The 222,183-nt window shown below is 71.4% G+C and carries 216 protein-coding genes (2 of these 216 cut by a window edge); 105 read left to right on the forward strand and 111 right to left on the reverse strand.

The features are described 5' to 3' along the window. The 3 genes from ACS5PV_RS04390 to ACS5PV_RS04400 all read left to right on the forward strand — a co-directional run. On the forward strand, nt 1-115 hold the 3' portion of the coding sequence (locus ACS5PV_RS04390) for a DUF488 domain-containing protein (RefSeq protein ID WP_455394147.1). The gene continues 329 nt to the left of window position 1, outside the view; the window shows 115 of its 444 coding nt (coding positions 330-444); its start codon lies off the left edge, out of view; it ends in the stop codon at nt 113-115. Between the two features lie 408 nt (nt 116-523). Further along, a complete protein-coding gene (locus ACS5PV_RS04395; RefSeq protein WP_455394148.1) occupies nt 524-751 on the forward strand; it encodes a DUF4160 domain-containing protein in 228 nt (75 codons plus the stop codon). 4 nt (nt 752-755) lie between these two features. Next, nucleotides 756-1,187, forward strand: a complete 432-nt coding sequence (locus ACS5PV_RS04400) for a DUF2442 domain-containing protein (protein WP_455394149.1) — start codon at nt 756-758, stop codon at nt 1,185-1,187. Between the two features lie 377 nt (nt 1,188-1,564). Here the strand turns inward: ACS5PV_RS04400 and ACS5PV_RS04405 are convergent, their stop codons facing one another. Together ACS5PV_RS04405 and ACS5PV_RS04410 are read right to left on the reverse strand one after the other, a co-directional pair. Continuing rightward, nucleotides 1,565-2,665 carry a glycosyltransferase family 4 protein gene (locus ACS5PV_RS04405; RefSeq protein WP_455394150.1) on the reverse strand — a complete coding sequence of 367 codons (1,101 nt, stop codon included), beginning with the start codon at nt 2,663-2,665 and terminating at the stop codon, nt 1,565-1,567. Then, entirely contained in the window at nt 2,662-3,549 is an 888-nt protein-coding gene (locus ACS5PV_RS04410; protein WP_455394151.1) for a UDP-2,3-diacylglucosamine diphosphatase, read from the reverse strand. Before ACS5PV_RS04410 ends, ACS5PV_RS04405 begins: the two co-directional genes overlap by 4 nt. 266 nt (nt 3,550-3,815) lie before the next feature. Between ACS5PV_RS04410 and ACS5PV_RS04415 the strand changes: the two genes are divergently transcribed. From ACS5PV_RS04415 to ACS5PV_RS04430, 4 genes are all read left to right on the forward strand, one after another. Continuing rightward, nucleotides 3,816-4,796: a DMT family transporter gene (locus ACS5PV_RS04415; protein WP_455394152.1), complete on the forward strand. Its 981-nt coding sequence runs from the start codon at nt 3,816-3,818 to the stop codon at nt 4,794-4,796. Nucleotides 4,797-4,929: 133 nt separating this feature from the next. Continuing rightward, nucleotides 4,930-5,634 carry a thiamine phosphate synthase gene (gene thiE, locus ACS5PV_RS04420; RefSeq protein WP_455394153.1) on the forward strand — a complete coding sequence of 235 codons (705 nt, stop codon included), beginning with the start codon at nt 4,930-4,932 and terminating at the stop codon, nt 5,632-5,634. 43 nt (nt 5,635-5,677) lie between these two features. Continuing rightward, entirely contained in the window at nt 5,678-6,478 is an 801-nt protein-coding gene (gene thiD, locus ACS5PV_RS04425) for a bifunctional hydroxymethylpyrimidine kinase/phosphomethylpyrimidine kinase (RefSeq protein WP_455394154.1), read from the forward strand. A 135-nt stretch (nt 6,479-6,613) separates the two neighbouring features. Then, entirely contained in the window at nt 6,614-7,234 is a 621-nt protein-coding gene (locus ACS5PV_RS04430; protein ID WP_455394155.1) for a helix-turn-helix domain-containing protein, read from the forward strand. Nucleotides 7,235-7,247: 13 nt separating this feature from the next. On the opposite strand, the gene ACS5PV_RS04435 is transcribed toward ACS5PV_RS04430, so the two are convergent. The 6 genes from ACS5PV_RS04435 to ACS5PV_RS04460 form a co-directional block, all read right to left on the reverse strand. Beyond that, the gene (locus tag ACS5PV_RS04435; RefSeq protein WP_455394156.1) at nt 7,248-7,592 is read right to left on the reverse strand and encodes an HVO_A0114 family putative DNA-binding protein; all 345 of its coding nucleotides are present in this window, start codon (nt 7,590-7,592) and stop codon (nt 7,248-7,250) included. Between the two features lie 193 nt (nt 7,593-7,785). Next, a complete protein-coding gene (locus ACS5PV_RS04440) occupies nt 7,786-8,400 on the reverse strand; it encodes an ABC-type transport auxiliary lipoprotein family protein (RefSeq protein WP_455394157.1) in 615 nt (204 codons plus the stop codon). Nucleotides 8,401-8,519: 119 nt separating this feature from the next. Further along, nucleotides 8,520-9,599 (reverse strand): MlaD family protein, encoded by a 1,080-nt coding sequence (locus ACS5PV_RS04445; RefSeq protein WP_455394158.1) that lies wholly within the window; start codon nt 9,597-9,599, stop codon nt 8,520-8,522. Between the two features lie 131 nt (nt 9,600-9,730). Continuing rightward, a complete protein-coding gene (locus ACS5PV_RS04450) occupies nt 9,731-10,582 on the reverse strand; it encodes an ABC transporter ATP-binding protein (RefSeq protein ID WP_455394159.1) in 852 nt (283 codons plus the stop codon). 18 nt (nt 10,583-10,600) lie between these two features. Further along, nucleotides 10,601-11,671 carry an ABC transporter permease gene (locus ACS5PV_RS04455; RefSeq protein WP_455394454.1) on the reverse strand — a complete coding sequence of 357 codons (1,071 nt, stop codon included), beginning with the start codon at nt 11,669-11,671 and terminating at the stop codon, nt 10,601-10,603. A 165-nt stretch (nt 11,672-11,836) separates the two neighbouring features. Then, nucleotides 11,837-13,000 (reverse strand): MFS transporter, encoded by a 1,164-nt coding sequence (locus ACS5PV_RS04460; protein WP_455394160.1) that lies wholly within the window; start codon nt 12,998-13,000, stop codon nt 11,837-11,839. Between the two features lie 170 nt (nt 13,001-13,170). On the opposite strand from ACS5PV_RS04460, the gene ACS5PV_RS04465 reads away from it, so the two are divergent. The 3 genes from ACS5PV_RS04465 (at nt 13,171) to ACS5PV_RS04475 (ending at nt 15,967) form a co-directional block, all read left to right on the forward strand. Further along, complete coding sequence (locus ACS5PV_RS04465) at nt 13,171-14,067, forward strand: hypothetical protein (protein ID WP_455394161.1); 897 nt, start codon at nt 13,171-13,173, stop codon at nt 14,065-14,067. Nucleotides 14,068-14,303: 236 nt separating this feature from the next. After that, nucleotides 14,304-14,744 (forward strand): DUF1489 family protein, encoded by a 441-nt coding sequence (locus ACS5PV_RS04470; RefSeq protein WP_455394162.1) that lies wholly within the window; start codon nt 14,304-14,306, stop codon nt 14,742-14,744. A 188-nt stretch (nt 14,745-14,932) separates the two neighbouring features. Beyond that, the gene (locus ACS5PV_RS04475; protein WP_455394163.1) at nt 14,933-15,967 is read left to right on the forward strand and encodes a hypothetical protein; all 1,035 of its coding nucleotides are present in this window, start codon (nt 14,933-14,935) and stop codon (nt 15,965-15,967) included. A 240-nt stretch (nt 15,968-16,207) separates the two neighbouring features. On the opposite strand, the gene ACS5PV_RS04480 is transcribed toward ACS5PV_RS04475, so the two are convergent. The 6 genes from ACS5PV_RS04480 to ACS5PV_RS04505 form a co-directional block, all read right to left on the reverse strand. After that, the gene (locus ACS5PV_RS04480) at nt 16,208-16,969 is read right to left on the reverse strand and encodes a LuxR C-terminal-related transcriptional regulator (RefSeq protein WP_455394164.1); all 762 of its coding nucleotides are present in this window, start codon (nt 16,967-16,969) and stop codon (nt 16,208-16,210) included. Nucleotides 16,970-17,816: 847 nt separating this feature from the next. Further along, a complete protein-coding gene (locus ACS5PV_RS04485) occupies nt 17,817-18,977 on the reverse strand; it encodes a DegT/DnrJ/EryC1/StrS family aminotransferase (protein ID WP_455394165.1) in 1,161 nt (386 codons plus the stop codon). After that, on the reverse strand, nt 18,974-19,993 hold the full coding sequence (locus ACS5PV_RS04490) for an NAD-dependent epimerase/dehydratase family protein (protein WP_455394166.1): 1,020 nt from the start codon (nt 19,991-19,993) through the stop codon (nt 18,974-18,976). The genes ACS5PV_RS04485 and ACS5PV_RS04490 overlap by 4 nt, the downstream gene beginning before the upstream one ends. Then, the gene (locus tag ACS5PV_RS04495; protein WP_455394167.1) at nt 19,977-21,092 is read right to left on the reverse strand and encodes a DegT/DnrJ/EryC1/StrS family aminotransferase; all 1,116 of its coding nucleotides are present in this window, start codon (nt 21,090-21,092) and stop codon (nt 19,977-19,979) included. Before ACS5PV_RS04495 ends, ACS5PV_RS04490 begins: the two co-directional genes overlap by 17 nt. Next, the gene (locus ACS5PV_RS04500) at nt 21,092-22,123 is read right to left on the reverse strand and encodes a Gfo/Idh/MocA family protein (protein WP_455394168.1); all 1,032 of its coding nucleotides are present in this window, start codon (nt 22,121-22,123) and stop codon (nt 21,092-21,094) included. The genes ACS5PV_RS04495 and ACS5PV_RS04500 overlap by 1 nt, the downstream gene beginning before the upstream one ends. Next, the gene (locus ACS5PV_RS04505; protein ID WP_455394169.1) at nt 22,120-22,611 is read right to left on the reverse strand and encodes an acyltransferase; all 492 of its coding nucleotides are present in this window, start codon (nt 22,609-22,611) and stop codon (nt 22,120-22,122) included. The genes ACS5PV_RS04500 and ACS5PV_RS04505 overlap by 4 nt, the downstream gene beginning before the upstream one ends. A gap of 248 nt (nt 22,612-22,859) precedes the next feature. Here ACS5PV_RS04505 and ACS5PV_RS04510 point away from each other — a divergent pair, with 248 nt between their 5' ends. The 3 genes from ACS5PV_RS04510 to ACS5PV_RS04520 all read left to right on the forward strand — a co-directional run bounded on the left by ACS5PV_RS04510 (nt 22,860) and on the right by ACS5PV_RS04520 (nt 24,744). Next, on the forward strand, nt 22,860-23,672 hold the full coding sequence (locus tag ACS5PV_RS04510) for a WecB/TagA/CpsF family glycosyltransferase (protein ID WP_455394170.1): 813 nt from the start codon (nt 22,860-22,862) through the stop codon (nt 23,670-23,672). Between the two features lie 224 nt (nt 23,673-23,896). Beyond that, entirely contained in the window at nt 23,897-24,349 is a 453-nt protein-coding gene (locus tag ACS5PV_RS04515; RefSeq protein ID WP_455394171.1) for a type II toxin-antitoxin system VapB family antitoxin, read from the forward strand. Continuing rightward, nucleotides 24,349-24,744 carry a type II toxin-antitoxin system VapC family toxin gene (locus tag ACS5PV_RS04520; protein ID WP_455394172.1) on the forward strand — a complete coding sequence of 132 codons (396 nt, stop codon included), beginning with the start codon at nt 24,349-24,351 and terminating at the stop codon, nt 24,742-24,744. The genes ACS5PV_RS04515 and ACS5PV_RS04520 overlap by 1 nt, the downstream gene beginning before the upstream one ends. Nucleotides 24,745-24,779: 35 nt before the next feature. On the opposite strand, the gene dnaQ is transcribed toward ACS5PV_RS04520, so the two are convergent. Genes dnaQ through ACS5PV_RS04545 form a run of 5 tightly spaced genes read right to left on the reverse strand, consistent with a single transcriptional unit; the run spans nt 24,780 to nt 28,473 of the window. Then, nucleotides 24,780-25,493 carry a DNA polymerase III subunit epsilon gene (gene dnaQ, locus ACS5PV_RS04525; RefSeq protein ID WP_455394173.1) on the reverse strand — a complete coding sequence of 238 codons (714 nt, stop codon included), beginning with the start codon at nt 25,491-25,493 and terminating at the stop codon, nt 24,780-24,782. A 50-nt stretch (nt 25,494-25,543) separates the two neighbouring features. Continuing rightward, nucleotides 25,544-26,146 carry a dephospho-CoA kinase gene (coaE, locus tag ACS5PV_RS04530; RefSeq protein WP_455394174.1) on the reverse strand — a complete coding sequence of 201 codons (603 nt, stop codon included), beginning with the start codon at nt 26,144-26,146 and terminating at the stop codon, nt 25,544-25,546. Continuing rightward, nucleotides 26,143-27,006, reverse strand: coding sequence for a shikimate dehydrogenase (locus ACS5PV_RS04535; protein WP_455394175.1), 864 nt, complete (start codon nt 27,004-27,006; stop codon nt 26,143-26,145). The genes coaE and ACS5PV_RS04535 overlap by 4 nt, the downstream gene beginning before the upstream one ends. 13 nt (nt 27,007-27,019) lie before the next feature. Further along, on the reverse strand, nt 27,020-27,637 hold the full coding sequence (locus ACS5PV_RS04540; protein WP_455394176.1) for a Maf family protein: 618 nt from the start codon (nt 27,635-27,637) through the stop codon (nt 27,020-27,022). Between the two features lie 5 nt (nt 27,638-27,642). After that, nucleotides 27,643-28,473, reverse strand: a complete 831-nt coding sequence (locus ACS5PV_RS04545) for a pyruvate, water dikinase regulatory protein (protein ID WP_455394177.1) — start codon at nt 28,471-28,473, stop codon at nt 27,643-27,645. A gap of 647 nt (nt 28,474-29,120) precedes the next feature. Here ACS5PV_RS04545 and hemE point away from each other — a divergent pair. The 4 genes from hemE to ACS5PV_RS04565 all read left to right on the forward strand — a co-directional run bounded on the left by hemE (nt 29,121) and on the right by ACS5PV_RS04565 (nt 32,523). Continuing rightward, a complete protein-coding gene (hemE, locus tag ACS5PV_RS04550; protein ID WP_455394178.1) occupies nt 29,121-30,209 on the forward strand; it encodes a uroporphyrinogen decarboxylase in 1,089 nt (362 codons plus the stop codon). A gap of 251 nt (nt 30,210-30,460) precedes the next feature. Next, nucleotides 30,461-30,883 carry a protoporphyrinogen oxidase HemJ gene (gene hemJ / locus ACS5PV_RS04555; RefSeq protein ID WP_455394179.1) on the forward strand — a complete coding sequence of 141 codons (423 nt, stop codon included), beginning with the start codon at nt 30,461-30,463 and terminating at the stop codon, nt 30,881-30,883. Between the two features lie 19 nt (nt 30,884-30,902). Continuing rightward, nucleotides 30,903-31,766, forward strand: coding sequence for an alpha/beta fold hydrolase (locus tag ACS5PV_RS04560; RefSeq protein ID WP_455394455.1), 864 nt, complete (start codon nt 30,903-30,905; stop codon nt 31,764-31,766). Nucleotide 31,767: 1 nt separating this feature from the next. Further along, a complete protein-coding gene (locus ACS5PV_RS04565) occupies nt 31,768-32,523 on the forward strand; it encodes an acid phosphatase (protein WP_455394180.1) in 756 nt (251 codons plus the stop codon). Between the two features lie 428 nt (nt 32,524-32,951). Here ACS5PV_RS04565 and ACS5PV_RS04570 read toward each other — a convergent pair whose 3' ends face one another. Together ACS5PV_RS04570 and ACS5PV_RS04575 are read right to left on the reverse strand one after the other, a co-directional pair. Further along, nucleotides 32,952-33,692 carry a TerC family protein gene (locus ACS5PV_RS04570; RefSeq protein ID WP_455394181.1) on the reverse strand — a complete coding sequence of 247 codons (741 nt, stop codon included), beginning with the start codon at nt 33,690-33,692 and terminating at the stop codon, nt 32,952-32,954. A 12-nt stretch (nt 33,693-33,704) separates the two neighbouring features. After that, nucleotides 33,705-34,631 (reverse strand): lipid kinase, encoded by a 927-nt coding sequence (locus ACS5PV_RS04575; RefSeq protein WP_455394182.1) that lies wholly within the window; start codon nt 34,629-34,631, stop codon nt 33,705-33,707. 387 nt (nt 34,632-35,018) lie between these two features. Between ACS5PV_RS04575 and ACS5PV_RS04580 the strand changes: the two genes are divergently transcribed. Both ACS5PV_RS04580 and ACS5PV_RS04585 read left to right on the forward strand, forming a co-directional pair. Then, nucleotides 35,019-35,816, forward strand: coding sequence for a hypothetical protein (locus ACS5PV_RS04580; protein ID WP_455394183.1), 798 nt, complete (start codon nt 35,019-35,021; stop codon nt 35,814-35,816). Nucleotides 35,817-35,937: 121 nt separating this feature from the next. Continuing rightward, a complete protein-coding gene (locus ACS5PV_RS04585) occupies nt 35,938-37,131 on the forward strand; it encodes a thermonuclease family protein (protein WP_455394184.1) in 1,194 nt (397 codons plus the stop codon). A 40-nt stretch (nt 37,132-37,171) separates the two neighbouring features. On the opposite strand, the gene ACS5PV_RS04590 is transcribed toward ACS5PV_RS04585, so the two are convergent. Then, nucleotides 37,172-40,015, reverse strand: a complete 2,844-nt coding sequence (locus ACS5PV_RS04590; protein WP_455394185.1) for a phosphoenolpyruvate carboxylase — start codon at nt 40,013-40,015, stop codon at nt 37,172-37,174. A 270-nt stretch (nt 40,016-40,285) separates the two neighbouring features. Here ACS5PV_RS04590 and ACS5PV_RS04595 point away from each other — a divergent pair, with 270 nt between their 5' ends. From ACS5PV_RS04595 to ACS5PV_RS04610, 4 genes are all read left to right on the forward strand, one after another. Continuing rightward, nucleotides 40,286-40,489 carry a hypothetical protein gene (locus ACS5PV_RS04595; protein ID WP_455394186.1) on the forward strand — a complete coding sequence of 68 codons (204 nt, stop codon included), beginning with the start codon at nt 40,286-40,288 and terminating at the stop codon, nt 40,487-40,489. 114 nt (nt 40,490-40,603) lie between these two features. Continuing rightward, nucleotides 40,604-40,978 (forward strand): hypothetical protein, encoded by a 375-nt coding sequence (locus ACS5PV_RS04600; RefSeq protein ID WP_455394187.1) that lies wholly within the window; start codon nt 40,604-40,606, stop codon nt 40,976-40,978. After that, nucleotides 40,975-41,655 carry a hypothetical protein gene (locus tag ACS5PV_RS04605; RefSeq protein WP_455394188.1) on the forward strand — a complete coding sequence of 227 codons (681 nt, stop codon included), beginning with the start codon at nt 40,975-40,977 and terminating at the stop codon, nt 41,653-41,655. The genes ACS5PV_RS04600 and ACS5PV_RS04605 overlap by 4 nt, the downstream gene beginning before the upstream one ends. A 101-nt stretch (nt 41,656-41,756) precedes the next feature. Next, nucleotides 41,757-42,017 carry a hypothetical protein gene (locus ACS5PV_RS04610; protein ID WP_455394189.1) on the forward strand — a complete coding sequence of 87 codons (261 nt, stop codon included), beginning with the start codon at nt 41,757-41,759 and terminating at the stop codon, nt 42,015-42,017. 260 nt (nt 42,018-42,277) lie between these two features. Here the strand turns inward: ACS5PV_RS04610 and ACS5PV_RS04615 are convergent, their stop codons facing one another. Beyond that, nucleotides 42,278-42,553, reverse strand: coding sequence for a hypothetical protein (locus ACS5PV_RS04615; RefSeq protein ID WP_455394190.1), 276 nt, complete (start codon nt 42,551-42,553; stop codon nt 42,278-42,280). Nucleotides 42,554-43,169: 616 nt separating this feature from the next. On the opposite strand from ACS5PV_RS04615, the gene ACS5PV_RS04620 reads away from it, so the two are divergent. The 4 genes from ACS5PV_RS04620 (at nt 43,170) to ACS5PV_RS04635 (ending at nt 46,108) form a co-directional block, all read left to right on the forward strand. Then, a complete protein-coding gene (locus ACS5PV_RS04620) occupies nt 43,170-43,913 on the forward strand; it encodes a Crp/Fnr family transcriptional regulator (protein WP_455394191.1) in 744 nt (247 codons plus the stop codon). Next, on the forward strand, nt 43,903-44,889 hold the full coding sequence (locus ACS5PV_RS04625; protein ID WP_455394192.1) for a PAS domain-containing protein: 987 nt from the start codon (nt 43,903-43,905) through the stop codon (nt 44,887-44,889). Before ACS5PV_RS04620 ends, ACS5PV_RS04625 begins: the two co-directional genes overlap by 11 nt. A 185-nt stretch (nt 44,890-45,074) precedes the next feature. Further along, entirely contained in the window at nt 45,075-45,791 is a 717-nt protein-coding gene (locus ACS5PV_RS04630; RefSeq protein ID WP_455394193.1) for an AzlC family ABC transporter permease, read from the forward strand. Further along, on the forward strand, nt 45,788-46,108 hold the full coding sequence (locus tag ACS5PV_RS04635) for an AzlD family protein (protein ID WP_455394194.1): 321 nt from the start codon (nt 45,788-45,790) through the stop codon (nt 46,106-46,108). Before ACS5PV_RS04630 ends, ACS5PV_RS04635 begins: the two co-directional genes overlap by 4 nt. Before the next feature lie 55 nt (nt 46,109-46,163). Here the strand turns inward: ACS5PV_RS04635 and ACS5PV_RS04640 are convergent, their stop codons facing one another. The 4 genes from ACS5PV_RS04640 to ACS5PV_RS04655 form a co-directional block, all read right to left on the reverse strand. Further along, nucleotides 46,164-46,586, reverse strand: a complete 423-nt coding sequence (locus ACS5PV_RS04640; protein WP_455394195.1) for an arsenate-mycothiol transferase ArsC — start codon at nt 46,584-46,586, stop codon at nt 46,164-46,166. Between the two features lie 103 nt (nt 46,587-46,689). Next, nucleotides 46,690-47,178 (reverse strand): UPF0262 family protein, encoded by a 489-nt coding sequence (locus ACS5PV_RS04645; RefSeq protein WP_455394196.1) that lies wholly within the window; start codon nt 47,176-47,178, stop codon nt 46,690-46,692. 191 nt (nt 47,179-47,369) lie between these two features. Then, on the reverse strand, nt 47,370-48,659 hold the full coding sequence (gene hisD, locus ACS5PV_RS04650; protein WP_455394197.1) for a histidinol dehydrogenase: 1,290 nt from the start codon (nt 48,657-48,659) through the stop codon (nt 47,370-47,372). 54 nt (nt 48,660-48,713) lie between these two features. Next, entirely contained in the window at nt 48,714-49,157 is a 444-nt protein-coding gene (locus tag ACS5PV_RS04655) for a DUF2948 family protein (RefSeq protein WP_455394198.1), read from the reverse strand. A gap of 271 nt (nt 49,158-49,428) precedes the next feature. Between ACS5PV_RS04655 and ACS5PV_RS04660 the strand changes: the two genes are divergently transcribed. Continuing rightward, entirely contained in the window at nt 49,429-49,746 is a 318-nt protein-coding gene (locus ACS5PV_RS04660) for a hypothetical protein (RefSeq protein ID WP_455394199.1), read from the forward strand. Between the two features lie 73 nt (nt 49,747-49,819). Here the strand turns inward: ACS5PV_RS04660 and ACS5PV_RS04665 are convergent, their stop codons facing one another. Both ACS5PV_RS04665 and ACS5PV_RS04670 read right to left on the reverse strand, forming a co-directional pair. Beyond that, entirely contained in the window at nt 49,820-51,199 is a 1,380-nt protein-coding gene (locus ACS5PV_RS04665) for an ATP-binding protein (RefSeq protein WP_455394200.1), read from the reverse strand. Continuing rightward, the gene (locus ACS5PV_RS04670; protein ID WP_455394201.1) at nt 51,196-51,882 is read right to left on the reverse strand and encodes a response regulator transcription factor; all 687 of its coding nucleotides are present in this window, start codon (nt 51,880-51,882) and stop codon (nt 51,196-51,198) included. Before ACS5PV_RS04670 ends, ACS5PV_RS04665 begins: the two co-directional genes overlap by 4 nt. A 331-nt stretch (nt 51,883-52,213) precedes the next feature. Between ACS5PV_RS04670 and ACS5PV_RS04675 the strand changes: the two genes are divergently transcribed. The 4 genes from ACS5PV_RS04675 to pepT all read left to right on the forward strand — a co-directional run bounded on the left by ACS5PV_RS04675 (nt 52,214) and on the right by pepT (nt 58,905). Further along, nucleotides 52,214-53,557, forward strand: coding sequence for an efflux RND transporter periplasmic adaptor subunit (locus ACS5PV_RS04675; RefSeq protein WP_455394202.1), 1,344 nt, complete (start codon nt 52,214-52,216; stop codon nt 53,555-53,557). An 8-nt stretch (nt 53,558-53,565) separates the two neighbouring features. Then, nucleotides 53,566-56,727, forward strand: coding sequence for an efflux RND transporter permease subunit (locus tag ACS5PV_RS04680; RefSeq protein ID WP_455394203.1), 3,162 nt, complete (start codon nt 53,566-53,568; stop codon nt 56,725-56,727). A gap of 280 nt (nt 56,728-57,007) precedes the next feature. Then, entirely contained in the window at nt 57,008-57,628 is a 621-nt protein-coding gene (locus tag ACS5PV_RS04685) for a glutathione S-transferase family protein (RefSeq protein ID WP_455394204.1), read from the forward strand. Between the two features lie 14 nt (nt 57,629-57,642). Continuing rightward, entirely contained in the window at nt 57,643-58,905 is a 1,263-nt protein-coding gene (gene pepT, locus ACS5PV_RS04690) for a peptidase T (protein ID WP_455394205.1), read from the forward strand. A gap of 85 nt (nt 58,906-58,990) precedes the next feature. Here pepT and ACS5PV_RS04695 read toward each other — a convergent pair whose 3' ends face one another. The 4 genes from ACS5PV_RS04695 to ACS5PV_RS04710 all read right to left on the reverse strand — a co-directional run bounded on the left by ACS5PV_RS04695 (nt 58,991) and on the right by ACS5PV_RS04710 (nt 65,895). Further along, nucleotides 58,991-60,955 (reverse strand): acyltransferase family protein, encoded by a 1,965-nt coding sequence (locus ACS5PV_RS04695; protein ID WP_455394206.1) that lies wholly within the window; start codon nt 60,953-60,955, stop codon nt 58,991-58,993. A gap of 846 nt (nt 60,956-61,801) precedes the next feature. Beyond that, entirely contained in the window at nt 61,802-63,052 is a 1,251-nt protein-coding gene (locus ACS5PV_RS04700; RefSeq protein WP_455394207.1) for a TetR/AcrR family transcriptional regulator, read from the reverse strand. A gap of 73 nt (nt 63,053-63,125) precedes the next feature. Beyond that, the gene (locus tag ACS5PV_RS04705; protein ID WP_455394208.1) at nt 63,126-64,139 is read right to left on the reverse strand and encodes an NAD-dependent epimerase/dehydratase family protein; all 1,014 of its coding nucleotides are present in this window, start codon (nt 64,137-64,139) and stop codon (nt 63,126-63,128) included. Nucleotides 64,140-64,248: 109 nt separating this feature from the next. Next, nucleotides 64,249-65,895: an inorganic phosphate transporter gene (locus tag ACS5PV_RS04710; protein ID WP_455394209.1), complete on the reverse strand. Its 1,647-nt coding sequence runs from the start codon at nt 65,893-65,895 to the stop codon at nt 64,249-64,251. 361 nt (nt 65,896-66,256) lie between these two features. Here ACS5PV_RS04710 and ACS5PV_RS04715 point away from each other — a divergent pair, with 361 nt between their 5' ends. Beyond that, nucleotides 66,257-66,490, forward strand: a complete 234-nt coding sequence (locus ACS5PV_RS04715; RefSeq protein ID WP_093568735.1) for a GcrA family cell cycle regulator — start codon at nt 66,257-66,259, stop codon at nt 66,488-66,490. Between the two features lie 156 nt (nt 66,491-66,646). On the opposite strand, the gene ACS5PV_RS04720 is transcribed toward ACS5PV_RS04715, so the two are convergent. From ACS5PV_RS04720 to ACS5PV_RS04785, 14 genes are all read right to left on the reverse strand, one after another. Then, nucleotides 66,647-67,960 carry a CHASE3 domain-containing protein gene (locus tag ACS5PV_RS04720; protein WP_455394210.1) on the reverse strand — a complete coding sequence of 438 codons (1,314 nt, stop codon included), beginning with the start codon at nt 67,958-67,960 and terminating at the stop codon, nt 66,647-66,649. A 167-nt stretch (nt 67,961-68,127) separates the two neighbouring features. Beyond that, entirely contained in the window at nt 68,128-70,635 is a 2,508-nt protein-coding gene (locus tag ACS5PV_RS04725) for a sensor histidine kinase (RefSeq protein ID WP_455394211.1), read from the reverse strand. Nucleotides 70,636-70,707: 72 nt separating this feature from the next. Further along, a complete protein-coding gene (locus tag ACS5PV_RS04730) occupies nt 70,708-71,013 on the reverse strand; it encodes a SelT/SelW/SelH family protein (RefSeq protein ID WP_455394212.1) in 306 nt (101 codons plus the stop codon). Nucleotides 71,014-71,068: 55 nt separating this feature from the next. Beyond that, a complete protein-coding gene (gene crcB / locus ACS5PV_RS04735) occupies nt 71,069-71,440 on the reverse strand; it encodes a fluoride efflux transporter CrcB (protein ID WP_455394213.1) in 372 nt (123 codons plus the stop codon). Nucleotides 71,441-71,681: 241 nt separating this feature from the next. Beyond that, nucleotides 71,682-72,320, reverse strand: a complete 639-nt coding sequence (locus ACS5PV_RS04740) for a Shedu anti-phage system protein SduA domain-containing protein (RefSeq protein ID WP_455394214.1) — start codon at nt 72,318-72,320, stop codon at nt 71,682-71,684. Then, complete coding sequence (locus tag ACS5PV_RS04745) at nt 72,320-72,583, reverse strand: hypothetical protein (protein WP_455394215.1); 264 nt, start codon at nt 72,581-72,583, stop codon at nt 72,320-72,322. The genes ACS5PV_RS04740 and ACS5PV_RS04745 overlap by 1 nt, the downstream gene beginning before the upstream one ends. Nucleotides 72,584-72,762: 179 nt before the next feature. After that, a complete protein-coding gene (locus tag ACS5PV_RS04750; protein ID WP_455394216.1) occupies nt 72,763-73,758 on the reverse strand; it encodes a P1 family peptidase in 996 nt (331 codons plus the stop codon). Continuing rightward, on the reverse strand, nt 73,755-74,225 hold the full coding sequence (locus tag ACS5PV_RS04755; RefSeq protein ID WP_455394217.1) for a cytochrome c-type biogenesis protein: 471 nt from the start codon (nt 74,223-74,225) through the stop codon (nt 73,755-73,757). The genes ACS5PV_RS04750 and ACS5PV_RS04755 overlap by 4 nt, the downstream gene beginning before the upstream one ends. 17 nt (nt 74,226-74,242) lie before the next feature. After that, on the reverse strand, nt 74,243-76,240 hold the full coding sequence (locus tag ACS5PV_RS04760; RefSeq protein ID WP_455394218.1) for a heme lyase CcmF/NrfE family subunit: 1,998 nt from the start codon (nt 76,238-76,240) through the stop codon (nt 74,243-74,245). Between the two features lie 152 nt (nt 76,241-76,392). Beyond that, nucleotides 76,393-76,896 (reverse strand): cytochrome c maturation protein CcmE, encoded by a 504-nt coding sequence (gene ccmE, locus ACS5PV_RS04765; protein WP_455394219.1) that lies wholly within the window; start codon nt 76,894-76,896, stop codon nt 76,393-76,395. A 627-nt stretch (nt 76,897-77,523) separates the two neighbouring features. Next, nucleotides 77,524-78,693 (reverse strand): c-type cytochrome biogenesis protein CcmI, encoded by a 1,170-nt coding sequence (ccmI, locus tag ACS5PV_RS04770; RefSeq protein ID WP_455394220.1) that lies wholly within the window; start codon nt 78,691-78,693, stop codon nt 77,524-77,526. A gap of 95 nt (nt 78,694-78,788) precedes the next feature. Further along, nucleotides 78,789-80,555, reverse strand: a complete 1,767-nt coding sequence (locus ACS5PV_RS04775; protein ID WP_455394221.1) for an SLC13 family permease — start codon at nt 80,553-80,555, stop codon at nt 78,789-78,791. A gap of 236 nt (nt 80,556-80,791) precedes the next feature. Then, nucleotides 80,792-81,070, reverse strand: coding sequence for a helix-turn-helix domain-containing protein (locus ACS5PV_RS04780; RefSeq protein ID WP_455394222.1), 279 nt, complete (start codon nt 81,068-81,070; stop codon nt 80,792-80,794). Next, entirely contained in the window at nt 81,039-81,164 is a 126-nt protein-coding gene (locus ACS5PV_RS04785; protein WP_455394223.1) for a hypothetical protein, read from the reverse strand. The genes ACS5PV_RS04780 and ACS5PV_RS04785 overlap by 32 nt, the downstream gene beginning before the upstream one ends. Nucleotides 81,165-81,585: 421 nt before the next feature. Between ACS5PV_RS04785 and ACS5PV_RS04790 the strand changes: the two genes are divergently transcribed. The 15 genes from ACS5PV_RS04790 to ACS5PV_RS04860 all read left to right on the forward strand — a co-directional run bounded on the left by ACS5PV_RS04790 (nt 81,586) and on the right by ACS5PV_RS04860 (nt 102,657). After that, complete coding sequence (locus ACS5PV_RS04790) at nt 81,586-82,182, forward strand: Uma2 family endonuclease (protein WP_455394224.1); 597 nt, start codon at nt 81,586-81,588, stop codon at nt 82,180-82,182. A 61-nt stretch (nt 82,183-82,243) separates the two neighbouring features. Further along, nucleotides 82,244-82,801: a DUF533 domain-containing protein gene (locus ACS5PV_RS04795; protein WP_455394225.1), complete on the forward strand. Its 558-nt coding sequence runs from the start codon at nt 82,244-82,246 to the stop codon at nt 82,799-82,801. A gap of 143 nt (nt 82,802-82,944) precedes the next feature. After that, nucleotides 82,945-83,592 (forward strand): TetR/AcrR family transcriptional regulator, encoded by a 648-nt coding sequence (locus ACS5PV_RS04800; protein ID WP_455394456.1) that lies wholly within the window; start codon nt 82,945-82,947, stop codon nt 83,590-83,592. 249 nt (nt 83,593-83,841) lie between these two features. Continuing rightward, nucleotides 83,842-84,804 (forward strand): malate dehydrogenase, encoded by a 963-nt coding sequence (mdh, locus tag ACS5PV_RS04805; protein ID WP_455394226.1) that lies wholly within the window; start codon nt 83,842-83,844, stop codon nt 84,802-84,804. Nucleotides 84,805-84,882: 78 nt separating this feature from the next. Then, nucleotides 84,883-86,079 carry an ADP-forming succinate--CoA ligase subunit beta gene (sucC, locus tag ACS5PV_RS04810; protein ID WP_203156454.1) on the forward strand — a complete coding sequence of 399 codons (1,197 nt, stop codon included), beginning with the start codon at nt 84,883-84,885 and terminating at the stop codon, nt 86,077-86,079. Nucleotides 86,080-86,235: 156 nt separating this feature from the next. Continuing rightward, nucleotides 86,236-87,120 (forward strand): succinate--CoA ligase subunit alpha, encoded by an 885-nt coding sequence (gene sucD, locus ACS5PV_RS04815; protein WP_048434186.1) that lies wholly within the window; start codon nt 86,236-86,238, stop codon nt 87,118-87,120. A 229-nt stretch (nt 87,121-87,349) separates the two neighbouring features. Beyond that, complete coding sequence (locus ACS5PV_RS04820; protein ID WP_455394227.1) at nt 87,350-90,304, forward strand: 2-oxoglutarate dehydrogenase E1 component; 2,955 nt, start codon at nt 87,350-87,352, stop codon at nt 90,302-90,304. An 84-nt stretch (nt 90,305-90,388) separates the two neighbouring features. Beyond that, a complete protein-coding gene (odhB, locus tag ACS5PV_RS04825; protein WP_455394228.1) occupies nt 90,389-91,660 on the forward strand; it encodes a 2-oxoglutarate dehydrogenase complex dihydrolipoyllysine-residue succinyltransferase in 1,272 nt (423 codons plus the stop codon). A gap of 357 nt (nt 91,661-92,017) precedes the next feature. Then, on the forward strand, nt 92,018-92,770 hold the full coding sequence (locus tag ACS5PV_RS04830) for an SDR family oxidoreductase (protein WP_455394229.1): 753 nt from the start codon (nt 92,018-92,020) through the stop codon (nt 92,768-92,770). A gap of 76 nt (nt 92,771-92,846) precedes the next feature. Then, nucleotides 92,847-94,250, forward strand: coding sequence for a dihydrolipoyl dehydrogenase (gene lpdA, locus ACS5PV_RS04835; protein WP_455394230.1), 1,404 nt, complete (start codon nt 92,847-92,849; stop codon nt 94,248-94,250). Nucleotides 94,251-94,333: 83 nt separating this feature from the next. Then, a complete protein-coding gene (locus ACS5PV_RS04840; RefSeq protein WP_455394231.1) occupies nt 94,334-94,879 on the forward strand; it encodes a gluconokinase in 546 nt (181 codons plus the stop codon). A gap of 113 nt (nt 94,880-94,992) precedes the next feature. After that, the gene (locus ACS5PV_RS04845) at nt 94,993-98,766 is read left to right on the forward strand and encodes an ATP-binding protein (RefSeq protein WP_455394232.1); all 3,774 of its coding nucleotides are present in this window, start codon (nt 94,993-94,995) and stop codon (nt 98,764-98,766) included. Between the two features lie 233 nt (nt 98,767-98,999). After that, nucleotides 99,000-100,667 (forward strand): DEAD/DEAH box helicase, encoded by a 1,668-nt coding sequence (locus tag ACS5PV_RS04850; RefSeq protein ID WP_455394233.1) that lies wholly within the window; start codon nt 99,000-99,002, stop codon nt 100,665-100,667. 69 nt (nt 100,668-100,736) lie between these two features. Continuing rightward, the gene (locus ACS5PV_RS04855) at nt 100,737-101,615 is read left to right on the forward strand and encodes an aldose 1-epimerase family protein (protein WP_455394234.1); all 879 of its coding nucleotides are present in this window, start codon (nt 100,737-100,739) and stop codon (nt 101,613-101,615) included. Between the two features lie 76 nt (nt 101,616-101,691). After that, a complete protein-coding gene (locus tag ACS5PV_RS04860; RefSeq protein WP_455394235.1) occupies nt 101,692-102,657 on the forward strand; it encodes a tyrosine recombinase XerC in 966 nt (321 codons plus the stop codon). Nucleotides 102,658-102,664: 7 nt separating this feature from the next. On the opposite strand, the gene ACS5PV_RS04865 is transcribed toward ACS5PV_RS04860, so the two are convergent. Both ACS5PV_RS04865 and ACS5PV_RS04870 read right to left on the reverse strand, forming a co-directional pair. Continuing rightward, nucleotides 102,665-104,128, reverse strand: a complete 1,464-nt coding sequence (locus ACS5PV_RS04865; protein WP_455394236.1) for an MDR family MFS transporter — start codon at nt 104,126-104,128, stop codon at nt 102,665-102,667. A 114-nt stretch (nt 104,129-104,242) separates the two neighbouring features. Further along, nucleotides 104,243-104,704 carry an Lrp/AsnC family transcriptional regulator gene (locus ACS5PV_RS04870; RefSeq protein WP_048434174.1) on the reverse strand — a complete coding sequence of 154 codons (462 nt, stop codon included), beginning with the start codon at nt 104,702-104,704 and terminating at the stop codon, nt 104,243-104,245. Between the two features lie 144 nt (nt 104,705-104,848). On the opposite strand from ACS5PV_RS04870, the gene ACS5PV_RS04875 reads away from it, so the two are divergent. Both ACS5PV_RS04875 and ACS5PV_RS04880 read left to right on the forward strand, forming a co-directional pair. Further along, nucleotides 104,849-105,094 (forward strand): DUF6356 family protein, encoded by a 246-nt coding sequence (locus ACS5PV_RS04875; RefSeq protein ID WP_455394237.1) that lies wholly within the window; start codon nt 104,849-104,851, stop codon nt 105,092-105,094. 127 nt (nt 105,095-105,221) lie between these two features. Beyond that, a complete protein-coding gene (locus tag ACS5PV_RS04880) occupies nt 105,222-106,220 on the forward strand; it encodes an ABC transporter substrate-binding protein (RefSeq protein ID WP_455394238.1) in 999 nt (332 codons plus the stop codon). A 7-nt stretch (nt 106,221-106,227) separates the two neighbouring features. Here the strand turns inward: ACS5PV_RS04880 and ACS5PV_RS04885 are convergent, their stop codons facing one another. Both ACS5PV_RS04885 and ACS5PV_RS04890 read right to left on the reverse strand, forming a co-directional pair. Beyond that, the gene (locus ACS5PV_RS04885) at nt 106,228-106,572 is read right to left on the reverse strand and encodes a hypothetical protein (protein WP_455394239.1); all 345 of its coding nucleotides are present in this window, start codon (nt 106,570-106,572) and stop codon (nt 106,228-106,230) included. Between the two features lie 385 nt (nt 106,573-106,957). Continuing rightward, complete coding sequence (locus ACS5PV_RS04890) at nt 106,958-107,275, reverse strand: hypothetical protein (protein WP_455394240.1); 318 nt, start codon at nt 107,273-107,275, stop codon at nt 106,958-106,960. A gap of 348 nt (nt 107,276-107,623) precedes the next feature. Here ACS5PV_RS04890 and cysS point away from each other — a divergent pair, with 348 nt between their 5' ends. Together cysS and ACS5PV_RS04900 are read left to right on the forward strand one after the other, a co-directional pair. Continuing rightward, nucleotides 107,624-109,003: a cysteine--tRNA ligase gene (gene cysS, locus ACS5PV_RS04895; protein WP_455394241.1), complete on the forward strand. Its 1,380-nt coding sequence runs from the start codon at nt 107,624-107,626 to the stop codon at nt 109,001-109,003. 12 nt (nt 109,004-109,015) lie between these two features. Then, nucleotides 109,016-109,153 carry a hypothetical protein gene (locus tag ACS5PV_RS04900; protein WP_455394242.1) on the forward strand — a complete coding sequence of 46 codons (138 nt, stop codon included), beginning with the start codon at nt 109,016-109,018 and terminating at the stop codon, nt 109,151-109,153. Here the strand turns inward: ACS5PV_RS04900 and ACS5PV_RS04905 are convergent. Both ACS5PV_RS04905 and ACS5PV_RS04910 read right to left on the reverse strand, forming a co-directional pair. Further along, a complete protein-coding gene (locus tag ACS5PV_RS04905) occupies nt 109,143-109,349 on the reverse strand; it encodes a DUF1737 domain-containing protein (RefSeq protein WP_455394243.1) in 207 nt (68 codons plus the stop codon). The genes ACS5PV_RS04900 and ACS5PV_RS04905 overlap by 11 nt on opposite strands. 236 nt (nt 109,350-109,585) lie before the next feature. Beyond that, nucleotides 109,586-110,179 carry an LOG family protein gene (locus tag ACS5PV_RS04910; RefSeq protein ID WP_455394244.1) on the reverse strand — a complete coding sequence of 198 codons (594 nt, stop codon included), beginning with the start codon at nt 110,177-110,179 and terminating at the stop codon, nt 109,586-109,588. 210 nt (nt 110,180-110,389) lie between these two features. On the opposite strand from ACS5PV_RS04910, the gene ACS5PV_RS04915 reads away from it, so the two are divergent. After that, a complete protein-coding gene (locus ACS5PV_RS04915) occupies nt 110,390-111,667 on the forward strand; it encodes a LysM peptidoglycan-binding domain-containing protein (protein ID WP_455394245.1) in 1,278 nt (425 codons plus the stop codon). 7 nt (nt 111,668-111,674) lie between these two features. Here the strand turns inward: ACS5PV_RS04915 and ACS5PV_RS04920 are convergent, their stop codons facing one another. Then, nucleotides 111,675-112,595 carry a class I SAM-dependent methyltransferase gene (locus ACS5PV_RS04920; protein ID WP_455394246.1) on the reverse strand — a complete coding sequence of 307 codons (921 nt, stop codon included), beginning with the start codon at nt 112,593-112,595 and terminating at the stop codon, nt 111,675-111,677. A gap of 242 nt (nt 112,596-112,837) precedes the next feature. On the opposite strand from ACS5PV_RS04920, the gene ACS5PV_RS04925 reads away from it, so the two are divergent. The 3 genes from ACS5PV_RS04925 to pssA all read left to right on the forward strand — a co-directional run bounded on the left by ACS5PV_RS04925 (nt 112,838) and on the right by pssA (nt 116,478). Then, a complete protein-coding gene (locus ACS5PV_RS04925; protein ID WP_455394247.1) occupies nt 112,838-114,778 on the forward strand; it encodes an ABCB family ABC transporter ATP-binding protein/permease in 1,941 nt (646 codons plus the stop codon). A gap of 119 nt (nt 114,779-114,897) precedes the next feature. After that, nucleotides 114,898-115,611 (forward strand): phosphatidylserine decarboxylase, encoded by a 714-nt coding sequence (locus ACS5PV_RS04930; RefSeq protein ID WP_455394248.1) that lies wholly within the window; start codon nt 114,898-114,900, stop codon nt 115,609-115,611. 15 nt (nt 115,612-115,626) lie between these two features. Beyond that, on the forward strand, nt 115,627-116,478 hold the full coding sequence (gene pssA, locus ACS5PV_RS04935) for a CDP-diacylglycerol--serine O-phosphatidyltransferase (protein ID WP_455394249.1): 852 nt from the start codon (nt 115,627-115,629) through the stop codon (nt 116,476-116,478). Nucleotides 116,479-116,634: 156 nt separating this feature from the next. On the opposite strand, the gene tam is transcribed toward pssA, so the two are convergent. Continuing rightward, nucleotides 116,635-117,408: a trans-aconitate 2-methyltransferase gene (tam, locus tag ACS5PV_RS04940; protein WP_455394250.1), complete on the reverse strand. Its 774-nt coding sequence runs from the start codon at nt 117,406-117,408 to the stop codon at nt 116,635-116,637. An 82-nt stretch (nt 117,409-117,490) separates the two neighbouring features. Here tam and mscL point away from each other — a divergent pair, with 82 nt between their 5' ends. Then, nucleotides 117,491-117,901 (forward strand): large conductance mechanosensitive channel protein MscL, encoded by a 411-nt coding sequence (gene mscL, locus ACS5PV_RS04945; RefSeq protein WP_455394251.1) that lies wholly within the window; start codon nt 117,491-117,493, stop codon nt 117,899-117,901. A gap of 256 nt (nt 117,902-118,157) precedes the next feature. Here the strand turns inward: mscL and ACS5PV_RS04950 are convergent, their stop codons facing one another. The 21 genes from ACS5PV_RS04950 to metX form a co-directional block, all read right to left on the reverse strand. After that, nucleotides 118,158-118,412, reverse strand: a complete 255-nt coding sequence (locus tag ACS5PV_RS04950) for a hypothetical protein (protein WP_455394252.1) — start codon at nt 118,410-118,412, stop codon at nt 118,158-118,160. A gap of 221 nt (nt 118,413-118,633) precedes the next feature. Then, the gene (locus ACS5PV_RS04955; RefSeq protein WP_048453743.1) at nt 118,634-119,044 is read right to left on the reverse strand and encodes a DUF1236 domain-containing protein; all 411 of its coding nucleotides are present in this window, start codon (nt 119,042-119,044) and stop codon (nt 118,634-118,636) included. A gap of 140 nt (nt 119,045-119,184) precedes the next feature. Further along, entirely contained in the window at nt 119,185-119,907 is a 723-nt protein-coding gene (locus tag ACS5PV_RS04960) for a sigma-70 family RNA polymerase sigma factor (protein WP_455394253.1), read from the reverse strand. Between the two features lie 114 nt (nt 119,908-120,021). Continuing rightward, nucleotides 120,022-120,813 carry a class II glutamine amidotransferase gene (locus ACS5PV_RS04965; protein WP_455394254.1) on the reverse strand — a complete coding sequence of 264 codons (792 nt, stop codon included), beginning with the start codon at nt 120,811-120,813 and terminating at the stop codon, nt 120,022-120,024. 93 nt (nt 120,814-120,906) lie between these two features. Next, nucleotides 120,907-121,272 carry an HVO_A0114 family putative DNA-binding protein gene (locus tag ACS5PV_RS04970; RefSeq protein ID WP_455394255.1) on the reverse strand — a complete coding sequence of 122 codons (366 nt, stop codon included), beginning with the start codon at nt 121,270-121,272 and terminating at the stop codon, nt 120,907-120,909. Beyond that, entirely contained in the window at nt 121,269-121,568 is a 300-nt protein-coding gene (locus ACS5PV_RS04975; protein WP_455394256.1) for a toxin-antitoxin system TumE family protein, read from the reverse strand. Before ACS5PV_RS04975 ends, ACS5PV_RS04970 begins: the two co-directional genes overlap by 4 nt. A gap of 122 nt (nt 121,569-121,690) precedes the next feature. Further along, the gene (locus ACS5PV_RS04980; RefSeq protein ID WP_455394257.1) at nt 121,691-121,990 is read right to left on the reverse strand and encodes an oxidase; all 300 of its coding nucleotides are present in this window, start codon (nt 121,988-121,990) and stop codon (nt 121,691-121,693) included. An 11-nt stretch (nt 121,991-122,001) separates the two neighbouring features. Beyond that, nucleotides 122,002-122,664, reverse strand: coding sequence for a cytochrome c oxidase subunit 3 (locus tag ACS5PV_RS04985; protein WP_455394258.1), 663 nt, complete (start codon nt 122,662-122,664; stop codon nt 122,002-122,004). After that, nucleotides 122,661-124,337, reverse strand: a complete 1,677-nt coding sequence (locus ACS5PV_RS04990) for a cytochrome c oxidase subunit I (RefSeq protein WP_455394259.1) — start codon at nt 124,335-124,337, stop codon at nt 122,661-122,663. The genes ACS5PV_RS04985 and ACS5PV_RS04990 overlap by 4 nt, the downstream gene beginning before the upstream one ends. Continuing rightward, nucleotides 124,334-125,317, reverse strand: coding sequence for a cytochrome c oxidase subunit II (coxB, locus tag ACS5PV_RS04995; protein WP_455394260.1), 984 nt, complete (start codon nt 125,315-125,317; stop codon nt 124,334-124,336). The genes ACS5PV_RS04990 and coxB overlap by 4 nt, the downstream gene beginning before the upstream one ends. Beyond that, nucleotides 125,314-125,850, reverse strand: coding sequence for a hypothetical protein (locus ACS5PV_RS05000; RefSeq protein WP_455394261.1), 537 nt, complete (start codon nt 125,848-125,850; stop codon nt 125,314-125,316). Before ACS5PV_RS05000 ends, coxB begins: the two co-directional genes overlap by 4 nt. Then, nucleotides 125,847-126,905, reverse strand: coding sequence for a hypothetical protein (locus ACS5PV_RS05005; protein WP_455394262.1), 1,059 nt, complete (start codon nt 126,903-126,905; stop codon nt 125,847-125,849). The genes ACS5PV_RS05000 and ACS5PV_RS05005 overlap by 4 nt, the downstream gene beginning before the upstream one ends. Continuing rightward, nucleotides 126,902-127,396 carry a c-type cytochrome gene (locus ACS5PV_RS05010; RefSeq protein WP_455394457.1) on the reverse strand — a complete coding sequence of 165 codons (495 nt, stop codon included), beginning with the start codon at nt 127,394-127,396 and terminating at the stop codon, nt 126,902-126,904. The genes ACS5PV_RS05005 and ACS5PV_RS05010 overlap by 4 nt, the downstream gene beginning before the upstream one ends. Before the next feature lie 53 nt (nt 127,397-127,449). Beyond that, nucleotides 127,450-129,432 (reverse strand): quinol:electron acceptor oxidoreductase subunit ActD, encoded by a 1,983-nt coding sequence (locus ACS5PV_RS05015; RefSeq protein ID WP_455394263.1) that lies wholly within the window; start codon nt 129,430-129,432, stop codon nt 127,450-127,452. After that, nucleotides 129,429-132,404, reverse strand: coding sequence for a TAT-variant-translocated molybdopterin oxidoreductase (locus ACS5PV_RS05020; protein ID WP_455394264.1), 2,976 nt, complete (start codon nt 132,402-132,404; stop codon nt 129,429-129,431). The genes ACS5PV_RS05015 and ACS5PV_RS05020 overlap by 4 nt, the downstream gene beginning before the upstream one ends. Beyond that, nucleotides 132,401-133,060 (reverse strand): cytochrome c3 family protein, encoded by a 660-nt coding sequence (locus tag ACS5PV_RS05025; RefSeq protein WP_455394265.1) that lies wholly within the window; start codon nt 133,058-133,060, stop codon nt 132,401-132,403. Before ACS5PV_RS05025 ends, ACS5PV_RS05020 begins: the two co-directional genes overlap by 4 nt. Before the next feature lie 209 nt (nt 133,061-133,269). Then, on the reverse strand, nt 133,270-133,761 hold the full coding sequence (locus ACS5PV_RS05030; protein WP_455394458.1) for a GNAT family N-acetyltransferase: 492 nt from the start codon (nt 133,759-133,761) through the stop codon (nt 133,270-133,272). Beyond that, nucleotides 133,758-134,381, reverse strand: a complete 624-nt coding sequence (locus tag ACS5PV_RS05035) for a PRC-barrel domain-containing protein (RefSeq protein ID WP_455394266.1) — start codon at nt 134,379-134,381, stop codon at nt 133,758-133,760. Before ACS5PV_RS05035 ends, ACS5PV_RS05030 begins: the two co-directional genes overlap by 4 nt. A gap of 295 nt (nt 134,382-134,676) precedes the next feature. Beyond that, nucleotides 134,677-135,051, reverse strand: a complete 375-nt coding sequence (locus ACS5PV_RS05040) for a hypothetical protein (RefSeq protein WP_455394267.1) — start codon at nt 135,049-135,051, stop codon at nt 134,677-134,679. Next, the gene (gene metW / locus ACS5PV_RS05045) at nt 135,048-135,710 is read right to left on the reverse strand and encodes a methionine biosynthesis protein MetW (protein WP_455394268.1); all 663 of its coding nucleotides are present in this window, start codon (nt 135,708-135,710) and stop codon (nt 135,048-135,050) included. The genes ACS5PV_RS05040 and metW overlap by 4 nt, the downstream gene beginning before the upstream one ends. Beyond that, nucleotides 135,707-136,879 (reverse strand): homoserine O-acetyltransferase MetX, encoded by a 1,173-nt coding sequence (gene metX / locus ACS5PV_RS05050; protein WP_455394269.1) that lies wholly within the window; start codon nt 136,877-136,879, stop codon nt 135,707-135,709. The genes metW and metX overlap by 4 nt, the downstream gene beginning before the upstream one ends. 260 nt (nt 136,880-137,139) lie before the next feature. On the opposite strand from metX, the gene ACS5PV_RS05055 reads away from it, so the two are divergent. After that, nucleotides 137,140-137,979 carry a chorismate mutase gene (locus ACS5PV_RS05055; protein WP_455394270.1) on the forward strand — a complete coding sequence of 280 codons (840 nt, stop codon included), beginning with the start codon at nt 137,140-137,142 and terminating at the stop codon, nt 137,977-137,979. A gap of 90 nt (nt 137,980-138,069) precedes the next feature. Here ACS5PV_RS05055 and ACS5PV_RS05060 read toward each other — a convergent pair whose 3' ends face one another. After that, entirely contained in the window at nt 138,070-139,416 is a 1,347-nt protein-coding gene (locus tag ACS5PV_RS05060) for an MFS transporter (protein ID WP_455394271.1), read from the reverse strand. 145 nt (nt 139,417-139,561) lie between these two features. Between ACS5PV_RS05060 and cyoA the strand changes: the two genes are divergently transcribed. The 8 genes from cyoA (at nt 139,562) to ACS5PV_RS05100 (ending at nt 148,005) form a co-directional block, all read left to right on the forward strand. Next, nucleotides 139,562-140,662 carry a ubiquinol oxidase subunit II gene (gene cyoA, locus ACS5PV_RS05065; RefSeq protein ID WP_455394272.1) on the forward strand — a complete coding sequence of 367 codons (1,101 nt, stop codon included), beginning with the start codon at nt 139,562-139,564 and terminating at the stop codon, nt 140,660-140,662. 134 nt (nt 140,663-140,796) lie between these two features. Next, the gene (cyoB, locus tag ACS5PV_RS05070) at nt 140,797-142,842 is read left to right on the forward strand and encodes a cytochrome o ubiquinol oxidase subunit I (RefSeq protein WP_455394273.1); all 2,046 of its coding nucleotides are present in this window, start codon (nt 140,797-140,799) and stop codon (nt 142,840-142,842) included. A 7-nt stretch (nt 142,843-142,849) separates the two neighbouring features. Further along, nucleotides 142,850-143,482: a cytochrome o ubiquinol oxidase subunit III gene (cyoC, locus tag ACS5PV_RS05075; protein ID WP_455394274.1), complete on the forward strand. Its 633-nt coding sequence runs from the start codon at nt 142,850-142,852 to the stop codon at nt 143,480-143,482. After that, nucleotides 143,479-143,874, forward strand: a complete 396-nt coding sequence (gene cyoD, locus ACS5PV_RS05080; RefSeq protein WP_455394275.1) for a cytochrome o ubiquinol oxidase subunit IV — start codon at nt 143,479-143,481, stop codon at nt 143,872-143,874. Before cyoC ends, cyoD begins: the two co-directional genes overlap by 4 nt. Continuing rightward, complete coding sequence (locus tag ACS5PV_RS05085) at nt 143,871-144,605, forward strand: SURF1 family protein (protein ID WP_455394276.1); 735 nt, start codon at nt 143,871-143,873, stop codon at nt 144,603-144,605. Before cyoD ends, ACS5PV_RS05085 begins: the two co-directional genes overlap by 4 nt. Nucleotides 144,606-144,730: 125 nt before the next feature. Further along, entirely contained in the window at nt 144,731-146,095 is a 1,365-nt protein-coding gene (locus ACS5PV_RS05090) for an ATP-binding protein (protein ID WP_455394277.1), read from the forward strand. A 1-nt stretch (nt 146,096) separates the two neighbouring features. Then, the gene (locus tag ACS5PV_RS05095) at nt 146,097-146,633 is read left to right on the forward strand and encodes a response regulator transcription factor (protein ID WP_455394278.1); all 537 of its coding nucleotides are present in this window, start codon (nt 146,097-146,099) and stop codon (nt 146,631-146,633) included. Nucleotides 146,634-146,757: 124 nt separating this feature from the next. After that, nucleotides 146,758-148,005: an acyl-CoA dehydrogenase gene (locus ACS5PV_RS05100; RefSeq protein WP_455394279.1), complete on the forward strand. Its 1,248-nt coding sequence runs from the start codon at nt 146,758-146,760 to the stop codon at nt 148,003-148,005. On the opposite strand, the gene ACS5PV_RS05105 is transcribed toward ACS5PV_RS05100, so the two are convergent. The 5 genes from ACS5PV_RS05105 to ACS5PV_RS05125 form a co-directional block, all read right to left on the reverse strand. Continuing rightward, on the reverse strand, nt 148,002-148,472 hold the full coding sequence (locus tag ACS5PV_RS05105) for an opioid growth factor receptor-related protein (RefSeq protein ID WP_455394280.1): 471 nt from the start codon (nt 148,470-148,472) through the stop codon (nt 148,002-148,004). The genes ACS5PV_RS05100 and ACS5PV_RS05105 overlap by 4 nt on opposite strands. A gap of 28 nt (nt 148,473-148,500) precedes the next feature. Next, the gene (locus ACS5PV_RS05110; RefSeq protein WP_455394281.1) at nt 148,501-148,752 is read right to left on the reverse strand and encodes a hypothetical protein; all 252 of its coding nucleotides are present in this window, start codon (nt 148,750-148,752) and stop codon (nt 148,501-148,503) included. Nucleotides 148,753-148,845: 93 nt separating this feature from the next. Next, complete coding sequence (sfnG, locus tag ACS5PV_RS05115; RefSeq protein ID WP_455394282.1) at nt 148,846-149,958, reverse strand: dimethylsulfone monooxygenase SfnG; 1,113 nt, start codon at nt 149,956-149,958, stop codon at nt 148,846-148,848. Nucleotides 149,959-150,146: 188 nt separating this feature from the next. Next, nucleotides 150,147-151,397, reverse strand: a complete 1,251-nt coding sequence (locus ACS5PV_RS05120) for an acyl-CoA dehydrogenase family protein (RefSeq protein ID WP_455394283.1) — start codon at nt 151,395-151,397, stop codon at nt 150,147-150,149. Nucleotides 151,398-151,603: 206 nt separating this feature from the next. Further along, nucleotides 151,604-152,059, reverse strand: a complete 456-nt coding sequence (locus ACS5PV_RS05125) for a hypothetical protein (protein WP_455394284.1) — start codon at nt 152,057-152,059, stop codon at nt 151,604-151,606. Nucleotides 152,060-152,314: 255 nt separating this feature from the next. Here ACS5PV_RS05125 and ACS5PV_RS05130 point away from each other — a divergent pair, with 255 nt between their 5' ends. From ACS5PV_RS05130 to ACS5PV_RS05150, 5 genes are all read left to right on the forward strand, one after another. After that, nucleotides 152,315-153,946 carry an ABC transporter substrate-binding protein gene (locus ACS5PV_RS05130; protein ID WP_455394285.1) on the forward strand — a complete coding sequence of 544 codons (1,632 nt, stop codon included), beginning with the start codon at nt 152,315-152,317 and terminating at the stop codon, nt 153,944-153,946. Between the two features lie 229 nt (nt 153,947-154,175). After that, nucleotides 154,176-155,153, forward strand: coding sequence for an ABC transporter permease (locus ACS5PV_RS05135; protein WP_455394286.1), 978 nt, complete (start codon nt 154,176-154,178; stop codon nt 155,151-155,153). A gap of 4 nt (nt 155,154-155,157) precedes the next feature. Continuing rightward, entirely contained in the window at nt 155,158-156,009 is an 852-nt protein-coding gene (locus ACS5PV_RS05140) for an ABC transporter permease (protein ID WP_455394287.1), read from the forward strand. Further along, nucleotides 156,006-157,634: an ABC transporter ATP-binding protein gene (locus ACS5PV_RS05145; RefSeq protein ID WP_455394288.1), complete on the forward strand. Its 1,629-nt coding sequence runs from the start codon at nt 156,006-156,008 to the stop codon at nt 157,632-157,634. Before ACS5PV_RS05140 ends, ACS5PV_RS05145 begins: the two co-directional genes overlap by 4 nt. 12 nt (nt 157,635-157,646) lie before the next feature. Further along, complete coding sequence (locus ACS5PV_RS05150; protein ID WP_455394289.1) at nt 157,647-158,438, forward strand: VOC family protein; 792 nt, start codon at nt 157,647-157,649, stop codon at nt 158,436-158,438. Nucleotides 158,439-158,538: 100 nt separating this feature from the next. Here the strand turns inward: ACS5PV_RS05150 and ACS5PV_RS05155 are convergent, their stop codons facing one another. Beyond that, nucleotides 158,539-159,099, reverse strand: a complete 561-nt coding sequence (locus ACS5PV_RS05155; protein WP_455394290.1) for a PAS domain-containing protein — start codon at nt 159,097-159,099, stop codon at nt 158,539-158,541. 402 nt (nt 159,100-159,501) lie between these two features. Between ACS5PV_RS05155 and ACS5PV_RS05160 the strand changes: the two genes are divergently transcribed. From ACS5PV_RS05160 to ACS5PV_RS05170, 3 genes are all read left to right on the forward strand, one after another. After that, entirely contained in the window at nt 159,502-159,987 is a 486-nt protein-coding gene (locus tag ACS5PV_RS05160) for a DUF2721 domain-containing protein (protein ID WP_455394291.1), read from the forward strand. 93 nt (nt 159,988-160,080) lie between these two features. Next, on the forward strand, nt 160,081-160,533 hold the full coding sequence (locus tag ACS5PV_RS05165) for a PRC-barrel domain-containing protein (RefSeq protein ID WP_455394292.1): 453 nt from the start codon (nt 160,081-160,083) through the stop codon (nt 160,531-160,533). A gap of 7 nt (nt 160,534-160,540) precedes the next feature. Continuing rightward, a complete protein-coding gene (locus ACS5PV_RS05170) occupies nt 160,541-161,494 on the forward strand; it encodes a hypothetical protein (protein ID WP_455394293.1) in 954 nt (317 codons plus the stop codon). Between the two features lie 94 nt (nt 161,495-161,588). Here ACS5PV_RS05170 and ACS5PV_RS05175 read toward each other — a convergent pair whose 3' ends face one another. Continuing rightward, complete coding sequence (locus ACS5PV_RS05175; protein ID WP_455394294.1) at nt 161,589-161,960, reverse strand: hypothetical protein; 372 nt, start codon at nt 161,958-161,960, stop codon at nt 161,589-161,591. A gap of 165 nt (nt 161,961-162,125) precedes the next feature. Here ACS5PV_RS05175 and ACS5PV_RS05180 point away from each other — a divergent pair, with 165 nt between their 5' ends. The 5 genes from ACS5PV_RS05180 to ACS5PV_RS05200 all read left to right on the forward strand — a co-directional run bounded on the left by ACS5PV_RS05180 (nt 162,126) and on the right by ACS5PV_RS05200 (nt 166,687). Beyond that, nucleotides 162,126-162,800, forward strand: a complete 675-nt coding sequence (locus ACS5PV_RS05180) for an HAD family hydrolase (protein ID WP_455394295.1) — start codon at nt 162,126-162,128, stop codon at nt 162,798-162,800. A gap of 76 nt (nt 162,801-162,876) precedes the next feature. Then, nucleotides 162,877-164,031 (forward strand): alpha/beta hydrolase, encoded by a 1,155-nt coding sequence (locus ACS5PV_RS05185; RefSeq protein WP_455394296.1) that lies wholly within the window; start codon nt 162,877-162,879, stop codon nt 164,029-164,031. Nucleotides 164,032-164,562: 531 nt separating this feature from the next. Further along, nucleotides 164,563-165,654 (forward strand): TadE/TadG family type IV pilus assembly protein, encoded by a 1,092-nt coding sequence (locus ACS5PV_RS05190; RefSeq protein WP_455394297.1) that lies wholly within the window; start codon nt 164,563-164,565, stop codon nt 165,652-165,654. Nucleotides 165,655-165,665: 11 nt separating this feature from the next. Then, complete coding sequence (locus tag ACS5PV_RS05195) at nt 165,666-166,130, forward strand: TadE/TadG family type IV pilus assembly protein (protein WP_455394298.1); 465 nt, start codon at nt 165,666-165,668, stop codon at nt 166,128-166,130. Next, on the forward strand, nt 166,127-166,687 hold the full coding sequence (locus ACS5PV_RS05200) for a TadE/TadG family type IV pilus assembly protein (RefSeq protein WP_455394299.1): 561 nt from the start codon (nt 166,127-166,129) through the stop codon (nt 166,685-166,687). The genes ACS5PV_RS05195 and ACS5PV_RS05200 overlap by 4 nt, the downstream gene beginning before the upstream one ends. Nucleotides 166,688-166,752: 65 nt before the next feature. Here ACS5PV_RS05200 and ACS5PV_RS05205 read toward each other — a convergent pair whose 3' ends face one another. Next, nucleotides 166,753-167,733 (reverse strand): DUF2336 domain-containing protein, encoded by a 981-nt coding sequence (locus tag ACS5PV_RS05205; protein WP_455394300.1) that lies wholly within the window; start codon nt 167,731-167,733, stop codon nt 166,753-166,755. A 343-nt stretch (nt 167,734-168,076) separates the two neighbouring features. On the opposite strand from ACS5PV_RS05205, the gene rpsF reads away from it, so the two are divergent. From rpsF to alr, 6 genes are all read left to right on the forward strand, one after another. Further along, nucleotides 168,077-168,556, forward strand: a complete 480-nt coding sequence (gene rpsF, locus ACS5PV_RS05210; protein WP_455394301.1) for a 30S ribosomal protein S6 — start codon at nt 168,077-168,079, stop codon at nt 168,554-168,556. 3 nt (nt 168,557-168,559) lie between these two features. Further along, entirely contained in the window at nt 168,560-168,811 is a 252-nt protein-coding gene (gene rpsR, locus ACS5PV_RS05215) for a 30S ribosomal protein S18 (RefSeq protein WP_012332436.1), read from the forward strand. Between the two features lie 108 nt (nt 168,812-168,919). Beyond that, a complete protein-coding gene (locus tag ACS5PV_RS05220; RefSeq protein ID WP_455394302.1) occupies nt 168,920-169,885 on the forward strand; it encodes a DUF2232 domain-containing protein in 966 nt (321 codons plus the stop codon). 109 nt (nt 169,886-169,994) lie between these two features. Next, complete coding sequence (gene rplI / locus ACS5PV_RS05225; RefSeq protein WP_455394303.1) at nt 169,995-170,567, forward strand: 50S ribosomal protein L9; 573 nt, start codon at nt 169,995-169,997, stop codon at nt 170,565-170,567. 270 nt (nt 170,568-170,837) lie between these two features. Further along, nucleotides 170,838-172,325, forward strand: coding sequence for a replicative DNA helicase (locus ACS5PV_RS05230; protein ID WP_455394304.1), 1,488 nt, complete (start codon nt 170,838-170,840; stop codon nt 172,323-172,325). A gap of 284 nt (nt 172,326-172,609) precedes the next feature. Beyond that, on the forward strand, nt 172,610-173,707 hold the full coding sequence (alr, locus tag ACS5PV_RS05235; protein WP_455394305.1) for an alanine racemase: 1,098 nt from the start codon (nt 172,610-172,612) through the stop codon (nt 173,705-173,707). A gap of 48 nt (nt 173,708-173,755) precedes the next feature. Here alr and ACS5PV_RS05240 read toward each other — a convergent pair whose 3' ends face one another. From ACS5PV_RS05240 to pdxR, 5 genes are all read right to left on the reverse strand, one after another. Continuing rightward, the gene (locus ACS5PV_RS05240; protein ID WP_455394306.1) at nt 173,756-174,946 is read right to left on the reverse strand and encodes an ABC transporter permease; all 1,191 of its coding nucleotides are present in this window, start codon (nt 174,944-174,946) and stop codon (nt 173,756-173,758) included. A 43-nt stretch (nt 174,947-174,989) separates the two neighbouring features. Beyond that, entirely contained in the window at nt 174,990-175,544 is a 555-nt protein-coding gene (locus tag ACS5PV_RS05245) for a DUF4112 domain-containing protein (protein ID WP_455394307.1), read from the reverse strand. A gap of 81 nt (nt 175,545-175,625) precedes the next feature. Further along, a complete protein-coding gene (locus ACS5PV_RS05250; protein WP_455394308.1) occupies nt 175,626-176,783 on the reverse strand; it encodes an aminotransferase in 1,158 nt (385 codons plus the stop codon). A 72-nt stretch (nt 176,784-176,855) separates the two neighbouring features. Next, complete coding sequence (locus ACS5PV_RS05255; RefSeq protein WP_455394309.1) at nt 176,856-179,432, reverse strand: EAL domain-containing protein; 2,577 nt, start codon at nt 179,430-179,432, stop codon at nt 176,856-176,858. Nucleotides 179,433-179,640: 208 nt separating this feature from the next. Continuing rightward, entirely contained in the window at nt 179,641-181,083 is a 1,443-nt protein-coding gene (pdxR, locus tag ACS5PV_RS05260; RefSeq protein ID WP_455394310.1) for a MocR-like pyridoxine biosynthesis transcription factor PdxR, read from the reverse strand. A 460-nt stretch (nt 181,084-181,543) separates the two neighbouring features. Here pdxR and ACS5PV_RS05265 point away from each other — a divergent pair, with 460 nt between their 5' ends. From ACS5PV_RS05265 to ACS5PV_RS05300, 8 genes are all read left to right on the forward strand, one after another. After that, entirely contained in the window at nt 181,544-182,440 is an 897-nt protein-coding gene (locus ACS5PV_RS05265; RefSeq protein WP_455394311.1) for a LysR family transcriptional regulator, read from the forward strand. A gap of 138 nt (nt 182,441-182,578) precedes the next feature. Further along, nucleotides 182,579-183,379, forward strand: coding sequence for a putative hydro-lyase (locus tag ACS5PV_RS05270; protein ID WP_455394312.1), 801 nt, complete (start codon nt 182,579-182,581; stop codon nt 183,377-183,379). A 243-nt stretch (nt 183,380-183,622) separates the two neighbouring features. Next, on the forward strand, nt 183,623-184,873 hold the full coding sequence (locus tag ACS5PV_RS05275; protein WP_455394313.1) for an ABC transporter substrate-binding protein: 1,251 nt from the start codon (nt 183,623-183,625) through the stop codon (nt 184,871-184,873). A gap of 191 nt (nt 184,874-185,064) precedes the next feature. Then, nucleotides 185,065-185,943: a branched-chain amino acid ABC transporter permease gene (locus tag ACS5PV_RS05280; RefSeq protein ID WP_455394314.1), complete on the forward strand. Its 879-nt coding sequence runs from the start codon at nt 185,065-185,067 to the stop codon at nt 185,941-185,943. Further along, nucleotides 185,944-186,984 carry a branched-chain amino acid ABC transporter permease gene (locus ACS5PV_RS05285; RefSeq protein WP_455394315.1) on the forward strand — a complete coding sequence of 347 codons (1,041 nt, stop codon included), beginning with the start codon at nt 185,944-185,946 and terminating at the stop codon, nt 186,982-186,984. Continuing rightward, nucleotides 186,981-187,712: an ABC transporter ATP-binding protein gene (locus ACS5PV_RS05290; RefSeq protein WP_455394316.1), complete on the forward strand. Its 732-nt coding sequence runs from the start codon at nt 186,981-186,983 to the stop codon at nt 187,710-187,712. Before ACS5PV_RS05285 ends, ACS5PV_RS05290 begins: the two co-directional genes overlap by 4 nt. Next, nucleotides 187,705-188,409 carry an ABC transporter ATP-binding protein gene (locus ACS5PV_RS05295; RefSeq protein ID WP_455394459.1) on the forward strand — a complete coding sequence of 235 codons (705 nt, stop codon included), beginning with the start codon at nt 187,705-187,707 and terminating at the stop codon, nt 188,407-188,409. The genes ACS5PV_RS05290 and ACS5PV_RS05295 overlap by 8 nt, the downstream gene beginning before the upstream one ends. 241 nt (nt 188,410-188,650) lie before the next feature. Then, nucleotides 188,651-189,238 (forward strand): hypothetical protein, encoded by a 588-nt coding sequence (locus ACS5PV_RS05300; protein WP_455394317.1) that lies wholly within the window; start codon nt 188,651-188,653, stop codon nt 189,236-189,238. A 74-nt stretch (nt 189,239-189,312) separates the two neighbouring features. Here ACS5PV_RS05300 and ACS5PV_RS05305 read toward each other — a convergent pair whose 3' ends face one another. Together ACS5PV_RS05305 and ACS5PV_RS05310 are read right to left on the reverse strand one after the other, a co-directional pair. Beyond that, nucleotides 189,313-190,062: a YdcF family protein gene (locus tag ACS5PV_RS05305; protein WP_455394318.1), complete on the reverse strand. Its 750-nt coding sequence runs from the start codon at nt 190,060-190,062 to the stop codon at nt 189,313-189,315. A 173-nt stretch (nt 190,063-190,235) separates the two neighbouring features. After that, a complete protein-coding gene (locus ACS5PV_RS05310) occupies nt 190,236-193,637 on the reverse strand; it encodes a DEAD/DEAH box helicase (protein WP_455394319.1) in 3,402 nt (1,133 codons plus the stop codon). 175 nt (nt 193,638-193,812) lie between these two features. Here ACS5PV_RS05310 and ACS5PV_RS05315 point away from each other — a divergent pair, with 175 nt between their 5' ends. Beyond that, complete coding sequence (locus ACS5PV_RS05315) at nt 193,813-195,234, forward strand: phospholipase D-like domain-containing protein (RefSeq protein ID WP_455394320.1); 1,422 nt, start codon at nt 193,813-193,815, stop codon at nt 195,232-195,234. Here the strand turns inward: ACS5PV_RS05315 and ACS5PV_RS05320 are convergent. Together ACS5PV_RS05320 and ACS5PV_RS05325 are read right to left on the reverse strand one after the other, a co-directional pair. Next, the gene (locus tag ACS5PV_RS05320) at nt 195,188-196,204 is read right to left on the reverse strand and encodes a lysylphosphatidylglycerol synthase transmembrane domain-containing protein (protein WP_455394321.1); all 1,017 of its coding nucleotides are present in this window, start codon (nt 196,202-196,204) and stop codon (nt 195,188-195,190) included. The two genes, ACS5PV_RS05315 and ACS5PV_RS05320, sit on opposite strands and share 47 nt — an antisense overlap. Beyond that, nucleotides 196,201-196,962 (reverse strand): endonuclease/exonuclease/phosphatase family protein, encoded by a 762-nt coding sequence (locus ACS5PV_RS05325; RefSeq protein WP_455394322.1) that lies wholly within the window; start codon nt 196,960-196,962, stop codon nt 196,201-196,203. The genes ACS5PV_RS05320 and ACS5PV_RS05325 overlap by 4 nt, the downstream gene beginning before the upstream one ends. A gap of 179 nt (nt 196,963-197,141) precedes the next feature. On the opposite strand from ACS5PV_RS05325, the gene ACS5PV_RS05330 reads away from it, so the two are divergent. Both ACS5PV_RS05330 and ACS5PV_RS05335 read left to right on the forward strand, forming a co-directional pair. Continuing rightward, nucleotides 197,142-198,224, forward strand: a complete 1,083-nt coding sequence (locus ACS5PV_RS05330) for a CgeB family protein (RefSeq protein WP_455394323.1) — start codon at nt 197,142-197,144, stop codon at nt 198,222-198,224. Between the two features lie 7 nt (nt 198,225-198,231). Next, nucleotides 198,232-199,014, forward strand: coding sequence for a nucleotidyltransferase family protein (locus ACS5PV_RS05335; protein ID WP_455394324.1), 783 nt, complete (start codon nt 198,232-198,234; stop codon nt 199,012-199,014). A 103-nt stretch (nt 199,015-199,117) separates the two neighbouring features. Here the strand turns inward: ACS5PV_RS05335 and ACS5PV_RS05340 are convergent, their stop codons facing one another. Next, nucleotides 199,118-199,912, reverse strand: coding sequence for an SDR family NAD(P)-dependent oxidoreductase (locus tag ACS5PV_RS05340; RefSeq protein WP_455394325.1), 795 nt, complete (start codon nt 199,910-199,912; stop codon nt 199,118-199,120). 107 nt (nt 199,913-200,019) lie between these two features. On the opposite strand from ACS5PV_RS05340, the gene ACS5PV_RS05345 reads away from it, so the two are divergent. Together ACS5PV_RS05345 and ACS5PV_RS05350 are read left to right on the forward strand one after the other, a co-directional pair. Beyond that, entirely contained in the window at nt 200,020-200,916 is an 897-nt protein-coding gene (locus tag ACS5PV_RS05345) for a LysR substrate-binding domain-containing protein (protein ID WP_455394326.1), read from the forward strand. 168 nt (nt 200,917-201,084) lie between these two features. Beyond that, a complete protein-coding gene (locus ACS5PV_RS05350) occupies nt 201,085-201,261 on the forward strand; it encodes a hypothetical protein (RefSeq protein ID WP_455394327.1) in 177 nt (58 codons plus the stop codon). Here ACS5PV_RS05350 and gcvA read toward each other — a convergent pair. Beyond that, the gene (gene gcvA / locus ACS5PV_RS05355; RefSeq protein ID WP_455394328.1) at nt 201,230-202,186 is read right to left on the reverse strand and encodes a transcriptional regulator GcvA; all 957 of its coding nucleotides are present in this window, start codon (nt 202,184-202,186) and stop codon (nt 201,230-201,232) included. The two genes, ACS5PV_RS05350 and gcvA, sit on opposite strands and share 32 nt — an antisense overlap. A 143-nt stretch (nt 202,187-202,329) precedes the next feature. Here gcvA and ACS5PV_RS05360 point away from each other — a divergent pair, with 143 nt between their 5' ends. Both ACS5PV_RS05360 and ACS5PV_RS05365 read left to right on the forward strand, forming a co-directional pair. After that, complete coding sequence (locus tag ACS5PV_RS05360) at nt 202,330-202,560, forward strand: DUF1127 domain-containing protein (protein ID WP_455394329.1); 231 nt, start codon at nt 202,330-202,332, stop codon at nt 202,558-202,560. Between the two features lie 88 nt (nt 202,561-202,648). Then, nucleotides 202,649-203,611 carry a DMT family transporter gene (locus ACS5PV_RS05365; protein ID WP_455394330.1) on the forward strand — a complete coding sequence of 321 codons (963 nt, stop codon included), beginning with the start codon at nt 202,649-202,651 and terminating at the stop codon, nt 203,609-203,611. Nucleotides 203,612-203,966: 355 nt separating this feature from the next. Here the strand turns inward: ACS5PV_RS05365 and ACS5PV_RS05370 are convergent, their stop codons facing one another. The 11 genes from ACS5PV_RS05370 to ACS5PV_RS05420 all read right to left on the reverse strand — a co-directional run bounded on the left by ACS5PV_RS05370 (nt 203,967) and on the right by ACS5PV_RS05420 (nt 213,213). Continuing rightward, nucleotides 203,967-204,221 carry a DUF6894 family protein gene (locus tag ACS5PV_RS05370; protein WP_455394331.1) on the reverse strand — a complete coding sequence of 85 codons (255 nt, stop codon included), beginning with the start codon at nt 204,219-204,221 and terminating at the stop codon, nt 203,967-203,969. 253 nt (nt 204,222-204,474) lie between these two features. After that, nucleotides 204,475-204,960 (reverse strand): F0F1 ATP synthase subunit B family protein, encoded by a 486-nt coding sequence (locus ACS5PV_RS05375; protein ID WP_455394460.1) that lies wholly within the window; start codon nt 204,958-204,960, stop codon nt 204,475-204,477. Between the two features lie 23 nt (nt 204,961-204,983). Then, complete coding sequence (locus tag ACS5PV_RS05380; protein ID WP_455394332.1) at nt 204,984-205,553, reverse strand: F0F1 ATP synthase subunit B family protein; 570 nt, start codon at nt 205,551-205,553, stop codon at nt 204,984-204,986. A gap of 281 nt (nt 205,554-205,834) precedes the next feature. Next, nucleotides 205,835-206,062 carry a F0F1 ATP synthase subunit C gene (locus ACS5PV_RS05385; protein WP_048436618.1) on the reverse strand — a complete coding sequence of 76 codons (228 nt, stop codon included), beginning with the start codon at nt 206,060-206,062 and terminating at the stop codon, nt 205,835-205,837. Between the two features lie 122 nt (nt 206,063-206,184). After that, on the reverse strand, nt 206,185-206,940 hold the full coding sequence (locus tag ACS5PV_RS05390) for a F0F1 ATP synthase subunit A (RefSeq protein ID WP_099905649.1): 756 nt from the start codon (nt 206,938-206,940) through the stop codon (nt 206,185-206,187). A gap of 90 nt (nt 206,941-207,030) precedes the next feature. Then, nucleotides 207,031-207,408 (reverse strand): AtpZ/AtpI family protein, encoded by a 378-nt coding sequence (locus tag ACS5PV_RS05395; RefSeq protein ID WP_455394333.1) that lies wholly within the window; start codon nt 207,406-207,408, stop codon nt 207,031-207,033. 158 nt (nt 207,409-207,566) lie between these two features. Then, complete coding sequence (locus tag ACS5PV_RS05400) at nt 207,567-211,016, reverse strand: chromosome segregation SMC family protein (protein WP_455394334.1); 3,450 nt, start codon at nt 211,014-211,016, stop codon at nt 207,567-207,569. A 229-nt stretch (nt 211,017-211,245) separates the two neighbouring features. Continuing rightward, nucleotides 211,246-211,890 carry a DsbA family protein gene (locus ACS5PV_RS05405; protein WP_455394335.1) on the reverse strand — a complete coding sequence of 215 codons (645 nt, stop codon included), beginning with the start codon at nt 211,888-211,890 and terminating at the stop codon, nt 211,246-211,248. Between the two features lie 207 nt (nt 211,891-212,097). Then, entirely contained in the window at nt 212,098-212,586 is a 489-nt protein-coding gene (locus ACS5PV_RS05410) for a DUF721 domain-containing protein (protein ID WP_455394336.1), read from the reverse strand. 77 nt (nt 212,587-212,663) lie between these two features. Then, complete coding sequence (locus ACS5PV_RS05415) at nt 212,664-213,011, reverse strand: DUF2442 domain-containing protein (protein WP_455394337.1); 348 nt, start codon at nt 213,009-213,011, stop codon at nt 212,664-212,666. Further along, nucleotides 213,004-213,213, reverse strand: coding sequence for a DUF4160 domain-containing protein (locus ACS5PV_RS05420; RefSeq protein ID WP_455394338.1), 210 nt, complete (start codon nt 213,211-213,213; stop codon nt 213,004-213,006). Before ACS5PV_RS05420 ends, ACS5PV_RS05415 begins: the two co-directional genes overlap by 8 nt. A 133-nt stretch (nt 213,214-213,346) precedes the next feature. Here ACS5PV_RS05420 and mutY point away from each other — a divergent pair, with 133 nt between their 5' ends. Next, complete coding sequence (gene mutY, locus ACS5PV_RS05425) at nt 213,347-214,579, forward strand: A/G-specific adenine glycosylase (RefSeq protein ID WP_455394339.1); 1,233 nt, start codon at nt 213,347-213,349, stop codon at nt 214,577-214,579. 245 nt (nt 214,580-214,824) lie between these two features. Here the strand turns inward: mutY and ACS5PV_RS05430 are convergent, their stop codons facing one another. Beyond that, complete coding sequence (locus ACS5PV_RS05430; RefSeq protein WP_455394340.1) at nt 214,825-216,015, reverse strand: DNA methyltransferase; 1,191 nt, start codon at nt 216,013-216,015, stop codon at nt 214,825-214,827. A gap of 521 nt (nt 216,016-216,536) precedes the next feature. On the opposite strand from ACS5PV_RS05430, the gene ACS5PV_RS05435 reads away from it, so the two are divergent. The 3 genes from ACS5PV_RS05435 (at nt 216,537) to ACS5PV_RS05445 (ending at nt 217,594) form a co-directional block, all read left to right on the forward strand. Next, entirely contained in the window at nt 216,537-216,920 is a 384-nt protein-coding gene (locus tag ACS5PV_RS05435) for a septal ring lytic transglycosylase RlpA family protein (protein ID WP_455394341.1), read from the forward strand. Nucleotides 216,921-216,994: 74 nt separating this feature from the next. After that, entirely contained in the window at nt 216,995-217,309 is a 315-nt protein-coding gene (locus ACS5PV_RS05440; RefSeq protein ID WP_048433130.1) for a polyhydroxyalkanoic acid system family protein, read from the forward strand. A gap of 78 nt (nt 217,310-217,387) precedes the next feature. Next, nucleotides 217,388-217,594, forward strand: coding sequence for a hypothetical protein (locus ACS5PV_RS05445; protein WP_455394342.1), 207 nt, complete (start codon nt 217,388-217,390; stop codon nt 217,592-217,594). Nucleotides 217,595-217,685: 91 nt separating this feature from the next. On the opposite strand, the gene ACS5PV_RS05450 is transcribed toward ACS5PV_RS05445, so the two are convergent. The 3 genes from ACS5PV_RS05450 to ACS5PV_RS05460 all read right to left on the reverse strand — a co-directional run bounded on the left by ACS5PV_RS05450 (nt 217,686) and on the right by ACS5PV_RS05460 (nt 220,203). Further along, entirely contained in the window at nt 217,686-219,518 is a 1,833-nt protein-coding gene (locus tag ACS5PV_RS05450; RefSeq protein ID WP_455394343.1) for a gamma-glutamyltransferase family protein, read from the reverse strand. 135 nt (nt 219,519-219,653) lie between these two features. Beyond that, a complete protein-coding gene (locus tag ACS5PV_RS05455; protein ID WP_455394344.1) occupies nt 219,654-219,971 on the reverse strand; it encodes a BrnA antitoxin family protein in 318 nt (105 codons plus the stop codon). Continuing rightward, nucleotides 219,931-220,203 (reverse strand): BrnT family toxin, encoded by a 273-nt coding sequence (locus ACS5PV_RS05460; RefSeq protein ID WP_455394345.1) that lies wholly within the window; start codon nt 220,201-220,203, stop codon nt 219,931-219,933. Before ACS5PV_RS05460 ends, ACS5PV_RS05455 begins: the two co-directional genes overlap by 41 nt. 183 nt (nt 220,204-220,386) lie before the next feature. Between ACS5PV_RS05460 and ACS5PV_RS05465 the strand changes: the two genes are divergently transcribed. Continuing rightward, nucleotides 220,387-222,183: the 5' portion of an ABC-F family ATP-binding cassette domain-containing protein gene (locus ACS5PV_RS05465; RefSeq protein WP_455394346.1), read on the forward strand. Its footprint extends 27 nt past the window's final position; only the first 1,797 of its 1,824 coding nucleotides appear in the window; its start codon is at nt 220,387-220,389; its stop codon lies beyond the right edge, outside the window.

Genomic DNA, 222,183 nt, shown 5'->3' on the forward strand with positions numbered 1-222,183 from the left:
GGACGGCCCGACCTGCCTGCTGTGCTTCGAGCGCGACCCGGAGCGCTGCCACCGGCGGGTCCTGAGCGAGCGGCTGGCGGGGAGGGGGTTCGAGGTGGTGGATCTGTTCGCGTGAAGGCGGAGACGTTCAGGTGTTTCAGAAGATGGCGGAATGGCCTGCGCTTGATCCTGCACCATCCACGGTTCGGGGGCGTGCCTGCGGCAATCCGGGCTCCGCTCCGAGAGCCCGGAATGGACCGAGGGCGTCAGCCAGGTCGAGAATGGAAGGCAGGTTCTTACAGACAGCTGCCTCGTCGTGTTCCCATGGCACGTTACTCGCCCTGTCCACCTATCTTGGAAATTTGCCTGTCATCCCGGGGCCGCGCAGCGGAACCCGGACTCCATAACCGCCGCCGACAGAGATTGAGGTGGATCGCGGACGGCGGCTGGTGACACCCCGGGAGAAGAACGGCAATCGTTGCCGTTTTGCGCTAGTTTTATAGGCAACCATTGCCTTATATCTACCTTATCGGCGGGACAGGCGATGCCGACCATCCAGCGTTTCACGAACTGCAAGGTCGCCATCTATGCCGACGATCACCTGCCGCCGCACTTCCACATCGAGGGGCGCGGCTGGCGGGCCCTGGTCGAGATCGAGACGCTAACGATCCGCGCGGGCGATGCTCGCAAGGGTGCCGAAGCGATGGCGTGGGCCGAAGCGAACCGCGACATGCTGTGGGCCGCATGGCGCCGGCTCAACAAGCTGGGGTAAGACGATGGAAACTCAGAGCATCAAAGCTGTTCGGGCCAGTCGCGGCCGGACGCTGGTCGTCACCTGGAAAAACGGCGCCGAGAGCCCGATCGACGTGAGCGAGCATATCGGCCGATTCGAGGTGTTGGCCCCCCTTCGAGACGATCCCGAGGCATTCCAGGCCGTCGAGGTTGGTGAGTGGGGGTGGAACGCTCATTGGTCCGACGACATGGAAATCAGCGCCGACACGCTCTGGCGGCTGGCATTGGAGCAGGGCGCGGCGTGGCTGCTGGCGTGGCGGAAAGGGCGCGTCCCGAAGCTGTCCCAGGCCGAGGCTGCGGCGGCGCTCGGCGTCAGCCCGCGCATGTGGCGCTACTACGAGGCTGGGACGCACCTGCTGCCGAAGACGGTGCGGCTGGCGGCGCTCGGCTTGGATCAGGAGGTAGAAGCCGCATGACGCCGGCGAGCGGTTTGGCTGCGCCCCCGGGCGCGCTTACCGACAGGACTCCCGCACTGTAAGAGGCGGCTCTACCTATACCAACGGCCTAAGATGCTGACGCATCAACTTCGATCTCGGACAGGCCCGAGATCGACGAGGCTGCCGACCCATCTCGAATATTCGAGAACGGAATCAAAGGTCGTTTTCAACGACCGTCGGCATTAGATTTCAGACGCGATCTTCCACAAGCAGGGCTGCTCCGCCAGGCACGCCCGCTTTCTTGGCAGACGGGTACCACCCGATCCGCTCGAGCGTGTCTATCAGCATAGAGCAGGCGATCTTGAACGACGAGCCTGAGAATGCCGGAGAGCGACGTCGGCCCGCGTGCCCGTCGCCTATCCCTCGCCCACCCGCGGCACATGCGCCTCGCCCGGCAGCGCCCGCACCAAACCCGGCCGCCGCTGCGGCGCCGGCAGCCCCTCGGCATGGGCGGCCTCGATGTTGCCGTAGAACTGGTCGGCGCTCGCCTCCCAGGTGTAGCGCAGGGCCTCCGCCCGGCAGGCCTCGTGCGGGATCGCGAGCGCCGCGCGGCACGCCGCGCCGAGATCGTGGTCGAGGATCCCCGCACCGGTGCCGCCGATCACGTCGAGCGGGCCGGTGACGGGATAGGCCGCCACCGGAAGGCCGCTCGCCAGCGCCTCCAGGAGCACGATGCCGAAGGTGTCGGTGAGGCTCGGGAAGACGAAGACGTCGGAAGCCGAATAGACCCGGGCCAGGGCCTCGCCGGTGAGGGTACCGAGGAAGCGCGCGCCGGGATCGAGGCCGGCGAGCCGCGCCCGGTCCGGCCCGTCGCCGACGACGAGCTTGGTGCCGGGCAGGCCGAGGCGCAGGAACGCCTCGACGTTCTTCTCCACCGCGAGCCGCCCGACGAACAGGAAGAACGGGCGCGGCAGCCCGGCGAGGGCGGCGGGCGGCGCCTCGCCGTCGCGGGGGCGGAAGAGATCGGTGTCAACGCCGCGGCTCCAGCGCATCAGCCGGGTGAAGCCCCGCCCGGCGAGGTCGCGCTCCAGCGAGGGCGTGCTCACCATCGTGCCGCTCGCGGCGGAGTGGAAGCGTCGGAGCCAAGCGTAGCTCCAGCGCTCCGGCACCGGTAGGCGGGCGGCGAGGTATTCGGGGAAGCGGGTGTGGTAGCTCGTGGTGAACGGGCGCCCCTGCGCCAGGCAGACCCGGCGGGTGGCGAGCCCGATCGGCCCCTCGGTGGCGATGTGGACGTGCGTCGGCGCCAGGGCGGGGAAGCGGGCGGCGACGCCGCGGGCGGTGACGAGCGACAGCCGGATCTCGGGGTAGCCCGGCAGCGGCACGCTGGAAAAGTCGAGGGGCGTCAGCATCACCGGGTCGTGGCCGCGCCGGCGCCCCGCCGCGACCATGTGCTCGAGGGAGCGGACGACGCCGTTGACCTGGGGGTGCCAGGCATCGGTCGCGACGAGGAGCCTCACGCGACCGCCCGGGTGTTCGCGACCGGGGGCAGGGGTGCGCGGGCGGCGGGCGCGAGATCGGCGACGACCTCGACCGGGGCGGCCGGGCGGCTGCGCGCGGCCAGGGGCGTCGGGGTCCCGGCCTCAGTTCGCTTCCACTCGGCGAAGCGGATCACCTCCATCGTGCCGTCGTAATGCTCGACCACCGCGGTGCAGGATTCGACCCAGTCGCCGGTATTGAGGTAGTGCATGTCGCCGACCATGCGGCTCGCCGCGTGGTGGATGTGGCCGCAGATCACCCCGTCGGCCTCGGCCCGGCGGGCCTCGGCGATCAAGAATTCCTCGAAGCGGCCGATGAAGTTGACGGCGTTCTTCACCTTCAGCTTGGCCCATGCCGACAAAGACCAGTAGGTCAGGCCGAGGCGCCGGCGCACCCAGTTGAGATGGGTGTTGACGAAGAGCGCCGCCGAGTAGGCGCCGTCGCCGAGGAAGGCCAGCCAGCGGGCGTGGCGCACCACGAGGTCGAACTGGTCGCCGTGGATGACGAGGTAGCGCTTGCCGTCCGCCGCCTCGTGCAGCACCTGGTCCTGGACCTCGATGCCGCCGAAATGCATGTCGAGGAAGTCGCGCAGGAACTCGTCGTGGTTGCCCGGCACGTAGACGAGGCGCGAGCCCTTGCGCACCTTCCGCAGCAGCTTCTGCACCACGTCGTTGTGCGATTGCGGCCAGTACCAGCCCGAGCGCAGCTTCCAGCCGTCGACGATGTCGCCGACGAGGTAGATCTCGTCGGCATCCACTTCCCGCAGGAAGTCGAGCAGCAGCTCGGCCTGGCAGCCCTTGGTTCCCAGGTGGATATCCGAGAGGAACAGGGTTCGCACGCGCAGCGCGTCGGCGTCCTCGGACACGTGCAATCTCCATGGCGGCGTCTCGCGCCAGCCAAACCCTATTCGCGTATCACTTTGATGACGCGGGCACCGGGCACGGAAGCTGGGCCGGGGACCGGGACTCGAATTCCTTTGCGGAGGCTTAAACTGGATCATGCCGATTGCGCAGGTCAGCCGCCCGCGACCGCCTCTACCTCGGCCGTGTCGATTCGTGGTTCTGACGGACGCCCGGTCGCGTCCCGCGCGACCGCGACCACTCCCCCGAACCCAAGAAAAGCGCCCCGCCCATGGCAGCCCCCCTCGTCGTCCCCGGCCGGTCGGTCACCGGATCTGGCGCGTCGGGGCGCGCGGCCGCCCGGCCGTATCTCGGCATCGGGCTCAAGGTGCTCTCGGCGCTCGCCTTCACGCTGATGTCCGCCGGCGTCAAGACGCTGGCCGACCGGTTCCCCACCGGCGAGATCGTGTTCTTCCGCTCCTTCATCGCCATCGCGCCGCTGCTGATGTGGCTGCGCTGGCAGGGCAGCGTGCGCGAGGCGGTGGCGACGAAGAACCTCAAGGGCCACGTGCTGCGCAGCATCATCGGCGCCTGCGGCATGTTCGCGGGCTTTGCCGGCCTGTCCTTCCTGCCGCTCTCCGACGCGGTGGCGATCGGCTACGCCTCGCCGCTCCTCGTGGTGGTACTGGCGGCGGTCGTGCTGCGCGAGCGGGTCCAGGCCTATCGCTGGGCCGGCGTCTCGGTCGGCTTCCTCGGCGTGCTGATCACGCTCGCCCCGCACCTCGAATTCGGCGGCGCTGCGGGCGGCGGCGCGACGGGCGCGCTGTTCGCGATCCTGGCCGCGTGCTGCTCGGCGGCGGCGACGATCCAGGTGCGCAAGCTCACCGGCACCGAGCGCACCGGCGCGATCGTGCTGTACTTCTTCCTGTTCACCTCGCTGCTCGGCCTCTCGACCGTGGCGCTCGGCTGGCGGATGCCCGGCTGGTCGGACCTCGCGCTGTTCGTCGTCGTCGGCGTGCTCGGCGGCATCGGCCAGATCCTGCTCACCGAGAGCTACCGCCACGGCGACGCCTCGCTGGTCGCGCCCTTCGAGTACACCACGATGCTGTGGTCGGTGCTGATCGGCTGGTTCGTGTTCGGGCAGCTCCCCACGGCCTCGATCGCGGTCGGCGGCGGCATCGTGGCGGCGGCCGGCGTGTTCGTGGTCTGGCGCGAGCGGCGCCTGGTGGTGGAGCGGGCGCGCGAGGCGGCCGGCGGGGCGCGGGCGGGCTGACGACGGGCCGTTGACGCCCGCGCGTGCCCGCCCTTACTCCGGGAGACCGAACGATCGGCCCGGGATCCCGGGCCCAGCAGGGAAGCGCCCCGATGCCCGCACGCCCCCGCCCGCATGACGCGGGAGCCCGCCCGTGACGACCGATGGCGGGCACGCGACCGTGCCGGTGGACCTGCGGCTCTACGGCCTCCTCGATGTCGGGGTCTGCGGCGGCGATGCCGATCACCTCGCCCGCATGGCGGCGCAGGCCGCAGCCGGGGGCTGCACCCTGCTCCAGTACCGCGAGAAGACGATCGCCAACGCCCGCGAGACCGTGGCGCGCCTGCGCCGGATCCACGCGGCGCTCCAGGGCACCGGCGTCCCGCTCCTGATGAACGACCGGGTCGACCTCGCGCTCGCCGCCGGGGTCGAGGGCGTGCATCTCGGCCAGGAAGACCTGCACCCGGCCGACGCCCGGCGCCTCCTGCCCCGCGGGGCGATCGTCGGGCTCACCGTCAAGAACGCGGCACAAGCCGACGAGCTCTACCGGCTGCCGGTCGATTACGCATGCATCGGCGGCGTCTTCTCCACCACCAGCAAGGACAATCCCGATCCCCCGGTCGGGCTCGACGGGCTCAACCGCATCGTGTTCCGCGCGCGCCTCGCCCGCGGCGGCGGCCTGCCGGTCGGGGCGATCGCCGGCATCGACCGCAGCAACGCCGCCGCGACGATCGGCGCGGGGGCGGACGGGATCGCGCTGATCTCGGCCCTGTTCGGTACCGGCCGCGACGTCGAGGCCCGGGCGCGCGACCTGCGCGCGGTGATCGACGGGGCGCTCGCGGCGCGAGGGGCGGCATGAGCGGACCCGGCATGGTCGGGCTTCGCACGATCGGAGACCACGCATGATCGCCGTCACGATCGCGGGCTCGGATTCCGGCGGCGGCGCCGGCATCCAGGCCGACCTCAAGACCTTCTCGGCGCTCGGCGTCTACGGCGCCAGCGTCATCACCGCGCTCACGGCCCAGAACACCCGCGGCGTGCAGGCGATCCACGACGTCGAGCCCGAATTCGTCGCGCGCCAGATCGAGAGCGTCTTCACCGACCTCGACGTGCGGGCGGTGAAGATCGGGATGCTGTCGCGCGCGCCCGTGATCGCCGCGGTGGCCGAGGGGCTCGCCCGCCACGCCGCCGGCCTGCCGCTCGTGCTCGACCCCGTGATGGTCGCGACGAGCGGCGACCGGCTTCTCGCCGACGACGCGGTCGAGGCGCTGCGCCGCAAGCTCCTGCCGCACGCCGCGGTGCTGACGCCGAACCTGCCCGAGGCGGCGGTGCTGCTGGGCGAGGGCATCGCCGGGGACGAGGCGGCGATGCTCGACCAGGGCCGGCGCCTGCTGGCGCTCGGGCCCCGGGCGGTGCTGATGAAGGGCGGCCACGCGGCCGGCCCATCGAGCGTCGACCTCTTGGTCGGGCCCGACGACCGCACCTTGCGCCTGGAGGGACCGCGGATCGCGACCCGCAACACCCACGGCACCGGCTGCACCCTGTCGGCGGCGCTCGCCGCCGGGCTCGCCCGCGGCCTCGCCCTGCCGGACGCCGCGCAGGCGGCCAAGGCGTATCTCGGCGCCGCGCTCGCCGCCTCCGACCGGATCCGGATCGGGCACGGCCACGGGCCGGTGCACCACTTCCACGCCTGGTGGAACTGACGCGTCATTCGCCGGAATCGACCCGCGCGGCCGCATGAACCCTTGCGCCGCCCCGGCGATTGCGTTTGATGGAGCGTACGGGCGTTCGGTATGCGGAACGCTCGGCGGTGATCCGGCGGGGTTCGAGGGCGGGCGATGGGCGTCGAGCGGGGGCGGGAACGCCCCAAGGACCTGATGAGTGGGGCGCAGGTGCTGTCGGGGCAGCTCGGCAAGACCATCCAGCGCCTGCGCAAGGCCTACAACCTGTCGCTCTCCGAACTGGCCGAGCAGTCGGGCGTGGCGAAGTCGATCATCAGCCAGATCGAGCGCAACGAGACCAACCCGACGCTCGCGACGATCTGGCGCCTGAGTCAGGCCCTCGACGTCTCGATCGAGCGGGTGCTCGCCACCGGCGACGAAGAGCCCTTCATCGAGAAGTCGTCCCGGGCCGACACGCCGATCCTGGTCTCCGACGACGGCCGGATGCGGCTCGCGATCATCGGCTGGATCAAGACCGTCGAGTGGCTGCAATGGTACGACCTCTCGGCCGATCCCGGCGGGGTGCTCGATTCCGACGCCCACCAGCGCGGCTCGGTCGAGTGCCTGTCGGTCACCGAGGGCGAGTTCGAGGTCGACGTGGCCGGCGCCGTCCAGCGGGCGCGGGCCGGCGAGACCCTGCGCTACCGCTGCGACCGGCCCCACACCGTGCGCTGCATCAGCGAGGGCACGGGGCGCGCCTTCATGGTGGTGATCATGAAGGCGGCGGTGATGGAGTAGGGGACCCGAGGGCTCAGGCCGCCCGTCCCATCGTGAAGTCGACATGGACCGAATCGAACGGGAAGCTGATCCGGTCCTCCGGTCCCGCCTCGACGACGCCGGCCTTCCTCAGCGCCTCGACATCGGCCCGCACCGCGTCGGCGTCACGGCCGACCAGGTTCGCGAGGACGGAGAGCGAGAGCGGCTCGCGGCCGACGAGCGCGCGCAGCACTTCCCAGCGCCGCGGCGTCATCACGGTCCAGAGCAGATCGACCGAGGCGAAGGAGATGAAGGCGCCCTGCGGCTCGCCGCGGAACGCCGAGCTCAACCGGCCCTGGACCTCCGCGATCCCGGATACGCCGATGGTCACGGTTCTCATGCGCCTGCCTCTCCAACCCGCGCCCTCATCCTGAGGTGCTGCTGCTTGCAGCAGCCTCGAAGGAGGCCTCCAGGGACCACCGAGACCTCGGGAGGACTCCTTCAAGGCCCACTGCGTGGGCATCACAGGATGAGGTCGAGCGTTAGGATAGAGGAAGACAATTCGTTGGTGAAAAGGGAGAGGCTGCCCGCCCTCACCCCCCGGCGTTGATCCACCGCACCAGGTCGGCCAGCACCAGCGACAGCGCCCGGTCGAGGCCGTTCGCCGCCACCGGGGCGTTCACCCCCGCCACCGGGACCCGGGCCTGAAACACCTTGGCGGCGACCACCGTGCCGCTGCTCTCCTGGATCAGCTTGGCCGAGAGATCGACCACCGCCTCGCGGGTGCCGGCATCGATGTCGAAGGCGCGCAGCTCCGTGATCAGGATCGTGTCGGCCGCGACCTTGTCGCCGGGGCGGCTGACCGACTTGAGCCGGTTGGCGTTCTCGAGGCTCTGGATCACCCGGGTCTGGACGAGGCGCGGCAGGCGGTCGGCCCACTGGCCGCCGCCGAGATAGGACACGGCGCCGCCGGGCTCGCGCACGATGATCCGGTCGGCCTCGAAGGGTTGCAGGCCGACCGGCTCGGCCACCACGATCGAGCGCCGCGCCGCGCCGCTGCGGGCCGCGCCGGGCAGGGCGGTGAGGTCGAAGGTGGTCGGCACGGCGCCGCTGCCGCAGGCGCCGAGGAGCAGGGCCAGGGCAGCCGCGAGACAGCCGGCGGCGAGGGCACCGGGAGCGCGACGCGGGGAGGGGGCCGTGAGGAGCATGGGAGCGGGCGGACCGGAAGGCGGGACCCGGGCGGGCCCGGAAGCTTGACCAGGGACGAGGGGACAACGCCCGGCCGGGCGCGCGGGTGCAACCGCCGCGAGGCCGCGCTGCAACATGATCAGCGACCGTTGTATTCGGGCAACGACGGCTTGCCGCCGAAGATCACCTGCGAGGGGTCGCGCTCGATGTTGCGCACGGCGCTGTTGAGGCTGTTGAGGGTGCGCTGGCCGTCCGTCGAGAGGGTCTGCACCTCGCGCCGTCCGGCGCCGCTGAGGCGGCTGACGCTCGAGGTCAGGGTGGCGGTACGCTTGTCGAGGTTCTCCGACATCACCCGGAAGGCGCGGCCCGCCTCGCGGATCGAGATCGCGGCGTCGCGCACCTCCGCGAAGGTGCTCTTGCCGGCATCCCCCGAGGCCGAGCCGAGGAAGCCCTCGGCGCCTTTGAGCACCGCGTCGAGCCGGTCGGCGGAGGCGTTGAGCTTGCCCGCGAGCGCGCGTGCGTCGTGCACGCCGGCCTGGACGTCCGGCGAGGCGGCGGCGAGTGCGGCCGAGAACTTGTCGGCGTTGTCGATCAGGCTCGCGAGCTTGCGGCCGTCCACGGCCTTCGTCAGCGCGTCGAGGGCGGGCGCGCTGTCGCCGAGAGTCTTGGAGAACCGCTCGACGTTGGCGAGCGTGCGGTTGATCGCGCCCTCGTTGCCGGCGACCACCCGGTCGAGGCGCTGGAGCATGTCGTCGGCGCGCTGCGCGATGGTGCGGGCGGCGGCCATCAGGTCCTGGATGTCGGCGGCGTCGGCGTAGATGGTCGGCACCGGATCGTTGCTGGTCGGCGCCAGCGGCGCGGCGTCGGCGCTGCCGCCGACGAGCGCGATCGAGGCGACGCCGGTCAGCATCGTCATGTCGAGGCGCGCGCGGGTGTCGACGCGCAACGGCGTGCCGCGGTTGACCTCGATGATCGCCGTCACCCGGCGCGGGTCCTGCGGCAGCAGCCGCACGTCGGTCGCCTCGCCGACGCGGATGCCGTTGAAGGTGACGACCGCCCCCTTGGCCAGGCCCCCGACGCCGCCGGAGAACACGATGCGCACCGGCATCCGGGCCTGGTTGGCGGAGTTCCCGCGCAGCCAGAACGCGAAGACGAAGCCGAGCGCGATCACCGCCAGCGTGAAGGCGCCGATCAGGACGTTGTTGGCGCGGGTTTCCATGCCTCAGCGGTTTCCGTGCGCGTGCGGGACGGGGAGCGGAACGAACGCCCGGGGGGCATGGCCAGTCCTGCCGAGCCTAGACTTGCCAAGCTTAAGGAAGGCCCGGTCGATGCAGGGTGCGGGAACGCACATCAGGCAATGCCCTCCACAAGTCCGCGGGATGAGACGGCGCCCGGGGCATGAGCCTCCGGCACCACGATCGAGCGGGCGCGCTTGCCGTGGAAGTAGGAGCGCAGCCACGGGTGGTCGGAGGCGAGCATCGCGTCGATCGGCCCCTCGGCGATGATCTGGCCGTCGCCGAGCGCCGCGATGCGGTCGCAGGCGGTGTAGAGGCTGTCGAGGTCGTGGGTGACCATGAACACGGTGAGCCCCAGCGTGCGCTGGAGCGTCGCCACCAATTCGTCGAACTCGCCGGCGCCGATCGGGTCGAGGCCCGAGGTCGGCTCGTCGAGAAACAGCACCTCCGGGTCGAGGGCGAGCGCGCGAGCGAGCGCCGCGCGCTTGATCATGCCGCCCGACAATTCGGAGGGCAGCTTGTCGGCGGCGTCGGGCCTCAATCCCACCATCTCGATCTTGAGCCGGGCGAACTCGTCGAGCAGGCGCTCGGAGAGCTTAAGGTGCTCGCGCATCGGCACCTGGATGTTCTGCTTGACGGTGAGCGCCGAGAACAGGGCGCCCTGCTGGAACAGCACGCCCCAGCGCCGCTCGATCACCCGGCGCTGGGCGAGGGTCAGGCGGTCGACGTCCTCGCCGAAGACCTCGATCGTGCCGGAGCGCTTCGGCACGAGGCCGAGCAGCGTGCGGGTGAGCACCGACTTGCCCTGGCCGGACGGGCCGACGAAGCCCAGGATCTCCCCCCGGCGGATGTCGAGGTTGAGGCCCTTGAGCACCGTGCGGTCGCCGAAGCCGACCACGAGGTCGCGCACGCGGATGATCGCGTCGCGGCTCGGATGCGCCGGGTGGGTGGGGCTTGCGATCGACAAGGGTGGGGGCCGCCTCGCTCAGAAGTCGATGGCCGCGAAGAACACCGCGAAGAGCCCATCGAGGACGATGACCATGAAGATAGACTTGACGACTGAGGCGGTGACGTGGCGGCCGAGCGACTCGGCCGAGCCCTCGACCATGAACCCCTCGACCGACGCGATGATGCCGATGATGAGCGCCATGAACGGCGCCTTGATCAGCCCGATGGCGAGATGGCGAAAGCCGATCGCATTCTGGAGCCGGAAGGTGAAGGCCTCGAGCGACAGGCCGCCATAGAGGAACGAGGTCAGCGCGCCGCCGGCGAGCGCCGCGAGATCGGCGAGGAAGGCCAGCATGGGCAGGGCGAGCATCAACGCGATGATGCGCGGGACGATCAGGATCTCGATCGGGTCGAGGCCCATGACGCGCAGCGCATCGACCTCCTCGCGCATGCGCATCGAGCCGATCTCGGCCGTGAAGGCCGAGCCGGAGCGCCCCGCCACCATGATCGAGGTGAGCAGGACCCCGAGCTCGCGCAGGGTCAGGATGCCGATCATGTTGACGACGTAGGTCTGGGCCCCGAAGCGCTGGAGCTGGATGATGCCCTGCTGGGTGACGATGCAGCCGACCAGGAACGAGATCAGCATGATGATCGGCGCGCCGCGCAGCGCGATCTGCTCGATCTGGTTGACGAGCGCCGGCCCGCGGAAGCTGCGCGGGCGGGCGAGCACCCGCAGGCAGCCCGCCACCACCTCGCCGAGGAAGGCGAGACCGGACAGGCCCTCTCGGCCGAGGCTGCGCACGCCCGACCCCAGGCTCGCGACCGGATCGAGGGGGTGGAAGCGCCGGCGGCGCGCGGACGGCGCGGCCTCGCGATAGGCGACCTCGCGCAGGAGGATCAGGTGCTCGGGGGAGGCGCCGGCATAGGCCGTGCCGGCCGGCAGCGCGGCCCGGGTCCGCTCCAGCACCCAGGCGCCGAGGGTATCGAGGCGCGACAGCCCCGAGAGATCGATGACGAGGGGGGCGCCGGCGGCCAGCATCTCGGCGGACGCGGCCTCGACGGCGGGGGCCTGGTCGGCGGTCCAGCGCCCGGCGAGGCGCGCGGCGATCCCGTCGCGCGCGCGCTCGACCGCGACGCGGGCCGGATCGGCCCCCCGCGTGATGGGTGCGGTCGGCACGGGCCGGCCTCCCTCGTTCGCCACAACAATCCCCTCGCGGCGGTCATATACCGCGTGAAGCTAACAATTCGCAAACCATGGGGTCCATGCTGCAACTCAGCGTCGAGCGGCGCGGGACGCCGCCACCGCCAGGGCGAGGCCGAGGCCGGCCACCGGCAGCATCAGCCCGAAGGCGAGGGGCCCGCCGCCGGCCCGGTAGGCCGCCCCGCTCGCCAGGGTGGCGGTGGCCGAGGCGAGGGCGGAGCAGGCCGCGTAAGCCCCTTGCGCCGCGCCGCGCCCGCCCTCGGGGGCGAGGCGCGACAGGGCCGCCATGGCGCCGAGCTGCGTCGCTCCGAAGGTCAGGCCGTGCAGGGCCTGGAGCGGCAGCACCAGGGCCGGCAGGCCGGCGGCGACGAGCAGCCCGGCCCAGCGCAGGAGGGCCGCGAGCGCGCCGAGCGCCAGCAGCCGGAACGGCGCGTCGCGCAAGGCCGGGATGCGGCCGGCAACGGCGAAGAACACGATCTCGGCAACGACGCCGATGCCCCAGGCGAAACCGGTCGCCGCCGGCGTCAGGCCGAGGGTTCCCCAGTGGATCGACCCGAAGGCGTAGACCGCGGCGTGGCTCGCCTGGATCGCCGCGCCGGCCGCGATGGCGAGCCACAGGGCGGCGGGCAGGCGCACCCGCCCGGCTGCGCGGGATTCCGGGCGCGTCCCCTCCGACCGGCGCAGCAGGAGCGCGGCGCCGCAGGCCGAGGCGAGCTCCAGCCCGGCGAGGAAGTGGGTGATGCTGCCGGTGCCGACGAGGCCCAGCAGCCAGCCGCCGAGCAGGCTGGCGGCGAGGAAGCCGAGCGAGCCGCCGAGGCGGATCCGGGCGTAGTCGAGGCCGGACCCGCGCCGCACCGCGGCGAGGCTCTGGTAGTCGAGGCAGGGCACCAGCGGCGCCCCGGCGACGGCGTTGAGGACGATCAACCCGGCGAGCACCGGCCAGCCGAGGCCGGCGGCGGACGGCATCAGCGCGTAGGTGGCGGCGAGGCCAAGGCTGCCGGCAACCATCAGGGTGCGCGGCGCGAGGCCGCGGTCGATCAGCCCGACGAGAGGCGCCGTCGCGACGATCCGCACCAGGATCGGCAGCGCCACCAGGGCGCCGATCAGCTCCGGCCCGAGGCCGAGCCCGGCGAGCCAGAGCGGCAGGAACGGCATCGCCACGCCGATGCCGGCGAACACCGCCGCGTAGAGCAGGGCGAGGCGCGGGCCGTCGCCGAGGGGGAACGGGGGAGGCACGGGAACCCTGGGGCGGGGAGGGCCGGGGCGCGGACCGAATCAGTCCGTCCTGGGCGGGCCTGGCGTAAGCCGCCGTTAACGCCGGGATGTCAAGCGTGAACACTGAAGACGCCTTTCTAGGCGCCGCCGCCGAAGCGTTCCGTCGGGCCGGCGATGACAGGGCAGGTGAGATGGCCGGGACCCCTTCGCTTCCCGCTCCGCGGGAGGAGTACGACGTCATCGAGGGCGCGATGCTGGAGACGGCGCGGGGGCGCTGGTTCCTGGGCGAGTATGCCAGGCGCAATCGTTCCGCCGATACCGACGTGCTGCTCCAGGCGATCGGCCGGCTGGAGAACGCGGTGGTCGGCGATCGCGGCCCCTCCGGGATGGAGCGCCTGCGCTTCGACCTGATCGAGATGGCCAAGGCGATCAGCCGCACCAAGTCCGAGATCGCGGCGATCCACACCCCCGACCAGGACCAGAGCCAGCTCGGCGCCGCCTCCGAGGCCCTCGACGGCATCGTGCGCACCACCGAGCGCGCCACCTCCGACATCCTCCAGGCCGCCGAGGAGGTGCAGGAGGTCGCCTGGACCCTGCGCGAGACCGGGGCCGACAGCCGCGTCTGCGACCGCCTCGACCAGAACGCGACCCAGATCTACACCGCCTGCTCGTTCCAGGACCTGACGGCGCAGCGCACCAGCCGGATCGTCAACACCCTGCGCTACCTCGAGCAGCGCCTGACTGCGATGATCGAGATCTGGGCGAGCGAGGACGACCCGCCGGCCCCGGCCGCGCACCGGCCCGATGTGCCCGACACCACCCTCGACCAGGACGACGTCGACCAGATCGTGGCGACCGGCAAGGGCAAGGCGACCGAGGCGGATCACGGCGAGGACCGGGGGCTGGACGAGGAGGCGGGCAGCGCGCCGCGCCTGCGTCTGGTCGAGCCGGCGATCCTCGACGACGACATCGCCTTCGTGCCGGTCCGCGACGAGGCGCCGGCCGCCGACGACGCGATGGCGCTGGAGGACGCCTTCGCGGAGATCGACGACCTCGCCCTCGACGAGAAGCTCGCCCGCTTCACCTGATACGAGATCCGGAAGATCACTTCCGGATCTCGTATCACCAGCCCGCGCGGTGAAGCCGTAGGCTTCACACGTCTGAGCGAAGCCGACTTCCGCATTGCGAAGCAATCGGTCGGAAGTCGTATGACGGGGCTCGGCGCAGGGGCGACGTCCTGGCGCGGGCCGCCCGCCCTCGCGGCGCCCGAATCCCCCCGCAGGGAGCGCGCCGCCCCTTTCGCCAGCCCCCAGCCCGAGCCGCGATGTCCCTCCACCTCCTCAAGCTCTGCGTCGGCTGCGACTCCATCGCCGACCTCGAGGAGTGGATCGCCGCCCGCCGGGCCGACTCCGTCCGCCTCGGCCGCCCGCACGAGCAGGCCCACGTCACCCGCATGGTGCCCAAGCGCGGCGACGAGATTGCCGGATCGGGCTCGCTCTACTGGGTGATCCGCGGCCAGATCGCCTGCCGCCAGCCGGTGCTGGCGATCCGCCCCTTCACCGACGGCGAGGGCGTCGGCCGCTGCCGCCTCATCCTCGACCCGGAGGTCACCCCGGTCGAGCCGCGCCCGTGCCGGCCGTTCCAGGGCTGGCGCTACCTCGCGCCCAAGGACGCCCCGCGCGACATCTCCCGGGCCGCCGCCGGCGACCTCGCGGCGATGCCCGAGACGATGCGGCGGGAACTGGCGGCCCTCGGGCTGCTCTGACGGGACGCTCCCCCCGGTCAAGCACGCCTCCGCGGCGACCCGGGCACCTCCTGCGCGAGAACGGCGGTCCCCCGAAGGTGGAGGGCACGGTCCACCTCCGGTCGAGGGCCCGCGCCCCGAAGGCGACGCTTCGCGCGCGGCCCCGGGCCGCTACCCTGGCGCCGGTCCTTGCCGGGAGATCCACGCCGATGCATCGCTCCGCCGCCTTCGCGCTCGGCCTCGCCCTGCTCGGCTCCCCCGCGCGGGCCGAGGGCCCGTACCGCGATCCCGTCGACCAGCCCTTCGCGGCGACGAGCATCTGGAACACGCCGCTCGGCCGCGGGGCAACGTTCCAGCCCGGCGACGCCGCCGAGACGGCGCTGCTGCGCAACCAGAATGCCGGCGGGCCGGCCGGCGCCTATGCGTGGATCGGCGGCCACGCCTTCGGGGTCTACCGCCAGAGGCCGGACGATCCGGAGCGGAGCTGGACCTATGGCGGCCGGCCCGCGGCCGTACCCTGGCCCCATGGCGGGGCCCCGGGCGGCGGCCGGTTCACCCTGCGCACCCCGCCCGGCCTCGCCTTCCTCGGCGGCACCGACCGGCACGCGGTGCTGGTCGATGCGGAGGGCCGCTACGCCTACGAGACGTGGCTCGGCGCGTTCGACCCGGCCCGCAGCCTGTACTCGGCGCAGTTCCTGGTCCGCACCGACCTGCGCGGCAGCGGCATGGCGGCGAGGTCCGGCACCACGGAGGGCGTGCGCGCCTTCGGCGGCTCGCTCCTCGGCGGCCTGGTGCGGAGGAGCGAGCTGGAGCGGGGCGAGATCCGCCACGCCATCGCGATGGCGGCGAGCACCAGCCAGGCGAGCCCGACCCGCATCGTCTGGCCGGCCTCCTCCACCGACGGGGGCGGCCACAACGCGCATACCGGCATCATTCCGATGGGGGCCCTGTTCGCGATCCCACCGCAGGTCGATCTCGGCCGCCTCGGCCTCGCGACGCCGGAGGGCCGCGCGCTCGCCCGGGCGTTCCAGGAGTTCGGCGGCTACATCACCGACACCGCCACCCGCACGGTGGTGATCGCCTATCTGGAGGAGGGCTGCACCGAGGCGCAGATCAACCACCTGCAATCGGACAAGGACAGGATCCTGTCGGTGCTGGCGATGGTGACCAACAACGATTCCGCCCATCCGGGCGGCCCCGGCCCCCGGGTGGCGCCCCCGCCCCCGCCGCTGAAGGGGGAGTGAGGCCGCCGCGCCGCCGCAGGGGAACCCGAGCGGCCCCGGAACGACCCGGAGGGTGGCAAGACTGTCGAACGGATCAGGAGAGATGCCGGCCTGCGCGTCGGATCGATGCGGCCGACCGAACGCGAAAATCCGACGCCGGCCGGCTCGGCCGCGTCGGGCAGACGGACACGGTGGGGGCGCGGCGGACGCCTCGCCCCGGGCGGGACCGCGCGGGAGACCTGCCCCCCGCGCCCCCTGTCCTTAGAGCTTGAGGTCGGAGCGCGATTCGAAGGCGCGGATCGCCACCTCGGTCCGGTTGGTCGCGCCGACCTTGCGCATGATGTTGCGCACGTGCACCTTGACGGTGCTCTCCTTCATGTTGAGCTCGAAGGCGATGATCTTGTTCGCCTTGCCCTTCTGCAGCTGCTCCAGCACCGCGGTCTGGCGCGGGGTGAACTGGCTGCGCGGGTCGGCCGCGGCGGCATCCTCGGCACCGCCCCGGCGCTGCAGCAGGCAGCTCGCCGGCACGAAGACGCCGCCGGCCCGCACCAGCCGCATCGCCTCGATCGCCACCTTCAGGCTGACGTTGGTAGGAATGTAGCCGCGGGCGCCCTCGTTGAGGCGCTCGACGATCTCGCCCGGATCCTCGCTGTCGCAGAGCAGGACCAGGCTGGTGTTCGGCCCGATCCGCGAGCGCAGGGCGGCCTCGCGCTGGGCGGCGCCGCGGCCGGCCTCGCGGGGATCGTAGTAGAGCACCACCAGGTCGCCGTCCTGGTGGCCGACCCGGCCCCGCTCCCACTCGTCGATCGACGCGAAGGTCACGACCTCGTGGTCCGGGATCGCCTCGGCGAGGCAGTTGCGCAGGCATTCCCGCACCAGCTGGCGCGGCTCGATGATCGCGATGGCGGGCCGCGATCCGGCATCCTCGCCGGGGTCGAACGCCTCCACCACGGCCTCACTCACTTCGACCAGTCTGCGGCCCCGCGAAGCGAGGCCGTAATCAACGAGAGCAGGCGTCGACATGCTTCACCTCCACCACTGTACGATCGAACATTGTTGTTGGACGCGGCTCTCGGCGCGATGGTCACGGCCCGGCGCGACCGCCCCGTGCCACCCCTTGTCCGGAACCGGATCTGTGGAAGCGGTCGACGCCGCCGAGCCCTCGACTGCATGATCCAGTCGATCCGGCCCCCGTGCACTCGCCCGCTCTTCCTGATTTCATTCCTAACACGGCCACAAATCAGTTACAATCCTTAATATGACGATCTGTGACCGCTTCCATTGATGAAAACAGTGAAATCGATTGATCGGATGCAATCATCGGTCATTTGATGCACACGCAAAACGTGTATATCGCGATCTGTATAGGAACAATATTGACGCTGGGGGATGTCATGCAGAAAAGAGACGACGCTCGGCGGGACAGAAACATGCCCCTGCGCGGCCTATACTTCGGCAATCAGGATCGGCGACGCACCACCGGCGGGCGCGATGCTGCCCGGGTGGCGCGACCGTTAGCGCCTCGTCGGAGCGAGGCGGACCGGCGTCAGCGACGGACCGGTTCTCGGGCGCCGGCTCCCGGGACGGCGCGACCCGCCCCCGTCCCGCCAGGAAGCAGGGCGGGACACGGCATCCGCCCCTCGTCCTCGATCCATCTCATCGCCGCTCCCATACATCACTTGATGTATATCATCCGACAGTGCCGCTCCTGAGCGGCACATTCCGGCCCTGATCGACAATCATCCGAGGCAAGTCCACACAACCATATCGTTTGATAGTTTTTAACGGTAAATGTTGCGCGGGGTTGGTCCAGTTCAGGATAGAACAGCGGCGGGCCTGTGAGGCCTGCCGCCGACCAGGCCAGGTAGCGTCAGGCGCTCAGCGGCAGGGCGGGGCGGCCCGCCAGGGCGTCGGCCAGGGCGCCCGCGACGGCGTGGACGGTGTCATCGCCCATGCCGGAATAGAGCGGCAGCAGGATGCAGCGGTCGCGCGCAGCCTCCGAGTGGGGCAGCGGCGCACGCAAGCGCAGGTCGGCATAGGCCGGCTCGAGGTGGATGCACATCACGCCGCGGCGGCTGGCGATGCCGCGGTCGAGCAGGCCCTGCATCACCGACACCTGGTCGGCTCCTGCGTCGAGGCGCACCGCGTAGCTCTGCCAGTTCGACCGAGCCCAGTCCGGCTCGGCCGGAACCGCGACGGGCAGCCCCGCCAGCGCCTCGGCGTAGAGCCCGGCCAGGCGCCGGCGCTCGGCCACGATGGCGTCGAGCCGCGCGAGCTGCACCCGGCCGATCGCGGCTTGCAGGTCGGTCAATCGGTAGTTGTATCCGGTCGTGGGGTAGTCCTCGAACACCACCGCCCGGCTGGCGTGGCGGGCGACGTCCGAGACGCCCATCCCGTGCTGGCGCCAGAGCCGGAACTGGCGGTCGAACGCCGCGTGGCGGGTGACCAGCATCCCGCCCTCGCCGGTGGTGAGGATCTTGCGCGGGTGCATCGAGAAGCACGCGACGTCCCCGAGCGGCCGGCCGATCCGCTGCCACGCGCCGTCGATCCGGATCTCCGAGCCGATGGCGCAGGCGGCGTCCTCGACGAGGCGGACGCCGTGCCGGCGCGCGATCCCGATCAGCCGGGCCATGTCGCAGGGCATGCCGATCTGGTGCACCGCGAGGATCGCCTTCGTGCGCGGCGTGATCGCGGCCTCGGCGAGGTCCGGGTCGATGGTGAGGGTGACCGGGTCGATGTCGACCAGCACCGGCTCGGCCCCGCATTGCCGGATGGCGTTGGCGCAGGCGATGAAGGTGTGGCTGACCGTGATCACCTCGTCGCCGGGCCCGACGCCGGCGGCGAGCAGCGCGAGATGCAGGCCGGTGGTGCAGTTCGAGACCGCGCAGGCATGCGGCGCCCCGACGGCCGCGGCGAACTCGGCCTCGAAGGCGGCGACCTGGGGTCCCTGCGTGAGCCAGCCGGAGCGGATGACGGCGCTCGCCGCATCGACCTCGGCCTCGCCGAGGCTCGGCTTGATGATCGGGATCACGAGGCGAGCTCCATCACGGGGGCGACGGTGGGGGCGGGCTTGCGGCTGGCCCGCCACCAGGCGACGAGCGCATCGAGTCCTTCGTCGAGGCCGATCTCCGCCTGGAAGCCGGTCAGATCGCGGGCAAGCCGCGTGTCGGCGAGGCGCCGCGGCACCGGGTTGACGCTGCGCTCGGCCTCGTGGACCGGCACCAGGTCCGGCCGGCCCATCACCGCGGCGAGCCTCTGCGCCAGCGCGAGGAGCGAGGTTTCCTCGCCTCGCCCGACATTGAGCGCCACGTCGCTCGCCGGCGAGAGCGCCGCCAGGATGTTGGCTCGGGCGACGTCGCGCACGTCGATGAAGTCCATGGTCTGGAGGCCGTCGCCGAAGATCAGCGGCGGTTCTCCCCTGGCGATCCGCTCCATCCAGCGGATCAGGACCTCGGTGTAGCGCCCGTGCAGGTCCATGCGCGAGCCGTAGACGTTGAAGTAGCGCAAGCCGACGTAGTCGAGCCCGGCCATGTCGTTCCAGGAGCGCAGCAGGCCCTCGCCGAAGCTCTTGGCTGCGCCGTAGAGCGTGCGGTTGCCGGAATGCGGCTCGGTCTCGGGGGTCGGGAAGGTCGTCGCCATGCCGTAGACCGAGGCCGAGGAGGCGTAGACCACCTTGCCCACCCCTTCGGCGACGCAGAGCTCGGCGAGCGAGGCGGTGGCATCCACCATCACCTCGATCGCCTCGCGCGGCTCGGCGGCGCAGTGGGTGATGCGCAAGGCCGCCTGGTGGAAGACGGTGTCGCAGCCCGCCACCAGCCCGGCCATCAGGTCGCGGTCGCGGATGTCGCCGATGACGAGTTCCACGGCGCCGGATGCCATGGCGCCCGACAAATTCTCGGTCCGGCCCCGGACCAGGTTGTCGACCACCACGATCTCGCGGCAGCCGCGGGCCGCCAGGAGATCGACGATGTGGGAGCCGACGAAGCCGGCCCCGCCGGTGACGAGGACGCGGTCGAGCGCGCGGGAGGGCTCACACGGCTTCAGCATAATTGCCTCCGAGGCTGTCGGTGAGGGCGGCGACGACGGTCGCGATCTGGCGCTCGGTGATCTCGGGGAAGAGCGGCAGGGACAGCCACTCGCCGGCCAAAGCCTCCGAGACCGGGCAGGGCGTGCCGAGGCGCACGCGATCGGCGTAGGCCGGCTGGTGGTGCACGGCTCTCGGGTAGTGGATGCCGGTGGCCACGCCCGCCTCCTGCATCCGGGCCCGCACCGCGTCGCGGTCCGGCACCCGCACGGCGTAGACGTGGTAGACGTGGTCGCGCCCGCCGGCCTTCGGCGCCTTGAGGCCGGCCTGGGAGAGCAGCGCGTCGTAGCGCGAAGCCGCCCGCCGCCGTCCCTCGGTCCAGCCGTCGAGGTAGCGCAGCTTCACGGCGAGTGCTGCCGCCTGCACGGTGTCGAGGCGGTAGTTGAAGCCGGGGCGGACGTGGTTGTAGCGCCCCTCCTGGCCCCAGTCGCGCAAGCTCCGCAGGGTCTTGGCGATGTCGGGATCGGACGTCGTGATCGCCCCGCCTTCGCCGCAGGCGCCGAGGTTCTTGCCCGGGTAGAAGCTGAAGCAGCCGACCGTCCCGAAGGCGCCGGCCTTGGCGCCGGCCCGCTCGGCGCCGTGGGCCTGGGCGGCATCCTCCACCACCGTGATGCCGTGACGCTCGGCGATCGAGCAGATCGCCGCCATGTCGGCGAGGCGCCCGTGCAGGTGCACCGGCACCACCGCGCGGGTGCGGGGCGTGATCGCCGCCGCGAAGGCCGCGGGATCCATGGTGTAGGTCTGGGGATCGACGTCGACCAGCACCGGCTTTGCGCCGGCGTAGAGGATCGCCGCGACGGTGGCGACGAAGGTCATGCCGACGGTGATCACCTCGTCGCCGGGGCGCACCCCGGCGGCGATCAGCCCGAGATGCAGGGCCGCGGTGCCGGTCGAGACCGACACGGCCTCACGCGTCCCGCAATGGGCGGCGAAGTCGCGCTCGAAGGCGGCGACCGGGGGCCCGAGCACGTAGGCGCCGCTGCGGAGCACCGCCAGCACCGCCTCCTCCAGGGGTTCCTGCACGGCCCGGTACTGGGCCTCGAGATCGAGAAGCGGGATCATCAGGCGGCCCTCAGGGGAGACAGGTCGATCGGGTGGCCGCGCTGGGCCAGGGACTGGGACGCGGCCTCGAGCAGGCGCACCACCCGCAGGCCGCTCTCGCCGGAGGTGAGCGGAACCTCGCCGTCGGTGATGCAGCGGGCGAAGTGCTCGATCTCGGTGACGAGCGCTTCCTTGACCGGGATGTGCGGGGTCCAGACGTCGCCCATGCGGTAGGCCGGCAGGATGCGGCGGATCTCCTCCGGCGAGGGCCGCTCGGCGAACTCGACGCCGCGGTCGTAGACCTTGACCTTCTCGCTCGGCTCCATGTCGTCGAAGACGATCATCCGGCGGCTGCCGCCGATCAGCGTGCGGCGGATCTTCACCGGCGCGAGCCAGTTCACGTTGAGATGCGCGGTGACCCCGCCCTCGAGGTAGAGGGTGATGTGGGCCATGTTCTCCGGGCTGCCCTTGATGTGTCCGGCGCCGGTGGCCGAGATCGCCAGCGTCTCGGCCGGCAGGAGGTAGTCGAGGATCGCGAGGTCGTGGACCGCGAGATCCCAGATCACGTTGACGTCGTCCTGGAACAACCCGAAATTGATCCGCGTCGAGTCGTAGTAGAACAGGTCGCCGGTGACGCCGGTATCGATCAGCTCGCGGATCTTCTGGACCGCGCCGGTATACACGAAGGTGTGGTCGACCATCAGGGTCAGGCGGCGCTTGGCGGCCTCGGCCACGAGGCGGGCCGCCTCGCGGGAGGTCGGGGTGATCGGTTTCTCGACCAGCACGTGCTTGCCGGCCATCAGCGCCGCGAGCGCGATCTCGTAGTGCAGGCGGGTCGGCGTCGCGATGGCGACCGCGTCGATCTCCGGGTCGGCCAGCATGTGCTGCCAGCTCTCGTCGATCGTCACGCCGGGATGGCGGATGGCGGCGCGTGCCCGCGCGGCCGGCGACGGGTCGGCGATCGCCTTCAGGGCCGTGCCGTTCGCCTCCGCGACGCAGCGGGCGATGTTCGGCCCGAAATAGCCGTAACCGATGACTCCGATCCCGATCATGACGCCTCCGCGAGGTTGAGCAGGGAAGAGGGGTGGGAGAGGGTGGCGGGCACGCCGGCGACGCATGCGCCGGGCGGCACGTCGCGGGTGACGACCGAGCCGGGGGCGATCCTGGCGCCCGCGCCGATGGTGAGCCCGCACAGGATCGTGGCGTTGGCGCCGATGACCGCGCCGGCCCCGACCCGGGTCGTCTCCAGGGTCCAGTCCTCCGGTCCCATCAGGGTGCCGGCCGCCGTCACGGCGCGGGGATGGCGATCGTTGGTGAACATCACGCCGGGACCGACCGTGACGTCGTCCTCGAGGCTCACGCCCTCGCACAGGAAGGCATTGGCACCGATCCGGCAGCGCGCCCCGAGGACGCCGCCGCGCTGGATCTCCACGAAGGGCTCGATCCGCGTGCCCGGCCCGACCGTGCAGCCGTAGACGTTGACGAGGGCGGGATCGGCGACATCCGCGCTGGCCTCGATCCTCACATTCACCACCGGCATCCCGTCCCCCGTCGCATCCCAATTCTGGAACGCTAGGCGGCGGCCGCGGCCAAGTAATCGTGCCAATGCGAGGGTACGCGCTACACCCTAATCACCTCGATCGACGCCAGAACGGTCCGGTCTTGCTACCGCTTCGGATGTAGAGACGCGCATGACGGCAAATCCGGCCGGGCGAAATGCCTCGCCGTTTTCCGATCTGGGCAGGGGAGGGCGGAGCTTCCGACACTCGTCCGCGAAGGAGCACCCTCATGCCGACCTTAGCGGACACCTCCCCGACCTGCGTGGTCCGGGGCCTGAGCTTCGACGCCCTGGCGACCGCCCTGGCCCGGGGCCGGACCACGGTCTTCACCCTCAACATGATGCACATGCGGCTTCTCGCCCGGGAGCCGGAATTCCGCGAGAGCTACCGCCAGGCCTCGATCGTCACCCTCGACAGCAACCTCATCAACACCTGCTTCCTGCGCCGCCGCATGACCGTGGCGACCGGCAGCGACCTGGTGCAGCACCTCTCGGCCCGGCGTTCCTTACGCGACCGCTCGGTCCTGGTGATCGGCAACGTCACGGTCGAGGAGGCGTCCGCCGTGATCGCGAGCCGGCGCCTCTGCGTCGTGCGCCCGCCCTTCGGCTTCATCCACGATCCGGCGGCGGTGGAGGACGTGATCGCGCAGGTGCGGGAGGCGGCGCCCGAGATGGTGTTCATCGCCGTCGGCGCGCCACAGAGCGAGATGCTCACCTTACGCCTGCGCCGCGCCGGCCTCGCCGAACCCTCGATCCTGTGCTGCGGCGCCGCCTTCGAGTTCGTCCTCGGCAAGCAGACCCGCTCGCCGGTGTTCCTGCGCCGCACCGGCCTCGAATGGGCCTGGCGCCTCGCGAGCAATCCCCGGCGGCTCGCCGGCCGCTACGCCTCGGATGCCGGCTTCCTGCTGTCGATGCTGGGACCGCTGACCCGGCTCGCCCGCTCCGGCGCGCTCAGGGTCGGCGGGCTGCACCTGCAGTTCCGGCAGGAGGCGGACCTCCCGCGCAAGGCCGGGTTCGGGCCGGGCGCGCTGGGGGCAGGATAGATCTCGGGGCGGGGTAGATCTCGGGGCGGCTTCGATCGATCCGGCAAGTCGGACCTGCACGTCGTCCACCCCGCGAGACGTCGTCCCGGGGCCGCGAAAGCGGAACCCGGGATTCCGGAACCGCCGCCGGTGGCGGACGGAGCCGGCCGGCGGTTCCGCCTCCTCCTGCACCGTGGCCGTCAGCCCCTCCTCCGAGACGATGCTCCCAGCGTCGCCGTTTCGCGGTGATCGCTCCGGAACGGGAGCGCCGCTTTTACCGGATTGTCATTCGAAATTCGATCGATCACTTCCGGCGATCCTGCGGGATCGTCTGTGCGACGCGGATTTCGGCTTCGCTCAAGCGCCGCGCCGGCTCACCCTCACCGGCCGGCTTGGCCCGGCGCCCCGCCCTGGATATCCTCACCGGACATCGTCCATATCCATGCGGGATCGATATGGCTCTCTTCGTCAAGGATCCGGAGGTCGATGCGCTCGCCCGGGAATTGGCATCTCTCAAGCGCGTCACCAAGACCGAGGCGGTACGGCAGGCCCTTCGCGGCGAGATCGACCGCGAGAAGGACAAGCTCGACCTCGTGGCACAGTCGATCGCCTTCGCGCGTCAACTTCGGGAACGGGCCGGTCCCAATCCTCGTCCCGCCGACAAGGCCTTCGTCGACGGGTTGTACGGGGACCCGTGATGGTCGTCGATGCCTCCGCGCTGACTGCGATCCTCGCCGGCGAGCCGGATGCCGCCACCCTCGTCGCACGCCTCCAGCAGGGTCAGCAGCGACTCACCTCGCCGATGGCGGTCTGGGAGACCACGGTCGCGCTCGCCCGTATCCTCGACCTGCCGCTTCGTGACGCGCAGCAGGCCGTTCAGGACTACCTCGCGCTCGCATCGATCCAGGTCGTCGCCGTGCCGCCCGAGGCGGCCGAGGGCGCGATCGAGGCGTTCGATCGCTTCGGCAAGGGCCGTCATCCCGCCGGGCTCAACTTTGGAGATTGCTTCGCCTACGCGTGCGCCCGGGCGTACCGGATGCCGCTCCTGTTCAAAGGCAATGACTTTCCCATGACCGACATCACCGCCGCCTGATCCGCGATCCCGAAGAACGATCTCCGGGTTTCGGCTCACCCCGCCTCCCCGACGTAATCCCGCCAGATCGCCTTCTCCCCGAGCCCCGCCGCGAAAGCCGCATGCGCCGCCAGCTCGGCCTCGGTGAGGCGGCTGCGGGTCGGGCGAGGGCCGTGGGCGACCGGCGCGGCGCGCAAGCTCGGACCGGCGGGGCCGGCATTGCCCTCGACCGTCAGCCCGAGCGTCGTCTGCTTGCCGCCCAAGAGCTCGATGTAGACCTCGGCCAGGATCTGCGCGTCGAGGAGCGCGCCGTGCTTGGTGCGGCGGGAATTGTCGATGCCGTAGCGCGAGCACAAGGCGTCGAGGTTGTTGGCCGCGCCCGGATGCTTGCGGCGGGCGAGCGCGAGCGTGTCGACGACGGAGGCCAGTTCGATCGGGGGCGGCGCCTTGTCGCCCAGCCGCGCATATTCGGCGTTGAGGAAGCCGACATCGAAGGCGGCGTTGTGGATCACCAGCGTCGCGTCGCCGCAGAATTCCAGGAGGTCGGGCAGGATCTGGGCGAAAAGCGGCTTGTCGGCGAGAAAGGCGTCCGAGAGGCCGTGGACCCGGAACGCGCCCTCCGAGACCGCCCGCTGCGGGTTGATGTAGCGGTGGAACTCGCGCCCCGACGGGATGTGGTTGAGGAGCTCGATCCCGCCGATCTCGATCAGCCGGTCGGTCTTGGCCTCGGTGCCGGTGGTCTCGGTGTCGAGGACGATCTCGCGCAGCATCGTGCGACTCCCTTTGAGAGAACGGTTGGGCCCGGTGTAGCGACGAAGCGTTAACCGGCCGGCTTCGTCACCGCGGCGATCACCGCATCGACCTGGGCCTCGGCGTGGGGAAAGCCGCGGTCGGTCTCGATCAGGTAGTCGGCGCGGTGGCGCTTCTCGGCGTCGGGCATCTGCTTGGCGAGGATCTGCGCGAACGCCTCCTCGGTCATGCCGGGGCGGGCGAGCACCCGGGCGCGCTGCACGTCTGGCGGCGCGGTGACCACCGCGACGGCGTCGCACCGCGCCTCGCCGCCGGTCTCCAGGAGCAGCGGTACGTCGAGCACCACGAGGGGCGCCGCGGCGTGGGCGGCGAGGAAATCGTCCCGCGCCCGGGCCACCAGGGGGTGGACCAGGGATTCGAGGCGGCGCAGGCGATCGGGATCGCCGAGCACGGCGTTGCGCAGGGCGGCGCGGTCGACCGACCCGTCGGCGGCGAGGGTGCCGGGGAAAGCCTCGCCGATGGCCGCCGCCGCGGCCCCGCCCGGGCCGTAGAGCGCGTGCACGCAGGCATCGGCGTCGTGGACCGGAACCCCGCGGGCGCGGAACATCGCCGCGGTCGCGCTCTTGCCCATGCCGATCGAGCCGGTGAGGCCGAGGACGAACGGCCGGCTCACCGGTGACTCCCGAGATCGGCGACGATGCGGGCGCGCAGGGCCGGCGTCACCGTGGGGGTCAGGCCGAACCAGCGGGCAAAGCCCGGCACCGCCTGGTGCAGCAGCATGCCGAGCCCGTCGACGCCCGCGAGCCCCCGGGCCCGGGCAGCGGCGAGAAGCGGAGTCTCCAGCGGCACGTAGACGATGTCGGCCACAGCCGCCTCGGCCGGCAGGGGCGCGAGGTCGAGGGTGAGCGGGTCCTGGCCCGCCATGCCGAGCGCCGTGGTGTTGACGAGGAGCCCCGTGGCCGGGAGGTGGTCCGGCACCGCATCCCAGGGCAAAGCGGTGATCCGGGCGGGATCGAGGGCGGTCAGGCTCTCGGCCCGCTCGGCGCTGCGGTTCGCCACGATCAGTCGGGAGAGCCCGCGTTCGAGCAGCCCGACCAGGATCGCGCGGGCGGCCCCGCCGGCGCCGAGCACCAGGGTGGCGCGACCACTGGCGACGCCCGTCGCCCCCGGCCAGCCGGCGCCGAGGCTGGCGTCGAGATGGGCGAGGAACCCCGGCGCGTCGGTGTTGTCGCCGTGGAGGCGCCCGTCCTCGAACCACAGGGTGTTGACGGCGCCGATCCGCTCGGCCCGCGGGGTCAGCACCTGACTGAGGCGGAACGCCGCCTCCTTGTGCGGGATCGTGACGTTGCCGCCGACCCAGCCCTCGGCCCGCAGGCTGCGGACGAAGTCCGGGAAGGCGTCGGGATGGACGTCGACGCGCTCGTAGGTCCCGGGCAGGCCGTGCTCGGCGAGCCAGTGGCCGTGGATCAGCGGCGAGCGGGAATGGCCGATCGGGTGGCCCACCACGAAGGCTCTGGGGTGCGGGGTCGTCATCGGAAAGTCGGTCTCAGAACGCCAGCAGGCCGCGTGCCCGCAACCGTGCGAGAAGCGGCAGCAGCGGCAGGCCCAGGATGGTCGAGTGGTCGCCCTCGATGCGGTCGAACAGGTGGATGCCGACGCCTTCCAGCTGATAGGCGCCGACGCTGCCGGTGACGGCAGGCCCGGCGGCGTCGAGGTAGAGGGCGATGCCCGCCTCGTCGAGCGGCCGCATGGTGAGCCGTGCGGTGACGACGAAGACCTCGGCCACCGCGCCGTCGACGGCTAGGGCCACGGCGGAATGGAGCGCGTGGGTGCGCCCCTGCAACCGGGCGAGATGGGCCGCGGCCCCGGCCCGGTCGGCGGGCTTGTGGAAGACCGTGCCGTCGAGGTCGAGCACCTGGTCGGCGCCGATCACCACCCGGTCGGGCGCCTGTGCGGCGACGGCGCTCGCCTTGGCGGCGGCCAGGCGCTCGGCGAGTTGTTCGGGCGACAGGCCGGCGGCTTGCGCCTCGACGGCGCGCTCGTCGACGCCCGGCGCCCGGGTCTCGACGGCGAGGGCGGCCGATGCGAGCAGCCCGCGCCGCGTCGGGCTGGTCGAGGCGAGAAGGAGCGGCTTGGGGTCGCGCCAGAGCGAGGGATGTTCCATCGTCGTCAATCGGCGATGAACTTCAGCCGGTGCTCGCGGTGGAGGTCGACGATCGCCGCCGCCGTCTCCTCGATCGAGCGCCGGGTCACGTCGATCACCGGCCAGCGGTTGCGGGCGAAGAGCCGGCGCGAGGTGGCGATCTCGTTCGCCACCGAGTCGCGGTCGACGTAGGACGAGGAATCGTCGGCCTTGAGGCTGAGCAGGCGGTTCTGGCGGATCTGCACGATCCGCTCCGGCGAGGCGATCAGCCCGACGATGAGCGGCTGGCGCAGGGTCTCGAGGATCGACGGCGGCGGCACGCCCGGGATCAGCGGGATGTTGGTGGTCTTCAGGCCGCGATTGGCCAGATAGATCGCCGTCGGGGTCTTCGAGGTGCGGCTCACCCCGAGCAGGATCACGTCCGCCTCGTTGAGGTCGTGCGGCAGGTTACCGTCGTCGTGCGCGAGGGTGAAGTTCATCGCGTCGATGCGCTTGAAGTACTCCGCGTTCAGCATGTGCTGCGCGCCCGGCCGGGCCGTGGAGTGGGTGCCGAGATAGGATTGCAGCAGCTGGTGCACCGGCTCCAGCACCGAGAGCAGCGGCGAGCCGGTGGCCCGGCAGGCCTCCTCCAGCCGCTCGGTCAGCTCGCGCCCGACCAGGGTGTAGAGCACGATGCCGGGCGCCTGCTCGATCTCGTTGATCACCCGCTCGAGCTGGGTGCCGGAGCGCACGAGGGGGTAGACGTGCTCGATCGCCGAGACCCCCTCGTACTGCGCCGCCGCCGCGCGGCCGACATTGATCAGGGTCTCGCCGGTGGAATCCGACACGAGGTGGAGGTGGAAGTAGCTGCGGACCACGCGGGCTCCCCGGGCTCGCCGCGGGCGCGGCGGACGCTAGAGCATTTTCCGACGAAGTGGATACCGGTTCGTCGAGAGAAAATGCGGCAAAATCAAACACCTGGAGCAACGTCCGATCGCCTGCCGATCGGGTGTTGCTCCAACGACTCCGCGCCCGGCGCGTCGTCCACCGATCGGCCGCGCGGAGTCGATGAGTGTGGATAATGCCCCGACGAAGCGAGGTCCAGGCGCGAGGGCTGTGGGTTAACGGCTCGACGCCTCAACAGGCCGGCCGTTAACACTCGTGGCGGAGCGTCCGTGGGAGAATCCGGGACGCGGGGCGCCCGAGTCGAGTCCGGCGGGGCTCAAGCCCCTCGTGACTCTCGTGATCCTCCGACAATGGAGCAAATCTGTTAAAGGCCTCTTAACGCACCGGCGGTGGGGACGGGCTGTGGACGGGGCTGGAGCCCCGCGACGCCTGCCCCCAATAGAAAAAACAGATTCCTAGAATCTCTCTTTTCTTTTCAGAGGCCTGGGTGGGGATGGGCTTCGCCGGCGGGTCGCGGCGACGCGCCGGGCTGGCGCGAGCGCGCGGTTCTCGGCATAGGGAAGCGGGCCGCCGACGTGGCGCACGATTCGACATTTCGGGTTTTCGGGGGGCTTGGGGCATGGGCGGGACCGCGGGAGCCGGACGGACGGGGGCAGAGCGCCCGATCCTGCGGGTGCTGGACGGCGAGGCCTTGTCGCCGCCGCCGGCCTGGATGATGCGCCAGGCCGGGCGCTACCTGCCGGAATACCGGGCGGTGCGGGCCGAGGCCGGCTCCTTCCTCGACCTCTGCTACAACCCCGACTTCGCCACCGAGGTCACGCTCCAGCCGATCCGCCGCTTCGGCTTCGAGGCGGCGATCCTTTTTTCCGACATCCTGGTGGTGCCCCACGCGCTCGGCCAGGACGTGCGCTTCGTCGAAGGGGAGGGGCCCCGCCTCGACCCGCTCGCCGGCCGGCCGGACTTCGACGCGCTGATCGAGGCGGGCGATCCCCGGGTGATGCGGCATTTGGGCCCCGTCTTCGAGACCGTCGGGCGGTTGCGTGCCGAGCTGCCGTCCGAGACGACGCTCCTCGGCTTCTGCGGCGCGCCCTGGACCGTGGCGAGCTACATGATCGGCGGGCGCGGCACGCCGGATCTGGCGCCGGCCCGGGCGCTCGCCGCCCGCGACCCCGCGCTCCTCGACGCCCTGATCGACCGCCTGGTCGCGGTCTCGACCGAGTACCTGGTGCGCCAGTTCGAGGCCGGCGCCGACGCGGTGCAGATCTTCGAGAGCCATGCCGGCAGCCTGCCGGACGTGCCGGCGGGCGAGGCCGGCGACGCGCTGGCGCGCTGGAGCTTTGGGCCGATCGCCCGGATGGTGGCGGGCATCCGCGCCCGGGTGCCGGGCGCCAGGATCATCGTCTTCGCCCGAGGCTCGGGGCTCGACGGCCACGCCCGGGTGGCGCAGGAGACCAGCGCCGACGCGGTCGGGGTCGACTGGGCGGTGGACCTCAAGGCCCTGCGCGCCCGCCTGCCGGCCTCGGTGGTCACGCAGGGCAACCTCCACCCCGAGACCCTGATCGAGGGTGGCGCGGCCCTCGACGCCGCGGTGGACGCGATCCGGGAGGCGACCGCCGGTACGCCCCACATCTTCAACCTCGGCCACGGCATAACCCCGCAGACGCCGATCGCGCATGTCGAGCGGATGCTGGCGCGGCTGCGGGGGTGAGGGGGGCTCGTCCCGTTCGGGCTCGAGAGCCCGCGTCGCAGGACGGACCGCATGATGGGCATCCATCCTACCCTCGACCTCATCCTGAGGTGCGAGCGCCAGCGAGCCTCGAAGGAGGCCTCCAGAAGCCTCCGCGCTCCCTGGAGCCCTCCTTCGAGGCCTCCGCTGCGCTTCGGCACCTCAGGATGAGGTCGAGGGTGGGATGATCTGAACACCGTGATCGAATACTTCTCCGCAGGAACCACCCCACCGTGTATCTCTGGATCAAGGCTGCCCACATCATCTCGCTCATCGCCTGGATGGCGGCGATGCTCTACCTGCCGCGGCTGTTCGTCTACCACGCCGCCTTGCCGGCGGGATCGCCGACGGCTGAGACCTTCAAGGTGATGGAGCGGCGGCTCGCCAAGGCGATCATGCTGCCGGGGATGATCGCCACCTGGATCTTCGGCATCGCGCTCGCCGTGATGAGCGGCGCCTACACCGAGGGCTGGCTGCACGCGAAATTCGCCCTGGTGCTGGCGATGAGCGGCATTCACGGCTGGCTGTCGCGGATGGTCAAGGACTTCGCCGCCGACCGCAACACCCGCAGCCCGAAATTCTACCGGGTGCTCAACGAGGTGCCGACGCTCCTGATGATCGCCATCGTGATCCTGGTGGTGGTCAAGCCGTTCTGAGGGACACGTGATGGCGGGCATCGAGACGCAGACCCTCTCCCTCACCCTGGCCGGGCGCTCGGTGAGCCTGCCGGCCGACCGGATCGGCGAGGGGCCGCCGGCCCTGCTGCTGCCGGCCCTGTCCTCGATCGCCACCCGCGAGGAGATGCGGCCCCTGGCGACGCGGTTGTCCGCCCGCCACCGCTGCCTGGTGCCGGACTGGCCGGGCTTCGGGGCGCAACCGCGGGCGAGGGTGGCGCTTGCCCCCGACACGCTGCACGCCTTCCTCGACGCCCTCCTGGCGCAGGCGCCCGGGCCCTACGCCCTCGGGGTCGCGGCCGGCCACGCCGCCGGCTACCTCGTCGCCGCGGCGGCGCGGCATCCGGGCGCCTTCGCGCGCCTCGTCCTGGTGGCGCCGACCTGGCGCGGGCCGCTGCCGACCGCGATGGGCGAGGAGCGCCGGCCGCTCTTCGCCAGGCTGCGGCGCGCGATCGAGGCGCCGCTCCTCGGCAACCTCATCTACCGGCTCAACGTCAGCACCCCGGTCGTGTCGCGGATGATGCAGGCCCACGTCTACGCCGATCCGGCCCGGGTCACCCCGGCGCTGCTCGCCGAGAAGCGGCGGGTGACCCACCAGCCCCGGGCCCGCTTCGGCACCGCCGCCTTCGTCACCGGCGGCCTCGACCCGGTCTGGACCCGCGAGGATTTCTTCGCCCTGTTCGGCCCCGGCCTGCCGCCGGTGACGATGCTGCAGCCGAAGGGCGCGCCGCGCCGCTCCGGCGCCGAGATGACGGCGCTCGCCGAGAGCGGCCTCGTGCACCGGGTCGCGATCCCGGGGGCGCTCGCCGCCCACGAGGAATGCCCCGAGGCGGTCGCCGCCGCGATCCTGGCGGCGGAGGCGTGAGGTGCGGACGCGTCTCGCCCTCTGCCTGGCGCTCGCCGCGGGCACGGCCATCGCCGAGCCGGCGCAGCCCTACCTGAAGGACGGCGCCCTCGACACCGGCGCGATCCTGCCCCCGCCGCCGAAGCCCGGCAGCGCCGGGCAGGCCGCGGATGCCGCGACCTACGCGGCGACCCGGGCGCTCGCCGGCTCGCCGCGCTGGTACCTCGCCACGTCCGACGTGCCCTCCGGCGTCGGCGCGCTCCTCGACGATTTTTCCTGCGCCGCCGGCCGCCGGCTCGACCCCGGCCGCCTGCCGGTCCTCGCCGGGCTCCTCGCCCGCGCCCGCCGCGACGTGGTGGTGCAGGTCCGCGACGCCAAGGCGCGCTTCGCCCGGCCCCGGCCGCATCTCGGCAACGACGCCGCACTCTGCGTCGACCGCAGCGAGGCCCTGGACCGGAGCTTCGCCTACCCCTCCGGCCACGCCACCGAGGGCTGGACCTTCGGCCTCGTCCTCGCCGCCCTGATGCCGGAGCGCGCGGCGGGGCTCCTCGCCCGCGCCCGGATCTACGGCGAGAGCCGGATCGTCTGCGGGGTGCACTGGGCGAGCGACGTCGAGGCCGGGCGCCTGACCGGCAGCGCCCTGTTCGCCGCCCTCGTCGGCGATCCCGCTTTCCGGGCCGATCTCGACCGCGCCCGGGGGGAACTCGTCGACGCGCCGGCCGGGCCGGCGCCCGAGCCGGCCGCCTGCGCGCGGGAGGCAGCGGTATCTACGCCTTAGCCCGAGGCGGAGCGCCGAGTTGCACGGCTGGCGCATCGGCGTCGTCGCGGATGACGCGCCGGGATGTGTTTCCAGATTAACCCGGAGTGGGGCGACGTTCGGTCGAAAGCTGCTTCGGTCCGAAGAGATGGTTCGCCTCTCGCAAGCCACTGCCCTTTCCCGGACGACTGAAGCGCCAGCGGAAGGAGATCCGGGATCCGCAATTAGACTTCGCGAAGCGTCCGCCTGTCTGCGACGGTGCAAGAGACAGAGCCGCTTCGCGGCACTTCTCTCCTGGATCCCGGATCTCCTTCCACTTTGTTCCAGTCGTCCGGGAAAGGGGCGGGCTTGAGCATCGGGCGCGTCTGACGACGCGGGCCCGCATACGAAAACAGCGCCCGATCGCATCGCGACCGGGCGCTGCCGTCAGAGCCTCGATACGACCGCGGTCACGCCGCCTTGCGCTTCGCCTTCTTCGCCCGCCGGCCGAGGATGTTGAGCACCTCGACGCCGGCCGAGAAGGCCATGGCGGTGTAGACGTAGCCCTTCGGCACGTGGGCCCCGAAGCCTTCCGCGATCAGCGTCATGCCGATCATGATGAGGAAGCCCAGCGCCAGCATCACCACCGTCGGGTTGGCGGCGATGAAGCGCGACAGGGGATCGGCGGCGAGCAGCATCACCGTCACGGCCGTCACCACCGCGATCACCATGATCGGCACGTGCTCGGTCATGCCGACCGCCGTGATGATGCTGTCGATCGAGAACACCAGGTCGAGGAGCAGGATCTGGCCGATCGCCGCGGCGTAGCCGAGCGTGGGGCCCCCGCCGGCCTTCTCCGCCGGGTCGGGATCGAGGCTGTGGTGGATCTCCTTGGTGGCCTTCCACAGCAGGAACAGGCCGCCGGCGATCAGGATCATGTCGCGCCAGGACAGGCCCTTGCCGAAGATCTCGAACACCGGCTGGGTCAGGTGGACGATGTAGGCGACCGTGCCGAGGAGCGCGAGGCGCAGGATCAGGGCGAGCCCGATGCCGATGCGCCGGGCGCGCGACTGCTGCTCGACCGGCAGCTTGTTGGTGATGATCGAGATGAAGATCAGGTTGTCGATGCCGAGCACGACCTCCATCACGACCAGGGTCGCGAGTGCGGCCCAGGCCGTCGGGTCGGCGGCGAGCTGAAGCAGGGATTCCACGCGGGATATCCTTTACGGGAAGATCGAGGGGCGGCCCGTCGGGTCCGGGGCGTGGACCGGGGGCGCGTGGACCTGGACGGCCTGCGGCAGCACCCGCACGTGGGCGGGGGTGTAGGTCGTCAGCTCGCCGTCGGTGTTGACCGGGCGCGGCTTCTTGGTGCGCAGGATCACCTCGGTGGTCTGGAAGGCGCGCACGTCGGCGGCCTTGCCCTGCGTGCCCCGGCGCAGGGCCGGCAGCAGGGCGAGCAGCCGCCACCAATGGGCGACCTCCAGGCTGTAGAAGTTGAGCAGGCCGTCATCGACGGTGGCGTTCTCCTCCACCGTCATGCCGCCGCCGTAGTGGCGGCCGTTGCCGACCGAGACCTGAATCGTGCGCACGGTCTCCACCGTGCCGTCGTGCTCGATATAGACCGTGAACGGCCGCGCCCGGCGCAGGAGCCGGAACGCCGCGACGCCGTAGCCGACCGTGCCGAGGCGGCGCTTGAGGTCCGCCGTCAGCTCGCCGGCGAGATCGGCCGAGAAGCCGATGCTGGCGACGTTGAAGAAGTAGTGGCCGTTGACGCAGCCGAGGTCGATCGGCCGGGCCGGCACGGTCGCGATCACCTCCGCCGCCTCGATCGGGTCGGCCGGCAGGCCGAGGCTGCGGGCGAGGTCGTTGGCGGTGCCGAGCGGCAGGATGCCGAGGGGCAGGTGCGCGTCCGCCAGCGCCTGGGCGGCGGCGTTGAGGGTGCCGTCGCCGCCGCCCAGGATCACCATGTCGCAGGTGCTCGCATGGGCGTGGATCAGGGCCTTGCAGTCGGTCTCGTCCGGCGGCGGCTCCACCGGCTCGATGCCGCCGCGGCGCAGCACGCCCTTCACGGCGTCGAGGTCGAGGCTGCCGTTGCGGGCCTTCTTGTTGACGACGAGCAGGGCCCGCCGCGCGGGCTCAGCGCCGGACATCGGCGCCTCCGGCACGGACGATGAGGAACGGAATGGGAATGACGCGCAAGGCTGCGGTCCCTCCAGTGCGATCGTGCCGCGTCAGCACAAAGGCAGAGAAGGGGTCCGACATCGCGGTCGACGCCTCGAACCGCCAGAGGGGCCCGGACCCGGGGAGACTCTGAGGTGGGGTCGCGGCCGCGCTTGGCAAGGGTCCGGCAAGGGTCCGGCAAGGGTTCCGCGGCGCGAGAACGGCCCTGGCGGCAGTCCCCGATACCGTGTGAGGGTGTGTGGAGCGTGGGTATTGGGGAGTGCGCGGGAGACGCAATGGAACCGTAACCGCAGCGACGGACGTTCCCCTCTCTGCAATCCCTGCCCGCTCGTGCTCCTCCCCCGGGTGCCGCCCCCATGCTCCGTTCCCTCCGGCTCACGCCCTCCCGTCCGTCGGCCGCCCTCGTCGGCCTCGGCCTGACCGTCCTCCTGTCCCCGGCGGCCCTGGCGCAGGGCTGGGTCGATCCGCCCGGCCGGGCCAATCAGGCCCCCGCCGCCGCGAGCCCCGCCCCGGCGCCGGCTCCCGCGTCGCCCGCGCCCAAGATCGCTCCCGCTCCCCGGGCCGAGGCGCCGAAGGCTCACGCCCCGCGCCGGGTCGCCGAGGAGGCCCAGAGGCCGGCCCGCAGCGGGATCCATGCCGCGACGGAGGCCCGCCGCGCGGCGCGGATCGCCCGGACCGAGCGCCCGCTGCCGGTCCAGATTCCCGCTCCCGCCCCGGTCACCGTCTCGGACGGGCAGATGCGCGACTGGGCGGTGGCCTCGCAGCGCCTCGCCCGCGACTACCTGGCGTCGATCTCGGGGTCGAACGGCGCGACGCTCGCGGCGGCACCGGGCTTCTACGGCAGCCAGGTCGTCTTCCACGGCCGGACGATGAGCGTCGCCAGCCTGATGTCCGAGAAGCGCCGCTTCGTGCAGCGCTGGCCCGAGCGGCGCTACCGCCCGCGGCCGGATTCCCTGCGCACCGCCTGCAATGCCGGGCTCGCCGTGTGCCAGGTCCGCGCCACGGTCGATTTCTCGGCCGCCAGCCCCGATCGCGGCGTGCGCTCCCAGGGCACCGTCGACCTGGAACTGGCGGTGAGCCTGGCCGGTGCGCGCCCCGTCATCATCGCGGAGAACAGCCGGGTGGTGCGCCGCGACGCGGTGGCGAGCCGCTGAACGCAGGACCGCCCTGTGACAGGGCGCCCGTGAGGACCTAGATGAAGACGGAGGCCGCCCGCCACGGGGCGGGCGGCCCGGGCAGACCCCGCGGCCGGGGGCGATGGGACACGATGCGGACATGACCTCGCGTGAGCAGTTGCAGGCGCTGATCCGGGCCGAGATCGACCGGCAGCGCCCCGTCGCGGTGGCCCGTCGCACCCTCGAGCTGCTGGCGGAATCCGCGATCCGCCCCTCCGACGCGCCGCCGGGCTACCAGGTCGTCGACCGGGACGGGCACCCGCGCAGCCGCAGCGTCGCCGGCGAGACCCTGCCCCTGACGCTCGGCGACCTCGTCGACGAATTGCGCCGCCAGCATCCGACGATGTTCTTGGCCGCCGCCGCCCCGGCCCCGCCGGCGGGCGACGCACCGCGGGACTGGATCGTGGTGAAGCCCGCCGCGGCGCCCGTACCGCCCGCCCGCCCCTCGCGCCTGCGCGACACCCTCGACGGGCTCGCCGCGCGCCTGCGCCGGCCGGAGCGGGAGCCGGAAGCCCGAGCCGCCGCACACATCGTGATTCCGCCGGTCCCGCCCGGCGAGGGGCTGAAGCCCGGCCTCGCCCGGCCGCAGCCCTTGCCCGGCCACGGGCCGTCCCGCCGCCCGATCTACGCGGTCGTCGGCGGGCTCGCGGTGCTGGGCGTCGCCTACGTCCTGCTCCGCGGCGGCGACGAGCCGGCGCGCGAGGCCGCGGTCGCCCAAGCCCCCGCGCCAGGGGCCGGACAAGCGGTTGGGCAAGGGGCCGGCCGGAGCCGGGCGGCCGATGCGCCCGCATTCGAAGCCAGACCCGCCGAGACGAAGCCGGCCGAGAGGAGAACCGCCGAGGCGAAGCTCGCGCCGGCCGCGGCGGCGTCGAAGGGCCAGGAAGCGAAAGCCCAAGATTCGAAAGTCCAGGAGTCGAAGGGACAGGAAGCGAAGCGCGAGCCGGTCGAGACCGGGGCCCTGGTGCCGGACGCGCCCGGCCCGGTCGCCGGCGTCGCCGAGGTGCTCGACACCGCGACTCTGCGGCTCGGCGGCCGGACCCTGCGCCTCTACGGCGTCGAGGCGGCCCGGGGGGCGCAGGCGAGCGACCTCACGGGCTATCTCGGCGGCCGCCCGGTGAACTGCCAGCCGAGCCCGGCGAAGACCGCCTGGATCTGCACCGTCGACGGGCACGACCTCTCCGAGGTGGTGCTCTACAACGGCGGCGGCCGCGCCACGCCCGAGGCGACGCCGGACCTCGTCGAGGCCGAGCGCCACGCGCGGACCGGCAAGCTCGGGATCTGGGCGAGGCCCTGAAGATCTCGGGCTCGGCGGACCGATCCCGCCGCCCGCGCCGTCACCCGAACGCCCCCACCTCGTGCTGGATCATGCCGCTGATCTCGCGCACGAGGACGAACAGGCGGCGGATCGGGGCGAACAGGGTGCGGTGCTCGGCCTCGTAGGTCCCGACCCCGCGCGGCCCCGCCGGCTCGCCGAAATTGAGGCCGAGCGTCGGGTCGGGCGTGACCGGGAAGATGTCGTCGAGGAGTTTCAGGCAGCTCTCGACGTCGAGGCGCAGGATGCGCTCGATCAGCGCCTCGCGGGTGATGCCGTTCTGCGGCCGGAAGCCCGGGATGTGCACCGCCAGGAACCAGATCCGGTGGATCAGCGCCAGGCGCAGCGCGTGCAGGAGCGCCAGCCGCGGCGTCATTCCGGGCAGGTCGGGGGCGACCATGTGCAGCATCAGGTGGTCCTGCGTCAGCCGGCCGAACAGGCGGCGCAGGTGGGGCGCGAGGTTGAGCCGGTCGAGGGCGGCGGCGACCGCGACGATCTCTTCCCGCCGCCCGTCCCGCGTCGCGCGCCGCGCCCGCTCCAGCCACATCGAGGGGTCGAGCGTATCGATGTAGGCGCGCAGGACGTCGAGGTCGCCGACGGCGGTCGCCTCCTGCACCAGCCGGAAGGCGCGGGCGAAGCGCTCGGAGCGCTCGCGCATCTCGACGAACAGGTCCGGGGCGCGACCCGCCGCCCGACCGACGCCGTGCAGGGAATTGGCCAGGAAGCCGAGCTGCTGGAGGATCGCGTTGTTGGGGATCGCCCGCATCTGGCGCGGATGGGTGATGGCGACGGGCCCGCCGCCGTCGGATTGCCGCGCCACCGGGCGCGAGCCGGTGCGGTCGATCAGGTTCGGCCCGAAGGTGCCGAGCAACGCCGCGTAGCCGGGATCGTTGACCAAGGTCTCCATGTCCTGGCGCACGCCGGTGAAGAACTCGGTGGCGAAATCGGCCTCCGCATATATCGGGTCGGGGGCGGGCTGGAGCCGGCTGTAGATGTGCTCGCCGATGCGCGCGACCGTCGCCTCGGCCAGGGCCTTCGTACCGAACATCAGGTAGCCGTCGCTGCCCTGGAAGCTCGATTCGAGGCTGGTGCGGATCCCGGCCTCGCGGTTGCGCCGCCGCGCGTGGTCGGGGGCGAGGTAGGCCAGACGGTCGGCGAGGCTCGTCGGGTGCGCGCCCCGGCCGATCGACTCGCCATGGGTATCGAAGATCACGAGCTCGATGTCGGTGAGGTCGTGCGCCGCCATCAGCTCGGTGATGCGGAAGCGCAGGCGCTCGATCCAGAAGGTGGCGGCGAGCTGGCCGACGTAGCGGCCCGAATCCGAGTAGCCGAACTGCACGACGAGGCGCCCGGTGCGCTTGAGGTAGGCGCGCCAGTGGGGGGAGCGCAGCGCATCCTCGATCACGTGCACGCCCTGCTCGAGCGCGGACGCCGTCTCGAACAGGGGCGTGATCTCGACCTTGTCGCCGATGCCGAAATGCTGGGCGAGCCAGAGCGCGGCCAGTAGCGTGTAGCCGGTCTCGGTCTCGGCGATCAGGAAGCGGACCGGGTGGGTGCCGTCGACGTGCTTGAGGATCTGGGCGATCGTCATCATCAGGCGCGCCGCCGAGGCCCGCTCGGCGGCGAGCGCCCCGAAATCCACCGGCACCGCCGCGACCGCGTCGAGGAGCGCGTTGATCGAGGCGAGGTGGGAGCGGCGCTGGGCCGGATCGGTCGGGTCGCCGTCCTGGTCGAGCGCCCGGCGCACGGCGTTGTGGACCTGGCTGGCGTTGAGCCGGAAATGCGGCAGGCCGTTCTGGAGCCCGTGCGCGGCGACGCCGGCCCGCAAGCCGCAGAGCTTGAGGCGCGCCTCGTCGTCGGCGGCCTCCCGCACCGCCCGGTCGAGGAGGGCCAGCAGCGGCCCGGCCTCGGTCTGGGCCCGGTCGCGCTCGATGATGAGGGCGAGCGCGAAGCGGTGCACCGCCTCCAGCGCCGGCTGCTCGCCGAGCTTCGGCGCCACTGCGAGCTGGCGCAGGACGGCCGCCCGCGCGTCCTCGGCGAGGCGCCGCGCCGGCTCCGCCGCGGGATCGTCGGGCAGCTGCGCCAGCACCCGGTCGAACTGGGTGCGCTTCGATTCGAGCCGGTAGCGCAGGGTGTCCCACCAGCCGATATCGGTGCGCCCGTCGGTGTCGCAGCCGACCCAAGAGGCGATGACGACGGGCTTCGGGACGAGTTCGCTCCAGCTCTCCGGCCAGCGCTCGCGGGCGGCGCGCAGCAGGGCCTCGTTGAGGCGATCGAGGGCGGCGCGGCCGTGCTGAACCGCGTGCCGGGCCTGATCGAACTCGTCGTTGAGGGTGATCACCGGGTCGGCCCGGGCCGAGAGCGCGGCGGCCTGCTCGATCGGGGCGCGGCGCGCCGCCGGATCGGGCTCGGAGGCGGCCTCGGCCAGGAGGGCCGCCACCGCCTTCGGCATCCCGAAGGTCGGGTGGGCGGTGAACACGGCGGCGAATCGCGTGCGTTCGACCCGGGTGCGGGCGGTCTCGAAGCTCATCTCCGGATCGCCGAGGGCGGCGGCCGCCACCGCCTCGGTCGCGGCGGCCGAGTCCGGCTCGGAGCCGAGGCCGAGATAGGCCCGCAGCCGCGCCGCCCGGGCCTCCAGCGCCTGGGCGCGCAGGCGCACGAATAGGCCGGCGAGATCGTCCTCGCCGATCTCGTCCCGGTCGAACAGGCGGCTGATCGCCAGCGCCACGGTGAGGACGGGGTTGCGGAACGGGTCCTGGCTCGCCTGGTGGCGCGCCTCCTCGACCAGCCCGATGAGGTCCGCCTCGAGGGTCGCGGCGGAGCGGATGTCGGAGCCGTGGCGGTCGGAGCCTTGAAGCCTGTCCATCGGGTCGCTTCGTCCTGTGGCCGGATCACCGTCCGGATCGCGCGGCGCGCGGGCTCGCGCCTGGATGCCCCGACGCAAGGAGCGTTCCGCAGCGGATATAGGCGGCGCACCGGCGCGGGCGCCACCGGCCGGCGCGCCGCGCGGACCCTGCGGCCGCCAGGACACAGCCCGGGGCCGAATCGCTCACGGCGGCGCCCTTGCGATGGTTAAGATCTCCTTAACGCCCCATGCTGACCGCCCCGAAGATGCCGACTCGCGGAGCAACGCGCCATGATGTCGATCGGAGCTGCCTTGAATGCGGCCACCACCCTCGTCGGAACCGCCCTGCCCGCCGGGCTGATCGGGGAGCGCGCCCCGGTGCGGACGATCCGCGAGGCCGAGGACGAGGACGAGTCCGGGACGCCGCCGGCGGACGGCGCCCTGCTCGTCGCCATCGAGGCGGGCCTGCGCGAGGCAGGCTACCTCCCGGCCTGACGCGGCCGGACCGGAGGCCGCGGGCGAACGCCGTTCCTGCATGCGCGATTGCATGCGCGACCGTCTTCATGCGACCGGACAGGTCGCCGGAAATGCTCTAAGGCTGGCATCACGATGGAGATGATCGTGATTCTGGCTGCCGTGGCAGCCCTGGTGTTCGTCGGCCTGGTGCTTCTGTTCGCACATGGCCGCGGCCGGCGTCCGTCCCTGCGGCTCCCGCGCGAGCAGGAGCTTGAGGACCGGGGTGACGAGCTGTTCCGTGATTTCGACGAGGACCTCGCCGGCCTGCTCGAAGAGGCGGCGCACCGGCCGGCGCCGCCGCGCGCCCGCCCCGAGCGGCTCGAGGCCCCCGACGCGCCGAGGCTCCGCCCGAGGGGCGGCATGACCATCGACCACGACCCGGCGGAGCCCGGCCTGCCCGAGCCCGGCGACCGAGCGTTCGACCTCCCGAGGTTCCATCCTCCCAAGCGCGACGGAGAATCCCGGTGAAGCGTGCCGCGGTGCAGGCCGTCCTTCTGGCCGCCCTCTCGGCCGTCCCCGCTCATGCCGCCCCCGGCGACGCGGCCCCGGCCTGCCCGGCACCGCAGGCGGCCGAGTTCGCGGGCGCCAAGGGGTTTCGCCTGTTCGTCACCCGCCAGGGCACCATGACCTGGAGCAACCCGCTCCGCCCGCTCTCGCCCGAGACCGTGCAGGTGCTGCAGGTGGTGATCCGCAACAAGCTCGCCACGGCCTACGGCCCCGATTTGTCGGGCCTGCGCCGCGGGCCGTCGCCGGCCGCCCTGGAGGCGCAGAACGGCGCCACGATCCAGTGGGCCGGCAGCCCCGATTCCCTGCCGCCGACCCTGCGCATCGTCGCCGACGACGGCGGCCAGGTCCTGGCCGAGCTCGCGTTCCAGGCCTGCGGCGACGCCCCGAAGGTGGCGGAACCGAAGGCGCAAAAGCCCGTCCCCACTGCCCGCAAAGGGACCCCGAAGAAGGCCGAGCCGAAGCCGGACGCCCCGACGACGGAGGGCGCCCAGGCCGAGGGGGCCGAGCCGGCGGCCGATGCGCCGAAGCCGGCCCCGAAACGGGCGGCAAAGCCGAAGCGCGAGAAGGCGGCGGCACCGGAGGGCGCGCCCTCGCGCACGCCCGGCGGCCTGATGCTGCCGCAGGGCGCGATTCCCTGAGCTTTCCCGATTTCCCCGCGGAAACACCCCGGCCGTCGCGGCGTTCGTCCGCGGGCGGCCGATTCCTCCTCTCAACGACCCGATCTCGGAGACGTCACGCGATGTACGATTCCTGGCTGCGCCTCGGCTTCGACACCGTTCGCCTCGGCCTCGAGGCCCAGACGGTCGTCGCCCTGCGGCTGGCCAAGCTCTCGCTCGGCGGCGCGGCGGCGCAGGTCGAGGCGCAGCGCATGGTGACGGAGAAGCTGGAAGCCGCGGCGGAGGCCGCGATGACGATCGCTACCGGCGGCACGGCCGAGCGGGTGGTGCGGGATTATCGCCGCAAGGTCCGGGCCAACGCCCGGAGGCTCAGCCGCGGCTGACGCGGGGCCGGATCGTCGCGGCTTTCGTCTTTGCGGCTCGCTCGCCGGAGTTGCACGCACGGTCCCCGACAGGACAGGAACACATGGCCGTGCCCGCGGAGCAAACAGCTCCACGTCTCTCACGCGCCCTTTCCGGGCTCGGAACGGGCGCGGGATGGAAAAACGATCGTCCGACCCGCTACCTCTCGTCGCCACCGGACCGGTGACGACCACGGCGACCGCCCGCGGCGACGCGGCAGCCGCTCACCGTCCAAGGCCGCTCACTTGCGGGCGGCCATCATGTCGTGGGTCAGCACCGTCAGCTTGCCGATCAGGCTGCTGATGTCGCCGTGGGTGCAGGACCATTGCGTGCCGATCGCCCCGCCGTCGGAGGAGACCGACACCACGGCGACGGAGCGCAGCTTGCCCTCGCGGGCCAGGCGCAGCTGCTCCTGGAGCACCTCGATCATCGAGGCGGTGTTCTCGTCGACGGGGGCCGCGGCCACGGCCTGCGGAAAGGCGACGATGCGGGTGGTTTCGGCGGCGATTTCGCTCATGGTGACTCTACGAACGCTGGAAGGAATCGGGTGTGCGGCAGCCGCGCGCGGCGTCCGGCTTGCGTGCGCCTCCGGGACGGTCGAGCCGCCTCAGGAGGTCGGCGAGATCCGCCGGCAGCGCCTCGGCCAGGCAGCCGTCGAACGCGGCGTGCAGGCCGGGGGACAGGAACGCGGCTAGGGACGCGGCCGTGCGGCCTGCATTACCGTCCCCTCGGGCCGGGGCCGGGATGGCGGGAACTGGCCCGCCGGGTCGATCGTGCATCGCCCGTGACATCATCGCAGCCTCGCGTTCCAGGAGCCGCCCTCGCCGCCAAAACTGCCCATCCGGCCGCGGATCACAATCCCCGTACTGTGGCCGAGCTTCCACTTCCGACCGCGATGTTGTGGCACCGCAACACCCCGCGCACTCGCCCAGGGCCCGGTCTCGTCGCGGTCCGGGCGGGTGCCGGACGCGGCCTCAATCCAACTCCATTCGGTGTAGCCGCGAACGACAATTGGTGACGACCGATATCAATTGGTTGAAAACAGTTAAATCAAAGGGCCAGGATTAACTTTTGTTATCAGATTGTGAACATATATGTGTTAGTGCAATCCTCATGTGGTGTGGTGGGGCGCTTTGGCCGAATTTCTCATTCGCAAGCTTGAGCACTTCACGAGCTTGTCCTCCGACGACAAGCTCGCGCTCGACCAGGCGTCGCGCCAGCGCACGCGCCGCATCCGCTCGCGGGACGACATCGTCCACGAGGGCGACCTGCCGCAGGGCGTGAACCTGATCCTCGACGGCTGGGCCTGCCGCTACAAGACCCTCGAGGATGGTCGCCGCCAGATCATCGCCTACCTGCTGCCGGGCGACCTGTGCGACCACAACGTCTCGGTGCTGGGCGAGATGGACCACTCGATCGGCACCGTCACCGCCGTCACCCTGGCCGAGATCCCCACGGAGGCCATGCGCCAGCTCACCGCGGGACACGCCCGGCTGTCGCAGGCCCTGGCCTGGGAATCCCTGGTGGCGGCGGCGATCCAGCGCGAATGGACGGTGAATATCGGCCAGCGCACCGCCTTCGAGCGCCTCGGTCACCTGCTCTGCGAGCTCTATGTCAGGTTGCGCGCCGTCGGCCTCACCCAGGGCACGACCTGCGAGCTGCCCCTGACCCAGGCCGAGATCGCCGACACGATCGGGCTGTCGGTGGTGCACGTCAATCGCACGTTGCAGGAACTGCGCAGCGTCGGGCTGATATCCCTGCGCGGCCGCGAACTCACCATCCACCGGCTCGAGGCGCTGCAACGGGCAGTCCAGTTCAACCCGAACTACCTCCATCTGGGCCGCGAGGGACGGCACCTCGATTCCAATGAGGCGTGAGGCGACCGCCGGGCGGGACGACGCACAGGAGAGCGCGGAGGAGCCCGACTTCCGCCGGATGGTCGAGAGCATCCCCCACCTCGTCTGGCAGTCGAACCCGCACGGCGACTGGGTCTGGGCGAGCCCGCAATGGGCCGCCTTCACCGGGCAGGGCCCCGGCCGCAGCAACGGCTACGGCTGGCTCGACGCCGTCCATCCGGAGGACCGCGAGCGCACGCTCCAGGCCTGGCAGGCGGCGTCCCGGTCCGGCCACCTGGCGATCGAGCACCGCCTGCGCCGCCACGCTGCGGACGGGACCGGGGATGACCACCTGTGGTTCTCGACCCGGGCCACGCCCCGGCACGACGGCGACGGCCGGCCGCTCGCGTGGTTCGGCACGTCGACCGAGATCCACGCCCTGTACCTGATGCGCGAGACGCAGGCGCGCCTGATCCACGAATTGCAGCGCCAGGGCCGCAACAATCTCGCGGTGACGCGCGGGATCGTGCGCCGCATCGCCGATACGGCGGTCACGGCCGACGACGTCGTGTCCTACGTCGACGATCGCCTCGCCGCCATGGCCCGCATCCAGGCCGAGGTCTCGCGCGAGCCGTTGAGCGGCGTCGCCCTGGAGGTGCTGATCCGGGACGAATTGTCGGCCCACGCCCTGCCGGAGCCGAGCGAACTCTCCGGCCCGCCGGTGCGGCTGCCGGTCGAGGTGGCCGAGAAGCTCGGGCTCGCCCTGCATGAGCTGGTGCTGGGCGCGGTGCTCGACGGCCACGACCGGATCGCCGCGACCTGGACCACGACGCCGACCCACCTCGCCCTGATCTGGCGCGAGCGCGCGCGGCCCGGCGCGGTGGCGGGCAGCGGCGGCGGGACCCTGCGCGGCGAGATGCTGGAGCGGATGCTCGCCTACGACCTGCGCGCCGTCACCACCATCACCGAGACCGGCCGCGAGCGTCAGGTCGTCATCGTGCTGCCGCTGCCGTCGTGAGGCACGGCTGTTTCACGTGGAAACGCAGAGGTGATGCGCCGCGGTGAGGTTTCGTCAACCTTGACCGGCCCAGTTGCGGGCGCGGCCCCCGCAACCCAGGCAGGCGCAACCGCGGATTGACGCCCGCCGGGCCGGTGCGCGACAGAACAGGGCTCCCGCTGCCGCCACGCTCTCTCGCGCCCCTCATGTCCCACGCGTCCGCCGCGCCGTTCACCCGGGCCGGCATCCTCACGGGCATCCGCCTCAGCCTGCCGCTCTGGCCCAGCATCGCGGTGTTCGGCGCCGCCTTCGGGGCCGCGGCGGCCCAGCGCGGCTTGAGCCTGGCGGAGGCGGTCGGCGCCAGCGCCCTGGTCTATGCCGGCTCGGCCCAGATGGTGACGCTGGAGGTCTGGGGCCAGCCCTGGACGGTGAGCGCGCTCTTGGCCGCCATGACGGTGACGGGTCTCATCAACGCCCGCATGATCCTGATGGGCGCGACGATCCAGCCCTGGATGCGCGGCACGCCGCTCTGGCGCACGGCCGTCACGCTGTTCGTGCTCGTCGATGCGAGCTGGCTCATCGGCGTGCGCCACCGATCGGAGGGCGGGCGCGACCTCGGGGTGCTGTTCGGCGCCGGCATCGGCCTGTGGCCGCTGTGGATCGCCTCGACGGCGGCCGGTCACCTCGCCGGCGCCCTGGTGACCCAGCCCCGGGCCTACGCCCTCGACATGATCCTGCCGGTGTTCTTCGCCGCGATGCTGGCGCCGCTCTGGCGCGGGGTGCGGCCGGCCCTGCCCTGGCTCGCCTCCGGCCTCGTCGCGCTCGTGGTGCAGCGGCTGGTGCCGGGCTACGCCTTCATCGCGGCCGGCGCTGCCGCGGGTCTCGTCGCCGGCCTCCTCGTCGATGACGGGGCGGCGCGATGATCGATGCGCTCCTCGCCGGCCCCGCCGGCCCCTGGATCGCCATCCTGGCGCTCGCCCTCGTCACCTATCTCTGCCGCGCCTCGGGCGTGGTGCTGATGAGCCGGGTGCGCCTCACCCCGCGGGTCGAGCGGGGCTTGCGCGCCCTGCCGGGATCGATCGTGGTGGCGACCGCGCTCCCCACCGGCCTCTCCGCCGGCCTGCCGGGGCTCCTCGGCCTCGTCACCGCCGCGGGCGTGATGGCGCTGACCCGGTTCGAGCTGGCGGCGGTGCTGGCGGGGTTGGGCGTGGTGGCGGCCGGGCGGGCGGTGGGGTTGTAGGCGCGGCCGGCGCAAGCCGTTCGCGACCGAAACGGCTCGAAGAGCGCCTTTGCCCTCACCGCAACCTTTGCCGGATCCGAAACCCCAGCCCGTCGCGCACGTCGCGGTAGGCATCGAGCCGCTGCTCGCGCGAGCCCTGCGACACCGTCGGGTCCGGGGTCGGCCAGTACTCGACGTCGGCCGCCACCGTGCGGGTGAGCTCCAGCGCCGCGTGGTGGGCCTCCGGCGAGAGCGAGACGATCAGGTCGAAGTTCAGGCCCTCCCACTCCTCCAGCTCCTCCAGGGTGCGGGGGCGGTGGCGCGAGGCATCGATGCCGATCTCGTCGAGGGCCGAGATCATGAACGGGTCGGCGGGCTCGCCGCCGCGCACCCCGGCGGACTGGACGTAGACCGACTTGCCGAAATAGTGCCGGGCCAGCGCCTCGGCGCAGGCCGAGCGCACCGCGTTGAAGTTGCAGACGAACAGCACCGACTGCACCCGCTTGCCCGGTCTCGGCGGCTCGGGTCTCCCGGGGTCCGGCTTCGACGGGTCGGCCCCGGCGGGAGCGGCACTGTCCGGAAGGGGGCTTCCGGACAAAGGCTCAGCCCTTCCAGTGCAGGGCGAAGATCAGGGTGAACAGCCGGCGGGCGGTGTCGTGGTCGATCTCCACCTTGCCCTCCAGGCGCTGGCGTAGCAGCTCCGACGCCTCATTGTGGACCCCGCGCCGGCCCATGTCGATCGCCTCGATCTGGCTCGGCGAGGCGGTGCGGATCGCCTTGAAGTAGCTGTCGCAGATCATCTCGTAGTCGCGGATCACGCCGCGGAACGGCGTCAGCGACAGGAGATGGGTCATCACCGGCTGGCCGTCGGCGGTGGAGATCGCGAAGGACAGCTTGTTCTCGACGAGGCCGAGCGCCAGGGCGTAGGGCCCGCCATCCTGGTTGGCGACGCGAAAGCTGTTCGATTCCAGGATGTCGTAGATCGCGATGGCGCGCTCGTGCTCCTGGTCGGGATTGCCGCGCCCGATCGAATCCTCGTCGAGCGTCACCTTCGCCAGGCGCTGTCGCGGATCGGGAGCCTCGCTCGCCATCGGATCTCCTCCCCGGATGTCGTCCAGGACGTGCAGCAGAGGCGAGCGCGACCCTGCGCGCAAGCCGGACCTAGAGCATATTCCGACGAAGTGGATACCGGTTCGTCGGAGGTATGCGGCGAAATCAAAGACCTAGAGCGCCGCCCGATCGCAACGTGATCGGGCGGCGCTCTAGAATGACCCGGAACTGATTAAAGGTTCAGGCGGATCGCCACCGAGCGGGCATGCCCCTCCAGCCCCTCCGAGCGGCCGAGCGCGACGGCCGCCGGCCCGAGCGCCCGCAGGGCCTCGGGCGTGCAGGAGAGGAGCGAGGTCCGCTTCATGAAGTCGAGCACGCCGAGGCCGGAGGAGAACCGGGCCGAGCGGGCGGTCGGCAGGACGTGGTTGGGGCCGCCGACATAGTCGCCGATCGCCTCCGGCGTGTGGGCGCCGAGGAAGATCGCCCCGGCATTGCGCACCCGCGCCGCCAGGTCCTCGGCATCCGCCGATTCGATCTCGAGATGCTCGGGCGCCAGGCGATCGACCAGCGGGATCGCGTCCGCCAGTTTCTCGACGCGCACGATCGCGCCGTAGTCGCGCCAGCTCGCCGTCGCGATCTCCGAGCGCGGCAGGGTCTTCAGCTGCCCCTCGACCGCCGCCGCCACGGCCTCGGCGAGCGCGTCGCTGTCGGTGACGAGGATCGCCTGGGCGGCCGCGTCGTGCTCGGCCTGGGCGAGGAGGTCGGCCGCGACCCAGTCCGGGTTGGCGGAGGCATCGGCGAGGATCAGCACCTCGGAGGGGCCGGCGATCATGTCGATGCCGACCTGGCCGAAGACCCGCCGCTTGGCCGCCGCCACGTAGGCGTTGCCCGGGCCGACGATCTTGGCGACCGGGCGGATGGTGGCCGTGCCGTAGGCGAGTGCCGCCACGGCCTGGGCACCGCCGACGCGAAACACCTCGTCGACCCCGGCGAGCTTCGCGGCGGCGAGCACCAGCGGGTTGGTGACCCCGTCGGGCGTCGGCACCACCATGGCGAGGCGCGGCACGCCCGCGACCTTGGCCGGCACCGCGTTCATCAGCACCGAGGAGGGATAGCTCGCGGTGCCGCCCGGCACGTAGAGGCCGACCGATTCGAGCGCGGTCCAGCGCCAGCCGAGGGTGACGCCGAGCGCGTCGGTCTCGCGGTGGTCCGCCGGGACCTGGGCGCGGTGATAGGTCTCGATCCGGTCCTTCGCCAGCGCCAGGGCGTCGAGGGCTTCCGCGGAGCACGCGGCGGTCGCGGCCTCGATCTCCTCGGCCGAGACCCGGATCGTGCCGGGCGTCAGGTCGAGCCGGTCGAAGCGGGTCGTGTAGTCGACGAGCGCCGCGTCGCCACGCTCGACCACGTCGCGGATGATGTCGCGCACCGCCGCGTCGACGTCCTCCGCCACCTCGCGCTTGACCGAGAGCAGGCGGATGAACTGCGCCTCGAAGTCGGGGTCGCGGGAATCGAGGCGCTGCATGCGGGATCCGGTCTCGTGGTCGGCGGGAAAACCGCCTGCCGACTGCCAAAAAATTCAGGCCGCGTCGAGGGGCATGTCGAGATGGGCCGGCTTGCTCTCGGCCTGCCAGACCGGCCCCAGGTCCTTCATCGCCGCCTCGATGCATTCGAGCTCGAGCCGGATCGCGCCGCCGCCGGAGAAGACCAGGGTCGCGATGCCGGACGGCGCCTCGCCGGGCTCGAAGGTGATGGCGAGCAGTTCGAGCGGGCTGTCGGGCTCGTCGCGGGAGAGGTTGCGGCAGCGGACGTTGAGCACCCGGTCGAAGTGCAGGCCGGTCAGCCGCCGGCGCGGCGGGGCGCCGTCGGGGCATTCCCAGTCGAAGCGCCGCGCCACCAGGGCGAAGCGGCGCTCGCGGGGCAGGTAGGCGAGGTCTCCGGTCCGCAGGACCGCATCCTGCAGGTGGGTCGAGATGACCGCGAGATCGTCGGCGTCGAGGGCAGCGAGCTTCAGGAGCTCCATCTCCGCGTCCTTCACTGTCGGCGTCCCTGTGCTTGGGGCCGGTCCGTCGAGCGGCCGGCCCGCGCTGGAGGAGTGATACTGAACACAGGTAGCGACGGCCCCCGCCGACGACAACCATCGCCCCGCCGATGGCGGGGGACCGGGTATTTCGCGCGAGGCCGCCTGTCGCAGCGGCACCGAATCGCCTCAGCCGGCGTTCATGTCGCGCCGCCTAGCGTGACCGGCGAGAAAAAGGTCCGACACAAACCGTCCAAACGTGAGGAGAGACCCCGTGAGAACCGTGATGACCGCCGCCCTGGCCGCCCTGACCCTCGGCCTCGGGGTCGCGCCCGCCTTCGCGCAGTACGGCTACGGCTACGACGACGATCGCCCGCGCCGCCGCTACGAGGAGCGCTACGACTACGACCGCCCGCGCTACCGCGACGAGTACGACCGTCCGCGCTACCGCGGCGAGTATGGCGGCGGCCGCATCGGCCGGATCTGCGTCACCGCCCGCGGCAACTGCCCGACCCGGCCGGCCCCGCTCAACTCGTCCTGCGGCTGCGAGGTCCCGGGCTTCGGCTTCAAGCGCGGCGCCATCGGGTACTGACGCCATCCGGCGGGGCGCGCGGCCTCGCCGCGCGTCCCGCCGAGGCTCGTCCCTCTGCGGACGGGTCGGGGGTCTACGCGGAGACCCGCCCCACCCCCTCCCGCGGGCACAGGAGCGCGAAGCGGGCCCCGCCGCCCTCGGCCTCCCCGACCTCGACCGAGAAGCCGTGCAGCCCGGCGATCGCCGCGACCAGACCCAGTCCGAGGCCGTTGCCCGGCGCCTGGCGGGCGCGCTCGGCGCGGTAGAAGCGGCGAAAGACCCGCTCGCGCTCAAGGGGCGGGATGCCCGGGCCGGTATCCTCGACCGTGACGAGCGCGCCGCGCTCGGTCTCGACGAGGCCGACCCGCACCGCGCCGCCCGGGGGCGTGAACTTCACCGCGTTGTCGATCAGGTTCGCCAGCGCCTCGAACACGAGGTCGCGGTCGCCGCGGACCGGTGCGGGCTCGCCCGCCACGGCGACCGCGAGCGCGACGCCGCCATCCTCGGCCAGCGGCTCGAACAGCTCGGCGGCCTCGCGGACGATCGTGGCGAGGTCGAACGGCGCGAAGCCGGCCGAGCGGCGGCCGTGCTCGATCTCGCCGATGCGCAGGACCGCGGTGACCATCGCGAGGGTCTGGTCGATCCAGGCGAGGCCCTGGTCGATCGCCGCGCGGAACTCCTCGACGCTCGCCGCCTGGTCGCGGCTGCGCTCCAGCCGCGCCCGCAGCCGGGTCAGCGGCGTGCGCAGGTCGTGCGCTACCGCATCGCCGACGCTGCGGACCTCCTCCAGCAGGCGCTCGATCTCGTCGAGCATCCGGTTGACGTCGCGGGCGAGCCGGTCGAACTCGTCGCCCCTCGTCCCGACCGGCAGGCGCCGCCGCAGGTCGCCGCGGCGCACCTCGGCGAGCGCCACCTCCGTTGCGGCGAGGCGTCGTCTCGCGCGGCTCGCGAGCATCAGGCCGCCGAGGCCCGACAGCGCGAGGGCCGGCACCAGCCCCAGGCCCATCGCCCTCAAGGTCGTCGCCCGCACCCGGTCGATCTCGTCGGTGTCGTGGCCGACCACCACAGTGCCGCCGCCGGGCAGCGCCAGCGCGGTGGCCCAGATCTCGTCGGCCAGCGGGCCGTCCGTCGTCTCGATCGTTGCGCCGACCCGGGCGGCGTCGCCGTCGCGGGCGAGGCCCGAGGGCAGGGCGGCGAGGTTGCCGGCCCGCCGCACTCCGTCTGAGCCATAGACCCCGCCGTAATGGGTGGCGTGGCGGTCCATGGCGATCCAGGTCTCGATCCGGCCGACCGCGACGGCCGGGTCCTCGGCGGCGGCCCGCACCTCGAGCCGCAGCGTCTCGGCCAGCTCCTCGCGCAGGAACGCCGCCGTCTGCCAGTAGACGAAGCCGAACATCGCGAGCGCCAGCAGCGCCGACCACAGGGCGATACCGAGCGCCCAGCGGAAGGTGGTGGAACGGAGAAGGTCGGTCATCGCGGTTCGTCGTCGGGGATCAGCGTGAAGCCGATGCCGCGCACGCTGTGGATCACCGGCGCCTCGCCGGCGGCCTCCAGCTTGCGGCGCAGGCGGCCGAGATGGACGTCAATGAGGTTCGATTTCGGGGTGAAGCGGTAGTTCCACACCTCCTCGAACAGCAGCGCCCGGGTCACCACCTGGCCGGGGCGGCGCATCAGGTATTCGAGCAGGGTCAGCTCGCGCGGCAGCAGGTCGAGGTCGCGGCTGCCGCGCCGGCCGGTCCCGGCGATCAGGTCGATCTCCAGGCTGCCGACCCGCAGGATCGTCTCGCGGGTGTCGGCCGGGCGGCGCAGCAGCGCCTCGATCCGCGCGGCGAGCTCCGCCAGCACGAAGGGCTTGGCGAGGTAGTCGTCGCCCCCCGCCCGCAGGCCGCGGATGCGCTCGTCGACGTCGGACAAGGCCGAGAGCACCAGGGCCGGCGTGCGGTCGCCGGCGCCGCGCAGGGATTGCAGCAGGGTCAGGCCGTCGAGCCCCGGCAGCATCCGGTCGAGGAGGATCGCGTCCCACGCTTCCCCCCGGGCGCGCTCCGCCCCCTCCGGCCCGGTCGCAGCCCAGGCGACCGCGTGCCCGCGGCCCCGCAGGTCGCCCAGGATCTCCTCCGCCGTCGCGGCGTCGTCCTCGATCAGCAGCAGCTTTGCCACGTGTGTCTCGCAGGATCTTGCTTCGTCAATGAAAGACAATTCGTCGTGAAAGGTCGCGCTTTCCCCTCCCCCTTGTGGGGAGGGGCTAGGGGTGGGGGTGGTGCCGGAGGAGGCTCAGTGGTGCCGTCTGCACCACCCCCACGCGGGATCTTCGATCCCCATGACCCCTCCCCACAAGGGGGAGGGGAGGTGCGAACCGGAAAACGTGATTTGTCCTGAAATGCGCCCGCCGTCCCTGCGGAAACGGAAAGGTGAACGCGAATTTAGTGGCCAGGGCCGGCCCCGCGCATAGGTGTTGGAATGATTCCAATCCAGCAGGGTGAGTGAGGCCGTGCTCCTGGCCGTCGAGACCGTCGCGCGCGTCGCGAAGAGCGAGGCGCGCCCGCGCGAGCGTCAGACCGAGACCCCGGCCGTGCGGCGTCCGGGCGGGCGGCCGCCGTGGCGTGGCCTGGCGCTCCTCGTCGTCCTCGTCGCGCTTGCGGGCGCCGGCTGGTACGAGCGCGACGCGGCCGAGGCGGCCCTCGCCCCGATCCTCACCAAGATCGGCCTCGCGACCCCGGCGCCCGCCCCCGCGGCAGAGGAGGCGACCGCCCCGTCCGACCCGAACCTCGTCACCCTCGACGAGGCCGGCCAGACGCGCATCGGCCTCGCCTTCGGCACGGCCGAGACCCGCCGCATCGTCTTGGCCGTGCGTGCGCCCGGCACGGTCGCCTTCGACGAGCGCCGCGTCACGCATCTCAAGCCCCGCACCGCCGGGCGCGTGCTCACCCTCGCGGTGCAGCCGGGCGATCCCGTGCGGGCCGGCCAGACCCTCGCCACCCTCGACGCCGCCGGCCTGCTCGATGCCCGCAACGGGCTCGCCGAGGCGCAGGCCAATCTCGCCGAGGCGCAGGCGACCGAGAAGGTCGCCGAAATCAACCTGAAGCGCGGCCAGGACCTCCTGAAGGTGATGGGCGTGGCCCAGGCCGACGTCGACCGCCGCCAGGTCGATCTCGCCAAGGCGCATGCGGCGACGCTCGCGGCGAAGGCCAAGGTCGATCTCTACTCGGCGCAATACGCCCGCCTCGCCCCCGAGCCCGGGGCGCCGGCCGGCACCAGCGCCATCGTGTCGCCGATCGACGGCGTGGTGACGACGAGCGGCATCACCCTCGGCGAGGTGGTCGACACCAACCGCGACGCCTTCACGGTGGCCGATCCGTCGCGGATCCAGGTGCTGGCGAACCTCTACGGCCGCGACATCGCGGCGGTGAAGGCGGGCGACGCCGCCACCATCCGGGCCCCGGTGCCCGACCACCCGGTCTTCGAGGGCCGGGTCCGCTCGGTCAACGCCGCGATCGATCCGGCCACCAACACCGCCCCGGCCCGCATCGAGGTCGCCAACCCGAAGGGGGCATTGCGCGCCAACATGTTCGTCTCGGTCGAGATCTCCGCCGATCTCGGGCGCGACGGCACGACGATTCCGGCGAGCGCCGTGCAGCAGACAGAGGACGGCCCGGTGGCCTTCGTGCGCAAAGCCGACGACCGGTTCGAGAAGCGCATGCTGGCGCTCGGGGTGCAGCGGGCCGACTGGGTCGAGGTGAAGACGGGCGTGGCCCCCGGCGAGACGGTCGCGACGCAAGGCAGCTTCGGCCTCAAGGCGATCCTGCTGCGCAGCCTCCTCGGCTCGACGGATTGAGGCTGCCCATGAAGGCCTGGTTCGCCCTCCTGATCCGCCGCCGCTGGCTCGTCCTGGTGATGGCGCTCGCCGGCGCCGCCGGCGGCATCGTCAATTTGCGCGGCCTGTCGATCGACGCGGTGCCGGACATCTCGCCCAAGCAGGTGATGATCCTGACGCTCTCGCCCGGGCTCGGGCCGCTTGAGGTCGAGCGGCTGGTGAGCTTTCCGGTCGAGAGCGCGATGGCCGGCGCCCCGGGGCTCACCGGCATCCGCTCGACCTCGCGCTTCGGCGTCTCGGCGGTCTACGTCACCTTCGACGAAGCGATGCCGATCGCCGAGGCGCGCTCCCAGGTGTTCCAGCGCCTGCCCCAGGCCAAGGCGATGATGCCGGCCGGCATCGGCGACCCGCAGATGGGGCCGATGGCGACGGGCTTAGGGGAGATCTACCAGTTCGAATTGCGCGGGCCGGCCTACTCGCCGATGGAGCTGAAGCGCCTGCTGCAATGGACGATCGCGCCGCGGCTCAAGCTCACGCCGGGCATCGCCGACGTCAATATCTATGGCGGGCAGTTGCCGACCTACGAGGTGCGGGTTTCGGCCGAGAGCCTGCAGCGCTACGGCGTCTCCTTGAGCCAGGTCTACACGGCGCTGGCCGAGAACAACCTCGCCCGCGGCGGCGCCTATCTCGAGCACAACGACCAGCAGGAGGTGATCCGGGGTCTCGGCCTCGCGACGGGTCCGGAGGACATCGCCCGGATCGTGGTGGCGACGAACCCCGGCGGGGTGCCGGTGACGGTGGCAAGCCTCGGCGAGGTGGTGGAGGCGCCGAAAGTGCGACTCGGCGCGGTGACCCGCGACGCCGCCGGCGAGACCGTGGTCGGCATCGCGATGATGCAGCAGGGCGAGAATGCCAGCGCCGTCGTCGAGCGGGTGAAGGCGACGATCGAGGACCTGCGTCCGCTCCTGCCGCCCGGCATCGCGATCGTGCCGTACTACGACCGCTCGGCGCTCGTGGAGCGCACGATCCACACGGTGGCGCACAACCTCGTCGAGGGGGCGGTGCTGGTGATCGTGGTGCTGCTTCTCCTGCTCGGCAACCTGCGGGCCGGGCTGGTGGTGGCGGCCGCGATCCCGCTCTCGATGCTGCTCGCCTTCGCGGGCATGCGGGTGCTGGGCCTGTCGGGCAACCTGATGAGCCTGGGCGCCATCGATTTCGGCCTCATCGTCGACGGCGCCGTGGTGATGATCGAGAATATCTTGCGCGCCCGCGGCGAGCACCCGGAGCGGCCGGCGCACGGCGTCATCCGCGACGCCGCGGCGGATGTGGCCAAGCCCGTGATGGTGGCAGTCGCGATCATCATCCTGGTCTACCTGCCGGTGCTGGCCCTCGAAGGGGTGGCCGGCAAGATGTTCCGGCCGATGGCGCTCACCGTCATCCTGGCGCTCGCCGGCTCGCTCCTCCTGACGCTGACCCTGATGCCGGCGCTCGCCGCCCTGGTGCTGTCGGGCTGCGGGATCGGCGAGCGCGAGACCCGCCTCGTCCACGGGATGCGGTCGGTCTACACGCCCGTCCTGCTCTTCGCCGAGCGGCGGGCGGGGGCCACGATCCTCGTCACCCTGGCGCTGTTTGCCGGAAGCTGCCTCCTCGCCACCCGGCTCGGCGGCGAGTTCCTGCCGAAGCTCTCCGAGGGCTCGATCGTCGTCACCTCGGAGAAGCTGCCGGGCATCAACCTCGACGCCTCCCTGAAGACGATGCGCCGGATCGAGTCGGTGCTGAAGTCGTTCCCGGAGGTGAAGCGGGTGGTCTCGCTCACCGGCAGCGCCGAGATCCCGACCGACCCGATGGGCGTCGAATCGACCGATAGCTTCATCACGCTGACCGATCCCTCGACCTGGACCACCGCCACGACCCAGGACGGCCTCGTCGCGGCGTTCGGCGAGCGCCTGCGCCAGGAGGTGCCGGGCGTCGCCTACGCGTTCTCGCAGCCGATCCAGATGCGGATGGACGACCTCCTGGAGGGCGTGCGCGGCGACGTGGCGATCAGCCTCTATGGCGACGACCTCGGCGTCCTGAAGGACAAGGCCGACGCCATCGTGCGGGCGGTCTCGGGCGTGTCGGGCGCCAGCGACGTCAAGGCCGAGGCCCAGGCCGGCATGCCGGCATTGTCGATCGCGGTCGACCGGACAGCGGCCGCCCGCTACGGGGTGAGCGCCAGCGACATCCTCGACGTCGTCGAGGCAATCGGCGGCCGGCCCTCGGGCTCGGTCTACCGCGACGACAACGCCATCACCGACATCGTGGTGCGGTTGGCGGGCGCCGACCGCGGCGACATCGAGCGGGTCCGCGCCCTGCCGGTGGGCCGGGGTAAGACGACCGTGCCGCTCTCCCTCGTTGCCTCGGTCGAGGTCGCGACCGGCCCGGCCCAGATCAGCCGCGAGCGGCTCCAGCGCCGCATCTCGGTCCAGGCCAACGTGCGCGGCCGCGACGTGCAGAGCTTCGTCGCCGAGGCGCAAGCCGCCGTGAAGGCGCAGGTGAGCCTGCCGCCGCGCTACTCGCTCGTCTGGAGCGGCCAGTTCCAGAACCTCCAGGAGGCGACCGCGCGCCTCTCCGTGGTGGTGCCAGCCGCACTCGCGGCGATCCTGGTGATGCTGGTGGTGCTGTTCTCCGACATCCGAGTCGCGGGGCTGATCTTCCTCAACGTGCCGGTGGCGGCGACCGGCGGCATCCTGGCGCTCTACGCCCGCGGCCTGCCGTTCTCGGTCTCGGCGGCGATCGGCTTCATCGCCACCTTCGGCATCGCGGTGCTGAACGGCGTCGTGCTGATGAGCACCCTGCGCGATCTCGAGCGCGCCGGCCTCTCCCCGCGCGAGGCCGCGACCGAGGCGGCCGAGCGCCGCCTGCGCCCGGTGATGACGACGGCGCTCGTCGCGACCCTCGGCTTCCTGCCGATGGCGCTCTCGACCAGCGCCGGCGCCGAGGTGCAGCGCCCGCTCGCCACGGTGGTGATCGGCGGCCTCGTCACCGCGACGCTGCTGACGCTGGTGGTGCTGCCGGCCCTGTACCCGTACGTCGCGCGGCTGCGCTGGCCGTTCGGGGGCTCGGGGCCGTCCGGGACAGAAGAGGCGCGGGGTTCCCCTCTCCCCGCGGGCGGGGAGAGGGCTGTGTCACCGTTCAGGGGACACAGCTAGCGGAGGCGCAGCCGGAGCGAGGGTGAGGGGGTGGTGCCGGAAGAGTCTCATCCGGAGATACCCCCTCACCCTCGCCCTCCGGGCTCGCTGCTGACCCGACAAGGGGTCAGCAGCCCTCTCCCCGCCCGCGGGGAGAGGGGAAGGCCCGTGCCTCTCCTGTGCCCGATCAGCCCCGCATGCCCTGGGAGCGCATCAGCCGTGCCGCCTCTCCCCGCACAACCGGCGCGACTCCGCGACCGAACCGCTCTACCTTCCGGCCCGCATCGCGAGGAGCGCAAGCATGATCCAGCTCTATGCCTGGGACACGCCGAACGGCCGCAAGATCAGCGTCGCGCTGGAGGAGATGGGGCTGACCTATCGGGTCGAGCCGGTGGACATCACCAAGGGCCGGCAGTTCGAGCCCGATTTCCTTGCCATCAGCCCGAACAACCGCATCCCGGCGATCGTCGACGTGGAGGGGCCGGACGGCGCGCCGATCTCGGTGTTCGAATCCGGCGCGATCCTGGTCTACCTCGCCGAGAAGACCGGGCGCTTCCTGCCGGCGAGCGGGCGCGGCCGGGTCCAGGTCATGGAGTGGCTGATGTGGCAGATGGGCGGCTTCGGGCCGATGCCGGGCCAGGTCCACCACTTCCTCGGCGTCGACGAGAAGGACCGCGCCTACGGGCTCGAGCGCTACCAGAAGGAGACGCGCCGGCTCTACGGCGTGCTCGACACGCGGCTCGCCGAGAGCGAGTTCGTCGCCGGGGAGCTGTCGATCGCCGATTTCGCCATCCTCGGATGGGCCTGGCGTCACGCCCGGCACCGGGTCGACCTCGCCGATCATCCGAACGTGAAGCGCTGGTACGAGGCGCTGATGGCGCGCTCAGGTGTGCAGCGCGGCTTCTCGGTGGCGCTGACCTGATGGAACGACGCGATATGATAGACGAGACGGCCATCCGGGCCCAGCTCATCGAGCGCTTCTTCCGCTACCTCGCGGTGGCGAGCCAGAGCGATGCCCGCGCCACCACCCTGCCGAGCACGCCGGGCCAGCACGCGCTGGCCGAGCTCCTGGCCGGGGAGCTGCGCGCCCTCGGCCTCTCCGACGTGGTGCTCGACGAGCACGCGATCCTCACGGCGCGAAAAGCCGGCACCCGGCCCGGCGCCCCGCCGATCGGCTTCGTCGCCCATCTCGACACCGTCGATGTCGGGCTCTCGCCCGAGATCCGCCCGCAGGTGCTGCGCTTCGAGGGCGCCGACCTCTGCCTCAACCGCGACCGGGACATCTGGCTGCGGGTCGCCGAGCATCCGGAGATCGCGGCCTATACGGGTGAGGACGTGATCGTCGGCGACGGGACCAGCGTGCTCGGGGCCGACAACAAGGCGGCGATCGCCGTCGTGATGACGCTGCTGGCGACCTTGACGCCGGAGGACCCGCACGGCGACATCCTGGTGGCCTTCGTGCCCGACGAGGAGATCGGCCTGCGCGGCGCCAAGGCCCTCGACCTCGCGCGTCTGCCTTGCGACTTCGCCTACACGATCGATGCCTGCGGCCTCGGCGAGGTGGTGATCGAGACCTTCAACGCGGCCGGCGCCGAGATCGTGTTCACGGGCGTCGCCGCGCATCCGATGTCGGCCAAGGGCGTCCTGGTGAACCCGCTCCTGATGGCGCACGACTTCATCGGCCGGTTCGACCGCGCCGAGACCCCGGAGAACACCGAGGGGCGCGAGGGCTACATCTGGTTCAACGGCCTCCAGGCCCATTCCGGCGAGGCCCGCCTCCAGGCGATGATCCGCGACTTCGACAAAGCCAGTTTCGCCGCCCGCAAGGCGCGCCTGCACGCGGTGACGGAGGAGATCGCCGCGCTCTATCCGACCGGCCGGGTCGCGTGCCGCATCACCGACACCTACGGCAACATCCACGACAGCCTCGGCGACGATCGCCGCTCGGTCGATCTCCTGTTCGCCGCGCTGAAAGCCGAGGGCATCGCGCCGCGGCAGATCCCGATGCGCGGCGGCACCGACGGCGCCGCCCTCTCGGCCCGCGGCCTGCCGACGCCGAACTACTTCACCGGCGCCCACAACTTCCACTCGCGGTTCGAGTTCCTGCCGGTGCCGGCCTTTGCGGCCTCGTGGCGGGTGACGCGGCGAATCTGTTTGTTGGGGGCGACGTCGGTGCAGGTCGAAACTCGATCGGCTTGACCGGGTGATGGGCCGCCGGGGGCGGGAAGCGGCGATTCACCGAATGAATGCCCAGCGGCCGGATCGCGCCACAAACGCCGCCGCATCAAAGGTCGGGGTGTGCATCGACCCGTTTTTTGAAGGTTGAATCTGGATGTTGTGTTAGGACAGTGTCTACGAAATGGTCGAAGACGCCGCTTCGACCGAGTGCTGCCGCACCGGCGGCGGTGAGATGGTGGCGGTCGAAATACATAATCTTATCTCCGGCATAAGCGGGGCAACGTGTGCCGCACAGGGCGTCGAAGACTTCCAAAGAATGAACTCCCCGTTTAGCGCCTTCCTGCTGTACAACGATTGCCCTATCTCGCTGGTCCGGGTGATGCTGCAAGTCAATGAATGGCCTCAGATCATTCGAAACGATCCGATGGGCGTCATGCAGCCGGATAGCTGACGTAACCCAATGGGGCATGTTATCGACAACAGCTGATATGAAATGCCGGTCTTGAAGCCACGCCACGTTCTCTATTAGGTGACTAGCAGAAAATTCCTGAGCATTAAAGTTACCAGCTAAAACCAATCCATGGAGACCGCTTAATTTAAGTATTAGTTCTCCAGTTCGGGCCCACGGCTTGCCCGACATAGTCCGACATGGTTGCAGGTGGTCGAACTCCCATTTCAGCAGATTGTTGTCGGCACCGAAATAAGGTGGGCACCCTTCGAGACTTAACTCTGTAACACGGATGCCCGAATACCCCGTGAGCGCCAGCGCAATCGCCGCAGCTTTGCTATCACCAACGACGAGGATGTTCTTCTCGGAAGGTGAGAAACACGCCTCGACGTCGGAGGGTCGAATCTGCGTCGTGATAGGCACGCGGCAGATGGTCTGTAGAGCCTCGTTCAGTTCCACCGCGACGTGTTTGGCGTCGACCGCCTGTTCGCTGGGCCGCAGCCACCACCGCTGCGGCGCTAGCAGAGCAAGGCCCGTCAGGATGACCGCGGTCGCGGTTGAACCGAGACTGACAGCAAGCTTTCGCGCCTGCGCAGGGTCGCGTCTGCCCACAAGTCTCGATGGACGCTCCACGGCGGCCGAGAGAGCCAGTCCCGCGGCAACCGAGAGCGCGAGCATGCATAGACGCTCAAACTTGGTTGGCTCATTGACGAGTGTCAGGAAGGCGATGATCACCGGCCAATGTGCCAGGTAGATCGCATACGACCGATCCCCGAAAAACACGGCCACCCGCCCCCCGAGGACGCTGCGATATCCGCGCGCACGGAAACTCGCGGCTGCCCAACAGCCCGCCGCGGCAACGAACGACGCACCGGATTGTAGTGTAACTTGCGACAGCGTGCTCTGGGACGGGACCAGCGAGATTGCGCACAGGAACAACCCTGACCCGATCATTAACGGCTTGAGTAGCACGTCTGGGAGGAGGTTCTGTTTGCTCCGGCTCAGCATGGCAAAGACAGCCCCGAAGCCGAATTGGTGCAGACGGAATGGTGTCAGGAAGAACACCGCTTCTGGGTTTGCAACACTTGCAGCGAGAGCTGCGGCCAAGCCTAGCAGCGTGATGACTGCCGTAAGTCTGAGCGCATCTTTCCGGCTTGTAATAAATAAACTTAGACACAAAGGCCATATAAGATAGAATTGCTCTTCTACTCCGAGAGACCATGTATGAAGAAGAGGTTTGTACATAGAACTTTCATCAAAATATCCTGCCTCCAGCCAGAATAAGATGTTTGATGAAGATAATGTAGCAGCAAGAGCTGATTGAGATAGGGGGCGAAAATCGTTGAAGCCGTATAAAAGCGAGAACCCCACCATAGTGAGCGCGATTGTCGCCATGAGGCTCGGAAGCAGGCGAGCGGCTCTAGCAATATAGAACTGCCGCAAGCTGAAGCGACCAGAGCGGCACTGATCCATGATGAGGCCTGTTATGACAAATCCGCTGATGCCAAAAAACGCGTCAACTCCGAGATACCCTGAAGGAAGCCAGCGTTGACTAGTGTGAAATATCAAGACTGTAAAAATGCAGATGGCCCTCAAACCTTGAATTTCCGGGATGCGTTGCATGTCATTCCTCCGATATTAAGATATATACCGCTTATATAGAAATTATATGATCATAAATTGCGGTGTGCTGTAAATATTAGCGGTAGTTTATTACTTAATGTATATTACTAACCCAGTAAATACTGGAAATATATCGCTGTGACACGCTCTACGATGTATTAAATACGAAGATGCGCGCGGAGCTTCGCCCCAGCTATCGGCTCAAATGGCGAAACCGGCACCTCACAATGGCAAGTTCGTACGTCTATTGGCTAGGGACTACTAGCTTGCAGCGTGTGGCCAAGTGCTCCGATGCCTCACGCAGATGCTCGTGTTGTCTCATTTGCAAATTGTATAATGTCCTAGACGGCCATATATTATTGTCATAGATACATCCGGCTCCGCCTCGGATATTAAATTTCTCTTGCTTATGAATTACTTAGCGCACCAAAAGGCAGAATGCCCGGCCCGACACCAGTGCTGATGGCTGCCTTTAACACGAACTCGGCTTGCAACTCAGGCAACTGTGAGAAACAAGACGGTAAACCTAACGGGCCAGCAGCAGGCTCCAGCTGACGCACGTAACGTGAGAGTGCGGCGGCCAGGTGAGTGTCATGCGATCTCCGATTGATTGCTTCAGGCGATCCTGCCGGATCGCGTTCGCAATGCGGAAATCGGCTTCGCTCCGGCGTAGGAAGCCCGTGTCACGAAATCGAATGACCGGAAAACCCTCGCGACCGGAGATTCCCCACAGCGGCCGGCAGGCGCCGCTTTCGATCAGCGGCGTGGATCAGGCGAACACCGCTGGTACGTCCGAGTTGGGGTCGAAAGCAGCCCCAACCACGGTCAGGCCGATCCGATCTGCCCTCACCGCGCCGCCGGCGCGAACAACCCGAGAAACAACGGCCGCGCATAGAGATCCGCCGCGTTGTCCGGCGTCACCCCCGGCACCCAGGACGGCAGTTCGGCGGCGGCGTTGACCATGCTGGAGACGAGCTGGGCGGCGATGCCGGCATCGTGCGGGCGCACCGAGCCGTCGGCCATGCCGTCGACGAGGCAGAAGCCGAAGCGCTCGGTCAGGCGGTTCATCGTGCGCCGGGTCTCGGTGCGCAGGGCCTCCGGCAGGGCGCTGAAGGCGGTGACGCGCAGGAGCGGCCCCCCGGGGCCGAGCTGGCTGCGCACCAGCGTGGCGGATGCGGTGCAGATCCGGTCCCAGCCGCTGCCGCCCTTCGCGTCGGCGGCGTCCTGCACCGCCCGGATCTGCGCGAAGCTGCGGGCGAAGCAGTTGGCGACGAGGTCGTCCTTGTTGTCGTTGTGGTGGTAGAACGAGCCCTTGGTGACCTTGAGGAGGCCGGAGATCTTCTCGACCGAGGCGCCGCGATAGCCCTGCTGGTTGATGAGGATCGTGGCGGCGCGAAGGAACGCCTCGGGCGAGACCTCGCTCTCCTCCGGCGGCGCCTGCTCGGGCAGGAGGGCGGGGCGCCACGTCGAGCGCGGCGCGGCGAGGCCGTTCGTCAGGAGGTCGGTCATCCGGGCGCCGGCCCGGGCGTAGTCCCGCGGCTCGTAGCGGCCGATCCACAGCCGGGTCGAGTGGATCACCGAGAGCAGCAGGTGGGTGCGGGCGTTGCGGTCCGCCCGGTCGAGGCCGTCGTCGAACAGGCCGCGCAGGCGGCGAAACAGCGCGTTGTAGGCAAAGAACACGCTCTCGGCCTGGGGGGCGGGCAGGGCCCGCACGTCGTGGAGCACCGCGAGGTCCGGCTCCTCGCCCGCCGCCATCGCGGCCCGGTGGGCGACCATCAGGTCGAGGAGGCGGGCGAGCCGCGCCGGCCCGTCGGGCGCCGCCTCGGCCCGCGCCACCAGGGCGTCGAGCACCCCGATCGTGTGCAGGAAGCAGGCCGCCGCCAGGTCCTCCTTGCGGCGGTAGTAGTAGGTCACGCTGTTCGTCATCAGCCCGACGCTGCGGGCGACGTCGGTGAGCGTCGTGCCCTTCACGCCGGCCTCGTTGATCAGGGCGGCGGCGGCGTGGAGGATCGCGTCGCGCTTCTGGGCGTAGCGCCGGGTCTGGCGCGGCGCCGCGTCGGGAACGGGCGCGGTCTCGGGATCGAGGCTGCGGGGCATGGGGGGATTGAGCACTGTCGCGGGCCCCGTGACAAGCCGGTGATTCGTCGGGGCCACTCTCCCGCCCGCGTCGTCACGCCGTCGTGCCGTAATGCTCCCGGTACCAGGCGACGAAGGCGGGGATGCCGGCCTCGACGGGGGTTGCCGGCACGTAGCCGACGAGGTCGCGCAGGAGATCGGTGCTCGCCTCCGTCCGCTCGACGTCGCCGGGGGGCAGGTCGCGCAGGTGGCGCACGGCCTTGCGGCCGAGCGCCGCCTCCAGGGCGTCGAGCATCGCCGAGACGCTGACCGGGCGGCCGCCGCCGATATTGACCATCCGGTAGGGCGCGACCGGGCTCAGGGTGTCGGCGGCCGAGACGCCGCCCGTGCCGGGCGGGGGAGGGGGGACGTCGACCAGCCTGACGATGCTCTCGACGAGGTCGTCGATGTAGGTGAAGTCCCGCACGGCGCGACCGTGGTCGTAGACCTCGATCGGTTCGCCGGCCAGGATCTTCCGGGTGAACAGGAACAAGGCCATGTCGGGCCGGCCCCACGGCCCGTAGACGGTGAAGAACCGGAACGCGGTGGTGGGGATCTTCCACAGGTGGGCGTAGGAATGCGCCATCGCCTCGCCGGCGAGCTTCGAGGCGGCGTAGATGGTGAGCGGCCACACCGCCAGGTCGGTCTCGCGGAACGGCACAGCCTGGTTGCCGCCATAGGCCGAGGAGGTCGAGGCGAAGAGCAGGTGGCGCACCGGATGCGCCCGGCAGCCCTCCAGCACCTGGAACGTGCCCACCACGTTGCCCGAGACGTAGGCCTCCGGGTGCTCCAGGCTGTAGCGCACCCCGGCCTGCGCGGCGAGGTGCACCACCACGTCGGGCCGCGCCTCGGCCATCAGCGCCATGAAGGCGCCGGGCTCCTCCAGCATGAAGGCGTGGGACGAGAAGCCGGGCAGGGCCGCGAGGTGGGCCAGCCGCGCCTCCTTCAGGGCGACGTCGTAGTAGTCGGTCAGCCCGTCGACCCCCACGACCTCGTGGCCGGCCTGGAGCAGGCGCCGGGCGCAGTGGAAGCCGATGAAGCCGGCCGTGCCTGTCACGAGGAAGCGCATGGCGGGTCCTTGGGGCGCGTGGCTCGCGGGCCCGAGTGCCCGCCGGGGGCGGTTACACGAGGGCGGGCCGGGTTGCCAGACCCGCGCGCCGCCCGCGGAACACGCACTCTCAGAACACGTGCCGCAGGCCCCAGTACAGCACGCCCGCCAGCGTGATCGCCGCCGGCAGGGTGAGGATCCAGGCGAGCGCCAGGTTGCGCACCGTCGCCGTCTGCAAGCCGGTGCCGTTGGCCCACATCGTGCCGGCGACGCCGCTCGACAGGATGTGAGTGGTCGAGACCGGCATGCCGTAGGCCTCGGCGAGCCCGATCGTGCCGGCGGCGACCGCTTCCGCCGACGCTCCCTGCGCGTAGGTCAGGTGCTGCTTGCCGATGCGCTCGCCGACCGTGACGACGATCCGCTTCCAGCCCACCATCGTGCCGAGGCCTAGCGCCAGGGCGACCACGACCTTGACCCAGGTCGGGATGTAGCGGGTGCCGTCGTCGAGGGTGCGCTGGTAGTCCTTGAGGGTCGTCTTCTCCGTGTCGGAGAAGGGCGAGTGCTCGCCGGTGAGGAGCCGCACCGCGTCGCCGGCGAGGTACATGTCGTTGCGCAGGTTCTGCGTCGCCTCCGCCGGCACGTGCCGGATGGCGCCGTAGTTCTTCACCTCGGTGGCAATGTCGTCCGCAAGGCCCGCGAGCGCCGCGAGGCCGTCGGGCGCCGCGAGGGCCTTGGCCGGCGATTCCGCCTTCAGGGCCTCGCCGATCCTCGCCCGGGCGCCGGCGGGGTCGGGCACGGCGGCGGAGCCGGCATGGTCGCGAAACACCCGGCTCGCCCCTTGCGAGCCCTGCACGAAGGCCGGGGTGCTCGAATCCGGCATGGTGCGGTTGAGCGCGTAGGCGGTGGGCGCGGCGCCGATCAGGATCAGCATGATGAGCCCCATGCCCTTCTGGCCGTCGTTGCCGCCATGCGCGAAGGACACGCCGGTGCAGGTCAGGATCAGGAGGCCGCGGATCCACAGCGGCGGCGACGCCTCTCCCTCGGGCGCGCGGTAGAGGTCGGGCCGCCGCACCAGGCGCTTGAGCGCCAGCAGCAGGAGGGCGGCGCAGACGAAGCCGACGATCGGGCTGAACAGGAGCGATTCGAGCACGTTCAGGGCCTGGCCCCAGGCGACGCCGGAGGCGGCGTGGCCCGGCGCCATCAGCTGGTTGGCGAGACCCACGCCGATCACCGAGCCGATCAGCGCGTGCGAGGAGGAGTTCGGCAGGCCGAGCGCCCAGGTGCCGAGGTTCCACACGATCGCCGCGAGCAGCAGCGCGAAGATCATCGCGTAGCCGGCGCCCGAGCCGACCTGGAGGATCAGCTCCACCGGCAGCAGCGTCACGACGCTGTAGGCCACCGCCCCCGTCGAGGCCATGACGCCGAGGAAGTTGAACGCGCCCGACCAGACCACCGCGACGACCGGCGGCATCGAGTGGGTGTAGATCACGGTCGCCACCGCGTTGGCGGTGTCGTGGAAGCCGTTCACGAACTCGAAGGCGAGGGCGATCACCAGGGCGAGGCCGAGGAGCGCGAAGGCCCCGATGGCGAGCGGCGGCTGGCCGGCCCGCTGCATGTCGGAGACGAGGTTGTAGCCGCCATAGGCCAGGCCCGCGGCGAGCACCGCCAGGAAGCCGACCGTCGCCGCCGGATGCAGGCCGTGGTCGAGGCGGGGGCCGGGGCGGGCGCGAGCGGGCGCCGCGCCGGCGCGGTCGGGGGCGAGGGCGGCGTCTGACATGCGGTGAGGCTCCTCGCGACCCTGCCTTGCGCCGGCTCGGGCGGTCTCGCCGCGGGCGCCTGTGCGACCAAAGGATAGGAGCTGTGGATGGCAAGTCGATGACGGCGCCGGAACCGGCCCGGCCGCGCGCGGACCCGTCCGGGGTGAGGAAAAACAGGGGTAAATGCTTAGGGGGCTTGCGTTCTGCGCAACGCAACCCCAAATTCGGATGATCACCGCTGCCCTGTGACGCGTGTGCGCACGGGTCTCTCAGGGCCGCGGTACCCATGGGGGGCGGAATCCGGTGACGGACCTGCCCGCCACGAACCGGCCCGGTACCCTCCTGGTCGAGGGTGACGCAAGGCCAGCGAGTCAGTACCCGATGAACCAGCTCGTGCGCATGTCGCATATCGTGACCGCAGACACCGTCGAGGAGCCCTCCCCGAGCCTCCGGGTTCCGTTCGCCCAATCGGGCGCCTTCGTGTGCAAGTTCATCATCGGCGAGCCGAACGACCGTGCGGTCTGCTGCGGCGCGCCGGTGCAGGACGGCAAGAGCTGGTGCGCCTTCCATCGCCGGATCGTCTTCGAGCCGACCCGGCCGGGGCGGCTGCGCTAAAGCATTTTCCGACGAAGTGGATACCGGTTCGTCGAAGAAAATGCGGCAAAACCAATAACCTAGAGCATCGTCCGATCGCACCGCGATCGGACGATTCTCTAGCAAAGTCCGGCCGGGACCGCTACCCGTCCCGCGCCGTTTTCGCCTCCACCCGTCTCAGGCCGCCCGGCCGTAGATCGGGAAGGCTTCCTGCCGGCCGCGCAGCGGCTGGCGGCTGACCTCGTGCCACTCCGTCCCGGAGGCCCGCGCCGCGTCGAGCGCGGCCTGCGACACGAGCGTGGTGGTCCCGAAGGTCTTGGTCGCCTGCTCGAGCCGGGCCGCGACGTTGACCGCGTCCCCGAGCACGGTGAATTCGAGCCGGTCGTCGTCGCCGACCACGCCGACGAACACCTCGCCGCAATGCACCCCGATGCCGATCCGCACCGGGGGCTCGCCCGATCCCGCGTTCCACTCGGCCACCAGGACCTCCAGACGTCCGGCGAAGTCGAGGGCTTCGGCCGCGGCGTCCGCCCGTGCGTCGGGCACGCCGAACACCACGAGCGCGCCGTCGCCCATGAACTTGTCGATCACGCCGCCGGTCTCCCGGGCGGCCTGGGCGACGCAGCGGCGGAAGCCCGTGACCAGGATCGCCACCGTCTCGGGGTCGGCCCGCTCGGCGATGGTGGTGGAGCCGCGCATGTCGACGAAGGCGATCGCCGCGTGGCGCCGCTCGCCGAGCCGCAGGCCGCCGCCCTGCTCCATGCTGCCGCCGCGCTCGAGCAGCGGCGCCAGCTCGGCGGGCAGGAAGCGCGACAGGGCGGCCCGCCGCGCCGCCTCGCGCAGGGCTAGGACCGCGAGCAGCGCCATGATGCCGACCGACACCACGCTGCCGATCCCGACCATCGCCTCGATCCGGTGGGCGTGCTGCTGGTAGCCCATCAGCAGCGCGTCCTCCTGGGCGCGCATCGCCTCGATGATCCGGCGGATCTCGTCCATCTCCGCCTTGCCCTCGCCCGCCCGCACCAGGGCGAGGGCCCCGTCGCGGTCGCCGGCGCGGTCGAGGGCGAGCGTCCGGTCGAGCTCGGCGAACTTGCGGTCGATGGCGGGGCGCAGGGTGGCAAGGCGCGCCTCCTGGGTCGAGGAGGCGCGCAGCTCCGCCTCCAGCACCGGCAGCTCGGCGGCGATCCGGGCCTGGCCTGCGGTGTAGGGCACCAGGAAGGCCGGATCGCCGGTCAGCAGGTAGCCGCGCTGCCCGGTCTCGCTGTCGAGGAGGTCGGCCAGCACCTGCATCAGGGTGCGATCGATCGACAGGGTATGGGTGATGCGGTGCTGGACGCTGCTCTGCCAGGCCAGCAGCAACCCGTTGGCGGAGCCGACCAGCAGCAGCAGGGCGGCGCCCGCGGTGGTGAGCCCGGCCCGGCCGCGCACGGCGCCGAGCCGCGCGCGGAGCGGCCGGCGGCCCGGGGGGCTTGGCGTCGGGTCTGGGGTCATGGCGGATCCGTCCGGCGCCGGGCGCGGGACGGGCCCTCGGCTCCCGGCGATATGGGGCGCGCCCCGGCGGCCGCCATCGACCGGGCGGCCTACTTCCGGATGACGTAGGGTATGGGATGATTATTCCATGACCCGACCGACGGGACGACCGGTCCGGACGCCGCGCCTCATCCCTGCCCCGCCACCCGGCGCCGGGCCGGCACGCCGCTCTCCGCCTGCTCCGGTCGCGCGCCGCCCGGCTCGGCGAGCGGCGCCACGATGGTGCAGACCACGCCCTCGCGCGGAAAGCTCAGGCTCACCGTGCCGTCGAGCTCGCGGGCGAGGCTGCGCTCGATCAGGCGGGAGCCGAAGCCGGTGCGGGTCGGGGGGACGACCGGCGGCCCGCCGCGCTCCTGCCAGCGCAGCGACAGGCACCCCTCGGCGGCGCTCCACGACAGCGCGACCTGGCCCGCCGGCACCGAGAGGGCGCCGTACTTGACCGCGTTGGTGGCGAGCTCGTGCAGCGCCATGGCGATCGAGAGGGCGATGCGGGGCGGCAGGCGCAGGGCCGGACCGCCGACGAGGAAGCGCGCGCCCGGCCCGTCGAGGGGGGCGAGCGCGTCCCTCACCACCTCGGCCAGCTCCGCCCCCTCCCAGCTCTCGCGGGTGAGCACGTCGTGGACGCGGGCGAGCGCGATCAGCCGCGCCTCGAAGGCCGTCTTGGCGGCCGCCGCCTGCGGCCCGTCGAGGCCGCGCAGGCTCTGCATCGCGATCGACTGCACGGTGGCGAGCGTGTTCTTCACCCGGTGGTTCAGCTCGTGCACCAGCAGGCGCAGATGCTCCTCGGCCCGCTTGCGCTCGGTCACCTCCTGGTGGATGCCGATCACCCGGCGCGCCCGGCCCCCGGCGTCGCGCTGCACGATCGCCTGGGCGCTGACCCAGCGCAGGGGGGCGTCGTCGGTCCGGATCCGGAACTCGGTGCGGTACTCGGCCGCGCCCGCGAGCAGGTCGGCGAGCGCCGCCTCGATCCGGGCCCGGTCCTCCGGGTGCACGATGCGGGTCCAGGCCTCGCGCGAGAGCGGAGCGGTCCCGAAGATCTCGGCCGAGCGGGCCGAGAGGCGGTGCTGCCCGGTCGCGAGATCGATCTCCCAGGTGCCCAGCCGCCCGGCGGCGAGCGCCAGCCGCAGGCGCTCCTCGCCCTCGCGCAAAGCCGTCTCGGCGTCCTTGGCCTCGGTGACGTCGACGTTGCAGCCGGTATAGCCGAGGAAGCGGCCGTGATCGTCGAGGCGGGCGACGCCCTCGCACAGGATCCAGCGCGTCGCCCCGTGCCGGTCGATCACCCGGGTGGCGTGGCGGAACGGCGTGCGCGCGGAGAACGCGCCCTCGAACGCCGCCTCGAAGGCGGGAAGGTCGTCCGGGTGGATGATCTCGCGCCAGCGGCCTTCCGTCAGGGTGTCGGCCTGGCGGCCGAACAGGTAGCCGAAATGGAGGTTGACGAACACGACCTCGCCCGCCTCGTCGGTCATCCAGATCAGGGCCGGGGCGGAATCGGCCATGTGACGGAAGCGCGCCTCGCTCTCGCGGAGCGCCGCGAGGCTGCGGCTCTGCTGGTCGAGCGCCTGGTCGCGCTCGGCGATGCGGCGGCGCAGGCTCTGCGAGGCGTCGGCCAGGGTGTCGGCGAGCTGGCGGATCTCGCGGATGGGCGTCGAGACCCGCGGCACCGGCTGGCCGGCGGCGAGCGCCCCGCCGGCCGCGGCCAGCTGGCGCAGGGGCTCGGCGACCCGGGCCCACAGCTTGACCGCGAGCACCGACGAGACGGCGAGCGCCAGGAGCCCGAACCCCCCGAAGGCCACGACCCAGTGGCGCAACGGCGCCTCGACCTGCTGGCGCGGGATGCTGGCGCCGACGGTCCAGCCCGCCGCCTTGGCGGTGGTCTCGACGTAGAGCACCGGCCGCCGGCGCCGGTCGATCCCCTCCCAGATGTCGGCGGAGCCGGTCGGGGAGCTGCGCAGGGCGGCCTGCATCGGCTGGCCGGCGAGACCGGCATGGTCCTCCGAGCGGGCGAGCAGGAGGCCGCTGCGGTCGATGATGCCGGTGGTCCAGCCCGGCGCGAGGTCCTGGACCAGGATTTGGTGCAGCCGCTCCACCGGCACCGTGACGCTGAGCACGTAGGCCGGCGCTCCCTCGATCGTCACCGGCACCGCCACGTCGTAGGTCGGCGGCCGCCCGGGCGCGCCGGCGCGGACGCCGCCGACCACCGGCTGGCGCGTCGCCAGCACCTTGGCATCCTCGGGATGCGGGTCCTGCGGCAGCGGCGCGCCGGGGGGCAGGGCGGTGTTGACCAGCTGCGTCCCGTCGCGCCGGCGCAAGGAGAGGTGGAGGCCCGTCGTCTCGGTCACCGCCCGGGCCTGGGTCTCGAAGCCGCCGAGGCCGTCTTGCCGAAGCCGCGGCGAGGCCGCGAGGGTCTGAAGCACCGAGACCAGCCCGGCGATGTCGCGGTCGATGCTGAGGGCGATGCCGCGCACGCTCTCGCGGGCATCCTGCTGGAAGCGGACGCGCTCCAGGGAGGCGTAGCGGCCGAGCAGAACGGCGGTGAAGATCAGGCCCGGCCCGATCAGCGCGATCGCCAGGGCGACGAGGTAGACCTGCGTCGACAGCCCGTCCCGCCGCAGGGCGTGGAGCCGGCGGCGGATCATCGCGTGGTCCTCATGACGGGGTCCGGAGGTGGGGTCCTGGTCGCGCGCGGGCGGCGCGGTCGGGTCAAGGGGTCAGGCCCTGTCGATGTGGCCGAGGTCGCGGCCGGGCTCGATCCGGTCGCGCACCCGCTGCTTGAGGGTCTTGATGTCGGGAAATCCCCCGTCGCGCTTGCGCTCCCAGATCAGGGCGTCGCCGCAGGTGATCGCGAAGGCGCCGCCGGTGCCGGGGATCAGCGCCACCTCGCCGATCGCGTCGCGGAACGTCGAGAGCAGCTCCTGCGCCATCCAGCCGGCCCGCAGCAGCCAGTTGCACTGGGTGCAGTAGGTGATGGCGATGCGGGGCTTCTCGGCCTCTGGACGGGGGACGGTGTCGCTCATCGTGGGGAAGACTCCGCCTCCGATCCCCCCGCTTGTCAACCCGCGCGGCGTCCGCTCACGCGAGCTGGCGCAGCATCCAGAGGCTCACCCCGACGCCCGCGATGCCGGCCGCGACCGAGACCCCGACGTAAGCCAGCGCCGCCGCGTGCGCGCCGCGCTCCCAGAGCAGGAAGGCCTCGAGCGAGAAGGTCGAGAAGGTGGTGAAGCCGCCGAGCACCCCGGTGGTGAGGAACAGCCGCAGGGCCTGCGGGCCTCCGCCGCGGGCCGCGAACCAGCCGGTGAGCACCCCCATCAGGATCGAGCCCGCGATGTTGATTAGCATCGTGCCGAACGGGAAGCCGCTGCCCGCCCGCGCCGCCCAGAGGTTGACGCCGTGGCGCAGGGCCCCGCCGAGGCCGGCGCCGAGAAAGACCACCAGGTAGCTCATGGATTCGACGCCTTTCCCGCATTTCAGACAGCATCTGCTGCACCGTTGCTCTCCATAACAAATAAATTTATCCTAAAATTTGCTATTTGCGAATGAAATCTGGGGCGTATATCTGCGGTTTTAAGTCATTAGCTACGGAATGCATGAAAATGTGCTCGATGCCATTGTGGGTATCAACTCGGCACAATCGCGGACCGCGCGCCGCAACGGATTTCATATGGCGCCGAGTCGCCGGCTGCGCCTACCGAGCCAATCCTGTTTTCTTCAGTGTCAGCATCACCTCGAAATCTTCGCAGAGTTCATCAAACGTGATCAGCGATACTTTCATTCCGTCGACATTCACCTTATTGCGGCGCCACTCCCAACGATCCTTCGCAGTCCGATTCGCGAGGCTGGTCGCGCGACCGATCACGAGAACGCCGACCAAGTTCGGCCGCGGACTTCCGAATGCGTCGATGAAATCAGGATTTGTACGGTAGGTATCGAGCGCCCAAGCCCAATCGACGATCTGGCTGAAGCCTTTCTCGAAGGTGCGGGCCCATGGGTCGATGCCTCTCTTGCTCGGCTCGAAGATATCCTTGCTCGAAGCACCCTCGAACTCGACGACACAAACGCTGTCCGTATCCGAGCGTCTGACGGTCAGATCGGTCCGAAAGAAAGATCCGATGCGAAACTCGCGCTTGATCCGATCGGCGAACTGGATCCTGGCGTGATAGAAGCCGAACATCGCGCACAAGTTCGGCCATCGGTCAAAATTAGCGAGCACCTGCCCGCGCTCGGCCAAGTCCGTATTCGTGTCGAGAAGGTGCTTGAATGCCGCGAGTTCCAGTTCGGCCGCGGCGAGGTCGAAACTATGATCCTCGAAGTAGGGCTTGACCATCAGCCCTCGGCGGCAACGGCTGTAATCACTGTGCCGTCACCATCCTGCTTGAACACGACACGGATTCCATGTCCACGTGCCACGTAAACATCGTCGAACCCGGCGAGCTTCTGGACATTGGCCGGATCGGCCATGTCAGCCTTGATCGTCTCGAAGGCGGCATCGACCTTCGCCTTGCTCGTCGGGAACAGTGATGACAGCATGTTCGACGCGGTGTTGCTGATCGACACGCGCCGCTCCTGCTGACGTTCCGTCGTCGTCATTGTGTCCGCCCTCCCGGTTCTCCGCGTGCGAACGATTACGTCAACAAGGTAAGAAGGCTGGGCACAGCCGTCCAGATACCATTGGGCAGCAGGTCCGTTCCAACCCTATCCCTCGCGGCTGTCGAGCCGCTTCGCTTAAGGAGTGGTGCATGGCGTGGATGTGCACCGCACGCCTTCCCTCACCCACCGAACCGGTCCCGCCACGCCGCCTGCGCCCCCGCCACCGGCAACGCCCGCGCATGGTAGACCCCCAAAGCCACCGCCCGCGCCAGCACCCGCGCCGCCGCGTCGCCGAGGCGCGCCAGATCCCCGACCGGATCGGCGAGCGGCACGGCACCGGTCGCGGCGGAAAAGACGAGGTCGCCGTCGAGGGGGGTGTGGGCCGGCACGATCGCCCGGGCGAGGCCGTCCTGCGCCGTCACCGCGAGGCGGCGGGCCTCGGCCTTGGTGAGGCGGGCGTCGGTCGCGACCACCGCGATCGTCGTGTTGGCGCCGGGCATCGGCTTTGCCGGCCAGGCGAAGGCGTCGGCCGGGATTCTCGGCGCGGGGCCGAGGCCCCCGAACTCGTCGCCGATCTCGAACGGCCCGGCCCAGAAATGCGGGCCGTCTCCGACCGTGACGCGCCCGAGCGCGTTCACCGCCACCAGGGCGGCGACGCGGGCGCCCGTGCCCTCGACCGGGGCCGAGGCGCTGCCGAGGCCGCCCTTGAGGTTGGCGGTGCGCGCCCCGAGCCCGGCCCCGACCGAGCCCATCGCCACCGGACCGCCGCTTGCCGCGACCGCCGCGGCGTAGCCGAGGTCGCGGTAGGGCGCGTAGCGGCCCCAGGCCTTGTCGCCGCCGTTGAGGAGGTCGAACAGGATCGCCGCCGGCACGATCGGCACCCGTGCCGGTCCGACCGCGAAGCCGCGGCCGGTCTCGGCGAGCCGGGCGACGACCCCGCCGCCGGCGTCGAGCCCGAAGACCGAGCCGCCGGACAACACGAGGGCGTCGACCCCCGCCACCGTACGCTCGGGATCGAGGAGGTCGGTCTCCCGGGTGCCGGGGCCGCCGCCGCGGACGTCGACCGCCGCCACGGTGGGCGCATCGAAGACGATCGCGGTGACGCCGGAGAGCGCCCGGGCGTCCTCGGCGTGGCCGACGCGAATGCCGGCGATGTCGGTGAGGCTTCCGCTCACCGCGAGTCGGCCCGCCGCATCAGGTCGGCGACCGCCGCTTCCTCGGCGGCGGAGAGGGCCTTGGGCCCGGCCGTCCCTCTCCGCCGCCGGGACGCCGCGAAGAGGGCGAGACCGCCGAGGCCGACCACCAGCACCGGGGTCAGCCAGAGGAGCGCGGTGTGCCAGGCGACCACCGGGCGCAGCAGCACGAACTCGCCGTAGCGCTGGACCACGTAGTGCAGCACCGTGTCGTCGTCGTCGCCCTGGCGCAGGCGCTCGCGCACGATCAGCCGCAGGTCGCGGGCGAGCGGCGCGTCGGAATCGTCGATCGACTGGTTCTGGCAGACGAGGCAGCGCAGGCCCGACGAGATCGCCCGGGCCCGCTTCTCGAGCGTCGGGTCCTTCATCACCTCCTCGGGCTGCACCGCGCCGGCGGCGACGGGCATCAGCAGCGCGAGGGCAAGGAGGGCGGAGCGGAGCGCGCGCATCGGGCCTACTGATCGTCCTACTCTGCGGGGACCGAGTGCGGCGGCACCGGGCCGGCCGCGTCGCGGATCGCCGGGCGCAGGGCCGGGGCGCCGACGCGGAAGCGCCGGTCGGTGAGGGAGAGAGCGCCGCCGAGCGCCATCACCACGGCGCCGAGCCAGATGAGCAGCACCAGGGGCTTGTAGTACAGGCGGATGCCGACGCTACCGTCGGTCCCGGTCTCGCCGACGCTGGCATAGACCTGGCTCGCCCCGAGGGTGAGCAGGCCCGCCTCGCTCACCGACATGTTGCGCGAGGCGTAGAAGCGCTTGCCCGGCTCGATCACCCCGACCGGAATCCCGCCCTCGCGGATGGTCAGGTGGGCCACGGTCTCGGTGTAGTTCGGCCCGGTCCGCGGCAGGACGCCCTCCAGCGCCGCAACGTAGGGGCCGGCGCGCAACTCGCCGCCGCGCTGGATCGTGGCGAGGGATTCGACGCTCCAGGCCTGCGCGGCGATGCCGATCACCGTGACGCCGACGCCGGCATGCGCCAGCGCCGTGCCCCAGGCCGAGCGCGGCAGGCCGGCGGCGCGGCGCAGCGACAGGCCGAGCGTCTTGCCCCGGGCCCGGGTGACGATCTCGAGGGCGGCGCCGAGGATCAGGTAGGCGCCGAGCCCGATGCCGAGCGGCGCCCCCACCGGCCCGCCCCAGGTGACCGCGATGGCCGCGAGCGCGACGGCGAGCGCGAGCGCGAAGCCTACGAACAGCCGCTGGCTCGCCGCCGCGAGGTCGCCGCGCTTCCACGCCAGCGTCTGGCCGAACGGCACCACGAGGAGCAGCGGCACCGCGAGCGGCAGGAAGGTCAGGTTGAAGAAGGGCGGCCCGACCGAGATCTTTTCGCCGGTCAGCGATTCGAGGACGAGGGGATAGAGCGTGCCGACCAGCACCGTGGCGCAGGCCGCCGACAGGAAGAGGTTGTTCATCACCAGCGCGCCCTCGCGCGAGATCGGCGCGAACAGGCCGCCCTGGCGCAAGGTCGGCGCGCGCCAGGCGTAGAGCGCCAGCGAGCCGCCGATGAACAGCACCAGGATGCCGAGGATGAAGGTGCCGCGCGTCGGGTCGGTGGCGAAGGTGTGGACCGAGGTGAGGACGCCGGAGCGCACCAGGAAGGTGCCGAGGAGCGACAGCGAGAAGGTCAGGATGGCGAGCAGCACCGTCCAGACCTTGAGCGCGTCGCGCTTCTCCATCACCACCGTGGAGTGGACGAGCGCGGTGCCGGCGAGCCACGGCATCAGCGAGGCGTTCTCGACCGGGTCCCAGAACCACCAGCCGCCCCAGCCGAGCTCGTAATACGCCCAGTACGACCCCATGGCGATGCCGACGGTGAGGAAGCACCAGGCCGCCAGCGTCCAGGGCCGCACGGCGCGGGCCCAGGCGGCGTCGATCCGGCCCTCGATCAGGGCCGCGATGGCGAAGGCGAAGGTGATCGAGAAGCCGACATAGCCGAGATAGAGCAGCGGCGGATGGATCGCGAGGCCGGGATCCTGAAGCAGCGGATTGAGGTCGCGCCCCTCCATCGGGGCCGGGTTGAGCCGGGCGAAGGGGTTCGAGGTCACCAGGATGAAGAGCAGGAACACCGCGGTGATCGCGGCCTGCACGCCGAGCGTGTTGGCGCGCAGGGTGGGCGGCACGGAGTTGCGGGCGAGCGCCACCACGGCGCCGAACAGCGCCAGGATCAGCACCCAGAGCAGCATCGAGCCCTCGTGGTTCCCCCAGACGCCGGAGATCTTGTAGATCAGCGGCTTCATCGAGTGCGAGTTCTCGACGACGTTCTGGACCGAGAAGTCCGAGGTCACGTGGGCGTAGGTCAGCGCCGCGAACGCGAAGGCGATGCACGCGAAGGTGGCGAGCGCCGCCGGCCCCGTGACGCTGCGCAAGACGGGGTCGCCGGTGCGGCTCGCCCAGATCGGCATCACCATCTGCGTCAGCGACAGGGCGAGCGCCAGGGCGAGGGCGTAGTGACCAACCTCGATCAGCACCAGGGCGACCTTTCGGTGAGCGTGAAGTCCATCGGGACGGGAGATCGGTCGACGGCTCTCCCGCCCGGCGTCCTGCCGCGGCGGATCGCGGCCGTCACCTTAGTCCGCTTCGGGCCGAGCGCCGCCAAGACCTTCCGCCGCACGGGGCGGGACTATTTGACGGCGGTGCGGGAGACGGGCTCGGCCTGCGCCTGGCCCGAGGCGCCCGGCACGGGCTTGGCGCCGCCCTCCTGCCAGCGCCCCTGCGCCTTGAGGGCGTCGGCGACCTCGCGGGGCATGTAGGTCTCGTCGTGCTTGGCCAGCACCGTGTCGGCGCGGAAGATCCCGTCGGGCTCCAGCACGCCCTCGGTCACCACGCCCTGGCCCTCGCGAAAGAGGTCGGGCAGCAGGCCGCGGTAGCGCACCTGCACGGTCGAGCCGGTATCGGTGACGGCGAACGCCACCTTGCCGTCGGCCTCGCGCTTGAGCGAGCCGGATTCCACCAGCCCGCCGAGGCGGAAGCGGGTGCCCGGCGCGACCTTCTGGCCCGCCACCTCGGTGGGCGAGCGGAAGAACACGATGGTGTCGCGCATCGCCGAGAGGACGAGCCCGAGGGCCACCGCCAGCACGGCGCCGCAGACGAGAATGAGGACGGAACGGCGGCGCCGGCGCGTCATGGGGCGGGGCTCAGGCGGGGTGGTGGGGGAGGGGGGTGGCGAGGGTCATGAGAGGCGTCTCCCGGGGGCGGCCGATACGGGACCGGCTCTGTTGGTTGTGATCATATAGCAGAGCTTGTGTGGCGAAGCCGAGATGCGCCGGCCTGAACCCTCCCCCTTCTGCGCAGGACTGTCCGGGAAAGAACGAGGCGCGGGTCTTCTCCTCTCCCCGCGGGCGGGGAGAGGGTCGCTTGCACCTTGTCGTGCAAGCGACGAGCGCAGGCGCAGCCGGAGCGAGGGTGAGGGGGTATCGACGGGTGAGACTCCTCCGGAACCACCCCCTCACCCTCGCGGCGAACCTACGGTTCGCTGCTCCCTGAGCCCCTTCGGAGCTCAGGCCGCTCCCCGCCCGCGGGGAGAGGGGACTGTCCGCGCCATTCATTTTCCCCAGACAGCCTTGCCCTCTGCGGGGGAGGTTGCCCCACGGAGTGGGGCGGGAAAGGGGATCGCGACGAAGCCGGATGTGGCGCCCTTCGTGCCGGTCGCGGCCTCTCCGGGAGCGGCTTCCCCTCTCCCGACCCGGCCTCACGGCCGGGCCACCCTCTCCCGCAGAGGGGGGAGGGTTCACCCGCGCGGCCGTCGCGTTCCTCACGGCGCCGCCTTCGCCGTGCCCACGCCCATCTCGCGGGCCGCCTCCTCCACAGGCGCGAGCTTGGCAGGATCGTTCCCGAGGGCTGTCCGCGCCTGCGCCAGGATCTCCTCCGCCTTCGGTCGCTCGCCGAGCACGCCGTAGGAGCGCACCAGCCGGGCCCATTCCTCCGGCGTGCCGCCCTGCGCGGCGAGGCGCTGGGCCAGCCCCTCGACCATGCCGCGGACCATGCCGCGCTGCTCCTCGCTCATCGCAGGTCCCTTGGCAGGACCCTCGGCAGGCCCCACGGCGGGCTTGGCCGCGGGCGGCGGCGCGGTGCCGTCGAGACGGGCGAGGCTGTCGCGCACCATCGGCAGCCAGGGCGCCTCGGGCGGCGCTCCCGCGGCGAGCGCGGCATAGCGGGCGCGGGCCTGGGCGCGGTCGCCGTCCTGCTCGGCGGCGCGGGCGAGGTAGAATTGCGGCTTGACCGCGGTGGGATCCTGCTTGAGCGCCCGCTCGAAGGCGTCGCGGGCCCGCGACGAGACGACCCCGTCGCCCACCGCCACCAGGGCCTCGCCGTAATCGGCCAAGCGTCCGGCATCGTCGCCGAGGATCCGGAGCGCGTTCTCGTAGGCCTTGATCGCGTCCTCGCCGCGGCCGACGCGCAGGTAGACGGGAGCCAGCACCGCCCAGCCGCGGCCGTCCTCGGGCGCCTTGGCGAGGTGCGCCTCGATCTGCGCCACCGCCGCCGCGAGGTCGTTGCCGGCCGACTTGGCGTGGGCCAGGCGCTCGGCCTGGGGCTGGGCCGGCAGGTCCGGCGAGCCGTAGATGCCGTAGACGAGGAGCGCCACCAGCGGCACCGTCGAGAGCGCGAAGGCGGAGGCCGCCCGGCGCCGGCGCAGGGCCGGCTCGCCGACCGCCCCGGCGGTGCGGCCGGGCTCGCGGCTCGCCCGCAGCAGGCGGCGCGCGGCCTCGGCCCGGGCGGCCTCGGCCTCCGGCTCGGCCAGCAGCCCGCGGGCGGCGTCGCGGTCGATCTCGCGCAACTGGTCGCGATAGAAACCCGTCTCGGTGGCGATCCGCGCCTCGCCCTCCGGCACGGCCGCGAGCGCGAGGCGGCGCGACATCGGCCAGAGCAGGGCGAGCACCGCCAGGCCGGTCATGAGCGCGAAGATGAACCAGATCGCCGTCATGTCACTTCTGTATCCCCCGTGCCCGGGAGACACGATTATCGCCCGTGGCGACACGGTGTCACGTACGGACAATCCCTCGCTGGACAGCCCGGCCGTCAGCGCGGCGCCACCGGCCAGAACAGGCTGATGAGCAGCGTGCCGACCACGATCACCATGATGGAGAGCGGCAGGCCGAGGCGGGCGTAGTCGCCGAAGCGGTAGCCGCCCGGCCCCATCACCAGGGTGTTGCACTGGTGGCCGATCGGGGTGAGGAAGTCGCAGGCCGCCCCCACCGACACCGCCATCAGGAACGGGTCCGGGTTGAGCCCGAGCTTCTGGGCGAGGCTCGCGCCGATCGGCCCCATCACCAGCACCGTCGCGGCGTTGTTGAGGAACGGCGTCACCGCCATCGCGGCGACGAGCAGGAGGCCGATCGCCACCACCGGCGGTACGCTCTGCATCAGGCCCGACAGGTTGCTGGCGATGAGGTCGGTGCCGCCGGTGGCGCGCACCGCGTCGCTCACCGGGATCAGGGCGCCGAGCAGCACGATCACCGGCCACTCGATCGTCTCGTAGGCCTCGTGCATGGTCATGACCCGCAGGAGCAGCATCAGCACCGCGGCGCCGAAGAACGCCATCGCCACCGGCACGAGGTGGAGCGCGACCAGCGCCATCGCCCCGGCCAGCACCGCGATCGGGATGTAGCTGCGCCGGCTGTGGCCGAGCGCGAGCTTGCGCTCGGCGAGCGGCAGCAGGCCGAACTCGGAAAGCATGTCGGCGAGCCGGTCGGGGGAGGCGCGCAGCACCACCACGTCGCCGGCGCGCAGGCGCACGCTGCCGATGCGCCGGGTGATCGCCGCGCCGGAGCGGCTCACCGCGAGGAGCGCGGTGCCGTGGCGCCCGGCGAGATCGGCGCCAGCCGCCGTGGTGCCGGCGAGCGCCGAGCCGTCCGGGATCACCGCCTCGATCACCGCGACCTCCCCCGCCTCGCCCTGCGTGCCGACGAGGGTGAGCCGGGCCCGCGCCACCAGGCGCTCCAGGTCCTCCGGCTCGCCGTCGAGGAGCAGGACGTCGCCGGCCTGGAGCCGCCAGTCCGGCCCCGGCACGTAGCGGCGGAAGCGTTCGCGGATCACGGTCGCCACCGTCACGTCGCCGTCGCCGAGCGCCTCGAGCTCGCCCACCGTGGCGCCGACGAGGGGCGAGTCGTCCGGAAGGCAGGCCTCGGTGGTGTAGGCCTCGAGCCGGAAGGCGGCGGCGAGCGAGCCCCCGGGCCGCCGGTCCCGCGGCAGCAGCCGGTAGCTCACCGACAGGAAGGCGAGGCCCGCCACCGCGAGGCCGAGACCGACCGGCGTGAAGTCGAACATCCCGAACGGCTCGCCGACGACGTCGGCCCGGACCTTCGCGACGATGATGTTGTTCGACGAGCCGACGAGCGTCACGAGCCCGCCGATCAGCGAGGCGAAGGACATCGGCATCAGGAGCTGCGAGGCCGACGTGCCGGTCTTGCGCCCGAGCTGGAGCGCCACCGGCATCAGGATGGCGAGGGCCCCGATATTCTTGGTGACGATCGACAGACCCATCACCGCGCCGGCCAGCGCCGGCACCTGCTGGCGGGGCTTTCGCAGGTAGGGCAGGAGCGGCCGCATCACGCTCTCGATCACGCCGGAGCGGGATACCGCCGCGGAGATCACCAGCGCGCTCATCACGATGATCACCACGTCGTCGGCGAAGCCGTCGAACGCCTTGGCGGCCGGCACCAGCCCGAGCGCGACGCCGGCGATGAGGGAGAGCAGCGCCACGAGGTCGTAGGGCAGGCGCCCCCAGACGAAGAGCAGGACGGTGACCCCGATGAGGCCGAAGGCGAGGCCCTGGTCGAGGGTCATGCGCGGGGGCTCCGGGCGACGGGTCGGGCGCGGGTCATGCCGGGGCGGTGATCCTGATGCGGGGTATCGGGCCTCCCTAGATTGGGTGGCGGGAGCCGGCGCCCAGGGCGGGGCGGCGAAGAGTTTGCGTCGATCGCCCGCGTCGTGCTCCTCCGACGGCCTCGGCTGCCCGCAGCAGGACCACCGCGACGATCGCCGGCAGGATTCCAGAGAAGCGCGCCCGGACCCGCAGGGACCTACGCGACGGCGTCAGCCACCATGTCCGGATGCCGCCCGATGACCCGCACGTAGGCGATGGCGAAATCCGGCGCTGTCGCCCGCGCCTGCTCCCAGTCGCGCAGCGTTCCGACCGGGACGCAGAAACGGTGGGCGAACTCGGTCTGCGACAGGCCGAGCCCGGTGCGCGTCCTGCGGATCAGGCGTGCGCGCTCGCCACGATCCAGCGCATCGGCGCTCACCTCGAAATCCTCGGCGTCGGCCGGGTCAGCCGGCAGCGCGATAGGCTCGCTCTTCACCCGTGTTGCTCCTTCTCACCGAGATGAAACGGGGCAGGTCACCCCTCCAGACGAACACGCCGGTAAACAGCTTCTCCTCGACGATCCCGACCACTTTGAACCTCTCCTCTGCGTCGACCGCACGAATTTACGGGATACGCAGACGCTCGTCGTCCTCGACGCTCCGGTCGCCCAAGGCCAGGGCCAGCATGTGCTTCCGGCCATCGATCGCGTCCTCGGCGGGGTCGAACCGATCGGCCGTCATGGGTGGGGACTGAACGGAATTCCTGTATGACCTGCGCCGCCGACCGTGCGTGGACGCGCGCGCTCGATTATCCGACTGGATCGTGACGCTGTCAGCGCGGAGGTTTGCCTTTTACTGCGCAAGCGCGCCATCCTCACGGGATCGTGGATCACCTGGCCCCTCTCCCGTACTTTGCAGCGATAACGGGCAAGCCCGGCATCGCCCGGAGCGGAGAGAGCCGCGCCGCCTCCCGATAACGACCAGCCCTGCACCGCCCCGGTGGAGCACCATCATGCACGATACGGTCCACCGGCCCGGCCCGTTCTCGATCGCCGAGTTCGACCGCTTCGTCGAGGCGCAGCGGGACGAGCGCGAGTGGGAACTCGTCGACGGCGAGGTCGTCATGATGACGAACCCGACGGAGAACCACGAGCAGATCGCCGGCAATATCGGCGCGCCGCTGAAGCTCGCGATGGATGCGCAAGGCTGCCGCAGCTACCAGGGCGGGATGCGGGTGCAGCGCGACGAGCACGGGCAGGGCCGCGACAAGCCGAAGCCCGACATCGTCGTGCGCTGCGGGCCGCGGCAGAACCGGACCTTCGTCACCGATCCGATGGTCGTCGTCGAGGTGCTGTCGCCGAGCACCATGGACCGCGACCGCGGGCCCAAGCTCGCCTTCTACAAGTCCCTGCCGACGCTCCGCCACATCGTCCTGGTCTACCAGGATCAGATGCGGGTGGAGCATTATCGGCGCGAGCCGGAGGGCTGGGTGTGCGACGTGCTGACCGCGCCGGACCATACCCTGCGGTTCGAGGCGGTGTGCTTCGAGATCACCCTTGACCGGGTCTATTTCGACGTGCCGGTCCTGCGCCCGATCGCCGGCGGATGACCCGGAGCCTGCCAGACCGGTCGCACGTTGATGCGGATCCCTGCCCGCCCGAGACCCCCGCATGAGCTTCGCCTTCCTCACCCGCGCCTTCGGGCGCGACGCGACCGACGAGGCCGAGGCGCCGGAGGCCGCCCCGGCCCGGGCCTCGCGGCGCGACCGGCGGGCGGGGCGCGCGGACGCGGTGGTGACCGAGGCGCTGGCCCAGAAGGTGCTGCACGCCTTCCTGCAGAACCGCCACCAGACCCTGGTGCCGCTGACCCTGAACCTGCGGGTGCTGGAGCCGGCGCAGCGCGACCTCGTGATCCAGGCGATGGCGGCGGCGTTCCTGGCGCAGGGGCGGCGGCAGGATCCGGCGCCGGTGCGCGACGCGCTCACCCGGATCAGCGCGGCGGAGGCCGAGCGCCAGCGCCTCGACAAGGCACTCGCCGCGCCGCTGGCGCTCGGCGACCTCCTCGACGCGATCCTGGACGCCGATCTCGGCGCCTACGCCTACGTCGCCTCGCTGCTCGCGGTCGATCAGCGCCGCAGGGTCAACCAGCTGTATCTCGCCTATCTCGCCGAGCGGCTGGGGCTGGCCGAGGACGTGGTGTCGAGCCTGCACCGGCGATACCGGGTCTGATACTGCGTCTTTTGCTGCGCCGGATCGGGGCTTCACCTGCCGCCGGCCCGCCGCTACCCTGATGGGATCGTCGCGCCACCGGTCCCGTCTTGTCTCCGAGTCCCATGTCCCGCAGCCGCTCCGGCGCACAGCCCCGCGACGAGATGCCCCCGACGGACGGGCCGTTTCTCGAAGCCTCCGGTTCCCGCACCCGCCCGGCGCCGCTCTCGGCCGATGCGCGGCTGCTCGCGATCGCCGCCGACCACCTGCGCCGGCTCGGCCATCGGCAGGTCACGGTGGTGGGCGTCGCGGCCGAGGCCGGCATGACGCACGCCAACGTTTACCGCTACTTCCCGTCGAAGACCGCGCTCGTCGACGCGGTGGCGGGCCGCTGGCTGCGCGAGGTCGAGGCCGAGCTCGGCGCCATCGCGGACGCGCCCGACCCCGCCGACGACAAGCTCGAGCGCCTGCTTCTGGCGCTGGCCTCGATGCAGCGCGAGGTGCTGGCGCGTGATCCCCACCTGTTCGCAGTCCACCGCGACGCCACGGTCGAGTCGCGGCCGATCGCCCGGCGCCACCGCGGCCGCCTGCGCCAACTGGTCGAGCGGGTGATCGAGGAGGGGATGAATGCCGGCACCTTCTCGCTGCGCGATCGCGAGCGCGGCCTCGCCTTCATCTTCGATACCAGCCACCGCTTCCTGCACCCGGTCTCGATCCAGCTCGACGCCGAGGTGCCTCGCGACCTGATCGAGGCCCGCCTCGGCGCGGTCATCCGGGCGATGCTGCGGATCCTGCGCATCGGAACCCTGTAGAGCCGCTGACAAACTATCCAAAATGTAACGCACGTCTGGCATTTGCGCTAAATATCTGATTTATTGTAGAAATATCGATCGCGTGACGCGCCGTGAGCGCGGCCCTGGCGGCGATGGCACGCCTCGTGCGAGGGGTTCGGGTTGTCGGCCCGGGCTTTTTTCGCCAAAGAGGCACCCGCCGGCGCGGGCTCCTCGCGAGCGGACCCCGGCCCCCGACGGTTCCATCACACCGCGAAGGATCGGTTCTACATGGCACGCAAGAAGATCGCGCTCATCGGCGCTGGACAGATCGGCGGCACGCTCGCGCACCTCGCCGGCCTCAAGGAGCTGGGCGACGTCGTGCTGTTCGACATCGCCGACGGCGTGCCGCAGGGCAAGGGCCTTGACATCGCCGAGTCGGCCCCGGTCGACGGCTTCGATGCCAAGTACTCGGGTGCCAGCGACTACAGCGCGATCGCCGGCGCCGACGTGGTGATCGTCACCGCCGGCGTGCCGCGCAAGCCCGGCATGAGCCGCGACGACCTGATCGGCATCAACCTGAAGGTGATGGAAGCGGTCGGCACCGGCATCAAGACGCATGCCCCGAACGCCTTCGTGATCTGCATCACCAACCCGCTCGACGCGATGGTGTGGGCGCTGCAGAAGTTCTCGGGCCTCGACCCGAAGAAGATCGTCGGCATGGCCGGCGTGCTCGATTCGGCCCGCTTCCGCCACTTCCTGTCGGAGGAGTTCCAGGTCTCGGTCGAGGACGTCACCGCCTTCGTGCTCGGCGGCCACGGCGACGACATGGTGCCGCTGGTGCGCTACTCGACGGTGGCCGGCGTGCCGCTGACCGATCTCGTCAAGCTGGGCTGGACCACCCAGGAGAAGCTCGACGCGATGGTCGAGCGGACCCGTAAAGGCGGCGGCGAGATCGTCAACCTGCTCAAGACCGGCTCGGCCTTCTACGCGCCGGCGGCGTCGGCCATCGCCATGGCCGAGAGCTACCTCAAGGACAAGAAGCGGGTCCTGCCCTGCGCGGCCCACCTCACCGGCCAGTACGGCGTCGACGGCCTGTTCATCGGCGTGCCGATCGTGATCGGCGAGAACGGCGTCGAGCGCATCGTCGAAGTCGAGTTCACGGCCGAGGAGAAGGCGATGTTCGAGAAGTCGGTCAACTCCGTGAAGGGCCTGGTCGAAGCCTGCAAGGGCATCAACGGCGCGCTGGCTTAGCCCGGACCCGGGCGGCGCGGGGACCTCCCCGCGCCGCCTCCCGGACGCCCCGCCTGTCATCAGAAAGCTTGTCGCCCCATGAACATCCACGAGTATCAAGCCAAGGCCGTCCTCAAGGAGTTCGGCCTGCCGGTCTCGAACGGCCGCGCCATCTTCAAGGCCTCCGAGGCCGAGGCCGCCGCCAAGGAGCTGGGTGGCCCGCTCTGGGTCGTGAAGTCCCAGATCCACGCCGGCGGGCGCGGCAAGGGCAAGTTCAAGGAGGCCGAGGCCGGCGAGAAGGGCGGCGTGCGCCTCGCCAAGTCGGTCGAGGAGGTCAAGGCCTTCTCCGAGCAGATGCTCGGCCGCACCCTCGTGACGGTGCAGACCGGCGAGGCCGGCAAGCAGGTCAACCGCCTCTACATCGAGGACGGCTCGGACATCGAGACCGAGTTCTACCTGTCGATGCTCGTCGACCGCGAGACCGGCAAGGTCGCCTTCGTGGTCTCGACCGAGGGCGGCATGGACATCGAGCAGGTCGCCCACGATACCCCCGAGAAGATCATCACCTTCTCGGTCGACCCGGCCACCGGCGTGCTGCCGCATCACGGCCGCGCGGTCGCCAAGGCGCTCGGCCTCACCGGCCCGCTCGCCAAGGAGGCGGAGGATCTCACCACCAAGCTCTACCGGGCGTTCACCGCCAAGGACATGAGCATGCTGGAGATCAACCCGCTCATCGTCACCAAGGACGGGCACCTGAAGTGCCTGGACGCCAAGATCTCGTTCGACTCGAACAGCCTCTACCGTCACCCGGAGATCGTGCAGCTGCGCGACATCACCGAGGAGGACGAGAAGGAGATCGAGGCCTCGAAGTACGACCTGGCCTACATCGCGCTCGACGGCACGATCGGCTGCATGGTGAACGGCGCGGGTCTCGCGATGGCGACCCTCGACATCATCAAGCTCTACGGCGAGGAGCCGGCGAACTTCCTCGACGTCGGCGGCGGCGCCTCGGAGGAGAAGGTCACCGCGGCCTTCAAGATCATCACCGCCGACCCGAACGTGAAGGGCATCCTGGTCAACATCTTCGGCGGCATCATGAAGTGCGACGTGATCGCCAACGGGGTGATCGCGGCCGTCAAGACGGTGGGCCTCCAGGTCCCGCTGGTGGTCCGCCTCGAGGGCACCAACGTCGAGAAGGGCAAGGAGATCATCCGCTCCTCGGGCCTCAACGTGATCCCGGCCGACGACCTCGACGACGCGGCGCAGAAGATCGTCGCGGCGGTGCGCAAGGGCTGAGGGGGGCAGGGCGCCCGGGACGGGCGCCCTTCTCGTGAGTGGGGCCCGTAAAGACCGGGCTCCTCTTCAGCGCAGCTTTCTCAGAGGCGATGCATCGCGCTCGGTCCGCCTGAGCCGCACCGCCCATTCCCGAATGCAGATCTCCGGAGATCGCACGTGTCCATCCTCATCGACAAGAACACCAAGGTCATCTGCCAGGGCTTCACCGGCAAGAACGGGACCTTCCACTCCGAGCAGGCGATCGCCTACGGCACCAAGATGGTCGGCGGTACCTCGCCGGGGAAGGGCGGCGCGACCCATCTCGGCCTGCCGGTGTTCGACACCGTGAAGGAAGCCCGCCACGCCACCGGCGCCGACGCCTCGGTGGTCTACGTGCCGCCGCCGGGCGCCGCCGACGCGATCTGCGAGGCGATCGACGCCGAGATCCCGCTGATCGTCTGCATCACCGAAGGCATCCCGGTCCTCGACATGGTGCGCGTCAAGCGCTCGCTCGAGGGCTCGAAGTCGCGCCTCATCGGCCCGAACTGCCCCGGCATCGTGACGGCCGGCGAGTCGAAGATCGGCATCATGCCGGCCAACATCTTCCGTCCGGGCTCGGTCGGCATCGTGTCGCGCTCCGGCACCCTGACCTACGAGGCGGTGTTCCAGACCACCAACGAGGGCCTCGGCCAGACCACCGCGGTCGGCATCGGCGGCGACCCGGTCAAGGGCACCGAGTTCATCGACATGCTGGAGATGTTCCTGGCCGACGACAAGACCGAGTCGATCGTGATGATCGGCGAGATCGGCGGCTCGGCCGAGGAAGAGGCGGCGCAGTTCATTCGCGACGAGGCCAAGCGCGGCCGCAAGAAGCCGATGGTCGGCTTCATCGCCGGCCGCACCGCCCCTCCCGGCCGCCGCATGGGCCATGCCGGTGCGATCATCTCGGGCGGCAAGGGCGGCGCCGAGGACAAGATCGCCGCGATGGAGGAGGCCGGCATCCGCGTCTCGCCGTCGCCGGCGCGCCTCGGCAAGACCCTGGTCGAGGTCCTGAAGGGCTAAAGCGTTCGTCAGGACGCCAGTGCTCTTCGCCTCGCGCATGGCAGGCGTGGCGTGCGGAATTGCGGTTCCGCACCCACATCGCAAGCAAACGTCAACTCTCTTGAGTTCGTAAGACATCCTGGCGCCCGGACATCCGGGCGCCCCCACCGTCGATGGACCGCCATCCTCCCGCCTCAACCCGCGGCGAGAAGCCGGCCCCCGATCGACCAGCGCGGATAGACAGATCGCCATGGCACGCCAGGACGCGAACGACGCCCTCCTCGGAACCTCGTTCCTCTACGGAGGCAACGCCGACTACATCGAGGAGCTCTACGCGACCTACACCCGGGATCCCAATGCGGTGGACCCCGAGTGGCGCAGCTTCTTCTCCGGCCTGAAGGAGGAGAGCGCGATCGTCGTCAAGAACGCCGAGGGCGCGTCCTGGGCCAAGCCCAACTGGCCGATCGCCGCCAACGGCGAGATCGTCTCGGCGCTCGACGGCAACTGGGCCCAGATCGAGAAGGCGGTCGGCGAGAAGATCAAGGCCAAGCAGGAGGCCAAGGGCCAGCCCGTCGCCCCGGCCGACGTCCAGCAGGCCACCAAGGATTCGGTCCGCGCGATCATGCTGATCCGCGCCTACCGCATGCGCGGCCACCTGCACGCCAAGCTCGATCCGCTGGGCCTCCAGCCGCGCGGCGACCACGAGGAGCTGCACCCGCAGCATTACGGCTTCGCCGAGTCCGACTGGGACCGCCCGATCTTCCTCGACAACGTGCTCGGCCTCGAATTCGGCACCATCCGGGAGATCGTCGCGATCCTGGAGCGGACCTACTGCCAGACGCTGGGCGTCGAGTTCATGCACATCTCCGATCCGGAGGAGAAGGCCTGGATCCAGGAGCGCATCGAGGGCAAGGACAAGGAGATTTCGTTCACCGAGCAGGGCCGGCGCGCGATTCTCAACAAGATGATCGAGGCCGAGGGCTTCGAGAAGTTCCTCGACCTCAAGTACACCGGCACCAAGCGCTTCGGCCTCGACGGCTCCGAGGCGATGATCCCGGCGCTTGAGCAGATCATCAAGCGCGGCGGTGCGCTCGGCGTCACCGACATCGTGCTCGGCATGGCGCATCGCGGCCGCCTCAACGTGCTCGCCAACGTGATGTCGAAGCCCTTCCGGGCGATCTTCCACGAGTTCAAGGGCGGCTCGTCGTCGCCTGCCGAGGTCGAGGGCTCGGGTGACGTGAAGTACCACCTCGGCGCGTCGAGCGACCGGGCCTTCGACGGCAACACCGTCCACCTGTCGCTGACCGCCAACCCCTCGCACCTCGAGATCGTCGATCCGGTGGTGCTCGGCAAGGTGCGCGCCAAGCAGGACCAGCAGGGCGACGAGCAGCGCACCAACGTGCTGCCGCTCCTCATCCACGGCGACGCCGCCTTCGCCGGCCAGGGCGTGGTGGCGGAGTGCTTCGGCCTGTCGGGCCTGAAGGGCCACCGCACCGGCGGCTCGATCCACTTCATCATCAACAACCAGATCGGCTTCACCACCGATCCGCGCTTCTCGCGCTCCTCGCCCTACCCGTCCGACGTGGCGAAGATGGTCGAGGCGCCGATCTTCCACTGCAACGGCGACGACCCCGAGGCCGTCACCTTCGCGGCCAAGATCGCCACCGAGTACCGGCAGAAGTTCCACAAGCCGGTGGTGATCGACATGCTCTGCTACCGCCGCTTCGGCCACAACGAGGGCGACGAGCCCGCGTTCACCCAGCCGAAGATGTACCAGATCATCCGCAAGCACCCCTCGACGCTGGAGACCTACGGCAAGCGGCTGACCGAGAGCGGCGTGCTGAGCCAGAAGGAGCTCGACGACCGCAAGGCCGAGTTCCGCGCCACCCTCGACAGCGAGTTCGACATCGCCACCGGCTACAAGGCCAACAAGGCCGACTGGCTCGATGGCCGCTGGTCGGGCCTGAAGGCGGTGCGCGAGGACGAGGACGACCCGCGCCGCGGCCGCACCGGCGTGCCGGCCGACACCCTGCGGGAGATCGGCAAGGCCATCACCACGGTGCCGCAGGACTTCCACCTGCACCGCACCATCCGGCGCTTCCTCGACAACCGCGCCAAGGCGATCGAGACCGGCGAGGGCCTGGACTGGGCGACCGCCGAGGCCCTGGCCTTCGGCTCGCTGCTGACGGAGGGCCATCGGGTCCGCCTGTCGGGCCAGGACGTCGAGCGCGGCACCTTCTCGCAGCGCCACTCGGTGGTGATCGACCAGGAGAACGAGGAGCGCTATACGCCCCTCAACCACATCAAGGAGGGCCAGAGCCGCTACGAGGTCATCAACTCGATGCTCTCGGAGGAGGCGGTGCTCGGCTTCGAGTACGGCTACACCCTGGCCGAGCCGAACTCCCTGGTGCTGTGGGAGGCGCAGTTCGGCGACTTCGCCAACGGCGCGCAGGTCGTGGTCGACCAGTTCATCTCGTCCGGCGAGCGCAAGTGGCTGCGCATGTCGGGCCTGGTGATGCTGCTGCCGCACGGCTACGAGGGCCAGGGTCCGGAGCATTCCTCCGCCCGCCTGGAGCGCTACCTCCAGATGTGCGCCGAGGACAACATGCAGGTCGCCAACTGCACGACGCCCTCGAACTACTTCCACATCCTGCGCCGCCAGCTGAAGCGGGACTTCCGCAAGCCGCTGGTGCTGATGACCCCGAAGTCGCTGCTGCGCCACAAGCGGGCGGTGTCGCCGCTCTCGGACATCGCCGAGGGCTCGACCTTCCACCGGGTGCTGTGGGACGACGCCGAGAAGGCGCAGGACGGCGTCAAGCTGTCGAAGGACGACAAGGTCCGGCGCGTCGTGCTGTGCTCGGGCAAGGTCTATTACGACCTCTACGAGGAGCGCGAGAAGCGCGGCATCTCCGACGTGTACCTGATGCGCGTCGAGCAGCTCTACCCGTTCCCGCTGAAGTCGCTCGCCACCGAGATCTCGCGCTTCCGCAACGCCGAGGTGGTGTGGTGCCAGGAGGAGCCCAAGAACATGGGCTCGTGGGCCTTCGTCGAGCCCTACCTGGAGTGGGTCCTCAACCAGGCCGGCTCCGCCTCCAAGCGCCCGCGCTACGTCGGCCGCCCGGCCTCGGCCTCGACCGCCGTCGGCCTGATGTCGAAGCACCTCGACCAGCTCCAGGCCTTCCTCAACGAGGCCCTGGCGGTCTGATCCCCCTTCACCGGCGCCCCTCGCGGGGCGCCGCCTGACCTTTCTTTCGGGCGACACTCCCCCGCCCCAACCCTGACGGAAGACATGGCCACCGAAATCCGCGTCCCGACGCTCGGCGAGTCCGTGAGCGAGGCCACGATCGGCCGCTGGTTCAAGAAGCCCGGCGACACCGTGAAGGCCGACGAGCCGCTGGTCGAGCTCGAGACCGACAAGGTCACCCTCGAGGTCAACGCCCCGGCCTCCGGCCAGCTCGGCGACATCGTCGCCAAGGACGGCGAGACGGTCGAGCCCGGCGCGCTCCTCGGCTCGATCGTCGAGGGCGGCGCCTCCGCCGGCAACGGCGCGGCCGCTCCCAAGGCCGAGGCTCCCAAGGAGGCCCCGAAGGCCGCCGCCGAGGCGCCCGCCAAGTCCTCGTCGGCGTCTTACGGCGCCCACGGCGACGCCGCCCCGAAGGGTCATGCCTCCGGCGACAACGGCCCGGCCGTCGCGCGCCTGGCGCACGAATCCGGCGTCGACCCGTCGTCGGTGAAGGGCAGCGGCAAGGACGGCCGCGTCACCAAGGGCGACATGCTCTCGGCGATCTCGTCGAGCGCCTCGGCTCCCGCTCCCGCGCCTGCCCCGCAGGTCGCCCGCGCCCCGTCGGCGCCGGACGATGCCTCCCGCGAGGAGCGGGTGCGCATGACCAAGCTGCGCCAGACCATCGCCCGGCGCCTCAAGGACGCGCAGAACACCGCCGCGATGCTGACGACGTTCAACGACGTCGACATGGGCGCGGTGATGGCCCTGCGCCAGCAGTACAAGGACGTGTTCGAGAAGAAGCACGGCGCTAAGCTCGGCTTCATGGGCTTCTTCACCAAGGCGGTGATCGGCGCCCTGAAGGACGTGCCGGCGGTGAACGCCGAGATCGACGGCCAGGACATCGTCTACAAGAACTACTACCACGTCGGCATCGCGGTCGGCACCGACAAGGGCCTCGTCGTGCCGGTGGTGCGCGACGCCGACCAGCTGTCGATCGCCGGCATCGAGAAGGCCATCACCGGCTTCGGCCGCAAGGCCCGCGACGGCAAGCTGTCGATCGAGGACATGCAGGGCGGCACGTTCACGATCACCAACGGCGGCATCTACGGCTCGCTGATGTCGACCCCGATCCTCAACGCGCCGCAATCGGGCATCCTCGGCATGCACCGCATCGAGGAGCGCCCGGTCGTGCGCAACGGCAAGATCGAGGCGCGGCCGATGATGTACCTCGCCCTGTCCTACGATCACCGCATCGTCGACGGGAAGGAAGCCGTGACCTTCCTGGTGCGGGTCAAGGAGGCCCTGGAGGACCCGGCGCGCCTCGTGCTCGACCTCTGAGGTTCGGCTGAAACCAGCCCCTTCCCCATCCGGGGGAGGGGCCTCCGGGAAGCCTGTGCGACGAGAGTGGCGCGGGTTTCCCCTCTCCCCGCGGGCGGGGAGAGGGCTGCGTCCCCGTCCAGGGGATGCAGCAAGCCCGCAGGGCGGGGGTGAGGGGGTATTTCAGGAAGAGGCTCCTCCGGAAACACCCCCTCACCCTCGCTCCGGCTCCGCCTGCGCTCGTCACGACCCCGACAAGGGGGTCGTGACCCTCTCCCCGCCCGCGGGGAGAGGAGAGAACCCGCGCCTTTTCTTTTCCTCGAACAGACTCACCGCTCGGGGGAGGGTAGGGCCTCTGGCACCAGGGAGCACGACATCATGGACAAGGCTGACAAAGTCCTGGTGGTCACCGGCGGCAGCCGCGGCATCGGTCGGGCGGTCGCCTTGCGGGCGGCGCGGGCCGGCTGGCGGGTCTGCTTCTCCTACGTCGCGGCCAAGGACGCCGCCGAGTCCCTGGTGCGGGAGATCGAGGCGGCCGGCGGCACCGCGCTCGCCGTGCGCAGCGACGTCGCCGTCGAGGCCGACATCCCGGCCCTGTTCAAGGCGGCCGACGGTCTCGGCACGCTCGGCGGCCTCGTCAACAATGCCGGCGTCGTCGACTACGCCGCGCGGGTCGACGAGATGACGTTTGCGCGCCTCAACCGCATGATGACCACCAACGTCATCGGCTCGTTCCTGTGCGCCGGCGAGGCGGTGCGGCGGATGTCGACTCGGCACGGCGGCCAGGGCGGCGTCATCGTCAACCTGTCCTCGGTGGCGGCCCGCCTCGGCGCGCCGGGCCAGTACGTCGACTACGCGGCGTCCAAGGGCGCCATCGACACCTTCACCACCGGGCTCGCCGGCGAGGTCGCCGAGGAGGGGATTCGCGTCACCGGCGTCGCCCCCGGGCTGATCGAGACCGAGATCCATGCCAGCGGCGGCCAGCCCGACCGGCTGGCGCGGTTGAGCCCGCTGGTTCCGATGAAGCGCGCCGGCACCGCCGACGAGGTCGCCGCCGCGGTGATGTGGCTTCTCTCGGACGAGGCCTCCTACGCCACCGGCACGACCCTGACGATCTCGGGCGGCCGCTGACACAAATCTTCACCCATCACGCCATCCGGCGGCGGCGCCGTCCCGGCCCGCCGCTCCCAACCTCGCGAGTCCTTCCATGTCCTCCTACGATCTCGTCGTCATCGGCACCGGCCCCGGCGGCTACGTCTGCGCGCTGCGCGCCGCCCAGCTCGGGCTGAAGACCGCCGTGGTCGAGAAGCGCCCGACCCACGGCGGCACCTGCCTCAACGTCGGCTGCATCCCGTCGAAGGCCCTGCTGCACGCCTCCGAGGCGTTCGAGGAGGTGAGCAAGCACCTGCCGGTGCTCGGCATCACCGTCGGCGAGCCGCAGCTCGACCTCAAGAAGATGATGTCGTTCAAGCAGGAGGGCGTCGACGGCAACACCAAGGGCGTCGCGTTCCTCCTGAAGAAGAACGGCGTCGACGCGTTCCAGGGCACCGGGCGGCTCGCCGGCGCCGGCCGGGTCGAGGTCACCTCGGAGGACGGGTCGAACCAGATCCTGGAGGCCAAGAACGTCGTGATCGCGACGGGCTCGGACGTTGCCAACCTGCCGGGCGTCACCATCGACGAGGAGGTGGTGGTCTCCTCCACCGGCGCCCTCGACCTCGCCAAGGTCCCGGGCAAGCTCGTGGTCATCGGCGCCGGCGTGATCGGCCTCGAACTCGGCTCGGTCTGGCGGCGCCTGGGCGCCGAGGTCACGGTCGTCGAGTACCTGGACCGGATCCTGCCCGGCATGGACGGCGAGGTCGGCAAGCAGTTCCAGCGCATCCTCCAGAAGCAGGGCATCCAGTTCCGTCTGTCGCAGAAGGTGACGGGCGTCGAGCGCACCGACGCGGGCGCCAAGGTCACGGTCGAGCCGGCCTCCGGCGGCGCCGCCGAGGTGCTCGACGCCGACGTGGTGCTCGTCGCCATCGGCCGCGTGCCCTACACCGCGGGCCTCGGCCTCGACACGGTCGGCGTCCAGCTCGACAACAAGGGCCGGATCCAGACCGACGACCGCTACGCCACCAACGTCACCGGCATCTACGCCATCGGCGACGTGATCGCCGGCCCGATGCTCGCCCACAAGGCCGAGGACGAGGGCGTCGCGGTGGCGGAGATCCTGGCCGGCAAGGCGGGCCACGTGAATTATGGCGTGATCCCGAACGTGGTCTACACCACGCCGGAGGTCGCCTCGGTCGGCAAGTCCGAGGAGGAGCTGAAGAAGGACGGGATCACATACAACACCGGCAAGTTCCCGTTCACCGCGAACGGCCGCGCCAAGGTGAACCACACCACCGACGGCTTCGTGAAGGTGCTGGCGGACGCGTCCACCGACCGGGTGCTCGGCGTCCACATCGTCGGGCCCGACGCCGGCAACCTCATCATGGAGGTCGCGGTGGCGATGGAGTTCGGCGCCTCGTCCGAGGACATCGCCCGCACCTGCCACGCCCACCCGACCCTGACCGAGGCGGTGAAGGAAGCCGCGCTCGCAGTGGAGAAGCGCGCGCTGCACATGTGAAGTGAACCGTTTTCCCCTCCCCCCTTGTGGGGAGGGGAAACAGCGAGCAATCAAGAAATAACAACCAGCGAGGACGCGCCACGATGGACGATGCGGCAGGCAACCTGGCTCCCCCCGCGGTCGTCGTGGTGATGGGCGTCTCGGGCTCGGGCAAGACCACGGTGGCGAGCCTGCTCGCCGGCCGGCTCGGCTGGGAGTTCGAGGACGGCGACGATTTCCACCCGGCCGCCAACGTCGAGAAGATGCAGGCCGGCACCCCGCTCACCGACGAGGACCGCTGGCCCTGGCTCTCGGCGATCGCGGCCTGGATCGACCGGGTGCGGGCGGAAGGACGCCACGGGGTCGTGACCTGCTCGGGCCTCAAGCGGGCCTATCGCGACATCCTGGTCGGCGACCGGCCGGACGTGCGCCTCGTCTACCTCAAGGGCGACCGCGAGCTGATCGGCCGGCGCATGGCCGCCCGCCACGGCCACTTCATGCCGACGAGCCTGCTCGACAGCCAGTTCCGCACCCTGGAGGAGCCCGCGCCCGACGAGAGACCGCTCGTGGTCTCGGTCGGCGCGACGCCGCAACAGATCGTCGCCGAGATCGGCGAGGCCCTGACCGGGCAGGCGGTCCAGGGTCCCTGATCCCGAAGGCCCCTGATCTGCGCCGGCGGCTCTGGGATTTCACATTTCTTAAGACTGGTTTTTGACAGTCCGCGGCGCCCGTGCCATCGCCGGGGGCATGCTGGACAATACTCATGGCCGGTAACCCGCCCACCCCGCACGAGACCCTCTTCCCCGGCGGTGGCGAGATGGGCGCGCGCCTGCGCGCCCACGACTGGCCGGCGACGGCGCTCGGGCCGGTCGCGGGCTGGCCGCAATCGCTGACGACGGCGGTGCGGATCATGCTCGGCTCGCGCTTCGCCATGTGGATGGCATGGGGGCCCGAGCTCACCTTCTTCTGCAACGATGCGTACAAGCCGACGCTCGGCGTGAAGGAGGCCTGGGCGCTCGGCGCGCGCTCGGACGTGGTGTGGGCCGAGATCTGGCCCGACATCGGCCCGCGCATCGCCCAGGTGCTGCGCACCGGCCAAGCGACCTGGGACGAGGCGCTGCTGCTGTTCCTGGAGCGGCGCGGCTTCACCGAGGAGAGCTACCACACCTTCTCCTACAGCCCGCTGGCCGACGATTCCGGCACCGTGACCGGCATGCTCTGCGTCGTCTCCGAGGAGACCGAGCGGGTCATCGGCGAGCGGCGCCTGCGCACCTTGCGCGATCTCGGCGCCGGCATGGCGGCGGCCCGCACCGTGGCGGAGGTCGGCGCGGTGGTGGCCGCCTGCCTCGGGGAGGGCACCGGGGATCTGCCGGTGGCGCTCGCCTACCTGACGGGCGACGAGCCGGCCCTGCTGGCCCGGGCGGGAATCGGGCCGGACCATCCGGCCGCCGGGCGGGCGGCGGCGGCCGACGCGCTGGCGCATCACGATCCCGCCGGCCCGGCGCGGGTACCGGTGGAGGCTCTCGGGCCGCTCTTTGCCGACCTGCCGGCCGGCCCCTGGGACCGCGCGCCCACCCACGCCCTCGTCGTGCCGATCGCCCGGCAGGGCCAGGACCGTCCGGCCGGATTGTTCGTCGCGGGGCTCAACCCCTACCGGCCCCTCGACGAAGCGTATCGCGGCTTCGTCGACCTGTTCGTCGGCCAGATCGCCACGGGGCTCGCCAACGCCAACGCCTACGAGGCCGAGCGGCGCCGGGCCGAGGCCTTCGCCGAGCTCGACCGGCAGAAGACCGTGTTCTTCTCCAACGTCAGCCACGAGTTCCGCACGCCGCTGACCCTGATGCTCGGGCCGCTGACCGAGGTGCTGGATTCCGCGCCCGTCGATCCCGACACGCGCCGCCTGGTGGAGCTCGCCCACCGCAACGGCCTGCGGCTCCTGAAGCTCGTCAACGCGCTCCTCGACTTCTCGCGCATCGAGGCCGGCCGGGCCCAGGCCGCCTTCGAGCCCCTCGACCTCGCCCGCTTCACCGCGGAGCTGGCCTCGAGCTTCCGCTCGGCCACCGACAAGGCCGGACTCGCCCTCGACGTCGATTGCGCCCCCCTGCCGGAGCCGGCCTTCGTCGACCCGGAGATGTGGGAGAAGGTCGTCCTCAACCTCGTCTCCAACGCCTTCAAGTTCACGCTCCAGGGCCGCATCGCGGTGCGGCTGCGGGTGGAAGGGCCCCACGCGGTGCTCACGGTCGCGGATACCGGCCTCGGCATCCCGGAGGCCGAGCTGCCGCGGCTGTTCGAGCGCTTCCACCGGGTCGAGGGCGCGCAGGGGCGCAGCTTCGAGGGCTCGGGCATCGGGCTCGCCCTGGTGCAGGAGCTGGTACGGCTGCACGGCGGCACGGTCGGGGTGGCGAGCACCTTGGGCAACGGCAGCACCTTCACGGTGCGCCTGCCGCTCGGCCGCGCCCACCTGCCGCAGGACCGCGTCCGCGCCGCCCGGCCCGGCCGCTCGACCGCCACCCGCTCCCACGTCTACGTCGAGGAGGCGACGCGCTGGCTCGGCGACGAGGACGCGCCGGCCTCCGACCTCGTCGAGGCCCCGGGGCCCGGCGGCCTCACCGGCCGGGTGCTGCTCGCCGACGACAACGGCGACATGCGCGACTACGTCCGGCGCCTGCTCGGCGACGGCGGCCACGTCGTCGAGGCGGTCGGCGACGGGCAGGCGGCGCTGGAGGCGGCCCGCCGCCACGCTCCCGACCTCGTCCTCTCCGACGTGATGATGCCGGGCCTCGACGGGTTCGGGCTGCTCGCGGCACTCAGGGCCGATCCGGCCTTGCGCGGCATCCCGGTGATCCTGCTCTCGGCGAGGGCCGGCGAGGAGGCCCGCATCGAGGGCTTAGGTGCGGGGGCCGACGACTACCTGATCAAGCCGTTCTCCGCCCGCGAGCTGCTCGCCCGGGTCGAGACCAACCTGCGCCTCGCCCGGGTCCGGCACGAGGCGGCGGACGCCCTGCGGCGGGTCAACGAGACCCTCGAGGCCCAGGTCGCCGCGCGCACCCGCGAGCGCGACCGGATGTGGCGCCTGTCGCGCGACGTGATGCTCGTCGCGCGCTTCGACGGCACCATCACGGCCCTCAACCCGGCCTGGCACGCGGTGCTGGGCTGGCAGGCCGAGGACCTGATCGACCGCCCCTTCCTCGACCTCGTCCACCCGGACGACCGGGCGCGCACGCTGGCGGAGACGCAGCGCCTCGCCGACGGCCACGCGACGCTCCTGTTCGAGAACCGCTACCGCCACGCCGACGGCTCCTACCGCACCCTGTCCTGGACCGCGGTGCCGGGGGAGGAGCACCTGCACGCGGTCGGGCGCGACGTCACCGAGCAGCGCGAGCTGGAGGAGGCCTTCCGCCAGTCGCAGAAGATGGAGGCGGTGGGCCAGCTCACGGGGGGGATCGCCCACGACTTCAACAACCTGCTCACCGGCATCGTCGGCTCCCTCGACCTGCTCTCGACCCGGCTCTCGCAGGGCCGCCTCGACGTCGCCCCGCGCTACATCGAGGCGGCGCTGACCTCGGCCCACCGCGCCGCGGCGCTGACCCACCGGCTCCTGGCCTTCGCCCGGCGCCAGCCCCTCGACCCGCAGCCCGTCGACGCCAACGCGCTCGTCGTCTCGCTCGAGGACCTGGTGCGCCGCACGCTCGGCGAGACCGTCGCCCTCGAGACCGGCCTCGTTCCCGGCCTGTGGCCGACGCTCTGCGACGCCAACCAGCTCGAGAGCGCGATCCTCAACCTCGCGATCAACGCCCGCGACGCGATGCCGGACGGTGGGCGCCTGACCATCGAGACCCGCAACGTCGAGCTCGACGCGGTCTTCGCCGCCGCCCACGCCGACGTGGCGCCGGGCGCCTATATCCGGCTCGCCGTCACCGATACCGGCACCGGCATGCCGCCGGAGGTGGTGCGCCGCGCCTTCGACCCGTTCTTCACGACGAAGCCCCTGGGGCAGGGCACGGGCCTCGGGCTGTCGATGATCTACGGCTTTGCCCGCCAGTCCGAGGGCCACGCCGTCATCACCTCGGAGGTCGGCCGCGGCACCACCGTGGCGCTCTACCTGCCGCGCTACACCGGCGCCCTCGCCGCCGAGGCGCCGGCGCCGGCGCCGGCCGCGACGCCGCCCGCCGGCAGCGGCGAGACGGTGCTGGTCGTCGAGGACGAGCCGGCGGTGCGCAGCCTCATCGTCGACGTGCTGCGCGACCTCGGCTACCGGGCGCTGGAGGCCAAGGACGGCCCGGCCGGCCTCGCGGCCCTGCGCGCGACCGGGCGCATCGACCTCCTCGTCACCGATGTCGGCCTGCCCGGCCTCAACGGCCGCCAGCTCGCCGACGCCGCCCGCGAGCACCGCCCCGACCTCAAGGTGCTGTTCATCACCGGCTACGCCGAGAACGCCGCCATGGCGGGGTTTCTGGCGCCCGGGATGCAGATGATCACCAAGCCGTTCCCGATCGAGCTGCTGGCGCGGCGCATCCGGGCGATGATCGAGGGCTAATCCGGGGGGAACCATCCCCCGGGCGGCGATCTCCCATGCAGGGGGCGGGGTGGACCTCGGGCCCGAACACCTGTAACAGCACGGTCCTCCACGAAAAGACCGTAGGGATATCCCGCGCGCCGCGAGCGCCCGCCGCCATGCGGACGGGCCCTCTGTCGAGGCCATGTGCTACCAAGCCCTGCCTCCGGAGCCGATCCGATCCCCGCGCGTCGCATCACCCGGGATCGAATCACGTGCCGTTTCCTGCTCTGCCCGCCCCCCTCGCCAAGGCCCTCGCCGACCGCGGCTACGAAGACCCGACGCCGGTCCAGGCCGCCGTCCTCGAGCCCGAGACGGAAGGGCGCGACCTCGTCGTCTCGGCCCAGACCGGCTCGGGCAAGACCGTCGCCTACGGCCTGGCGCTCGCCCGCACCCTGCTCGGCGACGCCGAGACCTTCGGCGCGGCAGGCGCCCCGCTCGCGCTCGTGATCGCGCCGACCCGCGAGCTGGCGCTCCAGGTCCACCGCGAGTTGTCCTGGCTCTACGGCCCGGCCGGCGCCCGCGTGGTGTCGTGCGTCGGCGGCATGGACCCGCGGCGCGAGAGCCGCTGGCTCGCCGACGGCGCCCACATCGTGGTCGGCACGCCCGGCCGCCTGCGCGACCACCTCGAGCGCCGCAACCTCGATCCGACGGCTTTGCGCGCCGCCGTGCTCGACGAGGCCGACGAGATGCTCGATCTCGGCTTCCGCGAGGACCTGGAATTCATCCTCGCCACCACGCCGGCCGAGCGGCGCACGCTCCTGTTCTCCGCCACCCTGCCGAAGGCGATCGTGGCGCTGGCGGAAGCCTACCAGCGCGACGCGATGCGCATCGCGGTCGTCGGCGAGACCAAGGCCCACGCCGACATCGAGTACCGCGCCTTCCGCATCCTGCCGCGGGAGACCGAGCTCGTGGTGGTCAACACCCTGCGCCAGATCGAGGCGCGCACCGCGATCGTGTTCTGCAACACCCGCAATTCCGTGCGCCACCTCCAGGCGGTGCTGACCGAGCGCGGCTTCCAGGCGGTGGCCCTGTCGGGCGAACTCGGCCAGGGCGAGCGCAACGCCGCCCTCCAGGCCCTGCGCGACGGTCGCGCCCGGGTCTGCGTCGCCACCGACGTGGCCGCCCGCGGCATCGACCTGCCGGGTCTGGGCCTCGTCATCCACGCCGAGCTGCCCAACGACGCCGAGGTGATGCAGCACCGCTCCGGCCGCACCGGCCGGGCCGGGCGCAAGGGGATCAGCGTGCTCCTCGTGCCGCCGTCGCGCCGCCGCCGGGCCGAGGAGCTGATGGTGCGGGCGAACGTCGTGCCGGTCTGGTCCGGCCCGCCGCCGGCCGACGAGATCCGCGCCCTCGACCATGACCGCCTGCTCCAGGACCCGCTCGTCACCGACGAGGTGAGCGACGAGGACCGCGCCATGGCCCAGTCGCTCCTCGCCCAGCGCTCGGCCGAGGATATCGCCGCCGCCCTGGTTCGCGCCTACCGCGCCCGCATGCCCTCGCCCGAGGAAGTCACCGATCCGGGCTTCGCCACCGGCCGGGGCACCGCCGCCGCCAAGCGCGAGACCGCGCCGCGCGCCCCGTTCGGGTCGAGCGTGTGGTTCCGCCTCAATGTCGGCCGGCGCGACAACGCCGATCCGCGTCGCCTGCTGCCGATGCTGTGCCGCCGCGGCGACGTGACCCGCGAGGAGATCGGCGCGATCCGCATCTTCGACCGCGAGACCAAGTTCGAGGTCCGCGGCGGCGCCGCCGAGCGCTTCGCCCACGCCTTCCCGCGCACCGGCCCGGCCGACCTCCAGGTCGAGGCCCTGGCCGGCGGCGAGAGCGAGGTGCCGCCGCGCCAGCAGCGCCAGCCCCGGCGGAATTACGCCCGGCGGGGGTGATAACCCCCTCTTGATCCCTCCCCCACAGAGGGGGGAGGGATCATGACTGGCCAGCCCCACGAGGCCCCGATGAGCGATACCGTCGAGATCCGCCACCGCGACACCACCGCCCGCCTCGCCCTCACCGGGGCCGAGCCGGTCTCCTGGCGGGTCGGCGGCACCGAGTACCTGTGGTCGGGCGATCCGGCGCACTGGAACCGGCACGCGCCCTGGCTCTTTCCCGTCGTCGGGGCGTCGGCCGGCGCCGCCGTCACGGTGGCCGGTCGCAGCTACCCGATGGCGCAGCACGGCTTTGCCCGCGACAGCCGCTTCACCGTGGTGGCGCAGGCCGAGGACAGCGTGACGCTCCGCCTCGCCGACAGCGCCGAGACCCGGACGCGTTATCCCTTCGCCTTCCGCCTCGACATCACCGCCACGGTCCAGGACGGCGCGCTCGCCTTCGCCTGCGAGGTCCACAACCCCGGCCCCGAGCCGCTGCCCTACGGGCTCGGCTTCCACCCGGCCTTCCCCTGGCCCTTCGCCGGGGGCGAGCGGGCGGCCGGGGGCGGCTACGCGGTGCGCTTCGAGCATCCCGAGCGGCCGGCGGTGCCGGAGGTCGGGACCGGCGGGCTCCTGTTGCGATCCGAGCGGCCGCTGCCCCTCGACGGCGACACCCTGCCCCTCGACCCCGAGATGTTCGCCGAGGCGCTGGTGTTCCTGAACGCCCGCAGCCGGGCGATGCACTTCACCGCGCCCTCGGGCGCGGCCATCGCGCTCGAGGCCGAGGATTTTCGCCATCTCGCGGTCTGGACCCGGCCGACGGCGCCGTTCCTGTCGCTCGAATGCTGGACCGGCCACGCCGACTGGGCGGGCTTCTCGGGCGAATTGGCCGAGCGCGATTCGCAGGTCCTGCTGGCGCCGGGGGCGAGCGCCCGCCACGGCGTGACCCTGCGCTTCACCCCGGCCTGAGCCCTCGACGCGTCAACCGGTCGTCAACCGGGTCCGGGGCCTACTCGCCGTTCCCCGACCCGGAGCCCGGCCACTCATGTCCGACGCCGAACCCGCCGACCTGCTGCTGCCCGGTGCGCCCGACGTGCGGGCGGCGGCGATCACCTGGCTCGCGGGGCTGGCCTCGGAGCGGCGCTTGTCGCCCAACACCGTCGAGGCCTACCGGCGCGACCTGCGCCAGTTCCTCGCCCATCTCGCCCGCCAGGGCACGAATCCCGACATCCCGACCCTGATCCGGCTGAAGCCCCGCGACCTGCGCGGCTTCATGGCGGCGCGGCGGCAGGAGGGCGTCGGCGGGCGCAGCCTGATGCGCGGGCTCGCAGGGCTGCGCTCCTTTGCCCGCCACCTCGACCGTGAGGGCCACGGCAGCGTCGCGGCGCTCAGTGCGATCCGCTCGCCCAAGGTCGAGCGGCGCCTGCCGCGCCCGCTCCCCGTCGCCGCCGCGATCGCGATGGCGAGCCCCGACATCCGCGCCGGCGAGGAGCGCCCGGTCTGGGTGCTGGCCCGGGACGCCGCGGTGCTGGCGCTGCTCTACGGCTCGGGCCTGCGCATCTCGGAGGCGCTCGGCCTCACGCGACGCGACGCGCCGGTCGACGGGATCGACGCCGTCACGGTGGTCGGCAAGGGTCAGAAGACCCGCAGCGTGCCGGTGATCCCCCAGGTCCAGGCCGCGGTGGCGGAGTACCTGAAGCTCTGCCCCTACGCGCTGCCGGCGGAAGGCCCGCTCTTCGTCGGCGCCAAGGGCGGTCCGCTCTCGCCGCGCATCGTGCAGCTCGCCGTGGCGTCGATGCGCGGGGCGCTGGGCCTGCCCGACACCGCGACGCCGCACGCGCTGCGCCACTCCTTCGCCAGCCACCTGCTTGGCCGCCAGGGCGACCTGCGGGCGATCCAGGAGCTGCTCGGCCACGCCTCCCTGGCGACGACGCAGGTCTACACCAAGGTCGACGCCGCCCGCCTCCTCGACGCGTTCGACTCGGCGCATCCGCGGGCGCGCGCCTCCTGAACCAGGATCACTCCGCCGGCACCTCGCGGGCGCGCCCGATCGCGACGTGCGGCACGAGCAGCGCGGTGGCGAAGGCCGCCGCGGAGAACAGCAGCACCGCCCAGAAGGTCTGGTGCAGGGCGTGCTGGAGCACCATCCGCACGGTCTCGGCCTCACCCGGCAGACCGCCCGCCGCGAGCGCCTGCTGGAGGCTGTCCGCCGTGATGGTGCTGCCCGAGGCCGAGAGCCCGTGGTTGAGCACGGCGCCGAACACCGTGGCGCCGAGCGTGCTGCCGAGGTTGCGCGAGAAGATGTTCGAGGCGGTGGCGCTGCCGCGCTGGGTCCAGGGCACGATCTCCTGGATCAGCATCAGGGAGGCGTTGCTGACCAGCCCCATGCCGAAGCCCATGACGAGCGAGCCGACCCCCGCCTGGACCGGGTGGCTGCCGGGCTGGAGCGTCACGACGGCGATGGCGCCGAGCGGCAGCATCAGGCTGCCGGTGACGAGGATGCGGCGCAGGCTGAAGCGGTGCAGGGAGCGCGCCGCGAGCGTCGCCCCCATCGGCCAGCCGAGCACCATCACGGTGAGCGCCAAGCCGGCGACGATCGGCGTCTGTCCGAGCACGCCCTGCACGTACATCGGCAGGAAGGTGGTGAGCCCGATGAGCGCCATGCCGGCGAGGAGCGAGGTGGCGTTGGCGGCGGCGATCGGCCGGCGGCGCCACAACGCGGCGTCGATCACCGGCTCCGGCGTCCGGCGCTCCTGGAACGCCAGCAGCACGGCCGCGACGATCCCGAGCGCGGCGGCGACGCCGACCACCGTCCAGCGCACCTCGCCGGCCTCGGTCAGCGCCACCATCAGGGCCGCCACCGTGAGGGTGAACAGGGCGGCGCCCGCCGAATCGACCGGCCGGCGCTCGCGCCGCTCGCCCTCGTGCAGGAAGGCGACGAACAGGCCCGCGGCGACCACGCCGACCGGCAGGTTGATCCAGAAGATCCACGACCACGAGGCGTGCGCGATGATGAAGCCGCCCGCCACCGGACCGACCACCGCCGAGATCGCCCAGACGCTGGCGAGGAAGCCCTGGATCCGCCCGCGCTCCTGCGCGCTGTAGAGGTCGCCCACGATGGTGAGCGACACCGGCTGGATCGCGCCGGCGCCGATGCCCTGGATCAGCCGGAAGGCGATCATCGCCGGCATCGACCAGGCAAAGCCGCACAGCAGCGAGGCGGTGAGGAAGACCGCGATGCCGGCGAGCAGCACGGGCTTCCTCCCGTGGATGTCGGCGAGCTTGCCGAACACGATCGTGGCGGCGGTCTGGGTGAGGAGGAAGCCGGAGAAGACCCAGGCATAGAGCGACAGCCCGCCGAGCTCGCCGACGATGCCTGGCATCGCCGTCGAGATGATGGTCGCCTCGATCGCCACCATCGCCATCGCGGCCATCACGGCGGCGATCACGAGGGGACGGCGCGTCGTCCGGGAGGTCGTCATGGTCGGGGCTTTTCGGCAGGGGAGGGGCCTTCCGGCGCAGCTAAACCGATGGCCCGAGAAAGCAACCGGCGCCCGGCGCATGTCAGGCCCGCGCAGTGAAGGCCCGGCCTTCGCTCACTCCGCGTAAGTCACCGGCAATGCCGTGGTGTACTTGATCCGCTCCATCGCGAAGGCCGAACTGACGTCGTAGAGGTCGACCGACTGGATCAGCCGCTTGTAGACCCGGTCGTAGGCCGCGATGTCGGGCACGACGATGCGCAGGAGGTAATCGGTCTCGCCGCTCATGCGGTAGAACTCGACCACTTCCGGGATCGTGACCACCGCAGCGCAGAAGCGCTCGGCCCAGTCGGCGGTGTGGCGGTTGGTGCGCACCGAGACGAACACCGTGACGCCGACCCGCATCCGGTCGGGATCGAGCAGCGCCACCCGGCGCTGGATCACCCCTTGCGCCTCCAGCTTCTGGATCCGCCGCCAGCACGGCGACGCCGACAGGCCGACCCGGGCGGCGATCGCCTCGAGCGATTCGGCCGCGTTCTCCTGGAGGCACAACAGGATTTTCCGGTCGAACTCGTCCACGCGAAAATTTTCCACTCTCTCGCGTCATCGCGCAATTGGCTTGCGCGATCCTAGGAAGGACGGGGGAAATTCGCAATCCGGCTTCGCCCCACCCGTGCGAGTCTCAGGATGCCTTTCGAGACCCCGATTCGCCCGAGGAATCCCATGTCGAAGCTGTCCTTCTCCGAGCATCCGGCCGCCGTCGGCGAGACCTATTTCGAGCATATGGGCGTCGCCACCGGCTTCGGCCTGAGCATGATCGCCGGCGGCCTCGCCTGCCTGGTGCACGGCCTGCTGCCCTTCGCCTTCACCAGCACCGGCTCGCGCACGATCCTGCGCCTGCATGACCGCATGGTGGCGAACCGCACCCGCGCCGCGCAAGCCCGGGCCGGCTCCGCCGTCTCGGCCTGACACCCCCTTCCTTCGTCGCGGCTTGACGTGTCCGGAGCATTTCCGGACCCTGGCGCCCTGAACGGCACCGGCGCGCGCTCTCCCCGAGCGTGCGGACAGGGGCCGGGACACAGGGAGCATTACGCCCATGCCGTTCCTCAGGCGCGCCGTCGGCGCGCTGGCCGTCGCCCTCGGCCTCGCCACCTCCGTGAACGCCGAGACCGGCGAGGTCCGCTTCACCCGCCAACCCGGCCTGATCTACATGCCGATGGTGCTGGCCGAGCAGCAGCGCCTGGTCGAGAAGCACGTCGCGTCGGCCGGCCTCGGAGACGTGAAGGTGAGCTGGGTCACGCTGACGAGCGGCGGCGCCTCGGTCGACGCGCTGATCTCCGGCAACGTCGATTTCGTCACCAGCGGCGCCACCAACCTGCTCCTCGCCTGGGACCGCACGCGGGGCGAGGTGAAGGGGCTCGCAGCCTCGGCCGGCGCGCCGATGATGCTCGTCACCCGCAACCCGGCGGTGAAGACGCTCGCCGACTTCTCGGCCAAGGACCGGATCGCGGTGCCGACCGTGAAGGTCTCGGCCCAGGCCGTGATGCTCCAGATCGCCGCCGAGCGCCAGTTCGGCGAGGCCGGCCGCAACAAGCTCGACGCGATCACGATCCAGCTCGGCCATCCCGACGCGGTCGGCGCGCTGCTCGGGGGCACCAGCGAGGTCAACAGCCACTTCTCGCTGCCGCCCTACCAGCAGATCGAGCTAAAGGACCCGAAGGTCCATGTCGTGCTCAACTCCTACGACGTGGTCGGGGGGCCGTTGAGCAACGCCATCGTGTTCGGGCGAAGCAAGTTCATGGAGCAGAACCCGAAGACCACCGCCGCGGTGCTCGCGGCCATCGACGAGGCCAACGCGCTGATCCGCGACGACCCGAAGCGGGCGGCCACGCTCTACCTCGGCGCCACCAAGGAGAAGTTCGAGCCCGACGAACTCGTCGCGATGATGAAGCAGCCCGGCGTCGTGTTCTCGACCACGCCCTACGGCACCATGCTGCAGGCCGATCACCTGGCGAAGGCCGGCGTGCTGAAGAACCGGCCGAAGGAGTGGAAGGACTTCTTCTACAAGGCGGTGCACGGCCAGCCGGGCACGTGACCCGGCCTCAGCGCGGCAGGATGTCGAGGCCGGCGCGGCCGAAGGTCAGCTCGCCGATGTCGCACTCGGCCGCGCTGTCGATGGGAAACGCGACCGCACCGGAAGCCGTGGCGCCGCCGGTGCCGTAGCCGTAGGCGGTGCGGCCCCAGCCGTCCGCCGCCCGCACCGGCCGGGCGCCCGGGCGCGGGGCGGAGCCGACGACGTCGTGATCGAACGGCGACCACATCCGGCAATCGTAGCCGGGCAGGCCGGGGATCACCGGGCCGACGGGCGCGGGCTCGCGGGCTCGCGGCGCGGCGAGCGCCAGGGCCGGCACCAGGGCCGCGGCGATGATGACGATGCTTCGGATCATCCTGCTTCTCCCGCTCCTGCCCGGCTATCCGTGCGATCCGAGATAGCGGGATCGGAGCGGCGCGCCAGCGGGTCACGGCGACGAGAGGTGAAGCCGATGTGTCGGGCGTGACAACCCGGCGAAGTCTCCGCTCGACGATTTCACCATCCACCGCGTCATTCCGGGGCCGCGTAGCTGAGCCCGGAATCCAGAACCGCAGGTGGAAAAGAATCGAACGGAAAGCTGGCCGCTTTATCTTAAGCCGTCCGAGTATCTGGATTCCGGGCTCCGCTTCGCGGCCCCGGAATGACCCGGAGGGTGTCAGATCCGTCGAGACGAACAGGAGAAGGGGACTTCGCGAGGCGGGCATCCGCCTCACCCTACGCGAGCCCAACCCGCAAAAAAATCAATCCCGGCAGGTGATCCGGATCGGACGGTCCGAGGTCTTCACGGCCGGAGCGGCCTCGATCGCGCCGGTATACTCGTCCTGGGCGGCGACGCCGAAGGAGGCCGACTTGGCGTAGCCTTGCGACTCGCACCAGGCATCCGCCACCACCTGGCCGCACTCGCCGCCGGTGGTCAGGCACTCGGCGACGCCGTAGCCGTCGCTGGAGGGGATCAGGAAGGTCTTTTCCACGCCGGGCGTCTGCGATGCGGCCAGCGCCGGCACGGCGACGGAGACCAGGACACCGAGGGCGCTGAGGGCGGCGAGGGAGCGACGCATGGGGCAAACCTTCTGATCGAAGCCGCCGGCATCCGGCTCCGGCCCGACACTGGGCGTGGGTGGTAAACAATCTCTCTACGCATCGTGCGAGCGGGCCCGATTACGCAGGGTCCGGCGAGGGGTTGGCCCCCGCGGCGCCTGCCGTCTCGAATTGCTCACGGATTTGGGCTAACCCGGATCGGTCCCCGGCGGCGTCTCACCCGTGCAACAGGCGGCCGCTTCGGTCGCCCGTGCGGGCGGCGCCGGAGGACGGCGCCGGACGGGACCGAGCCCGATCCGGCAACGACTTAGAACCTCGGCCGGAGCGTTCGACAGCGACCCGGCCCGACCCCGTCCCGCAGGTGTTTCATGGCCTCGCTGTTGCGCCTCTACAACACGCTCTCCCGGGCCAAGGAGCCGCTCCGGCCGATCGATTCGGGCCGGGTGCGGATGTATGCCTGCGGCCCGACGGTCTACGACGCGGCCCATATCGGCAACGCCCGGCCGCTGATCGTCTTCGACCTGCTGTTCCGGCTGCTGCGCCACGTCTACGGTGCCGACGCGGTCACCTACGCCCGCAACGTCACGGACGTGGACGACAAGATCAACGCCCGGGCGGCCGAGCGCGGCATCACCATCCGCGAGCTCACCGACGGCACGCTGGCGCAGTTCCACGACGACATCCGCCGCCTCGGCATCCTGATGCCGGACGCCGTGAATCTGGCGGGCAAGCCCCCGGCGATGATCGAGCCGCGGGCGACCGACCACATCATCGAGATGACGGCGCTGATCGACCGGCTGGTGCGGGCCGGCCACGCCTACGTCGCCGAGGACCACGTGCTGTTCGACGTGCCCTCGATGCCCGATTACGGCGCGCTGTCGCGCCGCCCCCTCGACGAGATGGAGGCCGGCGCCCGGGTCGACGTCGCGCCCTACAAGCGCTCGCCCCTCGACTTCGTGCTGTGGAAGCCCTCGAAGCCCGGCGAGCCGTCCTGGGCCTCGCCCGCCGGCATCGCGGCGCCGGGGCGGCCGGGCTGGCATATCGAGTGCTCGGCCATGGCCTGGAAGCACCTCGGCGAGACCTTCGACATCCATGCCGGCGGCATCGACCTGGTGTTTCCCCACCACGAGAACGAGGTGGCTCAGTCGCGCTGCTGCTTCGGCACCCCGGTGATGGCCAACATCTGGCTCCACAACGGCTTCCTGCAGGTCGAGGGAGAGAAGATGTCGAAGTCGCTCGGCAACTTCGTCACCCTGCGCGAGGTGCTGGCGGACTGGCCCGGCGAGGTCGTGCGGCTCGCCATGCTGCGCACCCATTACCGCCAGCCAATCGACTGGACCCTGCGCGGCCTCGAAGAGGCGAGCCGCACCCTCGACCGCTGGTACGACGCCGCCGGCGACGCACAGCCGGGCCCTGCACCAGACAGCGTGCTCGAGCCGCTGCTCGACGACCTCAACACCCCGGCGGCGCTCGGCGAGGTGCACCGCCTCGACGACCCGGCGCTGCTCAAGGCCGGCGCCGGCCTGCTCGGGCTGCTCGGCCAGACGAAGACCGCGCGCGAGCAGGCGGCGGTCGCGGCCTCCGGGGTCGACGCCGCGGCGGTGGAACGCCTCATCGCCGAGCGCAAGGAGGCGCGCGCCCGCAAGGACTGGCCGGAATCCGACCGGATCCGCGGCGCGCTCACCGCGCTGGGTGTCACGGTGAAGGACAACAAGGACGGGACGACGACCTGGACGGTGGGCCAGTAGGGGGAGGGCGGCATGGGGCCGATCGAGGACGGCCTCGACATCCAGGCTCACCCCGTCGCGCAGAGCGCCTGGAGCGATCCGGCGCTCCACCCCGATCCCGCCCTCGTCCGGGCGATGCGGCGCGACGGCCCGGGGATCCTCACTCCTTGACGGCCGCCGGCCAGACGATCGCCTGCGCCACGATCACGTCCGTGCCGTTGAAGGTGCAGGACGGCGAGCCGTAGAGCCGGTAGCCCAGCGCCAGCGCCTCCGAGATCCGGCGGCAGAAACTGGCGTCGTCCTTGCCGGTGATCAGGCGGTAGGGCAGCCCGTCGTTCGGGGGCTTCGCGTCCGGATTCGTGGGCAAGGTGGGCTCCTCGTGACGTCACACGTTTGATCCCACTCACGACCTCATCCTGAGGTGTGAGCGAAGCGAGCCTCGAAGGAGGGCTCCAGCTCGCTCGGAGACTTCTGGAAGCCTCCTTCGAGGCCGCTGCGCGGCACCTCAGGATGAGGTCGTGAGTGGGAGAGATCGTAAAACTTGCTGCCGCGTCCGGATCGATACCGACCGCGGCAGGTTCCTCCGCAAGCCGTCGCCGGCTTTTAGAACTTCTCCTCGATCAGCGCCTCGGCCTCCGGCCGCGGCGCCGCCTTCCGGACCGCCTCGCGCAGCATCGGCACCACCTGGTCGGGTGCCTCGGTCACGAGGTAGCTGAGGTCCAGTCCCTCGCGGATGAAGCCGGTGCGGCGCATGTGGTCGAGGAGGGCGAGGAACGGCGACCAGAAGCCGGCCACCGAGAGCAGCAGGATCGGCTTGGCGTGCTGGCCGAGCTGCGACCAGGTCATCTGCTCGACCAGCTCCTCCAGGGTGCCGATGCCGCCCGGCAGAGCCACGAAGGCGTCGGAGCGGTCGAACATCAGCTTCTTGCGGGTGTGCATGTCGGAGACCACGATGGTCTCCTGCACGTCGTCGAGCATCCGCTCGCGCGACTTCAGGAAGTCCGGGATGATGCCGGTGACGTGGCCGCCATGGTCGAGCACCGCCCGCGCCACCGTGCCCATCAGCCCGACATTGCCGCCACCATAGACCAGGGCGATGCCGGCCTCGGCCAGGTGGCGCCCTAGCGCCCGCGCCGTCGCCTCGAAGACCGGATCGGTGCCGAACCCCGAGCCGCAATACACGCAAACCGTCCGCATCGAGTCTCCGCACCGTTCGCAGCCGAAACCGGCAAGCCCTATCACAACCTTGCGCCACGCAAGTTTCCGGCCGAGCCGCGCGAGTGAGCGCCGCGTGGTCTCGCCCCGCCAGTCCTGCTACTATGATGGCGATGGCGTGGGCGTGTCGACCGGAGGCGAAAGGTCGCGCGGCCATCGCCCGGGAGGACCCGTGAGCGGGAGTGTTGCGCCATGACGACCGAGTTACGGACGAGCGAGCTGCGCAGGGGCATCGTCCTCGCGGCCGTCGGCCTCGTCGCCGGGTTCGTGCTCATCGGCGTCGCGGCGAGCGGCACGCGGCTGTTCTCGCTCGACGCGCCGGAGACGGCGCCGCATCCGGCGCCGACCGCGCCGGCGCCGCCTGTGACGCCCCTCGCCGCCCTGCCGGCGAAGCCCGAGGCGCCCGCCGCGGCGCGCGACGCGCCGTCCTTCGACGTGATCCGGGTCGAGCCCGACGGGGCGAGCGTGCTCGCCGGGCGCGGCCGGCCCGGGGCCGAGGTCGAGGTCCTGCGCGACGGCCAGCCCTTCGCCCGCACCAAGGCCGACGAGGCCGGCAACTTCGCCCTGGTGCCGCCCGCCCTGCCGCCGGGCAGCCACGAGATCACCCTGCGCAGCACCGCGCCGGACGGCGCCACCGCCGCCGGAAAGGCCAGCGCCGTGGTGGTGGTGGCGCCGGACCGCCGCACCAAGCCCCTCGTCGCCGTGACGGCGCCCGGCCAGCCGACCGCCGTGCTCTCGCTGCCGGAGCCCGCCAAGGTGGAGGCCAGGGCGGAGACGAAGGCTGAACCCAAATCCGCTCCGCCGCCGGTCAAGGTCGTCGGCGTCGATGCCGAGCCGGGCGGGCGGCTCTACGTCACCGCGCAGGGAGCCCCCAAGGCGGACCTGCGGCTCTACCTCAACGACACGCTGGTGGCACCCGGCCAGGCCGGGCCCGACGGCCGCGTCGCCTTCACGATCGGGCGCGGGGTCAAGCCCGGCGACTACCGGGTGCGGATCGACCAGGTCGATCCCGCCTCCGGTGCGGTCAAGACCCGGGCCGAGACCGCCTTCGCGGTGCCGCCCAACCTCGGCCCGGCCGTCACCGGGGCGGCCGAGGCGCCGGCGCGCCAGTCCCTGGTGCGCGGCGCGCCCGCGGGCGGTCCCGTGGTCGCGGTGGCGCCCCCGGCGGCACTTCCGCCGGCGAGCGCTCCCGGGCCGGCGCCGGGCGCGGAGGCGGCCGCGCGCCTCGCCGACCCGGCGCCCGCCGATCCCGGCACGGTGTTCGTGCCCGGCATCAGCACCGCGAAGGTCATCCGCGGCGACAACCTATGGAGCATCAGCCGCCGGGCCTACGGCAAGGGCCTGCGCTACACTGTGATCTTCGACGCCAACCAGGGCCAGATCCGCGATCCCAACCGGATCTATCCCGGCCAGGTCTTCGTGCTGCCGGGCGAGGGGCCGCAGGCGCGGGAGCCGGAGGGCCGCGGCTGATTTCTCGTCAGCCCGCGCGCTGGATCAGCGTCGCGTCGAGGAGGTTGTCGAAGCCACGCTCCTTGAGGCCGATCACCAGGGCGTCGTTGCGCTCCTCGACCACCCGCATCAGCCAGGACGGCGCCGCGAAGCTGCCGCCGTAGCTCTGGCCGTAGAGCTTCGTCCAGCTGCGCACCTCGGTGTAGCCGAAGCCGTGCCGGGCGTAGTCGCCCTCCAGCACGCGCAGGCGGTCGGAGACCTTCTTCCCCCCAACGAGCGCCAGCGCCGCCCGCCACCAGCGCAAGGGCACCATCCCCGCATCGCGGTCCTGTACCCCCGCGAGCGCGGCCCAGTTGCGCCCGGCCGAGGTCAGCACCAGCACGCCGCCGGGGGCGAGCGCGTCGATCATCACGTTCACCGCCCGGGCGAAGAGCAGCGCGTCGAAATGCGTGACCAGCGAGCCGACGAAGATCAGGTCGTAGGCGCCGGGCAAAGGCGCGGAAAAGTCCTTGCTGCTCGCGATCTCGGTCACGCCGAACTGCGCCACCACGTCCGCCACCTTGCGGGCGTCGAGGTCGGCGACCGAGATCTCGGCCTCGGGGAAGAATTTCACCAGGTGGCGCGTCACCCGCCCGCCGCCGCAGGGCAGGTCGAGGATGCGGCGCGGATCGGTGCGCCCGGTCAGGAGCATCGCCTCGGTGACGAGGCGCAGGGCCGAGAGGCCGACGGCGCGGTAATGCGCCCGGCCCTCCGGGGTGTCGACCAGCATGTCGTCGTGGGGCGAGACCGCCGGATCGACGGCCTCGGCCTCGTAGCGGCGCCAGCGCGCGAGGCAGCGTTCGAGCAAAGCAGCCGTCGAATCCCCGCCCCAGGACGGGAGCGCGTGCACGGGCAGCAGGGCCGGCCCGGTGCGCGGGCGCCGAACATCGCGGGAGGACGGGAGCAGCATGGACGATCCGGGCGTGACGAAGGGGGAGGGGACGCGCGAGGCCGGCGCGGCCGGAATGCCGCCGTTCTAGGCGGGTTTCGTCGACGTGTCGCGCGGGTTTCCGCCAAGTTGCAGTGCAAGTTGCCGAGCCGGTCGCAGGGGCCGGGACGGCCCCGCCCGCAGGTCCGGGCCGCGTCGGGCGCGCTGTCCCGTCGTTCGGTCATGGCTTATAGGCAGCCGAAAATCCGTCCGGAACCGGTCCCTTGTCCACTGACTCGAACTCCCCGGCCGAGCCCGAGCGGCCCGGCCTCGTCGCCACCTATCGCCGCCTGTGGCCCTACCTCTGGCCCCATGGTCGGCCCGACCTCCAGCGCCGCGTCTTCACCGCCTTCGGGCTGCTGCTCGTCGCCAAGGTCGTCACGCTGGCGATGCCGTTCACCTTCAAGTGGGCGACCGACGCGCTGGTGGCGGTGGTCGGGGGGAAGGAAGGGTCCGTCCCGACCGGGATCTGGGCCGCGCCGGCCCTGATGATCGGGCTCTACGGCGCCACCCGGATCGCGATGGCGCTCTTGACCCAGGTTCGCGACGGGCTGTTTGCCAAGGTGGCGATGCACGCGGTGCGGCGCCTGGCGCTCCAGACCTTCCGGCACATGCACCAACTGTCCCTGCGCTTCCACCTCGAGCGCAAGACCGGCGGCCTGACCCGGGTGCTGGAGCGCGGGCGCAACGGCATCGAGGAACTCTCGCGCCTGATGGTGCTGACGCTGGTGCCGACCATCGTCGAGTTCCTCTTGGTGCTCGGCACGCTCGCCTACGAGTTCAGCCTGTCCTACTCCCTCGTCGTGCTGGTGATGGTGGCGGCCTATCTCGGCTACACCTACAAGGCCACGGAGTGGCGCATCGCCATCCGCCGGCGGATGAACGATTCCGACACCGACGCCAACACCAAGGCGGTCGATTCGCTGCTCAACTACGAGACGGTGAAGTACTTCGGCGCGGAGGCGCGCGAGACGTCGCGCTACGACCAGTCGATGGCCCGCTACGAGAAGGCCTCGACGCAAACTTACGTCTCGCTCGCGGTGCTGAACGCCGGCCAGGCGGTGATCTTCACGATCGGCATGAGCGTGGTGATGTGGCTCGCCGCCCGCGACATCATGGCCGGACGGGCGACGATCGGCGGATTCGTGCTGGTCAACACCATGCTGGTGCAGCTCTCGATGCCGCTCAACTTCATGGGCATGATCTACCGCGAGATCAAGCAGGCGCTGATCGACATCGACGATATGTTCAAGATCCTGCACCGCAACCCCGAGATCGCCGACCGGCCGGGCGCCGCGCCGCTCGCGATCCGTGACGCGGTGGTGCGGTTCGAGGACGTGCACTTCGCCTACGTGCCGGAACGGCCGATCCTGCGCGGCATCAGCTTCACGGTACCGGCCGGCCGCACGGTCGCGATCGTCGGGCCGTCGGGGGCCGGCAAGTCGACGCTGTCGCGCCTGCTGTTCCGGTTCTACGAGCCGCAATCGGGCCGCATCACGGTCGACGGGCAGGACATCGCCTCGGTGCAGCAGGATTCCCTGCGCGCCGCGATCGGCATGGTGCCGCAGGATACGGTGCTGTTCAACGACACGATCGGCTACAACGTCCGCTACGGCCGCTGGGAGGCCTCCGAGGAGGAGGTACGGGAGGCCGCCCGCCTCGCGCAGATCGACCGCTTCATCGCCGCCCTGCCGGAGGGCTACGACACGCCGGTCGGCGAGCGCGGCCTGAAGCTCTCGGGCGGCGAGAAGCAGCGCGTCGCCATCGCCCGCACCATCCTGAAGGGACCGCCGATCCTCGTCCTCGACGAGGCGACCTCGGCGCTCGATTCCTTCACCGAGCGCGAGATCCAGGACGCCCTCGACCGGGTCAGCCAGGGCCGCACCACGCTGGTCATCGCCCACCGTCTCTCGACGGTGGTTGGCGCCGACGAGATCATCGTCCTCGACCAGGGCCGCATCGCCGAGCGCGGCACCCATGGGGCGCTGCTGGCGCAAGGCGGCGTCTACGCGGCGATGTGGAACCGCCAGCGCGAGGCGGATGCGGCCCGCGAGGCGCTGAAGCGGGTCGAGGCAGAGGAGGGCGCGAGCCTGCGCACGCACCTGGAGCCGGGGGTGATCCCGGGACCGGTGGCGAAGGAGCCCGAGCCGGCCTCGGTGTCGTGAGGCGAAGCCCCACGCCCTTCTGACGATTGACGTGGGGCCACGCGCCTGCCATCCGCGGGCGCTGAACCCGGGCGCGGTCGCGACCCGGCGACAAGACCCGAGGACGCACCCGAGGACTTATGACCGACCTGTTCGAGACGATCCGCCGCGTGCTGGTGCCGATCCACAAGGAGGGCTATCCCTTCATCGCGATCGGCATCGTGCTGACGGTGCTCGCCGGCACCTTCGTGCAGTTCCTCGGCTGGATCTTCCTGCTGCTGACGCTGTGGGTCTGCTACTTCTTCCGCGACCCCGAGCGGGTCGTGCCGGTCGGCGACGGCCTGGTGATCTCGCCGGCCGACGGGCGGGTGAACCTCATCAGCACCGTGCTGCCGCCCTCCGAGCTCGACCTGCCCTCGGTGCCGATGCTGCGGATCTCGGTGTTCATGAACGTGTTCGACTGCCACGTGAACCGGGTCCCGGTCACCGGCCGCATCGACCAGGTCCACTACACCCCGGGCCTCTTCCTCAACGCCGAGCTCGACAAGGCGAGCGAGGACAACGAGCGCAACGGCCTCGTCATCGAGACGCGCCAGAACGGCGAGCCGGTGCGGATCGGCGTGGTGCAGATCGCCGGCCTCGTCGCGCGCCGCATCGTCGACTGGGTCAAGCCCGGCGACGACCTCACCGTCGGCGACCGGTTCGGCCTGATCCGCTTCGGCTCGCGGGTCGACGTCTACCTGCCGGCGGGCACCCGCGTGCTGGTCGGCCTCGGCCAGAAGGCCGTGGCGGGCGAGACCGTGCTCGCCGACCTGCGCGGGACCGGCCCGGTGCGGCAGTTCCGCCGCACCTGACGGGGGGAGCCTGAGATGGACGACCTCTTCCCGCCCTTCGCGCCGGAGCCCGACGAGCCCAAGTCGGTCGAGACGAAGTCGCGCCGGTTCAAGGCGGTGCCGTTGCGGCTGATCATCCCCAACATGATCACCCTGATGGCGGTCTGCCTCGGGCTCACCGCCGTGCGTTTCGGCTTCGAGGGCAAGTTCGAGCCGGCGGTGATCGCGATCATCGCCGCCGCGGTGCTCGACGGCGTCGACGGGCGGGTGGCGCGCCTGCTCAAGGGCACCTCGCGCTTCGGCGCCGAGCTCGACTCGCTCGCCGACTTCGTCAATTTCGGCTGCGCCCCGGCGCTGATTCTCTACAGCTTCGTGCTGCACAACCTGAAGCAGCTCGGCTGGATCGTCGCCCTGATCTTCGCCATCGCGATGGCGCTGCGGCTCGCCCGCTTCAACGTGATGCTGGACGATCCCAACCGGCCGGAATGGAAGAAGGACTTCTTCGTCGGCATGCCGGCCCCGGCCGGCGCGCTGACGGTGATGCTGCCGCTCTACCTCCACTTCCTCGGCTTCGAGATGGCGCCCGGCCTCGCGCCGGTGGCGCTGATCTACACGCTGGTGATCGCCCTGATGGTGATCTCCACGGTGCCGACCTTCTCGGGCAAGACCGTCGGCAAGCGCGTGCCGCGGGAATACGTGCTGCCGATCTTCGTCGTGACGGTGGCGGCGTTCGGGCTGCTGATCAGCTTCCCGTTCGAGATCCTGGCGCTCCTGAGCCTCGGCTATCTCTGCGCGATCCCGATCGGCGCCAACCAGTACCGGCGGAAAGCCAAGGCCGAGGCGGCGCAGGGTCCTGCGCTGCCGAGCGACGAGGCGCCGGTGGGCTGAGAGCCCGTTCGATCGCTCACGCCCATCGATCCGGCACATGCGCCGCCACCTCTCCGCGTCATCCCGGGTTCCGCTGCGCGGCCCCGGGACGACACCGAGGAAGTCGGTTCGGCCCGCCGGATCGAACGGGGCAGTCCTGGCGATCGGCGCTACAGGTCAGGCCCGCCGCGCCACGATGAACAGCCGCGGAAACGGAAGCAGCACCCGCCCGTCCCCTTGTGACGGATAAGCCTGGCGCAACGCCTCTTCGTAGCGGGCGAGATAATCGGCCCGCTGCTCCGGATCGAGCGGCGCCAGGAACGGCCGCAGGCCCGTCGCGCGCACCCACTCGACGATGCCGCGGTGCCCCTGCATCGGGTGGACGTAGGTGGTGCGCCACAGATCGACAGTGCAGCCCGCCCGCGACAGCCAGGCATCGTAATCCTGGAAGCTTCCGAGCGTGGTGCGGGCGCCGGCGGCGCCGGCGAGCGCCGCGCGGAACGGCGGCTCCCCCGCCACCTCGCGCATCAGCCGGTGCGACGGCTCGTCGAGGTTGTCGGGCATCTGCACCGCGAGGCAGCCGCCCGGCGCCAGGAAGCCGGCGAGGCGCGGCAGCAGGCGCGCGTGGTCCGGCAGCCATTGCAGCACGGCGTTGGCGAAGATCAGGTCGGGCGCGGTGTCCGGCTCCCAGGCGGCGAGGTCGGCCTCGACGAAGGTGAGGGCGGGCAGGGTGCGGCGCGCCTCCTCCAGCATCGCGGGCGAGGAATCGAGGCCGGTGATCGCGGCCGCGGGGAAGCGCGCGGCGAGGAGCGCGGTGCTGTTGCCGGGCCCGCAGCCGAGGTCGACCGCCCGGGCGGGGGCGGCGGGCGGCACCCGCGCCAGGAGGTCGGCGGCCGGGCGCGTGCGCTCGTCGGCGAATTTCAGGTACTGGCCCGCATCCCAATCCGCCATCGGACGACTCCCCCTCGCGCGGTCGCGCCCCAGCTTGACGATGTGGGCGCGCTCCGAACCGGCGCCCGCGAGGAGATCCGACATGCTCGAGGAATTCAAGAAGTTCGCCTTGCGCGGCAACGTCGTCGACCTCGCGGTCGGCGTGGTGATCGGCGCGGCCTTCGGCGCCATCGTCACCTCGCTGGTGCAGGACGTCATCATGCCGACGGTCGGCGCGATCACCGGCGGGCTCGATTTCTCGAACTACTACCTGCCGCTGTCGTCGAAGGTGCAGACCGGGCTGGCCTATGCCGAGGCCAAGAAGCAGGGCGCGGTGATCGGCTACGGCCAGTTCATCACCGTGGCGCTCAACTTCCTGATCGTCGCCTTCGTGCTGTTCATGGTGATCCGGGGAATGAACCAGATGGTCCGCCGCGAGGAGGTCGCGAAGGAGGATCCGGCCGACGTGAAGCTCCTGACGGAGATCCGGGACCTGCTGGCGGCGCGGCGGTGAGACTGCCCGGCCGGTCGGCGCCGGGCAGGTCGGGATCTGCGCATCCGTCCCCACCGCGCAGGATCATCCTGGGGCCGCGAAAGCGGAGCCCGGAGTGCTGAAGGGTCGGTCCAGAACCGGTGGTGGTTCAGGATCAGGCGGAGACCGTCGCGCCTCCTTTCGGAAGCACCGGGGTCTCTGGGGTCCGGGCTGCGCTTTCGCGGCCCCGGACTGACCCGGAGGGCGTCGCCTGCGTCGAGTCGATCAGAGTGAGCTCTCACCGCCTCCCCGGCAGCTCGTTCAGGATGTCCTTGATCGCGTCCTCTACCGCCTCGCGGCCGGTCTCGTGCGCCTTGAGGCGGCCCTCGAGCCGGCGCAGCTGCGGGGTGAATTCCGGCGGCAGGCTCGGATCGCCGAGGTAGTCCGGCTTCGCGGCCTCGGCGTTGTAGGCCGAGCGGAGCTGCTGCCCGAGGTGCTCGCGCACCGGCTGCGGCAGCGCGGCGTCGTGGTTCTCGTGCGGGTCGGAGGGCATGGGATCCGTATTGCTGAGGTTTCGTGGCGCGATGGCTAATCCATCCGGGCCTTCAGTGAAGTAGAACGACGATAGGGCCGGTTTCGTTGCAGGCGACGACGTCGTGCCGGGTGAGGAACGGCGTGCCCCGACAACGAAAAAGCCCCGGCGCAGGGCCGGGGCTCTTCGGTCGCGAGGGCCGCGCCGCCCGGGAGACGGCGCGCTCGCAACTCTCAGAAGTCTTAGTCGATGACCTGCACGATGCGGCGGGTGCCCGGATCGACCAGCACGACGCGGTCGTTGACCACGGTGTAGCGGCGGCCGCGGATGCCGTAATCGGCCGGGACCTCGTAGTAGCTCACGCCCGAGGAGGGCAGCACGGTGCCGACGCGGACGTCGCCGTCCCAGTCGTACGAGCGGTGCTGGCGCACGGCGTAGGAGCGGAAGCGCGGACGATCGTCGACGCCGAGCAGGCCGCCGACGGCACCCGTCGCGGCACCCACGGCACCGCCGACGATCGCGCCGACCGGGCCGGCCGCATCCGCGCCGTCCTCGGCGCCGCGCTGGGCGCCACCGATCAGGCCCTGCGCGTGGGCGGCCATCGGCAGGGACAGGGCGAGGGCGGCGGTGGCCAGGAAGGTCTTGGTCTTCATCGGATCGATCTCCGTTTCGTCCAGTCCACCCCGGCGAGCGGGGCAGCTCTTCGGGGGGAGTAACGTCGCCGTGGGCGAAACGGTTCAATCGTGATGGCCGAAAAATTCCGGTTAAACCCCGCAGGAGTACGTGTCGCGAATCACGCGTCCTTCGGCATCGCCGACTGGATCAGCCGGTCGGTGCCGAGATCTTCCTCGTCGTAGCCCAAGAGCTCCGCCAGGCGGCCGCGGGCGCGGCTGACGCGGCTCTTCACCGTGCCGACCTTGCAGCCCATGATCGCCGCCGCCTCCTCGTAGGAGACGCCCTCGGCGCCGACGAGGACCAGGGCCTCGCGCTGGTCCGGCGGGAGCTTCGCGAGCGCGCTCTGCAGGTCCTCGACGTCGAGCCGGTCGCCCTGGTGCGGCGCGGTGGCGAGCCGCGCGGCGTAGGAGCCGTCCTGGTCCTCGACCTCGCGCACCCGCTTGCGGTGATCCGAGTAGAAGATGTTGCGCAGGATGGTGAACAGCCAGGCGTTCAGGTTGGTGCCGGCCTGGAACCGGGCCCGGTGCTGCCAGCCCTTCAGGAGCGTGTCCTGCACCAGGTCGTCGGCCCGGGCCGGGTTGCTGGTGAGCGACAGCGCGAAGGCGCGCAAGGACGGTACCGCCTGCAAGAGCCCGTCGCGGAATTCCGGCAGGACGACCTCGCCCTGCGCCTTGAGCGCCGCCTCCAGGCGCGCGACGAGCTCGGCGAACCGGTTGTCCGGGTCCTCGTTGCCCAGGGCCTCGTAGGTCGCCCGGAGCTGCGTGCCGAGATGCGACCGGATGCTGGCCGACAGGCCGGGGCGATCCTCGGCCGACGGATTCGGGGCGGTGTCTCGCGTCATGGCTCTCGCGTCTGCCTGCCTGAAGGAAGATGGGCCCGGGGGCCGCGACCGGAAAGGGCGAGCTTAGCGAGAAACACGCCGGAACCGATAGGGCCGCGGCGTCACGGGGGAGCGTCAGCCGCCCGCGCCAGCCCCGGTCTCGTCGCCGTCCGGCACGCCGAGGCGGAAGGCCAGCACCTCGCCAGGCGCCAGGTCGGTCCAGCGCTCGTCGCGGGTGAGCGGGCGGGTCGCCACCACGGTGACGATGTCGTCGGGCGTCGTCTCCTGCGCGAAATCCACCCGCCAGTCCTCGTCGATCAGGGTCGCGGTGCCGAACGGCGCCCGGCGGGTCAGGGTGCACAGGCGCTTGCCGCAATGGGCGTAGAGGGTGCGGCTGTCGGAGAGCAGCATGTTGAAGACGCCGAGCCCGTGCAGGTCGGCGCAGAGTTCCCGCACCGCCCCGTCGAGGCGGGTGGGCTTCGGCAGCGTGCTCCAGCGCTCCTCGAGCCTCCCCAGCATCCAGCAGAAGGCGTGCTCGCTGTCGGTGGTGCCGACGGGCTTGAAGCGGCCGAGCTTCAGGTGCTTCACCCCCTTGAGCTGGCCGTTATGCGCGAAGGTGAAGGTGCGGCCCCACAACTCACGGCTGAACGGATGGGTGTTCTCCAGCGCCACCCGGCCGCGATTGGCCCGGCGGACATGGGCGATCACGATTCGGCTCTTGATCGGGTATTGCCGCAGCAGCCGGGCGATCTCCGAGCGCGCGCTCGGCTCCGGATCGTGGAAGCTGCGGCAGCCGCGGCCTTCGTAGAACGAGATGCCCCAGCCGTCCTGATGCGGCCCGGTCTCGCCCCCGCGGCGCGCGAGGCCGGCGAAGCTGAAGCGGATGTCGGTCGGGACGTTGGCGCTCATGCCGAGCAATTCGCACATGGCGGGGACTATAGGGCTCGGGCGGTGAGCGGGGAGTGAACGGCGAGCCTCACCGTATGTCGGCAAGCGGTGCCGCAGTACCGCGGGACAGGTTCAGGCGGCGCTCAGGTCGAGATGGGCCGAGACCGTCGAGACCGCCAGCGCGACGGATCGGCCCGCCCGCTCCACCAAGCCGGCGGCATGGAGTGCAGCCACGTCATCGTGGACGCGGCGGTAGGGACGACCGAGCGCCACGGCCAAGGCGTTGACGGAGGTAGCCGGCCCGTCCGCGGCGAGCCGCTTGAGCAGCGCGATCCGGGCGGGCGAGAGCGTCGCCACGAAGGTGTCCCAATTCTCGAAGGTGAGGCCGTGGGCCGACGGGACGCCCTCTCCGCGCTCGGCCTTGTGCCAAGCGTCGATGAAGCGATGTCCCATATCCTCGGCCGAACCGCCGATCCGGATCTTCAGGTCGTCCGTCATATCGTTCCTCCGCGAAGGGCGCGGACCTCCTCGAGAAAATCCTTCATCAGCTTCTCGACAGAAACGAATCGGTAGGGTGTCTCGACATTGCCGCGGTGAACGTGATCGCCCTTTCCGGCTTCGTTGTCGTAGGCAACGATTCTGTGTCCCGGTCGCCCGTAATAGAGGGAGTACTTTAGCGGATGAGCCGATCCCGGGACCCGTTTCGCATCGGGCAGCATCCAGAGCTTGGCCTGTAGAATCGCCCCATCCTGGTAAACCCGCTTCTCGGAGAAGAGCAGAACAGCCTTCGCCATATGACGTTATATGTCATATGGCTTGGTTTCCATCAAGCGTTGGTGTCCGCTGAACGGAGCGGCGATCATGCCGACAGATCCACGCCCGGTTGTTCGGACGGGCTTTCCGATCCCGCATGACCCTAAGTGCGCGTCAAGTAGTCCACCAGCGTCATCGTGAACAGGATCCCGACCCAGAAGAAGCCGATGCCGGCAAACAGCTTGACCAGCGGCGGCTCGTGGCGGACCTCCATCGAGAACACCAGGATCGTCGCCACCATCACGGCGGCGACCAGCAACTCGACGATCCAGACATGGGCGAAGGGGAGGGTGGCGCCTAAAGCCACGTTGATCCCGAGCAGCACCAGGAGCGCGCCCGCGGTCAGGACCGGCTCGCGCATGTGCTGCCAGAGGATGCGGCGCTCGTCGCTGGTGCCAAACAAAGGCGAAACTCCTACCGGTTGAGCACGTAGAGGGTCGGGAAGGCGAGGATCCAGATCAGGTCGATGAAGTGCCAGTAGAGCCCGAAGATCTCGATCCGGTTCTGGTGCAGGCTCAAGAAACCCGGCCGGCTCGCCTGCCAGGTCATCACCATGAGGATGGTGATGCCGGTCATCAGGTGCAGGCCGTGCAGCGAGGTCGCGACGTAGTAGAGGTTTACGAACAGCCGCGAGGGGGGCGAGTCCTTCAGTTCGTAGGGCCGGTCGGTCAGGAACGGCATCATGTGCTCGTGGTAGTCGGCGTAGTATTCGTAGCCCTTGAGCACGAGGAACAGCGTGCCGAGCGCGGCGGTGGCGAGCATGAAGCGCACCATGCCGCGCTGCCAGCCGAGGCGCGAGAGCTGGATCGCTCCCGACATCGTCAGGCTGGAGCCGATCAGCACCACGGTGTTGACCGCGCCGATCCAGAACTTGAGGTGGCGCGCCGCCTCCTGGATCGCCTCCGGATGGCGCAGGCGCAGGATCAGCGCGGTGAGGAACAGGCCGGCGAAGAGCAGCAATTCGGTCAGCAGCCAGGCCCACATCCCGAGCACGGCGGCGCGCTTCTGCTGCTCGACTGTGGCGAAGTGCGAGACGAGCTTGACGCCGACGGGGGTCTCGGTGGCGCCCGCGCTCACGAGTGCTGCCTCCCGGTCTCCTGGGCCTGGAGCGGGTAGTCGTACGGCACCTTCGGCGCCACCGGCTCGGTGAGGAAGTTGTGGGCCGGCGGCGGCGAGGCCACCGTCCATTCGAGGCCCCTGGCGTCCCAGGGATTGGCCGGCGCCCGCTTCCCGAACCAGATCGAGTAGACAAGGTAGACCATCGGGAAGATGTAGCCGACAGCGAGGATGGTCGATCCCGCCGAGGACAGGATGTTGAGGAACTGGAATTCCGGCGGATAGACGTGGTAGCGCCGCGGCATCCCGAGATAGCCGAGGATGAATTGCGGTAAGAAGGTGACGTTGAAGCCGATGAAGATCAGGAAGGCGGAGATCCGGCCCCAGGCCTCGATATACATCCGCCCGGTGATCTTCGGCCACCAGAAATGCAGGCCGCCGAGGAAGGCCAGCACCGTGCCGCCGACCATGATGTAGTGGAAATGCGCCACGACGAAGTAGGTGGCGTGGACGTGCTGGTTGATGGCTAGCGTCGCGAGGTAGAGCCCGGTGAGGCCGCCGAGCACGAACAGCCCGATATAGCCCATGGCGTAGAGCATCGGCGTGTCGAGCTTGAGCGACCCTTTGTGGATCGTCGCCGTCCAGTTGTAGACCTTGACCGCCGAGGGCACCGCGACGGCGAAGCTGAGCACCGAGAACGCCACGCTGGCAAAGTCGCTCTGCCCGTTGACGAACATGTGGTGGCCCCAGACGAAGAAGGTCACCGAGGCGAGCCCGATCGCCGCGTAGGCGACGAACTTGTAGCCGAACAGCTTCTTCTGCGCGAAGGCCGGGACGATCTCGGAGATCACCCCCATGCCCGGCAGGACCATGATGTACACGGCCGGGTGCGAGTAGAACCAGAACAGGTGCTGGAACAGCACCGGGTCGCCGCCGTAGGCGGGGTCGAACACCCCGATATGGAAGGCCCGCTCGGCGATGAGCAGGATCAGCGCCACGGTGATGACCGGGGTGGCGAGCAGGAAGATCAGGCTGGTGGCGTAGTGCGTCCAGACGAAGATCGGCAGCCGGAACCAGGTCATGCCCGGCGCCCGCATGGTGTGGATCGTCACCACGAAGTTGAGGCCGGTGAGGATCGACGAGAAGCCGACGATAGTGACGCCGATCAGCGCCGGCACCACCCAGGTGTTCGAGAAGGCGGTGGAGAGGGGCGTGTAGAAGGTCCAGCCGGTATCGACGCCGCCCAAGACCACGCTCGCCAGCGTGAACAGCGCCCCGGTCATGAACACGTACCAGGAGGCGAGGTTCAGCTTCGGGAAGGCGAGGTCCCGCGCGCCGATCATCAGCGGGATCAGGAAGTTGCCGAAGGTGGCGGGGATACTCGGGATCAGGAAGAACCACACCATCACGACCCCGTGGATCGTGAACAGCTTGTTGTAGGTGTCGTTGGTGAAGACCTGCCCGTCCGGCACGACGAGGGCGAGGCGCACCAGCCCCGCCGTCACCGCGCCGATGACGAAGAAGGCGGTGATGCTGGCGAGATACAGGAGCGCGATGCGCTTGTGGTCGGTGGTGAAGAACCACGAGCGCAGGGTGTGCTCGGCGTGCAGGTAGTCCGAGCCGTGGCCGAGGCGGGAATCCGGGGTGTGGGGGTCGCGCAGGGCTGGCCCGTCGGTGATGGTGCCGCTGGTCATTGAACCGGACCTCCTGGCATGGTGTCCTGCTGCGCCGTCGCCCCCGAACTCTTCAGGTAGGCGACGAGACGGTCGAGGTCGTCGGGTGGGATCACGTTGCGGAAGGCCGGCATCACCTGCTTGTAGTCGGCGGCGAGCTTCTGCCGGTTCGGATTGAGGATCTTGTCGCGCAAGTAGGTCTCGTCGGCCGTCACCGTGCGGCCGTCGGCGAGCTTGACCTCGCGTCCGTAGAGGCCGGCGAGCGAGGGTGCCCGCACCTTGGCGCCGGGATCGTGGCAGGCGCCGCAGCCGTAGGATTCGTAGACGACGCGGCCGGCGCCGGCCTGGCCGCCCTGGTTGGCGCCGGCGTTCTGGAGCCAGGCGGCGTAGTCGGCCTGGGTCATCAGGGTCAGCGTCCCGTCCATCTTCGAGTGGTCGGTACCGCAATATTCCGAGCAGTACAGCCGGTAGCTGCCGGTGCGGTCGGCCTTGAACCACATCTCGGTGTAGCGGTCGGGCAGGGTCGCCATCTGCATCCGGAACACCGGGAAGTACAGGTTGTGGATCACGTCCTGGCTGATCATCCGGATCTTGATCGGCTGGCCGATCGGCAGGTGCAGGTCGTTGATCTCGGACTGGCCGGTCGGGTGCTGGAACTTCCACATCCATTGCCGGCCGATCGCCTCGACCACCATGGCGTCGCCCGGCACCTGCTTCGAGATGAAGAACAGCCGGGCGCCCCAGACGAAGAAGATCAGGGTGAGCAGGAACGGGATCAGCATCCAGCTGATCTCGATCAGCACGCTGCGGGTGTTGCCGTGGCTGCGGTCGGCCGCCTCGCCCTGGCGGTAGCGGATCGCGAACCACGTGATGGCGACGAAGACCGGCACCGTCAGCAGCAGCGTCAGGACCGTGAAGGCGAGGATCAGCCAGTCGGTCTCGACCGCCGTCGCGGAGGCGGCCGGCGGCCAGAGCTGGAGCGCGAGGTCGGTCGGGTTCATCGAACGGGGGCTCCGCCTTCGGGCGGGAGGGGCGCCGAGGACTCGAGGGCAGAGGGATCGAGGGCAGAGGGATCGAGGGACTTGCCGGCGATCAGCCGCATCGCGCGCTCGACCGGGATGCGGGCACGCCCGTCGGGGAGGGGGGCGTAGGTCGTCGTCTGCGCCCTGTCCCGCGCCTCCTGGCGGGCGAGGTCCTCGTAGGGCGCGCCCTGGAGGTTGGGCGGCGGCGGCTGCACCTTCGCGGTCTGCTGCGGCGTCAGCGGCGGGGTGGCGCTGACGTGCCAGGCGCCGAACAGGTGCATCATCAGCCCGACCGCGCCGATCGCAGCGGCGACGGAGGCCGCCAGCCCCGCCACCACGAAGGTGGTGCGGCGGACGTCGACGTCCTCCTCCTCGAACCCTTCCGGGTTGTGCGGGCCGTGATCGGGCTCGGGCGGTGCGGCCGGCTTGAGGCCGGAGAGGCGCACGAGGCCCGCCGCGGCGACGGCCGAGAGCATGGCGAAGGGGCCGGGCCTGGAGATCGGATCGCTCACGATGCCTGCCCCCGCAGGCGGCGCTCGACCGGGCCGTAGAGGCCGCCGGCGACGCCGACCACCCCGATCAGCGCCAGCGCGTCGGCCCAGGTGAAGCGGAAGGCGCCGCGAAAGCCCGGCGTGACGAGCCAGAAGATCTCGGCCCCGTGCAGTAGCAGGATCAGGAGGGCGATGCCAGCGAGCAGAGCCGGCCGGCCGGCGGTGCGCCGCGGCACCAGCACGAGGACGGCGAGCACCATCACGCCGATCGCCGCCCACAGGCCGAGGCGGCCGAGCGCGCCGTCGCGGGCGAGATACCAGCGCGCCTCCTCGGGGAGGTTGGCCGACCACACGGTGAGGTACTGCGCGGCGTGGACGAAGCCCCAGATCGCCAGCAGCACCAGGATCGGGTCGGCGAAGGCGGCGGCGGTGCGCTGGTCGCGCCCCGGCCGGCCGGAGGAATCGCGCGCCGCGATCAAGGCCGCCGCCGAGAGGGCGAGGCCCGCCTGGATCGTCATCACCAGGAGGCCGAAGGCCGTCGAGGCGAGGCCGGGATCGGCCGATTGCACCCAGTCCTCCGCCGCCAGCGTCGCCGTGACGATGGTGAGGATCAGGCCGAGGACGGCGCGGCTGCGGCGGCGCGCCGCCGCCGGGGTGCCGGGCTCGGCGGCCGGGCGACGGAAGATGTCGGCGAGCCAGAGCCAGACGGCGAGGTAGGCGAGGCTGCGCAGGATGAAGAAGACGGGGGTGAACCACGCGGCCGCGAACGCCGTGCGCGGGGGAACGCCGCGGTCCCAGGGGTAGAGGCCGCCGAGGCTGAGCAGCACCGGCAGCAGCAGCAGGCCGGCGATCGGCAGGAGGCCGAGCAGGCGGCGCAAGGACGCGGCCATCGGGCCGGCGGCGAAGCCCGCGAGTTCGAGCCCCATCAGGAGCGGCAGGGCGCCGACCGGCAGCGCCACCAGCACCAGCCAGGCGGCGAGGTAGGACGGCATCACCGGGGTACCGGAGGCGCCCGCGAGCGCGCAGGCCGCGAGCGCCGCCACGCCAAGGGCGAGCGAGATCGGGCGGCGGCTCATCGCGGGTCCCTCGCCTTGGTCTGTCGCGACGCGGCCGCAACCGCGTCCCGGTCCTCCGCCGGCAGGCTCGCCAGCGTCGCGCCCTGGCTCAGCTGGAGCGCGCGGATATAGGCGACGATCGCCCAGCGGTCGGCCGGCGGCACCTGCGCGGCGTAAGGGAGCATGTTGCCTTTGCCGTTGCTGATCACGTCGTAGAAGGCTTGAGCCGGCGCCTCCCGCAGGCGGGCCTCGTCGAAGGCGGGCGGGCGCGGATAGCCGCGCTGCACGATCAGCCCGTCGCCGTGGCCGGCGCCGCCGTGGCAGGGGGTGCAGAACACGTCGTAGCGCTCCTGGCCCCGCGCCAGCAGCTCCGGGCCCGCGGAGGCCGGCTGCGGCACCGGCCGGTCGGGGCTCTTGCGCGCCACGGTGCCGGGGGGCGGCAGCCGCATCGTCTGACCTTGCGGGAAGAACGGGTTCGCGTCCCAGGTCTTGGACTTGGGCTGGCTCACCATGTTGGCCTGGTCGCAGGCCGCGAGGGCGAGCGGCAGGAGGAGGGCGAGGCGCTTCACAGCGGCACCCTCCGGACCATCAGGGGGCGTCCCTCGGGCAGCCGCGCCAGGGCCTGCTCGATCCGGGCCGGGTCGAAGCGCGGGCCCGCCGCCTCGAGCGCGAGGAAGAAGCGGTCCTCGCTGGCGCGGGAGAAGCCCGGAATCGCGAAGGCCGGGTGGTTGAGCCGCGGCAGGCGGTTCTGGAACAGCAGCCCCAGCAGCGTCGTCAGCCCGCCGCAGAGCGTGCCGAACGACACGCTCGGCACCATGAAGGCCTGCCAGGAGAAGCGCGGCCGGCCACCGACGTCGAACACGTAGTCGAAGCCCGACGCGTAGAGGCACATCGCCATGAAGGCGACGCCGCCGGCGAGCGCCGCCCCGAGGGCGAGGAGCGCCAGGATCCCGGCCGGGCGGCCGAGCGCGTCGGCGGCGCGGCGCATCGGCACCGGGCCGTAGGTCTCGATCCGGGCGCCGAGATCGCGCTCCTTGAGGGCCTTCACGGCGGCCGCGAGGGTGCCGGCATCGTCGAACTCGGCGCTGACGCCCCAGAGCGGCGCCTCGGCCGTCTCGGCGAGCGTCGGGGCCCGCTCGCCGCTCGGCTGTCCGTCGGGGTGGCTCTCGGCGAAGCGGCGGGTCTCGGTGATCGAGACCATCGGCAGGGTGCGAAGGCCTAAGAGCAGCAGGGCGAGGAAGAGGCCGACGGAGCCCGCGAGCGTCGCCAGCCCCCAGGCGCCCATTGTGTAGGGATGCGCCGAGGAGGGCAGGAAGTCGTGGCTGAGCGTCACGATCAGCAGCATGAAATGGTCGCCGAAGCTGCCGATGGCGGCCGCCACGCCGACGAGCGCCACCACGAGGCCGGAGCGGCGGAACGCCCGAAACCAGAACAGCTGCACCGGGACGAGGGCGAAGACCACGATGATCCAGAACGCCCAGGCATGCGAGCCGGAGAGGCGGCGCACCAGCACGCCCCTGTCGTAGGCGTCACCGTGCAGGAGGCTGGAGAAGATCTCGGTGGCGTAGCAATAGGCCGAGGCGAGCCCGAGACCCAGCATCAGGCGGGCCATCAGGGCGAGGTGGCGCTCGGTGATCAGCGCCTCGAGCTGGAGCGCCCGGCGCACCAGCACGCAGAGCGCCGCGGTGACGCCGACGCCCGAGAGCAGCGACGCGGCAAGGAAGGTCACCGGCAGGAGCGTGTCGTGCCAGCCCGGCAGGACGGTGCCGGCGAGCATCACCGAGGCCCCGGTCTGGAGCGCGACGACGAGGACGAGGGCGAGGGCAGAGAGGGTGCGGGTGGCGATGAGCCAGCGCTCCCAGTGGGTCGAGGCCCCGCGCCAGCCGAGCGCCAGGATGCCGTAGACCTGCGCCTTGAGGAGCGTCAGCCGCCGCGGACGGCCGCGCGCGTCGGCCTCCGCCATCACCGCCTCGAAGGCGCGGTCGCGCAAGGCGGCGAGGTCGGGCAGCATCCCGACGTACCAGAGGCTGAGGCAGACCCCGAGGAAGCTGATGATGTCGACCGCGTCCCAGACGAGCGGCGAGCGGAATTGCGGCCAGAGCGCCAGGGTGTTGGGGTAGGGCAGGGTCCAGTAGAACACCCAAGGCCGCCCGAGATGGATGATCGGGTAGAGGGCGGCCGCCGCCGCGGCGAGGATCGCGGTGGTCTCGGCGATGCGGTCGATCCCCGAGCGCCAGGCGGCGCCGGTGAGCCGCAAGGTGGCGGAGGTGAGGAGCGCCCCGCAGGCGATGCCGATCCACCAGTCGTAGGCGACGATGTCGAGCGCCCAGACGACCGGGTTGTTGTTGTGCCAGATGCCGACGCCGTTGATCAGCAGCCAGGCCAGCGCCGCGGCGAAGATTCCGAGGAGCCCGCAGGCTCCCGCGAAGGCGATCCACCATGCCCGCGAGCGGGTGCGGGCCGGGGCCCCGGTCACCGCGCGGCCGATCGACGCGAAGTCCTCGGCCCTGCCGAGCAGGCCGGCGCGGGGGATCACGGTGCCGCTCATAAGGTGCTCCCGGATTTCACGGAAGCCTGCTCGACCAGCCGGGCGAGGTAGGTGGTGCGCGGCCGGGTGTTGAGCTCGGCGAGCAGCCCGTAATTGCGCGGATCGGCGGCGGCCTGCGCGACCCGGCTGCCGGAATCGCGCAGATCGCCGAAGGTGATGGCCCGGGTCGGGCAGGCGCCCTGGCAGGCGGTCTCGACCGCGCCGTCGGGGATCGGGGCGTGGTCGCCCCGCGTCGAGTCGATCCGCGCGGCGGCGATGCGCTGGACGCAGTAGGTGCACTTCTCCATCACGCCGCGGGCCCGGACGGTCACCTCCGGGTTGCGCTGCTGCTGCTGCACCGGCGCCATGTCGCCGGAATAGTCGAGGTAGTTGAAGCGCCGGACCTTGTAGGGGCAGTAGCTGGAGCAGGCCCGCGTGCCGACGCAGCGGTTGTAGACCATGAGGTTCAGCCCCTCGCGGTCGTGGACGGTCGCCTCCACCGGGCAGCCGACCTCGCACGGCGCCTGCTCGCAATGCATGCAGGGCACCGGCATGAAGTGGGTCTTGGGGTCGTCGAGGCCGCCCTCGTAGTAGCGGTCGATCCGCAGCCAGTGCAGCCAGCGGCCGAGAGCCACCTCCTCCTTGCCGACGACCGGGATGTTGTTCTCGGACTGGCAGGCGGTGACGCAGGCGTTGCAGCCGATGCAGGCGTCGAGGTCGATCACCATGCCCCAGGCGCGCTCTTTGTCGTAGCGCCCGCCGGGCGAGGTCGGGGCCGGCGGGTAGAGCGAGGGCAGGGCCTCGCGGGAGGCGACGGGCGTCGTGCTGCCCACCGCCTGCACGCGCACGAAGTCGTGCCCCTCCATCGTGCCGTGATCTTGCGTCGTCACCGGCGGCGCCTTGCGGCCGGTGGCGGCGAGCGTCGCCTCCGCGACGCGCCAGGGCGTGGCGCTGCGGCGTAAACGGTAGGCGTCGTAGCCGAGGCCGTCGGCGAGCTGCTCGGGAATGCGTCGGCCGTAGCCGAGGAAGACCGTGACGGACTCGTCGGCCTGGCCCGGCTGGATCCAGACCGGCCCCTCGATCCGTCGCCCCTCGGCCTCCAGGGTGACGACGTCGCCCTGGCGCAATTCCTCGCGCTCGGCCAGCACGGGGCTCACCGCGATCACGTTGCCCCACACCACCTTGGTCAGGGGTTTGGGCAACTCCTGGAGCCAGGCGAGGTTGGCGAGGCTGCCGTCCCAGACGGTCGCGTCGGGCCGGAACAGCACCTCGACCCGTCGGGCGGGACCCGCCGGCGACGGGGCGAGGCGCGCAGTGGCGATCTTGGCCGGGAGCGGCGCACCGACGGTCTCGGCCGGAAACGCGGTGTCGGCGAGGAAGCCCGCCTGGAGGAAGGCTTCGCGCCGGGTCTTCCAGGCGGCGTCGGTCTCGTCCGGCCGGCGCCAATGGGCGTCGAAGAGAGCGGCGCCGTCCTTGGCCTCGGCATCGGTGAGAATCGACAGCACCTCCGGACCCGAGCGGCCGTCGTAGAGCGGGCGCACCGTCGGCTGGATCAGCGTCACCGTGCCGTCGAGGGAGCGGGCATCGCCCCAGGCTTCGAGCGGGTGGGCGAGCGGCAGGTTCCAGTCACAGTGGAAGGCGGTCTCGTCCTGGTAGAGCCCGGCATGGATCTTGAGCGGCACGCGGGCCAGCGCGTCGAGGAAGCCGAGGTCGCCCGGTGCCTCGTAGACCGGGTTGACGTCGAGCATCACCAGCACCTGCACCTCGCCCCGGCGCATCGCCTCGGCGAGGGCGCCCAGGGGCTCGGGGTCGAGGACCGGGACCGGGGCGGTATGGAACACGGTGCGGCCGGTATTGCCGAGCGCCGCGTTGAGGCGGTGGACCTGCGCCAGCAGCTCCGGCCCTCCTTGCGCCCCGGCGATCACGAGGCCGCTGCCGCGCGCCGCGTTCAGCGCCGCGAAGGCTTGTCTGCGCCACGCGGCGGCCGGGCCGCTGCGATCCTCCGCCGCGCCGCCGCCGGCCTCGGCGAGGAGGTCGCGCACCAGCCGCTCCAGGCCGTCCGAACCGACGGCGAGGGGAGAATCGGCCTTGGCCGAGGTCAGGCTCGGGCTCGGTCCCGCGTGGTGGAGGGCGAGCAGGCGCCCCCCGGCCGCGGCCTTGCGGCGGGCCTCGATCCAGTCGCGCGCCAGACCGACCTGGCCCGGCCCGGGATCGAGCAGGTCGCCGTCGAGGGAGACGACGACGCGCGCCTGGTCGAAGCGCCAGCGGGTCTCGAGCGGGCGGCCGTGGGCGAGGCGGGCGCCCTCGTAGAGCGCCTCGCGCCCGGTCGGGGCCGAGACGTGCCAGCGCATCCCCGGGAAATCCCGGCGCATCGCGGCGATCTGGGCTGCCAGGGACGGCGAGGTCACCGGCCCGGTGACGAGGTGGAGGCCGCGCCCGCCTTCCGTTGCCTTGAGGGCGGCGAAGCGCCCTGTCATCGCGGCGCGGAACGCCTGCCAGGAGCTCGGCCGGCCGAGATGTTGCGGCGTCTGGAGCCGGAACGGGTCGTAGAGCCCGAGCACGGAGGCTTGTCCGAACACGTCGGTGCCGCCGCGGCTCCAGGGATGCTCGGCATTGCCCTCGATCTTGAGCGGGCGGCCGTTGCGGGTGGTGACCGTGATGCCGTTGGCGAACCCGTCGGTCAGGGCCGCCGAGGCATAGGCGAGCGGCGCCCCCGGCACGATCCGCTCGGGCTGGCGGACGTAGGGGATCTCCTGCGTGCGCCCGTCCGGCTGGCCGCAGGCGGCAAGGCCACTCATCGCGAAGGAGGCGGCCATCAGCTTGAGGAAGCCGCGCCGGTCGGGCGCCGCGGCCAGCCGCGCGGCGGCCGGGTACTCGGTGTCGAGGAAGGTCCGGAACTCGGGCGAATCCGCCACCGCGTCGAGGCTGCGCCAGAAGGCCGGGCCGTCGCCGGCGGCGAGGCGGGCGCGGAGCAGCGCGATGTCGTCGGTCATCGGTGGCAGATCCCGCATTCGGTCAGCCGCTCGCCGCCGCGGATGTGATACTGGCGCACCAGCTCGGGCCCGAGCGTGGCCTGGTTCGCCGGCGGGCTCCAGGACATGTCGAGGATCTGGTCCTTGGGCCGCACGTATTTCTCGGGGTTGCGGTGGCAATCGAGGCAGAAGCTCATCTCGAAGGCGTTGGCCCGGTAGGTGAGCTGCATGTCGGTGACGCTGCCGTGGCAGGTCGAGCAGCCGATGCCGTTGGTCACGTGGACCGAGTGGTTGTAGTAGACGTAGCCCGGCAGCTTGTTCAGGCGGGTCCAGACCAGGGGCTGGTCCTTGGCGTAGCTCGCCCGCACCGGCTCCAGCATCTCCGAGCCGGACCAGATCTGGCCGTGGCAGGTCATGCAGGTCTGGGTCGGCGGGATGCCGGCGGTGGCCTGTGTCTCGACCGTGGTGTGGCAGTAGCGGCAGTCGATCTTCAGCTCGCCCGAATGGTGCTTGTGGCTGAACGGCACCGGCTGGGCCGGCGCCACCCCGACGCCGGTGACGTAGGAGGAGCGCACCAGCCCCGCCCCCACCACCGGCAGGGCCGCGAGGCAGGCCGCACCGGTGAGGAGCGCGAGGCGCAGGAGGGCGTCGGCGCCCGGCGCGAAGAGCTGGCGCACGGCGTCAGGCCCCGTCCCGGCCCTGGGCCGGGCCGCCGAGAATCAAGGCGGGGATCACGCTCTGCACGCCGTCCTCGTCATGCCGCAACCTAGTTCCGAACGATGCCAAGCTAGGTGGCGCAGCGTCCGGCCCCGGCCAGGGGCCGCGGGGCCGGGAACGGCCGAATGTCACAGCCGGCGCGTCATCGCCTCACGCTGGGGCAGACGGGTCACAGGTCCTGCGTCATCAGCGTCGCGCCGGCACCGTAGCCGGGAGGCGGTGCCTCGGGGATCGCCCGGAAGCCGTGGCGGCGCCAGAAGCCGGCGGCCTCGCCGACCGCGACTAGCACGATCGCCGGCAGGCGCCGCCGCCGGGCCTCGTGCCGCATCAGCCCGACGAGATCCGACGCCGCGCCGCGGCCGCGGGCCTCGGGGGCGAGGGCGACGTCGTGGAGGCACCAGGCGCCGGCCGGATCGGGTAGGGCTCCGAGCAGCGTATCGAGGTCCGGCACCGACCTTGCAAGCCAGGGGTGGCCGACGGCGTAACCCAGCAGGTCACCGTCGGCCGTCAGCGCGAAGCAGCCCTCCGGGCACAGCCGCAGGCGCTCGGCCATCACCGCGTCGTCCTCCGGGTAATCCGGGTGGACGTTGGCGGCGATGGTCGAGGCGGCGGCGAGATCCGACGCCCGCAGCGGGCGCCAGCGGAGATCCGGCGTGGTCAGCGGGCGGCCTCGTAGGTGAAGGTCGGCGCGGCCTGGAGCTGCGCCTTGGTCAGCCGCACCTCCGCCTCCCGCACCGTGCCGTCCGGCCCGGTCGCCAGCACCGTGGCGCGGCCGCGGGGCTCGGGCGCCGCGACCGAGCCGGTGGCCTCGTCGACGGTACCGCTGCGCTTGGCCGGCACGGCGGCGAGCGCCTGGTCGGTCACCTTGGCGCCCGGCATCGTCTCCGGCTTGGCGGTGTTCGCGGCGGCCTCGCTCGGCGCGCGCTCGGGCGTGGTGTGGGAGGCCGGGGCCTCGGCCGCGGCCGCGCCGGTGTTCCAGGCCAGCTTGTCGAACGGCACCGCCACGGATTTCTGGCCGATGCCGAGGAAGCCGCCGACGCCGATCACCACCGCCCGCACCCGCCCGTCCTCGGTGAGCAGCACGTCCTCGATCTCGCCGACCCGGACGTGGTCCATCCCGATCACCTTCACGCCGACGAGCTTCGAGGCCCGGATGCTGCCGGGCTCCGGCCGGGTCAGGAATCCCGCCGCCGGATCGGGGGCGGCCGCCGGCTGCTGGGCGAGGGCGGGGGCGGCGGCGAGCAGGGCGGCGAGAAGAAGGGTACGCGAGAGGGTCGTCATGTCGGGTCTCCGGGCGGTTGAGGGCTGTCCGAGAGAAAAACCTTTTCAAGGCCTGGCGTGGGATCCCCTCTCCCGTGTGGGAGAAGGGCAGGGGTGAGGGTGTGACGTGTCCGCGTGAAGCACCGAGCGTCGTGCTGGCAGCTCAACGGTTCAGGATCGTTGCGGAAACCGAGCCACCCTCACCCCCAGCCCCTCTCCCACTCGGGAGAGGGGGGACCCGCGCTCCTTCCTTCTCCCGACAGACCTGCGGGTGATGCAGGCTTCCAGGGCTTCAACCGGGCCGGAGCGCCACGGTTCACCAGCGCAGGCGATCCATCAGCCCGCCGATGGCGGCCCGCGCCGAGCCCGCCGCACCGACCGCCCAGTCCCGCGCCCGGGCGGCGACGCCGCGGGTCGCCCGCGCGCGCGCCTCGGCCTCCTGCTCCGCCAGCATCGCGTGGACGTAGGCATCCTCCTGCGGCTTGCAGGCGGCGAGCGCCGCGCGCTGCGCCGCCCGCCGCTCCGTCCCGAGGGGCTGGCCCGAGAAGGCCTGCCGCACGCAGGCGTGCCAGCGGGTCTCGAGGGCCGGAAGGTCGGCCTCCTCGGCCATGGCCGGACCGCAGGCGAGGGCGACGACGAGGAGCGACGGCGAACGGGCGCCGGCGGATCGCCGGCGTCTCGTCCCGCTCACCCCCGCCGCAGGAGGAACACCCCCTGCGTGCCGACGAGGTTCCACACCCACCACGGCAGGGCGAAGCGCATCGGATGGCCCGAGGCGTCGAGCGCCGAGGCGCGCTCGATCCGGGCGCCGACGAGGCGGCACAGGCCGACGAAGTCGCGAATGGTGCAGTGGTGGATGTTGGGGGTCGCGTACCAGGGATCGGGCAGGGTGTCGGTCACCGGCATCCGGCCGCGCAGCAGCAATTCGCTGCGCACCCGCCAATGGCCGAAATTCGGGAACGACACGATCGCGTGCCGGCCGATCCGCAGGAGGTGCTCCAGCACCTCTTTCGGCTGGCGCGTCGCCTGGATCGTCTGCGACAGGATCACGTAGTCGAAGGCGTCGTCGGGATAGGCCGCCAGATCGGTGTCGGCGTCGCCCTGGATCACCGGCAGGCCGTGGGTGAGGCACGCGTTGACGCCCTCGCGCGAGAGCTCGATGCCGCGGCCGTCGACGCCGCGCCGGTCGCGCAGGAGCGCCAGCAGCGAGCCGTCGCCGCAGCCGACGTCGAGCACCCGGGATCCCGGCTCGACGAGGTTGAGCATCACCAGGTGGTCGATGCGGGCCGAGCCGGTGGCGTCCTGCGGCAGGTCCGCGGGGGCGAGGGAGGGGCTGGTGGTCGCGCTCACAGGCCGCGCTCCCGGGCCGCGGCCGCGATGAAGCCCTTGGCCGCCGAGATCATCGCCGGCTCGTCGAGCAGGAAGGCGTCGTGGCCCTTGTCGCTCTCGACCTCGACGAAGGCGACCGGGGCCGCCGCCGCGTTGAGCGCGTGGACGATCGCCCGCGAATCGGCGGTCGGAAACAGCCAGTCGGAGGTGAAGGACATGATGCAGAACCGGGTTTTGGTGCCCCGGAAGGCGTTGGCGAGCACGCCGCCGTGGTCGGCGGCGAGGTCGAAATAGTCCATCGCCCGGGTGAGGTAGAGGTAGGCGTTGGCGTCGAAGCGCTCGACGAAGGTGATGCCCTGGTGGCGCAGGTAGCTCTCGATCTGGAAGTCGGCATCGAACGAGAAGGTCGGGGCGTCCCGGTCCTGGAGGCGGCGGCCGAACTTGCGGTGGAGCGCCGGCTCGGACAGGTAGGTGATGTGCGCGCCCATCCGGGCGACGCCGAGCCCCTTGGCCGGGCGCGTGCCGACGTCGAGGTAGCGTCCGCCGTGCCAGTTCGGATCGGCGAGGATCGCCTGCCGGCCGACCTCGTGGAAGGCGATGTTCTGGGCCGAGTGGCGCGCCCCCGTCGCGATCGGCATCGCGGCGAAGACCCGCTCGGGATAGCTCGCCGCCCATTGCAGCACCTGCATCCCGCCCATCGAGCCGCCGATGCACAGGAACAGGTCCTTGATGCCGAGCCGGTCGAGCAGCATCGCCTGGCCGCGCACCATGTCGCGGATCGTCACCAGCGGGAAGTCGAGGCCGTAGGCCCGGCCGGTCGCGGGATCGAGCGAGGCCGGCCCGGTCGTGCCCATGCAGGAGCCGACGACGTTGGCGCAGATCACGAAGTAGCGGTCGGTGTCGACCGGCTTGCCGGGCCCGACCAGCTGCTCCCACCAGCCGGGCTTGCCGGTGACCGGGTGGGTGTTGGCGACGTGCTGGTCGCCGGTGAGCGCGTGGCAGACCAGCACCGCGTTGCTGCGCGCCTCGTTGAGCGTGCCCGCGGTCTGGTAGGCGATCTGCCAGGGCGCCAGGTCCACGCCCGCATCCATCGCCAGGGCTTCGTCGGCGCCGAACCGGGCGACGGGGCTCGTCGGCTCGACCGCCTGGGAGGCGGGATCGAGGCCGGGCTTCAGGAGTGGTGTGGCCATGCTTCTCACGGGGCTGTCGCCGGACGGCGGGCTTGACGAGGCTGTGGCTGAAAAAACCGGAGGCGGTTCGTTCTCCAAACCGGACCGGTCGTTAAAGCGTCCAAAAATTCCGTTTCGACGGACGAAAGAGGTAGGGCTTCGCTGCCACCCCGTCAATCGACGGAAGGGACTTCTCCCGAGGGCTCGCGCGACGGTGGCCCTGGCCCGCGGGCGAGGGCGGTCGTAAGACGGATCTTTCCGCCGCACTCTTACGGGACGCCATGACGACCCCGCCCGCCGACCTCGCCGCCCTCCGGGCCGACATCGACCGCATCGATTCGGCGATGCATGACCTCCTGATGGAGCGCGGCCGGATCATCGACCGGCTGATCGCCGTCAAGAAGACCTCGGCCTCCGGCTCGGCCTTCCGGCCCGGCCGCGAGGCCTCGATGATGCGCATGATCGCCGAGCGCCACCAGGGGCTCCTGCCCCTCGACACGGTGGAGGGGATCTGGCGGGTCATCATCGCGACCTTCACCTACGTCCAGGCGCCGTTCGCGGTCCATGCCGACGTCTCGGGCGGCGACGCGCCGATGCGCGATTCGGCCCGGTTCCATTTCGGCTTCACGGTGCCCTACCGCCCGCATCCGAGCGCCGCGGCGGTGATCGCCGCGGTGGCGGCCTCGCGCGGCGACCTCGGGGTGTTCCGCCTCGACCAGGGCGTGACGGCGGGCGCCTGGTGGCGTCAGCTCGCCGGCGCCGGGAGACCGAAGGTGATCGCTCGCCTCCCCTTCATCGAGCGGCCCGGACACCCGGCCGGCACCCCGGTCTTCTGCATCGCCAAGCCCCTCGACGATCCGAGCGCGGCGCAACGCGACTGGGTGCTCTACGCCGCCCGGTTCGAGCGCTGGCGCGACGAGGCGGCAGAGGCCGTGGTGGAGTTGGGCGGCGAGGTGGTGGCGAGCGCCGGGATCGGCGGGGGCCTGAGCCAGCTTCTGGCGCTGCCGGGGGGCGTGAGCCCGGAGGAGGCGCGAGCGGCGCTGGCGGAGGCCGGGGTCGCGCCGGGCGCCTTCGAGGAGATCGGCAGCCACGCGGCGCGGTTCCGGGTGGGGCAAAGCTGATCTCAAAAACGATCAGGTGAAAAGAAAAGCGCGGGTCTCCCTCTCCCGTTCGGGAGAGGGGGTCCCGCGCTTTGATTGTTTGCCGTTATTCTAGGCCGTCGTACCCAGCCGCCGGTTGAGCCCGAGCGCGCCGAGCGTGCAGACCGCGCCCGACAGCAGGTAGACGCCGACCCACGGCAGGCCGAGATGGCTCGAGGCGTAGAGCGCGACCAGCGGCGCGAAGCCCGCGCCGACGAGCCAGGCGAGGTCGGAGGTCAGCGCCGAGCCGGTGTAGCGGTACTTGGTGCCGAAGTTCTCCGCGATGGCGCCCGAGCTCTGGCCGTAGGCGAGGCCGAGCAGCGCGAAGCCGACCACCACGAAGATGGTCTGCCCGGCCATGCTGTCGCCGAAGAGCAGCGGGGCGACGATGCTGCCCAGCGCGAACAGGCCGATCAGGGCGGCGGCGATCGCGATGGTCGAGCGCCGGCCGATCTGGTCGGCGATCAGGCCCGACATGACGATCGTCATCGTGGCGATCGTGGCGCCGGCGAACTGCACCATCAGGAACTCGCCGACCGAGCGGCCGGTGAACAGGTTGATCCAGCTGACCGGGAACACCGTGACGAGGTGGAACAGCGCGTAGCAGGCCAGCGGCACGAAGGCGCCGACCAGGATGTTGCGCCCGCTCGCCCGCACCGTCTGGAGGACCGGCTCCGGCTCGAGCTCGTCGGCCTCGAGCAGGCGGCGGAATTCCTCCGTCGCGACGAGGCGAAGCCGCGCGAACAGGGCCACGACGTTGATCGTGAAGGCGACGAAGAACGGGTAGCGCCAGCCGAAGCCCATGAAGTCGGCATCCGACAGCTGGAGCTGGAAGAACGCGAACAGCCCGCTCGCCAGCATGAAGCCGACCGGCGCGCCGAGCTGCGGCAGCATCGCATACCAGCCGCGGCGGTTCTCCGGCGCGTTGAGGGCGAGCAGCGAGGCGAGCCCGTCCCAGGCGCCGCCGAGCGCCAGGCCCTGGCCGATCCGGCACAGGCCGAGCAGCACCGCCGACCAGTGCCCGATGGTCTCGTAGCCCGGCAGGAACGCGATCAGGCAGGTCGAGAGGCCGAGCAGGAACAGCGCGATGGTGAGCTTGGTCGCCCGGCCGTAGCGCCGGTCGATCGTCATGAACAGCACCGAGCCGACGGGACGGGCCACGAAGGCGAGGGCGAAGAGCCCGAAGGAGTACAGCGTGCCGGTCACCGGCTCGGCCCAGGGGAACACCAGGCGCGGGAACACCAGCACGCAGGCGAGGCCGAACACGAAGAAGTCGAAGAACTCGGAGGTGCGGCCGATGATGACCCCGAGGGCGATCTCGCCGGGGGCGACGTGGCCGGGCTCCGACGAGACCAGGCGGGCGTCCCGTTCCGGCTTGGAGGAGTTGGCGGCGGCGGGGTCCGCCGTGATCGTGGCCATATCGGATTCCTGCTTCGTCACGCTACGAAGGCCCCTTCCTTAGAGGAGAACCGGGCATCTGGGGGCCTGGACAAAACGTCCAATCCCGCGAGGCCTCCGGCGGGCGTACAGGACAGGAGCCGAAAGCTGATCGTCCGGGCTGCCCGTGAAACACTTGCGCCTCTTCCTCGTACTTCCGTTCATCCTCCTCACCGGAGGATGCAATATGGTGCTGCTTTCGCCCTCCGGCGACGTGGCGCTGCAGCAGCGTAACCTGCTGATCGCCTCCACGGTTCTGATGCTCCTCATCATCATTCCCGTGATGGCGCTGACCGTCGCCTTCGCCTGGCACTACCGCGAGGGCAACAAGAAGGCCGTCTACGACCCGAATTTCCACCACTCGACCGGGCTCGAGGTGGTGATCTGGTCGGCCCCCCTGCTGATCATCGTGGCGCTCGGCGCGCTCACCTGGCTCGGCACGCATCTGCTCGATCCCTACCGGCCGGTGAGCCGCATCAGCGCCGCCAAGCCGATCGTGTCGAGTGTCGGCGACCCGATGGTCTCCGGCAAGCCCCTGGTGGTCCAGGTCGTCGCCCTCGACTGGAAGTGGCTGTTCCTCTACCCCGAGCAGGGCATCGCCTCGCTCAACGAGGTCGCCGCCCCCGTCGACCGGCCGATCGAGTTCCGCATCACGTCGTCCTCCGTGATGAACTCGCTGTTCATCCCGGCGCTCGCCGGCCAGATCTACGCCATGCCGGGCATGCAGACGCGGCTCAACGCCGTGATCAACAAGGTCGGCGACTACGAGGGCTTCTCGGCCAACTACAGCGGCGCCGGGTTCTCGCACATGCGCTTCGCCTTCAAGGGCGTCGACGAGGCGGATTTCAACGCCTGGGTCGACAAGGTCAAGCAGCAGGGCGGCGGCCTCGACCGGGCCGGCTACCTGAAGCTCGAGCGCCCGAGCGAGAAGGAGCCGGTGCGCTACTACAAGACCGTCGACGCCGACCTCTACGACGCGATCCTCAACATGTGCGTCGACCGCGCCAAGATGTGCATGCACGACATGGCGGCGATCGACGCCCGCGGCGGCGGCGGCCGCGAGGGCCTGCACAGCGTCATGAGCCTGACCTACGACAAGGCCGTCCGCCGCGGAACCGGCGCGACCCAGCAGGCGACCTTCGTCACCGCGCTCTGCACCCCCGCCGACGCCTACGGCCTCGGCAACGCCTCGAAGGCGTCCGCCGCCGCGAGCCTGCGCCTGAACTGAGCCCCGTTCGCCGGACTGGTCACCGGTCCGGCGGCACGGCGATGCGGGGAACGAGACCCCGGGCGGAGCCGCCCTCGCGCGGCCCCGCCCGGCCCGGGCCCTTAAAAGAAGCTACCTGCACTCCAGGCTGAGCCATGAACTCCGAGCACAATCCGATCGAAGCCTACCCGCACTGGTGGCGGCTCCTGTTCGGCCGCTTCACCATCGAATCCCTGCCGCTCCACGAGCCGATCGTGGTGGTGACCTTCCTGGTCGTGGCGCTGGGCGGCCTCGCCGTCCTCGGCGTGCTGACCAAGTACAAGCTCTGGGGCCCGCTCTGGCGCGACTGGATCACCAGCGTCGACCACAAGAAGATCGGGATCATGTACATGGTCCTCGGGCTCGTCATGCTGCTGCGCGGCTTCGCCGACGCGGTACTGATGCGCTCGCAGCAGGCGATCGCGCATGGCGGCGCCGAGGGCTTCCTGCCGCCGCACCACTACGACCAGATCTTCACCGCCCACGGCGTGATCATGATCTTCTTCGTGGCGATGCCGCTGGTCACCGGGCTGATGAACTTCGTGGTGCCGCTCCAGATCGGCGCCCGCGACGTCGCCTTCCCGTTCCTCAACAACTTCAGCTTCTGGATGACCACCGGCGGCGTCGTGCTGACGATGATGTCGCTGTTCGTCGGCGAGTTCGCGGCCACCGGCTGGCTCGCCTATCCGCCGCTCTCCAACATCGCCTACTCGCCGAGCACCGGCGTCGACTACTACATCTGGGCGCTCCAGATCGCGGGCGTCGGCACGACATTGTCGGGCGTCAACCTGATCGCCACCATCGTCAAGATGCGGGCGCCGGGCATGTCGCTGATGAAGATGCCGGTCTTCACCTGGACCTCGCTCTGCACCAACATCCTGATCGTCGCCTCCTTCCCGGTCCTCGGGGCGGTGCTGGCGCTCCTCACCCTCGACCGCTACGTCGGCACCAACTTTTTCACGAACGATCTCGGCGGCAACCCGATGATGTACGTGAACCTGATCTGGATCTGGGGCCACCCCGAGGTCTACATCCTGGTGCTGCCGGCCTTCGGCATCTTCTCCGAGGTGACCTCGACCTTCTCCGGCAAGCGCCTGTTCGGCTACGCCTCGATGGTCTACGCCACCGTCGTCATCACCATCCTGTCCTACCTGGTCTGGCTGCACCACTTCTTCACCATGGGGTCGGGGGCGAGCGTCAACTCGTTCTTCGGCATCACCACGATGATCATCTCGATCCCGACGGGCGCGAAGATCTTCAACTGGCTGTTCACCATGTATCGCGGCCGGATCCGCTTCGACCTGCCGATGATGTGGACCGTCGCCTTCATGCTGACCTTCGTCGTCGGCGGCATGACCGGCGTGCTCCTCGCCGTGCCCCCGGCCGACTTCATCCTCCACAACTCGCTGTTCCTGGTCGCGCACTTCCACAACGTGATCATCGGCGGCGTGCTGTTCGGCCTGTTCGCCGGCATCTACTACTGGTGGCCGAAGGCCTTCGGCTTCCGCCTCGACCCGTTCTGGGGCAAGGTCTCGTTCTGGTGCTGGGTCAGCGGGTTCTGGGTCGCGTTCACGCCGCTCTACATCCTCGGCCTGATGGGCGTGACCCGGCGCATGAGCTCGTTCTCGGGCACCGAGTACCAGCCGCTCTTCGTCATCGCGGCCTTCGGCGCGCTGCTGGTCGCCTGCGGCATCGGCGCGATGATCGTCCAGTTCGCCGTCAGCATCCTGCGGCGCGAGCAGCTTCGCGACCTCACCGGCGATCCCTGGGGCGGCCGCACCCTCGAATGGGCGACCTCCTCGCCGCCGCCGGCCTACAACTTCGCCTTCACGCCGATGGTGCATGACGGCGACGCCTGGTGGGACATGAAGAGCCGCGGCCACACGCGTCCGGTGGAGGGCTACAAGGCCATCCACATGCCCAAGAACACTGGCGCGGGCGTGATCATCTCCGCCATCGCCACCGTCTTCGGCGTCGCCATGGTGTGGTACGTCTGGTGGCTCGCGGCGCTTGCCTTCGTCGGCGTGATCGCGGCGACCATCATCCACACCTTCAACTACGACCGCGACTACTACATCCCCGCCGACGAGGTGGCGCGGACCGAGGACGCGCGCACCCGCGCGCTCGCCACGGCCCCGGCCGCCACCCCCGTGGGAGCCTGAGGAACCCATGGCACACGCACACACCGCCGCAGCGGACGACGGCGAGCTGCACTTCTACGTCACGGACGACGAGCACGGCCACGCCGAGGGCGGGACCATGCTCGGGTTCTGGCTCTACCTGATGAGCGACTGCCTGATCTTCGCGATCCTGTTCGCGACGTACGGCGTGCTCGGACGGAACTACGCGGCGGGCCCGTCCGGCGCGGACCTGTTCGACCTCAAGCTCGTGGCGGTGAACACCGCCATGCTGCTGTTCTCCTCCATCACCTACGGCTTTGCCATGCTGGAGATGGAGAAGGGCGACCAGCGCATGACGCAGCGGTGGCTCGCGATCACCGGGGCCTTCGGCCTCTGCTTCATCGGCCTCGAGCTCTACGAGTTCGCCCACCTGATCCACGAGGGCGCCACGCCCCAGCGCAGCGCCTTCCTGTCGTCGTTCTTCACCCTGGTCGGCACCCACGGCCTGCACGTCAGCTTCGGCCTGGTCTGGCTCGTGACCCTGATGGTGCAGGTGCACCAGCGCGGCCTGATCGAGGCCAACCGCCGCCGGCTGATGTGCCTGAGCATGTTCTGGCACTTCCTCGACGTGATCTGGATCGGCGTCTTCACCTTCGTCTACCTGATGGGGTCCCTGAAATGAGCGTCCGCGCTCCCATCTCCGACGACGTCCACGTCGAGGTCGTCCACGACCACCACGAGGCCGGCCACGGCTCGCGCCGGGGCTACATCACCGGCTTCGTCCTGTCGGCGATCCTGACGGCGATCCCGTTCTGGCTGGTGATGGCGGAGGTCTTCTCGGATTCCCGCGTCACCTCCCTCGTCATCATGGGCTTCGCGGTGGCGCAGATCGTCGTCCACATGGTCTACTTCCTGCACATGAACGCCCGCTCGGAGGGCGGCTGGACCATGATGGCGCTGATCTTCACCATCGTGCTGGTGGTGATCGCGCTCTCGGGCTCGCTGTGGGTGATGTACCACCTCAACACCAACATGATGCCGATGTCGCCGGGCGACATGCGCACCATGCCGTGACGGCGAGCACCGATCTCGCAAAGCCTGCCGGGACGGTTCCGCCGTCCCGGCGCAAGCGCCTCCTCCTGGTGGCGCTGTCGCTGCTCGCCACCGCCCTGTTCCTCGGTCTCGGGATCTGGCAGGTCGAGCGGCGGGCCTGGAAGCTCGACCTCATCGCTCGGGTCGAGGCACGGCTCGCCAGCCCCCCCGTCCCGGCCCCCGGCCGGGCCGCGTGGCCGGCGATCTCCCGCGACGCCGACGAGTACCGCCGCGTCACCGCCTCGGGCCGCTTCCTCTCCGACCGCGCCGTCCGCACCATGGCGGTGACCGAGAAGGGCGCAGGCTCCTGGCTCCTCGTCCCCCTCGTGACCGAGGCCGGCGATACCATCCTGGTCAACCGCGGCTTCGTGCCCGCGGACTGGCAGCCTGCGAGAGGAGACGGGGAGGGGGCCGCGACGGTGACAGGCCTGCTGCGCCTGCCGGAGCCCGGCGGCGGCTTCCTGCGCAGCAACGATCCGGCCCACGACCGCTGGTACTCCCGCGACGTCGCGGCGATCGCCGACGCCAAGGGGCTCGGCCCGGTGGCGCCCTACTTCATCGACGCGGATGCGTCGGCCAACCGCCCCGGCGGGCCGGTCGGCGGGCTCACCGTCGTGGCGTTCCGCAACCACCACCTGATCTACGCGCTGACCTGGTTCGGCCTCGCGGCGTTGTCGGGGTACGCGGTGTATCGGACGCTGCGGGAGCGGTGAGGCGGATTATTCGGGGTGATGAGTCCAGGTCGGAACGCGCGTGAGAGAACCCTCCCCCCACGGAACTCGGGCTTGCCCGAGTTCCGTGGGGGGAGGGTTCTCGCGCGTGCCTCGTCGGTGATCTCATGACCGACTGGCCCGACCTGCGCCGCACCGCCCGCGCCACCCTCGTCGCCGCCGCCCGCCACCTCGGCATCGGCTCGCTTGCCGGCCTCGGCGAGTCCGGCGCGCTCGAGGATCACGACGGCGGCCGCCAGAACCTCCTCCTCCTGGTGCAGCTGCGCTGGATCGCGGTGGCGGGCCAGGTCGTCACCATCGCGGTGGCGCAAGCGGGCCTCGGCATCGCCCTGCCGCTCGGGGCGATGGCGGTGGTGCTCGCCGGGCTCGTCCTCCTCAACCTCGTCAGCCTGGGCTGGATCGCCCGCGGCGGCGGCGTCACCGAGGGGGTGCTGTTCATCGCCCTCCTGCTCGACGTGGTGGCGCTCACGCTGCAACTCTCGCTGAGCGGCGGCGCCACCAACCCGTTCACCTCGCTGTTCCTGCTCCAGCTCACCCTCGCGGCGGTGCTGCTCAGCAGCCGGGCGACGATCGGCCTCGTCGCCATCACCACCGCGGCGCTCGGCGTCCTGATGCTGGCCTACCGGCCGCTGGTGCTGCCGCCGGGCGACAGCGGCGAGCTGTTTCGGCTCTACCTCGTCGGCATGCTGGTGAGCTTCGTGATCGACGCCGCGCTCATCGCGGTGTTCGTCACCCGGATCTCGCGCAACCTGCGCCGGCAGGATGCGCGGCTCGCCTCATTACGCCAGCGCGCGGCGGAGGAGGACCACATCGTCCGGATGGGCCTGCTGGCGTCAGGCGCCGCGCACGAGCTCGGCACGCCGCTCTCCTCGCTCTCGGTGATCCTCGGCGACTGGCGCCGGATGCCCGAGCTCACCGCCTCCCCCGACATCGCCCGCGAGATCGAGGAGATGCAGGAGGCGGTGGGACGCTGCAAGGCGATCGTCACCGGCATCCTGCTCGCCGCCGGCGCCGCCCGCGGCGAGGCGCCCCACCTCACCACCGTGCGCGGCTTCGTCACCGAGCTCGTCGGCGACTGGCGGCGGATGCGCTCGTGCTTCTGCTTCCAGGTCCGCGACGAGTTCGGCGAGGACCAGGAGATCGTCTCCGACACCGCCCTCAAGCAGGTGCTGTTCAACGTCCTCGACAATGCCCTCGACCTGTCGCCGAGCTTCGTCGAGCTGGTGCTCTCGCGCGACGGCGACACCCTGCGGCTCTCGGTCACCGATCGCGGCCCGGGTTTCGCGCCCGAGATGCTGGCGCGGCTCGGCCAGCCCTATACATCGAGCAAGGGGCGCCTCGGCGGCGGGCTCGGGCTGTTCCTGGTCGTCAACGTCGTGCGCAAGCTCGGCGGCACGGTGGAGGCCCGCAACCGCAGCTACGGAGGCGCCGTCGTGACCATCAGCCTGCCGCTCTCCAGCCTGACGGTGTAGGATGTCCGACGACGACCGCCTGCTCGTCATCGTCGAGGACGACGACCGCTTCGCCGCCACCCTGACCCGCTCGCTCGAGCGGCGCGGCTACACCGTGGTGAGCCTCGCCGGCCTTGCCCCCCTCGAGGCGCTGCTCGCCGAGCGCACGCCGGCCTACGCCGTGGTCGATCTCAAGCTCAACGGTGAATCGGGCCTCGCCTGCGTCAAGGCGCTCCACGACCACGATCCCGGTATCCTGACGGTCGTGCTCACCGGCTACGCCAGCATCGCCACGGCCGTCGAGGCAATCAAGCTCGGCGCCTGCCACTACCTCGCCAAGCCCGCCAACACCGACGACATCGAGGCGGCGTTCTCGAAGGCGGCAGGAGACGTCGACGTCTCCCTCGACGGCCGGCCGACCTCGATCAAGACGCTCGAATGGGAGCGCATCCACCAGACCCTGGTCGAGACCGACTTCAACATCTCGGAGACCGCGCGCCGGCTCGGGATGCACCGGCGCACGCTCGCCCGCAAGCTCGACAAGCAGCCGATCAAGTGATCCCGCCCATGCCGCGGCCCCCCGGCCGCCTGCATGGCTGGCGCGTGCGGAATGCGGTTTCGCATCCTGGTGAAGCCGGCGCACCCGAGGTAACGTCCGGCCCGAATTGCAAGGAGGAGACGCCATGAACCCCCCGTCCGCCGCGGTCGCGACCCAGACCAACCTCAGCCCGGTCAAGCCCAACGAGGGGACCCGCGGCGCCTTCCGGTGGGACGACCCGTTCCTGCTCGACGACCAGCTCACCGACGACGAGCGCCTGATCCGCGACTCGGCCCGCAGCTTCGCGCAGGAGCGCCTGCTGCCCGGCATCGTCGAAGCCTATGCCGAGGAGAAGACCGACCGCTCGCTGTTCAACGCGATGGGTGAGCTGGGCCTGCTCGGCGTCACCCTGCCGGAGGAGTACGGCTGCGCCGGCGCGTCTTACGTCGCCTACGGCCTCGTCGCCCGCGAGGTCGAGCGGGTCGATTCCGGCTACCGCTCGATGATGAGCGTGCAGTCCTCGCTCGTCATGTACCCGATCTACGCCTACGGCGACGAGACCCAGCGCAAGACGTACCTGCCGAAGCTGGCATCGGGCGAGTTCGTCGGCTGCTTCGGCCTGACCGAGCCGGATGCCGGGTCGGACCCCGCCGGGATGAAGACCCGCGCCGACAAGATCGACGGCGGCTACCGGCTGTCGGGCGCCAAGACCTGGATCTCGAACGCCCCGATCGCCGACGTGTTCGTGGTCTGGGCGAAGTCGCCCGCGCATGACAACCAGATCCGCGGCTTCATCCTGGAGAAGGGGATGAAGGGGCTCTCGGCGCCGAAGATCAAGGGCAAGCTCTCGTTGCGCGCCTCGGTCACCGGCGAGATCGTGATGGACGGCGTCGAGGTGCCGGAGAGCGCGCTGCTGCCGAACGTCTCGGGGCTCAAAGGTCCGTTCGGCTGCCTCAACCGGGCGCGCTACGGCATCTCCTGGGGCGCGCTGGGTGCTGCCGAGGATTGCTGGCACCGGGCGCGGCAATACACGCTCGACCGCAAGCAGTTCAACCGGCCGCTCGCCCAGACCCAGCTGGTGCAGAAGAAGCTCGCCGACATGCAGACCGAGATCGCGCTCGGTCTCCAGGGCTCGTTGCGCGTCGGCCGGCTGTTCGACGAGGGCCGGATGGCGCCGGAGATGATCTCGCTCGTCAAGCGCAACAATTGCGGCAAGGCGCTCGCCATCGCCCGCGAGGCGCGCGACATGCACGGCGGCAACGGCATCATGGGCGAGTACCACGTGATGCGCCACGCCCAGAACCTCGAGACGGTGAACACCTACGAGGGCACCCACGACGTCCACGCCCTGATCCTCGGCCGGGCGCAGACGGGCTTGCAGGCGTTCTTCTAATCCTCGGTCGCTCTGCGCCAATACTCAAGGCTCTCCGGGTTCACCGGAGAGCCTGCCGCCCGGACGAGGGCGACGATCCTCTCGTGGAAGGCCCGCGCCTCGTCCGGCCCGACGAGGTCGCGCAGGGACGTGAGGATGCGGGTGATGCGCAGGTGGTTGTGGTCGAAGGCCGTGAGCCACCGGCCGGTCCCGGCATAGAACCGCAGCATCCGGTCGCGCGCGGCCAGGAGCCCGGCCCGCGCCGCCGGATCGGCCCGGATCGCCTCGGCCTCCGCCGCTCCGAGCACCGGCGCGCCCGGCACCGCCCGGCTCGCCTCGGCGAGCGGAAACAGCCACTGGATGAAGTCGTGCACGCCCTCGATGTGATCGTCGTCGAAGGCCAGCACCGTGGCGAGGCTGCGCCCGCGTCCGTCGTGGCCGCTCCCGGTGAGAAAGGCGTGGATCGGTCCCGCGATCGGTTCGTCCATGCCCGCCTCCTCTCGTCACCCACCCGATCTATGGCGAGGCGCAGCGGCGGACAGGCGGCGCGGTCGCGCAGTCGAGGCTGCATTGCTGGCGCGCGCCGCAGAACCACGACAGGCTGCCGCTCTTGAGGCAGGCGCCGCCGCACTGGCGGTAGGTGCCGTAGATCGGCCGGATATAGACCGGCTCGGTCAGCACGCGGGCCCGGTCCCCCTCCGCCGCGAGGGCCTGCACGGAGACGAGCGGGAGGAGGAGCGCCGCCGTGCAGGAGGGAAGGAGAGGCATGACCGGGCCGCCGTTTCAACGGGCCCGATGATCCGGCTACGTGCGAGCCGGGTCGATTAAATTGTGGTTCATCTGAGCGGCGGCTCGGCCTCGTCAGGCCGCCGCCCGCCGCTCGGCCCGCGCCGCCTCCAGCGCCCGCACCCGCGGTATCACCTGCTCGCCGAAATACTTCACGTCTTCCTGGAAGTGCAGGAAGCCGAGGAGGGCGAGGTCGGCGCCGGCATCCTTGAGCGCCAGGATGCGCGCGGCGATCTGGTCCGGCGTGCCGATCAGGTTCGAGCGGAAGCCGTCGTTGTACTGCACCAGGTCCTCGAAGCTCGACTTCGCCCAGTTGCCCTCGCGCTCCGGCGAGGCGGCGCCGGCATTCTTCACCTCGTGGCCGAAGGCGCGCACCGCCTCCGGGTCGGCCTGGTCGATGATGTCCCGCAGCACGGCCTGCGCCTCTTCCTCCGTGTCGCGGGCGATGACGAAGGCGTTGACGCCGACCTTCACGCTGCGCCCCTCGGCGGCGGCCTTGTGGCGGATGTCCTCGACCTGCTTGGCGATGTTCTCCGGCGTGTTGCCGTTGGTGAAGTACCAGTCGGAGACCCGGGCCGCCATGTCGCGCGCCGCCCGCGACGAGCCGCCCTGGAAGATCTCCGGCAGGGGCTCGGCGGGCTTGGGCTTCAGGGTGTAGTTCGTGTAGCGGTAGAAATCGCCGCGGAAGGTGAAATCGTCCTCGGTCCAGATCCCGCGCAAGCTGCGAATGAACTCCTCCGAGCGGCGGTAGCGCTCGTCGTGGTCGAGCCAGGGCTCGCCGATCGCCCGGAACTCGCCCGAGAACCAGCCGCTGACGATGTTGACGGCGATGCGCCCGCCGGTGAGCTGCGAGATCGTCGCCACTTGCTTGGCGGCCAGCGTCGGGTTCCACGGCCCGGGCAGGAGCGCGGCGATGACCTTCAGGCGGTCGGTGGCGGCGAGCAGCGCGTGGCTGAAGGCGACCGATTCATGCTGGTACTCGGCACCGTAGCCGGCGGTGAAGCGGATCTGGGTCAGGGCGTAGTCGAAGCCCGCCCGCTCGGCGATGCGCGCGAGTTCCCGGTTGTAGTCGGCGTCCCAGGACGTGCGCTGCGGGATCTTGCTGATGACGAGGCCGCCGGAGACGTTCGGCACCCAGTAGGCGAAGCGGATCGGCTCAGGATCGTGCGGCGTCACGGCGTGCGTCATGGCGGGTCCTCGCTCGTCTTATTGTGCAAGAAGAGCCGGCACCGCCCAGGCGGGCGGCGCGGTTGACCCTGAGTATCCGGAGCGCCGTCCGCTCCGTCAAAAGCATCGTCTTGCTTATTTATCGCCCGCGCGAAAAGCCCGTTCTCCCGATCGGGCTCCCCGCGCGGCCGATCTTCCTTATCGCGCCGTCAGGCCTTCGGCCGCTCGCGGTTGCCGTACTGGGCCAGTTCCAGCCGGGCGATCGAGCGGTTGTGGACCTCGTCCGGCCCGTCGGCGAGGCGCAGCGTGCGGATGCGGGCGTAGGAATAGGCCAGGCCCGCATCGCTGCTGACCCCGGCGCCGCCATGGGCCTGGATCGCGTCGTCGATGATCTTCAGCGCCATGCGCGGGGCCGCAACCTTGATCATCGCGATCTCGAGCTTGGCGCCCTTGTTGCCGACCTTGTCCATCATGTCGGCGGCCTTGAGGCAGAGCAGCCGCGTCATCTCGATATCGGTGCGGGCCTCGCCGATGCGCTGCTCCCAGACCGAGTGGTCGGCGATGCGCTTGCCGAAGGCGACGCGGGTCAAAAGGCGCTTGGCCATCTTCTCCAGCGCCTCCTCGGCGACGCCGATGGTGCGCATGCAATGGTGGATGCGCCCCGGCCCGAGTCGGCCTTGCGCGATCTCGAAGCCGCGGCCCTCGCCGAGCAGCAGGTTCTCGGCCGGCACCCGCACGTCGTTGAGAACCACCTCGGCGTGGCCGTGCGGCGCGTCGTCGTAGCCGAAGACCGGCAGCATCCGCACCACCTCGATCCCGGGGGTGTCGAGGGGCACGAGGATCTGCGATTGCTGCTGGTGCAGGGGCGCGCTGGTGTCGGTCTTGCCCATCACGATCGCGACGGCGCAGCGCGGGTCGCCGACGCCCGAGGACCACCACTTGCGGCCGCTGATGACGTAGTGGTCGCCGTCGCGGCGGATCCTGGTCTCGATGTTGGTGGCGTCAGACGACGCCACGTCCGGCTCGGTCATCAGGAAGGCCGAGCGGATCTCGCCCGCCATCAGGGGCGTGAGCCAGCGCTCCTTCTGCGCCTTCGTGCCGTAGCGGTGCAGCACCTCCATGTTGCCGGTATCCGGCGCCGAGCAGTTGAACACCTCGGACGCCCACTGGATCCGGCCCATCTCCTCGGCGCAGAGCGCGTAGTCGAGGTTGGTCAGACCGGCGCCGCGAAAATCCCCGTCGTCGTGCTCGGGCGAGGGGGGCAGGAACAGGTTCCACAGGCCGGCCTCGCGGGCCTTCGGCTTCAGGCGCTCGATCACCGGCACCGGCTGCCAGCGCTCGGAACCGAAGGCCTCCATCTCGGCCTTGTAGGTCGGCACGGCCGGGCGGACATGCTCGTCCATGAAGGCCCGGACCCGGTCGCGCCAGTGGCGCTGCCGCTCGGAGAGGGTGAAGTCCATCCGCGGTTCCTCCCGTCGCCGGGGTCTCGCGCCCCGGCCTGTTCGGGAAGGAGCCTAGCGCCAACCGCGCGCGAGCAAAACCGTCTTTTCGAAAGGTGCCGCAGGCGCGGGCCGCACCGGCGCCGTACCGGATTTTCGAATGACGGGCCCGGCCAGGGGGCTCGCCGCGACCGTCCGGATCCCCGGGACGATCGCGGCGGTCGCGGCTACTTCGCTGGGTCGACGAGCGTCAGCTTGCCGGTGAACGGCTGGTCCTGCTTCGAGGTGGCGGTGCAGCCATAGGTGTACTCGCCCGGCGCGATGGTGCGCAGGCGGATCTCGCCCTTGCCGTTGGCCTTGACGAGGTAGGCGTCGTTGCTCGCCACGTGGACCACGTCGCCGTCGTGGTGCAGCACGTTCTTGTTCTGGAAGATCTGCGGTGCGGTGAGCGACACCTGCAGGTTCGACTGGTTGGTGACGTGCAAATCGACGTTGGTCTGCGCCGGCAGGCGCAGCTCGGCGGGGGCGCAACGCGGCGCGCCGTTCTCGGCGGTGATCGTCACCTCCACCGGGGGCATCGCGTCGGTCTTCGGCGGCGGCAGGTCATTGGCGGCGCGGGCCCCGCCCGACAGGGCAAGCGCGAGGAAGGCGGCGGCCGCGGCGGCGCGGGCGGGAATCGGCATCGGAGGCTCCTGGTCGAGGAGGTGGAACGAAGTCGAGGCCAGAACGCCAGGTCGCGTCCGATGTTTCCTCGCCCGGTCGATCGCGCCCCGCGACCCGATGCCCGCCCCGGCGACCAAGCGACGACAAATCTTCTTCCGATCGGCCTCGCGGGAGACGAAGTGTCTGCGGACGGGGCGGAAATTGCCGCGCTTCGTCCATTGCGCCGGCGCTGCGTTGCAGCAAGGATGGCGCCCAAACGACGACGGGGACACCTGATGATCATCGACCGCCGCGACGCCCTCAAGCGGGCCGGCCTCCTCGCGCTCGGCACCGCGGCCTGGAGCCCGGCGGCCCTGACGCGGGCGCTCGCCCAAGGGACGGGGACGTCGACGGGGACCCCCCGGCGTGGCGGCGTGCTGACGGTGCAGCTCAACGGCGAGCAGCGGGTGCTCAACCCGGCGATCCGCGCCTCGACCGGCGTCTACGTCATCACCTCGAAGATCGTCGAGCCGCTGGTCGATCTCGACCAGGACGGCAAGCCGGCCGGCGTGCTCGCCACCTCGTGGGAGGCGGCGCCCGACGGCAAGACCGTGACCTTCCGCCTGCGGCCCGGCGTGACCTGGCACGACGGCAAGCCCTTCACCTCCGCGGACGTGCAGTACACCGCGATGGAGATGTGGAAGAAGTACCTGAACTACGGCACGCAGCTCCAGCTGTACCTTGACGCCGTCGACACGCCCGATTCCCACACCGCCGTCTTCCGCTACTCGCGGCCGATGCCGCTGAACCTCCTGCTGCGGGCGCTCTGCGACCTCGGCTACGTCGCGCCCCGGCACGTCTTCGAGGGCACCAACGTTCTGGAGAACCCGGCCAACACTGCGCCGATCGGCACCGGGCCGTTCAAGTTCGTGAGTTACGAGCGCGGCCAGCACGTCATCGCCGAGCGCAACCCAGGCTACTGGCGCGAGGGCTTTCCCTATCTCGACCGGATCGTCTGGCGCTTCATCACCGACAAGGCGGCGGCCTCCGCCGCGCTCGAGACCGGCCAGGTCCAGCTCTCGACCTACAACGCGCTGGCGCTCGCCGATCTCGACCGGCTGAAGTCCGACCCGCGCTTCACCGTGTCGAGCAAGGGGCTGGAGGCCAACGCCTTCAACAACACGCTCGAATTCAACACCCGCCGCAAGGAACTGGCGGATGTCCGGGTGCGCCGGGCGATCGCGCACGCCATCGACGTGCCGTTCTTCATCGAGAACTTCATCTACGGCCTCGGCAAACCGGCCACGGGCCCGATCCCGTCCTCCTCGACCGCCTTCTACCCGGACAATCCGCCGCCCTACACGTTCGACCCGAAGAAGGCGGCAGCACTCCTCGACGAGGCCGGGTTCAAGCGCGGCGCCGGCGGCACCCGGTTCTCGCTCAAGCTCGTGCCGATCATGAACGGCGAGGACGTGCCGCTCCTCGCCACCTTCATCCAGCAATCGCTCCAGGCGGTCGGGATCAAGGTCGACATCGTCAACCTCGATACGGCCGGCGCCCTCTCGACCGTCTACCGCGACTGGAACTTCGACCTCGCCACCGGATGGCACCAGTACCGCGGCGATCCCGCGGTCTCGACCACCGTCTGGTACCGCTCCGGCTCGCCGAAGGGCGCGCCCTGGACCAACCAGTACGGCTGGCAATCCGACCTCGTCGACCGCCTCATCGACGAGGCGGCGAGCGAGCTGGATCCGGAGAAGCGTAAAGGCCTCTACGCCCAATGGGTGAAGGCGGTGAACGACGAGATCCCGGTCTGGATGATGACCGAGCGCACCTTCCTGTCGGCGACGAGCAAGCGGGTGCATGGCGACCACAACACCCCGCGCTGGGGCTCGGGCGACTGGCACGATGCGTGGATCGAGGGGTGAGCGACCCGTCGATGACGCGCACGACGCTCAACCCTCCCCCCTCTGCGGGGGAGGGTGGCCTGCGGAGCAGGCCGGGAGAGGGGCAGCGCGACGCTGATCCAGCTCGCATCCTTCATGACGGTCGCGACCTTTCCGGAAGCGTGGTTCCCCTCTCCCGCCCCGCTGCGCGGGGCACCCTCCCCCGCAGAGGGGGGAGGGGTCGGGGCGGCGCGGTGCCCGAGGCTATTCGATGACCATCCTCCTCCTGGCCCTGCGCCGCCTCGCCGCCAGCCTGCCCACCCTCCTCGTGATCCTGGCGGGGCTGTTCCTGCTGCTCCAGCTCGCCCCCGGCGACACCGTCGACGCGCTGATGGCCCAGATGGGCGGCGGCGATCCGGCGACCGCCGAGGAGCTGCGCCGCTATTACGGCCTCGACCTGCCGGCGGCGGCGCAGCTCGCCCGCTACCTGTGGCGGCTGGTGCAGCTCGACCTCGGCCAGTCGGCGATCTACGGCAAGCCGGTCGCGACCGTGATCGCCGAGCGGCTGCCGGTGACGCTCATGCTGATGGGCGCCTCCCTCACCCTCGCCTTTACCGGCGGGACCTGCCTCGGCGTGCTGGCGGCGCGGCGGATCGGGCAGTGGCCCGACACCCTGATCTCGACGCTCGGCCTGATGTTCTACGCCACGCCCTCGTTCTGGTTCGGACTGATGGGGATCGTGCTGTTCGCGATCCGCCTCGGCTGGCTGCCGGCCGGCGGCTTCGAGGAGGTCGGTGCCGGCTACACCGGCCTCACCCGCATCCTCGACATCGCCCGCCACCTCGTCCTGCCGACGCTGACGCTGGCCCTCGTCTTCCTCGCCACGTATCTTCGGATCATGCGCGCCTCGATGCTGGAGGTGATGAGCCTCGACTACGTCCGCACCGCCCGCGCCAAGGGGCTGGGCGAGACCGGCGTGATCGTGCGCCACGCGCTCCGCAACGCGCTCCTGCCGATGGTGACCCTGGTGGGCTTGCAGGCCGGCACGATGCTCGGCGGCTCGGTGGTGGTCGAGAGCGTGTTCGCGCTGCCGGGCCTCGGGCGGCTCGCCTACGAATCGGTGGTGCAGCGCGACCTCAACACGCTTCTCGGCATCGTGTTCGTCTCCGCGCTCCTTGTCATCACGGTGAATTTCCTGGTCGATCTGATCTACGGCCGGCTCGATCCGCGCATCGCGGCGGGGCGCTGAGGCGATGGCGGCCCTGACACGCTATCTGCGCAACCCGGCGGCCCTGCTCGGCGCCGTGCTCCTCCTCCTCGTCATCGCGGTGGCGCTCGCCGCCCCGGTGCTGTTTCCCAAGGACCCGCTCGGGCTTGCCGGCCGGCCGCTGCAATGGCCCTTCGTCAACCCGAAGGTCTGGCTCGGCACCGACGGGAGCGGGCGCGACATTGCCGCCCAGGTCTTCCACGGCGCCCGGGTCTCGCTCCTGATCGGCCTCGTCGCCACGGTGATCGCCATCGCGATCGGCATCGCGGTCGGCGCGGTCGCGGGCTTCTACGGCGGCGTCATCGACGACGTGCTGATGCGGATCACGGAAGCCTTCCAGACCCTGCCGAACTTCCTGCTGCTCCTCGTGCTCGTCGCGGTGTTCGGCTCGGACATCACCACCGTCACGGTGGCGATCGGCCTCGTCTCCTGGCCGGCCCCGGCCCGGCTGACCCGGGCCGAGTTCCTGACCCTGCGCAACCGCGAATTCGTCCAGGCCTGCCGGGTGCTCGGCATGGGCGACGCCCGCATCATCGCCCGGGAGATCCTGCCCAACGCGCTGCCGCCGGTGATCGTCTACGCCAGCGTGGTGATGGCGGTGGCGATCCTGCTCGAGAGCGCGCTCGCCTTCCTCAACCTCTCGGACCCGAACGTCGCCTCCTGGGGCAACCTGATCGGGGCCGGGCGCGGCGTGCTGCGCACGCAATGGTACGTCTCGGCGATTCCGGGCGTCGCGATCCTGGTGACGGTGCTCGCCGTGTCGCTGGTCGGCCAGGGCCTCAACGACGCCCTCAACCCGCGCCTGCGCGGCCGCGCCCCGGTGAAGGCCGTGTCATGAGCGAACTTCTCAGGGTCCAGAACCTCTCGGTCCGCCTGCCGCCGGGGGCCGACCGCAGCCACGCGCTGTCCGGCGTCTCCCTGTCGCTTGCCGCCAACGAGATCCTGTGCGTCGTCGGCGAGTCCGGCTCGGGCAAGTCGGTGCTGGCCAACACGGTGATGCGGCTGCTGCCGGCCGGCGTGCGGCCCGATGCGGGAGAGGTGCTGTTTCGCGGCCGCGACCTCGTCGGCGCCCCGGAGGCCGAGATGCGGCGCCTCAGAGGCCGTGAGATCGGCATGATCTTCCAGGAGCCGATGACGGCCCTGAACCCGCTGCGGCGGGCCGGCGACCAGATCGCCGAGACGTTTCGCATCCACACCGGCTTGAGTGCCCGCGCGATCCGCGAAAAGACCCTGGCGCTGCTGGCAGAGGTGCGGATGCCCGATCCCACGGCGGCTTTGCGCGCCTATCCGCACGAATTGTCGGGCGGTCAGCGCCAGCGGGTGATGATCGCGATGGCGCTGGCGCTGGAGCCGGCGCTCCTCATCGCCGACGAGCCGACCACCGCCCTCGACGTGACGACGCAGGGGCGCATCCTGGCGCTGATCCGCGACATCCAGCGGCGGCGCGGCATGGGAGTGCTGTTCATCACCCACGATTTCGGGGTGGTGGCGGAGATCGCCGACCGGGTCGCCGTGATGCAGGCCGGGCGCCTCGTCGAGGAGGGACCGGCGGACGCCGTGCTGAACCGCCCGCAGGCGGCCTACACCCGGGCGCTGATCGGCGCGGTGCCGCCCTTGCTGCCGCGCCCGTCCCGCCCGGCGGCGGGCGCAGCGATCCTGACGCTCGAGGGCGTCTCGAAGACCTATCGCACCGGCGGCGGCCTGATCCCGGGCCGGGCCCGGGTGACGCACGCGGTCCGGGACGTGAGCCTGTCGCTGCCGCGGGGCACGACGCTCGGCATCGTCGGCGAATCGGGCTCCGGCAAGTCGACGCTCGCCCGCTGCATCGTGCGCCTGCTCGATCCCGACGGCGGCACGATCCGCCTCGGCGACACCGATCTGGCGGGCCTGTCGCGCAAGGCGATGCGGCAGCAGGCCCGCCGGGTGCAGATGGTGTTCCAGGACCCCTTCGCCTCGCTCAACCCGCGACGCCGCGCCGGCGACCTCGTCGCGCAGGGGCCGATGCTGCACGGCGTCCCCCGGACCGAGGCGATGGCGAAGGCGCGCGAGCTGTTCGCCCTCGTCGGGCTCGACCCGGCGGCGATGGACCGCCTGCCGCATGAATTCTCCGGCGGCCAGCGCCAGCGCATCGGGCTCGCCCGGGCGCTGGCCTTGGAGCCCGAGGTGCTGGTCGCCGACGAGCCGGTCTCGGCCCTCGACGTCTCGGTGCAGGCGCAGGTGCTCGCGCTGCTCGATGGTTTACGCGATCGGCTCGGGCTCTCGATGCTGTTCATCACCCACGACCTGCGCGTCGCCGGCCAGATCTGCGACCGGATCGCCGTCATGAAGGACGGCGCCGTCGTCGAGGCGGGCCCGACCGCGGAGGTCTTCTCCGCCCCGCGGGCCGCCTATACCCGCGCCCTCCTGGAGGCGGTGCCCGGCCGCTCCTGGATCCCCGGCCGGCCGCAGATGCCGGCCGCCTGAAGAGGAAACGTCATGTCCCTCACCCTCGACCACCTCGTCATCGCGGTCGCCGACCTCGACGCGGCCTTCGCGGACTATTCCAGCCTCGGCTTCACGGTGATCCGCGGCGGCGAGCACCAGAACGGCATCACCCACAACGTGCTGGTGGTGCTCCAGGACGGCGCCTATCTCGAGTTGATCGCGTTCAAGAAGCCCGAGCCCGGCAACCGCTGGTCGGAGGTCTATCACCGCGCCGGCGAGGGCTTCCTCGATCACGCGCTGCTGCCCTCGAACATCGAGGCCGACGTCGAGGCCGCGCAAGCCCGCGGCCTCGACATCGCCGATCCTCAGCCCGGCGGCCGCTTCCGGCCGGACGGCGCCCGCCTCGACTGGAAGACCGCCCGGGCGCCGGGCTCCGACGTGCCGTTCCTGTGCGGCGACGTCACGCCCCGCGGGCTGCGCGTGCAGGAGGGCGACGTGCGCCGCCACGACAACGGCGTCACCGGGGTCGCCTCCCTCACGGTAGCGGTGCGCGACGTCGCGGCCTCCCGCGCGCGCTACGCCGCCCTCCTCGGCACCGGGGCCGACGCGCCGATCGTCGAGACCGAGATTTTCGGAAGTCCGGCCCGCGCCGTGACCCTGCCGCTCGGTTCCGCCACCACCGTCACCCTGGCGAGCCCTGCGGGCGCGGACGGGGTGCTGGCCGGGGCGCTGGCCGAGCGGGGCGAGGGGCCGGTCGCGGCCGTCTTCCGGTCTGCGATGGGGGCGGGCGAGCTCGACCCGCGCCTCACCCACGGGGCGCGGCTCGCGATCGTGGCGGGGTGAGGCGGCGGGTGGGCCTTCCCCTCTCCCCGCCCGCGGGGAGAGGGGGAGATCCTGCGGCCTTCCTATCGGTGTCGCGACCCGAACAGACGATACAACACCCTCAATTCTTCCACGCCGACGGCACCCGGTCCGCTGCGAGCCCGCGGCCGATCTCCAGGAGCAGCATGTCAGCGAGGCGGTGCAGGAACGGGTCGTGCCAGTCGTCGACCGCCCGGCGGACCGCGATGCCGTGCTCGGCGGCGCGCTCCAGGGGGTGGGCCCGGCCGCCGGTCAGGTCGATGACGACGCCCCGTCCCTCGAGCGGCCGGCCCGCGGCGTCGCGGGTGCAGCGGCCGCAGGACAGCACCCAGCGCACGCCGCCGTCCCGCGACAGCAGGCGGTAGGGCAGGACGTAGGACCCGCCTTCCTCCGCCGCCCGCCGGATGCGGGCCCGCACGCCGCCCCGGTCCTCCGGGTGGATGCGGTCGAGGAGGAGGGGGATCGGCGCGCCGGTGCGCAGGCGGGCGGGATCGAGCCCATAGAGGGCGGCCATGCGGTCGTCGCCGCACAGGACGTCGCGCCCGATGTCCCATTGCCAGGTCGCCACCGCGTCCTGCGCCGCGCAGGCCGCCGCCAGCCCTCCCGCCGGCGGTTCCGCCGGCGTCCCGTCTCGTCCCCGCACGAACCCCTCCACTGGAGCGCGTCCCGGCAGGTTGCCCACGGAAAAGCTGCAACTCCCACGGGTATCAGTAGTTTTATACCGGCTAGGCGTCAAGGTTCCGGCGCCGCGCCGCATCCCGTGCGGCAATGCATCCCCACGACGATCCGGATGAGGGGCTGCTCGCCGCGGCGCGCCGGGCGGATCGCGCGCAGTGAAGACGTGACGCCCCTGCGTCCCAGGCCGTGACTGTCCTCGTCTCGCCACGTGTACTCTAATGGAGTACTTGTACGCGGATGGACTGGCATCGCTCCCACTGCTGCGCTGCGGCATCCGCGCGGCGTGATACCGTGCCGCCGCGCCCTATTTCGTGGCGGATCTGGTCCGGCGCCCGGCCGCGCCCCCCGCCTTTCCCCGAAATCCCGCATGATCCCCTCCGCCGATCCGTCCCAGGTCGACTCGATCGCCCATATCATCCAGGTGGCGCTGACCCCGGTCTTCCTGCTCTCCGGCATCGCGACGCTGCTCAACGTCTTCTCGACCCGCCACGCCCGCATCGCCGACCAGGTCGAGAAGCTGTCCGACCGCATCGCCGAGCGGCCCGGCGATCAGGCCCGCCTGCGGGACTTGCGCCGGCGCAGCCTCGCCCTCGACGTGGCGGTGGTGATCGCGGCGCTCGGCGGCGTCGCGATCTGCGGCGCGGTGCTCACCCTGTTCCTCGGCACCCTGCGGGACGCCGCGGTGGCGAGCGTGCTGTTCCTCCTGTTCGGCATCTCGATCGTCTGCACGCTCGCCTCGCTCACCGCCTTCGCGATCGAGATGATGCTGGCGAGCCGCACGGTGCGCACCGAGGTCGACCAGCAGCAGCGGGAGGAGGCCGAGGAGAGCGCCGAGGAGGTCCAAGCGCGCTGAGGGCGCGCAGAGACGGAATGGTCGCGCTGAGGGCGCGGAACCGTCGCGGGCGAGCCCGGTTCCCCCGGAGGAACCTCGAGCACGGAGCCTGCCATGCCGACCGAACTCCCGCAGAACCGCGCCTCGCCGAACGAGCGCGCCTACCGCGAGCCCGGCACGATGGAGCTCGACCCGTCCGGCGACGGCATCGCCCTCGACGAGACCCGCCGGCTCATCGCCTCGAACAAGGTCGAGGGCACCGCCGTCTACGACCGCAAGGGCGAGCATCTCGGCAGCGTCTACAACTTCATGGTCGACAAGGTGACCGGCCAGGTCGCCTACGCGGTCCTGTCCTTCGGCGGCTTCCTCGGCTTCGGCGAGAGCTACCACCCGGTGCCCTGGAAGGCGCTGACCTACGACGTGCGGCTCGGTGGCTACGTCATCGACATCGACGCCGACACCCTGGCCGGCGCCCCGCGTCACGGCCCCGGCGAGGACCCGTTCACCGATCCCGGCTACGGCGGGCGCCTCGACGACTATTACGGCGGCAGGGCCACGACGATCTGAGGCGACCATGGCCGAGGCGGGACGGGAGGACGGGCAGGGGGGACCTGAAGGCGAGGTCGCCCGTGGGGCGGGCTTCGCGGTGGCGCCCGGCACCGCCAAGCGCCCCGGGGTGCTGGTGGCGATGCCGTTCGACCGCGCGCTGCTCGCCCGCTTCAAGGAGGCCTTCCCGACCGCCCGCTGGCGGCGCAAGCTCCGGCGCTGGTTCGTGCCCGGCACGACCGCCGAGCAGCGGGCCGATGCCTGGATCGCCCGGGAGATCTCGGCCCTCGACGCCTACGGCGACGACAAGGGCCGCGACGCCTACGCCTTCGAGCCGCTGGAGAGCCGCTACCTCGCGGCCGAGCCCGAGGCGCTGCTCGTCCGCACGCCCTACTCGCGCATCGTCGTCGACACCCTGCGCACCATCCCGTTCGCCGCCTGGGCGCCGGAGATCCGGGCCTGGCGGGTGCCCTGGCGCTCCTACGAGGCGCTGAAGGAGGCCTGGGCCGTGATCGAGGCGGCGGCGGCGGCAAACGAGCCGGAGGCGCGGCGCGCCCGGCGCGAGGCTGCCCGCGACCCTGCGGCCGAGGCGGAGCGCCGGCGCAAGCGCCACCCGGTGCCCCGGGGCGATCCCCCGCCGCTCGGCGCCGCGGTCGAGGTGGCGGAGGCGGGGGTGGTGGTGTTCGAGGCCCTCGACGACGCGCCCATCGCGGAGACCGACGCGCTCGCCCACTACCCCGCCATCACCGCGCCGGGGCCGCTGGTCTGGGGCTGGTGGCGGATCCCGACCTTCGGGGAAGTGGCCGAGACGGTGCCGGCGGCGGCGCCCGACGCGCCCGGCCGCGGCTGGTGGCCGGCGACCCGCACCGGCCTGGAGGAGCGCCTGCGGCGCCTGCGCGAGACCGCGCGGGCGCAGGAGACCCGGGCCCGCCGCGCCGCCGCCAGGGCCGACGCGGAGAGCCGCGACTCCCGGACGACTTAGGATGCGGCCGACTGAGTATCTCTCACGAAACTCCCGGTCACCGGCGTCGCTCGATGTGGCGGCGCCAGCGCAGCGGGAGTTTTGCGAGGTGCACTTAGAACTTGCCGCCGAGCCCGACCGAGCCGCCCGAGCCGATGGTGGGCGACAGGCTGTTGCCGCTGCTGCCGCCGGCGCCGCCCTCGCCCTCGATATCCTCGCGGCGGATGCGCCGGGGCGGGGCGCTCAGGGTGTCGCCGCTGGCGCGGGAATTGGCCGGGACGTTGAGGCGGCGGGTCGGCTCGGTCGCCGCCTGGGCGAGGTCGCCGCTGCTGCGGGCTGGCAGCTTCACGTCGCCGCGCAAGGAGGGCGGCGGGCCGACATCGCCCGCCGGGAGCACGCCGCCGACCTGGCCGAGGGGATTGTTGATGCAGCCGCCCGCGAGCGCGGCCACGGCCGCGACGAGGCAGGCTCTGGACAGGACGGACATCGACGTTTCCCGGGTTCGCGAGGGGCCGTCCCGCCGGCCGGCGGGAACGGCGTTGACGAACCTCTAACGGCCAAGGCGCCCGAAGGCCAGCCGCGCCGCTTCACCCGCACGGAACCTCGGCGCTTTGCGTGATTTTCGTGCTCGGCTGCAACAGGAGTCTCCCGCATGATCCGCCACCTGATCTTCGACATCGACGGGACCCTGCTCGACAGCGTCGATCTGCACGCGAAAGCCTGGGCGGAGGCGTTCGCCGCCTTTGGGATCACGGTGTCCGCCGACCAGGTCCGGGGCCAGATCGGCAAGGGCGGCGACCAGCTGATGCCGGTCTTCGTGCCGGAGGACCGCCTGGAGCGCGAGGGCGAGGCGCTGGAAAAATTCCGCTCCGAGCTGTTCACGAAGAAATACCTGCCGGAGGTGAAGCCGTTTCCCGGCGTGCGGGCGCTGTTCGAGCGGCTGAAGGCGGAAGGCCACGTCCTGGCGCTCGCCTCCTCCGGCAAGGCCGAGGAGGTCGAGCGCTACCAGGAGATCGCCGGCATCCGCGACCTCGTCGACGTGGCGACCAATTCCGACGAGGCCGAGCGCTCGAAGCCGCACCCGGACATCTTCGAGGCGGCGCTCGACAAGCTCGGCCGGCCGCCCCGGGGCCAGGCGATCGTGATCGGTGATTCGCCCTACGACGCCGAGGCCGGGGTGAAGGCCGGGCTGCCGGTGATCGGCGTCCTGTGCGGCGGCTTCCCGGAGGCGCAGTTGAGCGAGGCCGGCTGCACCGCGATCTACCGCGACCCGCAGGACCTGCTCGACGGCTACGACGCCTCGCCCCTGCGGCGCGGCCTGCCGTAGCGGAGCGGCACCATCTTGCCGGATGGGGGCCGGCATGCGAATCGTGCGGCGCCCCACGCCGACAGGATTGCGCCCATTGCCCGGCCCGCGTCGCCTCGCCGCCCTGCTCCTGGCTATTCCCCTGGCCGCCGCGCTGCCGACGGCCGTCCGCGCGCAGCAGCCGCCGGCAGGGCCTCCGAGCGCCGACGCGTCGGATTTCGCCCGCATGGAGGCGGCCCAGAACGCCGCCAACGCCGCGCCCGGCCCGCGCACCGTGCCGGGCCGGCGCATCCCGGTGCCGGGCACGGTGAGCCCTGAATTCCAGGCGGCGATCGCCGCGCCCTACAAGACCCCGGCCTGGAACGCCGACCCGGGCAGCGCGGCTGAGTGGAAGGCGCTGGTGACGAAGCTCGCGGCCCAGACCGCCGCACCCCTGCCGGCCCTGCGCGAGCGCCTCGGCGTGGTCTCGACGCCCGAGGTGATCGGCGGCGTCAAGGCCTGGATCATCGCCCCGAAGGTGGTGCCCGAACGCAACCGCCACCGGCTGCTGGTCCACATCCACGGCGGCGGCTACGTCTACAATCCGGGCGAGGCCGGCACGCTGGAGGCGGTGCTGATGGCGGCCTTCGGCGGCTTCACGGTGATCTCGTTCGACTACCGCATGCCGCCGGACGCGCCCTACCCGGCGGCGATGGACGACGCGATGGCGGTGTGGAGGGCCGCGCTCGCCTTGCAGCCGGCCGGCAACATGGCGGTGTTCGGCACCTCGACCGGCGGCGGCATGACCCTGGCGCTGATGCTGCGGGCCCGGCGCGAGGGGCTGCCGCTCCCGGCCGCCATCGCCCCCGGCACGCCGTGGTCCGACCTGACCGAGACCGGCGACAGCTACAAGGCCAACGAGTGGCTGGACAACGTGCTGGTCTCCTATGACGGCGTGCTGAACCGGGCGGCGAAGCTCTACGCCGACGGCCACGACCTGCGCGACCCCCAGCTCTCGCCGATCTACGGCGACCTGCGCGGCCTGCCTCCCACCATCCTGACCACCGGCACCCGCGACCTCTTCCTCTCGAACACCGTGCGCACCCACCGCAAGCTGCGCCAGGCCGGGGTCGAGGCCTCGCTCCAGGTGTTCGAGGGCATGAGCCACGCCCAGTACCTGTTCGATCCGGACGCGCCGGAGACCCGCGAGGTCTTCACCGAGATCGCCGCCTTCCTCGACAAGCACCTGGGGACGGCCGCGAAGGCGCCGTGACGGGGCAGGATCACGGCCGCCGTGGTCCGGTATGCCCGGCGGCCTCGCCCGGCGCTGCTCAACGATTCGTCGAGTCGGCGACGTTCGTGCCGCAGAGCGCCTCCTCCAGAGGGCGGGCCGCAGCGTCCGGCGGCACCGGACAAGAATAGACCTATAGTCCTATGTCCCGGCCGGTGCCCCGGCAAATGACCAGGGTATCGGAGCGGCCCGCAGCGCGGCGGCTGCTTCGTCTCGTCTGTCATGGCTTGCATCCGGACGGTTCCGCGAGCCGCCGCGGTCCGCGAGATCTGAAAAGATTGCAATGACCCACGGGCAGTCGAGTCCGACGGCTTGGCATCGGAACGTGCGGTACTGCAAGGGATATTCTGCGGATCCTGCCCTCGTATTCTATCCGTGAAGGCCGGATCGCGGCGCGCAGGGCAGTCGCGCGATGCGCGCAGGGCAGTAATGCTCATTTTGGGGAATTCATTATCGAAAAATAAGCGAATCCCGGCGCAGTTTATTGTGCGAACGAATCGTCGGATCGAGTTTATGGCATGGAACGATGAGAGTGGCAGCGTCGCAATCATCATCGCGCTCGCCCTGCCGGCCCTCCTGATCGGGGTCGGCGGATCGATCGAAGCCTCTCGTGCCATCGCTTATCGCCAGCGCCTGACGAGCGCGGCCGAACTCGCCTGCACGCAGGCCCGGGCATACGTCAACGCGCGAAAGCCGAAGGACGTGCGCTCGTCCGACACCACGAAACTGTATCCGGCGACCGACATCCAGCCGATCGCCGATCGCGTCAAGGCCGCCAAGGGATTGAGGGCGAGCGACGTCCTGACCGCCACCAACGACACCGACGTCAACGTCCACGTCACGGCGACCGGCCGGATGGCCATCGTCTTCAGCTCGGTCCTGCGGATGCAGAATGTGGACTTCGCGGTCGCGCGGGATTGCGCGGTCGTCTCGGCGCCGACCGCGCTGACCACCAGCACCACGCCGCAGGTGCTGTTCACCGAGTCGTTCGAGAAGCCGAGCCACAACGTGGCGTACAACAGCTGGAGCGTGCTCGGCGGCATCAACAACGCCAACAGCTGGAACGGCTGGACGACGCAGAACGCCGGCATCGAGATCAACGGCCAGCGCGAGCTGGCCAGCAACGTCATCCGCTTCGGCGACTTCTTCGCCGAGCTCGACAGCGATTGCGGAACCTCGGCGAACACCAACAACAGGAACTGCCACTCGAACTCGACGATGTCGCGCATCATGGACCTGGCGCCGGGCAAGTACCAGGTCAGGTACTGGTACATCGCGCGGCAGAGGGATCCGAACCAGCCGGGACGGGTCATCTGCGGCGCCAGGAGCAGCGACGTGGCGTGGTACACGGTCGACGGGCAGACCAACCGCATCGAGCTCTACATCGAGAAATCCGGCAACTACACCTTCGCGGCCTCCTCGATGGTCGACGTGTGCGTGCAGGCGGATGCGTGGACGGAGCGGGTCGTCGACTTCGTCGTGCCGGTCGATCCGAGGGCGAGCACGACGGAGTACCGGATCAGCTGGCGGGCGGCGGGCCGGGAGGACACCTATGGCGGCCTGATCGACTACCTGCGCATCTGCCGCAATTCCTGCCCGAGCTGAGGCGCGCGGCGATGGGATACCGTCACATCCGCGAGCACATCCGCAAGCTGCGCGACGGCGAGGGCGGGGCCGCGTCGGTCGAGATGGCGCTGCTTGCCTGGCCGACGATCTTCATGATCGTCGGCGTCCTGCAATTCGTGATCGCCCAGTACACGCAGCTCATGCTGTCGAGCGCGCTGTACGATTCGGCCTCCGCGCCCGAGCCGGAACTGCTGCTCGGCAGCGCGAGCGTCTACAAGGCGACCGTGTGCGAGAAGATCCGCATCGTGCAGTCCGAGTCGTGCAAGGCGCGGATCGTCGTCGAGATGATGCGGCTGTCCGACGCGCCGACCACCGCCACGGCCATCACCGGGTCGACCTTCAGCGCCGGCTCGGCCAACGACGCGCTGCTGCTGCGGGCAGCACTGCCGACCCTGCGCATCCTGCCGCTCGTCCCGGCGATCACCGCGCAGGCCTCGGTCGTGTTCCGGCGATGACGGCGCCGGGCCGCCCGCGGGGCTTCCACCGCATCGCACGGTTTCGCCGCAGCGGCCGCGGGTCGGTGGCGGTGGAGTTCGCCCTGCTGACGACGAGCCTGCTGGTCCTGTTCGCCGGGCTGGTCGACTTCGTCCAGATCTCGACCATCACCCGCGACATCGAGCGCTCGTCGACGCAGATCGGAAGCCTGATCGCCAGCTGCTCGCGGTCGAGCGACCAGAGCTGCACGACGAACACGATGAGCGCCTACATCGCCCGGCAGGACAATGCCCTGGTCCGCTACAGCCAGAACCAGCCGACCATCAGCATCGCGCAGGTCAGCGAGAGCAACGGCGCGCTCAAGATCTGCGCCGGCAACATGACGTACCTGGAAAACGACGTCTCCTCGAGCGCCCTCGCCCAGATGGCGGACAAGGACAACGCCATCGTCGTCGTCATCCAGATCCAGTACGTCGCCCTGTTCCCGGTGATCTCGCGGCTCTATACCGGCATCACCGGCTCCACGATCAAGGGGTGGACGACGACGGTCCATTCGAGCGGGGCGAACGTCTGCTGAAGGCGGCGTCCTTCCGGGCCGGTCGCGAAGCGTCGGGGTGCGACGCCGCGATCCTCCCGCCCCGCTCAGCCCTGCTGCGCGACCAGCTCGCGGGCCCGCGCCACCGTCACGGACCGGTAGGCCTGCACCGCCGCGCCGGCCGCCTCCACGGTCGGGGTCGGTCCGGGCCGGGCCCGCAGATAGGCGCCGAGGGTCGAGAGCCGCAGATCCGCCGCCCGCACGATCACGGCGAGCGCCCGCGGGGCCGGGAGGCGGTGCGCCGCCTCGGCCCGCTCGGGCGGGCAGCCGGCGAGGTGGGCGAGGCCGGCCAGCGCCTCGGCGGTCCGGCCATCCGCGAGCCAGCTGCGCAGGTCGCCCTCGTCGAGCCCGAGCCGGATCCGCCGGGCGACCGTCTCGACGGCGCGCCGCGTCGGGCCGGGGCGGGGGGCGGGCCGCAGGAGCGCGTCGCGCTGGCGCGCCAGCAGGCTACTGCGGGCCGCGAGCCCCGCCGCGAGGCGGTCCCGGTCCTCCATGCGCTCGGACAGGAGCGTGAGCGCCGAAAGCGAGAGCTGCGCCCCGCGATTGGCGACGAGCGTCTCCATCACCGCCTGGTCGCCCCGGTCGGCGAGCACGTCCGCCACCCGGGCAGCGACCGTCTCGCGCCGGGCGATGGCCGCGAGATGCACCGGTCCGCGGCTGCGGGCGACGCGCAGCAGCACCTCGTCGGGCAGGGCGGCGCAGCGCGCCAGCACCGGCACCGCGACGCTCGCCTCGGGATCGCAGGCGAGGCGCCGCGCGACCTTGCGCGGCGGCCGGGCGAGCGCGGTGACCTGCCGGGCGAGCCGCCCGCGCGATCCCGGGCCCGCCCCCTCAACGAGCGCCGTCAGCACCTCGTCGAAGGCGCCGACCTGCGTGGCGGAGAGCCCGTCGGCCCCGGCGACCAGGAGGCCGGCGACGCCGTCGAGGGCGCGTGCCGCGTCCGCGACCTGCTCGGCCGCCTCGACGAGGTCGGCGAGCGAGGCCGCCTGCGGCCGTCTCGGGGGTCGAAAGGCCTGGGCCGAGGCCATCGGGCGAGACATCCTGCGGTAAGGGAAGCAGGACCCTAGCGGTGCGATGGTTACGCCCGCATTAGCGCCTGCCGGTATTCGGGCCTCTTGCCTTCCGGCGAAAACCTGCTATCGACCGCGCCTCGCGTTCGCTCCGGCCGGGGGCTGAACGGACGGTGGCGTGCCTCCGGCACGCCATAGGGGCTCGCCCCGTCGTCCCGTGTCTCCGCCTTCGAACAACCGCTCGGGCCTTTGCAGGCTCGAAGGGCTTGGCGCCGTGCGACGCGAGGACGAACCGGCCCGACGCCCGACGCACATCCGTGTTCCAGGCAGCGGGCCCTAGTCTCCCTGAGAAAGGCCCATCATGGCTCTGTATGAGCATGTGTTCCTGGCTCGCCAGGACGTGACCTCGCAGCAGGTCGAAACGATGGTCGAGACCTACAAGTCCGTCATCGAGCAGAACGGCGGCAAGGTCGAGAAGACCGAGATGTGGGGCGTGAAGTCTCTCGCCTACCGCATCCGCAAGAACCGCAAGGCGCACTTCACCCTCCTCAACATCGACGCTCCCCCGGCGGCGCTCGCCGAGATGGAGCGCCAGATGCGCATCTCCGAGGACGTGCTGCGCTTCATGACCGTGCGCGTCGAGGAGCTCGAGTCCGAGCCGTCCGCGATGATGCAGAAGCGCGACCGCGACGAGCGCAAGGACCGCGAGCGCGGCCGTCGCCGCGACGACGACGGCTTCGGCGGCGGCTTCGGCGGCGGTGACCGCGCCGAGCGCGGCGACCGTCCGGACCGCGGCGAGCGTCCCGAGCGGGCCGAGCGCAACACCAACGAGGAGCAGTAAGCCATGGCTTTCGGTGCTGGTGGCGGCGGTGGCCGTCGTCCGTTCTTCCGTCGGCGCAAGACCTGCCCGTTCTCGGGCCCCAACGCCCCGAAGATCGACTACAAGGACGTGAAGCTGCTCTCGCGCTACGTCTCCGAGCGCGGCAAGATCGTGCCCTCGCGCATCACCGCGGTGTCGGCCAAGAAGCAGCGCGAGCTCGCCCAGGCGATCAAGCGCGCCCGCTTCCTGGGCTTCCTGCCCTACGTGATCCGCTAAAACGATTGAACAACCCGGCGGCTCTGCGCCGCCGGGTCGCTGGGGCGGTTCTCCACCGCCTCTAACCCCGCCCCTGAGAGGGGCGGCGGGACAGCGGACAAGGTTTCGATGGTTCGTCACACCGGCATCGGCGTCGTCGCCGGCCTCGCCTCGGCGCTCCTGATCGGGGTCGTCGTCCAGGCGACGCCGCTCGCGCTCGCGCTCTACTTGCTCGCCCCGCTGCCGATCCTGATCGTCGCGATGGGCTGGAGCCACCGGACCGGCCTCGTCGCCGCCGCCTCCGGCACGCTCGCCCTCGCGCTCGTCTCCTCGCCCTTGCGCGGCCTCGCCTTCCTGGTCTCGACCGCCTTGCCCGCCTGGTGGCTCGGCTACCTCGCGCTGCTGGGGCGTCCCAAGGTCTCCGGCGGCGGGGCGGCGGGCGGGATGGAATGGTACCCGACCGGCCGGCTGCTGGCCTGGGTCGCCGTCACGGCGGCGGTCGCGCTCGTCGTCGTGGTGATGCTGTCCTCGGGCGACCACGCCGCCTACCAGGAGCGGGTCCGCCGCCTCGCCCGGGCGATGCTGCAATTGCAGATGCAGGAGACCCCGTCGCGCGGCGCCGGGCTGGAGGAGGACGACCTCGCCCGCATCGCCGAGCGGGTCGCAGGCCTCGCGCCCGCCATCATGGCGACGACCTTCACGCTGCTCCTGGCCTTTTATCTCTGGGCCGGCGCCCGGGTGGTGCAGATCTCCGGCCGCCTGGCCCGGCCCTGGCCCGACCTCCCGGCCACCGCGCTGCCGCGCCGGGCCCTGTGGGGATTGGTCGTCGGCGCCGTGCTGTCGATCGCGCCGGGCTATGCCGGCGCCTTCGGGGTCGCGCTGCTCGGCGCCCTCGCGGCCGCCCTGGCGCTCCAGGGCCTCGCCGCCCTGCACGACCGCAGCCGCGGCAAGCCCGGCCGCACGCCGATCCTGATCGGCCTCTACGTGCTGGTCTTCCTCACCCAGGGGCTGGCGCTCGCCGCGCTCGCCCTGTTCGGCCTCCTCGACGCCCTCACGGGGCGGCGCCGGCCCGCTCAGGCCCCGCCGGTGGCCTGATCTCCCGAAATCCCCGGACCGCCCGAGGCGATCCGGTTCCCCGACGGCGGACATCCTCCGCCATCACCACCCGGGGCCGACGAGGCCCCATCATCGAAGGACGACGACCATGGAAGTGATCCTGCTCGAGCGCGTGGCCAAGCTCGGCCAGATGGGCGAGACCGTGAAGGTGCGGCCGGGCTTCGCCCGCAACTTCCTGCTCGCCCGCGGCAAGGCCCTGCGCGCCACCGAAGGCAACAAGAAGCGCTTCGAGGACCAGCGCGCCCAGCTCGAGGCCCGCAACCTCGAGCGCCGCTCGGAGGCCGAGAAGGTCGGCGAGACCCTCAACGGCAAGAGCTTCGTGCTGATCCGCCAGGCCGGCGAGACCGGCGTGCTCTACGGCTCGGTCTCCCCGCGCGACCTCGCCGAGGTGGTGACCCAGGAGGGCTTCACCATCAACCGCGACCAGTTCAGCATCGCGCAGCCGATCAAGACGCTCGGCCTGCACGAGGTCCCGGTGGTGCTGCACCCCGAGGTCGAGGTGAAGGTCACGGTCAACGTCGCCCGCAGCCCCGAGGAGGCCGAGCGCCAGGCCCGCGGCGAGTCGACCACCGCCCGCGAGGAGTTCAACCTCGACGACCTCGGGCTCGAGGTCGGTGCCGCCCTGGCCGAGGCCGGCCCGGACGCGGACGACCGCGGCTGATCCACCGCCTGTCCCGCCCCTCGCGGCGGGACAGCAGGGACAGCGGGGACAAGCCCGCCCATCGGGCTTGACTTGTTCCCAGTTTGTTCCAGCATGACGGGGTCCGCGGCGCGAGTCGCGGGCCCCGCTGTCGTTTCAGGCCACGCTCCGCCGTCGTTCGGTCAAGGTTTGGTCAACAATAGCGGTGCGATGGTCGCCGCCGCGTCGTTGATCCGACACCCGGTCTCGAAGCCTCTCTCGCCCGAATCCTCTCGCCCGGAGCCCCGCCGGATGGCCATTCCCAGCACCCTGACGGCGAATCTCGAGCCCGTGCAGCAGGAATATCGCGTCGCGCCGCACAACATCGACGCGGAGCAGGCGCTGCTCGGCGCGATCCTGGTCAACAACGACGCGTTCTACCGGGTGTCGGACTTCCTGCTCCCCGAGCACTTCATGGAGGAGGTGCACCGGCGGATCTACGAGGTGTCGATCACGCTGATCAAGGCCGGCAAGCTCGCGAGCCCGATCACCCTCAAGACCTACCTGGGCGATGCCGATCTCGGCGGCCTGACCGTCGGCCAGTACCTCGCGCGGCTCGCCGCCGAGGCGACGACCGTCATCAATTCCGAGCATTACGGCCGCACGATCTACGACCTGGCCCTGCGCCGGCGCCTCATCACCATCGGCGAGGACCTGGTCAACGGCGCCTACGAGGCCCCGGTCGAGACCTCGCCGCGCGAGCAGATCGAGGCGACGGAGCGCCGGCTCTACGAACTGGCCGAGACCGGCAAGTACGACGGCGGCTTCCAGAAGTTCTCCGACGCCCTGACGGCGGCGGTCGACATGGCGGCCAAGGCCTACCAGCGCGAGGGGCGGCTGTCGGGCATCGCCACCGGCCTGTCCGACCTCGACGCCAAGATGGGCGGCCTCCAGGCCTCGGACCTGATCATCCTCGCCGGCCGCCCCGGCATGGGCAAGACCTCGCTCGCCACCAACATCGCGTTCAACATCGCCAAGGCGTATGTCGGCGAGAAGCAGCCCGACGGCTCGATCGCGACCAAGAACGGCGGCATCGTCGGCTTCTTCTCGCTCGAGATGTCGGCCGAGCAGCTCGCCACCCGCATCATCGCCGAGCAGTCGGGCGTCGCCTCCTACAAGATCCGCCGCGGCGACATCCGGCCGGAGGAGTTCTACAAGATCACCGACGCCGCCCGGGACATGCAGACGATCCCGTTCTACATCGACCAGACCGGCGGCATCTCGATCGCCCAGCTCGCGGCGCGGGCCCGCCGGCTCAAGCGCCAGCGCGGCCTCGACCTCCTCGTCGTCGACTACCTCCAGCTCCTGTCGGGCTCGTCCAAGAAGGGCGACAACCGGGTGCAGGAGATGACCGAGATCACCACCGGCATGAAGGCGCTGGCCAAGGAACTGGCGGTGCCGATCGTCGCCCTGTCGCAGCTCTCGCGCCAGGTCGAGGCCCGCGACGACAAGCGGCCGCAGCTCTCGGACCTGCGCGAATCGGGCTCGATCGAGCAGGACGCCGACGTGGTGATGTTCGTGTTCCGCGAGGAATACTACGTCAAGAACAAGAAGCCGCGCGAGGGCACCGAAGAGTTCTTCACCTGGGAAGCCGAGATGAACCGCGTCTACGGCAAGGCCGAGGTGATCCTGGGCAAGCAGCGCCACGGCCCGACCGGCACCGTCGAGCTCCAGTTCGACGCCGAGATCACCCGGTTCTCGAACCTCGCGCAGGGCGACCGGCTGCCCGACACCCATTGAGGCCTGCGCGACTCACGCGACGGACCTGACACCCTCGCTGTCATCCCGGGGCCCGGCGCAGCCGGGAACCCGGGATCCATAAACGCTGACGGTGGTAGATAAGGCGGTCGCCTTCCGCCTCGTCCTGCATCGTCAGCGGTTATGGATCCCGGGTTCCGCTGCGCGGCCCCGGGATGACCCGGAGGGATTCTAATGAGGGTGCCCGACCCGCGGTCGGTCACATCCCGCTGCGGCCTTGGCGCTGCCCCCTTTCGGGAGGTAGACGGAGCGTCAGGAGCGAGATCATGACCGAGCCCACCCCCATCGGCCATGGCGGCCGCCTCACCATCGACCTCGCGGCCCTGCGGGCGAACTGGCGGATCCTCGCGACGGCCGCGGAATGCCCGGAGACCGCCGCGGTCATCAAGGCCGACGCCTATGGCTGCGGCATCGCAAGGGCGGCGCCCGCCCTGTGGGACGAGGGCTGCCGCACCTTCTTCGTCGCCCACCTGTCGGAGGCGCTCGTCGCCCGGGAGGCGGTGCCGGACGCCGTGATCTACGTGCTCAACGGTTTTCCGCCCGGCCGCGCGCCGGCCTACAGGACCGCGGACCTCCGGCCGGTGCTCGGCTCGCGCGAGGAGATCGCCGAGTGGGCGGCGGCGAATCGCCACGAGGGCGTGATCCGCCCGGCGGCGCTTCACGTCGATACCGGCATGAACCGTCTCGGCCTGTCGGTGCCCGAGGGGCTGGCGCTCGCCGGGGACCCGGTCGTGACCGAGGCCGGGACCGACCTGCTGATGAGCCACCTCGTCAGCGCTGAGGTCGAGCACGATCCCCTCACCGACCACCAGGCGGCGGAGTTCGCCCGGGTGCGCGCGGCCTATCCGGGGATCCGGGCCTCGCTCGCCAATTCCTCGGGCGACTTCCTGTCCTCCTGCCGCGCCGATCTGGCGCGGCCGGGCTACGCCCTCTACGGGGGCAATCCCCGGCCCGGCCGCGACAACCCGATGCGCCCGGTGGTGCGGCTCGAGGCCGGCATCCTCCAGGTCCGCGAGGTCGCGGCCGGCGAGACCGCCGGCTACAACGCCCGCTGGATCGCCCGGGAGCCCCGGCGCCTCGCCACCCTGTCGCTCGGCTACGCCGACGGCTTTCCGCGATCCTCGACCGGCCGCGGCGAGGCCGTGGTCGGCGGCGTGCGCTGCCCCTTCGTCGGCAACGTCTCGATGGACCTCATCATCCTCGACGTCACCGGGGCGCCGGAGGAGGCGCTGGTCCGCGGCGCGCCCGCGACCCTGATCGGCGACGGGCTCGACGTCGACACGGTGGGGCGCAGCGCCGGCACGATCGGCTACGAGATCCTGACCGGTCTCGGCCGGCGCTACGAGCGGGTGTACCGGGATTGAGAGCCTGCTCGGCTCTCCCCGAAGGTCGTCAAGCCCTCCTCGTCCCCCTCACCGGAACGTCTTCCTCGGATCGAACGCGTCCCGCACCGCCTCGCCGGCGAAGATCAGGAGGCTCAAGGTCACGGCGATCACCGCGAAGCCCGTCAGCCCGAGCCACGGCGCCTGGAGGTTGGCCTTGCCCTGCGCCAGCATCTCGCCGAGCGACGGCGAGCCCGGGGGCAGGCCGAAGCCGAGGAAGTCCAGCGAGGTGAGGGTGGTGATCGAGCCGTTGAGCACGAAGGGCAGGAAGGTCAGCGTCGCCACCATGGCGTTCGGCAGGAGGTGGCGGAACATGATGCGGGCGTTGGAGAGCCCGAGTGCGCGGGCCGCCCGCACGTACTCGAAGTTGCGCGCGCGCAGGAACTCCGCCCGCACCACGCCGACCAGCGAGACCCACGAGAACAGGAGCAGGATCCCGAGCAGCACGAAGAAGCTTGGGGTGATGATCGACGAGATGATGATCAGGAGATAGAGCGACGGGATCGCGGTCCAGATCTCGATCACCCGCTGGAACACGAGATCGACCCAGCCGCCGAAATAGCCCTGCACCGCGCCGGCGAGCACCCCGATCACCGAGGAGACCAGCGCCAGGGTGAGCCCGAACAGCACCGAGAGGCGAAAGCCGTAGAGGAGCCGGGCGACGACGTCGCGGCCCTGGTCGTCGGTGCCGAGCCAGTTCCACTCGATGTCGCGGCAGGTCGCGCCACCGGTCTTCTCCGCCACGCTCTTGCACTGGGCGTCCGATAGGAGCCAGGTCGGGGGGGCGGGAGCGGGGACGGGCAGGTCGAGGTTGTGGGTGTTGTAGGAGAAGCGGATCGGCGGCCAGACGGCCCAGCCGTTCTGCGCGATCTCCTTGGCGATCACCGGGTCGCGGTAGTCGGTGCGGGCGAGGAAGCCGCCGAACTTCTCCTCCGGGTAGTCGACCACGATCGGGAGCAGGATCTCGCCCTTGTAGGAGGCGACGATCGGCCGGTCGTTGGCGATGAACTCGGCGAACAGGCTTAGCCCGAACAGCACGCAGAACAGCACGAACGACCAGTAGCCGCGCCGGTTCGCCTTGAAGTTCGCGAGCCGCCGCCGGTTCAGCGGCGACAGCCGCCCGGTGCCGGCGGGGCCCGGCAGCGGCAGGCTCACCGGGCCCGCCGCCGGCGAGGTGACCGGGACGGCGTCGAGTTCGGGGGCAGGGGGGCGCTGGTTCATGCGGCGTCCCCCGGCCGTGCGTCTCGGGTCAGCGGGTCTCGGGTCAGTCGATGCGGGTCGCGGTGACGTCGATCACGCTGGGCTTCAATGCGCCGCTGCGCTCCAAGTGCTTGCGCAGCAGCTGCACGTTGCGGCGGTTGGCCTTGAAGGCGGCGTCGAACAAATCGCCGACGATCGGCACCGCGCCGACCACGCCGTCGATCGCCACGTTCGCCGCCATCCGGGCGATCAGCCAGCGCGGCGCGCCGAGGCGACGCGCCTCCCAGACGATGTAGGACGAGATCGCCGTGGTGATCGCATCGCCGATCACCGGGATCAGGCCGACGATCGCGTCGAGGCCGATGCGCCGGTTGCCCGGCAGCAGGATCGCGGTGTCGAGGAGATGGGCGAGAAGATCGAGCCGCGCCATCACCTGCTCGGGCGACGAGCCGGCCATGGCCTTCGGCCCCTTGGCGCGCAAGCCGAAGGGATCGTCCTGCGGGAAGCGGCCGTCCTTGAACTCGCCAGCCTTGAACTCGGCTCCGTTGCCGAAGGAGCCTTGGCCGAAGGAGCCAGCCCCGAAGGGCGGGACGCGGCCGGCCGTCTGCGAAGAGGTCATCCCGGGGCTCCGGAGCGTGTGCGTGGTGCTCATGCTCCAGGATGTGGCCCCGGCCCCCCGGCTCGACAAGGAGGCCCCGCATCAGGCTGCGCGCCCGGCCGCCAGGCCGCTCAGGCGCTCCAGCGCCCGGTCGAGGGTGTCGTCGCGCTTGGCAAAGCAGAACCGCACGATCGTGCGCACCGGCTGGTGGGCGTAGAAGGCACTCACCGGAATCGCCGCGACGCCGTGCTCCCGCACCAGCCGCTCGCAGAAGGCGACGTCGTCGGTCTCGCCCAAGGGGGCGATGTCGAGGTTGAGGAAGTAGGTCCCGGCCGAGGGCAGGACGCTGAAGCCGAGGCCCTTCAGCCCGTCGGCGAACCGGTCGCGGGCCCGGGCGAAGTCGGCCCGCATGCCCTCGTAATAGGCGTCGTCCTTCCCCAGGCCGTAGGCCACCGCCGCCTGGAGGTTCGGCGGCGTGGTGAAGGTGAGGAACTGGTGCGCCTTGGCCAGACCCTTCATCAGCCCGGGGGCGGCCATCACGAAGCCGACCTTCCAGCCGGTGAGCGAGAAGATCTTGCCGGCCGAGCCGACCTTCACCGTGCGCTCGCGCATGCCGGGAAACGCCATCAGCGGCCGGTGGCGACGACCGTCGAAGACCACGTGCTCCCAGACCTCGTCGCAGAGCGCCACGGCGTCGAAGCGCCGGCAGAAGCTCGCCAGCAGTTCCAGGTCCTCGTCCGGGAAGATCGTCGCCGAGGGGTTGAGCGGATTGTTGAGCAGCACGACCTTCGTGCGCGGCGAGAAGGCGGCGGCGAGCGCCTCCTCGGTGATCCGGAAGTGCGGCGGCGTCAGGGTGACGAAGCGCGGCACGCCGCCGGCCCGGCGCACCAGCGGCAGGTAGGCGTCGTACATCGGCTCGAACAGCACGACCTCGTCGCCGGGCTCGATCAGCGCCATCAGGGCGCCGGCCAGCGCCTCGGTGGCGCCGGAGGTCACCATCACCTCGGTGTCGGGATCGAGGGCGAGCCCCTGCCAATGCGCGTAATGCGCCGCGACCGCCCGGCGCAGCTCGGGCAGCCCCATCATCGGCGGGTACTGGTTCCAGCCCTCCACCACCGCCTCGGCGGCCTTGGCGCGCACGTCGGCCGGGCCCGGATCGTCCGGGAAGCCCTGGCCGAGATTCACGGCGCCGGTCTCCCGGGCGAGCGCCGACATCACCTCGAACACGGTGGTCGGCAGGTCGGCGAAGATGGGGTTCATGCGGGGACGCGGGTTCGAGAACGGGAGGGCCTCGCTAGCACGCCGGGAAAGCGGACGGAACCGAGCCGGCCGTCACGCCCGCCGCCGCTCCTGCGGCCGGACCAGTGCAGCGAAGGCCTCCGCCGGCATCGGCCGGCCGAACAGGTAGCCTTGCGCCTCCTCGCAGCCCTTGGCGAGGAGCCGCCCGGCCACCGCCTCGGTCTCGACGCCCTCGGCGATCACCGAGAGGCCGAAGCTGCGGCCGAGGGTCAGCACCGAGCGGACGATCGCCAGATCCCGGCCCGCTTGCTCCCGGCTCGCCTCGTCCCGGCCCGACGCCTCCATGCCCTGCACGAACGAGCGGTCGATCTTCAGCCGCGTGAGCGGGAAGCGCTTGAGCAGGCTCAGCGAGGCGTAGCCGGTGCCGTAATCGTCGAAGGCGATCCCGATGCCGAGGTCGCGCAGCGCCCGCAGGGGGGCGATCAGCGCCTCGTCGTGCTGGAGGATGATGGTCTCGGTGATCTCCAGTTCGAGGGAGGAGGGCGGCAGGCCGGAATCGGCGAGCGCCGCCCGGACCTCGTCGACGAGGCCCACCGAGTGGAACTGCGCCCCGAACAGGTTGACGCCGACGCGCAGGTCGCCCGCCCCGGCCCGGCGCCAGGCGGCGGCCTGGGCGCAGGCCTCGCGCAGCACGAAGCGGCCCACCGGCGCGGCGAGGCGGCTGGCTTCCAGCGGGGCCAGGAACTCGCCCGGCGCGAGCAGGCCGAGCCGGGGATGGCGCCAGCGGATCAGGGCCTCGGCGCCGACGATCCGGCGGTCGGAGAGGCGCACCTGCGGCTGGTAGAACAGCGCGAACTCCCCGGCCGCCAGCGCCCGTGGCAGCTCCTGCTGGCGCGCGGTCCAGGCCAGGGTGGCGTCGCGCAAGGCGGGTGTGAACACGCGGTGGCAGTGCCGCCCGGCGCGCTTGGCCTCGTAGAGCGCCATGTCGGCGCTGGCGAGGAGCCCGTCGGCGAGGGGGCCGTGCTCGGGGCTCAGCGCGATGCCGATGCTCGCCCCGATATGGATGGTCTGGCCGTCGACCGGGAACGGCTCGGAGAGGCTGTGCAGGATCGTCCCGGCGACCGTGACCGCCGCGGCCTCGTCGCAGCCGGGCAGCAGGGCCGCGAACTCGTCGCCGCCCATCCGGGCGACGAGGCCGGCCTTGCCCGTGCAGGCGCACAGGCGCGCGCCGGCCTGCCGGATCAGGTCGTCGCCGGCCTCGTGGCCGAGCGTGTCGTTGACCTTCTTGAAGCCGTCGAGGTCGATCATCAGGGCGGCGGCCGTCCGTCCGGGGGCCGTGCGCGCCATCGCGAGCGCGAGGCCGCGGCGGTTGCTCAGGCCGGTCAGGCCGTCGGTCTCGGCCTGCCGGCGCAGGGTCTCCATCAGGGAGGCGCGCTCGCGCAGCCGCTCCTCCAGCACCGCGAGGGCGTCGAACAGCCGGCGGATCTCGACGATGCGCAGCGGCACCCGCGGGCCGGCGGGCGGCGCGCCGCCCTCGGCCAGCGCCATCGCGGTCTCCCGCGCGGCGAGCAGCGGGCGCAGCACCGAGGCGCGCAAGGATTGCAGCAGGGCGACCAGCAGGACGAGAACCGCGACGGTGCCGCCGGCGACCGCGAGGAGGCGGGTGCGCACCGCGTCGCGCTCGGCGGCGAAGTCCGCGACCATGCCGGCGAGGTAGCGCTCGCGCAGGGCCTCGACCGGCTTCAGGGTCGGCACGTAGCGGTGGGTGAGCTCGTCGGCGGTGAGCCCGTAGCGGCCGGAGGTGCCCCCTTCCGCGATCACCGCCTCGATGAGGCCGAGCCCCCGCCCGGCGAAGGTCTCCTCGACCTCGCGAAACAGCCCCTCCATCGGCTGCCCGGGACCGAACGCCGCCTGGCCGCGCAAGAGCCGCATGAGCTCCAGGATGCGGCCGCGGATCTGCGTGGCGTCGGTGAACTGACGGGCGTCGAGGGGGCGGTGCACGGTGACGGCTGGGACGATCGCCGAGCCGATCCGGCCGCCATACTCGCGCAGGTCGCTCACCGCGTGGCCGATCAGGGCAGATCCGGCGAGGGCGGGGTCGGCCCGGCCGATCTCGCGGATCTCCCAGGCGACCACGTCCTGGAACGCGTCGACCGCGGCGATCATCCGGGCGATCGCGCCGGTGATGTCCTCCAGGTCCCGCTGCGCCGCCCGCAGGCCGGCTACCCGGTCGACGTCCCGCCGCGCCTCGTCGAGCCGGGCGGCGGTCGCCGCGAGGAGGCCGTAGAGGAGGGCGTGGCCGGGCTCGTCCGCCGCCGCCGGCCCGCGCAGGGCCGCGAGCGCGCCGTCGCTCGCGGTCCGGAACGCGCCGAGCCGCGCCAGCGCCGCCGGATCGCTGCCGGGCGCCACCGCCATCATGACGTTCGCCGGGCCGCGCTCCGCCGAGAGGCGGTTGGCGGCCTCGAGCACCTGGCGCAGCCGGCTGATGCGCACGAGGTTGCTCTGCCCGTTGCGGTAGGCCGCGACCGAGGGCGCGAGGACGATCGCCGTGAGGGCGACGAGGCCCGCCGCGAGGAGGAGGGCGGTGCCCCAGAGACGGCGCCCGAGCCTGGCCTCCCGCCGCCCCACCTGACCGAGGGACGCCGCCGGTGCCGGAGATGGTTGCTGCACGGGGACCCTCGGGAAACGGCCGGCACGACGTGCCGGCCTGCTGCGGCCTTTGCTGACGGGCTAGGCGTTATTCCTTGCCGAACGCTTAGAATCGGCTCCCGTGACGGTGCATTCGCCCGTTGGATCGGGGTTATGTCGCGGCGTGATACTCTGCGAGGCTTCGGCACCCGGTCGAACCGGGGCGCCGTCGCGGCCGGCCGCGCTCGTGTCAGCCCGGCCGGCCGGCGAGCGCCGCGGCGAGGCGGCGGATGCCGGTGCGGACCGTCTCGGGCTCGCTGCCGGCGAATCCGAGGAGCAGCCCGGCCCGGTCCGGCCGCGTCGACGCATCATGGTAGAGCGGGCCGACCGGGTAGACGCCGATCCCCGCCGCCCGCGCCGCTGCCGCCATCCCGGCCTCGGCGGCGGCCGGGACGCCCGTGAACCACGCGACGAGGTGCAGGCCCGCCGCCGCGCCCTCGACGCGCACCGCGGCGCCGAACGATTCCGAGAGGGCCGCGAGGAGAGCCGCGCGCCGCCCGGCATTGCGTCGTCGCGCCTGGCGCAGGTGGCGCTCGTAGCCGCCCTCGGTCAGGAGAGCCGCGAGGGCGGCCTGTTCCAGCCCCGGCGCCTGGCGGTCGGCGAGGCGCTTGGCCTCCGCGAAGGCCGCGCTCAAGGACTCGGGCACCACCAGGTAGCCGAGGCGCAGTTGCGGCGAGAGGGTCTTGGAGACCGTGCCGGCATAGACGACGCGTCCCGCCCGGTCGAGGCTGCGCAGCGCCTCCACCGGCCGCGCATCGAAGCGGTATTCGCCGTCGTAATCGTCCTCGAGGATCGTCGCGCCGCATCCTTCCGCCCAGGCGAGCAGGGCATGGCGCCGGCTAGCGGGCAGGACGCCGCCGAGGGGAAACTGGTGCGAGGGCGTGACGTAGGCGAGCCGCGCCGGGCCGACCTCGGCGAGGCGCCCGGTCTGCAGGCCCTCCGTGTCGACCGGGACCGGCACGATCGCGGCGCCGGCGGCGGCAAAGACCCGGCGCGCCGCGCCGTAGCCGGGATCCTCCATCACCACCCGGTCGCCGGGATCGACGAGGAGCCGGGCGCAGAGGTCGATCCCCTGCTGCGAGCCGTTGACCACCACGATCTGGTCGAGGCCGCAACTGAGGCCTCGGGCGCGCCAGAGATAGGCCTGGAGCGCGGCGCGCAATTCGGGGAGCCCGCGCGGATCGCCGTAGCCGAGCCGGGCCGGCCGGCGCAGCAGGACCGCGTTGAGCGCCCGGCGCCAGGCGAGGACGGGAAAATCGTCGCCCGAGAGGTCGCCGTAGCGAAAATCGATCGCCGGGGCCGGCAGGGCCTCGGGCGCCGGCTCGGCGAGGACGCGCCGCCCGAAGGCGGAGAGGCGGGGCGCCAAGCCCGGCCCGGCCGCGGCCGGGGCCGCGCGCGGCAGGAGGCCGGCGGCGACCCGCGTCGGGGCGCCCGGACGCGTCTCCAGGTAGCCCTCGGCGATCAGCTGGTCGTAGGCCGCCGTCACGGTGGTGCGCGAGACCCCGAGCTCCGCCGCCAGCGCCCGGGTCGAGGGCAGGGGGGCACCCGGCGGGTAGACGCCCGCGGCAATCTGCGCCTTCAGGCCGGCGCCGATCCGGGCGCTGGCGGGGAGGGTGGGAGGGGTCGCGTCCAAACTGGCCTGGTCCTGTCCGGTCGACGGGATGTCTAGCATGGGCCAGCGCGCCGGGCGGTTCAGCGAAGGAAGAGGTGCGGATCCTCTCCTCTCCCCACCCGCGCAGCGCTGTCCGGGAAAGGAATGGCTCGGGTTTCCCCCTCCCCCCTCTGCGAAGGAGGGTGCCCCGCGAAGTGGGGCGGGAGAGGGGACGCCGCTTCCGGGGAAGTCTCGACCTTGATGAAGGGCGCCTTGTCCTGAAGCGTCGCGCTGCCCCTCTCCCGGCCTACTCCGTAGGCCCCCTCCCCCGCAGAGGGGGGAGGGGAAACCCGCGCCATTTCCTTCCCTGGCAGCCCCGCACGGGTGGGGAAGGGCGAAACCCGCCGCGTCTTGCCCCCTAGCTTTTCTGCCGCCCGCCCCCACATTTGCGCGTGGTCCGAACCTTGCTCACTATACTCCCGTGCGAGAGCCGGGACGGGGCATGGCGGAACTGAGAAGCCTCGAGATCTTCTACTGGACCGCCTCGCTGTGCAGCTTCCGCAAGGCGGCGGAGCGGATGCACACCTCGCAGCCGGCGGTGTCGCAGCGCATCGCGGCGCTGGAGGAGGAGTTCGGGGTGCGGCTGTTCGAGCGGCGTGCCCGCTCGGTGGTGCTGACGGCCAAGGGCCGCGACCTCCTGGCCTACGCCGAGCGCTTCCTGCGGCTGCGCACCGAGATGATGCAGGCGGTGGCCGGGCCCGGGACGATGCGCGGCGTCCTGCGTCTCGGCGTGTCGGACACCATCGTGCATACCTGGCTGATGCGTTTCATCGCCCGGATGAACGAGGACTATCCGGGAATCACCGTCGACATCGCGGTCGACATCTCGCCCAACATGCGCGACGCGCTCCTGAACCGCGACCTCGACCTCGCCTTCCTGGTCGGGCCGATCACCATGCCGAGCCTCGTCAACCTGCCGTTATGCAGCGTGTCGCTCGCCTGGATCGCCGCACCTCAGCTCGATCTCGGCCCCGGCGAGGTGAGCCTGGCGAGCCTGCTCAGGCACCCGCTCATCACCTACCCGAAGAACACCAACCCCTACGTGTCCCTGCGCGAGATGCTGGCGCAGTCGAACCTGCCGCCGCCGCGCCTGCACAGCAACGCCTCGCTCTCCACCATCGTCCGGATGGCGCGGGAGGGGATCGGCATCGGGGTGATCCCGCCCGAGGTGGTGCGGCGCGACCTCGACGAGGGGGCGTTGCGGATCATCGCCCCGGCGCCGGCCCTGCCGGACATCACCTTCACGGCGACCTACCCCAACGCGCCCGATGGCGGGCTCGCCGCGACGGCGGCGCGGCTCGCCTGCGAGGTCGCGGCCTCTCCGGACTGGCGCCGATGAGCCCGCGACCGATAAGGAGACCTTATCAATACCGATGCGAAATGACGATTGGCCCTTAACTGCCTGCGATGTGAACATGGCGCATTGCTGGGCACGGAGCGATCCGGCACCACCAGAGATCCGGGATCAGGAGCGGCGATGACCCTTCCCTTCGATCGGGCGCGGATGAGCGGCGAGGCGGCGCGACTCGCCTGCCGCAGCGGCGCCATCACCGGTTGCACCGCCGGCATCGCCGACGGCTACGTCCAGGGCAACCTCGCGGTGCTGCCGGCCGACCTCGCCGATGAGTTCCTGCTGTTTGCCCAGCGCAACCCGAAATCCTGCCCGATCATCGGCGTGTCCGCGAAGGGCGAGCGCAGCATCCCGGAACTCGGCCTCGACCTCGACATCGCCACCGATATTCCCGGCTACCGGGTCTGGCGCGACGGCGAGGTGGTGGCGGAGTGCTCATCGGTCGCGGAGTTCTGGCGCGACGACCTCGTAGCCTTCGTGATCGGCTGCTCATACTCGTTCGAGGCGGCTTTGGCCGAGGACGGGCTCCCCTTGCGCCACGTCGAGATGGGCGTGCGGGTGCCGATGTACCGCACCAGCATTCCCACCGCACCAGCCGGCCGCTTCTCCGGGCCGATGGTGGTGTCGATGCGCCCGCTCACCCCCGCGCAGGCCATCCGGGCGGTGCAGATCACCTCGCGCTTCCCCTCGGTCCACGGCGCGCCGGTGCATCTCGGCCGGCCGGACCTGATCGGCATCCGGGACATCGGGGCGCCCGATTACGGCGACCCGGTCGCGATCCGCGACGACGAGATCCCGGTCTTCTGGGCCTGCGGCGTGACCCCGCAATCGGTGATCGCCGCGGTGCGTCCGGCCTTCGCCATCACCCACGCGCCCGGCTGCATGCTGATCACCGACCGGCGCAACACCGAATACGCGGTTCTGTGAAAAGATGTCCCCGGTCCTTTCGTCTTAGGTTCTTGTTCGCGCATCATTTCCGCCGTCGAACTGGAAACGGTCTCGACACGGGCTTTTCAAAGCCGGCGGAATGAGGCTTGGAGCAATTTCCGACGAAGTGGAAGCCGGTTCGTCGCAGAAAATGCGGCAAAATCAATGAACTAGAGAGCTTCGCGATTGCAACGTGATCGTGAAGCGCTCTAGAAGACATCCCCGCCCCCTGGAGGCCAGCGCATGATCCGTCGTCGAGAACTCTTGGTGGGCGCCGGCGCCCTCTCGCTCGCCTCGCTCCGGGGCGCACCGGCCCGGGCGGCGGCGCCGGAGGTGGTGGTCGGCGTGCTCTACGCCATGTCGGGGGCGAGCGCGCAGGTCGGGGTCGACGCCCGCCACGCCATCGAGACGGCGCTCGACCTCATCAACAACGACCACGACCTCGACCTGCCGGGCGCCAAGGGCGTAGGCCTTGCCGGCATGGGCGGCGCCAAGATCCGCCTCGTCTTCGCCGACCACCAGGCCGACCCCCAGAAGGGCCGCGCCGAGGCCGAGCGCCTGATCACCCAGGACAAGGTCGCGGCCCTCGTCGGCTGCTACCAGTCGGCGGTCTCGGCGACCGTGAGCGCCACCGCCGAGCGCTACGGCGTGCCCTTCGTCTGCGCCGATTCCTCCTCGCCGAGCCTGCACCGCAAGGGCCTGAAGTACTTCTTCCGCCCGGCCGCGCACGACGAGATGTTCTCGACCGCGATGTTCGACTTCCTGGATTCCCAGCGCAAGCGGGGCCAGAAGATCGACTCGGTCGCGCTGTTCTTCGAGGACACGATCTACGGCGTCGATTCGTCGACCGTGCAGCGCAAGCTGGCGGCCGAGCGCGGCTACAAGCTCGTCGCCGACGTGAAGTACAAGAGCAACTCGCCCTCGCTGACCGCCGAGGTGCAGCAGCTCAAGACCGCCAACGCCGACGTGCTGCTGCCGACGAGCTACACCACCGACGCGATCCTGCTCACCAAGACCATGGCCGAGCTCGGCTACAAGCCGAAGAGCATCATCGCGCAAGCCGCCGGCTTCTCCGAGAAGGTCACCTACGACGCGGTCGGCGACAAGCTCCAGGGCCTGATCTCGCGGGGCAGCTTCTCCCTCGACCTCGCCGCCAAGCGCCCGATGGTCGCGACCGTCAACGACATGTACAAGGCCCGCGCCGGGCGCGACCTCAACGACAATTCCTCGCGCCAGTTCATGGCCCTGATCGTGCTCGCCGACGCCCTCGACCGCGCCGGCTCGACCGACGGCCAGAAGATCCGCGCCGCGCTCGCCGCCACCGACATCCCGGGCGCCCGCACGGTGATGCCCTGGTCCAAGGTGGCGTTCGGGCCCGACGGCCAGAACACCCACGCCGACCCGGTGCTGCTGCAATGGATCGGCGACAAGTTCGTCACGATCTTCCCGGAATCCGCCGCGGTGGCGCCGGCGAAGTGGCCGATGAACGCGTGAGTATGGCTCTTCCCCCTCCCCCTTGTGGGGAGGGGCTAGGGGTGGGGGTGGTGCCGGATAGACCGCTGAGCTTTACGCGGCACCACCCCCACCCCCAAACCCCACCCCACAAGGGGGAGGGGAGGCGTTCCCTTCCGACGCGGCAGTGCTCGTTCGCATCTCCCGGAAGCCCCACCGGAGCCCCGACCCCCATGACGACGCAAGCCCTGGTGCAGGTGCTGGCGAGCGGCCTCCTGATGGGCTTGATCTACGCCCTGATCGCGGTCGGCCTCTCGCTCATCTTCGGCCTGATGGACGTGGTGAACTTCGCCCACGGCGAGTTCCTGATGCTGGCGATGTACGCGACCTTCGGGCTGGTGCTGGTCACCCGGCTCGATCCGGTGGTGCTGATGCCGCTGGTAGCAGCCCTGCTCTTCATGCTCGGGGCCGCCGCCTATATGGGCGTGGTCCGCTTCGCCATGCGGGCCAAGGCCAACCAGGGCATGGTGCAGATCTTCGCGACCTTCGGGCTCGCGATCCTGCTCCAGGGCGCCGCCCAGTACCTGTTCACGCCCGACTACCGCAACGTCCAGAACACCTGGCTCGGCGGGCGCACGCTGGAGCTCGGCGGGATCTTCCTGCCCTGGCCGCAGATCTTCGGCGCGGTCGTGTCGCTCGCCGCCTTCGGCGGCCTGCACCTGCTGATGAGCCGCACCGATTTCGGCCGGGCGCTGGAGGCGACCCGCGAGGACCAGGGCGCGGTGGCGCTCGTCGGCATCGACCGCAACCGGGTCTTCGCGCTGGGCTGGGGCCTCGGCGCCGCGCTCGTCGGCCTTGCCGGCGCGGTGCTGGCGATCTTCTACTACATCCACCCCCAGGTCGGCGCGAGCTTCGCGCTGATCGCCTACGTCACCGTGGCGCTCGGCGGCTTCGGCAGCGTCGGCGGCGCGCTCGTCGCCGGGATCATCGTCGGCCTCGTCGAGGCGTTCACGGCGGTGATCCTGCCGCCGGCGCTGAAATCCATCGGCGTCTACGCCCTCTACCTCGCGGTGGTGTTCGCGCGGCCGCAAGGCCTGTTCGGGAGGCTTTAGATGACCACGCTGACCACCGCCCTCGCGCCGGGCTCCGCGCCGGCGCGGGCCGAGGCGAGCTACGCCGCCAAGCGCCGGCGCAAGCTGATCGTCGCGCTCCTCGTCTTCGCGGGCCTCGCCGCGCTGCCCTACGGCATCCGCGACGTCTACCTCCAGAACGTCCTGATCCTCACCCTGATGTACGCGGCCCTGTCGCAGAGCTGGAACATCCTGGGCGGCTATTGCGGTCAGGTCTCGCTCGGCCACGCGCTGTATTTCGGCTTCGGCGCCTACGCCACCTCGGTCCTGTTCGTCAATTACGGCGTGTTGCCGTGGTTCGGCATGCTGGCGGGCGGGGCATTGTCGGCCGTCGTGGCGCTGATCCTCGGCTATCCGTGCTTTCGGCTCGCCGGCCACTACTTCTCGATCGCCACCATCGTGATCGCCGAGATCGGCCTGCTGCTCGTCCACAACTGGGACTTCGTTGGCGGCGCGATGGGCATCCAGTGGCCGTTCAACCCCGACTCGTGGTGGACGCTCCAGTTCGCCCGCGACAAGATCCCTTACGTCCACTTCGCGGTCGGGTTCCTGGCGGTGGTGTGGTTCGTGACCTGGCTGATCGAGGGCTCGCGCTGGGGCTACTGGTGGCGCGCGGTCAAGGACGATGCCCAGGCCGCCGAGAGCCTCGGCGTCGAGGTCTTCCGCTCCAAGATGGCGGCGGCGGCAGTCTCGGCCTTCTTCACCGCGATCGGCGGCGGCTTCTACGCGGCCTACGTCTCCTACATCGATCCCGAGAGCGTGATGAGCTTCCGCTTCTCGCTGCTCTTCGCCCTGCCGGCGGTGCTCGGCGGCATCGGCACCCTGTGGGGGCCGCTCGTCGGGGCGGCGATCCTGATCCCGCTCACCGAGATCAGCCGCTCGTATCTCGGCGGCAGCGGCAACGGCCTCGACCTGATGCTCTACGGTGTCCTCGTGATGGTGGTGGCGCTCGCCCGGCCGGAAGGCGTGCTCAGCCTGTTTCGCCGCACCCGCAAGGCCCGCAACGAGGAAGCGACACCGTGAGCGGTTCCCTGCTGCGCATCGACCACGTCACGCTCCGCTTCGGCGGCCTCGTCGCTAATGCCGATGTCAGCCTCGACGTGCCCGAGGGCCAGATCCTCGGCCTGCTCGGGCCGAACGGCGCCGGCAAGTCGACCTTGTTCAACCTGATCTCCGGCACCTACCAGCCGAGCGAAGGAAGGATCTTCTTTCGCGGCGAGGACATCACCCCGCTCTCGGCGCCCGAGCGCTGCCGGCGCGGCATCGCCCGCACCTTCCAGGTGCCGCGCTCCTTCGACTCGATGAACGTGATCGAGAACGTCATCGTCGGGGGCTTCGCCCGCCACGCCAGCGCCGCGGCGGCGCGGCGGGTGGCGCTCGAAACCCTCGACTTCGCGGGCTTGAGCCATCGTGCCGAGGCGGTGGCCGGCGAGCTGACGCCGCCCGAGAAGCGCCGCCTCGAGGTCGCGCGGGCACTCGCCACCGAGCCGAAACTCCTCCTCCTCGACGAGGTGCTGACGGGGCTCACCCCGAGCGAGGCCAAGGCCGGCGTCGAGCTGATCCGCAAGGTCGCGGCGAGCGGCGTCACCGTCATCATGGTCGAGCACGTGATGGAGGTGGTGATGCCGCTGGTCGACCGCGCCGTGGTGCTGCATCTCGGCCGCGTCCTCGCGGAAGGCCACCCGACCGAGGTGGTGCGCCACGAGGGCGTCATCACCGCCTATCTGGGGGAGCGCCACCGTGCTGCTTGAGGTCCGCGGGCTCTCCACCGCCTATCAGGGCTTGCTCGCCATCCAGGGCGTCTCGATCGAGGTCGATGCCGGCGAGATCGTCGTCGTGGCGGGTGCCAACGGCGCCGGCAAGTCGACGCTGCTCAAGTCCATCGCCGGGATGGAGCGGCCGCGCTCCGGCGAGGTGATGTTCGACGGCGCCCGCATCGACGGCTTGGCCGGCCACGCCATCACCGCGCGGGGCATCGCCTACGTACCAGAGAACAAGCGGCTGTTTCCGCGCCTGTCGGTCTCCGACAACCTGCGCCTCGGCAGCTACCTCCACCGCAAGGCCGCCGACCGCGAAGCGCCCCTGGAGCGGGTCTTTTCCCTGTTCCCGCGCCTCAAGGAGCGCCTGCCGCAGCGCGCCGGCACCCTCTCGGGCGGCGAGCAGCAGATGCTCGCCATCGGCCGCGCCCTGATGACGAGGCCGCGCCTCCTGATGCTCGACGAGCCCTCGCAGGGCATCATGCCCAAGCTCGTCGACGAGATCTTCTCCGCCATCGAGGCGATCCGGGCGTCCGGCACGACGATCCTGCTGGTCGAGCAGCGCCTCGCCGAGTCGCTCGGCATCGCCGACCGCGCCTACGTGCTCCAGACCGGCCGGCTGATGCTCTCGGGGCCGGCCGCGACCCTGCGCGACGATCCGGAGGTGCGGCGGGTGTATCTGGGGATTTGACGACAATATCTCCGAGGCAGGGCTGCGCTCGTCGAGGCGAACCAATCGGCTGTGCCGATGACAGCTTTCGAGAAAGAAGAGGCGCTGGTTTCCCCTCTCCCCGCCCGCGGGGAGAGGAGAGGCCAGCGCCTCCTCATTCATCGGGCAAGCCCTGCGCCGACGTGAGGAAAAGGCGTTCTGCCGCTAGACTCCCTCCCGTCGCATCGATGCTCTACAGAAGGGGCCGCAGGGAGACCCATCGATGACCAGCCGCACCACCGAGATCACGCTTGAGCGCATCGCCCTGATCCGGAGGCTGGTCGTGGCCTGGGATCCGGCGGGGCAGGGCGCCCCGGTGATCCATCCCGACGCCCCCTACGGCAGCCTCGACCGCGACGGCGACATCGCCAACGTCACCGGCGACGACGAGGGCGCGGCGGAGGAGCACCGGGCGGTGGGCCAGGCGCTGGTCGCCTTCCTGCGCCACGCCGAGCTGAAGCCCGGCCGCTACAGCTACCACAACCCCCTGACCAAGCTCGACCTGTCCCACGTCTCCGACGTGTTCCGAGACGAGGGCACCGGGACGTCGCCCGAGCAGATCGTGTTCGAGGTCGGCCCCGAGCACGTCGCCCTGATCCGCCACCTGGCGATGGGGTGGGACGCGTCGCGCGGGGTGCCGGCGGTGCACGGCGCGGCGCCCTACGGCCCGGGCTCCCTGGAGGAGGCGACGGCCCGGGTGCTCGGGGCCGAGCGCGAGGACGTGTCCCACCTGCACCGGTCGATGCAGCCGGCCTTGCAGATCTTCCTGCGCAGCGCCGACATCGCGCCGGGGGATTACGAGATCGCCTGACATGATTTCCGACTGATTGCTTCAGGCGATCCTGCCGGATCGCGTTCGCAACGCGGAAACCGTATGTCCAGGGTTCACCGCACCAGCGGCTCGGCCACCATCTTCACCGGGTGGCCGCGGCTGACCAGCACCGCCGCGCTCGAATGCTCGGGGTCGGTCTCGAACCGGGTGCGGACCCAGGCGACCAGGAACTTGGCGTATTCCGAGGCCAGCAGCCGCGCCGAGGCCGGGTGGCGCCACCACTGGTCGGGGTCGACCCCCTCCGGCACGACAGGGTGCGGCACCACCTGGTGGCCTTCCGCCAGCGCGTGGTCGAGCTCCACTAGGGTGCGCGGCATGTGGTAGTTCGAGGTGACGACGGCGACGCTCCGGAAGCCGTTCTCGCGCATCCAGCGCCGGATCTCGATGGCGTTGCCGATGGTGTTGCGGGCCCGGTAGTCGAGGTCGACGCAGCAGGCGATCAGGTGCTGCTGGCCCGGGTTGAGCCGGGCGATCTCGTCGCGGCTGGTGCGCTCGTTGACCCCGGTGATGAGGAGGCGCCGGCCGTAGCCGCCGGCGAGCAGGTCCATCGCGTCCTCGATCCGTTGCGCCCCGCCGGTCAGCGCCACGATCCCGTCGGAGGGGCCGAGCGGCAGCCGCTCGGAGCGGGCGAGGCCGGCCACGAAGGCGAGGAAGCCGAGGGCCAGCGCGAGGCCGGCGCTCAGCCCCAGGCCGGCGAGGGCGAGGGCGAGGCGGCGCCGCAGGCTCCACCGGGGCGGGGGCGGTCCCTCGGATCCGCCGCCCGACCAGGACCATCCCACCACGTCGCCGGTTCGCGTTGTCATTCCGCGCTGCATCCGCGAGGTCATCTCACCCGTGTCGAGCATAGTGCCGATTGCGGCGGCCGAGAGGCAACCGTCACCGGGGCCGATTCGTTCACTCGGGGCCACCCCCTGTGAAGAGCGGGCAAGGAGCGAGGCTAGCCGCCCTGGCTGGCGCCGGGCTGTCCGCAACGGCCTCACTCCTCCAGCAGGATGTCGAGGTCTGCGGGGGTCAGGGCGCTCGTCGGCGCGCCCTCGTGGTCGAAGAGGGACTCGGCCAGCGCGCTCTTGCGCGCCTTCAGCTCCTCCATCTTCTCCTCGATGCTGCGCGCCGCCACGAGCTTGTGGACGAAGACCGGCTTGTCCTGGCCGATGCGGTGGGCGCGGTCGACGGCCTGCGCCTCCACCGCCGGGTTCCACCACGGGTCGTAGAGGATCACCGTGTCGGCGGAAACGAGGTTGAGCCCGGTCCCGCCGGCCTTGAGGCTGATGAGGAAGACCGGGACCTCGCCGGACTCGAAGCGCCGCACCGCCCCCTCCCGGTCGCGGGTGCGGCCGGTCAGCTCGGCGTAGGCGATGCCGGCTCGGGTCAGCCGCGGCTTGATCAGGGCGAGCATCGAGGTGAACTGGGAGAAGACCAGCACCCGGCGCCCCTCGGCGAGCAGCGCGTCGAGCAGTTCCTCCAGCCGATCGAGCTTGGCCGAGCCGGCCGCCTCCGCCCGCTCGAGCTTCAACAGGCGCGGGTCGCAGCAGGCCTGGCGCAGCTTGAGCAGGGCGTCGAGGATGACGATCCGGCTGCGATCCCAGCCCTTGGCGGCGATCGCCTCCCGCACCCGGGCGTGCATGGCGAGGCGGATCGACTCGTAGAGGGCGCGCTGGGCCTCGCCCATCTCGACCTCCTCGGTGATCTCGGTCTTCGGCGGCAGGTCGCGCGCCACCTCCTCCTTGGTCCGGCGCAGCAGGAACGGCCTGATCCGGCGCGCGAGCAGCCGGCCGCGCTCGGGGTCGCCGTGCTTCTCGATCGGCGTGCGCCAGGTCCGGGCGAAGGTCCTGCGCTCGCCGAGGAGGCCCGGGCAGGCGAAGGAGAACAGCGACCACAGCTCGGCGAGGTTGTTCTCCAGCGGCGTGCCCGAGAGGCAGAACCGGTGCCGGGCCGACAGGCCGTGGATGAGCTGGGTCGTCGTCGCGTCCGGGTTCTTGATCGTCTGCGCCTCGTCGAGGATCAGGAGGTGCCAGTCCTGCCCTGAGAGCACCCCGTGGTCGCGGGCGACGAGGGGATAGGTGGTGAGCACGAGGTCGTGGCCGTCGATCGCATCGAAATGCTCCCGCCGGCCCTGGCCGTGCAGGACGAGGACCGAGAGATCGGGGGCGAAGCGCTCCGCCTCCCGGCGCCAGTTCGCCATCAGGCTCGTCGGGGCGATCACCAGGGCCGGCCGGTCGAGGCGCGTTTCCGCCTTCTCGCGGGCGATGAGCGCCAGCGCCTGCACGGTCTTGCCGAGGCCCATGTCGTCGGCGAGGATCCCGCCGAGGCCGGCCTCGCGCAGGAAGGCGAGCCAGGACAGGCCTTCCGCCTGGTAGGGCCGCAAGGTGGCCCGGAACGTCTCGGGCGGCGAGACCTGCGGGATGCCGCCCTCGGCGAGCAGCATCCGGCCCATGGCGCGCAAGGACTCGCCGCCGCGCCAGGCCAGCATCGCCGCCTCGCTCACGCGCTCCAGCGCCGCCAGGGTGGCGGCGTCGACGAGGCCGAGCCGCAGGCGCCCGCCCTCGCCGGCGCCGGCCCCGAGGCTGAGCTCGCGCAAAGCGAGCAGGATCGGCTTCAGGCGCGCGCCCGGCAGCGCCAGCATCCGCCCGTCGTCGAGGGGCACCATCACCGGCTGGGACGAGGCCTCGTCGATCGACTCGATCGCGAAGTCGGGCCGCGCCAGCAGCGCCGCGATCGGCTCGGCGAGGGGGATGCGCTCGCCCTCGATCTCGACCCCGAGGTCGAGTTCCAGCCAGTCGATGCCGGTGCTCTCGTGGATCTCGAACTCGACCGCGGCATCCGGGTACAGCACCCGGCCGCGGAAGCTCGGATCGGTCACGATCTCGAACCCCGCTTCCTTCAGGGCCGGCAGGGCCTCGCCCTGGATCGCCGCCCAGGCCTCGTCGCCGCCGTCGGGCAGGAAGTCCCGGGCGTGGCGCGGACCCAGGTTCGAGACGAGCGCCGGGCGCCGCTCCTGGACCGGCGACAGGCCGTGGGCGAGGAGACGCGCCACCGCGCGCTGCTCGGCCGGAACGTCGCGCTCGACGATGAAGAGCCGGCCGCCGGAGAGCCGCGTCGGCTTCGCCCGCAGGTCGCCGAACGGCACCGTCACCGGTCCGTAGCGGAACGAGAGGGCGGCGAGGCGCAACGCCTCGGGCGCCGGCGGCGTGCCGTAATAGTAGGGCGGCGGCGGGACCTCGATCTGGGTCAGGCGCAGCACCGGCACCGGGGCCACGTCGACGATCGTCTCCTGCGGCGGCTCCGGCAGGCGGACGCTCAGGCCCGGCACCCGCTGGGCCAGGGCGGCGTTGAGCGCGCGCGCCGAGGCCGCCGGCAGGGGAGGGGCGTCCGTGAGGGCGGCGGCGATATGGGCCGGCAGGCCGAGCTCGATCGGCCCGACGAGGCCGGCCTCGGAATCAAGGTAGGCCGGCGGGTGGGCCGCCAGCGCCAGGATCCCGGTCCCCTCGGCCGCCTCGCCGTCGAGGCGCGGATGCGGTGCCAGGGTTTGCCCGTCCTCGACCCAGGCGAGGTGGCCGGGCCGGGCCGGTCCGGCGGTGAGCGCCGGCCCGAGCACGGTCTCGAACCGGGCCCGGCCGGTCGCCAGCACCTGTTCGAGGATTCCGGCGCCGGCCTCGTCGAGCAGCGGGTAGGCCGGCGGCGCGTCGCCGTCGGCCTCGCGCATCCGTCCGTGCAGGGCCTTGAGGATGCGCAGGTCGGAGGGGCGCAGGTACTGGGCCGGGTTCGACGTGTAGGCGACGCTCGCCGGCTCGACCGGGCGGGGCTTGGCCGACAGGGCCCCGCTCTTCAGGATCCGGGCCTGCATCGGCGCGACGCCGAGCCGGGGCGCGCCGCCGCGGCCGGGCAACGCCACGAGGAGGTAGATCAGCCGCCGGTCGATCTCGGGCGGGAAGTCCTCGCCGCCGGTGCGCCGGACGTGGTCGAGGCGGGCGATCCAGGTCTGGAGGTCGGGCGTGAGGGCGTCGGGCGAGGCGGAGTCCTGGAGGCGCAGCAGGCGGGCGGCGCGCTCCTCGGGGGTCGGGGGCGGCGGCGGCGGCGAGATCCCGCCCTTGCGCAGCGCCCCGAGCAGCACCGCCACGACGTGCCGGCAATTGTAGCGCTCGTGGCAGCTGCAATGTCCGCTGATGTGGGCGCCGTCGTCGTCCTGCTCCACGGTGATCGAGACGCTGAACACCGTCGGCCCGCTGCGGCTCTCGACGTCCCCCTCGACGTGCTCGTCCCCGTCGACCTCGACCTCGCGCACCCGGCCCTGCCTCAGGTCGCGTCCGCCGTCGTCGAAGTTGCCGCGTCCGCAGTTGCGCAGGATGTCGCGTTCGGTGAATGAGAGGGTCCTGCGCATCGAAACGGGATCCGCCTCCGGCCTGCCCTGGCCAAGGTAGGGAACCGGTCCGGCGTTGGGAACCGCTGCGGCAGCCGGCCGGGCGGATCGCCTGTGCGTCTCCCGTCGGCCCGGAACGGACGGCCCCGCCTGCCGTTGCGGACCTCGACAGGAATGCAGGAGTGACGAGCACCCCATGACCATCGATCCTGCGCGCGACGCGACCGAGACCCTGTTCCAGCCCGGCCGCACCTGCTGGTGCGTGGCGCGGGCCGAGCGGGTCGCGGTGATGATCGATTCCGCCGAGTACTTCGCCCGGCTGGAGGAGGCGCTGCGTCAGGCGCACCGCTCGATCCTGATCGTCGGCTGGGACTTCGACGGGCGCATCCGCCTGCGCCACGACGCGAGCCCCGAGGAGTCGCCGCCGCTCGGGCCGCTCCTGCGCGACCTCGCGGCGCGCCGGCCCGGGCTCGAGGTCCGGGTGCTGGTCTGGAGCGCCGCGACCCTGCACGGGCCGGGGGCGGCGCTGCCGCTGCTGTTCGGGGCCGAGTGGGAGGCGCATCCGAACGTCACCGTGCGCCTCGACACGCACCACCCGCTCTACGCCGCCCATCACCAGAAGCTCGTCTGCATCGACGACCGGATCGCCTTCTGCGGCGGCATCGACCTCACGGTCGGGCGCTGGGACACCACCGCCCACACGGCCGGCGACCCGTTGCGCACCAATCCCGACGGCGAGCTCTACCCGCCGGTGCACGACTTGCAGATGGCGGTGGACGGCGAGGCCGCGACGCGGCTCGGCGACGTGGCCCGCGAGCGCTGGCGCGCCGCCACCGGCGAGGTGCTGGCGCCGGTGGCGGGCGCCGCCCCGCTCTGGCCGCAGGGCCTGGGGCCGCTCCTCGCCGACTGCCCGGTCGCCATCGCCCGCACCATGCCGCTCCAGGGCGACGAGCCCTCGGTCGAGGAGGCGGCAGCCCTCACCGCCGCGTCCCTGGCCTCGGCGAAGGCGACGATCTACCTCGAGGCGCAGTACCTCACCGCCGATTTCGTCGCCGACGCGCTCGCCGCCCACCTGGCCGTCGAGGACGGGCCCGAGATCGTCGTGGTGCTGACGCGCCGCTCGCACAACTTCACCGAGCGCGTCGCCATGGGCACCCCGCGCGACCGGGTGCTGCGCCGCCTGCGCGCCATCGACCGCTTCGGGCGTCTCTTCGTCGCCTACCCGGTGGTGCCGGGGCCGGACGGCGATTGCGAGATCGAGATCCACGCCAAGCTCGTGCTGATCGACGACCGCTTCCTGCGCATCGGCTCCTCGAACCTCAACAACCGCTCGGTCGCCCTCGACACCGAGTGCGACCTCGCGGTCGAGGCCCGCGACGCGGAGGAGCGCGCCGCGCTCCGGGCCTTGCGCGACCGGCTGGTGGCCGAGCACCTGGGTGTCGCGCCCGACGCGATGGCCGAGGCGATCGCGGAAGGCGGCCTGATCGCGGCGATCCGGCGCCACATGGGCGGGCCGCGCTCCTTGCGCGTCTGCGAGGTGCCGGAGGAGGAGGGCCTGCTCGATCCCCTGGTCAGCTCCGAGCTGCTCGACCCGGAGCGGCCGTTCGGGACGGCGTAGCGGTCGCCTCGCCGGCGTCGCGCCACCGGAACACCGCCTCGGTCGCCGCGAAGGCGAGGAGGCCGAGCGCCAGGGGGCCGAGGAAGTACAGGCACCGGAAGGCGATCAGCGGGCCGATGACGTCGGTCTTCGGCAGCAGGTGGACGACCACGCTCTCGATCACCCCGACGCCGCCGGGCACGTGGGTGACGAGCACCGCCGCGTTGGCGATGACGAAGACCGAGGCGACGGCGAGGTAGCCGACGTCGGAGACCGCCGACAGCACCTGGTGCAGGCAGGCCGAGACCAGGGCGAAGTTGACCGCGCCCAGGGCCACCTGCGCCGCGGCGAGCGGCAGCGGCGGCATCTCGATCGACCAGCGCCGGAACGTCACCGGTTTGCGCCACCAGGCGGCGAGGGCGAGATAGGTCGCGACGCCGCCCGCGCAGGCGAGGCCCGCCGCCAGTACCGCGCCGGTCCCCAGGCCCGTCACCTCCCGGGCGAGGTCGGGATGCACCAGCACCGCGACGGCGCCGAGCGCCATCAGGCCGACCGCCACGGTGACGCCGCAGAACAGCACCGCCTTGGCGACGTCCGCGGTCCCGAGGCCCCAGCGGGTGTAGAAGCGGTAGCGGATCGCCCCGCTGCTGAGGCCCGCGAACCCGATGCTGTGGCCGAGCGACAGGCTGATGAAGGCGGCGAGCGCCACGCGGCGGTAGGGCAGGGGCTTGCCGGCCGCGCGCAAGGCCAGCCAGTCGATGCCCGTGAGGCAGAGATAGCTCGCGGCGGCGAATCCCCCGGCGGCGGCGAGCCGGCCGGCGGGAATCGCCTGCACCGACTCGATGAGCTGGTTCAGGCTGTAGCCGGCGAGCGTCCGGTAGAGGAGATAGCCGCCGAGCGCGACGCTCAGCACGGTGAGGAGGATGGTCCAGAACCGGCGGCGCGCGGAGGTCTCCTGCCTGTCTCTGGTCTGTCCTTGGGCCTGCGTCACGCGGGTTCCTCTCGGGGCACGGGGATGCGGGGGGCGGGGACCGGCGCGAGGTCGAGGTCGGCGACGAGCGGCAGATGATCGGAGGCGACCCGGGCGAGGCGTCCGCCGATCGTGCGCACCCCCCGCACCGCGATGCCGCGGCTGACGAAGACGTGGTCGATGCGCAGGAGCGGCAGGCGGGCCGGGAAGGTCGGCCGCAGCCAGGCTTGCGCGCCCTGCGCGTCCGGCAGCCGGGCGGCGAGGCGGCGGTGGACGCGCGACCCCGGCAGGGCGTTGAAGTCGCCGAGCAGCACCACCGGGTCGCGGCAGGCCGGATCGCCGAGGAAGGCGGGCCCGAGCAGCGCCTCGGCCTGCGCCCGCCGCTCGCCCCGGCCGAGGCCGAGATGCGTCGTGACGACCTGCACCTCGGCCTCGCCGGCGGTAACCGCGGTCCAGAGCGCGCCGCGGGGCTCGCGCCCCTCCCGTTCCGGCAGGGCCTGCGCCCGCACCAGACGCGAGGGCAGCGCGGTCAGGATCGCGTCGCCGTAGAGTTCCTCCCGCACCCGCATCGCCGGGTGGAAGTGGGCGCGCATGCCGAGATGGCCGGCGATCGCTTCCGCCTGGTCGATCCCGCCGCTGCGGGCGCGCCCGACATCGAGCTCCTGGAGCGCCACCACGTCCGCCCGGCAGGCGGCGATCACCGCGGCGATGCGCTCCGGGGCGAGCCGGCCGTCGGCGCCGAGGCAGCGGCGGACGTTGTAGGTGAGGACGCGGAGCAACCGGGCGGAGCCTTCGAGAGCGCGGATGGTCTTTCTCAACGGCCGAGCCTGGCGGTGGTTCGGGCCCCGCTGCCACGCTTGCCGAAATCGCACATTGTTAGATCCTGAACGGATCAAGCCGGCGCGCGTTCACTCCCGGCGCCGCAAGGGGCGTGGTGCGACGCACGGGGGACAGCCGGATGAGGCTCGTGGTCTTCGGCCTGACGATCAGCTCGTCCTGGGGCAACGGCCACGCGACCCTGTGGCGGGGCCTCGTCCGGGCGCTCGCCCGGCGCGGCCACAGCGTGGTGTTCTACGAGCGCGACCTGCCGTTCTACGCGCCCCACCGCGACCTGACCGCGATCCCGAACGGGCGCCTCGTGCTGTTCTCCGACTGGGACGAGATCCGGCCGCAGGCCGCCCGCGACGTGGCGGAGGCCGACGTCGCGATGGTGACCTCCTACTGCCCCGACGCGCTCGCCGCCACCGACCTCGTCCTGGGGTCCGGGGCGCTCCGTGTGTTCTACGACCTCGACACGCCCGTCACCCTCGATTCCTTGCGCCGCGGCGAAGCGGTGGATTACGTCGGCCCGGAGGGGTTTTCCGGCTTCGACCTCGTGCTGAGCTACACCGGCGGGCCGGCGCTCGACGCGCTCCGGGACAGGCTCGGCGCGCGCCGCGCGGCGCCCCTCTACGGCCACGTCGATCCGGACCTGCACCGGCCGGCCCCGCCGCAGGCGCAGTACGCCGCCGACCTGTCCTATCTCGGCACCTACGCGGCCGACCGGCAGGCCAAGGTCGTGTCCTGCCTCGTCGAGCCGGCGCGGCGGCGCAGGGACAGGCGCTTCCTGATCGGCGGGGCGCAGTACCCGCAGGATTTTCCCTGGAGCGACAACATCTTCTTCGTGCGCCATCTGGCGCCGCAGGAGCACCCGGCCTTCTACGCCTCCTCGCGCCTGACCCTCAACGTCACCCGGGCGGCGATGGCCGCCATGGGCTGGTGCCCGTCGGGCCGGCTGTTCGAGGCGACGGCCTGCGGCGCCGCGGTGCTGAGCGACGCCTTCGACGGGCTCGACGCCTTCTACCGGCCCGGCGAGGAAATCCTGCTCGCCGAGACGCCCGAGGCCGTGCTCGCCGCCCTCGACCGGAGCGACGCGGAGTTGCACCGCATCGCGCAAGCGGGGCGTGCCCGTACCCTCGACCACCACACCGCCGCGCACCGGGCGGTGGAGCTGGAGGCCATCCTCGACGAGGCCCGGAAGCCTGCCACGGTGGGAGCGTGAGAACCGCATGTGGGGCATCGTTCCGGCCGCGGGCCGCGGCAGCCGCATCCAGCCGCTCGCCTTCTCGAAGGAGTTGCTGCCGGTCGGCAGCCGCCTGCGCGACGGGGCCGAGCGCCCTTGCGCGGTGAGCGAATACGTCGTCGAGCGGATGATCCGCGGCGGGGCGGACAAGATCTGCTTCGTGATCGCCCCGGGCAAGTCCGACATCGTCGAGTATTACGGCTCCGGCTACGGGCCCGCCCCGATCGCCTACGTGGTGCAGCCGCGCCCGGCGGGCCTGTGCGACGCGCTGTTTCGCGCCCTGCCGCTGATCGCCCCCGACGAGCCGGTGCTGGTGGGGCTGCCCGACACGGTGTGGTTCCCCGACGACGGCCTGGCGCGCCTGCCGGCGGACGGCCTGTCCTTCCTGCTCTTCCCGGTCGAGCGGCCTGAGCTGTTCGACGCCGTGGTGCTCGACGGCGACGTGGTGCGGGAGATCCAGGTGAAGCGGATGGATGCCGCCTCGTCCTGGGTCTGGGGGGCGTTCAGACTCACCGGCCGCATCCTCGCCGAGCTGCACGCGCTCTGGCAGGCGCGCCAGTGCCGCGACGAGTACATCGGCACCCTGGTCAACGCCTGGCTCGCCGCCGGCGGCCGGGCGACGGGCCTTCGCGCCGGCAGCGCCTACGTCGATACCGGCACGCTCAACGGCTACCGCGCCGCGATGGCGCTCCTCGGGCCGGCGCAGCCCGGGGAGGAGGGCTCGTCCCTCGGCCGGCCGGGGACGCCGGGCGCGGTGGCAGTCCCCTGAGCAGACTTGCGTTGGCAGGCCAACGCTTCGTCCGCTCAGGTTCTTGTTTTGCCGCAGATTTTCGGCGCCGAACCGGCAACCACTTCGGCGAAATCTGCTGAGCTCAGGCGATGGTCGGCACGATGCCGCCCTCGACGCGCAGGCTCGCCCCGTTGGTCGCCGCGGCGAGCGGGCTCGCCAGATACGCCACGAGGCCGGCGATCTCCTCGGGCTCGATCATCCGGGCGAGCAGCGAGAGCGGGCGGTGGACCCGGAAGAACTCCGCCTCCAGCTCGGGCGCCGGCGCATCCGGGTCGGAGGCGACGCTCTTCAGGAAGTCCACGATGCCCTCCGAGCGGGTCGGGCCGGGCAGCACCGTGTTCACCGTCACGCCGGTGCCGCGGGTGCGTTGCGCCAGGCCCCGGGCGATGGTCGCCTGCGCGGTCTTTGACACCGCGTAATGCAGCATGTCGGGCGGCGGCACGAGGCCGGATTCGCTCGACACGAACACGATCCGCCCGGACTTCTTCGCCAGCATCGCGGGGAAGTAGGCCTGGGCGAGCCGCGCGCCCGAGACCACGTTGACCTCGAACAGGCGGTGCCAGTCGGAATCGGTGATCTCCTCGAACGCCTTCGATTCGTAGATGCCGAGGTTGTTGACCAGGATGTCGACCTCCGGCACCGCCGCGACCAGCGCCTTCGCGCCGTCGGCCGTCGCCGGATCGGCCAGCACCGTGCGGGGCGCCCGTGCGCCGGGCTCGGCGGCGATCGTCTCCGCTGCCGCGTCGAGCTTCGCCTGGGAACGCCCGGGCAGCACCACCTGCGCGCCCTCCGCCGCGAGTCGGCGGGCGATGGCAAGGCCGATGCCCGCGGTGGCGCCGGTGACGAGGGCGGTCTTGCCGTCGATCTTGAGGTCCATGGTCGGTCTCCATGTCTGGAGACCCCGAGATGACGATGCCGGCGATTGATGACCAGCGCGCAGGCCGGCACGATGATCGTGCATCGAATGCAACAATGGATCGCCCCATGGACAACCGGCTCGGCGAGATGGAGGCCTTCGTGCAGGTGGCGCGCCGCGGCAGCTTCGCTTCCGCCGCCAAGGCTCTGCGCTGCACGCCCTCGGCGGTGAGCCGGGCGGTGGCCCGCCTCGAGGCGCGCCTCGGCGTCGGGCTGATCCGGCGCACCACCCGGGCGATGACCCTGACGGCGGAGGGCGAGCTGTACCTCGCGCGGGCCGGCGAGCTGATCGCCGAGTTCGACGCGATCGAGGAGAGTTTCGGCCGCGACGCCGCCCAGCCGAGCGGGCTTTTGCGGGTCAACGCCTCGGTGCCGTTCGGCACCCGCGTGATCCTGCCGGTGCTGCCGCGCTTCCTCGCCGGGCAACCGCGGATGCGGGTCGATCTCGCGCTCACCGACGACGTGGTCGATCTCGTCGAGGCGCGGGCCGACGTGGCGATCCGCATCGGCCCGTTGCGCGACACGAGCCTGCGGGCAAAGCTCCTGGGCCGCAGCCGCCTCGCGGTGGTGGCCGCGCCCGCCTATCTCGACGCGCGCGGCACGCCGGCCCACCCGGACGCGCTCGCCGACCACAACTGCCTCAACTTCAGCTTCCGCCGCTCCCTCGACACTTGGCCGTTCCTGGTCGACGGGGCGGTGTCGCAGCGGCCGGTCCACGGCAACTTCTTCGGCAATTCCGGCGAGGTGGTGCGGCTGATGGCGCTCGGCGGCGCCGGGCTCGCCCGGCTCGCCCGCTTCCACGTCGACGAGGACATCGCGGCCGGGCGCCTCGTGACGGTGCTGGAGGATTTCAGCCCGGGCGACGCGGAGGACATCCACGCCCTCTATGCCGGGCACGAGCGGCTGTCCTCGCGCATCCGCTGCTTCGTCGACTTCCTCGCGGCGCATGCGGTGGTGCGGGGGTGAGAGCGTCCGACGGTCCCCCTTGCGGATGCGTCGAGGACAGGTCGTGGACGGATCACCGAGAAATCGGGACGCTCAGATCTGGAGGCCGCAACCGCGCTCGCGCAAAGTCACGGCCTGACGGGAGCGCGTATCGACCGCACCCGATCGCCGCGGAGTCGTCCTGTCCTCATGCCGTCCTGGTTCTCGCGTCTCGCCACCCTCCTCCTCGGCCTGCTGCCGGGCCGTCCCGCGCCCGATCCCGGCGCCTGGATCCTGCTCGGCGAGGGGCGGGGCGTCTCGTGGTGCGGGGAGTCCGACGCGACCGGCCCCGCGTTCACCGGTTCCACTCCGCCGCCTGCGCGGTGATCCATTCCCGGAAGCGAGCCACTTTCGGCGCGTCGGTCTCGGTCGGGGTGACGAGGAAGAAGCTGTAGGGGCTCGCCACCTCGTCGGGGAAGGGCCGCACCAGGCCGGTCCCGGCCTGACCCGCGGAGAGCTTGCCGATGCCCGCGACGAGGTCTCCCCCGAGCACCCGGGTGGCAAGGCCGACCCCGCCGCCGGCGGTGGCGACCTGCAGGATCATGAAGGTGTGGGTGAAGCGCGGACCCCGTGAGGCGTCGATGCCGGTGACGCCCGCCGCCGCGAGCCATTGCGGCCAGTCCACCGCCTCGATGTCGATCGGGTCGTCGTCGTGGAGCAGCGTGTGGCGCGCGAGGTCCTGCGGGCGGCGCAGAGGCGGCTCGCCGTCGCGCAAGGACGGGCTGCAGACCGGGAACACGACGTCGTGCATCAGCAGGTCCGAGCGCAGGCCCGGATAGCGTCCGCGCCCGTGCCGGATCGCCACGTCCGTGTCGTCACGGGAAAAGTCCACCAGGCGGTTGTTGGCCACCACCCGCACGTCGAGGTCCGGATACAGCGCCCGGAAGCTGCCGATGCGCGGGATCAGCCACAGGCTGGCGAAGGAATGGGTGGTGCTCACCGTCAGCACGTGGTCCTGGCCCTGGCGGCGCAGCCGGGCGGTGGCCTCGGCGAGATGGTCGAGCACCTCGCCGGCCGCGGCCGCGAAGCGCTGCCCCGCCGGGGTCAGGGCGACGCCCCGGCTCGGCAGGCGGCGGAACAGGGGCAGGCCGAACCAGCCCTCCAGGATCTTCACCTGCTGCGCCACCGCGCCGGCGCTGACCCCGAGCTCGTCCCCGGCCTCGTGGAAGGTGGCGTGGCGCGAGGCGGCCTCGAAGGCCCGCACGGCGTTGAGCGGCGGCAGGCGGCGGCGAGGGTTCCGATCGAGCGCCATGACGTGACCCAGAATGACGTGACCCAGAATGACGTGACCCAGATTTCCTGCGGTGAAGGACGAGTCGATCTGGTTTGATCGGGCTGCGTCCGAAAGGCAATCTCTCTCCATCGAGCAACCATCCGTCTCACCCGGAGAGAGCCATGACGAGCCTCGTCGCTGGCCGAGGAAACCTGCGCCTCGTTCCCGCCATCCGCATCACGCCGCCGCGCCGGCGCAGCCCCGCCTCGCTGGTCCAGCGGCTCGAATTGTGGGCCGACCGCCGGCGCGAGCGCCGCGCCCTGATGGCCTGCCCCGACGGGCTGCTGAAGGATGTCGGCCTGTCGCGGGCCGATGCCCTGTGCGAGGCCGAGAAGCCGTTTTGGCGGGATTGATCGGCCGGAATTGCACAGCAAGGGGCGGGATGCCGCCGGGGCGCCCTCGCGCCACGGTACGGCACCCGCCCCGGAGAGCCCGAGCCCGATGCAGCCCGCCGCCAACCGCCCGATGACCCCGTCCGAATGGGGCCTGCTGCTGGGCCTCTCGCTGCTGTGGGGCGGCTCGTTCTTCTTCGTCGGCGTGGCGCTCCGCGCGCTGCCGCCGCTCACCCTGGTGGTGGTGCGCGTCGGCCTCGCGGCCGCGATCCTCGCCCTGGTGCTGCGGATGCGCGGGATCCCGATGCCGCGGGGCGCCGCGGTCTGGCTCGCCTTCCTGGGCGCGGCCTTCCTCAACAACGCGGTGCCGTTCTGCCTGATCGCCTGGGGGCAGACCCGGATCGCCTCGGGCCTCGCGGCGATCCTCAATGCCACGACGCCGCTCTTCGGGGTGCTGGTGGCGCATTGGCTCACCGACGACGAGCGCCTGACCGGACACCGCCTCGCCGGCGTGCTGGCGGGCCTGTCGGGCGTTGCCGTGATGGTCGGGCCCTCGGTCTTCGCCGGACTCGGTGGCGAGGCGCTGACCGAGACGCTGGCGCAGGGCGCGGTCCTGCTCGCAGCGCTCTCCTACGCCTTTGCCGGCATCTACGGGCGGCGCTTCAAGCGCATGGGCGTCCCGCCGCTCTCCGCCGCCACCGGCCAGGTGACGGCCGCGACCGTGCTGCTCGCGCCCCTCGCCCTCCTGGTCGACCGGCCCTGGACCCTGGCGATGCCACCGGTGGCGGTCGTCGCCGCCGTCCTCGGCCTCGCGGCCCTCTCGACGGCGCTCGCCTACGCCATCTTCTTCCGCCTGCTGGCGAGCGCCGGAGCCACCAACCTGATGCTCGTCACCTTCCTGATTCCGGTCTCGGCGCTCCTGCTCGGCGCCCTGGTGCTGGGCGAACCGGTGGTGCCGCGCCAGCTCCTCGGCATGGCGCTGATCGGGGCGGGGCTGGTGGCGATCGACGGGCGGCTGCTGCGGTGGCGACCGGCACGAGCCCCCGCGGCCTCCGCGCCGAAGGAGTCGTGATCCTTAAGCCCCGGCCCCCAATCGAGCGACGGCGGTCTCCGGCCGGTCGGGGCGAGGCGACCGTCGTAGAGCTCGAAATCGGGTCTGCCGGCGACCGTGAGGCCGGCGGCCGGGATCAGCTCGTCCCGGATGGCCGCCGTCGCGCCCCGCATCTGCGGATGCAGGGCCGTCCCGTCCAGGGTGGCCCGGACGACCGCGTAGGTCGCCGCGGGAAGCGCCAACCGCACGAAGCCGGCGGGCTGGTCGCCGTCGGGGACGCTGGATCCCGGGTTCCGCTTACGCGGCCGCGGGATGGCACCGGGGGCTTCGAGGCCGTCGAGCGGCCCGGCACCGTCCTCGTCGGGCCCCCATCCCCCTAGTTCAGCAGCGCCCGACGGTTCTCGCGCGCCCGCACGGTCGTCATCGGCAGGCGGAGGACGCGGCGCTGGTGCTGGTCCTCGACCCGGAAGGCGCTGCGGCGCCAGTCGCAGGCGACCTCGCGGTCGTCGAGCAGGCCGGTCGCGAGCTTGGCCGCGACTTCCAGGGCATCGGCCGCGCTGCGCAGCTCGACCCCTTCGGGGTCGATGATCAGGCGGCGGCCCGATTGGAAGTGGAAGTAGTAGACGGTCATCAAGGGCTCGGCGGCGATTCGCTCACATCTATGACACAGAACATCGCGGCCTGCGATCCTCTCTCCGGCAAGCCTGTAAAGGCTGCTCGTCGTCAGCGCGGCCGGACCGCAATGTTTTCTTTAAGTCTTGAAACAAGACCCTGAACCGCAAGCGAAGACTGTGCGGCATGACCGAGATGGGCTTTCGCATTCGCCCAATAAGAAAGCCGCCCGAAGGCGGCTCTCTGTAGGCTTGCCGGATTGTCGCAGGCGGTCAGGCCCGCAGGCGGGTCCGCACCTCGCCGAGGCTGCGGCGCACCAGGTCCTGGGCGGCATCGCCGCTGACCTTCTCCCGCAGGATCGTCTCGGAGACCCGCACGGCGGCTTCCGCCGCGGCGGCCCGCACCTCGGCGGCGGCCTGGGCCTCGGCCTGGGCGATCTTGGTCTCCGCCGCCTTGGTGCGGCGGGCGACGAACTCGTTCAGGCGGGCATGGCCCTCGGCGGCGGCGGCCTCGGCCTCCGCACGGGCGTTGGCGACGATCTCGGCGGCCTCGCGTTCGGCGTCGGAGCGGCGGCGCTTGTAATCGGCCAGGACGGCCTCGGCCTCCTCGCGCAGGCGGCGGGCCTCCTCGAGCTCCTTGCGCACGCGGGCGCCGCGCTTGTCGAGCCCGCCGATGATCTGGTCGAACAGACCCATCTTCCAGGCGATGCCGCAGAACACCACGAAGGCGACCGCGACCCAGAATTCCGCATCGAACAGCATGTCGTGATCTCCTGCGGCTTCTAGTGCACGGCCCGGGGGGCGGCGCGGTCGTAGGCGGCCTCGACGGCGGCGCGGTCCGGCGCCCGACCGGTCAGGCGCTCGCCGATGGCGGTCGCGGCGTCGGCGGCCCCCTCGCGCACGCTGCCCATCGCGGTGGCGGTGCGGGTGCGGATCTGGGTCTCGGCCTCGGCGAGCTTCACCGCCAGGTCCGCCTCGAGGGACTTGCGGCGCGTCTCGGCCTCGCCGGCGAGCTGCTCGCGGGTGGTCTGGGCGATGCCCTTGGCCTTGTCCTGGGCGTCCTTGAGGGCGCGCTCGTAGGTGTCGCGGGCGCCGTCGGCCTCGGACTTGGCGCGGGCGGCCTGGTCGAGGTCGCCGGAGAGCCTGGCCTGCCGGTCGTGCAGGATGCCGGCGATCTGCGGCAGCGCGATCTTCGACATCAGGTAGTAGAGCAGGCCGAAGGCGAGCGCGAGCCAGAGGGTCTGCGCGACGAAGGTGCTGCTCTCGAACGGCGGAAAGCCGCCGCCGTGCTCGGAGGCCGGCTCGTGGATCAGCCCCTCCTTGAGGGGGGCGGGTGCATGTGGCTGCGCCATGGTGTCGTCCGGGTGTGGGGGAGACGAAGCGCTCCCGCCGAGCGCTCGGCCGGGCCGGCCGTCTGGCCGCCACGCCTCAAGCAGGGGCGGCGGCTGCACGAGTTGGGTGACGGGGGCCCTTGGTGTCTCTCACGAAACTCCCGGTCACCGGCGTCGCTCGATGCGGCAGCGCCAGCGCAGCGGGAGTTTTTGTGAGGCGCACCTAACGCACGCGCACCGGAGCCTCGTGTGAAGGCCCGGTGCGCGGGTGGACCACCTCGTCTCGGTAATCCTCGCCGGGATTAGACGGCGAACAGCAGCAGCAGCGCGACGAGCAGCGAGAAGATGCCGAGCGCCTCGGTCAGCGCGAAGCCGAGGAGCAGGTTGGCGCGCTGGCTGTCGGCCGCGGAGGGGTTGCGCAGGGCGCCGGCGAAGAACTGGCCGAACAGGTTGCCGAGGCCCATGGCGGCGCCCGCCATGCCGAGGCAGGCGAGGCCGGCGCCGATGTACTTCGCAGCAACGGGATCCATCTGATGCTCCTAAGGTCGTCTAGTCGTCTGGCGGGTGGTATCCGGCCGCGACACGGCGAACCGGGGTGGGAAGCTCTGGGGCGATCGCGGGCGGGGTCGGGGCCTCTCGGAGGCCCGTCCCCTCAGTGGCCCGGATGCAGGGCGTCGCTGAGGTAGATCGAGGTCAGCGTCGCGAAGACGTAGGCCTGCAGCACCGCGACCAGCATCTCCAGCGCCGTCACGGCGACCGAGAGGGCGAGGGGCAGGGGCGAGAGGATGCCCCAGACGCCGGCGGCGAGCAGGGCCGGGACGAAGCCCGCGAAGATCTTGAGCGCGATGTGGCCCGCCAGCATGTTGGCGAAGAGACGGACCGAGAGGCTGATCGGCCGCGAGATGAACGACACGACCTCGATCACCACGATCAGCGGCTTGAGCCAGCCGGGCACGCCGGGGGGCACGAACAGGCCGAGGAAGTGGGTGCCGTGGGCCATGAAGCCGTAGATCACCACGGTGAGGATCACCACCAGCGCCAGCATGAAGGTGACGATGATGTGGCTCGTCACCGCGAAGGCGTAGGGGATCATCCCGAACAGGTTCAGGAGCAGGATGAACATGAACAGGGAGAAGACCAGCGGCACGAAGCGCTCGCTGCCGTGGCCGGCCGACTGGTGCACCGTCTGGCCGATGAACTCGTAGAACACCTCGGCGAGCGACTGCGCCCGGCCCGGCACCACCGCGCGGCTGCGGGTCGCCCAGATCGTCAGGAGCGCGATCAGCCCCACTGCCAGGAACATGTACAGCGCCGACTGGGTGAAGGCGATGTTCTGGTGGCCGATATGCCCGAACGAAACCAGCGGCTTCAGCTCGAACTGGTGGATCGGATCCATCTTGACGGCCATGCCGGTCCCGCCCCCTCGTGTGTCGCTGCCGCGGGTCTTCCCGCCGCGCTGCCAATCCGTGCAGGCGGATGCACGGCATCCACCGGATGATCAAGACCCTGGCGGGCCTTTCTTCGTGTCCGCGGCCGGAAAAAATCCGGAAACGCGCATCACGTTGTAAATTCCGGCTCCGAAGCCCAGGACGAGCAGGACGATCAGGCCCCAGGGCTTGGTGCCGAGGAGTCGATCGAAGCCCCAGCCGAGAAGGCCGCCCGCCAGGACGCCGGCCACGAACTCCGTGGACAGCCGCATGGCGATGCCGAGGGACGAAGGCCCGCCGCTCCCGTGACGCGACGAAGGATCGGGAGCCGCCGCGGGGCGCTTCCGGTCGATCTGCATCTCGAGACGCTTGAGCCTCGCGGAGAGGTCGTCGTCGGGGGAGGAGCCCTCACCGGTGCCGTCCTTCCCCCGCGGGTCGTTGCCGCTCATGGCGAAACCTCGCGCGTGAAGGATGAGGAGATCCGGTCCGGCTAACCCCCGTCGAGCGGGCGCACCATAGTTTCGCCCACCTTGGGTGTCAAGGCACCCCGAAGCAACGGTAAGTCATTGGACTTTCGGCGGATTTCGCGCTGCACGCGGCGCCGTCGTCAAACCGGTTCGACCAGCCGCTCGGCGGCCGCGAGATCGACCGAGACGAGCTGCGACACCCCCCGCTCGGCCATGGTCACGCCGAACAGCCGGTCCATCCGCGCCATGGTGATCGGGTTGTGGGTGATGACGATGAAGCGGGTGTCGGTGTCGCGCGCCATCGCGGCGAGCAGGTCGCAGTAGCGCTCGACATTGGCGTCGTCGAGCGGCGCGTCGACCTCGTCGAGGACGCAGACCGGCGACGGGTTGGTGAGGAACACCGCGAAGATCAGCGCGGTCGCGGTGAGCGCCTGCTCGCCGCCTGAGAGCAGCGTCATGGTCTGGGGCTTCTTGCCCGGGGGACGGGCCAGGATGTCGAGGCCGGCCTCCAGCGGATCGTCGGAATCGACGAGGGTCAGCTCGGCGGTGCCGCCGTTGAACAGCGTCGTGAACAGCCGCTCGAAATGCCCGTTCACCGCCGTGAAGGCGGCGAGCAGCCGCTCGCGTCCCTCGCGGTTGAGGCTCTGGATCGCGCCGCGCAGGCGCCGGATCGCCTCGATCAGCTCGTCGCGCTCAGCGCCCAGCGCGTCGCGCCGCCCTTCCGTCTCGCGCAGTTCCTCCTCGGCCCGCAGGTTCACGGCGCCGAGCCGGTCGCGGTCGGCCTTGAGCGCCACGGCCCTCGCCTCGACGGCGGCGACCTCCGGCAGCGGATCGCCCGGCGTCGCGCCGGCAAGGGCGTGGAGCCCGTCCGGCGTCGTCTCCAGGCTGTCGGCGATGCTGCGAACCACCTCGGCGAGGCGCCGCGCCAGGGCCTCGTGGGCGGCGGCCGCCGCGGCCCGGGCCTCGCGGGCGGCGGCGAAGGCGTCGAGGGCGCCCCGGGCCCGCGCCTCGGCCTCGGCCAGGATTCTCTCTCCCGCGCTCAGGCGCTCGCCGGCCTGCGCCCGGGCCGCCTCGGCGTGGTCCATGGCAGCGGTGAGGCGGCGGTGCTCCTCGGCGAAGGTCTCGGGCGCCTCGGCGAGCTCGCCCTGCTCCTCCTCCACCGCCGAGAGGCGGTCTTCCAGTTCCTGCAGTGTCGCGTCCGCCCGCTCGGCTCGCTCCTGCCAGCGCGCCCGGTCGGCGGCGAGGGCGGCGCGGCGGGCGGCGGCGTCTTCCGCGGCGCGGGTCAGCGACAGGCGGGCGGCCCGGGCCTCGGCGGCGGCGAGGCGGCACGCTTCGGCGTCCTGGCGGGCCGTATCGAGGCGCGCGGCGAGGTCTCCGGGCTCGTCGAGGGCACAGAGCGCGTCCTCGGCGGCCTCGACCCGGGCAGCCGCCTCCTCGGCGTCGTCCGCGAGGCGTGCCTCGGCCTCGGCGAGGGCGGTTCGGCGGGCGGCGGCCTCGGCTTCCCGGCGCTCGGCGTGGGTCAGGGCCTCGCGGGCCGCGTCGAGGGTCCGCCGGGCGAGGCGGGCGCCCTCAAGGGCGCGGATTTCCGCCGCCGCCGCACCGTCCGCCCCCGCCTGGAACGCGTCGTGGGTCTCCCGCGCGGATTCCGCCCGCTCGCGAGCCTCGGCCGCGGCCTCGGTCAGCGCTTCGAGCCGGTTGCGCTCGGAGAGGCGCCGCGCCGCCGGCCGCGGCGCCTCCGCGGCGGCGGTGAAGCCGTCCCAGCGGTGGAGGTCGCCGCGCCGGGTGACCAGGCGCTGGCCCGGATGCAGGCGCGCGCGCAGGGCGGGGGCATCCGCCGGCTCCACCACCCCGACCTGGCGCAGGCGACGGGCCAGGGCCGGCGCGCCGGCGACCCGCTCGGCGAGCGGGAGGGCACCGGCCGGCAGGGCCGGATCGGTGCCGGGATCGGGCGGGAATGCCCAGTGGGTCGGGGCCTGCGGGTCGAGGGCGGCGTCGAGGTCGTCGCCGAGGGCCGCCGCCAGGGCCGCCTCGTAGCCGGGCTCGACGGTGATGCTGTCGAGGACCGGGGGAAAGCGCGATTCGCCGCCCGGCGCCACCAGGCGGGCGAGGGTGCGGGCCTCGGTGTCGAGCCGCTCGGCCTCGCGCTCGGCCGCCGCCAGGACCGGGCGGCCCCGCGCCTCGGCCATGCGCGCCTCGGCCACGGCGTCGCGCGCCTCCGCTGCCGCCGCCTCGGCGTCCTCGGCCGCCTCCCTCGCCTCGGCACAGGCCTCGCGCAGGGCGGCGAGCCGTTCCGTCCCGGCTTCGGCCGTGGCCGCGACCTCGCGGGCGAGGCGGGCCTGCTCGCCGGCGAGCCGCGCTGCCCGGGCGCGCTCGTCGGCCGCGGCGCGGATCAGGGCGCCGCGCCGCGCCGCGTGCTCGGCCTGGGCGCCTTGCGCGGCGGCGAGCGCTGCTTCGGCGCGTGCGAGATCCCTCTCCGCCGCCGCCTCCCGGGCCGCGGCCTCCTCGCGCATCGTTTTCCCGTCCTCGGCCTCGTCCAGGACCGCGGCCTCGCCGTCCAGGCGCTCCAGGGTCGTGCGGGCGTCGTCTCGGGCGGCGGCCTCGCGGACGAGGTCGCGGTGCAGGTCGGCGATCCGCCGGCCGAGATCGCGCAGGCGCTCGGCGCTGCGGCGCTCCCGCGCCTCGAGCTGCGCCGCCGCCAGCACCAGCCGCTGCACCTCGGCCGCGGTGGCGCCCTCCGCCTCGCGCAGGCGCGACAGGGCGGCGGCGGCGAGTCCTTGAGCGGTCGCCGACTCCACCTGCTCGGCCTGCACGCGGCCCAGCCGGTCGAGGGCCTGAGTGAGGGTGGCGTCCGCCGCCAGGGTCTCGCGGCGGGCGTTCGTGTGGCCGATCAGCAGCAGCAGCGCCTCGTGCCGGCGGATCTCCGCCGCGATGGCGCGGTAGCGCTGGGCCGAGCGGGCCTGGCGGCGCAGCGACTCGACGCCGGCGGTGATCGCCGTCAGCACGTCCTCGACGCGCGACAGGTTGTCCTCGGCCGCCCGCAGGCGCAGCTCCGCCTCGTGCCGGCGGGCATGCAGGCCGCCGATGCCGGCGGCGTCCTCCAGGATCCGGCGGCGGGCCTGGGGCTTGGCCGCGATCAGCTCCGCCACCTGGCCCTGGCGCACCATGGCGGGGGAGCGCGCCCCGGTCGCCGCATCGGCGAACATCAGCTGCACGTCGCGGGCCCGGACCTCGCGGCCGTTGACCCGGTAGGTCGAGCCGGCGCCCCGGTCGATGCGGCGCGAGACCTCAAGCAGGTCGGCGGCGTCGAAGGCGGCAGGCGCGGTGTGGGCGCTGTTGTCGAGGGTGAGCGTCACCTCGGCGTGGCTGCGGCCGGACCGCCCGCCGGAACCGGAGAAGATCACGTCGTCCATGCCGGACGCCCGCATGCTCTTGTGCGAGCTCTCCCCCATCACCCAGCGCAGGGCCTCGACGAGGTTCGACTTGCCGCAGCCGTTCGGCCCGATCACCCCGGTCAGCCCGGGCTCGATCAGGAACTCGCTCGGCTCGACGAAGGTCTTGAAGCCGACGATGCGCAGGCGCGTGAATTTCATGGGGGGACGCGGTGCGCGGGGTCGGCGTTCGGTTTCCCCTCCCCAGGCGATCCCGGGCTTGCCCGGGATCGCTGCAAGTTGCGGGGAGGGGTCAGGGGTGGGGGTGGTGCCGGATAGACCGCTGAGCTTTACGCGGCACCACCCCCACCCCCAAACCCCTCCCCACAAGGGGGAGGGGATGAGTCTCCTTTTTCAGCGCCGCGTGGATGAGCGGGATTTCATATGAGAATCACGCCCCCACGATCGGCTTGATCACCTTCTCCATGCCGTCGATCGTCATCTCGCCCTGGTACTTCTGGCCGTTGATGAAGAAGGTCGGGGTGGCGTTGACCTTGAAGGTGGTCATCGCCTTCTCCTTCACGGCGTTGACGCCGTCGTAGAGCTTCTGGTCCTTGAGGGTCGCCTCGAACTTCTCCTTCGAGAAGCCGGCCTGGCGCATCATCTGCTCGAGGGCGTCGAGGGGCTTCGGGACGAAGGCCCAGTTCGGCTGCTGGTCGAACAGCATGTCGGTGATCGGATAGTAGCGCGCCCCGTTGTCGGAGCGGGCGAGCATGAAGGCCGCGGTGGCGAGCGGATCGAGGGGGAACTCGCGCAAGGTGAAGCGGACCTTGCCGGTATCGATCCAGCGCTCCTTGAGCGCCGGCCAGGTCGTCTTGTGGAAGGCGGCACAGTGCGAGCAGGTCATCGAGGCGTACTCGATGATGGTGCAGCGGGCGTTGTCCGGTCCGAGCCAGGCATCGCCGAGCGGGCCGGGCTGCATCAGGCCGTCGACCACCGGCCCTTGCGCCAGAGCGGAGAGCGGCAGGGCCGGCGCGAGCAGAGCCGCGCCGAGGGCCGAGCCGGTGAGTGTCAGGGCCTCGCGACGGGTGAGCATGGCAGGCGTCCTCGTGGAGGGTGCGGGAGGGTCCGCGGTGGTGAGTGCGGTAGAATCCCGGCCGCCTCGTGGCAAGCCGCCGCCGCATCAACACCCCGCGACGCTTCCTCTTCCCTGGTGCCGCCGCGTCCCGCGGCGGCGTCCGGCACACGCGTGCCGGCGCCCGGTCGGGCTTGCCGCGGGCTGCACGCCCGCGGACGACGCGGATCAGCGCGGGCGCTGCGCGCCCAGCACCGCGAGGCCGAGGCGGTCGAGGGCGTCGCGGAGCGCCGCCTCGCTCACGCCGGAGACCGCGAGCGCCACCTCGCCGCGCCGCACCGGGTCGAGGGGCGGGGCCGCGGCCTTGCGCCGGTGCGCCTGGGCGACCCGGTCCTGGCGCAGGCGGATCCGGCCGACGCAGGCCCAGCCGTAATGGCGGTTGATGCGCTCGATCACCAGCGGCACGAGGTGCTGCAATTCGAGCGCGAAGGCGCCCTCGACCCGCACCGTCAGGGTGCCGGGCTCCGGCCGCTGCTCGCGCGGCGACCCGCGCCGGCGCGACCATTCGAGCTTCTCCGGCTGGCAGGCCCGGGCCAGCCGCTCGCCGACGATCTCGGACCAGGAGGCGAGGATGTCGGTCGAGGCGAAGCCCTGTGCCGCGAAGACGGGGCCGAGGGACCGCTCGATCAGCTCGCTCAGGGGTTTGGGCCGCGCCATCGCCCGTCCGTCCTCGAAAAGGGCCGCCGTCTCCGGCGGGAAGCCCCGACAGCTAGAGCCTTCGTGTAAGGGAACACTTAACCCTCGGCTGCGGCCAGGCGGCGCGCGCGGATCTCGGGCAGGCTCGCCATCCAGCGGGCCGAGCCGGTGATGCCCGCCAGGAGGGCCGGCACGTAGACATCCGCATCGAGCCGCGGGAAGTGGAGGCCCGTTCCGGCGGGGCTCACCGCGATGTCCCGCAGGTCGTCCGCGGTCGCGCCGGCGAGGCCTTCGATCCGGGCCACGGGCACGTGCAGCTCCATGCCGCTCGACAGCGTGACGACGAGCGTGCCGGGTGCGGACAGGTACCGGGCTCCGACGGCGCGCGGCTCGTGCGCGCGCGCCTGCCCTCGGGCATTCGCCAGGGCGTATTCGACTTCATCCATGGATCGTCCTCCAGCTCTCGCAGAGGTGGGCCCGGTGGTGGGCGAGGTCGCGGGCGATGGTCCTGACCGCGGCCAGCGGAAAGCCCCGGTTCTCCCGCAGCATGGTCGGGCCGTCGGGACAGCCGAGGTTGAACACCGCTTCGCCACCCTCCCCGATGACGTGGACATGGGCGGGACGATGGTCGGCAGGATAGATCACCACGCGCAGCGATCCGAGACGCAGGACGGTCGGCAAGGAAAGTAACCCACTTCGCGATGGGCGGGAACGGCGGCGCGTCGGCGCCACCCCGAAATCCCGCTCCCGCCGCCGCGAAAAACCCGCTAAGGCGGGCCGCATGGTAGCGCCCGCCGCGTCGCACTCAAGGCCGGAAGCCGCCGACCTCCTGGTCTGGTACGACCGCCATCGCCGCGCGCTGCCCTGGCGCGCGCTGCCCGGCGTCGCGCCCGACCCGTACCGGGTCTGGCTGTCCGAGATCATGCTGCAGCAGACCACCGTCGCTGCGGTCAAGCCCTACTTCGCCCGCTTCCTGGAGCGCTTCCCCACCGTCGAGGCCCTGGCGGCGGCGCCGGAGGACGCGGTGATGGGGGCCTGGGCGGGCCTCGGCTACTATTCCCGCGCCCGCAACCTGCATGCCTGCGCGAAGGCGGTGGCCGAGGCCGGCGGCTTTCCCGACACGGTCGAGGGCCTGCGCAAGCTGCCGGGCATCGGCGCCTACACGGCGGGCGCGATCGCGGCGATCGCCTTCGACCGGCCGGCGGCGGCGGTGGACGGCAACGTCGAGCGGGTGGTGTCGCGGCTCTACGCGATCGAGGCACCGATTCCCGCCGCCCGCCCCGAGATCCGTCGCATCGCCGAGAGCCTGGTTCCCGCGACGCGCCCGGGCGACTTCGCGCAGGCGGTGATGGATCTCGGCGCCACGCTCTGCACCCCGAAGCGGCCGGCCTGCGCGCTCTGCCCGTGGATGCGGCCCTGCCGCGCCCGGGCCGAGGGCTTGCAGGAGACGTTCCCGCGCAAGGTGAAGAAGGTGGCGGGCGCGCTGCGCCGCGGCGCCGCCTTCGTGGTGCTACGGGCCGGCGACGACGCGGTGCTGCTGCGCACGAGGCCGCCGGAGGGCCTGCTCGGATCGATGGCCGAGCCGCCGACGAGCGAGTGGCGGGCCGATTACGACCCGGCGCAGGCGCTCCTCGACGCTCCCCTCGACGCGCGCTGGAAGCGGCTGCCGGGCAGCGTGCGCCACGTCTTCACGCATTTCCCGCTCGAACTGACGGTGTTTCTCGCCCGGGTCGCCGCCGGCACGCCGGCCCCTGAGGGGATGCGCTTCACCCCCCGCGCCGGGCTCGAGGCCGAGCCGCTGCCCGGGGCGATGAAGAAGGTGCTGGCCCACGCCCTGGAGCAGAAGCTGGCGGCGCCCCCGCCCGCACCAACGCCCCCGCCGGAGCCCGACCTCGCGACCATCCCGGAGCCCGAGCCGCCGCCGCGCCGGGCGCCGCTGCCGAAGGTGCTGTCGCGCCGCCCGGCCGCGGCCGCCCCGGTCGTGAAGGCGCGGGGGCGGCCGAAGGGGAGCTGAGGAGCGTCATACGATCCCCGGCCGATCGTCTGGGCGATGCAGGGGATCGGCTTCGCTCAGGCGTGTGAAGCCTACGAATTCACCGCGCGGGTTGATGATGCGAATTCCGGAAGGAAGCTTCCGGAATTCACACGATCTCTGGTCGGGCGATGAGCGAAGCGTTGCTCGTCCGTCAAAGCGCGGAGCGCCCGTGGCCGCAGGGCTACGGGCGCTCTCTCGAGGCTCTCTTCGTCAGGTCCTGCCGCTCAGGCGGCCGAGCCCATCCCGGCCCGCATCGTGCCGCGGAAGTCGTCGATGCAGACGAGCCGGCCGCCGCGCTCGGCGTGCCAGAAGGTCCAGCCGTTACAGGCCGGCAGGCCCTGGACCAGGGCGCCGATCTTGTGGATCGAGCCGGAGGCCGGGCCGACCCCGAGCGTGCCGTCGGGGCGGACCAGCGCCTTGTGGCGGCGGCGCTCGTCGGTGAGCGTCTCGCCGGCCCGGACGTGGCCGGCCTCCAAGAGGCTCAGGAACGGCACCCGCGGCTCGGCGCGCTTCGTCGGCGCGGTGAGGAGGGCGGCGCGCGACAGCGGCTCGATGCCGGCGATGCGCGCGCGGGCGGCGGCCGCGTAGGCCGGCTCCTGCTCGATGCCGATGAAGTGGCGGCCCAGGCGCTTGGCGACCGCGCCGGTGGTGCCGGTGCCGAAGAACGGGTCGAGCACCACGTCGCCGGGATTGGACGCCGACAGGATGGTGCGGGCGAGCAGCGCCTCGGGCTTCTGGGTCGGGTGCAATTTCCGCCCGTCGTCGCCCTTCAGGCGCTCGTCGCCGGTGCAGAGCGGGATGAACCAGTCCGAGCGCATCTGGACGTCGTCGTTGCCGCCCTTCAGCGCCTCGTAGTGGAAGGTGTAGCCCTTCTGGTCGCTGCGCGAGGCCCAGATCAGGGTCTCGTGGGCGTTGGTGAAGCGCTTGCCGCGGAAGTTCGGCATCGGGTTGGCCTTGCGCCACACGATGTCGTTCAGGATCCAGAAACCAAGATCCTGCAACGCGCTCCCGACGCGGAAGATGTTGTGGTACGACCCGATCACCCAGAGGGTCGCGGTCGGCTTCATCACCCGGCGGCAGGCGGACAGCCAGGCGCGGGTGAAGGTGTCGTAGGCCTCGAAGCTCGAGAACTGGTCCCAGTCGTCGTCGACGGCGTCGACGGTGCTCTGGTCCGGGCGCAACAGGGCGCCGGTGCCGAGCTGGAGGTTGTAGGGCGGATCCGCGAAGACCAGGTCGACGCTGGCCGGCGGCAGCCGTTCGAGGGCGGTGAGGCAATCCCCGAGGATGACCTCGTCCAGGGGAAGACGCTGTGCGGGGGTAACGAGACCCATCCGCGGCGCCGACACCACTCGCCCGGTACGCGAGACCTGATTCCGGGCGGCGGTGCCGACGACCGCGGTACGCGGGGAAGCCATGGCAAACACCGGTTACGCGACTGACCACCAGACATTGCCGCCGCTACGGTAAAGGTCACGTTTCCCGGAGATACGAATTGCGTCTCGAAATGGGGCTGCACTTCTTGCCTAGTCGTCCGGTCGTCGAGCCGATCCGTTAATGAAACGCTACGGACGGGATGAGGGCAGGCCCTCGTCGATGCGGGGCCGCCGCGTCCCGCCGGGGTGCTGCAAGCCTGGAGCGTGATGAGGCGTGGGTCCTCCCACCACGGCGCAACCCAGCCCTTCGCGTCGGGGTGGCCGGCGACACCGCGCGGCCGGCGCGTCCTTTGGCGAATGCTGAAAACCCGAGTGCAGCGCCCGTCCCCCGCAAGTTGCCAGTAAGACGTCGCGTTGTCTGATGACTTGGAAAAGTCAAACCTTAACGGATTGCAAGATATCGGCCGACAATACGGCGACGGCCGCCACAAATCGGGCGGTCATATTTTCGTCCTGTTTGGTCTCGATTGGCTCTGTCATCAGCAACTGCCAAGGACAGTGGAATGAACAGCGCCCAGCCTGCGCGTCGGTCGAACGCGGCCCGGATCGTGGCTCTCGCAGGCGGTATCGCGCTTGCCGGATGGGGGAGCCTCGCCGCCTCGTCGAGCGCGCAGGCCCAGAGCGGCGGGGCCTCCTGGTACGCCTCCGGCCATCGCACCGCGAGCGGCGAGCGTTTCAACCCCAACGGCCTCACGGCGGCGCATCGCAGCCTGCCCTTCGGCACGCGGGTGCGGGTGACCAACCAGGCCAACGGCCGCTCGGTGGTGGTGCGGATCAACGATCGTGGCCCGTTCGCGCATGGCCGCATCATCGACCTCGCCCGCGGGGCGGGCCGGGCGATCGGCATGAACGGCGTCGCCCGGGTCGCGGTCGCGGTGGTCGACTGATCCGGGACGACGGCGTTGCCGTCGCGCGACGCATCCCCACATCAGGCCCGATCGTGCGAGCGGAGCGTGATGTGATGGCAAAGCCCCTGGTTGTCGTGATTCCCCACCAGCTCGGCCGGGCCGAGGCCCGACGCCGGCTGGAGAACGGGATCGGCCAGGCCAAGGAGATGCTGCAAAAGGCGGGTCTCAGCATGGCCGACGCGACCTGGACCGGCGACCGGCTCTCGTTCCTCGTGGCCGCCATGAACCAGCGCGTCGACGGCGACATCGATGTCGAGGACGATGCGGTGCGCGTCGAGGTGCGCATGCCGCTGCTCCTCTCCATCTTCGCCCACAAGATCCAGCAGATCGTCAGCCAGAACGGCACCAAGCTCCTGACCAAGCAGTAGCGGAGGCAGGAGGCGGCGGACGCAGCGGAACCGGGGCCCCGCGCCCCGGTTTGGACACGGCAGAGAGAGGAGCGCTCGATGTCGAATCCCGGCCCGATCCCGGACCAGCCCTACGATCCCGTGCCCCCCACCCCCGGCCCTGACGTGCCCAATCCCGGCGGGCCCGAGCTGCCGAGCGAGGCCCCGGGCGACCGGCCGGTCGAGATCCCGGTGAACGACCCCGGCACCTCGCCGGCGATCACCCCCGACCCGTCCCCGACCGGGCCCGCCAACCCGACCATGTGAGAGGTGGGAGCAGCACCGGGATCGGGTGCTGCTCTCGGTCTTCTTTGCTGCACATTCCGCCGAACCGGTCTCCGGTTCGGCGGACTGTGTGTCACCGCCCCGCGGCGTAGCCCTGCATGCCGCGGGGATTGGCGGCGGCGCGCAGGCGCCGGCCGTCGCGGCTCGCCGCCGTGAGCCGCCCCTCCGACCAGTCCGACCCGACCTCGACGAGGTGGCCGCGCCGGCGCAACTCGGCGATCGTGTCGGGGCTGATCCGGTTCTCCACCACCACGACGCCCGGTCGGGCGGTGCGCGGCCAGAACGAGGACGGGAAGTGCTCGGTGTGCCAGGCCGGCGCGTCGATCGCCGCCTGCAGGTTCATGCCGGCATGGACGTGGCGCAGGAAGAATTGCGGGATCCACTGGTCCTGCTGGTCGCCGCCCGGCGAGCCCCAGGCGAGGTAGGGCTGGCCGTCGCGCAGCGCCATCGTCGGCGAGAGGGTCGAGCGCGGCCGCTTGCCCGGGGCCAGCGCCGCCGGGTGGCTCTCGTCGAGCACGAACATCTGCGCCCGCGTGCCGAGGCAGAAGCCGAGCGCCGGGATCACCGGGGAGGATTGCAGCCAGCCGCCGGACGGCGTCGCGGCGATCATGTTGCCGTGCCGGTCGATGATGTCGAAATGCACCGTGTCGCCCCGCACCACGCCGGCGCGGGCATCGTCCGGCGGCACGGTCGCGCCGATCCGGCCCACCGTCGGCTCCCCGGCGCCCGAGCTGCCGACCGCCGTGCGGGCGCCCTCGCTCACCCGGGCGTCGAGGGCCTTGCCGAAGCCGGGGATCGTGCCGGGCCGCTGCTCCAGCGAGGCGGTGTCGCCGACGAGCTTGCGGCGCTCGGCGTTGTAGGCCTCCGACAGCAGGGTCTCCACCGGCACGTCGACGAAGGCGGGGTCGCCGTAGAAGGTGTCCCGGTCGGCAAACGCCAGCTTGGCGCACTCGACCTGGAGGTGGATGAAGTCGGGCCCGGCCGGGTCGAGGCGGTCGAGATCGAAGCCCTTGAGGAGGGCGAGCTGCTGCAGGGTGGCGAGCCCCTGCGTCCAGGGTCCGGCCTTGAGCACGGTGTAGCGGCCGTACTCGTAGCCGATCGGCGCCTCGACGCTCGCCTGCCAGGCCGCCATGTCGGCCCCGGTGAGGAGGCCGCGATGCGGCGTTCCCGTCACGTCCATCACCGATTCACCGCGGCAGAAGGCGTCGATCGCGTCCGCCACGAAGCCCTGCGACCAGATCCGCCGGGCGCGCTCGATCTCCTGCTCGCGCGTGCCGCCGGCGGCCTCGCGCACGATCCGCGCATAGGTCTCGGCGAGCACCGGATTGGTGAACAGCGTCCCGGGGGCGGGCACGCCGCCGTCCTTCAGGTAGGTCTCGGCCGAGCTCGGCCAGTGCTCGCGAAACAGCCCCTCGACGGTGGCGATGGTGGCCGAGACCCGCTCGACCAGCGGGAAGCCGTCGCGGGCGTACCCGATCGCCGCCTCCAGCACGTCGGCGAGGCGCCAGGTGCCGTGGTCGCGCAGGATCAGCATGTAGGCATCGAAGGTGCCCGGCACGCACGGCGCGAGCAGCCCGGTGCCCGGCACGAGGTCGAGCCCGAGATCGTCGCGCAGGTGCGCGATGGTGGCGGCCTGCGGCGCCGGGCCCTGCCCGCACACCACCTGTGGGTGTCCGACCCGGACGTCGTGCAGGATCACCGGCACGTCGCCGCCCGGCCCGTTGAGGTGCGGCTCGACCACCTGGAGCACGAAGGCGGTGGCGACCCCGGCATCGAAGGCGTTGCCGCCCCGCTCCAGCACGCCCATGCCGACCGCGGTGGCGATCCAGTGCGTCGAGGCCACGACCCCGAAGGTGCCGTCGATCTCGGGGCGGGTGGTGAAGGGGTCGGGGGTGACGAAGCTCATCGAGGGTCCTTTCCGGGCAGTCCAGGCGCAGGCTCTCGCTGCTCCAGGGCCGCGATCCTAGGTTCCAACGGGCAGCGGTACGATGCAATCCGTCGGGGTCGGTGATGCGCAGCCCCGCCTTGCCGGCACCAACGCCTATGGCATCGTCTCGCGCAGCACCGCGTTCATGCGAGTCTGCCAGCCAGGGCCGCTCGCCTTCCAACGCTCGACGACGTCGGGGTCCAGGCGCAGCGTGACGAGCTTCTTGGCCTGCGCGACGGGCGGACGACCGCGCCCACGGCGGATCAGGGTCGCACCCCGGTAGGTGTCGGCCGCCGCAAGGTCCGCTTCGGCGAGTTCAGGCAGCTCGTCGTATTCCTCGGCCGTGATTGTGTGTGCATCGACCTTGGCAAAGTCGGTCGCCCCATATGCGTCAGGGGAAAAGGTGGGCGTAGCGGGCTTGCTCGCACTCATTGCACTTCCTCATCGTGAAGACGTGGCGGTCGTCGCCGCGCGGGGTCCATCCGATCATCACCATGCGCCGGTTGAGATGTCCGATCGTGATGTTCCGGGGCTCTCCATAATCGCGCCGCGCGTCCGGCCACGTATGATGGAGGCCGGCGAACACGGCCTCGGCGGACAGGAAGTCCAAGCCCCGCTCGCTCAGGGCACGGTCGCGCTTCGGCGGATCGAAGGTGATGGCCATAGATTTACCGTAACTACGATATTTCAGAAGGGCCGCGATGTCGAGGGGTGCAGTCGCTACCGGGCTCGGTCGAGCGTGTCTTCGACGGTTCGTCACGTGGCAGGGATCCGCTCCGCCGAGGCGCTTCGCCGACCGCCCGCCCGGGCTCGCCTTTCGCAAGAGCCTGCCGTAATCCCCCACCCCATGGCCGCTCCTCCGCTCCTCACCCTCCAGGGCATCGCGCTCACCTTCGGCGGCACGCCGCTGCTCACGAGTGCCGACCTCTCGCTCGCGCCCGGCGACCGCACCTGCCTCGTCGGCCGCAACGGCTCGGGCAAGTCGACCCTGCTCAAGGTCGCCGCCGGGCTGGTCGAGCCCGATCGCGGCGTGCGCTTCGTCCAGCCCGGCACCACCGTGCGCTACCTCGCGCAGGAGCCGGACTTTTCCGGGCACGCCACCACCCTGTCCTTCGTCGAGGCGGGGATGGGGCCGGGCGACGAGATCTACCGGGCGCGCTACCTGCTGGAGAGCTTAGGGATGACCGGCGAGGAGGATCCGAGCCGGCTGTCGGGGGGTGAATCGCGCCGCGCGGCGCTCGCCCAGGCGCTGGCGCCCGAGCCCGACATCCTGCTCCTCGACGAGCCGACCAACCACCTCGACCTCCCGGCGATCGAGTGGCTGGAGGCCGAGCTGAAGGGCAGCCGCTCGGCGCTCGTCCTCATCAGCCACGACCGGCGCTTCCTCGAATCGCTGTCCCGGGCCACCGTCTGGCTCGACCGCGGCACGACGCGGCGGCTCGACCAGGGCTTCTCCGCCTTCGAAGGCTGGCGCGACCAGGTGTTCGAGGAGGAGGAGCGCGACCGCCACAAGCTCGACCGCAAGATCGCGATGGAGGAGGACTGGCTGCGCTACGGCGTGACCGCGCGGCGCAAGCGCAACGTCAAGCGGCTGGCCGGCCTGCACGACTTGCGCCGCAAGGCCCGCGAGCATCGCGGCCCCGTCGGCACCGCGACCCTGACGGTGAGCGAGACCGAGGCCTCCGGCGCCCTGGTGGTCGAAGCGCGCGACGTGTCGAAGTCCTACGGCGACCGGCCGATCGTCCGCGACCTGAGCTTGCGGATCGCGAGGGGCGACCGGCTCGGCATCGTCGGCGCCAACGGCACCGGCAAGACGACGCTCGTCAACCTGCTCACCGGCCGGCTCGAACCCGATTCGGGCGTGGTGAAGGTCGGCGCCAACGTCACCCTCAACCTCCTCGACCAGCGCCGCAGCGCGCTCGACCCCGAGCGCACCGTCGCCGACGTGCTGACCGGCGGGGGCAGCGACAGCGTCCAGGTCGGCGGCCAGAGCCGGCACGTCGTCGGCTACATGAAGGACTTCCTGTTCTCGCCCGAGCAGGCGCGTACGCCGGTCCGCGTGCTCTCGGGCGGCGAGCGCAACCGGCTGCTGCTGGCCCGGGCACTGGCGGAAGCCGGCAACCTCCTGGTCCTCGACGAGCCGACCAACGACCTCGACCTCGAGACCCTGGACCTGCTCCAGGAGATGCTCGGCGACTATGCCGGCACCCTGATCCTGGTCAGCCACGACCGCGACTTCCTCGACCGGGTGGTCGACACGGTGCTGGTCTCGGAAGGGGAGGGGCGCTGGGTCGCCTATGCGGGCGGCTATTCCGACATGGTCGCCCAGCGCGGCGCCGGGGTCCAGGCGCGCGGCGTCGTCGACCCGAAGGGCGCGGCCAGGAGCACGGGCAGGGATGCGCCGAAGGCTGCCGCAGGCCGTCCGGCGGCAAAGAAGCGCCTCGGCTTCAACGAGCAGCACGAGCTCAAGACGCTGCCGACCCGGATCGCGGCGCTGGAGGGCAACCGGGCGAAGCTCCGCGCCGCCCTCGACGACCCGACCCTCTACGCCCGCGACCCCGCCCGCTTCGAGGCGATCTCCCGCACCCTGGCGACGACCGAGGCCGACCTCGCCGGCGCCGAGGAGCGCTGGCTCGAGCTCGAG

It is taken from the genome of Methylobacterium sp. Gmos1 (genome assembly GCF_053764715.1).

Excerpts from the sequence above, each read along its gene's own strand:
- ACS5PV_RS05350 (WP_455394327.1), top strand. The coding sequence starts at position 201,085 with ATGCCGTCCTGGTTCTCGCGTCTCGCCACCCTCCTCCTCGGCCTGCTG.
- ACS5PV_RS04960 (WP_455394253.1), bottom strand. The coding sequence starts at position 119,907 with ATGACGCGAGACACCGCCCCGAATCCGTCGGCCGAGGATCGCCCCGGC.
- ACS5PV_RS04820 (WP_455394227.1), top strand. The coding sequence starts at position 87,350 with ATGGCACGCCAGGACGCGAACGACGCCCTCCTCGGAACCTCGTTCCTC.
- ACS5PV_RS05110 (WP_455394281.1), bottom strand. The coding sequence starts at position 148,752 with ATGCCTCTCCTTCCCTCCTGCACGGCGGCGCTCCTCCTCCCGCTCGTC.
- mdh (WP_455394226.1), top strand. The coding sequence starts at position 83,842 with ATGGCACGCAAGAAGATCGCGCTCATCGGCGCTGGACAGATCGGCGGC.
- ACS5PV_RS04585 (WP_455394184.1), top strand. The coding sequence starts at position 35,938 with ATGACCTCGCGTGAGCAGTTGCAGGCGCTGATCCGGGCCGAGATCGAC.
- ccmE (WP_455394219.1), bottom strand. The coding sequence starts at position 76,896 with ATGACGCGCCGGCGCCGCCGTTCCGTCCTCATTCTCGTCTGCGGCGCC.
- ACS5PV_RS05125 (WP_455394284.1), bottom strand. The coding sequence starts at position 152,059 with ATGCCGATTCCCGCCCGCGCCGCCGCGGCCGCCGCCTTCCTCGCGCTT.
- ACS5PV_RS04610 (WP_455394189.1), top strand. The coding sequence starts at position 41,757 with ATGTACGATTCCTGGCTGCGCCTCGGCTTCGACACCGTTCGCCTCGGC.
- ACS5PV_RS05120 (WP_455394283.1), bottom strand. The coding sequence starts at position 151,397 with ATGGACTTCACCCTCTCCGAGCGGCAGCGCCACTGGCGCGACCGGGTC.
- ACS5PV_RS04400 (WP_455394149.1), top strand. The coding sequence starts at position 756 with ATGGAAACTCAGAGCATCAAAGCTGTTCGGGCCAGTCGCGGCCGGACG.
- ACS5PV_RS05095 (WP_455394278.1), top strand. The coding sequence starts at position 146,097 with ATGTCCGACGACGACCGCCTGCTCGTCATCGTCGAGGACGACGACCGC.
- ACS5PV_RS04685 (WP_455394204.1), top strand. The coding sequence starts at position 57,008 with ATGATCCAGCTCTATGCCTGGGACACGCCGAACGGCCGCAAGATCAGC.
- ACS5PV_RS05360 (WP_455394329.1), top strand. The coding sequence starts at position 202,330 with ATGACGAGCCTCGTCGCTGGCCGAGGAAACCTGCGCCTCGTTCCCGCC.
- ACS5PV_RS05450 (WP_455394343.1), bottom strand. The coding sequence starts at position 219,518 with ATGAGCTTCGTCACCCCCGACCCCTTCACCACCCGCCCCGAGATCGAC.
- ACS5PV_RS05100 (WP_455394279.1), top strand. The coding sequence starts at position 146,758 with ATGAACCCCCCGTCCGCCGCGGTCGCGACCCAGACCAACCTCAGCCCG.
- ACS5PV_RS05220 (WP_455394302.1), top strand. The coding sequence starts at position 168,920 with ATGGTTCGTCACACCGGCATCGGCGTCGTCGCCGGCCTCGCCTCGGCG.
- ACS5PV_RS05335 (WP_455394324.1), top strand. The coding sequence starts at position 198,232 with ATGTGGGGCATCGTTCCGGCCGCGGGCCGCGGCAGCCGCATCCAGCCG.
- ACS5PV_RS05415 (WP_455394337.1), bottom strand. The coding sequence starts at position 213,011 with ATGGATGAAGTCGAATACGCCCTGGCGAATGCCCGAGGGCAGGCGCGC.
- crcB (WP_455394213.1), bottom strand. The coding sequence starts at position 71,440 with ATGAGCTACCTGGTGGTCTTTCTCGGCGCCGGCCTCGGCGGGGCCCTG.
- ACS5PV_RS04445 (WP_455394158.1), bottom strand. The coding sequence starts at position 9,599 with ATGGAAACCCGCGCCAACAACGTCCTGATCGGCGCCTTCACGCTGGCG.
- ACS5PV_RS04970 (WP_455394255.1), bottom strand. The coding sequence starts at position 121,272 with ATGACGGACGACCTGAAGATCCGGATCGGCGGTTCGGCCGAGGATATG.
- ACS5PV_RS04595 (WP_455394186.1), top strand. The coding sequence starts at position 40,286 with ATGATGTCGATCGGAGCTGCCTTGAATGCGGCCACCACCCTCGTCGGA.
- ACS5PV_RS05460 (WP_455394345.1), bottom strand. The coding sequence starts at position 220,203 with ATGGCCATCACCTTCGATCCGCCGAAGCGCGACCGTGCCCTGAGCGAG.
- dnaQ (WP_455394173.1), bottom strand. The coding sequence starts at position 25,493 with ATGCTGCGCGAGATCGTCCTCGACACCGAGACCACCGGCACCGAGGCC.
- sfnG (WP_455394282.1), bottom strand. The coding sequence starts at position 149,958 with ATGACGCACGCCGTGACGCCGCACGATCCTGAGCCGATCCGCTTCGCC.
- ACS5PV_RS04730 (WP_455394212.1), bottom strand. The coding sequence starts at position 71,013 with ATGAGCGACACCGTCCCCCGTCCAGAGGCCGAGAAGCCCCGCATCGCC.
- ACS5PV_RS04795 (WP_455394225.1), top strand. The coding sequence starts at position 82,244 with ATGAGCTTCGCCTTCCTCACCCGCGCCTTCGGGCGCGACGCGACCGAC.
- ACS5PV_RS04540 (WP_455394176.1), bottom strand. The coding sequence starts at position 27,637 with ATGGAACATCCCTCGCTCTGGCGCGACCCCAAGCCGCTCCTTCTCGCC.
- ACS5PV_RS04665 (WP_455394200.1), bottom strand. The coding sequence starts at position 51,199 with ATGACCGACCTTCTCCGTTCCACCACCTTCCGCTGGGCGCTCGGTATC.
- alr (WP_455394305.1), top strand. The coding sequence starts at position 172,610 with ATGACCGAGCCCACCCCCATCGGCCATGGCGGCCGCCTCACCATCGAC.
- ACS5PV_RS05265 (WP_455394311.1), top strand. The coding sequence starts at position 181,544 with ATGGCGGAACTGAGAAGCCTCGAGATCTTCTACTGGACCGCCTCGCTG.
- ACS5PV_RS04955 (WP_048453743.1), bottom strand. The coding sequence starts at position 119,044 with ATGAAGACCAAGACCTTCCTGGCCACCGCCGCCCTCGCCCTGTCCCTG.
- ACS5PV_RS05165 (WP_455394292.1), top strand. The coding sequence starts at position 160,081 with ATGCCGACCGAACTCCCGCAGAACCGCGCCTCGCCGAACGAGCGCGCC.
- ACS5PV_RS05060 (WP_455394271.1), bottom strand. The coding sequence starts at position 139,416 with ATGGCCACGATCACGGCGGACCCCGCCGCCGCCAACTCCTCCAAGCCG.
- ACS5PV_RS04695 (WP_455394206.1), bottom strand. The coding sequence starts at position 60,955 with ATGCAACGCATCCCGGAAATTCAAGGTTTGAGGGCCATCTGCATTTTT.
- ACS5PV_RS04630 (WP_455394193.1), top strand. The coding sequence starts at position 45,075 with ATGTCCCACGCGTCCGCCGCGCCGTTCACCCGGGCCGGCATCCTCACG.
- ACS5PV_RS05250 (WP_455394308.1), bottom strand. The coding sequence starts at position 176,783 with ATGAACCCCATCTTCGCCGACCTGCCGACCACCGTGTTCGAGGTGATG.
- ACS5PV_RS04700 (WP_455394207.1), bottom strand. The coding sequence starts at position 63,052 with ATGCCCCGCAGCCTCGATCCCGAGACCGCGCCCGTTCCCGACGCGGCG.
- ACS5PV_RS05010 (WP_455394457.1), bottom strand. The coding sequence starts at position 127,396 with ATGGTGAGCCAGCCCAAGTCCAAGACCTGGGACGCGAACCCGTTCTTC.
- ACS5PV_RS04915 (WP_455394245.1), top strand. The coding sequence starts at position 110,390 with ATGACGACCGAGTTACGGACGAGCGAGCTGCGCAGGGGCATCGTCCTC.
- ACS5PV_RS04635 (WP_455394194.1), top strand. The coding sequence starts at position 45,788 with ATGATCGATGCGCTCCTCGCCGGCCCCGCCGGCCCCTGGATCGCCATC.
- ACS5PV_RS05135 (WP_455394286.1), top strand. The coding sequence starts at position 154,176 with ATGACCATCCTCCTCCTGGCCCTGCGCCGCCTCGCCGCCAGCCTGCCC.
- ACS5PV_RS04475 (WP_455394163.1), top strand. The coding sequence starts at position 14,933 with ATGCATCGCTCCGCCGCCTTCGCGCTCGGCCTCGCCCTGCTCGGCTCC.
- ACS5PV_RS05405 (WP_455394335.1), bottom strand. The coding sequence starts at position 211,890 with ATGCTCACCCGTCGCGAGGCCCTGACACTCACCGGCTCGGCCCTCGGC.
- ACS5PV_RS05345 (WP_455394326.1), top strand. The coding sequence starts at position 200,020 with ATGGACAACCGGCTCGGCGAGATGGAGGCCTTCGTGCAGGTGGCGCGC.
- ACS5PV_RS05455 (WP_455394344.1), bottom strand. The coding sequence starts at position 219,971 with ATGAGTGCGAGCAAGCCCGCTACGCCCACCTTTTCCCCTGACGCATAT.
- ACS5PV_RS04990 (WP_455394259.1), bottom strand. The coding sequence starts at position 124,337 with ATGACCAGCGGCACCATCACCGACGGGCCAGCCCTGCGCGACCCCCAC.
- rplI (WP_455394303.1), top strand. The coding sequence starts at position 169,995 with ATGGAAGTGATCCTGCTCGAGCGCGTGGCCAAGCTCGGCCAGATGGGC.
- ACS5PV_RS04755 (WP_455394217.1), bottom strand. The coding sequence starts at position 74,225 with ATGCGCGCGCTCCGCTCCGCCCTCCTTGCCCTCGCGCTGCTGATGCCC.
- ACS5PV_RS05365 (WP_455394330.1), top strand. The coding sequence starts at position 202,649 with ATGCAGCCCGCCGCCAACCGCCCGATGACCCCGTCCGAATGGGGCCTG.
- ACS5PV_RS04950 (WP_455394252.1), bottom strand. The coding sequence starts at position 118,412 with ATGCCCTCCGACCCGCACGAGAACCACGACGCCGCGCTGCCGCAGCCG.
- ACS5PV_RS05395 (WP_455394333.1), bottom strand. The coding sequence starts at position 207,408 with ATGAGCGGCAACGACCCGCGGGGGAAGGACGGCACCGGTGAGGGCTCC.
- ACS5PV_RS04580 (WP_455394183.1), top strand. The coding sequence starts at position 35,019 with ATGCTCCGTTCCCTCCGGCTCACGCCCTCCCGTCCGTCGGCCGCCCTC.
- rpsF (WP_455394301.1), top strand. The coding sequence starts at position 168,077 with ATGGCTCTGTATGAGCATGTGTTCCTGGCTCGCCAGGACGTGACCTCG.
- ACS5PV_RS04975 (WP_455394256.1), bottom strand. The coding sequence starts at position 121,568 with ATGGCGAAGGCTGTTCTGCTCTTCTCCGAGAAGCGGGTTTACCAGGAT.
- ACS5PV_RS04910 (WP_455394244.1), bottom strand. The coding sequence starts at position 110,179 with ATGCGGACGGTTTGCGTGTATTGCGGCTCGGGGTTCGGCACCGATCCG.
- ACS5PV_RS04465 (WP_455394161.1), top strand. The coding sequence starts at position 13,171 with ATGGCCGGGACCCCTTCGCTTCCCGCTCCGCGGGAGGAGTACGACGTC.
- ACS5PV_RS05090 (WP_455394277.1), top strand. The coding sequence starts at position 144,731 with ATGACCGACTGGCCCGACCTGCGCCGCACCGCCCGCGCCACCCTCGTC.
- ACS5PV_RS04790 (WP_455394224.1), top strand. The coding sequence starts at position 81,586 with ATGCACGATACGGTCCACCGGCCCGGCCCGTTCTCGATCGCCGAGTTC.
- ACS5PV_RS04680 (WP_455394203.1), top strand. The coding sequence starts at position 53,566 with ATGAAGGCCTGGTTCGCCCTCCTGATCCGCCGCCGCTGGCTCGTCCTG.
- ACS5PV_RS05240 (WP_455394306.1), bottom strand. The coding sequence starts at position 174,946 with ATGAACCAGCGCCCCCCTGCCCCCGAACTCGACGCCGTCCCGGTCACC.
- ACS5PV_RS05150 (WP_455394289.1), top strand. The coding sequence starts at position 157,647 with ATGTCCCTCACCCTCGACCACCTCGTCATCGCGGTCGCCGACCTCGAC.
- pssA (WP_455394249.1), top strand. The coding sequence starts at position 115,627 with ATGGACGACCTCTTCCCGCCCTTCGCGCCGGAGCCCGACGAGCCCAAG.
- ACS5PV_RS04395 (WP_455394148.1), top strand. The coding sequence starts at position 524 with ATGCCGACCATCCAGCGTTTCACGAACTGCAAGGTCGCCATCTATGCC.
- ACS5PV_RS04710 (WP_455394209.1), bottom strand. The coding sequence starts at position 65,895 with ATGTCAGACGCCGCCCTCGCCCCCGACCGCGCCGGCGCGGCGCCCGCT.
- ACS5PV_RS04490 (WP_455394166.1), bottom strand. The coding sequence starts at position 19,993 with ATGCTGAAGCCGTGTGAGCCCTCCCGCGCGCTCGACCGCGTCCTCGTC.
- sucC (WP_203156454.1), top strand. The coding sequence starts at position 84,883 with ATGAACATCCACGAGTATCAAGCCAAGGCCGTCCTCAAGGAGTTCGGC.
- ACS5PV_RS04615 (WP_455394190.1), bottom strand. The coding sequence starts at position 42,553 with ATGAGCGAAATCGCCGCCGAAACCACCCGCATCGTCGCCTTTCCGCAG.
- ACS5PV_RS05195 (WP_455394298.1), top strand. The coding sequence starts at position 165,666 with ATGGGATACCGTCACATCCGCGAGCACATCCGCAAGCTGCGCGACGGC.
- ACS5PV_RS04900 (WP_455394242.1), top strand. The coding sequence starts at position 109,016 with ATGGGGCCGATCGAGGACGGCCTCGACATCCAGGCTCACCCCGTCGCG.
- ACS5PV_RS04930 (WP_455394248.1), top strand. The coding sequence starts at position 114,898 with ATGACCGACCTGTTCGAGACGATCCGCCGCGTGCTGGTGCCGATCCAC.
- ACS5PV_RS05435 (WP_455394341.1), top strand. The coding sequence starts at position 216,537 with ATGAACAGCGCCCAGCCTGCGCGTCGGTCGAACGCGGCCCGGATCGTG.
- ACS5PV_RS05020 (WP_455394264.1), bottom strand. The coding sequence starts at position 132,404 with ATGACCGACGACATCGCGCTGCTCCGCGCCCGCCTCGCCGCCGGCGAC.
- ACS5PV_RS04495 (WP_455394167.1), bottom strand. The coding sequence starts at position 21,092 with ATGATCCCGCTTCTCGATCTCGAGGCCCAGTACCGGGCCGTGCAGGAA.
- ACS5PV_RS04720 (WP_455394210.1), bottom strand. The coding sequence starts at position 67,960 with ATGACCCCAGACCCGACGCCAAGCCCCCCGGGCCGCCGGCCGCTCCGC.
- ACS5PV_RS05160 (WP_455394291.1), top strand. The coding sequence starts at position 159,502 with ATGATCCCCTCCGCCGATCCGTCCCAGGTCGACTCGATCGCCCATATC.
- ACS5PV_RS05145 (WP_455394288.1), top strand. The coding sequence starts at position 156,006 with ATGAGCGAACTTCTCAGGGTCCAGAACCTCTCGGTCCGCCTGCCGCCG.
- ACS5PV_RS04875 (WP_455394237.1), top strand. The coding sequence starts at position 104,849 with ATGTCGAAGCTGTCCTTCTCCGAGCATCCGGCCGCCGTCGGCGAGACC.
- hisD (WP_455394197.1), bottom strand. The coding sequence starts at position 48,659 with ATGCAGCGCCTCGATTCCCGCGACCCCGACTTCGAGGCGCAGTTCATC.
- ACS5PV_RS04725 (WP_455394211.1), bottom strand. The coding sequence starts at position 70,635 with ATGATCCGCCGCCGGCTCCACGCCCTGCGGCGGGACGGGCTGTCGACG.
- ACS5PV_RS04510 (WP_455394170.1), top strand. The coding sequence starts at position 22,860 with ATGCCGACCTTAGCGGACACCTCCCCGACCTGCGTGGTCCGGGGCCTG.
- ACS5PV_RS04440 (WP_455394157.1), bottom strand. The coding sequence starts at position 8,400 with ATGCTCCTCACGGCCCCCTCCCCGCGTCGCGCTCCCGGTGCCCTCGCC.
- ACS5PV_RS05200 (WP_455394299.1), top strand. The coding sequence starts at position 166,127 with ATGACGGCGCCGGGCCGCCCGCGGGGCTTCCACCGCATCGCACGGTTT.
- ACS5PV_RS04740 (WP_455394214.1), bottom strand. The coding sequence starts at position 72,320 with ATGGTCAAGCCCTACTTCGAGGATCATAGTTTCGACCTCGCCGCGGCC.
- ACS5PV_RS04715 (WP_093568735.1), top strand. The coding sequence starts at position 66,257 with ATGAACCAGCTCGTGCGCATGTCGCATATCGTGACCGCAGACACCGTC.
- odhB (WP_455394228.1), top strand. The coding sequence starts at position 90,389 with ATGGCCACCGAAATCCGCGTCCCGACGCTCGGCGAGTCCGTGAGCGAG.
- ACS5PV_RS04965 (WP_455394254.1), bottom strand. The coding sequence starts at position 120,813 with ATGTGCGAATTGCTCGGCATGAGCGCCAACGTCCCGACCGACATCCGC.
- ACS5PV_RS05280 (WP_455394314.1), top strand. The coding sequence starts at position 185,065 with ATGACGACGCAAGCCCTGGTGCAGGTGCTGGCGAGCGGCCTCCTGATG.
- ACS5PV_RS04865 (WP_455394236.1), bottom strand. The coding sequence starts at position 104,128 with ATGACGACCTCCCGGACGACGCGCCGTCCCCTCGTGATCGCCGCCGTG.
- ACS5PV_RS05230 (WP_455394304.1), top strand. The coding sequence starts at position 170,838 with ATGGCCATTCCCAGCACCCTGACGGCGAATCTCGAGCCCGTGCAGCAG.
- ACS5PV_RS04480 (WP_455394164.1), bottom strand. The coding sequence starts at position 16,969 with ATGTCGACGCCTGCTCTCGTTGATTACGGCCTCGCTTCGCGGGGCCGC.
- ACS5PV_RS04575 (WP_455394182.1), bottom strand. The coding sequence starts at position 34,631 with ATGTCCGGCGCTGAGCCCGCGCGGCGGGCCCTGCTCGTCGTCAACAAG.
- ACS5PV_RS04470 (WP_455394162.1), top strand. The coding sequence starts at position 14,304 with ATGTCCCTCCACCTCCTCAAGCTCTGCGTCGGCTGCGACTCCATCGCC.
- pepT (WP_455394205.1), top strand. The coding sequence starts at position 57,643 with ATGATAGACGAGACGGCCATCCGGGCCCAGCTCATCGAGCGCTTCTTC.
- ACS5PV_RS05105 (WP_455394280.1), bottom strand. The coding sequence starts at position 148,472 with ATGGACGAACCGATCGCGGGACCGATCCACGCCTTTCTCACCGGGAGC.
- ACS5PV_RS04880 (WP_455394238.1), top strand. The coding sequence starts at position 105,222 with ATGCCGTTCCTCAGGCGCGCCGTCGGCGCGCTGGCCGTCGCCCTCGGC.
- ACS5PV_RS04600 (WP_455394187.1), top strand. The coding sequence starts at position 40,604 with ATGGAGATGATCGTGATTCTGGCTGCCGTGGCAGCCCTGGTGTTCGTC.
- ACS5PV_RS04830 (WP_455394229.1), top strand. The coding sequence starts at position 92,018 with ATGGACAAGGCTGACAAAGTCCTGGTGGTCACCGGCGGCAGCCGCGGC.
- hemE (WP_455394178.1), top strand. The coding sequence starts at position 29,121 with ATGGGCGGGACCGCGGGAGCCGGACGGACGGGGGCAGAGCGCCCGATC.
- cyoD (WP_455394275.1), top strand. The coding sequence starts at position 143,479 with ATGAGCGTCCGCGCTCCCATCTCCGACGACGTCCACGTCGAGGTCGTC.
- ACS5PV_RS04920 (WP_455394246.1), bottom strand. The coding sequence starts at position 112,595 with ATGCTGCTCCCGTCCTCCCGCGATGTTCGGCGCCCGCGCACCGGGCCG.
- ACS5PV_RS05380 (WP_455394332.1), bottom strand. The coding sequence starts at position 205,553 with ATGGCGCAGCCACATGCACCCGCCCCCCTCAAGGAGGGGCTGATCCAC.
- ACS5PV_RS05315 (WP_455394320.1), top strand. The coding sequence starts at position 193,813 with ATGACCATCGATCCTGCGCGCGACGCGACCGAGACCCTGTTCCAGCCC.
- ACS5PV_RS04505 (WP_455394169.1), bottom strand. The coding sequence starts at position 22,611 with ATGCCGGTGGTGAATGTGAGGATCGAGGCCAGCGCGGATGTCGCCGAT.
- ACS5PV_RS04855 (WP_455394234.1), top strand. The coding sequence starts at position 100,737 with ATGAGCGATACCGTCGAGATCCGCCACCGCGACACCACCGCCCGCCTC.
- thiD (WP_455394154.1), top strand. The coding sequence starts at position 5,678 with ATGATCGCCGTCACGATCGCGGGCTCGGATTCCGGCGGCGGCGCCGGC.
- ACS5PV_RS04745 (WP_455394215.1), bottom strand. The coding sequence starts at position 72,583 with ATGACGACGACGGAACGTCAGCAGGAGCGGCGCGTGTCGATCAGCAAC.
- tam (WP_455394250.1), bottom strand. The coding sequence starts at position 117,408 with ATGGCGGATTGGGATGCGGGCCAGTACCTGAAATTCGCCGACGAGCGC.
- ccmI (WP_455394220.1), bottom strand. The coding sequence starts at position 78,693 with ATGACGGCGATCTGGTTCATCTTCGCGCTCATGACCGGCCTGGCGGTG.
- ACS5PV_RS05370 (WP_455394331.1), bottom strand. The coding sequence starts at position 204,221 with ATGACCGTCTACTACTTCCACTTCCAATCGGGCCGCCGCCTGATCATC.
- mscL (WP_455394251.1), top strand. The coding sequence starts at position 117,491 with ATGCTCGAGGAATTCAAGAAGTTCGCCTTGCGCGGCAACGTCGTCGAC.
- ACS5PV_RS05410 (WP_455394336.1), bottom strand. The coding sequence starts at position 212,586 with ATGGCGCGGCCCAAACCCCTGAGCGAGCTGATCGAGCGGTCCCTCGGC.
- ACS5PV_RS05440 (WP_048433130.1), top strand. The coding sequence starts at position 216,995 with ATGGCAAAGCCCCTGGTTGTCGTGATTCCCCACCAGCTCGGCCGGGCC.
- ACS5PV_RS04890 (WP_455394240.1), bottom strand. The coding sequence starts at position 107,275 with ATGCGTCGCTCCCTCGCCGCCCTCAGCGCCCTCGGTGTCCTGGTCTCC.
- ACS5PV_RS05205 (WP_455394300.1), bottom strand. The coding sequence starts at position 167,733 with ATGGCCTCGGCCCAGGCCTTTCGACCCCCGAGACGGCCGCAGGCGGCC.
- ACS5PV_RS04775 (WP_455394221.1), bottom strand. The coding sequence starts at position 80,555 with ATGACCCTCGACCAGGGCCTCGCCTTCGGCCTCATCGGGGTCACCGTC.
- ACS5PV_RS05400 (WP_455394334.1), bottom strand. The coding sequence starts at position 211,016 with ATGAAATTCACGCGCCTGCGCATCGTCGGCTTCAAGACCTTCGTCGAG.
- metX (WP_455394269.1), bottom strand. The coding sequence starts at position 136,879 with ATGGCCACACCACTCCTGAAGCCCGGCCTCGATCCCGCCTCCCAGGCG.
- ACS5PV_RS05035 (WP_455394266.1), bottom strand. The coding sequence starts at position 134,381 with ATGACGACCCTCTCGCGTACCCTTCTTCTCGCCGCCCTGCTCGCCGCC.
- ACS5PV_RS05005 (WP_455394262.1), bottom strand. The coding sequence starts at position 126,905 with ATGAGCCGCCGCCCGATCTCGCTCGCCCTTGGCGTGGCGGCGCTCGCG.
- ACS5PV_RS05430 (WP_455394340.1), bottom strand. The coding sequence starts at position 216,015 with ATGGCTTCCCCGCGTACCGCGGTCGTCGGCACCGCCGCCCGGAATCAG.
- ACS5PV_RS05310 (WP_455394319.1), bottom strand. The coding sequence starts at position 193,637 with ATGCGCAGGACCCTCTCATTCACCGAACGCGACATCCTGCGCAACTGC.
- ACS5PV_RS04415 (WP_455394152.1), top strand. The coding sequence starts at position 3,816 with ATGGCAGCCCCCCTCGTCGTCCCCGGCCGGTCGGTCACCGGATCTGGC.
- ACS5PV_RS05385 (WP_048436618.1), bottom strand. The coding sequence starts at position 206,062 with ATGGATCCCGTTGCTGCGAAGTACATCGGCGCCGGCCTCGCCTGCCTC.
- cyoC (WP_455394274.1), top strand. The coding sequence starts at position 142,850 with ATGGCACACGCACACACCGCCGCAGCGGACGACGGCGAGCTGCACTTC.
- ACS5PV_RS05275 (WP_455394313.1), top strand. The coding sequence starts at position 183,623 with ATGATCCGTCGTCGAGAACTCTTGGTGGGCGCCGGCGCCCTCTCGCTC.
- ACS5PV_RS05270 (WP_455394312.1), top strand. The coding sequence starts at position 182,579 with ATGACCCTTCCCTTCGATCGGGCGCGGATGAGCGGCGAGGCGGCGCGA.
- ACS5PV_RS04500 (WP_455394168.1), bottom strand. The coding sequence starts at position 22,123 with ATGATCGGGATCGGAGTCATCGGTTACGGCTATTTCGGGCCGAACATC.
- ACS5PV_RS05340 (WP_455394325.1), bottom strand. The coding sequence starts at position 199,912 with ATGGACCTCAAGATCGACGGCAAGACCGCCCTCGTCACCGGCGCCACC.
- ACS5PV_RS04885 (WP_455394239.1), bottom strand. The coding sequence starts at position 106,572 with ATGATCCGAAGCATCGTCATCATCGCCGCGGCCCTGGTGCCGGCCCTG.
- ACS5PV_RS05055 (WP_455394270.1), top strand. The coding sequence starts at position 137,140 with ATGACGACCCCGCCCGCCGACCTCGCCGCCCTCCGGGCCGACATCGAC.
- ACS5PV_RS04800 (WP_455394456.1), top strand. The coding sequence starts at position 82,945 with ATGCCCCCGACGGACGGGCCGTTTCTCGAAGCCTCCGGTTCCCGCACC.
- ACS5PV_RS04520 (WP_455394172.1), top strand. The coding sequence starts at position 24,349 with ATGGTCGTCGATGCCTCCGCGCTGACTGCGATCCTCGCCGGCGAGCCG.
- ACS5PV_RS04860 (WP_455394235.1), top strand. The coding sequence starts at position 101,692 with ATGTCCGACGCCGAACCCGCCGACCTGCTGCTGCCCGGTGCGCCCGAC.
- ACS5PV_RS04625 (WP_455394192.1), top strand. The coding sequence starts at position 43,903 with ATGAGGCGTGAGGCGACCGCCGGGCGGGACGACGCACAGGAGAGCGCG.
- ACS5PV_RS05180 (WP_455394295.1), top strand. The coding sequence starts at position 162,126 with ATGATCCGCCACCTGATCTTCGACATCGACGGGACCCTGCTCGACAGC.
- ACS5PV_RS05285 (WP_455394315.1), top strand. The coding sequence starts at position 185,944 with ATGACCACGCTGACCACCGCCCTCGCGCCGGGCTCCGCGCCGGCGCGG.
- ACS5PV_RS04535 (WP_455394175.1), bottom strand. The coding sequence starts at position 27,006 with ATGACGACCCCGCACCCCAGAGCCTTCGTGGTGGGCCACCCGATCGGC.
- lpdA (WP_455394230.1), top strand. The coding sequence starts at position 92,847 with ATGTCCTCCTACGATCTCGTCGTCATCGGCACCGGCCCCGGCGGCTAC.
- ACS5PV_RS04840 (WP_455394231.1), top strand. The coding sequence starts at position 94,334 with ATGGACGATGCGGCAGGCAACCTGGCTCCCCCCGCGGTCGTCGTGGTG.
- ACS5PV_RS05175 (WP_455394294.1), bottom strand. The coding sequence starts at position 161,960 with ATGTCCGTCCTGTCCAGAGCCTGCCTCGTCGCGGCCGTGGCCGCGCTC.
- ACS5PV_RS05305 (WP_455394318.1), bottom strand. The coding sequence starts at position 190,062 with ATGACAACGCGAACCGGCGACGTGGTGGGATGGTCCTGGTCGGGCGGC.
- coxB (WP_455394260.1), bottom strand. The coding sequence starts at position 125,317 with ATGAACCCGACCGACCTCGCGCTCCAGCTCTGGCCGCCGGCCGCCTCC.
- ACS5PV_RS04705 (WP_455394208.1), bottom strand. The coding sequence starts at position 64,139 with ATGCGCTTCCTCGTGACAGGCACGGCCGGCTTCATCGGCTTCCACTGC.
- ACS5PV_RS05245 (WP_455394307.1), bottom strand. The coding sequence starts at position 175,544 with ATGACCTCTTCGCAGACGGCCGGCCGCGTCCCGCCCTTCGGGGCTGGC.
- gcvA (WP_455394328.1), bottom strand. The coding sequence starts at position 202,186 with ATGGCGCTCGATCGGAACCCTCGCCGCCGCCTGCCGCCGCTCAACGCC.
- ACS5PV_RS05015 (WP_455394263.1), bottom strand. The coding sequence starts at position 129,432 with ATGAGCGGCACCGTGATCCCCCGCGCCGGCCTGCTCGGCAGGGCCGAG.
- ACS5PV_RS04655 (WP_455394198.1), bottom strand. The coding sequence starts at position 49,157 with ATGGAGCTCCTGAAGCTCGCTGCCCTCGACGCCGACGATCTCGCGGTC.
- ACS5PV_RS05445 (WP_455394342.1), top strand. The coding sequence starts at position 217,388 with ATGTCGAATCCCGGCCCGATCCCGGACCAGCCCTACGATCCCGTGCCC.
- rpsR (WP_012332436.1), top strand. The coding sequence starts at position 168,560 with ATGGCTTTCGGTGCTGGTGGCGGCGGTGGCCGTCGTCCGTTCTTCCGT.
- ACS5PV_RS05170 (WP_455394293.1), top strand. The coding sequence starts at position 160,541 with ATGGCCGAGGCGGGACGGGAGGACGGGCAGGGGGGACCTGAAGGCGAG.
- cysS (WP_455394241.1), top strand. The coding sequence starts at position 107,624 with ATGGCCTCGCTGTTGCGCCTCTACAACACGCTCTCCCGGGCCAAGGAG.
- ACS5PV_RS04645 (WP_455394196.1), bottom strand. The coding sequence starts at position 47,178 with ATGGCGAGCGAGGCTCCCGATCCGCGACAGCGCCTGGCGAAGGTGACG.
- cyoB (WP_455394273.1), top strand. The coding sequence starts at position 140,797 with ATGAACTCCGAGCACAATCCGATCGAAGCCTACCCGCACTGGTGGCGG.
- ACS5PV_RS04590 (WP_455394185.1), bottom strand. The coding sequence starts at position 40,015 with ATGGACAGGCTTCAAGGCTCCGACCGCCACGGCTCCGACATCCGCTCC.
- ACS5PV_RS04845 (WP_455394232.1), top strand. The coding sequence starts at position 94,993 with ATGGCCGGTAACCCGCCCACCCCGCACGAGACCCTCTTCCCCGGCGGT.
- ACS5PV_RS05130 (WP_455394285.1), top strand. The coding sequence starts at position 152,315 with ATGATCATCGACCGCCGCGACGCCCTCAAGCGGGCCGGCCTCCTCGCG.
- ACS5PV_RS05390 (WP_099905649.1), bottom strand. The coding sequence starts at position 206,940 with ATGGCCGTCAAGATGGATCCGATCCACCAGTTCGAGCTGAAGCCGCTG.
- ACS5PV_RS04430 (WP_455394155.1), top strand. The coding sequence starts at position 6,614 with ATGGGCGTCGAGCGGGGGCGGGAACGCCCCAAGGACCTGATGAGTGGG.
- ACS5PV_RS05330 (WP_455394323.1), top strand. The coding sequence starts at position 197,142 with ATGAGGCTCGTGGTCTTCGGCCTGACGATCAGCTCGTCCTGGGGCAAC.
- ACS5PV_RS05190 (WP_455394297.1), top strand. The coding sequence starts at position 164,563 with ATGGCATGGAACGATGAGAGTGGCAGCGTCGCAATCATCATCGCGCTC.
- mutY (WP_455394339.1), top strand. The coding sequence starts at position 213,347 with ATGGTAGCGCCCGCCGCGTCGCACTCAAGGCCGGAAGCCGCCGACCTC.
- ACS5PV_RS05140 (WP_455394287.1), top strand. The coding sequence starts at position 155,158 with ATGGCGGCCCTGACACGCTATCTGCGCAACCCGGCGGCCCTGCTCGGC.
- ACS5PV_RS04435 (WP_455394156.1), bottom strand. The coding sequence starts at position 7,592 with ATGAGAACCGTGACCATCGGCGTATCCGGGATCGCGGAGGTCCAGGGC.
- ACS5PV_RS05300 (WP_455394317.1), top strand. The coding sequence starts at position 188,651 with ATGACCAGCCGCACCACCGAGATCACGCTTGAGCGCATCGCCCTGATC.